The organism is Shewanella sp. 8A (genome assembly GCF_023475945.1).
In the GTDB taxonomy this organism is placed as follows: domain Bacteria; phylum Pseudomonadota; class Gammaproteobacteria; order Enterobacterales; family Shewanellaceae; genus Shewanella; species Shewanella xiamenensis.
The window spans coordinates 1-195993 of record NZ_JAMDJP010000007.1 but is presented as its reverse complement, the minus strand read 5'-3'; the positions used below and the strand labels follow the sequence as shown (position 1 = coordinate 195993).

Here is a 195993-nt window from a genome sequence, read left to right as displayed (position 1 = left end):
GCTGAACCAGAATATTGGAAGCAAGCGCTGATTGAGAACGAGAATTCAAGTGAGTGATTTTAGAATTTAAAGCTAACTTTACATTTTTGGCGCGTTGGGCAAATTTAGCCATAAACAGCCGGTCGACTTTCGTAAATCCATTAATGGCTTATCGTTGCTGGTCGAGCAAGAGATGCAGCTCTCGCCATTTAGCGGCGCACTGTTTGTGTTTTGTAATCAGCAGCGTACCCGGTTAAAAGTACTGTACTGGGATAGCACCGGGTTTTGCCTGTGGTACAAACGGCTTGAAAAAGACAAGTTCCGCTGGCCACGGCAGATGCCTGGCAAAATACTGTCTATTAGCGAGCAGCAATGGCATTGGCTGTTGCAAGGTGTCGATATCCAAAAAATCACCGCCCATCAGCCACTGCATTACCAGAGTGTGGGCTGATATGACGATCGGCTATAAATCCTTATGATCGCATCCAAAACAATCTAAATCTTACCAAGCACTTAGCTAAATTGGCCGTTATAATGGCGGCCATGAAAAAGATACCAGACACCTTACCTGATGACGTTGCACTGCTCAAGAAAATGCTGCTTGAGCAGACGCAAAAGCTTGAGCGCAAACTGGCGCAAAAAGATAAACGCATCGCCAAATTAGAGCGGGTTAACCAGCAACTGTCGGACAAGTTGCAGCAGTTGCTGGAGCGTTACAACCTGAAGAAGTACCAGAAATTTAGCCCCAGCAGTGAAACCTATGAAGGTGAAGGCGAGGTGTTAAATGAGGCCGAACAGCTTATTGAAGACGAGTCAGTAGCGACAGAGCCAGATACTCAGACGACCGAGAGCGCTAAGAAAGCTGCTAAGCCACGCCGCCCACGGATTGCCCCTGAGCTGCCGCGCGTTGATGTTATCCATGACATTGACGATAAAACCTGTGCTTGCTGTGGCCATGCGCTACATCAAATGGGTGAGGAAGTCAGTGAGCAAATCGAGTTCGTACCGGCACAAATCCGGGTGCTCAGAAACGTGCGGCTGAAATACAGCTGCCGGCAGTGTGAAACCACGGACACCAAGGTCGACATTAAAATTGCCGATGTGCCACCGGCGGTTATCCCTAAGAGCATGACCACACCGAGTCTGCTTGCCCAAATCATCAGCAGCAAAATGCACTATGGCTTACCGCTTTATCGTCAGGAGCAGTTGTTTAATCAGGCCGGTATTGAGCTTAGCCGTCAAACGATGAGCCGCTGGCTGATAAGCTGTGCAGAGAAACTGAAACCGTTACTGGCGTTAATGAAAGCTGAGCTTCTGAAACAGCCCGTGCTGTGGGCAGATGAAACCACGGTTAATGTGCTGGATGTTGAGAAAAGCACCTGTTATATGTGGGTATATGGCTGTGGCTTAGAAAAAAGTACCGGCCCCAAGCTCGTGCTGTTTGATTATCAGGATAGTCGCAGCAGTAAACATCCCACCGACTTCCTGGCGGGGTTTAACGGTTATCTGCAGGTCGACGGTTATGCCGGATATGAGAAAACCCACGCAACCTTAGTCGGCTGCTGGGCGCATGCCAGACGCAAGTTCGTCGAAGCCCAAAAAGCGCAGGGCAAAGGCAAAACGGGTAAGGCCGATGTGGCCCTTAACCATATCCAGAAACTCTATGCGCTGGAGAGTAAATTAAAAACTGCGCCGCCTGATAAGAAATATGAAGCCAGGCAAACGCTAGCCAAGCCGTTGCTCGCGCAATTCAAAAGCTGGTTGGATAAATCAAGCGAGAGTGTCACGAAAGAAAGTTTACTGGGAGCGGCTATTACGTATAGCCTGAATCAGTGGCCCAAGCTTGTCCGCTATCTGGATGATGGCTGTCTGAATATCGACAACAATCGTGCGGAGCGCGCCATCAAACCGTTCGTGATTGGTCGCAAGGCGTGGTTGTTCGCTAATACCAAGACGGGAGCACAAGCCAGTGCGGCACTGTACAGCCTGGTCGAGACCTCAAAAATCAACGGACTGGAGCCGTATGATTACCTATGCCGCTTATTAACCGAGCTACCCAAAGCCAACACCCAAGAGAAACTACAGCAACTCCTGCCTTACTGATCACCAGCCACACCGCAAGGTGTGGTTGGCGTTACGCTTACCTCTGGTTGGTGATGATCCGCAGTAGTGCACTTTTCATAAAAATCGCCTGCAAAATATACATTAAATCAATATATATCAGATCAGTGCATATTGGTAGTGTCAAGGTTAAATAATAGGCAATTTTGTACTAGGTAGCGTTTTAATTTGATTATGGACTTTATGCTATACCGATAAATACACAGGAAATTTTTTTCACAAAAGTGTATGAATGTTGATAGAAGCAACAAGCTACCATCGAAGGGCGTTTCCAAAGATATTGGTATAACAGAGCATCGAACAGACTCAGTTGGAAAGGATCTCGCGTAGAAGCTCTATCATCTTCACGGATAACTCGCGTTTCCAACGATAAATTAGTTTGGGATTATGTAGGGTAACGTTGTTGTATCGTTATGTGATTTTACTCACTTAGCGCGGTGTACAGAACTACTGGATCAGATCAGTTTCAACTGACGTTCTGCCGTTGCACATTTTGCCCTGATGAGTTCGTTCATTGTTGTAAGACAGCCACTCATCCTGATCATTTTGCCGCGTCTCCAGCGTTTGATTAACTTGTTGCGAAAAGCCACCTGATAAAACTCGTTCAGGATCGCCTTATCAAACTGCTCGCAGATCCCATTCGTTTGCGGTGACATCGTTTTAGTTTTCGTGTGATCGATGCCACTACTAGAGTTGGTAATCATGACGCTCGAACTTGCAGAGTAGCACAGCCTATATCGATGTTAACTCTACACCTGACTCTGTCAATTTATGCGTATCAACATAGTGGCTGAAACGTGCTAATAAGAAGGTGAGTTTTGGATGAATGTACCTTTGACAAAATGGTCTGTTGGGTGCTGTATAAAAGTAGTCGATAAGCTCAGTTTTATTCGCTTTAAAATCCTTAAAAAAATAAACCTGAGTAATGACTGGCTGCTCAAAATCAGCTCTACAGGCATCTAATATGTTTACAGCCTGGTTATACTGAACCTCATCATAAGCGTATATCGCTGAACGATATTTACCACGCATTGAGTGGTTTGATGTGCTCGCGTGAGTATGTAAATGGATTTCGATCAAGGTTGATAAAGAAATAACAGTCGGATCAAAAACCACTTCAATGGCTTCGCTGAACTGAGCGTTGTCACCAATTGAGGCGATCCAACCTTGATTGACAGTAGCAATGCCAATAAGTGATGAAAATACGCCTTCGGTGCACCAGTGACAACCACCGCCTAAGCCGATTGTATTAAGGGTGGTTGTCGTATGCAAATTGCAAGTCTGTGTGGGCTGCTGCAAACTCATTGAGATGAGGGCAACTTCCAGTCTGGTCTGGGGAAGTGGCAGGTATAGCCATTTGGTCGGAGTTCCAAATAGTCCTGATGCATAGCCTCCGCTTCCCAAAAATCACTTGCAGGTTCGACTTCAGTCACTACTTTTCCAGGCCATAATCCCGAAGCATCCACGTCAGCAATGGTTTTTACTGCCTCAGCATGCTGTGCCTCAGAGGTATAATAAATGGCTGAGCGATAAGATGTGCCCTTGTCATTACCTTGTCTATTTACTGTACTAGGGTCATGAATCTGAAAGAAAAACTCTAAAATTTGTCGATAGCTGGTGATTTCATTATCGAACATTATTTCAATGCCTTCAGCATGGTTACCATGATTGCGGTAGGTAGCATTAGCCACTTCACCACCGGTATAACCTACTCGGGTTGAAGTGATACCGGGACGTTTGCGGATAAGATCCTGCATGCCCCAAAAGCAGCCACCGGCTAATACTGCGCGTTCAATTGCCATAATTAAATGTCCTCTACTTGGTCTAAATACTCTGCGTAACCTTTACTTGCCATTTCTTCCCTAGGAATAAAACGTAATGACGCTGAGTTAATACAATAACGTAGGCCACCCTGGTCTTTGGGACCGTCTGAAAATACATGGCCTAAGTGACTGTCGCCATGAGTTGAGCGCACTTCTGTGCGGGTCATGCCGTGCGACCTATCAGTGATTTCAATTACGTTGACAGAGTCTATCGCTTTGGTAAAGCTCGGCCAACCACACCCTGATTCATACTTGGCAGAAGACGCAAATAAAGGCTCACCTGACACGATATCCACGTAAATGCCGGGCTTGGTGTTCTTTAGCAATTCACCAGTCCCTGGACGCTCTGTACCATTTTCTTGCGTCACCCGATACTGCTCCTTAGTCAGAGCAGAAATCGCATTCATAGATTTTTGATAGGTATTCATAAATGTCCTCTTATAGAGTAGAGCCATGTGCCTTTCAGATTATAAGAGACCTTCTGTTTACAGAATTTATTTCACTTAGGCCGTTAACCCGAAAAAATGATCTGATCCAGTAGTTCTGTACACCGCGCTAAGTGAGTAAAATCACATAACGAGGTGCCTATGACAGCTAAAAAGAACTGCAAGACCTATACCGCAGAATTTAAGGCCCTCTAACTTATAGTTGTTTCGGATGCGGCTTATTTGTTTTTGTGCTCCAGTGCTGTAAGTGATGTGCCTACGATAAATATAGACACGACAAACAAGCCTAAATCTTTTAGCAAAAACTGGCCAGGAACCACAGAGATCGCAGGAAACCCAAGAGATGCCTCAAAAACACCGGGTGTAGTCAGCATGAACGACAATGTCGTAAAAAAGAGTCCGGTTGAAAGTACACCGCCCAAGATTGCGAGCTTAGGGGAGAAAACTCGTGCAGCGATTAACAGGCCAACTGAAATTTCAAGCACACCCAGAAAATTTGAGAATCCTTGAATGCTGAGGAAACTATACATCCATGAAAGCAGAGGGCTATTACTAACAAAACCATGTATACCGTTTGCTTCGTAGCTAGTGAATTTCATACCACCAAACCACAAATATATTATCGTCATGGCAACGTAGATGCCACCTATACCAAACTTAGTGACTTTTGCACCGAGATTATTACTAAGGATATTGGTAGTCTGGACACCATTTTCAATTTCGGGAATAGTCATCTTATATCTCCAATTATTTTTAGCCATGTGGACTCACTCTATGTAGCCCACTAAAATGATATGACTCTTGAGAAAAACTATATGTTTACTCGAGTCGAACCTAACTTAGGTAATTGCTGTAGTTGAGCACCAATGGATTAGACATCAATGCCTAGTGGTTGAACGGCCGGGAAGTCGACCTCGGTCTGTGTCACTTCGTTAACGTAGTTAGTGAAAGTGTTCAGGGCAACAGCCAACAGAATATCCACTACATGTGCATCACTGTAGCCAGCGTTCAGCACCGCTTGGACCTGGTCATTGCTGACTTGCCCGCGCTGGCGGACTACGGCGGCAGCAAAACGCACGGCTGCGTCGGCCTTAGGGTCATTTGATGCACCGCTGCGGTTGGCAGTGAGTTCAGCATCATCAAGCTTGGCCACCTTACGGCCTAGGAAGGAATGGCCAGCAAGGCAATAATCGCAGCCGTTGATCTCAGCGACGGCTAGGGCAATACGCTCAAGAGTCGCTGTACCCAAGCCGCCCTGTGCTGATGCTGCGCTCAATTGCAGGTAGCCAGTCAGCGCAGCAGGGCTGTTGGCAACGACGCGGAACATGTTAGGAACGCGGCCCAGTTGTTTTTCCACAGCCTTGAGTGAGGTATGGGTAGCAGTAGGCGCGGCGTCGATTGTGGTAGGGGTGTTCAAACGTGACATAAATTTCTCCTAGTGATTTGAAAGACAGCACGCTGTATTGGCGTGGAATAAATTGTATTTAAGAAGGTTCTGCTTGATAATCCGTTGCTATCAGACAGCTCATCTTCACGTCTTGCGCAGTCGCCATTTCAGTGCCACTACACACCTTCGTTGACGTCACGCCGTCCTGATTTCTAAGGAGGTCTTCGAGACTCCAAAAACACCCTCCGGCAACGATCACATTATTTATTTTTCATAAAGCCTCCTTGGTTTTTATCTATTTACTAATGGAACTGAATTTACAGCATGTAAAATAGATATAACATGCTCAATAGTTCGTATAATGTGACTTATTAGACAGTTTACGTAGGGGCTATGTATGGATGCAGACTTTGGATATCAGATTAAAAGAGTTGTGAAATTAAGGGTTCACGAAAAACTGCAAATATAGGGCAAATCAGATTGTCTATACCCATAATTTAGAGCGCCCGAGCATCAGGAACTCACTGAAAGCAGACGTTTCTGAAAATAAACAAGGCACAGCGCTTGAAAATTTCGAGACATCAACGTTTTGCCAAAAGGCTAAAAATGCGTGCACTACTCATTTCGCATTTAAAGAGAGCATCGGTTATTAGGCAATAACGATGTGGCCAAAATTTGTCGACCACTACACTATCTCGTAAACGAGTTTGATAGACGTCAACTAGTACGTATTTTTAGTGTAAGGTCATATTAATGCACGATGCTAAACTCTGCTGTGAGCTAGGTAGGATGTATAAATACCATAAATATTTCAATGCTTTACTTTTTAAAGCTCAAGTGAGTTACTCAGTTCCGACTGTTGGTGGCAGATTTGGAATCTCGCGATTTGTCTTAAATGTCAGCCAAGCAAGTCTCTCGCTAATAAAGTGTTGACTATCCCTGACAAAGTAACAATTTCTTGCCATAATCAGACTTAAGCACTTTACTTAGAGTGTATGTGCGCCGCTTAATGCATCAATGCTGCTAATTCCCTGATTGACATCAATCACTTTGTTTCCTGTTTGATACTCTGAGATAAACAAGATCGAATGATGCAAAAGGGGACTATTTAAATACTGAGGGAACAAATGGCAGTAGATTTGAGCATAGAAACCGCTCTGCTCCTAGAGCGCTGGCAAGGCATTGTAAACTCGATGGCTCAAGTCGCGGAAGTGCCTTGTGTGCTGATTAATCGATTAGATAAAAACGAAATTTGTCAGGCTGTTGGCAGTGTGTCAGTACCAACTTTTTATTGCGGTGAACCTGTTCCATTGGCACTTAACACTTATTGTTCCCAAGTCATTTCCAGTAACCAGCCATTACTAGTTGAAAATGCAATCGGTACCCGATATGAAAACAATAACCCAACATTTGCAGCAGGCTTTAGTTATTACTATGGCCTGCCATTGCTTTGGCCTAGCGGAAAAACTTTCGGTACTTTGTGTATGTTGGACTTTTCAAGCCCAGATCGGGCATCACAACACTGTTCCTTACTCACACTTTTTAAGCAGGCCATTGAATACGATTTACAGATGCTTCAACAACAGCAAGATCTGCTAAAGCGTGAGCAACAAGCAGACAAAAAATTTATACAACTATTCAATGAGATGTCAAATAGGATAAGACCGGTAACTAATAATAAGTTGCTTCAATCTGAGTTGTTTGTACTTTTGACAAGCCAATACCAATACTGGCATCAGGAACTGGATAAGCAGCTTAATCAAACCGTCCTGACTGATGAAAACTCCATTCATATAGCGGCACTGGTTCGAATTTGGTCAAATTTGTTGGCGATTGCCCATGAAACAGAATGGTTGAGAGCTACGGCAGTTCTAGAACCTTATAGTTGTGATGCTGTTGCGTCACTGGTCAATGCAACTCCATTATTAGAACAAGCAGTGTATAAAACAGCGCTGACCCTTGGTGCTGATCTCGTTTTGAGGAGTCATTTGCCTAATCCACTGTTACTAAGTGGGAAACCAGAGTTATGGTCTCTGATAGGACTAGCTATCACGAGCTTTTTAGTTGTTGGCGCCAGCGGTACAAGTATAACTATTTTTGTCAGTAACCGATTAAAAGGTAAGTACAGAGTTTTGGAATGGTCCCTTCTTGTAAAAGGCCAGACGATGCCGCTGCGTTTTACCCGCGATAATCAAGCGCTTTATGGTTTTGCAACAGTATGTGCCGAGTTAGCGGGTGCTGTTCTTGAATCTGGTGAGTGGCAATTAACTGAGAGTCTTCAGCAACAGAGTCGTTATCTCAACTCAAATCGTGATCACGTTGACGACATTGAAAGCAGGAATGCTTCAAGAACTGCTAATGGCATAACCAGGCTTATCTGCTTATCGATACCGGTGATGGGAGACGATTTATAAACACTCAGCGATGATCAGCGAAGTTGTGTTTTAGTTTTCTTGTTGGCACTACATCCGGTATGGCGGCCTTTAATCTGAGAGTGACACTTGGGATAACTGAAAAACTGGCTGTGATTCTGCTGAACGGAGCTTGGTGCTAAGCATGTTGGCGTCATTCAAAGCAAGGTCAACACTGCTATTAACGTTTACGATTATCTGACGGACGTGCTGCTGCGCGTCAACCAACATCCAGTAAGCAAGGTACATGAACTAATGCCGAAGTTACGGAAAGCTCAGTTCGAAAGCGCATTACAGCGTTCAGCTCTATTTAGCAATCCCGATGCTTCGGTAAAATAAGCCACGGAAAATGCTCCGGAGGCCGCATGCACACTAAATAGATGACGTTAGACGAAGAGTTGGATTTAAACGAGCAAATTATAGAGCCTGCGACCGGAAAAGCCAAAAGTTTATAAATACAGCTAAAACTCAAATCAAGCAGGCGAATATTGTACAAAACAATACCATTGCTACAGAGATAACTTCAAGTCTGACAGATCTATGCTAGAGTTAAATCAACGATTTAATTCATTTTTCTATGCAGGATCTTTGAAAAATGCAGTAGAAAAACGGAGAAGTACATGACCTTTAGTTTAGCTCAAACAGCTAGTGCAGAAACCACACTAAAAGCACCTGCTGAAGCAGATCAGAACCTGCGGGATATCACTGAACTGGCGTGTTATATCTGTGATGCACCAGTGGCTATGGTGACGCGAACCGATGACACAAAGCTGAATCTAATTGCAAAAGTTGGTATTTCGCGTACCTCTGTATTAATTAAAGAGTCCTTTTGCGTGTATGCAATGGAAACACCTGATGCGGTAATGGTGGTCCCTGACGCTACTTTAGATCACAGATTCAGTACCAATGCTATGGTGATTTCAGGACCTGGCTACCGATTTTATGCTGGCTCGCCGCTGATTGATCCCGAAGGTGCAGTGATTGGTACTATTTGTGTCTATGATCATGTTCCTAAGCAGCTGAACCAGCGGCAGATAAGCTCTTTGCAGGCTCTGTCCAGACAAGTGATCGCCATACTGGAGCTGAAAAAAGTCGGCGAACAATTACATAATACCAGCATGACGGATGCGCTGACAGGGGTGAACAACAGAAGAGCTTTTGACCTCAAGTTTGAAGCTGAATTTGCTCGCTGGCAAAGAACAGGACAATCTTTTGTACTGGCATTGATTGATATTGATCACTTTAAGAGTTTTAACGACAGCTATGGTCATGCCGCAGGAGATGAGGCACTGAGTCAAGTCGCGGCTCTGTTTCAGCGCCATAGCAGGAACTATGACTTTTTCGCCCGTTATGGTGGTGAAGAGTTTGTGCTGATCCTGCCAGGCACAGACACAGCGTCCGCAAATAAAACACTGGAAAAGTTAAGGCTGGTAGTGGCTAACCATGAGTGGTTATTACGACAATTAACGGTCAGCATAGGTTTGGCCAGCGCTGATTTATTTGACGACAAAAAGCAGTTGCTCGAAGTCGCCGATCAGATGTTATACAAAGCTAAAACCCAAGGCCGCAATCAAACCAGTGTGTTCGCCACACTGTAAGAGATCTGTTCATGCTGCGCTGATCTCAAGACCTCATAAAAACTGAGGTCTTGCTTCGGTCGATAAGCTGGTCTGATATTGGCATTATTTATTCCTTTCAAATACATGGGTAATGCGACTTACACAGATTTTTTATGCTCTCTTGGACTCCATGTGAAGGAGATCGTCACATTCTTTACATATAGAAAATAGAGTTCTTTAGCCAGCTGCAATTTCAGATTAACCGATTCGGTAAGCTTTCTGCATTTCCGGAGACAACTTTTTTAGCCAGCTTGAGAGACTGAAGCCTTTTCTATCGGTACTATTTAATTTAGTAAAATACAGATGTTCATCCCAGCGAGGACCGAAATCTACTTCTGCAAGACTTACAAGCTGTTTGTTTCTGCGAAGACGATGCTTTTGATGGTAATCTTCGGCGGGCCAAAAATAACCATTTTGTTCTCCGGCCTCAATCACCTCGGGAGATTTCTCCTTTCCAATCGCTTGAATCAGTTCTTCAGCTACTTGTTTTTGCTCCAGATCAAAAACAAAAAGTATCTGGCGATACTGGCCCTGCTTTCTACCATGAACAGACCATGATTCAAAACTTCCAAGAAGTTCCCTGTAGCTGATTTGGTCTTTATCGTAGATCACTCTGACGACTTCGGCGTGTCCGTTGATGTTGCGGTAACTCGGATCCAGAGTTGATGCTCCAGCGTAGCCAACACGTGTTTGCACTACTCCCTGCGTCCCTCCAAAATTAGAATCCGGTCCCCAAAAGCAACCCATGCCGAAAACCGTTTGACTAAGCTTCCCGATTTTCAATGCTTCTTCGATTGCTTCAGGGGTTGCAAATTCATAGCTTTCAACACCGTCTTCTTTATTCATTTTTAGATCCGACATATTTTTCTCCTAACTTTCAAGAATTGTAGCCACTCCCATTCCTCCCGCCGTGCAAACGACGATAAGGCCACGTTTTCCAGGACCAGCTGAGTGCAGTATCTTTGCTAAAACTCCGACGATCTTAGCGCCAGTAGCCGCAAACGGATGCCCAAGGGCAATGCTACTTCCACGGACATTTAGCTTCGAGCGGTCAATTTTTCCGAGAGGCTCTGATCGTCCCAAACGTGTTTTGCAGTATTCAGCAGACTCCCACGCCTTCATCGTGCAGAGCACTTGTCCAGCGAACGCCTCGTGAATTTCGTAAAAATCAAAATCCTGAAGCTTTAAGCCGTTTCGCTTCAATAATTCACTGACCGCCACAGTTGGAGCCATGAGCAAACCTTCGCCAGCGACGTAATCCACGGCAGAAGTATGAGAATCCACAATCTTGGCCAACAGCGGCCAATTATTCTTTTTAGCCTCTTCTTCGGAAGCCAAAAGAACGGTGGACGAGCCATCCGTGAGTGAACTCGAGTTGCCTGCCGTCAGAGTTCCTTTTTCGGATCGATCAAATGCTGGCTTTAGCTTTGCCAACTTCTCTAAAGTCGTATCGCCACGCATGATTCCATCCGTACTTTTTCCTAAAAATGGAAAAACGAGATCGGCATAAAAGCCGTCTTTGTACGCTTTCGCGGCGTTCAGATGGCTTGCCAGAGCCAGCTCGTCTTGCTCTTGCCGGGAAATTTTCCATTCTTTGACCATCAACTCACAATGTTCACCCATTGACTTCCCTGTTCGCGGTTCAACGACGGCGGGTGGCACGGGTTTTAAATCGCTCGGCCTAAAGCTCAAAAAGATTCTTAGTTTCTCGCCGAGTGTTCTGGCCGAATTCAATGCAACGAGCTTCTGCGAGAACGAACGAGTCACCATAATTGGCAAGTCGCTATTGCTATCCACGCCGCCCGCAATACCGCTCTCGATTTGGTAGCTGGATATTTTGTGTGCGATCTGAATCGTAGTTTCTAAACTGGTACCGCAAGCCCGCTGCACGTTATATGCTGGCGTATTCGGATGTAAGCCAGAAGCCTGAACAACTTCACGCGCAAAGTTCCAGTTGGCCGAACTTTGCATGAGTGCACCCAGAGCCACGTCACCCACGACTTTGCCCTTTAAGTTATATCTTTCGACTAAACTTTTCAGGCTAGCGGTCATAAGCTCTGGCGTGGTGACATCTCGATAGGCAGTCATTGATTTCATAAATGGAATACGGACGCCACCTACGACATAAGTAGTTCTCGTTTTCATAATTTCACCTCCGGCTTTGTGTGCCGTTCAAAAACTTCTCCGACCTTCACGTCGTACGATTCAAAAATGTAGTCTTTGCCAAGCATCTTGGCTTTTTTGTGTTCGGGATGCTTATCCCAAGCATCGAAAGCTTCTCTGGTAAGGAACTCGACAATTAGAACATCTTCACCGTTAGGAGAAGAAAACCGCTCATGGCTTCCGTAACCAGGAATGGCTTCGACAAGCGCGGACATCTCGGCGTATCTTCTTTCAAACTCCCCACCGTGCTCCTTGGCAACACGACTGCGGAAAACTGCTATAATCATTGATCTGACTCCTTACTAAGCTAATTACAATCCTCAAAAAAAAGATCTCGTTATTTCATCGAAGCTTCCAACCACTTGTCGAGATCCTTGAACTTGGGGTTTCTCAGCTTCTTTGTCCCAACCAGTATTGTCGGGAAATTTAACTTTCCAGTAGTATAAAGGGATCGCAGTTCATCAGCTGCCGCGTCGTCTTCGTGAACATCTAAAAAATCAAACTCGATTCCTTTTTCTTTCAAGTACGACTGGTAAATCTTGGTTTTGTGGCAGTCCTTATGACCGAACAGCTTAATCCCCACGACCCCCTCCATTTTCTAAAATTACTCTACAAACTTCAACGACTCCGAGTTGATGCAGAATCGAGCCCCAGAGGGCTCAGGACCGTCTGGAAAAACGTGCCCTAAGTGGGCTTCGCACACATTGCATAGCACTTCGATTCTTCGTCCGTAAGTCGTGTCCAGTTCATATTGAATTACGTTGTCGGCGACGGGCTCAGAAAAACTCGGCCAACCTGTTCCCGAATCAAACTTAACGTTCGAGTCAAAGAGTTCGGTGTCGCAGCCCGCGCAGGCATACCGTCCTGCCTCATAAAATGAACAGAGTTCCCCAGTGTGAGGGCGCTCGGTGCCTTTCTTCCGCATGACATTAAATTGAGCGGGCGTCAGAATTTTTTTCCACTCTTCCTCGCTCTTTTCTACTTTTCTAGGAGGAGCGGGAGTGCCGTTATCGAGATAGTTGTTAATGCTTTCCCAGTTGAACATAAATTTGCTCCTTTATTTTTGGGTTTGTTCTTTAGCTATCAATCCACGCGAAGAAGTCAGTCGCGCTACCAATGAATTTTCCATCCACAAAAACTTGCGGAACAGTTTGAAGGTTGGTTTTTTTCTTCAACTCATCATAAGTCTTGGGATCGTCATCCACGCGAATTTGTTTAAAATCAACTTTTTCAGAAGTTAAGTACTCCTTCACGCGTTTACTAAACGGACAATGGTCTTTTGTGTAGATGACAACGTTCTTAAGTTCTTTCATTTTTTCCTCTTTCGTTTGATTCATGGTTTAATCTCTCTCAAAATGGCACGTGTACCCGTGGGGATTCTTCTTCAAATAGTTTTGGTGATACTCCTCAGCGTCATAAAACTCTTTTTCCAAGGCTACCGTCGTGACCACGGGATTCTCGAAGCGACCGATCTCATTGACCTCATCAATCACGTTTTCGATAATCGCTTTCTGTGCATCGTCACGATAGAACGCTGCCGAGCGATACGAAGTGCCAACATCATTTCCTTGGCGATTCTTCGTAGTCGGATCATGGATTTTGAAAAAGTAATGTAGAATCTCTTCGAGAGATATTTCGTCTTGGTCGTATTCCACGCGAACCGCTTCGGCGTGCCCCGTTTTCCCTGTTATAATATCGGCGTAGGTAGGATCATCAAAATCTCCGCCAGAGTAGCCCACCTTCGTTGACGTCACACCGTCCAGACTCCTAAGGAGGTCTTCGAGACCCCAAAAACACCCTCCGGCAACGATCACATAATCTAGTTTCATAAAGCCTCCTTAGTTTTCATCCACTTACTGATTAGACTGACTTTACAGTATATAAAATAGATATAATATGTTCAATAGTTCGTATAACATGACCTATTGGACAGTTTACGTAGGAGCTATATATGGATGTTCTCAGTGAAATTTTAGATAAGGTAGAGCTTACTAGCAGCTACTGGTATAGAACCTCATTTGCGGGAGACTGGGGCATCAGCCTCCCGCAGGAAGAGAATCTAGCGAGATTTCACATCGTGACTCATGGCGAGTTTTGGTATGAGGTGCCAAAACTTAAACTTAAAGCATTGGCGGAGCAGGGCGATATTTTGATCTTTTTCAAAGGGATGGAGCACACCATGGCCAGTGCACCAAAAATCAAGGCCGAGCCTGCGGTCGAATTTAGAGCTAAAGCCAACCTCACCGAAGCTCAAGTTTTGGAATACGGTGATCAGAGCAAGCTCAAAGCCAACGTCGTTTGCGGACATTTTTGTTTTAATGGCGGACCCGATCATCCATTCTTAAATTCGCTGCCAAATGTCGTGCATATCAAGAGTGCTGATATCTCCCACTCGCCTTGGCTTGCCATGCTTTTAAGTATTATAGAGCAGGAAGTAAAATCAGGGCTTCCTGGAAGCAACACGTTAGTCAGAAAGCTGACCGAAATTATCTTCGTGCAAGCGTTAAGAATCCACATGTACAAATCCAATAAAAATGCTGGATTCTTCAAACTGATCGAAAATCCGCAACTCAGCAAAACCTTGGAAGCTATTCATCATAGTCTCGATAAAAAATGGGGTCTTGACGATCTCGCCGGGATTGCGGGGATGTCGCGTACGAACTACAGCGTCAAATTTAAGGAGCTGTCAGGCATGACACCTCTTGATTATTTAACCTATTGTCGGCTTGAAAAAGCAAAGCAGCTGCTTAAAGAATCCGGTAAGTCTGTTCCCGAAGTGAGTGAAGCCATTGGGTATCCGGCACATGAACACTTTCAAAAGTTGTTTAAGAAAAAAATTGGCAAAACTCCTAGCGCGTACAGAAAAGAAAATTCTAAAAAGGTGTAAAAATGAATATCTATAACTCTCCTGTTACCAAAATAGCTTTCTGGGTCATAGTCATTGGTGGTGCGGCTTGCCTGCTTATCCCTTTGTTTGCACCTCTTCTTCCGCTGCAATATTTGAAAGGTTATGGCGAAATAGGAGATGCTCTTGGAGGTATTTCAAGCCCATTTCTACAAATTCTGGGTTCAGTGCTTCTCTTTCTGGTGTTAAAAGCTCAGATTGACGCTAATGGCATCCTCCATCAGCAAATCGAAAAGGAATATACGAAGGAGCAACTGAGGCACGAGTTGAATCAGCTTCACGAACTTTATATGTTCGTCGAAAGAAACATTAAAAATTTTAGCTACGATCAGGAAAAGATGATTGATGGCAAGTCGCAAATGATCCTTTTGCATTCCCGGCGAGCGATTAAATGTTTCATTGAGGATCTAGCGAGCTTAGATGTTGATATTCACAAAGATGACGACATTTTAAGGTTCGACGGGGTTAAAGAAATTATGAGCATTTTGAACAGCGTTGACCTATATTTCGACAAAATCAAAGACAGCGAGATTGCACCTTATCATAAGAGTTTTTATAAAACGCTTATGCAGCACGAACTTCTCTTCAGCGTTTTTCCTTATCAAGATCTCGACAATCAAGCGTACCTAAAACAAGAGCATTGCCCAGAGTGTGGTGAATATCATGCAAATTATCCGCCACTGATTTATGACCGGTTACAGAAAATTAAAAAAAGTTTCTCCTGATGTATTATGGATATTTATTCGGTATCGGTCCTACCAAAAAGCTATTTGTAGTATCTCGAGTACGTGCTGTGGTGTAGTAATTCCAATCTTAGAAAACTCAAAGCTTATTCTGAAACTATCGGAATTGTCGGTTGGGTGAGACTTAGTCGCCCCGTAAAGCCTTATCGGGGCGGCAAAGATAACTTTTTATATCACTGCTATTGATGACGTCCTTTGTTTACTAAAGTTGTAAGCCCTTATTCTTTGTTTTAGACCTTCAACCACTCCGGGCTTGTCACTAGGAGAGTCCCCTTGGCTAACCTTAGCCGTCAGATCGTATTCAGCGATTTCTAGCCGGTCCCCCTGAATCATTTTACGCCAACCGTTCCACAACTTAGGGTCAAGCTCTTCGGTACGCCAACCATCGGTCGGTTCGCTCCGACTCGCTAAAGCCAGATCCCTGATTTGGTTCTGGAGCGTTAGATCGTCAATCATTGTTCAGCGCCGTACAAAAATGCTATTTTGTTCATACTCAATGCGTTTGTGGGTTTGGTTTGTTTGGCGACTGATCTGATCGCGCAAACTGCATTGAGTTCCCTTACCTGAGTGATCTACTATTTCGCACAGTTATTTAGCTTTATCGTAACGCTCAAGAAATTGGGCTTAATGCCGAATACAATAAAATAAAACAGCCAACCCTTGAGGCTCTTATGCGCCAGAATTTACCAGTGACGGGTCGAAACTTAGAACTCCCAAAAGATACCAATATTCTTTCGACTACCTCCCCTCAAAGCCATATCACGCACGGCGGCCGCAAAAACTGAGTGCAACACCTGACCTTTCCGGTACGGTGCTGCCACTATGTCCTATCACGAACTCAGTATCCCCGAACGTGCGACCCTTCAACTCGGCCTTGCCCAAGGTTTCAGCCAGCGGCGAATTGCCCGGATGCTCGGCCGCTCCCCCTCGACCATCAGCCGGGAGCTGCGCCGCAACCGGGCCCCTGGCACCCGCTACCAGGCCTGTGCTGCCCAGCAGCAGATGCAGGTCCGCCGCCAGGTCTGCAGGCCTCAGTGCAAGCTGCTGCCGGGCAGTGAGCGCTTCGAGCTGGTCGTCCATATGCTGCGTGAGGGTTTGTCTCCCGAGCAGATTGCCGGCAAGCTGCGCAGCATGAACATACCCAGCCTCAGAGAGGCCTACGTCTGCCGCGAGACGATCTATAACGCGATCTACGCCCTGCCGGTCGGTGGCCTGCGCAAGGAGCTGATCATCTGCCTGCGCCAGGGCAAGACGAGTCGCAGGCCGCGCTCTGGCGGCGTCGATCGGCGCGGCCAGATCCCTGAAATGCTCAGCATCCACGTGCGCCCGCCGGAGGTCGAAGACCGGCTGATGCCAGGCCATTGGGAGGGCGACCTGATCAAGGGCAAGGCCAATGCCTCGGCGGTGGGCACCTTGGTGGAGCGTACCAGCGGCTACCTGATGCTGATCAAGATGGCCGACGCGACGGCGACCTCGGCGCTGGAGGGCTTCAGTGCGGCGCTCAATGGCATGCCGCTGGCGGTGCGCAAGAGCATGACCTACGACCAGGGCCGGGAGATGGCGCGGCACGCCGAGATCACCCAGCGGACCGGGGTGGCGATCTACTTCTGCGACCCGCACAGCCCCTGGCAACGCGGCAGCAATGAGAACATCAATGGACTGATCCGCCAGTACCTGCCCAAGGGCACGGACTTGTCGGTGCATAGTCAGGAAGCCCTGGACGCCATCGCTTTGCAACTGAATATGCGACCGCGCAAACGCTTCGACTTCAAATGCCCGATCGAGGTGATGGGCGAAGTGATGCAAGAAGCCGTGGTGATGCGGCATGATGCTCCCGCTTCAATTCAATAACCGTGTTGCACTCAGATCCTGCAACCAGCTATTATGATGGACACACCAAATAACTCACTGCATGAGGCAACCCATGAAAAAGCAATTAAAAATAATTCTGCTCGCGTCCCACCTGGCTCTGTTTGGCGCGGGAGTTGGGCTAGGGATCTATATACTTCCGATTTTGACAGCACAAGAAAACGCCACCATCGCCGAAATTGAAGAAGTGCAAAAGGTGGCAAAGTATAGCGGAGAGTTCAAGAAAGATCAGAAAGGCAGCGACGCCCTTCACTGGGCGAATGGACAACTTTTTGTTACGGATAACGAAATTGTATTTAAAGGTGATGTAGCACCTGGTCCAGACTACAAAATTTACCTGACAAAGAAACAAGCCACCGACAAAGAATCGTTTTTGGACATAAAGAAAGAAGCAATTCTGATTGGCGAATTGAAAAACTTCGGGAATTTCAAGAAAACCATTCCTGCAAGCGTCAACGTCAACGAGTTTACAACGGTCCAAATATGGTGCGAGCATTTCTCTAAGTTCATCGGCTCCGCAAAATATCAGTAAACAAGCTTAAACTTGGATCTTGCCTGTTCACGAATAACATGCGCCTCATGCCAATGGAAATTAAAGTCTTGCCGGGCATGAGGCCTCCCCTCCACGTCTAGATTCTTGAAGTCAAAATTGACCTCAACCGACCCTCAGACACTGACTACGATGCCTGCATACCCTGAAGCGGTTCACCAGATGGGCTTGCGACAGAGATAAGTACGCGCCAACCTCAGATGCCGCTAAGGCTCTATACGCCGCCTTATCGGAATGGGTGGAATTTTGCGCGCGAGCGTCTAATGTTATCCAAGAGCGAGGGCTCTGATTAGTCCCGTCTCCCATGAAGATTCGCAGACTAAGACCCCTATTAAATCTGTAACATTTCGCTAGTTGGGGTCGTCTCAGAATTCGGAAAATAAAGCACGCTAAGGCGTAGTCACCCCGTGACTCCCCCGCGCCGATGCAGCGAGCTTCGTTCCGTCTTGCAGTGACGCAATCAGCGGGCAGGAAACGTTCCCTTTCCGCGCATGGCAGGCGCACACCAGTTCAGACAGCACGGCCTCCATGCGTGCCAAGTCGGCCATCTTCTCGCGCACATCCTTGAGCTTGTGCTCGGCCAGGCCGCTGGCTTCCTCGCAATGGGTGCCATCCTCCAGCCGCAGTAGCTCGGCGATTTCGTCCAGGCTAAAGCCCAGCCGCTGGGCCGATTTCACGAACCGCACTCGTGTTACATCCGCCTCGCCATAGCGGCGAATGCTGCCATAGGGCTTGTCTGGCTCCGGCAGCAGGCCCTTGCGCTGGTAGAACCGGATGGTCTCCACATTGACCCCGGCCGCCTTGGCAAAAACGCCAATGGTCAGATTCTCAAAATTAATTTGCATATCGCTTGACTCCGTACATAACTACGGAAGTAAGCTTAAGCTATCCAAACCAAATTTGAAAGGACAAGCGTATGTCTGAACCACAAAAGTCTGAACCACAAAAGTCTGAACCACAAAAGTCTGAACCACAAAACGGGCGCGGCGCGCTCTTCGCCGGTGGGCTGGCCGCCATTCTTGCGTCGGCCTGCTGCCTGGGGCCGCTGGTTTTGATCGCCTTGGGGTTCAGCGGGGCATGGATCGGCAACCTGACGGTGCTGGAACCCTATCGCCCGATCTTCATCGGCGCAGCGCTGGTCGCGCTGTTTTTCGCCTGGCGGCGCATCTACCGCCCGGCGCAAGCCTGCAAACCGGGTGAGGTCTGCGCGATTCCCCAAGTGCGAGCTACTTACAAGCTCATTTTCTGGATCGTGGCCGCGCTGGTCCTGGTCTCGCTCGGATTTCCCTACGTCATGCCATTTTTCTATTAATCACAGGAGTTCATCATGAAAAAACTGTTTGCCGCCCTCGCCCTCGCTGCCGTTGTTGCCCCCGTGTGGGCCGCCACCCAGACCGTCACGCTGTCCGTGCCTGGCATGACCTGCGCCTCTTGCCCGATCACTGTCAAGCACGCGCTTTCCAAGGTTGAGGGCGTGAGCAAGACCGACGTAAGTTTCGACAAGCGCCAGGCCGTCGTCACCTTCGACGATGCCAAGACCAACGTCCAGAAGTTGACCAAGGCGACCGAGGACGCGGGCTATCCGTCCAGCCTCAAACGCTGATCCGTTAACCGAACTCGGGAGCGACACATGGGACTCATCACGCGCATCGCTGGCAAAACCGGCGCGCTCGGCAGCGTCGTTTCCGCGATGGGCTGCGCCGCCTGTTTTCCTGCCATCGCCAGCTTTGGCGCGGCCATCGGACTGGGCTTCTTGAGCCAGTACGAGGGGCTATTCATTGGCATCCTGCTGCCGATGTTCGCCGGCATCGCGTTACTCGCCAATGCTATCGCTTGGCTCAATCATCGACAGTGGCGACGCACGGCGCTCGGCACGATAGGCCCGATCTTGGTGCTGGCAGCGGTGTTTTTAATGCGGGCTTACGGCTGGCAGAGCGGTGGACTGCTCTATGTCGGCCTGGCCTTGATGGTTGGGGTGTCGGTCTGGGATTTCATCTCGCCAGCACATCGCCGCTGCGGGCCGGACAGCTGTGAATTGCCAGAACAACGTGGCTGACGGCAACAGCCGTAGCCACCACAGAAAAGGAAAAATACATGACCACCCTGAAAATCACCGGGATGACCTGCGACTCGTGCGCGGCTCACGTCAAGGAAGCCTTGGAGAAAGTGCCCGGCGTGCAATCGGCGCTGGTGTCCTATCCGAAGGGCACAGCGCAACTCGCCATTGAGGCGGGCACGTCATCGGATGCGCTGACTACCGCCGTGGCCGGACTGGGCTACGAGGCAACGCTTGCCGATGCGCCACCGACGGACAACCGCGCCGGCCTGCTCGACAAGATGCGCGGCTGGATAGGGGCCGCTGATAAGCCCAGTGGCAACGAACGCCCGTTGCAGGTCGTCGTCATTGGTAGCGGTGGAGCCGCGATGGCGGCAGCACTGAAGGCCGTCGAGCAAGGCGCGCAGGTCACGCTGATTGAGCGCGGCACCATCGGCGGCACCTGCGTCAACGTCGGTTGTGTGCCGTCCAAGATCATGATCCGCGCCGCCCACATCGCCCATCTGCGCCGGGAAAGCCCATTCGACGGCGGCATGCCACCCACACCGCCGACGATCTTGCGCGAGCGGCTGCTGGCCCAGCAGCAGGCCCGTGTCGAAGAACTCCGTCATGCCAAGTACGAAGGCATCCTGGACGGCAATTCAGCCATCACCGTTCTGCACGGTGAAGCGCGTTTCAAGGACGACCAGAGCCTTATCGTTAGTTTGAACGAGGGTGGCGAGCGCGTCGTGATGTTCGACCGCTGCCTGGTCGCCACGGGTGCCAGCCCGGCGGTCCCGCCGATTCCGGGCTTGAAAGAGTCACCCTACTGGACTTCCACCGAGGCCCTGGCGAGCGACACCATTCCCGAACGCCTTGCCGTAATCGGCTCGTCGGTGGTGGCGCTGGAGCTGGCGCAAGCCTTTGCCCGGCTGGGCAGCAAGGTCACGGCCCTGGCGCGCAATACCTTGTTCTTCCGTGAAGACCCGGCCATCGGCGAGGCGGTGACAGCCGCTTTCCGTGCCGAGGGCATCGAGGTGCTGGAGCACACGCAAGCCAGCCAGGTCGCCCATATGGACGGTGAATTCGTGCTGACCACCACGCACGGTGAATTGCGCGCCGACAAGCTGCTGGTCGCCACCGGCCGGACACCGAACACGCGCAGCCTGGCATTGGAAGCGGCGGGGGTAGCCGTCAATGCGCAGGGGGCCATCGTCATCGACAAGGGCATGCGCACCAGTAGCCCGAACATCTACGCGGCCGGCGACTGCACCGACCAGCCGCAGTTCGTCTATGTGGCGGCAGCGGCCGGCACTCGTGCGGCGATCAACATGACTGGCGGCGATGCGGCCCTGGACCTGACCGCAATGCCGGCCGTGGTGTTCACCGACCCGCAGGTCGCCACCGTGGGCTACAGCGAGGCGGAAGCACATCACGACGGGATCGAGACCGACAGTCGCCTGCTAACACTGGATAACGTGCCGCGTGCGCTTGCCAACTTCGACACACGCGGCTTCATCAAGCTGGTCATCGAGGAAGGTAGCGGACGGCTCATCGGCGTGCAAGCGGTGGCCCCGGAAGCGGGTGAACTGATCCAGACGGCGGTGCTCGCCATTCGCAACCGTATGACCGTGCAGGAACTGGCCGACCAATTGTTCCCCTACCTGACCATGGTCGAAGGGCTGAAGCTCGCGGCGCAGACCTTCAGCAAGGACGTGAAGCAGCTTTCGTGCTGCGCCGGATGAGGAAAAGGAGGTGTTCAATGAGCGCCTACACAGTGTCCCGGCTGGCCCTTGATGCCGGGGTGAGCGTGCATATCGTGCGCGACTACCTGCTGCGCGGATTGCTACGGCCGGTCGCGTACACCACGGGCGGCTACGGCTTGTTCGATGACACCGCGTTGCAACGGCTGCGCTTTGTACGGGCTGCCTTCGAAGCGGGTATCGGCCTGGACGCACTGGCGCGGCTGTGCCGGGCGCTGGATGCTGCGGACGGTGACGGTGCGTCTGCGCAGCTTGCCGTGTTGCGGCAACTCGTCGAGCGTCGGCGCGAGGCCCTGGCCAGCCTCGAAATGCAACTGGCCGCCATGCCAACCGAACCGGCACAGCACGCGGAGAGTCTGCCATGAACAGCCCAGAGCACTTGCCGTCTGAGACGCACAAACCGATCACCGGCTACTTGTGGGGCGCGCTGGCCGTGCTCACCTGTCCCTGCCATTTGCCGATTCTCGCCATTGTGCTAGCCGGCACGACGGCCGGCGCGTTCATCGGGGAGCACTGGGGTATTGCAGCCCTCACGCTGACCGGCTTGTTTGTCCTGTCTGTGACGCGGCTGCTGCGGGCCTTCAAGGGAAGATCATGACCGCTTCCCAGCCAGCCGAGAGTGGGCAGCTTTGAGCTTCGCTACCAATCTGGAGGAGTACCACCATGAACGCAAACGCCCCGAACACTGCCAGTTGCACCACCTGCTGCGTATGCTGCAAAGAAATTCCGCTCGATGCCGCCTTCACCCCGGAAGGCGCGGAATACGTCGAACATTTCTGCGGGCTGGATTGCTATGAACGCTTCCAGGCACGCGCCAAGGCCGCGACAGAATCTGACATTGCGCCTGTCCCTGGCGGTTCGCAGCCGTCAGATTGAGGCATGCCCTAACTGGGCGTCAGGCCGGAACCTTGGGCAGTGTCAGAATAGGGCCGATTCCAGCATTTTCTGACGACTCGCCTGCAACCTCTAGGGCCTCAACCTGACAGGCCGCACGCTTAGCGTACGATTTTGTCCGTTTTCTCTATCGTCCCCTATTAGTAAAAAACTAGAGTTGATGAATATTAAAACGGCCTACGACCTAGCACAAATGCCTGCAGGGCATGCTCGTAAGGAATTTAGCATTGAAATCGAGCGTACGGTTCGTGAGCTAAATGGCATCGAGTGCAAACAATGGGATCAGGCAAGAGCCGATAAACAGCAGATATTTTCAACTCGTTCAGTTGGTGAGCGGATAACCGATTTTAACTCTTTACTGCAGGCATTGAGTAAGCATGTTGGAATTGCAGCAGCGAAGGCAAGGGCACAGGGATCTAGTTGCAAATCAATGCTACTGTTCGCCAGTAATTCGCCTTTTGATGATCAACCTAAAAGCTTTAAAACGCTGATCCATTTCCCATGTGCGACAAATAGCACGGTCGAAATGACGCAGGCTGTCTCAGCGGCTGCACCCAAATTATTCAGAGAAGGTGTACGTTACTACAAAATCGGAGTTGGGCTCATCAACCTCGTTTGTGACAAGCGTCAGCAATTCGACTTATTTAATGCGCCAAAAGCTAATCCTGCTTTGATGCAAGCGCTTGATGGCATTAACTTTAGGTATGGCCGTGATACGCTGTTCTTAGCTGCACAGGGAATCGAACAAAAGTGGGCTATGCGGCGAGAACTGCTTAGCCCTCAGTACACAACCAAGTGGGACTGTTTGCCTATGATAAAATGCTAATTTTGACCCTTTTCAATTTATCTGTGGCCGAAGTTGTAATGTTCGGTCCTGTTGGGTTGACCATATTTTGGTATTGCTCCACATTGTATTCAGGATCATTTGCGATTTGACTGGAGGAACTAAATGAAGAATTCGAAATTCAATACATTGCTCTCAAAATGTGATCCAACGGCCCCAATACCTAATGATTTAGCAGAATTGCTTGATGCCCCCTCTGTTGGAAAAGAGGTCATTCCTTATAGTGTAGAGAAATCAATAAGTTCTGAAGAAGAGTATTGAGCTGCTTTAAAGCGAATTGACGAACTGTTTGATGCATTGCCTAATACCGCCGAAGGTGACGAACTTGAAAAATGGATTTCGTTGATTGAATCATATGAAAATGACCACTTCCCAATGTAAATCAATATTGCCCCAAAGCGTGCCAGAGAAACTTTTTGCCGTCATTACAGAATTTCATCAGTTGACCAAATTTTTGTAATGTTACAACGCCTAGATTAGTTAGCAGCGTAAGTGTTGTAGTTTTTGCACTTAATGAGGGTTCGCCGGGATTCTGGAAATTTCCGCCAAATCTAACTTAATTAATTGTTATTATTAAACATTGACTAACTTTACATTTTTGGCGCGTTGGGCAAATTTAGCCAAGATATTTACTTCTTTCGTCAGAGTGCTAATGTAATTTTAGTGTTACAGTAGTATTGTATTACCAATATGTGATGCATTGATACACGATTAACCTCTAACTATCCAACACAACAATAAAAGGAACGACGCTCATGGTGCTTAAACGCTCATTCGTGTCAGCAAGCTTGATCATGGCACTTGCCGCCTGTGGTGGGGACGACAGCAGCTATAGTGCTAACGACACAAATACCTTTACACCTCCCGCTCCAGTGACTTCGGCGGATCCGACAATAGCAGGTGAGGTGAGCTATAAAAATGCAGTGGTCCATGATCCATCGATCATTAAAGATACTGATGGTACTTACTATGTTTTTGGCTCCCACCTAGCGGTGGCCAGCTCTACTGATTTAATGAACTGGACACAAATTGCTTCGGATGGTGCCGCCACGAGCAGCTTGTTTAATACCTATGCGTCAGAAATCGCTGAAGGCACGGCATGGACCGGCGGCTTTGTCGGTTCGTGGGCGCCGGATGTGATAAAGCTTGCTGACGGTAAGTACCATTTCTATTACGACTTTTGTGGCGGCCCCGATAAGATTGATTGTGTATCGCGCTCCTATTTGGGGATGGCGACTTCTGACAATATTCTCGGTCCCTATGTTAACCAAGGCTTGATCTTGAAGACTGGGCATATTGGGGCTGAAAACCCAGGCGCAAACGGTCAAATTTACGATGGCAATGTCGACCCTAATGCTATCGATCCAGCCGTGTTTTACGATAAAGATGGCGGCCTGTGGATGACCTATGGTTCCTATTCCGGCGGGATCTGGGTGATGCAGTTAGATCCTGCAACGGGTAAACCGCTCGCTGGACAAGGTTATGGTACTAAGATCATGGGGGGCAATTACAGCGCGATTGAAGGGTCTTATGTTATCTATAGCCCTGAATCCGAATACTATTATATGTTTACCTCCTTTGGTGGTTTTGCCCAAAAAGACGGTTACAACATTCGTATCTCTCGCTCTAAAAATCCTAACGGTCCCTATGTAGATGCAGCTGGGCTCGACATGATTGGCGCAACGGCCGCAGGCAATATCGCCGACTATGGCGTCAAACTGATGGGCGGTTTCCAATTTGTGGCCCACCCAGGCGATGTGGGTCATGATCACGGTTATCTGTCACCCGGCCACAACTCAGCTTTTTATGATGCACAAACGGGCAAATACTTCTTAGTATTCCATACGCGCTTCCCCGATACCGACGAAGGTCACAGCGTGCGCGTGCATGAGCTATTTCTCAACAGCGATGGTTGGTTAGTTGCCTCACCACAGCGTTATGCACCGATCAACGGCGATAACATTGTCGATGAAATCGATGTCACTGGTGATTATCAATTCATTAATCACGCAAAAGATATCAATAAGGCGGCACATAAATCAGTCCATGTGAAGTTATCCCGTACTTGGACCAATAAAGGCACTGTCTCTGGCGATGTGACTGGTACTTACCAACAGGGCGATGACAATAAAATCAGCTTGACGCTAGACAATTTAGGCACATTTGAAGGCGTACTCGCCTGGCAATGGGATCCTGAACAAAACAAACTTATGCCCACCTTTAGCGCCATTTCTAATGATGGGGCAAGTATTTGGGGCGTGAAGCTCACCAATAAAACCACTGAGGAAATTTTATCGGCATCGGCAAACGGCATTAGTCTGCCGACCGAAGTCACCGAAGGCACGCTCGCCTTACCGATACAAGGTACCCGTGGGGCAACTATCGAGTGGCAATCGAGCGACGAGTCAGTGATCCGTGCCGATGGCACCATTATCAGACCCAACGTCGGCGAGGGCGATAAGGTCGTGACCTTAACCGCGACAATTATGGTCAATGGTAAGAAGGTGACTAAAACCTTCAAAATCACCGTATTTGCCCATAAAACCTATAACCGTATTGCCCAGTACAGCTTTGAGAATAACCTCAAGGACTCCTTGGGCTTATTTGGTGATGGCCAACCCACTGGCGATAGGATCTTCAAATCGGGCGATGCCATTGGCTACGCCACAGGCTTTGAAGGACAAGCCCTGTCACTCGATGGTACCCACGGGGTGTTACTACCATCGGGCATTATCTCCAGCTACGAGTACACAGTGTCTTTTTGGGCAAGTCCTGCGGTTATTACAGGGTTTACCACGGCATTCTTCGGCGCAGTTAACGAGCAAACCGCTGAAGATGGTAGCAAGTTCTCCAATACTTGGGTCAGCATGCTGCCACAGGGTTGGGACGGTAATACCATGTTCTGGAGTCACAATATTGATACCAGCGGCAGTGCCGCGGTTGAAAGTTGGTTTGATGGTGTAACCGGCGAGCGCATCGCTGAAAACACGTGGTCGCATCTGGCGTTCTCCGTCAATAAAGGGCTAGTTAAAGTCTTTATCAACGGGATTGAGCGCTTTAGCCGCGGTAACCTTGCGAACTACTTTACGGGTGCTCAGGGTGTTTTCGGTCTTGGCGTTAACTACTGGGATCTGCCATACAACGGCCTCATTGATGAACTCAAAGTCTATGAAGCGGCATTAACGGCTGAAGAAGTCAAAGCCCTCGATATCGACAAGTTAGCCGACAGTGAACTCTTGTCCTCAGCAACGGCCATTCTGGAGCTAGGCGACTTATCGGCGGTGCGTAAAAATATCGAACTGCCAGTAACAGGTCCTTATGCTGCGGCGATTTCTTGGGTATCTTCAGATCCAACGACTATTGATAGCCATGGTAGCGTAACGCAACCTGCACGTGGTGAAGAAGACAAGGTGGTCACCTTAACGGCCACCTTAAAACTGGGTAATGCGACTCAAACCAAAGTCTTCACCGCAACCGTAAAAGCTAAGAATCCACCAACACCTGTAGCGGTTTACAGTTTCGAAGATAATCTTAACGACAGTACCGCTAACTTCGGTGCGGGCACTTTAGTGGGTAACCTGATTGGTGTCGAAGGCGGTAAAATCAGCTATATGGACGGCGCGGTAGGCAAGGCGGCGGTCTTTGATGGTGCCTCTGGTATTGTATTGCCGAATAACCTTATCAAAGACTACACCTACTCAGTGTCGATGTGGCTCAATCCTGAGCAGCTGAATAAGTACACTACAGCCTTGTTTGGTTATGCGACCGATTCTAGCTGGACCAGCGTCTTACCTGGCGGTCAAAATGATTATGAGCGCATGGTATTATGGTCAGGCACAGCGTGGTACGACGGTCGAACCGGTTTTGTGATGCCAAAATCCCAATGGACGCACCTGGCGTACACAGTGAATGGCGGCGATGTGAAGGTTTATATCAATGGTGAATTGAAGTTTACCGGCGCTAACTTCCCGGACGTCTTCTCAGTACCGACCACTAAGTTTGCGGTCGGGGTCAACTTCTGGGATACGCCTTTCAAAGGGGCAATCGATGAAATCAAGTTCTACGACGAAGCGATTACTGAACAAGATGTGGCTGATTTATTTAGCGAATCTAATCAATAACTGATCAGTTAAGCCAGATCGCTTGACGATCCCATTCAAAAGCTCAAAATCCGATGACCATTCGTCATCGGATTTTTTATGCAACTCACTACCGCGTTTGCACTGGCCGGAACCATTCCGAAAAGGATTGATAGTTTAATCGCAGAAACAGAGCAGCATATACTACCGATACAACGAGAATTAAGGGTTTATCCTCGATATGTCATAGCGAAACCAAGGAAATACCCAGTCAAAAGAAAAGGCCTGTCAGCTCTTAACTGATTGGCATTACTCTCAATGGTGCTTTAAATCAATGTCTTAAGATATTTAAACCTTGGCCATTATGAAGGTCATTTATCGACTATTATCGCGATAAGCCGGTAGCTAAAAGAACCACAAGCTATATTCACTTTTTTACCCTTGCTTCATCCCATAAGTTGTTTAAGATTAAGCCTTTCTTGATTACAGAGTTTATTTCTGAGTAACGCAATGCAAACGGTCACGGTTGGCGAGCTGTTGATGACGATCCCAGTAGGAAACCTCCTTGGAGAAGGCGTATTATGGGATGAATTACACCAATCCATTTGGTGGACCGACATTCTCTCCTCTGTGATTTATCGTTTTACTCTCGCCACCTGCACACTAGATACTTTCTCCATGCCGCACCGCGTCGGCTCCTTTGGCCTCACTGCAAAGCCTACAACACTGATCGTCGCATTCGATATCGGTATTGCGACTTATAATATTGAAGATCAAAGCCTGACATGGTTGGCGCAGCCAGAATCTCATTTTGCCGGCAATCGCTTTAATGATGGTCGCATCGATAGGCAAGGGCGTTTTTGGGCGGGCACTATGGTTGAGCGGCGCGATACTTTGCAACAAACGGCAGCCCTGTATTGTCTGGATGAGAATGGGCATTGCCACCAGCGCCTCTCAAATCTCGAAATCTCCAACGGCCTATGCTGGAGCGTGGATGGGCGAACGCTCTACCATGCTGATTCGCCAAAACACCAAATCTATCAATATGATTTTGATATTGAGCAGGGGCTATTGAGTCGTAAGCGCCTCTTTGCGAGCACGAGCCATCACATTTTCCCTGATGGCGCCGATGTCGATGCGGCGGGTTATCTTTGGAATGCCCAGTGGGGCGGTGGCCAAGTGGTACGCTATCGTCCAGACGGTAAAGTCGATCTTATCCTCAAATTGCCCGTTACAAACCCAACCAGCATCGCCTTTGGCGGCGCAAAATTAGATTTACTTATCGTGACCAGTGCTAAACACTCACTTGACACATCGCAATTAGCTCAAGAGCCGCAAGCGGGGGATGTGTTTATCTATCAATTACAGGGTATTTATGGCGTAACCGCCCCACGTTTTTGCGGTTAGATCTAAGTAAACATCAGCGTTTTTAGCGCAAATTTTGTTATCAAATCCACTCACCAATCCCTTAGTCAAAAACGATTTACCGCGCTTTCAGGCAAAATCGCCGCTTATCGCCCCAATCATTTACCTTAAATTGTGATCTTGCTCAAAAAGCGGCTAATCGGTATTTTCACTCATAATTTGAGCAACTAACGCCATTTTTGTGACGCGCATCAACAATAAGATTTACGGCTATCAGAAATTGGTACAAAGTGGACAAAATGACTAATCAAAATGTCCATATCAATAAAAGAGTTAAATCCTGAGAAATGACATTATTTAAAAATATTAATTCAACAATCATAATAAAACTTACATACATCAGGATGTTATTCCATTGAAAGCTTAATGTGATTTCGATCACCTGTCGGAAATTGTCATTATTAGTCACTTTTTTATACTCGCACCTTGAGTAGGGTTAAGTTCTCTACTCAAGCATGCAGCGTATTCGCTGCAACTTGTGAGCACATAAAAGAGAGTGTGTGAAATGACAATGAATAGACGACAGTTTTTTAAACTCTGTGCTGTGGGAGCCGCGACTTCTGCTATTTCTGCACTGGGGTTGATGTCCGAAAAGGCATTTGCATCCGTCAGAGGTTTTAAATTGCTACGCGCAAAAGAGACGCGTAACAATTGTTGCTACTGCTCTGTGGGTTGTGGTTTGTTGATGTACAGCCAGAGCAGTAATGGGAAAAATGCGGAGCAGAGCATTTTTCATATCGAGGGCGATGCCGATAATCCAATTAACCGTGGAGCTCTGTGTCCTAAGGGCGCTGGCTTGGTTGACTATGTGAATAGCCCGCACCGTTTAAAATATCCTGAAGTGCGTTTACCTGGTTCGGATAAATGGCAGCGCATTAGCTGGGATGAGGCCTTTAAGCGTATCGCAAGACTTATCAAAGACGAGCGTGATGCCAATCTGGTTGAAAAAAATGCCCAGGGTCAAACCGTTAACCGCTTAGTCAGTCTAGGCATGATGACTTCATCGGCCCAAGCAAACGAAGGCTGCTACATTACCCATAAATTTGGTCGTGCCATTGGCATGTTAGGCATAGATAACATCGCCCGCGTTTGTCACGCTCCGACACCTGCTGCGATGGCGCCCACCTTTGGCCGCGGCGCTATGACTAACCACTGGGCAGATATGAAAAATACCGATCTGGCCATTGTGATGGGCGGTAACGCTGCCGAAGCGCATCCCGTCGGTTTTGGTTGGGTGACAGAAGCGATGGAGCACAACAATGCCAAGTTGATTGTGGTCGATCCGCGCTTTAACCGCAGTGCTGCCGTCGCTGATTTATATGCGCCTATTCGTTCGGGCACCGATATTGCCTTCCTACTCGGTATGATCCGCTACCTGCTCGAAACCCAGCAAATCAACCTTAACTATGTCAAAGCCTATACCAATGCCTCGTTTATCGTGCGGGAAGACTTTGAATTTAATGAAGGTTTATTCAGTGGCTACGATGAAGCTAACCATAAATACGACCAATCTACTTGGTTCTATGAGTTAGATGAAGAGGGCTACGCTAAGGTCGACCCTAGCTTAAGTCATCCTCGTTGCGTGATTAACCTGCTGAAAAAACACGTTGATCGCTACGATCCCGACACAGTTTCCAGTATCACTGGGACGCCTAAAGAAACCTATCTTGAAGTGTGTCAGCAAATTGGGGCAACCCATGTTGACCATAAAGCCGCAACCTTCCTGTATGCACTAGGTTGGACACAGCACAGCGTCGGCGCGCAAAACATCCGCACCATGGCGATGATCCAATTGCTGCTTGGCAATATGGGGATCATGGGCGGCGGCGTGAATGCGCTGCGTGGTCACTCAAACGTTCAAGGCGCAACGGACTTAGGGTTATTGTGCCAAGCCTTACCGGGTTACCTTAAATTACCTCAAGATAAAGATGTTGATTTACAAAACTATTTAGCTCATTACACTCCAAAAGCCTTAAGACCAAACCAAACCAACTATTGGCACAATTACCCAGCCTTTACCGTGTCGTTGTTAAAAGCATTCTTCGGTGAACATGCGACGGCAGAGAATGATTATGGCTATGACTGGCTGCCAAAGTGGGACCAACAGTACGATATCAACAAGCAAATCGACATGATGGTTCACGGTGAGGTCAATGGCTACTTTATCCAAGGCATCAACGCGCTTAACTCTCAGCCCGATAAACAAAAAGTGTCTAAGGGCTTATCGAATCTGAAGTTCTTAGTTGTGCTGGATGCACTTGCAAACGAAACCTCCACTTTCTGGCGCAATGCAGGTCAGTTTAACGATGTGGATACCGCCAGTATTCAAACTGAAGTCTTCCGCTTACCCACGACCTGTTTTGCTGAGGAAAGTGGTTCAATTGCCAACTCAAGCCGCTGGTTACAATGGCACTTTAAGGGCGCAAATCCACCCGGCGAAGCCATGTCTGATCCTGAAATTCTTTCTGGCATCATGCTGGAATTAAAACGTTTATACCGTGAAGAGGGTGGTCGTTTACCTGCGCCAATTGAAGCCATTAAATGGGACTATGCGGTCGAACATGAACCTAGTTCAGAGGAAATCGCGCGGGAGATGAATGGTTATGATCTCACGACCGGTAAGTTACTCAATGGTTTCTCCGAGTTAAAAGCCGATGGATCAACCTCATGTGGTGTTTGGGTTTACTCAGGCATGTGGACCGAAGCGGGCAACTTGATGGCGCGTCGCGATAATAGCGATCCATCAGGCAAAGGCATTACCCCAAATTGGTCATTCGCTTGGCCAGCAAACCGGCGCATCTTGTACAACCGCGCCTCCTGCGACGTGCAAGGTAAGCCGCGCGATCCGAGCCGTGTGCTACTCGAATACAAGGACAACAAGTGGCAGGGCATTGATGTGCCAGATTTTAATGCCAAATTGAATGCCGAAGACTCGGCCCATCCTTTCATCATGCAAGCCGATGGCGTTGGCCACTTATTTGCGCTGCGTGACTTAAAAGATGGTCCATTCCCAGAGCATTACGAGCCGTTTGAATCACCACTGGCGAGTAACCCGCTGCACCCTAAGGTCACCAGTAACCCAGTGGCGCGGATGTTCAAAGGCTTACGTGAAAGCTTTGGTACCAATGAAGAATTCCCCTATGTTGGCACCACTTACTCAATGACGGAGCACTTCAACAACTGGACCACACATTGCCACCTTGCTGCGATTACCCAGCCACAACACTTTATCGAAATCGATGAAACCTTGGCGGCGGAAAAGGGTATCAACAACGGTGATTGGGTCAAAGTGAGCTCTAAGCGCTCGCATATTGTGACTAAGGCCTATGTCACTAAACGGCTCCAACCCATGATGGTTCAGGGCAAGAAAGTCCATACCATTGGTATTCCACGCCATGGCAGCTATGAGGCCTTGACGCAGAAGAGTTATATCGTTAACGAACTGACTTCATCTGTGGGCGATGCCAATACCCAAACCCCTGAATACAAAGCATTCCTTGTGAATATTGCCAAAGCGGAGGGCTTCTAATTATGGCTTCTCAAGATATTATCCGCATCTCAGGCACCACGGACATCACCCCAGCGTCTCAAGCACGCATTGGAGCGGTCCAGCAGGTGACTAAGCTGTTTGATGCGACGAAATGTACCGGCTGTAAGGCCTGTCAGGTTGCCTGCTCCGAATGGAATGACCTTCGTGAAGATGTCGGTACTTTCCAAGGCAGTTACCAGAACCCGATGACACTGTCACCGGAAAGCTGGAACATAATGCAGTATCACGAAGTGATGGATAACAATAAGTTGCGTTGGCAATTTACCCACACTGCCTGTATGCACTGCGCCGATCCAGCCTGTTTAAAAGCCTGCTCTACCAGCGGCGCGATTGTGCAACATGCCAATGGCACAGTGGATTTTGACTCGAACAAGTGTATTGGCTGCGGCTATTGCGCCAGTGCCTGTCCTTTCAATGTGCCTAAGATCAGCGCCAAAGATAACAAAGCCTATAAGTGCACCCTGTGCTCCGATAGGCTCGCCGTTGGCCTCGAGCCTTCCTGCGTTAAAACCTGCACCGTGGGAGCACTGCGCTTTGGTACCCGCGAAGACATGTTGTTCTATGCCGAAAAACGCGTCGAGCAGTTAAAGGAACGTGGCTTCAGCAAGGCGGGACTTTATAACCCAGAGGGCGTTGGCGGTACGCATATGATGATGATCCTCCACGACATCTCGCAACCCGAAAGCTATGGCATGCCCAAGGATCCGCAAATCCCTGCGGCAACCGAATGGCGTCAAGATTGGCTCAAACCGTTGGGCACCGCAGGCTTGCTCGCAACGGCGGCGTTCGCCCTGATGCACCGCATTGCTGTAGGGCGCAACATCGTCGAGGAAGATCAGCCTGGTTATATTGATGCCGGCGTCAAAGAGGAGGAAAAGCTATGAATCATAAAGAAATGATCGTGCGTCATAAGCTCGTAGATCGCCTGTGCCACTGGACCATAGTCTTTGTTGGCCTAGTGACCTTTCTAACGGGGTTTTCGTTTTTTTATCCTTCGTTCCAGTGGCTCAGTGGCATTGTTGGCACACCACAACTGGCAAAAGTGATGCATCCATTCTTTGGAATTGCCATGTGTCTGCTGCTGGCGGTGATGTTAATCCGCTACTACCAGCACAATAAGTGGAATAAATACGATTTGCCCTGGATGAAAGCCGTGGTGTGGGTGTTACTGCAAAAAGAAGAGAACATTCCGCCCGTGGGCCACTACAACCCAGGTCAGAAAATGTTATTCCGCGCCTTTGTGGTTTTTGTACTGGCGTTTCTGATCAGCGGCATCATGATGTGGCAACCTTATTTTGCCCCCATGTTCTCGGCAGAAGCCGTCAATTGGGCCACCTTAGTCCACTCGGCCTGCGGCATATTAATGCTGTTATCCCTAGTGGTACACGTATGGATGGCCTGCTGGATTGAAGGCTCTATCACTGGGATGCTCTACGGCAAAGTCTCTAAGGCTTGGGCTCGTAAGCACCACCCAGCCATGTTAGAAGAACACGAGGAATAATAGCGATGAAGATGGCCAGCGATATCCCGTTAAGTTTTGTTGATAAATCTCCCTTAGCTTTGAAACCGCTAAAAGCAGCAGATCCTGAAAAAATTTATCAACATAGAGCACGTCGTTTAGCCCAATTAGCGCAGGATTCTCCGCTGGCGGATTATCTTAAGCTCTGCCAAATCCTAGTGTCTGCGCAGCAAAAACTGGCGGCAACGGATATGGGCCCAGCACCAATGATTGACGTTGAGGCGCCATATCCGTTGTCCCTAAGCCAAACTCAAACGGCTCAGGATTGGTTACAACCATTGCAAGCATTGCTGACAGAATTGCAATCCCAAGTGCCCGCGCATTTAGTGCCTGTTCTCCAGGAGCTACTGGAGCAATCGCCAGTCCAATTGCTCCAGTGGGGCAATCAACTGAGGCAAGGGCTGTTTAGTGCCGTACCCGCACAGTTTAGCTTATTTATTTGGGCGGGTTTGTCACTCTATTGGTCCCATTGGGCGCCCATGGTGATTGCGCGTATGGATACCAATAGGGTTAAGCAGTCCAGTTTATGCCCTGTATGCGGCAGTCATCCTGTCGCCAGCATGATTGTCGATAAACCCCGCGAAGGGCTGCGTTATCTGCATTGCAGTCTGTGCGAAACTGAGTGGCATTATGTGCGCGCCCATTGTACCTGCTGCGAACAATCCCGTGAGATGTCTATTTGGTCGTTTGACGATCATAAGGCTGCCGTACGGATTGAGAGCTGCGAGGCGTGTAAAGGATATACTAAGATGTTTTTTATCAACCGTTTGCCATTGTTAGATGCGGCAGCGGATGATATCGCATCGATGGGATTGGATGCCGAGCTCAATACAAAGGGCTATGGTGCGACAACTGTCAATCCGCTATTGCTGGCCCATGAAGCTTAGAAAACGTAGTTAACAGGAGATGCGTTGATGGTTGCTGATAATTCTTTCCCTAATTCAGTTGTTACAGCCGATGTGACTCGATTTAGCACGGCAGGGAATGTTGAACAAACTGAATTACTCGCCAATGAGGTAAGAGTGGCGTTGGTGTATAACGGATTGGCGCACACAGTCATGATGGCAAGCCCACAGGACTTGGAAGTGTTTGCGATAGGTTTTACGCTTTCGGAAAGAATTGTCTCAACCATTAATGATATAAAAGATATTGAACTTGAATATGTTTCTAATGGCGTGATCATTAAGATAGAGATTAATCAACGCTGTTTCAATGAGTTAAAGGAGCATCGCCGTAGCATGGCAGGACGCACTGGCTGTGGTCTCTGTGGTGTTGCACAGCTTAAAGATGCTGTAAAACCAGTTCAAGTCGTCGGATCCGATATCAGATTCAACATTGCACATCTCGACCCGATTTTAGTCCGAGTCAAACAACTACAACAGACTTTTGCTTTAACTGGTGCAACCCATGCTGCAATTGGTGTAAATGAAAACGGGGAGGTGATTTATCTATTTGAAGATATTGGCCGACATATCGCTTTAGATAAATTGATCGGGGCTATGTCTATACGATATGCAGCAAAACCCGCTGCGGTATTGTTAACCAGCCGCGCCAGTTTTGAAATGGTACAAAAGGCGGCAAGTGTCGGTATTCAAATTCTGTTTGCTATGTCAGCCGTGACGGCGTTGGCTACTGAGATTGCGGAGCAAAGCAATGTGACTTTAGTCGGTTTCTGCCGTGATGGTCGAGCAAATATTTATAATCATGGCTATCGACTTCAAGGAAGCCAACTGTCACAACCAGCCGTGGTCGGGCTTTAAGATTTGACCGTAGGCAAATGAAGAGATTGATTGGCAAAATCAAAAGTCGATCCAAGTAATAATAGACACCAACATCATGATATAAAACGCGATGCTATGTGAATTCTTTAGCACTATGTGGAGTAATCTCTGCAAACATTCACGTAGCAACGCGATATAAGCAATAGCATTTCTTCTTTAAACCAATAAATCCTCAATCAAGCAGAACCAGCAGAAGTGAAAGTACTTTAACGTAAATCCATAGAGAACTGTTTCTTTCTTCTATACACTATTTAACATAATATACATTGTACGCAGTTTTGTGTGAGAGGGATTTAGGGTGCCGATAACATCCTAGTTAATACCTTGCAAATGGTCTAACGGCTTATTAAAGGCGCTTTCATGTCTTTCTATTTGTGTGGTGTGTAAATACTTCGATGTGGTGTCGATACTCTCATGGCCTGCATCGGCTTGGACATGTGACAACGGTCTACGGTTAATATTAATGTCATGGGTAATCCCTGTATGTCTGATATTGTGTGCTGTGAGTTTTCTCATTTGTGCCGCGTCTTGGTGAAAGCCATCAGCTTGAGCATTATCCGCAGCAAGATTAATAATCGCTTGGATTTCTTCCCGGATTTGACGGATCCCAAGATTGGCATTCACTACACCCGCATCTCGGCCGCGACCAGCTGCTCTATGTCGAACAAATAACGGATGTGGTTCACTTTGATTTGGATAGTCAGTAAGACCTAAAAACTGTCGATATTTAACTAAGCCGTCCAGTAATGCCTTTGACATCGCCACGCTACGCTTTTTACCACCTTTACTGAGTGGAATATGAAAACTCCAAATGCCTGTCTGTGAATTTTGCCTAAATTGGCCCATTACTGGTGAATAGCCAACCCGTGCAGATACATCAGAGATGCGTAAATAGCATGAATAAATCAATGAAATCAAAAATAAACTACGTTGATGCAATTCGGGTAATGTTTCAGCCAATCGAGTAACAGTGCTCATCACATAGGACCACTGTAGTTCTGTGAAAGCCAAGTTGTTTTCATCTTCCTCGCTTTGTCTTTGATACTGCTTGTTTTGGCCAAAGCGGCTGTGATTCAACCAAATTTGCGCGGGGTTGCGCTCACAAAACTCCTCACTCATTAAGTAGCTATAAAACGAGGATAAAATAGCAATCTTGGTTTTTAATGCATTGTCGCTAAGCACATAAGGTTGAACTTGCCCTAACAGTTTCTTGCCGACAAATGGCCGCCAAAGACTATTAGGAACCCGCTCATCACGCAGTTTATCGAGTTTAAACTGTGGCACGTTAAAGTAACCAATCAGCGCTAAGGGTGGCGCCAAACAGTAATCCACATACCGACTCATATCCTTACGTAGCACCTGTGTGGGTGACATTTTGGCGACATCAAAGCACCAATGCAGGAATGTCGTGAGTTCACTCCGATAGGCTTTATAGTTGTTTTCACTGTGTTTTTGTTCAAACAACCAATCTGTTGCATGTTCCATTACTAAACCTGCATCAGGCACATCCGTTAGACTGACTTGGGTAATGTATTGATTCACCACACTGTTCCCATCTTGTATGAATTCAATTGAATCAAATAAAGGTAATACTGGAGGAAGCTGCATAATAACTTTTAAATTTAAGTGTTTAATGCATGATAATACTTAAATGCAAATGCCGATAACGTTATTTATCGGCATTAATGAGTCTTTCAATTTGCGGACAACTTGTTTGTGAACATTGCTGGCAGCCTATGCGTTTTTGGCAACAGATAAGGCAAAGTTGCCAGACTTTCCGTTTTGATTGATTATCTAGACATGAAAAATCCGCTGCACATAGACTTCCTTCACGAATGAGTTGCGCAAGTTTCTCCTCTGATATAGATAAATTGATCCTTTCTGCCATATATGCCATATAAATTCCTGCTGAGTTATCTATTTTGATAATACACAAATGATAATAGTTATCAATAACGAGCTGTTAAATTTGCGACCTTCCCCGCTGCAGAATTATTTTTACTGATTTGACAAGCTTCTACTACACTCTAACTGTGCGACATAAATTAAGTGATGAGGTCTCGGATGGTGATTGATCTTACAAAGAAAAAGCCGCTCTTTTCAGGGAAAAAAACCATAGAAACTTCTGCATTTTCTGCGCCCTGGAAAATTCTTGTTGTTGATGATGAGCCTGATGTACACACGGTCACTAAACTTGCACTTTCTCGTTTTAAACTCGATGGTCGTGCCCTCTCCTTTATTAACGCTTATAGTGCTGAACAAGCTAAAGAATTTCTTTTAAATGAACAAGATCTGGCAATTGCCTTTATTGATGTTGTTATGGAAACCGATCATGCTGGCTTGGAGTTAGTAAAGTGGATCCGTGAGGAACATAAAAACAAAACAATCCGCCTAATTTTGCGCACAGGACAGCCAGGCCAAGCTCCTGAAGAAGATGTTATCGTCAACTACGATATCAATGACTATAAGGCAAAATCTGAACTCGATTCACGCAAGTTAATGACAAGTGTCTACTCGGCACTGCGTTCTTACCGAGACATTATGGAAATCGAACAAGCAAGGCGTGCACAGCTGAATCACCGAAAAGGATTAGAGCGAGTGCTCGAGGCAACCTCAGGATTATTTGAACTCAGAACGCTCTATCGATTCGCTGATGGCTTGCTGACCCAAGTTGCAACCCTATTGAATCTCGATTCCGAAACACTGCTGCTAACCTGCAATGCCATGGATGCGATAAGCGGCCATATGGAATCTGCTGAGATTAAGATTTTGGCGGGGACGGGACAATTTGCCGAGAGTCCTGCGAACAAAGTGTTACCAATGCATATTGATAAGTTATTACGCACCGCTCTCGCACAAAAGCGTTGTTTATATGAAGATAACTGTTTCGTTGGCTATTTCCCAACGAAGAGCGGGCTTATCAACCTGCTTTATATGGATGGGATTGATAAAATCGACGATTTAGATAAAAAACTTATTGATATTTTTGCAATAAATGTGGGTATCGCCTTTGAGAACCTACTTCTAAATCAAGAGGTCGAAGATACCCAGTCTGAACTTATTCTACGTTTAGGGGATGTCGTTGAAAGTCGCTCAAAAGAGGCGGCAAACCACGTAAAACGTATGGCCGAATATTGTGCCAAACTGGCACTACTTGCTGGATTATCAGAGACCGAAGCTGAACTTTTACGCAGAGCATCGCCTATGCATGATATTGGTAAGATAGCGATCCCCGATGCTGTGTTGCTTAAGCCTGGTAAGTTAGACGATAAAGAATGGTCGGTTATGCGTCAGCACCCTACTATTGGCTACCAGATCCTCGCTAATTCCGAGCGGCCTATCCTAAAAGCCGCAGCGATTATAGCCTTGCAACATCATGAAAAGTATGATGGTTCAGGCTATCCAGCCAATTTAAGACAAGAACAAATTCACATTTTTGCCCGTATTGTTGCAATTGCAGATGTGTTCGATGCTCTTTCCCATGCACGTTGCTATAAAGCAGCTTGGCCACTGGAAGAGGTTATCGATGAAATGCGTAAAGGTGCAGGTAAACATTTTGATCCTGATTTACTCGAACTGTTTATCAATAACATCGATATTTTTGTACAGGTAAAGGAAAACTGGAAGGATCATGATGAATAGCCAAAAAAGCATTCATAATCAATCATCCACCTATGATAATCGGTCATATGAATAAGGAGCGGGAGTTAATATTGTTAACAAGCTCTTTATCCGGCGAACTGCATAAACTTAATACGGATTATCGGCAAGAAAGTCAAAAATAACGGCTTGCTCGACACCATTTCGACTAAAACTGATAAAACCACGCCACACCATATATCCACTGCTACAGGAACCGTAAATCAACTGCCCCTCATAGGTTGTTTTATCGAGTTGACGAATATTGACAGGGATAATGCCCATAAACATATCTCTACCTTCTAAACGGACCTGTAAATTATCAAGTACATTAGAAGATAATAGCTTCAATGTTAATGGTTTTTCACTTGGCGCACGATCTGGCGAAAGGCTGATGCTCAGCACTATATCCCCGACCTTTTTAATGCAATCCCCCTGAGTAAACACACAAAGAGTGGGATCTGTAGGCGGTATTTTTACCTGTTGCTCGGCTTTTTTATCACAAGCGCTAAGATTCAACGCAATTAACATGATGTAAAGCGGGAGACGTTTGCGATTAAGCACAAAAATTAACCTTGTGATGCAAGATGTTAACATTCTATGGCGTAGGTTGATCTAGATCAACTTTCCGTCCCCCTTCTTTGGTATCTTTTTTGACATGGCTCAAGTATCATTGCGAAACCTCATATTTGAGCACAAATGTGTAGGGTAACGCATTGACATGGCTTCATAACCCTTATAGGGACATGAGCTTTGTGTCATATATAACAGGTAAAGCTAGTCTTTACTAAAAGTAAAAGTAATAAGCAGTGGAAGCATTATGATGAACCATTCCCAGCCAACAGGCGCTGATTACAATTACACCATTGTCCGCCAATTCGCCTTAACCACAGTTTTGTGGGGTATTGTTGGTATGTCAGTCGGTGTTTTAATTGCGGCTCAGTTAATCTGGCCACATCTGAACTTCGATACGCCTTGGTTTACGTATAGTCGCTTGCGACCATTACACACCAATGCGGTAATTTTCGCGTTCGGAACATCAGCCCTCTTTGCAACATCCTATTATGTCGTACAACGCACCTGTCAAACCCGACTATTTGCACCTAAATTAGCTGCATTTACGTTTTGGGGATGGCAAGCCATCATTCTGTCAGCAGCCATCACTCTGCCAATGGGTTATACCAGCGGTAAAGAATATGCTGAATTAGAATGGCCAATCGATATCGCTATTACGATCGTTTGGGTATCCTATGCAATAGTGTTCTTCGGCACTATTATCAAACGAACAACATCGCATATTTACGTAGCGAACTGGTTCTTTGGTGCATTTATCATTACGGTTGCCGTGCTTCACATCGTGAACTCAATGGCCGTTCCTGTTAGCTTGTTTAAGTCATACTCTATGTACAGTGGCGCGGTCGATGCCATGGTGCAATGGTGGTATGGTCACAACGCGGTAGGCTTCCTGTTAACCGCAGGCTTCTTAGGTATGATGTACTACTTCGTTCCTAAGCAAGCCGGTCGTCCTGTTTACTCATATCGTCTGTCGATTGTGCACTTTTGGGCACTGATCGCACTGTACATTTGGGCAGGTCCTCACCACTTACACTACACTGCCCTGCCTGACTGGACTCAGTCTTTAGGTATGGTGATGTCACTGATCCTGTTCGCACCATCTTGGGGCGGTATGATCAACGGTATCATGACCTTATCTGGCGCATGGCACAAACTGCGTACTGACCCAGTATTGCGTTTCTTAGTGGTTTCTCTGTCTTTCTATGGTATGTCGACCTTCGAAGGTCCGATGATGGCCATCAAGACAGTTAACGCTTTATCTCATTACACAGATTGGACAGTAGGTCACGTTCACTCCGGCGCGCTAGGCTGGGTTGCAATGGTATCTATCGGTTCTCTGTATCACTTGATTCCAGTACTGTTCGGCCATGGCCGTATGTACAGCATCAAGTTAGTTAACGTGCATTTCTGGTTAGCGACAATCGGTACTGTTCTTTACATCGTGTCTATGTGGATTTCGGGTGTAATGCAGGGTCTGATGTGGCGTGCAGTTAACGCTGACGGTACTTTGACTTATAGCTTTGTTGAAAGTCTGGAAGCTTCTTATCCTTTCTACTTCGTACGTTTCCTCGGCGGTTGTTTCTTCTTAACCGGTATGCTGATCATGGCATACAACGTGATCCGTACTGTGAAAGCCTCTAAAGATTCATTGCCAGCACTGGCTGAAGCAAAAGCGGCTTAAGGAGCAAACTCGATGAAATTTAATCATGAGATAGTTGAAAAAAACATCGGTTTGTTAGCGATATTCACTGTTATCGCTATCAGCTTCGGTAGCTTGGTTGAAATCACGCCGCTGATTTTCCAAAAAGATACCACTGAGCCTGTTGAAGGTTTGAAACCCTACACTGCCCTGCAACTTGAAGGCCGTGACATTTATGTGCGTGAAGGTTGCTACAACTGTCACAGCCAGATGATCCGTCCTTTACGTGCAGAGACTGAACGTTACGGTCACTACTCTGTTGCCGGTGAGTCTGTTTGGGATCACCCATTCCAATGGGGTTCTAAGCGTACTGGTCCAGACTTGGCCCGTGTTGGCGGTCGCTACAGCGATAAATGGCATGAAGTTCACTTAATCGATCCTCGTGCTGTGGTCCCTCAATCGAATATGCCAGCCTTCCCATGGCTTGCCGAAAACAAGTTAGACGGCAAGTTAACCGGCGACAAGATGACTATTCTGCGTAACATGCACAAAGGCGGTTACAAAGGTAAGGATCTTTACACCGATGAAGAAATTGCAGGCGCGCAGAAAGCTGTTGAAGGTAAGACAGAGCTGGAAGCCTTGATTGCATATCTTCAGTCTTTGGGTCACGCACTCAAATAAGGAGGCAGTATATGGATTACGGCACATTACAAGGTATTTTAACCATCATTGTGATGCTGACCTTCGTCGGTATATTTGCTTGGGCATATAGCTCGCGTCGTCAAAAATCCTTTGATGAAGCAGCGAATCTTGTGTTTTCCGATGAGGAAATCAGCAAGGAATCGAAGGACTCAGGAGAGAATAAGTGATGAGTAGCTTCTGGAGTATTTGGATTAGCGTACTCTCGTTAATTGTGATCGCAGGATGTTTTCTGTTGCTACGTGTGTGTTCAAAGAACACCACCGATGTCAAAGAAGGCGAATCCATGGGTCACAGTTTCGATGGTATCGAAGAACTCAATAACCCACTGCCAAAATGGTGGAGTTATATGTTCTATATCACTATCGTGTTTGGCCTAGTGTACTTAGCCCTGTTCCCAGGTTTAGGTAACTACAAAGGTCTACTGAACTGGACCAGCTCTAACCAAAGCATTGGTACAGAGAAAGGTATTAAAGCCGATTCTGTAGCCGCGATTGAGCTGGCGGCAAAAGAAGGCATGTACGTTCAGTACGACCAAGAAGTTAAACACGCTAACGAAAAATATGGCCCAATCTTCGCGGCTTACTTGGCAACACCACTCGAAGAGTTAGTGAAAAACCAAGAAGCGTTGAAAGTGGGCGGCCGTTTGTTCCTACAAAACTGCGCGCAGTGCCACGGCTCTGACGCACGTGGTAGCAAAGGCTTCCCTAACCTGACCGACAGTGATTGGTTATACGGTGGCGATTTAGCCACGATTAAAACCACCATCATGAGCGGTCGTCATGGCATGATGCCACCAAAAGGTGGTTTGCCAATCGACGATAGCGAAATTGCTGGTCTAGCCGAGTATGTGGTTAAGTTATCTGGTCGTGAACACGACGAGAAACTCGCAGCTCTTGGTCAAGGTTCATTCATGAAAGGTTGTTTTGCGTGTCACGGTATGGACGCAAAAGGCAATAAACTCATGGGCGCACCTAACTTAACTGACGATGTTTGGTTATATGGCGGTAGCCGTGGTGTGATCGAAGAAACGATCAAACACGGCCGTGCAGGCGTGATGCCAGCATGGAAAGACGTTCTCGGTGAAGAGAAAGTCCACGTGATCGCAGCTTATGTTTATAGCTTGTCAAACAAGTAATTAGATATGAGTAACACTAAGGCCTCGATAACGTCGAGGCCTTTTTTTTAAAGTGCTAAAGCCACCTTTTAACGGTAAAATGGCGCAAATTTTTATAATGGGTATTTAACATGAGCGAACAACAACCCTGGTATAAGCAGTTTTGGCCTTGGTTTTTAATTATTCTTCCTTTATGTGCCGTCGTCGCAAGTTTTACCACGCTAAAAATTGCCCTCTCAAACTCTGACTCTCTGGTTGCCGAGGATTATTACAAAGAAGGCAAAGCCATCAACATGGACTTGAGTAAAGTCAAATATGCCAAGCAGCTTGGCATGCAATGGCAACTTGAACAGAATAACCATGAACTCCTATTCACTCAGCACGGCGGCCCAGCCTATCAAGCTGCGTTGAAAGTCGAATTTTATCACCCAACGATTGCCGAAAGAGATATTAAGGCCACTGTCACCGCCGATGCCAATCATGTGTATCGCATTACTCTGCCCGATGTGTTAACGGGCGCTTGGGAAGTTCGCCTCGAAGGTTTTGACGGTAAATGGCGTATTCATCAACGTGTCGAATTAAAAGACAGCGTCCAATTGTGGTTGAACTGACGGTGGTTGAATAAGTATTGCTATGACACATCCAAGTTGTTTTCACTGTAATGAACCTGTACTCACCGGCACGCAGTTTGTCACTCGCATTAATGATCGCGATGAACTCATGTGTTGCCCAGGCTGCCAAGCGGTATCCCAAGCCATTGTTGATGCAGGCTTATTAAGCTATTACAAGTTTAGAACTGAGCCAGGTAATAAACAGACGGCCCTTGTGCCTGATGAATTAAATCAGTTTAGTGCCTATGACTTGCCCGAGGTACAGCAGGACTTTGTCCACTCAGTGGAGAATAGCGACTCAGTGTCGCTGTCCATTGATGGCATTACCTGCGCGGCCTGCGCTTGGTTAATTGAACATAAAGTGAAGCAACTGCCTGGCGTAAGCCAAGTGATGGTCAACTCCACCACCCAAAGGGCGCTGATTAGCTGGGATAAACAACAAGTTAAACTCAGTGATATTTTGGGGCAAATTAGCCGTATCGGTTATCAAGCTGCGCCCTATCAAGTGGATGAACAAGAACTGACCGCCAAGCAAAATAGCCGTAAATTCTTACTGCGTTTAGGTTTAGCGGGCTTTGCCACCATGCAAGTGATGATGTTCGCCCTCGCCCTCTATACCGGTTACTTTACCGATTTGGATGTGCAATATCGGGATTATTTCCGCTGGGTGAGCATGATTTTCGCCACGCCCGTGGTGCTCTATTCGGCGCAGCCCTTCTATTTTAGCGCGATTCGCACCCTGCTCAGTGGCAAACTCAATATGGACGTATCGGTCTCTATCGCCATTGGCGGCGCCTATATCGCCAGTTGCTTTGCGACCGTTAACGGCACGGGCGAAGTCTATTTTGAATCCGTTTCCATGTTTACCTTCTTCCTGCTGCTGGGACGTTATTTCGAGCAGAAGGCAAGACAAAAAGCTTCCGTTAGCTCCAGTAATCTTCACAAGTTAGTGCCGTTAACGGCACATCTGGTCACGGCGCAGGGGCAAGAAGAAATCCCCGCTAAAAAATTATGTCTTGGGGATATTATCCTTATTAAACCCGGTGAAATGGTCGCCGCCGATGGAATCGTGGTTGACGGCCACACTAGCATCAATGAAGCCATGCTCACCGGTGAGCAAATGCCGATTGAAAAGCCCGTCGATAGCCAAGTATTTGCTGGCACCATTAACCTAGACCAACCCATTAAGGTAAAAGTCACCGCTCTTGGGCAAGACCAATTGGTTGCTGAAATTATTCGCTTGCAGGAATTAGCCTCAAACACTAAACCTGCCGTCGCTATGCTAGCCGATAAACTGTCGCGTTATTTCTCAGGCACTATCTTAACCATAGCGACAATCACCTATCTGGTGTGGCTACAAATCTCCCCCGAAGACGCCTTTTGGGTGACCTTGTCAGTATTAGTGGCCACCTGTCCTTGCGCCCTTGCGCTAGCGACGCCTACCGCAGTGACCTGCGCGACCGCGATTTTTACCCGTCTTGGGATCATTACCCGTAAGGCGGGTGTATTTGAAAAACTACCTCAAATCAGGCATGTAGTATTTGATAAAACCGGCACCCTCACCTGCGGCACGCTATCGATAGCCAAGGTGCAATGTCATGGTGATTTTAGTAAAGAACAAGTACTAGCGATTGCCGCAGCGTTAGAAACGGGCTCTCGTCATCCCATTGCTGCTGCATTTGCTGCTTATTTGACACCCGATGTCGTCGCAAATCAGGTTCACCATGAAGTGGGTTTTGGGGTTAAAGGCATTATCAATGGCGCTGAATATCGCATTGGGAATGCTCACTTTACTGGCGCAATAGTCAATCCTGAGTTTATCAATCAACAGATTTGGCTTGCTCGTGCCAGTGATGACCAACTAAAGGTTATCGCCACTATTGAGATCAAAGACAATATTCGTATCGATAGCAAAGAAACTGTCGACATACTGAAGCAACAAGGTTGCAAGGTCAGTATCGCCAGCGGGGATAGCTCTGGGCATGTGCATCAATTGGCAAAAGAGCTCGGCATTACGGATGTACACAGTGGACTCACACCGGCCGATAAACTCTCGCTAGTGAATAAGTTACAGCAATCCAATTCTGTGGTGATGTTCGGTGATGGCATAAATGACGCTCCTGTACTCGCTGGCGCCGATTTATCCGTGGCCATGGGCAGCGGTAGTGCAATTGCCAAAAACAGTGCCGATCTTATTTTGCTTGGCGATCACCTCTCCCGCTTCACCCAAGCGGTGAGGGTTGCTAAACTGACCACACAAATTATTCGCCAAAATCTCGCTTGGGCATTAGGTTACAACGCGCTCATTTTACCTTTAGCGGTAACCGGCCATGTTGCACCTTATATTGCCGCTATCGGCATGTCGACAAGCTCACTGATTGTTGTGGGTAACAGTTTGAGATTATTACGAATTAAAATATAACAATAAAATAGGCTTAGCTAATGAGCATCATTTATGTACTTATCCCTATTGCGATGATCTTTGTGTTGATCGCTGTAGCCGTGTTCTTTTGGGCGGTAAAATCCGAACAATTCGATGATTTAGACCGCCAAAGTGTCTCAATTCTATTCGATGAAGATGCCGACAAACCTAATCCTGCGAGCATCAAGCAACAGGAATCTCAAGACAAAGGCATGCCTCAGTGACTGGCACTGTGATTGAATACAATGTAATGGGTGCGTTTCTCGTTGGTCTAATGGGAGCCGCTCACTGCTTTGGCATGTGCGGTGGCCTTGTTGGCGCCTTTTCCTCTCAGCTTGCTAATCCTAAGCAAGGAAACCACTTAGCCCATCAACTCACTTACTTATTAAGTTATAACCTTGGCCGGATTGTCAGTTATACCCTCGCGGGCGCTTTAGTCGGCGGTTCATCTGCCATGCTTGGGCACTTATTTGAGCTAGATAGCTACCTATTAATTCTCCGGATCATCGCCGGCGTCATGATGATTGCAACCGGGCTTTACATTGCAAAAATTTGGATCGGAATAGTACAAATTGAACGCCTTGGTCAGATTTTGTGGCGTTATTTGAAACCCATAGCACAACGTCTGGTGCCAATCACTACGCCAATGCAAGCCATCACCGCGGGATTGATATGGGGATGGCTGCCCTGCGGACTGGTATATAGCACCTTAACTTGGTCTGTAGCGGCAGGTTCTGCCAGTCAAGGCGCCTTGATTATGCTGGCATTTGGTTTGGGTACACTCCCTGCACTACTCAGTGCAGGATTGGCGGCCAAACGCTTAGCCAATTGGGTGCAGCAAAAAACCGTTAGATTATTGAGTGGCTTACTTTTAATTGCCTTTGGTGCACAAACTTTATATATCGCCCTGTCGCAGCTAAACTAGCCCAAGCGAATGAATTGGTTTAACATGGCTGCAGTGGATTAACTTGAGAACCGACATGACAATAGAGCAGAATAAAAACCGTCGTCCCGCCGCCAGTGGGTGCGCAATTCATTGTCACGATTGCAGTATGGGAACCCTTTGTATCCCATTCACCCTCAATGCAAATGAACTCGATCAACTCGATGACATTATTGAGCGTAAGAAACCTATTCAAAAAGGCGAACAGATTTTTAAATCAGGTGATCCTTTAAAATCACTCTTTGCGATCCGCTCAGGCACCATAAAAAGTTACACTATCACCGAACAAGGCGATGAACAGATCACTGGCTTTCATTTAGCGGGAGATGTCATTGGTTTTGATGGTATTCATGCACAATCTCATCAAAGTTTTGCACAAGCCTTAGAAACTTCCATGGTGTGTGAAATACCCTTCAATATTCTCGATGAACTTTCAGGCACAATGCCTAAATTACGCCAACAAATCATGCGCTTAATGAGTAATGAAATCATGAGCGATCAAGAAATGATTTTGCTGCTCAGTAAGAAAAATGCAGAAGAACGCCTCGCTGCATTTATCAGTAATCTCGCTAACCGCTTTGGTAATCGAGGTTTTTCTGCCAAAGAATTTCGCTTGACCATGACACGTGGGGATATTGGTAATTACTTAGGCCTTACCGTTGAAACCATCAGTCGCTTGTTAGGCCGCTTCCAAAAATCTGGGTTAATCGAAGTAAAAGGTAAGTACATCATTATCGTTGATTATAATGAACTTAATCTTCTAGCGGGTAATGCCAGAATTGCCAGATAAGCTTCATCATTAATCATGCGTTTTTGGCGCTAGGCACTGGTTTTCAAAAGAGTTTTGATCTAGAACAATACAGATAATTGCCAAAGGCTCATGATGAATATGAGCCTATGACTAAAGGAACAAGTTATGAAGGATTATCAAAAAATACTGGTCGTTGTCGATCCTACGACAGAACATCAAGTGGCACTCGCTCGAGCGGTTACCTTAGCCAGTAAAAGTAACGCCCATGTGACCGTGTTTCTTTCGATTTTTGACTTCTCCTATGAAATGACATCGATTCTATCGAGCCAAGAGCGCGAAGCCATGCGCCAAGGTGTGATTGATCAACGTTTAGCTTGGATACAAGATCTGCTGTCAGCCTATAACCACCTACAACTGAATATTGATACGCAAGTTATTTGGCACAACCGCCCCTTTGAAAGCATTATTAACCATGCCATTGCAGGGCAATATGATCTGATTGTTAAAGGCACCCATGCTCATGATAAATTAAAAGCGGTGATCTTTACTCCGACGGATTGGCATTTAATGCGTAAAGCCCCTGTTCCTGTATTAATGGTCAAAGATCATGATTGGCCTGAAACCGGTAAAATTCTCTGTGCGGTAAATGTGGCAACTGAGGATACCGATCATCAAATGCTTAATGGCAAAATTATTGAACATGCGAAGGATTTAGCCGCAAAATTTGCCGCCGAAGTTCACTTAGTCAATGGCTATCCTGGTACACCGGTAAATCTTGCCATTGAACTCCCCGATTTTGATGCACAAACCTACAACGACACCATTCGCCTACAACACGAACAAAGAGTGCAATACCTGGCTAATGCCTATGGTATCGATACACTCCATTGCCATGTGAGGGAAGGATTACCAGAGGATGTGATCCCAGAGCTTGCTGAGCAGCTCGATGCTGAATTAGTTATTTTAGGTACAGTCGGTCGTACGGGCTTTTCAGCAGCACTCATTGGCAACACAGCAGAACATGTTATCGATAGCATCAATTGTGATTTATTAGCTATCAAACCTGATGGTTATAAATCACCGCTTGAAGAGGCGTAACGCACGCCGCTCTTTACCCCGCCGTCGATAGCTGGAATAATACGCGCCCTGAAACTGAGTTACTGGGCGCTTTTTTTATGTTGGAAGCTATGTCTGAAGTTACGGCGAGTCAAATGCCTGAAGAATTATCAAAAAAACAAATTACCCGTCTGAATAAATTACAGAAGCGTCTGCGTCGTGAAGTGGGTAGTGCTATCGCCGACTACAACATGATTGAAGATGGTGACCGAGTCATGTGCTGCCTAAGTGGCGGTAAAGACAGCTATGCTATGCTGGATATTCTGCTCAATCTACAACAGCGCGCGCCTGTACAGTTCGAAATTATTGCCGTTAATTTAGATCAAAAGCAGCCAGGTTTCCCTGAAGATATACTGCCTGCCTATCTAGATAGCCTTAATATTCCCTATCACATTCTTGAAAAAGACACTTACTCGATTGTGAAGGAGAAAATTCCTGAAGGCAAAACCACTTGCTCACTGTGCTCTCGCCTGCGTCGTGGCACTCTCTATGGTTTTGCGCAACGAATTGGCGCAACCAAGATAGCTCTCGGTCATCACAGAGACGATATTATTGAAACGCTATTCCTCAATATGTTTTATGGCGGCAAGATGAAAGCCATGCCACCTAAGTTGCTCTCGGACGATGGCGCAAACGTGGTTATTCGCCCACTTGCGTACTGTCGTGAAAAGGATTTGGAAGAATACGCACAGCTTAAAAAATTCCCCATTATTCCTTGTAATCTCTGTGGCTCTCAAGAAAACCTCAAGCGTCAAGCGGTTAAAGACATGCTCAATCAGTGGGATAGACTATATCCTGGCCGTATTGAAACCATTTTCACTGCTATGCAAAATACTGCACCTTCACAGGGTGTTGACCGTGACCAATTTGACTTTATCTCGTTGAAACGCGATCCCAACGCGCCGATGAAGGGGGATGTGGCCGAAGCCGAACTGCCCGCCTTTGATTTTCTCGATATTGCTAACAACGGCCATATCGATTTAGATGCGGCAAAACGCATCAATATCGTCAACGTGTACGAAGGGTAAATACGACAAGCATAAAAAAGCCCACTTACGTGGGCTTTATTATAGCTTATCTATTGTTACTTAACCCAAGGACTCAATACGGTCGGCACTTGGCTAAATTGCAATGATGTCAGATTGTTGATCTGCTCGACGCTCAGCTTAAAGCTGGTATTCACCTGTTGTTCACGCCCATCAAGCGTCACAGTAACAGTTTGCTCTTGAGCAAATTCAAAATTTAATCCTGCAATAGGATCCTTAAAGTAACGCATCGGGAAGCCCTGCATAGCCCCTAGTAAGTCATCCATTTCACTAGCAATTTGCTGTAAGCGTTCTTGATCATATTGAACTTGTGTTTGCTTCGAGCGCACTTGCATCGCAATTCCACAGCCTTCAGCCTTACCCTCAAACTCTAGATTTACTAATGCCCGCTGGTCTTTCAGTGCATCATCAAAGGGAATAAACAAACGTTGCGCAGATGTATAAGTGAGTGGCGTTGAATTTAATTCACTCGAAATGGTACCACTCTGAATATGGCAGTTAGGCAGCATTGGTACACTAAAGGCCACTTCGACTAACTGATAACTGCCCTTATTGACCTGCTTTAATCTGTCATAAAACCCTTTATATTCAAGGGAAATTGTTTCTGCCTGCACATTTGATGCAAACAAGCAAACTCCCACTAACAACCATTTTTTATACATCCGCCTTCACCAAATATTTTTCATTATGACGTAACATATCGAGTAATTCATCGATATAAGCTTCTTGCCTTTCAGAATAATTCACTAATCCATAGATAAGTTGGTCGGCACTCAATTCAGCCTCCTGAGCACGTAAATCGGCTCGAATTGAGCGAAACAAGGCATATGCTGTGTTCGAGTTTAAATTACGCATATAGGAGGAAACTGAAGCGTCTACCGATGGAAATATTTCTACTTCGTGTATTTTACCTGAGCCTCGCGAAGAAGGCACAATGCCGCAGCCATTACTAAAACACCATTCACCAAAGAAATTAAAACCTTCACGAGCAAAACGAGAACTGCCCCACCCAGATTCATTAGCCGCTTGGATCAGCACCATAGATTCTGGAATAATATCAACCCGTTTGAGTAGGCTGTTAAGGGATTTAGTATCGACACTGCGGGCAGCATATTGATATTTATCAAATAATTGATTGAGCTGCGCTAACTGTGATTCGGACAACGTATTGCCATTATCTATTACTGCCAACATATCAATGATAAATTCACGTTCAGTGGCAATAATGGCGTTTTGTTGTTGAACAATCGGTCTCAAAAAGTTAAAAAAGGCACGTTTTTTTTCTGCTACATCACTGATAGCAGAAAAGTCAGGAACTTGCGTAACAGGCTCAACGGCGTTTTCCAATTGGTTAACAATAGATTCAGGCTCATTCGTTGTAGGAATGAGCCACAATCTCAACGAAAAAATCGCCGAGATCACTAGGGCTAACGCGAGTGTAAACGAACCAATTCTACCAGTTTTCAATAAGTCACCTTCGATGTTGAGTTACTAGTGGCAAAATAAGCGCCAGATTATATGTCATATCTTGAAATTCACGAAATTTGGATGCAAAAACAACAATTCTTCCCAATCCTGCATTCACACATATCTAAAATGCGATCCGGCGCTTAAGTATTAGAATGCGTGAGAATTTTTAGTGCATGCTTTTGACTGAGCTTTTATACTAAGGTTCCGTTAGCCTCGGCAGTAACAAACTGAGTTTATCCGAGTTGATAACAGGATAGGATTTTACGGGTATTCAGGAAGGAAGCCTCATGCAGCAAATCTTAAACCAATTCAATCATGTAGTGGCTATCGGTGGCGGCCACGGTCTTGGACGTGTACTTTCATCACTCGATTTTCTAGGCAATCGTCTCACAGGTATTGTTGCTACGACGGATAATGGTGGTTCTACAGGTCGATTAAGAGCCGAGCAGGACTGCATTGCTTGGGGTGATTTGCGCAATTGTTTGTCCCAACTTGCTCATCGTCCTTCTGTCGGCTCACAATTATTTGAGTATCGCTTTCAAGGCGAAACTGAACTCAGTGGTCATAATCTAGGTAATTTGATGTTGCTCGCCTTAGATAAGTTGTGCGTTAGGCCCCTCGAAGCCGTCAATCTTATTCGGCATATGCTTAAAATTGAGACCAATATCATTCCGATGTCGGAGCAACCAACCCATTTGGTGGCATTACGAGCGTCCGGCTCAAAAGTGTTTGGTGAAGTGAATGTCGACAAGATGAATGAAGCTCCCATTGCACTATGCCTTGAGCCACAAGTTGATGCGACAGCCGAAGCCTGTGAAGCCATTTGCCGCGCGGATCTGATTATCTTGGGACCTGGCAGTTTTCTTACGAGTGTGATGCCACCTCTCTTATTACCCTGCTTTGCTAAAGCATTAGCAATGACAACCGCGCCCGTAGTCTTTATCGATAATCTGAATGAAGAAACTTCGCCAGCAGGCCAGTTTAGTATTGAGCAGCGCATAGCCTGGTGCCATCAAGTAATTGGTAAACCCGTGATCACTAAAGTGCTACGACATTCGGAACAAGTGCGTTTAGGCACCCTAGTTAATTATTTTCCCTTAAAAAATCGTCATAATCCGCAATTGCATGATCAGGCTAGTCTGCGTGATGCGCTTAACGCCATACTGCGGATAAAGTCAGAATTACCTTTAGAAACATTGGCTTCATAATTGTTCTCTATGCTGACAAACCATAATACTTAAGTTTATCGACTGCAAAAGGACAGCCTAAGCTGTCCTTTTTCGTGAGCCTCTTTTAAGTTAGAGGATTTGAGCAATCGCCTTACAGATCACAGGCATATTAGTTTTGGTCATACCCGCCACACTAATGCGACCCGAGCCGACGATATAAATGCCGAACTCGTCTTTCAAACGGGCAACCTGCGCTTTGTTTAAGCCAGAGAAGCTAAACATACCGTTTTGACGGGAAATAAAGCTAAAGTCCTGGGTCACACCTTCATCTTTTAAGCTTTGTACAAATAGCGTACGCATCTCGGCAATACGTTCACGCATTTCGGTCAGCTCTTGTACCCAAAGGGCTTTCAATGATGCATCACTCAGAATCGTACTCACAATTAACGCGCCATGGGCTGGTGGATTTGAGTAATTTGCACGAATAGTACGTTTCACTTGGCTAAATGCACGCACCGCTTCATCGGCATTTTGTGCAACCACAGTCACCGCGCCGATACGTTCATTATACAAACCAAAGTTTTTAGAAAATGAGTTTGCCACTAATAGTTCTGGTACTTTTGACGCAACTAAGCGTAAACCAGCAGCATCTTCTTCAATACCAGCACCAAAACCTTGGTATGCAAAGTCGAATAATGGAACTAATTGCTTGTCCGCACAAAGATTAGCGACTAATTCCCATTGGGTTAACGTTAAATCGATACCCGTTGGGTTATGACAGCAACCGTGCAGTAGAATAATGTCGCCCGCCTGTGCATTGGCGAGATCTGTCATCATGCCATCAAAATCAATATCGTGGGCACTGGCGTTGTAGTAACCGTATTCTTTAACCGTCAAACCCGCAGTTTCAAAAATATTTTGATGGTTTGCCCAAGTTGGATTACTTACCCACACAGTGCGCGATGGGGTATTACGCAATAAGAACTCGGCAGCAATACGCAGTGCACCTGTACCACCAGGCGCTTGGGCCGTTGCTGCTCGGCCAGAAGTCACGAGATCACTACCTTCACCAAATAGCAGCTCTTGTACTACGCGATTGTAGGTTTGAACCCCTTCTATCCCTAAATAGTTTTTAGTTTTCTCTTGCTCAAGCAATAGTGCTTCAGCTTTCTTGACTGATTGTAATACCGGAGTCTGCCCTGCTTCATCCTTATAAATGCCAACACCAAGGTTGACTTTATCTTGGCGCGGATCGGCCTTAAATGTATCGGTTAAACCAAGGATGGGATCTGCGGGTGCGAGTACTACCTGAGAGAAAATCATGACTACTTATCCTAAATGTTCACGTGTAGGGGGAAAATTCGGCTTATTTATACCACTGTCTTAAGAGAGGGAATAGCGCCTATTACCGCTTCTTAAGGAAATAGTTTGGCTATTATGGATTGATTAAAATAAATAACAACTAAATGAGAGATCATTTATGTGAAAGCTGAATTTTTTGAAAAATATGATTTTTTAGAGGCAGATCACTATCGCTTCAAGAGTGGCTTTAAAGTTATAAACTTGAAATTATTGCCAATAAAAAAGGCCTAACAAATGTTAGGCCTTTTTTATGTTATGGTACCCGAGGCCAGACTTGAACTGGCACGCTGTTACCAGCGAGGGATTTTAAATCCCTTGTGTCTACCGATTCCACCACTCGGGCAAACTCTTTATATTAACGACAGTAATCGTATCATTAATACTTTAATCTATGGAGGCGCGACCCGGAGTCGAACCGAGATCGACGGATTTGCAATCCGCAGCATAGCCATTCTGCCATCGCGCCAAATTTCCAAACTCGTAAAGAGTTGGAGCGACATATCGGGTTCGAACCGATGACCTATACCTTGGCAAGGTATCGCTCTACCAACTGAGCTAATGTCGCATCGATGTCATAGAGTAACGTTACTACGCTTTCCCCTGACTGCGGATTGGCATTCTACCGATTTAACCTTCAGAGTCAATCAACAAATTTGAAATATTGCGCTTAACCACACTGTTTGCCCAATATTCAGCCATAGCGATATAAACTTGCCGATAGAATCAACAATTCACGGATTTGCTCAATAACAATGTCCAGATAAATTGTTATTCAACATAATTGAAGTATAAAAAAAGCGCCCTCTCAGGCGCTTTCTCTGTTGTACTTCTGTCTGTCGCAATTAAGCAGGCAGAGACAGCGTTGTTAAGCCTAACATCGTTTGCATCACACCGACTACTTGGCAGCTGTAACCAAATTCGTTGTCATACCATACGTACAGAATGGCGCGTTTACCTTCGGCGATGGTCGCTTGAGAATCAACCACACCCGCGTAGCGAGAACCTACTAAATCGCTTGATACGATTTCAGTTGAGTCTGTGTAGTCGATTTGGTTCTGCAAGGGTGATTGCAGCGCCGTGTCTTTTAGGTATTCGTTCAATTCGTCTTTGTTAGTCTCAGCATTTAAGTTCATGCTGATGATTGCCATAGACACGTTTGGCGTTGGCACGCGAATCGCGTTGCCTGTCAGTTTACCCGCTAATACTGGCAGAGCTTTAGCGACGGCTTTCGCTGCGCCCGTTTCAGTGATCACCATGTTTAATGGTGCACTGCGACCACGACGGTCAGCACTGTGGTAGTTGTCGATCAGGTTTTGATCGTTTGTATATGAGTGAATCGTCTCAACGTGACCATTCTCGATACCGTACTTATCATTTACCGCTTTCAGTACTGGTGTAATGGCGTTAGTGGTACAGCTCGCAGCTGATACAATAATGTCTTCTGGCGTAATGTCGCCTTCGTTCACACCGTAAACGATGTTCTTGATGGCGCCTTTTGCAGGTGCTGTCAGTAACACTTTGCTTGCACCAGGGCTCTTCAAGTGTAAGCCAAGGCCTGCTTCGTCTTTCCAAATACCCGTATTGTCTACCACTAAGGCATCTGTAATACCGTATTTGGTGTAATCCACTTCATCTGGTGAGTTTGCGTAAATAACTTGGATATAAGTACCGTTAGCGATGATGGCGTTGTTCTCTTCATCCACTTCAACAGAACCGTTAAATGGACCATGAACAGAGTCACGACGCAGTAAGCTTGCGCGTTTTTCTAAATCGCCCTTCTTACCACCACGTAATACGATTGCACGCAGTCTTAACTTGTTGCTGCGACCAGTACGTTCGATCAGTAAGCGCGCTAATAAGCGGCCAATACGACCAAAACCATACAACACCACATCACGCGGAGCGATATCATCAGCATGATCAATCGCAGCCGCTAATTCGCGTGCCATATAGCTTTCAATTTCGTTGGTATCGGTATGTTCAGCCCAGTATCTGACAGCAAGCTTACCAATATCCACTTTACATTGTTTAACAGCGAGTCTGCTTAAGGCTTGAACAAACGGGAAACTCTCGCGTAAACGTAATTTCTCGCCGACATGACGACGAACTAAACGGTGCGCTTTAATAATCTCAATAGTAGAAGCATTGAGTAATGGCTTACCATAAACCACAACTTCGACGCCTTGGTTACGGTATAACTTGCCCAGCAAAGGTTGCATTGCCTCTGCCATTTCAAAACGTTCTTGCCAACTTTGTAGGTGTTTATCAGCGCTCATTTACAGATCCTTTATCTCACTTTTCAATAAAATATATTGAAAGGTTTGAGTAACATGACGAAAAGACCAATAATCTTATGTAGGTTTTAGGGAAAACCCTCTGTTTTGGTCGGCGCCATTGTAATGAAAACTGACCCAGCTTGCTAGTAAGATATTTTCTGTAAATCTGTAATTTTATTAGAGAAAATTGCATTTTGGAGCGTATTTTGAGACAAAATCTAGTAATAATTACATCATTTACCCTCGCGATAAGCCTTTTCGGTTGTGATAATGGCCGAAATATCGAAACGATTTGTAAAAATAATCCTGAAATTTGTGCCGATTTGCATAAGGATGGCTGGTGTTTAGCCGAAAAAACAAAGTTGATCCAAAGTCGATACGACCTAAAGGACAATAAAAATCCAACAGGCAAGCAACTCTATCAACAGTTAACTTACCTCGAGGACTATAGTCGATGTATTGAATTGGCCTCGGGTGTTCAGCATATTATCCATACAAGCCGCACAGCTGATAGAGCCAGAGCCTTTCGACTAAGTACACAAAATTTGAGTCAGTTGCAGGATGAAACCCGCGAGCGCCAAGACCCGTTTATGTCTTATTATCAATGGACACGTTTTGGTGACACGGATGCGTTAAACCGACTCTTGGCGCAAGAAAATGCTGGCGAAGTCACTGAGCCATTTCTTTTAGCGCAAATAGCCACCTACTACAGCAACCGTAATGCCATCAAAGCGCAACAACTCTACCTTACTGTGTTTGCAGAGATCCAATACGCTGACTTTGATCCAAATTGGTTGCTTGGGCTTGCTGCAGCCTATCGCCAAACCCAAGCGCTAGAAAAAACTTACATGCTGACAAAAGCCAATTTACTACTTACGCAGCAGAAGTATTCTGAAGATAAGATGCTAGCCTTAATCGGTGGTGACAAGACGCTGGCGGCCAAATTAGATCAATACGCCCAGAACTTGATCAATGCGTTAGAAGATGGCCTCTATTCGACTAGTCCGGTTGCGCTCTGGCTTGCTCCACCTCAGACAGAGGTAACACCGCCAGCGGCAACTCCCGTCGAACCAGAGAAGCCAAACTCGCCTTAAGGCTTGGGCCTTGAGTAACGTCGGCAAAATGTTTGCCATCTTGTAATTTTTTATCCAAATGCAGTGCTAAAAAAGGTGTTTTCGCGAGCAATGTAAAAAAAACACCTAATTTGTTAACCAAATCCCGGCAAAATAGCCGAATTAACTTGACGATAGCTGTCAGTTTGGTAATTTTACTACCAGTTGAATTTTATAATCACCAGAGGGATATGAGATGACTATCCGTGTTGCAATAAATGGTTACGGCCGTATCGGTAGAAACGTATTACGCGCCCTGTACGAAAGCGAAAAAGCTTACCCAATCAAAATTGTTGCCATCAACGATTTAGGCGACGCTTCAATCAACGCTCACCTGACAAAATACGATTCTGTACATGGTCGTTTCAATGCCAAAGTTGAGCATGATGCTGAAGCAATTTATGTTAACGGTGACAAGATCCTCACTTTCCAAGAGCGCGATCCAGGCAAATTACCTTGGGGCGACTTACAAGTTGACGTTGTGTTCGAATGTACTGGTATCTTCACTTCTAAAGAATCTGTACAGCCACATTTAGCGGCAGGCGCAAAGAAAGTCATTATCTCTGCACCAGGCAAAAACGTTGATGCAACAGTCGTTTATGGCGTTAACAACAATGTGTTGACCGCGGATATGACCGTTATCTCTAACGCGTCATGTACCACTAACTGCTTAGCGCCTTTCGCTAAGCCGTTAAATGACGAAATTGGTATCGAATCAGGTCTGATGACCACCATCCACGCGTATACCAACGATCAACGTTTATCTGACGTATACCACACAGATTTACGCCGTGCTCGCGCAGCGGCACTGTCGATGATCCCTACTAAAACTGGCGCTGCCGCGGCAGTAGGTTTAGTTGTGCCTGAATTACAAGGTAAATTCGATGGTTTAGCGGTACGTGTACCGACTGTTAACGTGTCTTTAGTGGATTTATCTTTCATTGCATCACGTGACACAACCGTTGAAGAAGTTAACGCCATCATCGAGCGTGCAGCAAGCGTAGCACCACTGAGCGAAGTGTTGGCCGTCAACAAAGAGCCATTGGTATCTATCGACTTTAACCACAATGCGTTTTCATCTAACTTCGATGCGACGCAAACCCGTGTTAATGGCCGTTTAGTCAAAGTAATGGCTTGGTACGATAACGAATGGGGCTTCAGTAACCGTATGTTAGATAACGCGGTTGCGTTAATGAACGCTAAATAATCTCGATTAGCGATTTAGCTAAAGCCCTGCAAATGCAGGGCTTTTTGTTATTTACCGTATGGCAACTGCAATTAAAAAATATCCCCGCAATGCGGGGATATTAATGTTGAACTCGATGTGCGACTAAATAACGCTTAGGCATTCCCCTTCACTTTCATATTGAGCGTTTTAGCGAAATCGAGCATACGGGTCAGCGGGATTAACGCTTTCACTCGCAAGTCTTCATCGACAAAGATCTCATGGGTGGTTTTGTCGCTATCACTTAATGACGCTTCAATGGCTTTTAAGCCATTCATTGCCATCCAAGGACAGTGGGCGCAGCTCTTACAGGTGGCACCGTTACCACCAGTAGGCGCTTCTATCAATGTTTTACCCGGCGCCGCTTGTTGCATTTTGTAAAAAATACCGCGATCGGTCGCGACAATAAAACGCTCGTTAGGCATGGTTTGCGCAGCTTTGATCAACTGACTGGTGGAGCCGACAGCATCCGCCATCGCCACCACACTCGCGGGTGATTCTGGGTGTACCAAAATTGCTGCGTCGGGATAAACGCTTTTCAGATCACGCAGGGCATTCGCTTTAAACTCATCGTGAACGATACAGTCGCCCTGCCACATCAGCATCTCGGCGCCCGTTTGTTTAGCAATATAGCTGCCTAAGTGGCGGTCTGGGCCCCAAATGATTTTTTTGCCTTCGCTGTCTAAGTGCTCAACAATTTCAAGGGCAATACTCGAGGTCACCACCCAATCAGCACGGGCTTTTACCGCCGCAGACGTGTTGGCGTAAACAACCACGGTATGATCTGGGTGTGCATCACAGAAGGCGCTAAATTTATCGATGGGGCAACCTAAGTCCAATGAACAGGTCGCTTCAAGAGTCGGCATCAGAATGGTTTTTTCTGGGCTTAAGATTTTGGCTGTTTCACCCATAAACTTCACCCCAGCGACGATTAACGTCTTCGCTGTATGATCGCGGCCAAAGCGCGCCATTTCAAGTGAGTCAGAAACACACCCACCAGTTTCTTCAGCCAGAGCTTGAATTTCAGGGTCGGTATAATAATGGGCAACCAATACCGCATCCTTTTCAATCAGCAGCTGCTTGATACGTGCCTTGTAGTCCGCCTTTTCGGCATCGGACAGAGGAATTGGCTTAGGCGGAAACGGATAATCAATAGTTTCGATTGTTGGGGCAAATGGGCTGGGGCTCATAACAAATCCATCAGGATAACAACGTTCGCGAATTATACGTAATTGGGATCAAAAGATTAACCCATTTATGGCCTGCGAATAAAAAAGGACGCTAAATTGCGTCCTTTTTTGCCGGATTGGCTGTAAGTATTGGCTGACAGCCGACTAACGCATGGCTAATAGCATATCCTGCGGTTGCTCAAGGTATTGTTTCCAAAGGTTACAGAAACGAGCAATGGTGCCGCCATCGATAACGCGGTGATCGCCAGACCAACTCACTTGCATGATCTGGCGCGCTTCGACTTCACCTTTCGCATTAAAGCGCGGCAAGGTTTGCAACTTACCAAGCGCAACAATCGCCACCTCTGGCTTATTGATAATTGGTGTTGCGACTGTGCCACCTAAGGCGCCAATATTCGAAATCGAAATCGTGCCTTCTTTAAGATCCGCTGGTGCCACACGGCCGCTACGCGCAGCAGTGGTTAAGCGGGTGATCTCGGCAGCCACCTCAAGAATACTCTTATCTTGCACATCCTTCACATTGGGCACTAACAATCCCACTTTCGAATCTACTGCCATACCAATGTTATGACGCGCCTTGTAGGTGATTTCCGTACAATCAGCATTCACTTGGCTGTTAAGCACAGGGAACTGCGTTAAGGCTAATGACATGGCCTTCATAAAGAATGGCATCATGGTCAGCTTAACTTCGTCGGAGGAATACTTGGCCTTCATGCTTTCACGCAGTGCGACTAAGTCTGTCAAATCAAACTCTTCGCAATACGTGAAGTGTGGAATGGTTGATACCGATTCGACCATCATTTTCGCCATCACGGCTTTCACGCCACGGATAGGCTCCACAATGTCACCCCGTGCAGAACTTGCCACGACGTTAGAGACGGTTGATTGAGTCACACCTGATTGAGTCGGTGCTACAGCCACTGGCGCAACGGCAGACACAGCGTCGCCCTGCGCTTGGAAGCGAGTAATGTCTTCCTTATATACTCGGCCATGTTTGCCACTACCAGGTACGCGACTTAAATCGATATCTAAGGCACGTGCCATACGGCGAACGGCTGGGCTGGCTAAGGCTTTACCTTGGCGAGCAGGCTCTTGCACCACACTTGCACTCGAACAAGCTGCTGGAGCGGTATTCGCAGCGGCGACGCTTGCTTCCTGTGCATGGCTGACCGGCGCACTAACGCTACCTTCGACCTCAATCGCAAATAGTGGCGCATGTACTTTCGCTAACTGGCCCTTACGGTAGTGCAATTTGACAATTTTGCCCGCTTTGATGGCGGGGATTTGCACTAAGGCTTTATCAGTCATCACATCGGCGATGGGTTGGTCTTCAACCACTGTATCGCCTTCTTGGACTAGCCATTCGACCAGTTCACACTCAACAATGCCTTCGCCAATATCGGGCAGCAGGAACTCTTCAACGCTGGTACCCGCCACGCTGGCTTGGCTTACGGATGTTTGAGTCGCTGTGTGAACTTCAGGTTGAGACGCAGGCACAGCTTCGTCAGACTCAACCTGCACGGCATACAGCGGTGCATGCACCTTAGCAATATCGCCTTTGGCGTAATACAACTTAGTCACGACTCCTGCAAAAGGCGCCGGAATTTGCACTAAGGCTTTGTCGGTCATCACATCGGCGATGGGCTGATCTTCCACAATCGTGTCGCCCTCTTGCACCAACCACTCGACGAGTTCGCACTCGACAACGCCTTCACCAATGTCCGGCAAAATAAAATCTTTAATCATACCGGACTCCTAGAAGTTCACTGATGCCTTAATGGCTTCAAAAGTTTTGAGCGCATCGGGCATATATTCTTTTTCGTGGACCAGTGGATATGGGGTATCTAGACCACATACACGGCTGATGGGTGATTCTAAATACAAGAAACACTCCTGCTGAATGGTGGCCGCAATTTCACCCGCAAAACCACCCGTTAATGGTGCTTCATGGTTGATCAGTAAGCGGCCTGTCTTCTTCACAGAATCGGCAACGGTATCTACATCCCAAGGCGCGAGTGTACGCAGGTCGATAATTTCGCAGGAAATCCCCTCTTTTGCTGCCATGTCGGCCGCTTTTTCGATGATTTCCATCTGTGCGCCCCACGCCACTAACGTGATGTCTTTCCCTTCACGCACCACTTCGGCTTTACCGAGCTCAATTTCATAATCGCCCGCAGGGACTTCTCCCACAGAAGCACGGTATAAACGTTTGGGCTCGAAGAATATCACCGGGTTTTTATCACGAATCGAGGCAAGCAATAACCCTTTGGCCTGCGCAGGATTACGCGGCACAACCACTTTTAAGCCTGGGGTTTGGGTAAAATAGGCTTCTGGCGATTGTGAATGATAATGGCCGCCCGCAATACCGCCACCATAGGGTGTGCGGAACACTAGGCTTCCCACATTGAATTCATTACCGCTGCGGTAACGGAATTTAGCCGACTCGTTTACGATCTGGTCAAACGCCGGAAAGATGTAATCAGCAAACTGGATTTCCGCTACGGCAGTCATACCATTAGAGGCTAACCCGTTGGCAAAACCCGCAATACCTTGCTCAGTCAGTGGCGTGTTAAAGCAGCGGCCGCGACCAAACTTTTCCTGTAAACCTGAGGTTGCGCGAAACACGCCGCCAAAGTGGCCAACGTCTTCACCAAACACCACCATGCGCTCATCAGCTTGCATGGCGATTGACAAGGCCTCATTGACGGCCTGTAACATATTCATTTCTGCCACGGCTTATAGCCTCCCTGCACTTTTGGGATAGGATTGCGGATATTTTTTGATGTGTTCTTTAAGATCGCTCAGTTGCTTTTTAAGCGCTGGCGTTGGCTTGTCGTACACGTCTTCAATAAGCTCATCCAGCATAGGGATAGGTAATTTTTCCGCGACTTTAACGGCGGCTAACACTTCTTCACGGTACTTTTCGTAACGCTGGGTATCATCGGCCTCAGCTAACCAGCCTTTATTAATAAGCCACAACTTAAAGCGTTTGACCGGATCGTGTTGTTGCCATTTCGCCTCTTCTTCTTTTGAGCGATAACCCGAAGGATCGTCAGAAGATGAGTGGGCGCCCAGACGATAAGTCATGGCTTCAATCAACACGGGGGCATTGTGCTCAATCGCATAGGCACGCGCCTGTTGTGTCGCCGCTAACACCGCCAGCATATCGTTACCGTCGACGCGAATGGTGTGCATGCCGTAACCCACGCCACGACTGGCAATACCGTTACCGGCAAATTGCTCTTCCGTTGGGGTAGAAATGGCATAACCATTGTTACGGCAAAAGAAAATCACGGGGCATTTTAACACCGCCGCCATATTCAATCCGGCATGGAAATCGCCTTCAGATGCAGCGCCTTCACCGAAATAACAGACAGCAACATTACGTTTGCCCAGCATTTTCAGGCTATAACCGACACCTGTCGCTTGCGGAATTTGAGTGGCCAATGGCGATGAAATGGTTTGGTAGTTTAACGCCGCGCAGCCGTAGTGGATTGGCATTTGGCGACCTTTACCTAAGTCCTTCTCATTACTGAACATTTGGTTCATAAACTGTTCAGTGGTAAAGCCGCGATAACGTAGCGCCGCATGTTCACGGTATTGTGCGAGGATCACATCTTCTTGATCAAGTGCGGCCACGCTACCGACGATCGCCGCTTCTTCACCGGTGCAGGTCATATAGAAGCTGATCCGTCCCTGACGCTGTGCGCCAAGCATACGTTCATCGAGTACCCGCGTGAATACGCAAGTATCGTAAATTTTGGTGGCTAAGGCTTCATCTATTACAGGCAAAACCGCGGTTTCATAGGTAGTGCCGTCTGCTTGTAGAATTCGAAGGATAGGAATGTGAAGCGATGCCTTATCCAAGAAGCCGACACGGTGCACTGTATCAGTGTTGAGTGTTGCTTTGCTCATATTGTGCTCTTGTTATCTCGTTACGCAGCAGAAGAACCACTGCGCCTAATTTATACGAATATGCCGGATGAACATTACGTTAACGTAAACTACCTATCAACCGTTGGCACAGTTCAAACGACAACTAATCCCCTGTGGGCATGTATATAATGCTTTACAAAACTAGCGAACATCTGGCGCAACTGAAGGGATCAGGCAAATCACAGTGCGATTGCCGATGGGCACCTTGGCATTGGGGAAGACAATCGCTTCAAATTCCTGTTCGACTTTAATTTCCTGTCCACCCTCTCGGGCTAATACAAAGCCTTTAGGGAAAGCTCGGAAGTTTTCGACATCGGTCGCGAAGGTAAATTCAAAATCATCAAAATGTTTGTTAATCACCCGACACACTTGATACAGATTCACCTTATCCGCTGAGAATGGCTCAAGCGCTAAGGGTTTGTCTGTGATAAGGCGCATAAACATCTCTTGGGCGGCAATAAAACGCGTCATATCGTTTTGCCCCATGGGATACACCTTACCTAATTCAATGGTAAAGGCATCGGCGCCATATTGCTCGGAGGAAAAATAACTAAAAGTAGTCGTCGGCTCATGGTGAAATAACACAGTATCGACGCCACTGGCCGCTAAAAACATGATTTGCTCGGCGCTGTAAGCACGGCCGGGACGATAGGGATAAATCGCAAACTTTTCGTGTTTTGACGCCCGCATCGCCGTGTGTAAATCGTAGTGAATTCGCTGGCGCCCTGAGGCTGCGCCCTTAAAGAAGCGGTCAACATAGGCTTCTAATTTTTTCGCCCGCACCCGCTCAGGATTCACTAATCCCGGTGGATTTGAATGCTCGCCACTAAACAGACGATTCATGTTCTCGTCGATAATGCGAGTGCCGTTATTAATCGCTAAAGGGTTACCAATAAGAAAGAGCGTGCGTTGTTTGGCGATGATTTTTTGTTGGAGAAGCTGTTTGATTAAGGTATTGCAGAGTTCGATGGGGGCGGTTTCATTGCCGTGGACACCGCAGGAGAGAATGACATCCTTACCTTGGGCTTGTGCAGGCTCAAAGACGATGACGCCCGTGTCCCACACCTCTACTCGAGTATGTTCCCCTAAGGCGAAACTAAACTCATCTCCGAGGGTTTCAGGATTAGCGAGGGTCAGCGCGAGAAAATCCTTCGAATCTAACAGAGCTTGTAACACAGAATTCTCCTTATAATAGCGTGTTAAAGACGGGAGTGATGGCAATAACTGCCTGTTTCATGACACTTATCGCTACCCGCCTTAAAAAGCGCATCCATACTAACACAAGTTTTTGGGCCGTTACTCTGTCATTCTGGTCAAACAAGCGCATTTCGTGGCAAAACAACAGCATCTTAGCCGCATTTGGTCGACATAGGATTAATTTTGTCGACACACTTGCTTTTAGGGATGAGTTTTATCACAATTCTTAGCCATCTAGACTTCTATCAGGATTTATCATGGCGTTAGCAACTTTCGGTGCCGGCTGTTTTTGGGGCGTGGAGTATTTCTTTAGACAAGTCAACGGCGTAACCAACGCGACCTGCGGCTATATGGGTGGCAATAACGAAGCGACCACCTATGAGGAAGTCAAAAAAGGTAAGACAGGCCATGCCGAAGTCGTACAAGTAGAATTTGACCCTGCGATTGTCAGCTACGACGAGTTACTGGATGTGTTTTGGAAAAACCACAACCCGACCACGCTCAATATGCAGGGCGGCGATATTGGTACTCAATACCGCAGTACCATTTTCTTCCATGATCGTGAGCAAAAAGCGGCGGCAGAAGCCTCAAAACTGGCCTTTGCCCGTTCAGGTCGTTGGGGATTGCGTCATATCGTCACTGAGATTGTGCCGTTACAGCAATTCCATGTGGCAGAGGAATATCATCAAAACTATATCGATAAGAATAACTTACCGAGTTGCCATATCGAGTACTAGGCTTAGCGATTCAGCTCAAACCTGAATAATTTGACCTTACAATCGCTGCAAATAAAAACGCACTCATAGGATTTCGATGAGTGCGTTTTTTTATCGGTAAAAAGAATGCGTAAACGCTAAATCAGGCGCTGAGGGCCTTATCGATCAGGGCTTGTGCGTCCTTAATGATATCGGCAAGATGTTGCTCACTGATAAAGCTCTCACCGTAAATCTTGAATAACGCCTCAGTGCCCGATGGCCGCGCAGCAAACCAACCATTGGCCGTGGTCACTTTAATGCCACCAATTGAAGCATTATTGCCAGGTGCATGGGTCAATACGGCCTCAATGTTCTCACCCGCCAGCATAGTGGCATTTAAGGTCTCCGCATTGAGTTTTGCAAATTTTGCTTTGTTCTCAAGGCTAATTGGGCTGTCGATACGCTTATAAAAGCTTTGACCGAACTGTGCCACTAATTCTTGATGGCGTTGCCCCGGCGTCTTGCCAGTAACCGCAAGCATTTCGGCCGCAAGCAGCACTAAAATAAAACCGTCCTTGTCAGTACACCAAGTCGTGCCATCACGGCGCAGGAACGCGGCGCCCGCACTCTCCTCACCGCCAAAGGCAATGGTTGCCTCGGCTAATCCATCGACAAACCACTTAAAGCCAACGGGGACCTCAAGCAATTTTTTGCCATGGAAGGCACAGATTTTATCGATAAGCGCGCTCGATACCAATGTCTTACCAATGGCTAAGCTATCGCTCCACTCTGGTCTGTGGGTTAGCAGATAATCAATCGCTACTGCTAAATAGTGGTTGGGGTCCATCAGCCCGGTGCCCGGACACACGATGCCGTGTCTATCGTAGTCAGGATCGTTACCCACACATAAATCGAAGGATTCTTTATGGGCCAGTAAACCTGCCATCGCATAGGGAGAAGAGCAATCCATGCGGATCTTGCCGTCCTTATCCAATGACATAAAGCTGAAGCTTGGATCGACCTTATCGTTAACTAAAGTGATATCAATGCCATAGTGCTTGGCAATCGGTGCCCAATAATGAATACCGGAGCCGCCTAATGGATCGACACCCAGCTTAAGTTTAGCCTTAGCAATGGCATGCATATCGACGACATTGTCTAAATCCGTCACATAGGGCGTGATTAAATCAATGGCATGCACATAACCCGAAGCCAATGCATCTGCATAAGCGAGCTTATTAACGCCCTTGAGTGCAGCGCGCAGGTAATCATTAGCGCGGGACTCAATCCACGCAGTGATATTACCTTCAGCAGGGCCACCATGGGGTGGATTGTATTTAATCCCACCATCCTGCGGTGGATTGTGGGATGGCGTAATAATCAAACCATCGCTTAACGCGGCACCACTCAATGCCGCCTCGCGATTTGCACAAATAATCGCATGTGACACCACTGGCGTTGGCGTAAAACCATCATGTTGCTGGATATGCACAGTCACCTTATTGGCCGCTAACACTTCAATCGCCGACACGTAAGCCGCATAAGATAAAGCGTGGGTATCAATACCTAAAAAGAGTGGCCCTTCGATATTCACCGATTGGCGATAATCGACAACGGCTTGGGTAATCGCCCAAATATGGTCTTGGTTAAAACTTGCTTGAAACGCAGTTCCACGGTGCCCAGAAGTCCCAAACGTCACACGTTGCTCGGCAGCATCCACATTAGGTTTGATGCTGTAATAATGGCTCATCAGCTTTGGAATATTCACCAGATCCGTCTGACTCGCGGTTTGTCCTGCCCGTTGATGTATTGCCACCTGATCCTCTCCTACTGGAAAATCGGTTAATTAAATGGAAACGCCGCATCATTGCGGCGTCGATAAAGGCGTTATACGCGTTCGGCAATGCCGTTGGCGATTTCGGCATCGCAACCAAATTGCACTAAGGCTTCGACTAAAATCGCTCGTTTTTTGGCGGTGTTATTGTTGGTCGTCACCCAAAATCCGGTATTACCGATTTCCTTCGGGTTGGCGGTAGCACTCGCCTTGAGTAATTCTTCCCGAGAGCGCGCAAAATAGAGTCGATCGCGACCTTGGATCTGTAAAATTTGCGAGAATTGCGCTTGGCTCTGTTGATATAAACTCTCGAGCAAGAATAAGAAGCGCCCCACGGCGCCTTTTTGCTGCGCTAACTTATGCTCATCCACCAATTGATTGAAATCGGTCGCAGAGACTAAGGTTTCGACCTGAGGCGCAATCTGCGGCTCAGGCGTCGCCGCCTCTAAACTCGGTTGGCTAATGGCCTGTGGCTGCGTTTGTTCAACCGCATCGACGGACAGGCCGAGTAATCGACGGAGAATGTCAGAGGCGCTCTCACCAATACGTTCCGTTTTGCTGGCAATATGACGATAGAGCTCTTCATCCACTTCGATGTATTTCATAACCTTATTATCCTTTGTTATTCGATAGGCTTAACCGAAAAAGTGCACCACAGGCGATCCTCGCAAAGGATCTGTGCGATCGTTGCCCCAGTGTATCTATCTCTATCAATCTGATAAAGCATCATTAATCTAAAAATGCGTGAAATCGCACATCAAATTAGCACAAGCGCGTTAATCGCTGAAAAAGCCAGCAAGTTCGGGGGGATAATCCAAAAACAATGATGAAACTTGTCAAACTTAACGTATTAGGGGCACAATTCGCGCAACGTTAAGCACCACTGCGCAGGCATTTCATGAATTTTGTATCCTCAGGTCAAGGAGAGGCTGTCCTCCTTATCCATGGACTCTTTGGTAATTTAGATAATCTTAAAAGCTTAGGCCAAGTGCTCGAAGCCAATCATCAAGTCATCCGCGTTGATGTGCCAAATCACGGCTTAAGTGAACATTGGCAACAAATGGATTACCCTAGCTTAGCCAAGGCCATGGTGGATTTACTCGATGAACTCGAGCTTGAGCGTGTCCATATCGTAGGCCATTCCATGGGCGGAAAAATTGCCATGGCGACCGCACTCGCATACCCAAATAGTATCATCAGCTTAGTTGCGGCCGATATTGCGCCCGTCGCCTATCAACCTCGGCATGATGCCGTGTTTGCCGCGCTTGAAAGTTTACCCCTTGAAGGCCACACAGACCGCCGCTTCGCTTTAGCACATTTACAAGCTGGCGGAATAGATGAAGCAACAGCACAATTTTTACTGAAAAACCTCCAACGAACTGACACTGGGTTTCGTTGGAAATTGAATCTCAATGGCTTAAAAAGCTGTTATCCCAATATCATCGGCTGGCATAATCCACCTGGTAAATCCCAATTAGTGTTTGCTGGTCCGAGTCTTTTTCTCCGTGGTGGCGATTCAAACTATGTCACCGCGGAGCACCGAGACGAGATTGTGCACCAATTTCCACAAGTCCAAGCAAAAACATTAGCAGGCTGTGGCCATTGGTTACATGCGCAAAAACCTACTATTTTTAACCGGATTGTGTCTGAATTTATTGACAAACACACGGTGTAAATGACAACGATTCTCGACCTAAATCATATAGCCGACACCTTGTTGATGTGATATATTCGCGCCTCTTTTAGCCTTAGAACACTCTAGAGGACTAAGAAAGTATGTTATCTCAGTACATGGAACAAATTGAGACCCTCGGCTTGAACCTGTTTTTTGCCGCGATATTTTTCTTTATCGGCATGGCCATCCACGATGTGCTAAAACAAGGTAACGTACCGAAATTTGGTCGATTTATTGTTTGGTTAGTGTTATTTCTCGGCTGCGCCGGGTTTATTGCAAAAGGTATTATCCAGATGTCTTGGGAAGGTTCAGGCATCGGTTAAACAATAAGAACATGGCAAAAGAAGCAACAGATAGAACGACCATTGACCTTTTTGCCAATGAAAAGCGACGGGGACGCCCACGTAGCAATCCTTTGTCCCGTAGCCAGCAACTTAAGGTCAATAAGCGCAACCAGATCCAGCGGGATAAAGCCAAAGGATTAAAGCGAATAGAGTTAAAGGTGTCACAAGATTTATATGACGCCTTGAATGAGCGGGCATTGGCCAGTAACATCAGCCGAAGCCAGTTAATCGAATTAATTCTTCAGCAAAAAATAGAATGCTGAGCAATCGATAGCAGCAAGATTAACGTATAAGTGAACTAGACATAAAGGATAGACAATGGCAACTGTAGGTCTTTTTTTCGGTAGCGACACAGGCAACACCGAAGCTGTCGCCAAGATGATCCAGAAGAAATTGGGTAAGAAAATGGTTGAGGTGAAAGATATCGCCAAAAGTACCAAAGAACAGATCGCAGAATACGACCTGCTGCTGTTCGGTATCCCAACCTGGTATTATGGTGAAGCACAGTGTGACTGGGATGACTTTTTTCCTGAGTTAGAACAGATTGATTTTACAGACAAACTGGTTGCTATTTTCGGTTGTGGTGATCAAGAAGACTACGCGGAATATTTCCTCGATGCCATGGGCATGATTGGCGATATTGTTCAAGCCCGTGGTGGTATTATCATTGGACATTGGCCTACTGCAGGTTACAACTTCGAAGCTTCTAAAGGCTTAGTGGATGACGATCACTTCATCGGTTTAGGGATTGACGAAGACCGTCAACCAGAGCTGACCGAAGAGCGTGTTGACGCTTGGGTTAAGCAAATCTACGAAGAAATGTGTTTAGCAGAACTCGAAGACTAAGCCTAGTTTCATCGAGTGAGCTCTGTAAAAAAAGTGGCCCAATGCCGCTTTTTTTACATTTGTTATCCACGTAAATGAAAGCGATATTTCCAATGGTAGCTCCCCAACATCCCCACTGGGATATCTTCTGCACTGTCGTCGATAACTACGGTGATATTGGCGTTACTTGGCGTTTAGCCAAACAGTTAGTCAATGAATATCAGATCCCAATTAAGCTTTGGGTCGATGACTTAAACAGTTTTTCGCATATTTTACCGACCCTTGACCCTAACCTCACTTGCCAGATTTTTCATGGCGTGACTATCCTTCATTGGACTACGCCCTTACCTTTGGTATATGAGCCAGGCGAAGTGTTAATTGAAGCCTTCGCCTGCGAACTACCCGATGTAGTGAAGCAACAACTTGCTGAACTGCATATTAAAACACCAAAATCTGTGCCTTTATGGCTTAATTTAGAGTATTTAAGCGCAGAAGATTGGGTCGATGGCTGCCATGGTTTACCCTCGATGCAGGCAAGCGGCATTAGAAAGTATTTCTTTTTCCCGGGCTTTACACCTAAGACGGGTGGACTGATTTGTGAGCGAGAGCTATTTGCCGAGCGCGATGCATGGCAACAGGATAGTGCCAATAAGCTGCAATTATTTGACCGTCTTGGTCTTAAGGATATTAAAGCGCAAGATACTGTCTATAGCGTCTTTAGTTATGAAACCGAGTCGCTCCCAGCCTTATGTGAACTCTGGCAAGCCACGGCCAAACGCGATGCAAAAATTCACGCCCTTATCCCCAAAGGCCGCAGCTTAAACAGTTTGCAGCACATATTGCCCTGCCCTATAGAGGAATTAATACCTGGGCAGCAAATTAAACTGGGGGATTTAACCCTGCATATCTTGCCGATGACCGATCAACAGGGATTTGACCGCCTACTATGGAGCTGCGACGTTAATATTGTCCGCGGTGAAGATAGCTTCTTACGGGCCCAATGGGCGGCAAAACCTTTTATTTGGCATATTTATCCGCAAGAAGATGATTATCATCTAATAAAATTAGAAGCTTTTATTCGACTTTACTGCGATAATCTGCCCCCTGATATTGCTGACACTTGGTCTAAATTGAACGTTGCATTTAACCAAGGAGAGCAATCCGCCGTGAAAACTCACTGGCAAAACCTAAATCCAGTCTGTTTGCCACTCTTACAACATGCTAAAGAATGGCCAATTGATGCAATAAATGCTGCAGATCTTGCAACTCGGCTAGTCCAATTTGTGAAAAAAAGCTAAGATGCTGCGCTGATATAGAAAATCGACATATAGGAAATTGTGTAATGAAAACTGCTCATGAAATCCGTCCTGGTAACGTGATCATGTTTGAAGGCAGCCCATGGGTTGTACAGAAAACAGAAACAACTCGTTCTGGCCGTAACGCTGCCATCGTTAAGTTAAAGCTGAAAAACTTACTGCTTAACTCTGGTACTGAAACCACTTTTAAAGGTGAAGATAAGTTAGACGATATTATCCTAGATCGTCTGGATTGTACTTATTCTTACTTTGCTGATCCTATGTATGTATTCATGGATGCAGAATACAACCAATACGACGTAGAAGCTGAAAACTTAGGTGATGCAGCAGCTTACATCGTTGACGGTATGGAAGAAACTTGCCAAGTGACTTTCTACGAAGGCAAAGCAATTTCTGTTGAAATGCCAACCACTATCGTACGTGAAGTTATCTACACTGAGCCATCAGCTCGTGGCGATACTTCAGGTAAAGTAATGAAGCCAGCGACAATCACTGGTGGCGGCACTATCAGCGTGGCTGACTTTGTGAAAGTTGGCGACAAGATTGAAATCGATACCCGTACTGGCGAATTTAAAAAGCGCGTATAACCGCCTTTTTTCGTCAGAGAAAGCCAGTGTCCGCACTGGCTTTTTTATTCTTTGGTAAACGCAATAATTTCCTCAGCAATATTGCTTAAAGCAACCTGCCGACTGACTGCGCCGAGCTTAACAGCCTCTTTTGGCATACCATAAACCACACAACTGGCTTCATCCTGTGCCAATGTTGTGGCTCCAGCATGATGCATATCTAGCAAACCCCGAGCACCATCGTCCCCCATACCAGTCATAATTATGCCTAGGGCATTTTTACCCGCAGCATTAGCGACTGAACGAAACAACACATCAACCGAGGGGCGATGCCGACTGACCAACGGTCCGTCCTTAAGCTGAACACGATATTGAGCACCACTACGTTGTAGCAGCATGTGCTTGCCACCGTTAGCAATGAGCACAAGACCCGGCATCACTCTATCGTTATCTTCGGCTTCTTTTACTTCCATTTCACATAAACTATTTAACCTACTAGCAAAGGCCGCCGTAAAATGCTCTGGCATATGTTGGACAACAACAATACCGGCACTTGTACGTGGCAATGCCGTTAACACGCACTCAAGTGCATGGGTTCCACCCGTTGAAGTTCCGAGTGCAACAACCCGATCCGTGGTTTGGTGTAGCGCATGGTTTGTTGATGTTAACACTACATCGGCGTTATGTTTCGCGGCGACAGGCATTTTTGTAGGGGTATTAACACGCAATTTTGATACTGATGCTTTAGCTGCAGCACGCACGGACTGGAGTAAACGGGCTTGTGATTCCTCCAAAAATCCCTTCAATCCTAATTTAGGTTTAGTAATGATATCAACCGCTCCCGCGGCAAGTGCAGCAATAGTCACTGAAGCACCTTGCTCAGTGAGTGTTGAGCAAATCACGACAGGGGTTGGCCTTTCAGCCATCACTTTTTTTAAGAAAGTAATGCCATCCATTCTTGGCATTTCAATATCAAGAATAATGACATCGGGCCATTGCTGTTCAAATAATTTAAGCGCAAACAACGGATCCCGAGCACAGCCTAATAAAGTAATATCAGGCTGGTTAGCTAACATGCTGCTGAGCACTTGTCTGACAACTGCTGAGTCATCGACTATGGCGACATTAATCACAAGGCCCCCTTAAGTCTCGTTAATCCGACCAAATCACCACCGAGTTATTAGAGGTACGCATATCTTCACTCGCTTGATTAAAATATCGGTATTCTTCATCCTGAAGTGACGTAATTTCTTCATATTTATTCTCGATTAAACTGCGATACACCGAATAATCCGACGGATCGAAATAAATTATTCGACCAGAATGGCCGCCAAGATCTTCACTAATAACAGGGATTCGTTCACGTTGTAGAAACTGTCTAACAAAATCAATATTCATCCCGCCAATATCATAGTGGTTAAGGATATTGTCAGCACACAAAGATAAAACATTCGCGCCTCCAAATATTTTACTCTGCAAATATTGCCGCTGTGCTCCTAACTTTAGCATGGCATTGATTAAGATCTCCATGGCATGAACACCATAGTAACCTGCGCGAGAATCAAGAAAATGTGTAAGCTTGCGCCGATCAGCAGCCAATAAAAAGTGATTCATTCCAATGACCTGAGCCTTGGGATCAAATAAACATACTGCCACACATGAGCCCAATAATGTCTTTATGACTTCGTTTTTCGCCGTCACATAATGCTCACCAGGGCCAATCATGATTACTGTTCTTTGATTTAAGGCTATCTTTTCCACATCAAATCCTTTGATAGATAGAAGGTTTAATCTGCTTTAACCCATGTTTTACGTGCATCAAGGATTCGGTATGTGAAATAAACAAATAACCACCGACTTTCAACTGCTTTATTACATGGTTTATGACCCTTTGCTTAGACTCAGCATCAAAATAAATCATTACATTACGAATAAAGATTAAGTCGCACATCCCGACACTTTCACAGGATTGAGTCAGATTCATCGCAAAAAAGCTAACTTTACTCTTTAAGCTTTGGTCAATTAAAAATGTACCGTTTTGCTTACCCACCCCCTTTAAGCAATACTTCTGTAATCTCTCAAAGCCGATGGCGTCATTACGTTCAAGGGGATAATGTGCCATTTCAGCCTTCGCTAGCACCCGCTGGCTAATATCAGACCCCTGCACTTGCCAGTGACCATCAATCCCTAAATGATCCGCCAACAGCATGGCTAAGCTGTAAGCCTCCTCTCCAGATGAACAAGCTGCTGACCATACCTGCCAGCTTTTTTTTTGTGGATGTGTTTTTATTAGGTTTTTAACAAATTCAAAATGCTCTATTTCACGAAAAAAGAATGTTTCATTGGTCGTCAAAGCATCAATAAAATGATGATATTCAATATGTTCAGAGTGTTTTTTGACGAACTCAAAGTAATCTCCATAATTTTCATAACCAGTTTCTTTTAGGCGTCGACATAATCGACTAGCCACCAATGATTTTTTAATGTCGCTCAAGAATATACCGGCCTCCTCATACAAAAATTGCCGGATATGCTCAAATTCCCTTTGCGTTAAGGCGGTATGTTCAAGCGGCAACGGTGAAGACTTCATAGTGCTTCATCAGTGGCATCAGCTGCATGAAAATTGAGTTGGCTAATTGCACTAATGTCGGCCACCGACAGCACATAATTGATATCAAGTAATATCATAAAATGTTCGCCAACTCGCCCCATTGCGCGAATGAAGTCAACTCTGAGATCGGCACCAAAATCCGGTGGCGGCTGTGTATGTTCATCATCAATTTCAAGGATTTCATTCACTTCATCCACTAACATCCCAATGGTTTGCTGCTCATCTTCGTGACTGACTTCTACCAATACAATACAACTTTTTTTTGAGATGACCGTTGTCAGACGCCCTAGCCTTTTGGACAAATCAATAACAGGAACGACCTTACCTCGTAAATTAATAATACCGCACAAAAATTCTGGCATCATAGGCACCCGCGTAATGCCTTCAATTTCAATGATCTCTTTTACATCTAAAATACCAATTGCAAAGGTATCATTCCCTGACTGAAAGGTAAGATATTGGGTAATATCTCCCACTGAATTGGCCTTCATCTCATTCACTAATTGATTCATGATAGGCCCCTATCAGAATCGTTCGAAATCGGTACGTTCAACATGTTGCTTAGCTTTGGCTGTCTTACGCCCAGAAGCCGCCATTACTGTTGATTTACCTTGATGAGATCTTTCACTACTGATGGCAAGTTTAAAAAACTCTACTGCGTCAAGTAGTTGATTAGCCTGACCGTTTAACTCCTCTGATGTCGCGGCTAACTCTTCTGACGCAGATGCATTCTGCTGTGTGGCTTTATCAAGCTGTAACATAGAGTCATTAATCTGGCTGATCCCAATGGCTTGTTCCTCAGAGGAGGAACTAATTTCCTGAACCAAATCAGATGTTTTTTGAATATTAGGCACAATATTAGCGATCAAGCGGCCAGCATTTTCAGCAATACCAACACTTTCACTGGCTAGTTTATTAATTTCTTGTGCAGTTAAGCTGCTGTTTTCAGCTAATTTTCTAACCTCGGAGGCGACAACGGTAAAGCCTTTACCATGTTCACCAGCACGGGCCGCCTCAATGGCCGCATTGAGACTTAATAGATTAGTTTTATATGCAATGTCTTCTATTAGGCTAATTTTCGCCGCAATCTGTTTCATTGCGGCAACGGTTTGTTCTACCGCTATTCCACCTTGTCGTGCTTCTTCAGCGGCTACCGTTGCCATATTATTGGTAACCCTAGCATTTTCGGAGTTCTGCTGGACAGATGCATTTAACTCTTCAACGGCACTGGTCGTCTCTTCGACACTAGCAGCCTGCTCTGTTGCTCCTTGGCTTAGACTTTGTGCGGTACTACTGACCTGTGAAGAAGCACTAGACAAATTATCTGCACCACTTCGAACCTGAGCAATCACAGAAGTAAGGCTATCAATCATATCAATCATCGCCTTATAAACCCCCGTCGCATTTTCACGCTGTTTTAGCTCTACCGTTAAGTCTCCGTTAGCGATTGCGCGCGCAATCGTTTCCATATCACGAGGTTCTCCGCCCAACGGTTTTTTAATTAACTTCACTAAAAACCATGCCAAGAAAATGCCGATCAAAATAGCGGCGATAGATACACTAATAACAGTGGTAAGGGTCTGCTCATTCTGTGCTTTAACAATAGGACCAAGGGCATCTTGCCTTTTTTGGATGGTTAATTTGATATCTTCAGTTTGGCGCGCAACATCAGCACCGATACGGTCGAGTTGATTTTGCACAATATCGTTTCTTTCGCTAATAGTGCTATAAACTGACTTTAACGAAGACGCATAATTGTCAATGCTGCTGGTAAATTGTAATAATTTTGATTGTGCATCTAGATCTATTGCCACAGTTTTTAAGGCAGAAAGACGCTCTCCCTTAGCTAAATCAATAGCCATCAGCGCCTGCTGTAAATCGGCATCTAAATTTGTTTCAAGGAATTTAGATGCTGCTAAACGAGCAGTCAATATCGATTCGAGCACAGAACCTGCTCGATAAGCAACATCAATCTGACCTTTATTATAGGATTGATGCATAGTGTCAGAAATCAGTTTTACAACTTCAGTTCCTTTAGGAACCAACACGTTGGTAACTTCATCATTGCGAGATTTAATCAATTTTACTACAGATTCAAAGTAATTATTGTAATCAACAATATCTTTGCGAATATCTGAAAGTTGTTGACTCAATTCAGGCTCGCTAATCTCCGTCATGGCTTTTTGAATGATGTCATTAAGAATAACATTACGTTCATTGAATACTTTATAAGCTGACTCGTTCTTCTGAAAGATATAGTCATAAGCCTGCATTTGAATTGTAAGCATATTAGCTTGGATGCGACCAGCCATATTAGAGTCGCGCGCCAACGAGCGGTAATCATTAAAACCGTTAATGGCTTTCGTTAGTCCAAAATAGGCGGCTAATGAAATCACGATCAATAGTAATAACACCAATGCATAACCACCAGAAATCTGCATGCTGAGCGTCAGTTTTTTAAACATAGTCAATATTCCTTTTCAACATAGGCTATTCATCAATCAGTGCTACATGATGATATTTTTTGGCGCTAATACTTGCTTCAGTAATTAAACCCTGTACGTCAAGGATCAAGGCAATATCTCCCGTTCCTAAAATAGTGGCACCGCTTAATCCCTTGAGATGTTGAAACATTTTCCCTAAGGGCTTAATCACTGTTTGCTGTTCACCAAATAATTTATCGACAACTATCCCTGCTTTAGTTCGACCAAAACGAACAACAACAAGGCTTTCACGGGTATGGTTTTGATTTAAATTGGGTATATTAAAAAAACTTTTAAGTCGTATAAAAGGCATCAGTTCCCCACGCAAACTGATGTAATTCTTCTGTTGCTCATGCCATTCGCCCCGATTGAGCTCGACACATTCTTCTACCATATTCAGTGGTATCACATAGTTTTCGTTGGCAGCACCGACCATAAAACCATCAATAATGGCAAGAGTTAATGGTAATGTGATCGTCACTTTTGTACCTTTACCCAGCTCGCTATCGAGTTCAACTGAGCCGCGTAACGCTTCAATATTGCGTTTAACTACGTCCATACCAACACCTCTTCCTGACAGATTACTTGCTTTATCTTTAGTACTGAGGCCTGGTTCAAAGGCTAATTTCAAAATTTCAGAATGGCTAAGAATCTGGTTTACATCAATTAACCCCAATGCTTCAGCCTTTCTTCGAATGCGCTCAGGGTCAAGTCCAGCACCATCGTCAGTGACTTCAATAACGATATGTCCAGAATCATGGTAGGCATTTAACATCAGATGTCCCTCAGCGGATTTACCGGCCTTGAGACGAGCCTCTGGAAGTTCAATACCGTGATCTAGGGCATTGCGAACAAGGTGGGTTAAAGGGTCATTAATCTTTTCAACAACGATTTTATCGAGTTCAGACTCTCCCCCTTGGATGGTCAACTCAATTTGTTTACCTAGTTCATTGCTGACATCGCGTACCACTCGCCGGAAACGTGAAAAGGTTTCACCTATCTGCACCATACGTAGTTGTAAGGCATTTTCTCTAATTTCTTGGACCAGATGTTCTACCGATCCTACTAGGTCATTAGCATCGAGAAATTGGTAACGGTCGACCATCACCTTCATCGCAGCACTTGCCGTCACCAGCTCACCAACCAAATTAATTAACTGGCCAAGACGATTAGAATCGACGCGAATAGTTTGCGCCTGCTCTCGAGCTTGAATTTGTTTTTTAAGGGCTTGCTCAACCACAGGTTTATCGACAAGTAAGTTTGCAATTAGCACTTCGCCCAGTTTTTTAGTCGTGCAGTCTTCACTCTTACCAGACTGTAAATCGAGTGATTTAGAGAGTTCTCTTTCAGTGATGGCGCCGATCGATAGCAGAATTTCACCTAGTCGCTGATTTTCAGACGGATTCAGCTGTTCAATCAGAGCTTGAAATGATTCGGAGATTTTTTGTGAAGGTAGAATCTGTATATCGCAATCATCTTGGGCAAATTCAAATACCGACTCAATTTGTTCTTTTGTACAATCTCCAGCAAAAATAATACGATAGCGTAAAAAGCAACTTTCGAAGTCACATTCTTCGAATGGCGGCAACTTGTGGCTTAAACAAATAACTTCAAGCACTTGACCTAATTGATGCAAATAACGAATAAAGCTTAATGGATCTAATCCATTACGTAGTGCATCGGCTTTAAAATCCAGTGATATAAGCCAATGGCCCGTATCAAGATAATGTCCTTCTATCCGTTCAGGGGTAATCGCCTCTGCGGCGAGAGTCTGAGGGTAACAAGGTTCAAGGTTTTCATGTTGCGCTAATTCGGCCAAAATTGACTGACTTTGAATGCAGAGTGTATTCAACTCTGCCTCATCCTCCTCTACCGCAGCATTGACCAACGCCCATGTATGATCTTTACACTTAAGGAGTAGTGCTATAAGCGCACTATCTATTTTCAATTCATTTTTGCGCAGCCTATCAATTGACGTTTCAATGGGATGAGTAAAATCAACGATGGCACGATAATTAAAAATACCCGCTGCACCTTTTATCGTGTGCATTGCTCTAAAAAGTTGATTTATTAATTCTGTACTTTCTGCGTCGACCTCTAATGACAATAATGCATCTTCCATTTCTGTCAGTAGTTCTTCCGCTTCGGTCATAAATAACTTTTGAACGTCATTGGCGGTCATAGGCGAGTCTCCGAGGATATCACTATGGTATCGTCAAATGTGCCAGACAAACCCGAAAGTGCGAGGGCATCTATTACCGCTTTGCTGTGGTGACAAAATTCTACTCGATGTGCCTCATTCAATACTTTAAGCGCCAGAAGCCACTGAAGCCCTGCGGTATCGATCTCTGTCACTTGAGAAAGATCAACACTGATGTCTACACCCGGTTGCAAATGACCGACTAGTGCATCACGAAATTCCATAACACTATAGATAGTTAACTCTTCGGTTAAGTTAACCTTAATAGATTGATCTTTTAGCGCGATATTGATTGGCATACACAAATCCTTTTACGGTAAACAAAGTTTAGCTACCGCATCAAGCATTTGGGGTGGTTGAAAAGGCTTGACTACCCATGCCTTAGCTCCCGCCATGCGACCTTCTTCCATTTTATCCCGACCCGCCTCGGTGGTGAGCATAATGACTGGAGTAAATTTATAACGCGGATGTTTTTTAACTTCTTTTAAAAAGCTAATGCCATCCATATTTGGCATATTAACGTCACTGATAATAAGATTAATTTTATCGCCATTGAGTTTACTCAGTGCATCTTTACCATCACAGGCATCAATGACCTCATAACCTGCGCCCCTAAGCGCAATACTGACGACATGTCGGATAGAGGCAGAGTCATCAACTACGAGTATTCTTTTCATCTCAGTGGCCATCCTTGTTTTATAAACGTGAACTAAAAGAAGTTAATAGAGCTTTTCTCTGCATGTTGATAATGGTTATCTTTTTTTGAACTATGGTGAATATGCTGTTCGGTCGCCACATACCTTTGCTTCATCATGGCAAGCAAGGAATCCACATCACCTTCAGGAATAGGTAAACCGGCTTCCCTCGCTTGCTGTTGAACACGGATTAGCTCTGTAAGCTCATCAATACTGGCAACAAGCTGTCTTAACATTTGGTCGCAGCGATCTTGAAATTGAAAATCCACTAATATTTGCTCAATTTCTCTTTTAACTTGCCGACCAAGCTCTAATGCTTGAATACCCTCATCTTTCATTTGCAAAGTACGATTTTCGAGGTGGTCAATTACACGGATGAGAATGGACTCGCCACCTTCTAGCGCTTGGCTTTCCTGTAAAGTAGCTGCATCGGTCAGCTGGTATAGCTCGGCCATACGTTGATTTAATTCAGTAATTTGCTGAGTAATCCGTTCACCTGTCTGCCCTGATTGAGCTGACAAGGTTCTGACTTCATCAGCCACTACAGCAAAGCCGCGCCCCGATTCTCCGGCTCTAGCGGCTTCAATTGCCGCATTTAAGGCTAATAAATTGGTTTGTTGGGCAATTTTTCTAACTTCAGCTGCGAGTCCATCAAGTGCTTTGGTATCGTTAACTAATGCGGTTAACTGTTCTAAATGGTGCAGTTTGGCACTATTCATCAGGTTTAAGTCATTAAATAATGCTTTTAGCAGAGCTTTGTCGTCTTCTATACTTGGGGAGTGGAGTTGATCTGCGATCCCAGTTGAATTACTAGTGACTTTTTCGATTTCGCTGATAATTGAACTAAATCGCTCCGTCATATTGGCTACGCTTTGGTTCATTTGTTGGTCGACAGAGACGATATGTCCCTGCCAAACGGGTACTAAGCGGGAAATAATCGCCTCAAGTTTGGCGACTTGTTGGTCAACATGATGTCGTTTCTCTTTTTCATAGGCGAGTTGGCGAGATTGATAAAGATGAGTCGATTTGTGAATTTGTGCCCGAAGCACCCAAGCAAATCCAAAGTATGAGAGTAAAGATAAGCCTGCAAGCCACCAATGGGAGAGCCAAACGAGCCCGCAGAAGACTATAGCTCCAACAATAAAGGTCAAGGTGGTGGTAGAAAAAAGATTGCGCTCCATGCTTGTCATTTTTACTGTCTCTTTTATTTCTATTATGTTGTTACGGAAGAAACTTTTCCCTACAAATAAACGTAGTCGCTTTTTTCGTATTACGCCAAAACTCTGAGTACTTCTTGAACAAGATCACACAAAAGGCTGATTTAATTAAATAAGCCTCTAATTATCTCAATAAATTTAACATTGGGGATAAAATGACGTTCGGATTAAGAACATCGTAAGTAGTTGATGGCTATCGGTCTGCTAAGTGGTATTATTTTTTAAACAGTTTTTAAGCTCAAACAAACCACAGCATCGAGACTATAAAATTTTCTATGAATGCGCCATTTTTCAAAAACACAGTTCAACTCTCTAAAATTCATTGATTTTATAGCCGAATGCTAGATAAAGATCTTAAGGAAAATGAGTCATGGGCGTAAATTTTTCTGCATAAATAACCCTTTCTTGCAAGTAAGCCGTTTATAGGTACCGTAGAATGGTTGTTCCATTATCCTAGCAACCTATTTTTGAGTCTTAAGGAGAAATGTATGAAATTAACTCAATTGCGTCATCTTGCGGTAGTACCACTGGCCTTTACGTTACTTTCTTTTAATGCCAGTGCTGTCAGTCCGCCTCATCCAACAGGACTTAATGCCCCAATGATTAATGTTTCTCGTATGAACACCAATAATTATGCTCCAGGGGAAGCCGTTAAAATGTTCCCAGCCCCCAAGAAAGGCATGGTTCAACATATTTTGACATTACCTAAGCTTGAGAATGAAGCAGACTACATGGTCGAGATCCAAATAGGCCAAACTCAACTTGTTGATTGCAATAAACATGGACTCAATGGCCAGCTTAAAGAGCTCACCGTTGAAGGTTGGGGTTATAACTACTATCAGGTCGATGAAATATCAGAAGGCCCAAGCACTATGATGGCCTGTTTTGAATTAGCCAAAAAAGAAGCATTTCTAAGGATCCCAAGTGAATTAACACTGCGTTATGACAGTCGTCTACCAAAGGTGTTTTATCTACCCGAGGGTGCAGAACTGCGCTTTAGAACGTGGAAGGCTGATTCAGCGTATCAATATTCAAAGTAATCATGTGAAAAAATCAAAAAGAAGGGATATCTATTGCAGATATCCCTTTTCATTTTGAGTCTTAACATTGAGTCGTGCTAATTGACGTTTTCTAACACAACCCAGACCGCTTTACCTAAGGTTGCGAGCATCACAGCGCAAAATATGGCGATGACCGCAGTATAGGAAAGCCAACGAAGATAGCGTTGACCTTTATCCATGGTATTGTGTTATGTCAATTAACCGATCTGTGTGAGCCCGCCCATGTATGGACGCAGCGCCTCAGGGATAGTCACGCTACCATCAGCATTTTGATAGTTTTCCAAAATCGCAACTAAGGTACGACCTACCGCAAGACCAGAGCCATTTAAGGTATGTAATAATGCGGGTTTGTTATCAGCCTTAACACGGTAACGCGCTTGCATACGGCGCGCTTGGAAATCCTTCATATTTGAGCATGAAGAGATCTCACGGTAAGTGTTTTGTCCAGGTAACCACACTTCAATATCGTAGGTCTTGCTTGAGCCAAAGCCCATATCACCGGTACAAAGCACCACAGTACGATATGGTAAGCCTAAGCGTTGTAAAACCGTTTCCGCATGGCCAGTCAACACTTCGAGTGCAGCCATTGAATCTTCTGGCTTAACTAGCTGTACTAATTCCACTTTATCAAACTGATGTTGACGAATTAAGCCACGGGTATCTTTACCGTAAGACCCTGCTTCACTACGGAAACACGCGGTATGTGCGGTTAATTTAATGGGTAACTCATCTTCATCAACGATGGTATCACGCACTAAGTTGGTTAATGGCACTTCTGCGGTTGGAATAAGGCTTAAGCCTTGGCCTTCTTCGGTCGCAGGTTTTGTGTGAAATAAATCCTCACCAAACTTAGGTAATTGGCCTGTACCCAATAAGCTTGCTTCGTTAACCAGTAATGGCACGTAGGCTTCGGTATAACCATGCTCAGTGGTGTGTAGATCTAGCATGAACTGCCCTAATGCACGATTTAAACGGGCAATTTGGCCTTTCATCACGATAAAGCGTGAGCCAGTGATTTTCACTGCGCTCTTAAAATCTAAACCGTTTAGGCCTTCACCTAAATCGATATGATCTTTAACAGGGAAATCGAAGCTGCGTGGCGTGCCCCAACGACGGATTTCGACGTTTTCAGTCTCGTCAGCACCGATAGGCGCAGACTCGTCTGGCAGGTTTGGCATCGACATAGCAATCGCGTTCACTTCTTCAAGTACCGCGGCCAGCTCTACTTTCTTCGCATCTAATTGCGCACCTAAATCGCCTACCTGCGCCATGATGGCATCCACATCTTCGCCGCGGGATTTAGCTTGTCCGATGGACTTGGAAATAGCATTACGCGAGGCTTGCAGCTCTTCCGTTGCCACTTGCAGTGACTTACGTTTTTCTTCTAATTGGGTGAGATGAGCGACATCTAAAATAAAACCACGGGTAGCTAATCGCTCAGCGGTCACTGCTAATTCGTTGCGCAAAAATTTAGGATCTAACATGTGATATATTCTTAATAGTTAAATGCGAGAAAAAACCAGTTGTTGACCTAAGTAAACCATAAACAAACATAGACTTAGGTTCAACACCACATTCAAAGCTGCCTTCAACCAATCTCCTTCTTGCATCAGCAATAAAGTTTCGTTTGAGAAGGTTGAAAACGTTGTCAAAGCACCTAACAGGCCAACACCAATTAGTGCTTTGAGTTCTGGGCTGATATGACTCAATTGTCCCAGTGCGTAAATGACGCCCATTAAAAATGAACCAAGGACATTGACCAACAGTGTACCAAAAGGAAAACTGCTGCCAAATACTTGGATCATGAATATTGAAATAAGATAGCGAAAAACCGCACCAATGGAACCACCTAAGGCCACAAGTATGAGATTATTCATACCTTTTTCTCCCACTGGCTTGATCTAATTGCGCTAATTGCGCCAATTTGTCCTTAATCCGCTTCTCAAATCCGCGTTCAGTCGGGAAATAAAATTGCGATGCTTGTAAGGATTCGGGGAAATAATTCTCACCGCTGGCATAGGCATTGGGTTCATCGTGGGCATAACGATACTCGGCGCCAAAACCCATTTCCGCCATGAGTTTTGTGGGTGCATTACGTAAATGATAAGGCACGGCCTCTTGGCCCGTTTCGCGCGCCAGCGCCCTCGCCGCTTTAAAGGCTGTATACACGGCATTACTTTTAGGCGCACTGGCTAAATACACAATCGCTTGGGCAATCGCTCGCTCTCCTTCGGCAGGACCTACGCGGTGAAAACAATCCCAGGCATTGAGCGCAATGGTCATGGCCGCAGGATCTGCGTTGCCCACATCTTCTGAGGCTATGGCTAATAAACGTCTGGCAACATACAGCGGATCGCCGCCGCCTTCTAAAATGCGGCAAAACCAATAGAGCGCGGCATCCGGCGCCGAGCCGCGAATCGATTTATGTACCGCTGAAATCAAATCGTAAAACTGATCACCATTTTTATCGAACCCTGCCACTTGATGGCCTGCGACTTGTACTAGCATCTCGATGGTAAAACTGCCGCCATCAACCACCATATCGCTCATCAACTCAAGCAGGTTCAGTGCCTTACGCGCATCGCCATCACATAACTGCGCCAACTTATTGAGCACATCATTTGGCATAATTAACTGTCGTTGCCCCAAGCCGCGTTCGGTGTCCGTTAAGGCTTGGGTGATGATATGCACTAACTCGTCTTGGCTTAAGCGCTTGATAAGATAGACGCGTGCCCGCGACAGTAAGGCATTATTGATTTCAAATGAAGGATTTTCCGTGGTCGCCCCAATAAAAATCACAGTGCCATCTTCAATAAAGGGCAAAAAGGCGTCCTGTTGACTCTTATTAAAGCGATGCACTTCATCAACAAATAACAAGGTACGTTGGCCACGGGATTGAGCAATCGCTTGCGCTTGCTCAATGGCGGCGCGAATATCTTTTACACCCGACGTGACCGCCGAAATACGTTCGACATGGGCATTGGAGTAATGGGCGATAAGTTCGGCAAGGGTCGTTTTACCTGTGCCCGGCGGTCCCCATAACATCATCGAATGGGCACGGCCCGCTTCTAATGCTTGGCGTAGTGGTTGACCTTCACCCAACAAATGGGCTTGACCTATGTACTCAGCTATCGTCCTTGGGCGCATACGCGCGGCCAAAGGACGAAAATCGGGCGCAAAATTAAACGATAAACTACTCACTCGCTAACCTATTGGGGTTTAACACGTTGGTCATCAACATCAACGTTATCAGGCAACACAAACTTAAACAGCGCTTTATCCGCAGAACTAATAGTGTGTTGGTTGCTTAAGTCAAACTGGCTCAGATTGCCTTTATCATCGAGTACATTAAATTTATTCAGTGTGCCTTTGTTAAAACACACATTAACCGCAGAAATACCAGCGTCCATCGACTTAGGTTTGATTTCATAACAGTCTTGCTTCTTGGTCACGCTATATTGCGACCAAGTGGCATCATCGCGGTGAACTAATAAAGCGATAGGCGATGCATTAATAGCTTCAGCAAAATCCATAATCACAACTTCCTCGGCAAAGGGGTTGTAGATCCATAAGTCTTTACCGTCGGCGACAATTTTAGACTCATCGGGCGCCGTTAAATGCCAATAAAACTGATTAGGGTGAGCAAGTGCAAATACGCCAGCACCGCTTTGGATAACTTTTTTATTCACATCAGTAACGGTTTGCTTAAAATCCGCCTTAAGGGACTCCGTGCCGTTTAAGGTTTCGCGTAATTGCTTAGCATCATCGGCCAACACTGCATTGCTGTATAACAATGGTGATAACAACACAGCACACAACAGTTTTTTCATAGGTATCCTTTGGACTAAAAGTTCAACTCGCCGCATTATGGCAAGTTCAAACTGATATCTAGCTTAACATTAATAGTGTTTTGGGGCCGGAGGTGCTAACACTTCGCGGTTACCGTTATGGCCCTGCGCCGAAACCACACCCTGCATTTCCATTTGTTCGATAATACGTGCTGCACGGTTATAACCAATCTTAAATTTACGCTGCACGCTCGAAATCGAACCTCGGCGAGTTTCGGTCACGAAGGCAACGGCTTCATCATAAAGCGGATCGTATTCTTCATCGGATTCGGCGGTTTCACCCGGCAATAGCACTTGTTCACCCTCACTGACGCCATTGAGGATCTCATCAATGTATTGTGGCTTACCACGGGCGCACCAATCGGCTACCACACGGTGAACTTCATGGTCATCGATAAAGGCACCATGGACACGATTTGGCACTGCGGTTCCGGGCGGTAAGTACAACATGTCACCCATACCGAGTAAGGTTTCGGCACCTTGCTGATCTAAAATGGTACGGGAGTCGATACGGGAAGACACTTGGAACGCCATCCGCGTCGGAATGTTAGCCTTGATTAAGCCGGTGATCACATCCACCGACGGACGCTGGGTCGCGAGGATTAAATGGATACCCGCAGCACGGGCTTTTTGGGCGATACGGGCGATCAGTTCTTCCACTTTCTTACCGACAATCATCATCATGTCGGCAAATTCATCGACAACCACCACAATCGAAGGCAGTTTATCTAAGGCTGGTGCCTCTGGCTCCATGCTGTCAGACGATTTCCACATAGGATCATAAATCACTTCACCATTGGCTTTAGCTTCAGCGATTTTCGCGTTATATCCCTTGATGTTACGAACGCCCATCATAGACATTAGCTTGTAGCGGCGCTCCATCTCACCCACACACCAACGCAGCGCATTGGCCGCTTCTTTCATGTCGGTAACGACTTCACAGAGTAAATGCGGGATCCCCTCATAAACCGAGAGCTCAAGCATTTTCGGGTCAATCATGATAAAGCGAACATCTTCAGGACCAGACTTATACAGCAAGCTGGTGATCATCACGTTCACCCCGACTGATTTACCCGAGCCTGTCGTACCAGCAACCAATAAGTGCGGCATTTTACCTAAGTCAACCACCACAGGCTCACCGGAGATATCTTGGCCAAGCACCATAGTTAAATTCGATTTGCTCTGAGTAAAGGCTTCACAGTCGAGTACATCACGCATATACACTGTTTCGCGAAACTTGTTTGGCAGTTCGAGGCCAACGTAAGATTTCCCTGGGATCACTTCAACGACTCGGACACGCTCTGCCAGCAGTGAACGGGCTAAGTCATTTGCAAGGTTTGAAATCTTAGAGGCTTTAATACCTGGCGCAAGTTCAAGCTCAAAACGAGTGATCACCGGACCTGGATAGACCCCCACAACAGTGGCAACAATATTAAAGTCGGCAAGCTTAGCTTCAACCAAACGTGCCACATGTTCTAACTCTTCGGGACTAATCGGGTTCTTCTTGCGATCAGGCACATCGAGCAAACTGATGCTCGGCAGCGGATCCATTGGCTTAGTCGGCACAGGTTTATTTTCATGACCAGATAAAACGACAATGCCATCGACAATCTTAGCCTTAGGAGCCTGCTTTTGACGCTGCGCTTGAGTTACTGCACCCGTAGATGCTTTGGTATCAAAATCGATCACATCGTCATCATTGAACGTTAAGATGTCATCATCTTCATCAATGATAGCTTCGCGATGCAATACTGGTTCATCCTCATCGTCGTCGAAAACCTGAGCATTGAAACCGTTATCGGTTTCATCTTCGTCCAAATCAGCATCTTGCGCTTTAGCTACCCAAGGTGGCGCTTCAAAATGACCGTATTCAGCGACCGCGCTAACAGGATCAAGTTGCGGCTCAACGCGTTGCTGGCCTTTAGGTTCAGCTTTTGCTTTATTGTTGTTTAAACTTAAAATTTTAACCAAAGAAGATAACTTACCTTTACCACTACTGGCTTCAGTGATGAATTCTTCACGGGGCTCTTCTGGTAACGCCCGTGTATGGATCACGCGGCTTTGTGTTGTATCTGGTTGACGTATTTTTGCTTTATCAAGCACATGTTGCGAATCACGACGCTCGCGGAATTTATCCACAACAGACATAAAACCGCGAGTATCTTCCGTTTCTCGCTCACGCTTTAACGACTGAGGTAAACGTTTGAGTTGTTTGTAGCACCAGATTGAGACAAAGCCGACCTTTTCAACCACAGTCAGCCAACTGATCCCTGTTAATAGCGTAAAACCCGAGCCTAAACAGCACAATAGCAATAAGGTTGTGCCTAACTTATTAAAATATGGCAGCATCGCTTGACCAATGACATCACCAGCTACACCGCCTGCGGAAAACTCATAGATATTATTGGCGTTCATGCTGGCTAATGCCGAAAAACCAAGAATAAGTAGCAGAAAACCAATGATCCGCAATGCGACCGAAAAGTAGTCGATTTCCAACAAATCATGGGCGCGCTTAAAAAGCAGCCAACCAGTAGAGGCGACAATAATTGGCATGATATAGGCTGTCACGCCAAAAAAATACAGCAGGATATCGGCGATCCAAGCACCAACAGCCCCTGTCCAGTTATTGATATCACCTTGAAAATGAGACTGACTCCAACCCGGATCTGAGGGACTGAAACTGGCTAAAGCGAGCAAAATATAAGTGGCTACAACACAGCAAATGATGAGTCCGCCTTCGAGCAGACGCTGCAAGCCTGAGAGCGTGCGTACACTATTTCCTTGAGACAAACGACTTAATCCATAAAATTGAAACAGGTGGGCTAACGATACCAGAATCCCATTAAATGTGGAGCATCTTAGGCGGTTTTTCTCCTAAGAATTACTGCTATAAGATAAAAAAACGCTCTTGGCTCATAAAAGCTAGGACTTTGACCATTAACTGATTATTCCGCAATCAATTTAGGCTACATAGTTGAAGACAAATGCCAGATAAAAATATGCCCCTAAGCTGGCTAACTTAAGGGCAAAAGCAAGATTATAAGTGTGGTTTTAAAAGGCTTACACTGGAATAAATAAGGGGCCTAGGCCCCTTATTGTAACCGTTTCAGGGTATTAAATATCGCAGAGCAGCTGGTTTATCGCAACACGACTAGTATGTTTAACTTCTTCCATCACCACGTAGGTACGGGTATCAGAAACAGAAGGTAATTTCAGTAAAGTTTCGCCCAATAAGCGGCGATAAGCCGACATATCAGAAACACGTGTTTTTAATAAGTAGTCAAAGTCACCAGAAACGAGATGACATTCTTGAATATCATCCAACAGTTGCACAGCGCGATTAAACTTATCAAATACTTCGGGAGTATCACGGCTTAATGTGATTTCCACGAATACCAGTAGGGATGCACCCAAGAAATGAGGATTCACCAAAGCAGTATAGCCATTGATATATCCTTGCTTTTCGAGTCGTTTCACTCTTTCTAAACACGGAGTAGGACTTAATCCCACTCTTTTAGATAGTTCCACATTTGAAATGCGTCCATCAATTTGTAATTCATTAAGAATGTTGCGATCGATGCGATCCAAGTCTTTTACAGGACTCTTTTTATTATATGCCATTTATTTAACCTTGCTTTATCACTAAAACAACATTTTATTCTACGTATGTCTAAAGTTCAGCAGCATAAACTGCGTCGCCGATACTATACTAGATATCCCTGAATTAATCACGTTCAGGTCACGATAAAATAACAATTATGCCCATTAAAAGTGGGTTTTTCAGGCAATTGAGGCTCAAAAATGATTATTGGTGTACCAAAGGAAATTAAAAACCACGAGTATCGTGTCGGTATGGTTCCTTCAAGCGTTCGCGAATTGACAATCAAAGGTCATGAAGTGTTTGTAGAAACGAATGCCGGCACGGGAATTGGTTTTACTGATCAGGATTATATTGATGCAGGCGCAAAAATATTAGCAACTGCTGCTAAAGTCTTTACTAAAGCAGAGATGATTGTAAAGGTAAAAGAGCCTCAAGCAGTTGAACGCGCCATGCTGCGTCATGACCAGATTTTATTCACTTATCTGCATTTAGCACCGGATTTACCACAAACTGAAGATTTAATTAAAAGTGGTGCCGTATGTATCGCTTACGAAACTGTGACCGATGACCGTGGAGGCTTACCGCTGTTAGCCCCGATGTCAGAAGTGGCTGGCCGCATGTCTATCCAAGCGGGTGCGATGGCGCTGGAAAAATCTTCTGGTGGTCGTGGTATGTTATTAGGTGGTGTACCCGGTGTTGAGCCAGCTAAAGTTGTGATCATTGGCGGCGGCATGGTCGGTACTAATGCAGCGCAAATGGCTGTCGGTATGGGCGCGGATGTAGTTGTGCTTGATCGTAGCATCGATGCACTACGTCGCTTAAACATGCAATTTGGTTCTGCAGTTAAAGCGGTTTACTCGACTGCCGATGCGATTGAGCGCCATGTATTAGAAGCTGACTTAGTCATTGGTGGCGTATTAATTCCTGGTGCTGCGGCACCTAAACTGGTGACACGTAGCATGATTTCTCGTATGAAACCAGGCAGTGCTATCGTAGACGTTGCTATCGACCAAGGCGGTTGCGTGGAAACCTCCCATGCAACGACTCACCAAGATCCAACTTATATCGTTGATGATGTTGTGCACTACTGTGTAGCGAACATGCCAGGCGCAGTAGCCCGTACATCAACCTTCGCTCTCAATAACGCAACTCTGCCTTATATCCTTAAGTTAGCTAACTTAGGTTATAAAGCCGCCCTGTTACAAGACAAGCACTTACTAAACGGTTTGAACGTAATGCACGGCAAACTGGTTTGTAAAGAAGTGGCTCAAGCATTAAATCTTGAGTACACAGCGCCAGCAAGTTTATTAGCCTAATCATATGAGAGCCTAGGTTCACACGGACCTACTCTGCTTTGTTCGGCCTCACTCTGTTGAGGCCGATTTTTTATGCAGATCACAATTATCTTCACTCACGCCGGTTTTAAGCCAGAGCCTTAGTAAACTCAGGCTGACAATTTGCCTTAGGATTCGATTAGCATAATCTAAAAGAATCACCAAACATCGCTTTACCCCTACAGGTAAATTCCCTACAATCCATGCAATTTGCTAAAAGCACGGAGAGAAAAATGAGCCAAGTCAGACATAGTAACCTATTGATTTTAGGTTCAGGTCCCGCAGGATACACAGCCGCAGTTTATGCTGCGCGCGCAAACTTAAAGCCTGTGATGATCACAGGTATGCAGCAAGGTGGTCAGTTAACGACCACAACTGAAGTTGAAAACTGGCCAGGTGATGCAGAAGACTTAACGGGTCCAGCATTAATGGAACGTATGCAAAAGCATGCGGAAAAATTTGATACTGAAATTCTGTTCGATCATATTAATGAAGTGACGCTAACTGAACGTCCTTTCCGTTTAAAAGGCGATAACGGCGAATATACCTGTGATGCGCTAATCATCGCCACTGGCGCCTCTGCCCGTTACCTAGGACTTGAGTCTGAAGAAGCGTTCAAAGGACGCGGCGTATCGGCCTGTGCAACCTGTGATGGTTTCTTCTATCGTAATCAAAAAGTTGCAGTGATTGGTGGTGGTAACACAGCCGTAGAAGAAGCACTATACCTAAGCAATATCGCCGCCGAAGTGCACTTAATTCACCGTCGCGACACCTTCCGCTCAGAAAAAATTCTTATCGACCGTTTAATGGATAAAGTCGCCAACGGCAACATTATCCTGCATCTCGACCAAACCATGGAAGAAGTGGTTGGTGATGCAATGGGTGTAACAGGTCTAAAAATGAAGAGCACCAAAGACGGTTCTATCACTGATCTAGCCGTTGCCGGTGTGTTCGTGGCCATTGGTCACAGCCCAAACACAGGGATTTTCGAAGGCCAATTAGAGATGAACAACGGCTATTTGAAGGTGCAGAGTGGTCTCCATGGTAACGCCACGCAAACCAGTATAGAAGGCGTGTTTGCCGCAGGTGATGTGATGGACCAACATTACCGTCAAGCGATTACCTCTGCGGGTACAGGTTGTATGGCAGCATTAGATGCCGAGCGTTACTTAGACGCGAAGAAATAATCTACTGTAAGTCTTATCTAGACTCAAATAATAGCAGGCACAGGTTAACTACCTTAGCCTGCAATTTTTTATCTGCATGTTGTGGCTAAAAACAGCAACAAAAAAAGGGACCAAATGGTCCCCTCTTAAGTGCGACAAACTAATTGCTTAGTTTAACGCTTCTTTTGCTTTTTCAACTAAAGTTGCGAATACAACTTTGTCAAATACAGCGATGTCAGCCAAAATCTTACGATCGATTTCGATAGACGCCTTTTTCAGACCGTTGATGAAACGGCTGTAAGACAGACCATTTTGACGAGCTGCAGCATTAATACGTGCAATCCACAGTTGGCGGAATTGACGTTTTTTCTGACGACGGTCACGGTAAGCATATTGACCAGCTTTAGTTACTGCTTGAACAGCAACGCGGTAAGTACGGCTACGAGCGCCATAATAACCTTTAGCTAATTTTAAAACTTTCTTGTGACGAGCACGTGCGGTTACACCACGCTTAACTCTTGGCATTTTCTAATCTCCTAAATTAAGCGTATGGTAATTGACGCGCGATTGCTGGAACGTCAACTTTGGCAACTAAACACTTGTTACGTAAGTGACGCTTACGCTTAGTGCTCTTTTTGGTCAGAATGTGACGTAAATGGGCTTGCTTGCGCTTGAAACCATTAGCGGTTTTCTTAAAACGCTTCGCTACACCTCTGTCGGTTTTCATTTTAGGCATTACTAAAACTCCGCATTGGGATGTTAAATAAAAAGCAAGGCGAGCGAAGGCATATAGCCTTCACTACTTTATAGGTTGCCCTACTTATTTCTTTTTAGGCGCTAGCACCATGATGGCTTGTCGGCCTTCCATTTTCGGGAAGGATTCAACAACCGCATACTCATCCAAATCAGTCTTAATACGGTTCAAAAGATCCATACCAAGATTTTGGTGGGCCATTTCGCGACCTCGGAAACGCAGCGTAATTTTCGCTTTGTCCCCGTCTTCCAGAAAACGTATCAGGTTGCGTAGTTTTACCTGATAGTCGTTTTCGTCAGTTCCAGGACGGAATTTAATTTCCTTAACCTGAACCTGCTTTTGCTTCTTCTTTTGTTCCTTGGCTGACTTAGCCTTATCAAACAGGAACTTACCGTAGTCCATAATGCGACATACTGGAGGTTCAGCATTTGGACTAATTTCAACTAGGTCTACACCTGCTTCATCTGCCAAATTCTGAGCATCTCTGATGCTCACCACACCAATAGCTTCACCATCAATGCCGGTTAAGCGTACTTCTGGTACACCTGTGATTTCTTCATTGATTCTATTAGGGGCCAGCTGACGCCCTGCTGTTTTCTTGATCTTTATGACCTATTCCTCCAACAATTTGAGACTACGGAGCGAAATCTGTTGATGGATTTTAGCGGCGAAATCTTCAATTCGCATCTTACCTAAATCAACGCCATCACGAGTACGCACCGCGACTTCCTTATTTTCCATCTCTTGATCGCCAACGACCAATAAATAAGGGACACGCCTTAAGGTGTGTTCGCGTATTTTAAAGCCTATTTTCTCATTCCTCAAGTCAAATGAGGCACGAATACCTTGTTCTTTGAAGAATTTGACCACTTCTTCAACATAATCAGCCTGTTTGTCGGTGATATTCATCACGACAACTTGCATTGGCGCTAACCATGTTGGGAACCGACCAGCATATTCTTCAATTAGAATACCTAAGAAACGCTCCAACGAACCTAAAATTGCACGATGGATCATCACAGGCGTTTGACGGCTATTATCTTCCGCCACATAAGTTGCACCTAAACGGCTTGGTAATGCGTAGTCAAGTTGCACTGTTCCGCACTGCCATGCACGGTCTAAACAGTCGTGCAGTGTGAACTCAATCTTAGGACCGTAGAAGGCACCTTCACCCGGTAAAATAGTGAATTCAATATTATTAGCACGTAAGGCTTGTTTCAACGCTTCTTCAGCTCTATCCCACATCGCATCGTCACCGATACGTTTTTCTGGGCGAGTTGATAGTTTTACCACGATGTTTTCAAAACCGAAGGTAGAGTAAGTATCGTATACCATTTGGATACAAGAGCTGACTTCCGCTTGAACTTGCTCTTCAGTACAGAAAATATGGGCGTCGTCTTGAGTAAAACCACGTACGCGCATCAGGCCGTGCAGTGAACCAGAAGGCTCATTACGGTGACAGCAACCAAATTCCGCCATACGCAATGGCAAGTCACGGTAAGATTTCAAACCTTGGTTGAAAATCTGTACGTGGCCAGGGCAGTTCATTGGCTTAACCGCATATTCACGGTTTTCACTGCTGGTGGTGAACATGGCTTCTGAGTACTTATCCCAATGACCAGAACGCTCCCACAGTACGCGGTCCATCATGAGTGGACCTTTCACTTCTTGGTAAGTGTATTGATTTAACTTGCGACGAATGAATCTTTCTAACTCAAGGAAGATACTCCAACCGTCGTTATGCCAGAACACCATGCCGGGTGCTTCTTCTTGCATATGGTATAGATCGAGCTGCTTACCAATCTTGCGGTGGTCACGTTTAGCCGCTTCTTCGAGACGAGTTAAATAGGTACTCAGGGCTTTTTTGTCAGCCCACGCAGTACCGTAAATACGTTGCAGCATCTTGTTTTCAGAGTTACCGCGCCAGTAGGCGCCGGCAATGCTCATCAATTTAAAATGCTGGCAAAAACGCATGTTTGGCACGTGAGGACCACGGCACATGTCGGTGTATTCTTCGTGATGATACAGAGCAGGTGTCGCATCTTTGCTGATGTTTTCATCCAGAATCGCAATCTTATATTCTTCACCGCGGGCGGCGAAGGTATCACGGGCTTCTTGCCAGCTTACAACGCGTTTCACCACGTCATAGTTGGTTTTTGCCAGTTCAAGCATACGTTTTTCGAGGGCTTCGATATCTTCTTGAGTCAGCTTATGCTCAAGATCGATGTCGTAGTAGAAGCCGTTATCGATCACTGGACCGATCGCCATCTTGGTTTGTGGCCATAATTGCTTGATTGCATGGCCTAATAAATGCGCGCAAGAATGGCGAAGGATTTCAATACCTTCTTCGTCTTTAGCGGTAATAATAGAAAGTTCGGCATCGGTTTCGATAAGATCGCAGGCGTCTTTGAGTTCGCCATTCACGCGACCTGCGATACAGGCTTTCGCAAGACCAGGGCCAATATCAGCGGCAACATCGAGAGTCGATACGGGATGTGCAAACTCGCGTTTGCTACCATCAGGAAGTGTAATTACAGGCATGAAATATCCTTGTCCAGTGGTGACCCACACGTAGGGCCACATGGTGATTAAGTAAAAAGAGTAATGCTCGCGAGGTTAAGACAGTACAGGAGTCTTAGCCGCCTTGCGTAGCAGGCAGTTATTCTACGGGATCGTCTTTAATACACGCAAGTTAAATGGCCCGATTGCGGGGCTTAACGCCCAAATCGATGCATTTATTAAAACCAATCCGCGAAGTTTTCCGTTAATTCATCATATTGCAGTCAATCGTTCATGTGGCAGTCATTTAACGCCCCTACGCTATGCGCGTTAAATGACCGCGGGATTCTTTGTTATTTGCCATAACAAATGCCGTTGCCGTCACATCGCTGTAAATAATGAAGCAAAAGGAGTTGGTATGTTCACGAGTATCCTATTGACGGTTGCACTTAGCCAAGTCGCCCAGAATTCAATCTCTGTTAACCCCATACCAAAAACACAACCTGAGCCGATAGTGGTTCAAAGCCAAACAGTACAATTCGACACCAGTGGCTTACAGGCCGATATCCATGCCGAGCTTTTGCTACAGATCGAACGACTATCGCAGGCCATTAGTGACAATATAGAGGAAGGCATATTACCGACGGCGCCTGTCGAACTTATGACGGTAAAGGATTGAGTTAACTTATCTGGTGCACATGCTTGACGGTTCTTACGCTAGAAAATTTTAGTGAAAAAAGTACCAAGCGCTGAGCTGAATGGAAAAATCTAGTTAATGAGATTTTGATATCGACTTTATCTAAGCTGCCACGGCACATTCTTGTATACTCAAACAAAGCCAGTGTGAAGGCTTAGCGACAAATGTCATCCCTTCGTTAGCGAGGAGTTGCGCCATGAGGATCATGAATAAAGTGATTGCGTGCCCCCACTGCGGACACCATCAACATATTAGTATTGATGCCAGCAGCGGCGATCAGGATTATTACGATGACTGCCGAATTTGTTGTAATCCCATCCACCTGCGTTTACATGTGGATGATGCCCGCCGAACCATAGAGTTATATATTGACTCGGACGACGAGCAAATTTATTAGGCATGTTGATTAAGATTGGCCGCTAAAACGTTTAGCCAGCACACGCTCAACGGTGTCGACGATGGCTTGGGTTTGGCTGTCAATTTCGATATTTAACTCATCACCAACCTGACATTGGCCTAAATTGGTCAACTTAAGAGTTTCTGGGATCAAGTGCAGCATAAAAGTACTCTCGGTCACCTCGCCAACGGTAAGGCTGCAACCATTTACCCCAACAAAGCCTTTATAGAGAATATAATTCATCCATTTAGGCTCGACGCTTAAGGTCAGATCATAATGCTGCTCGGTGTGACTAATGTGACTGACTTTTGCCTTGGTATGAATGTGTCCAGATAGGATATGGCCGCCGATTTCGCTTCCAAAAGTCAGAGAGCGTTCAATGTTAACGCGCTGCCCAACGGATAAATTTGCCAAGTTAGTCAATCTTAAGGTCTCTTCCACTACATCGAAAAATACCCTATCATCAACGACCTGAGTCACCGTCAGACATACCCCGTTATTTGCCACACTTGCGCCAATTGCAAGTCCCTCATGCAAATCAGGTTTAAACGCTACCTCAAGGGTATTGAGGCCATCTTTCTTATGTATTGCAACCACCTCACAGGTGGCTTGAACTATACCAGTAAACATTTTTTGCTCGCTTATTCGTTAAAGGCTGTATTTATGAATCATTCAGGCTTTCAGGCCAAACGCTTAATTCAACTCGCACTTCCAGTGTTGATCGCCCAAGTGACACAAACCATGATGGGGTTTATCGACACGGTAATGGCGGGTCGCGTCAGTGCGGTCGATATGGCCGCAGTTGCCGTGGGAACCAGTCTTTGGTTGCCCGCAATTCTATTTGTACAAGGGCTACTGATGGCGTTTACGCCATTATTTGCCCATCACAATGGCGCAAACAATCAGAAAGCCATTCAACCGCTGGCGTTTCAAGGCGCCTACTTAGCCTTAATTGGTGGCCTTGGCGTAATGGCGTTTCTCGCATCCGCGCCACTCGTGCTCAGCCATATGAATTTAGAGCCCCAATTGTACAACTTAACCATAGGATATATCGACGGTATTTTATGGGGTGCCCCCGCATTTGTGCTCTACCAAGTATTACGCGGTTGCAGTGAGGGGATTTCATATACCTTACCGACTATGATCATCGGTTTTGTGGGACTCGCAGTAAATATTCCAGCAAACTATATCTTTATTTATGGTCACTTCGGCGTGCCTGCCATGGGCGGCGCTGGCTGCGGTGTCGCAACTGCATTGGTATTTTGGGCCATGTTGATCGCCATGACGATTTATATGCAGTTTCATAAGAAATTTGCCGCATTGGCGCCCTTTAGCCAATTCCATCGCCCCGATTTTACCACCATGAAAAAGATGACCAAGCTCGGCATGCCAATCGCGATGGCGTTATTTTTTGAAGTAAGTCTGTTTGCGATTATCGCCCTGCTGCTGGCGCCATTAGGCGCAACTGTGGTGGCAAGTCATCAGATAGCGTTGAACTTCTCCGCTATTGTATTTATGTTGCCACTGTCGATTGGTATTGCCGTCTCGATTCGTATTGGCTACTACCTTGGCCGCGATCGTGCAGATATTTCTGCCGTGGTGGCTAAAGTCGGATTGTGGTTGGCACTATCGTTGGCCTTATCGACGGCAATCTTAACGGTGATATTCCGCTTTCAAATCGCCGAGTTATATAACAGCGATCCTGAAGTGGTGGTACTTGCGGGCAGTTTGATGTTGATGGCCGCGCTATATCAACTATCTGACTCAGTCCAAGTGGTTGCCGCTGGTGCACTACGTGGATATAAGGATACCCGCAGTGCGTTTTATATTACGCTGTTTTCCTATTGGGGAATCGGCATGACCTTAGGTTATACCTTGGCGTATACCGACTTTATCGTACCCGCCATGGGCGCCCATGGCTTTTGGGCAGGATTGATTGCAGGTCTCACCTCGGCGGCGCTGCTGTTTTTCATCCGTCTACGTTATATTCAAAAGCATGGCGTACATTTAAGTCTGATTGAAGGCGACAGCGTGCACCATTGACATAGGACATAATTCACTGAATCAACGGCGAGCATTAGCTCGCCGTTTTGTTTAATTTCTTTTAATTTTGCAATCTTTGAAGCCTAACTTGCCGTTTTATCAGTAACTTTGCTGAAACACTGGGCAAGTTGCACAGCAATTCACCATTTGACAATAAAATTCGTTTTTTTGCTTGCCAGCCTTTCGCTATCCCCCTAATATAGCGCTCGTTCGAAAGCGAGATGCGTTTAGCGGTTTCGATATAAGTAATACGATGCACCCGTAGCTCAGTTGGTTAGAGCACTACCTTGACATGGTAGGGGTCGGTGGTTCGAGTCCACTCGGGTGTACCACTCTTTTCACAGAGTCTAAAAAGTGAAATTCAAACAGTGCACCCGTAGCTCAGTTGGTTAGAGCACTACCTTGACATGGTAGGGGTCGGTGGTTCGAGTCCACTCGGGTGTACCATTTCTTGCTTTAACTCCCTGTAAAATCTCAATTTAACCTGTCCATCCATCAAGATGCTTAATTTTTATTTGTGCCTAAGATAAAATATTCGTGCCTGTTCTAGGTTTTTCCAAAAATATTCAAACATACCCCACCCTTCGGCTCTGCCTGATTTTGCCTCTATTGCTTAATCCACATTTACCGCTGTTCCCCCTAAATTAGCCATTTTTCTAAATTTGTGCCCATTTCGTGCCAAACCTGTCGGCACAAGATGCTTTTGATGATTTTTTGTTGACCACCACCCTAGTTGGCACACAACTGCAACTTAAAAATTCAAATCTGCTTGAAACTATCAAAGTAATGACCAGCCAAGTGAGAAGATTTTATTTGACTAACGAGTTATCGAGGAAATCGCATTAATAATTGAATGATTAGCCATACAGCTTGTTAGCCCATGTATTATTTCTCAATAGTTGTAATCCACTTGCTCACCTTTGCTCAACATAAATGCCATTTTAATCAATGTTATTAGCACGTTTGTGGACATTTCCTTGCTAACGTTTTTGCTCTAATCTCAATTTTTTGGATTATTAAAAGTATGGCAACTAGCTTTTAGTTCTAAAGAAACGGGTGATAAAATCATCAGAGCTAACTGGCTGCTGCGACGACACTAATTTTCTGAGTACACTTCCGAGCTTCAGTTATAAATTCTGGTGTACGAATTGGGGAGGTTAGATCAGGGTTTCTTTGTTAACACACTTCACTTGAATAAGCAGGTTTACTCACTTAACGAGAAGTCTAAAAGTATCGAATCAACTAAGCGATAGCCATAACATTAGAACTGCTCTTTGCGGACGTACTTATGATTGAGGTTCTAGTATTGTATAAGACGTTGGACGTTTCTAGGCCAACATTGAACATCTTTAAAATATTGTATTTATGACCTCGCCACAATCTTGTCGGTATAACTTAAAGGAGCTGGGGACACAAAGCCCCTTTATTTGTGACCTTAATTTGGCATTCATTCAGCTACCATTGCCAACAGCTCTGATATTTGGATGAGGGGCGAACCCATGATTTTGTATCAAAGAACCAAGCGTCGCGATCTTAATATATTACTTACAAGCAACCATACGAGTTAAATCCTCTTCCCAAGGAGTTGGTGACCTAACCGTTGTCAATGAAGCTATATTGCTCACCTTATCGAGATGAGAGAGTTGCTCGCTCGATAAGTTTACTAACAGCGCGCTTAGGTTATCAGTCAGTTGGGCTAGCGAACGGGGTCCGATAATCGGCGTTGTGCCATGCGAACCAGCCCAAGCTATTGCGACTTGGCTAGGGCTTATATTGAGTTCATCAGCAATCGCTATAACAGTGTCCAGGATGTCTGAGCGCTGCTGGGAATTCTCAGCTTGGAAAACTCGTCCTCCAAACCCTTCTGCACGACCTTTGGCTCCTTGTCGGTACTTACCAGTGAGCATGCCGCCGCCAAGAGGTGACCAAGTCGTTACCCCAAGACCTAATGCCAATGAGGCCGGTAATAGATCGGTTTCGGGTTCGCGTCTAACTAGGCTGTGTTCGAATTGGGCCGCCGCGATAGGGACTGTATGGAGCAGCTCGGCCATAGTCACGGCGCGAGACAAACGCCAAGCGGAAAAATTTGATAGACCAGCATAAAGAATTTTGCCTGCGCGTACTAAGTCTTCAAATCCACGGATAATCTCTTCGGTCGGAGTGATTTCATCGGGGTGATGTGCCCAGTAAATATCAATCCTGTCAGTTTTTAGACGTTTAAGACTCGCTTCTACGGAGGCAATCATGGCTTTGCGGCTATTACCTGTGACCAGCCGATTGGCATTAGGGACTGAGCCGCTAGTGAACTTAGTTGCGAGTACGAAGTTTTCACGTCGTCCTTGCAGAAGTTTACCGAGTAACTCCTCGGATTGGCCAAATTGATACACATCTGCGGTATCAATGAAGTTTCCACCGGCTTCATCGTAGGCGTTAAAGATTGATTCTGCTGTATCTGGATCGGCCCCATAGCCCCAACCAGTGCCAAAATTTCCTGTGCCCAGCGCGACCTGAGAAACACGCAGGCCCGTTTTTCCAAAAGGGATATATTTCATATTGCTCTCCGTAAATGCAGCTTATGCGATGCTTATAAAGGAATACTGCTGCGTGTTAATCATGTATTTTGACAACGACTTTTCCTTTGGCATGCCCTTCTGCAAGGTAAGCCAGCGCTTGTTTTGCGTGTTCGAATGCAAAGACTTTGTCGATAACTGGTTTGATAGTTTCTGCTTCAAGGAGTTTGCTGATTTCGCTCAGTTGACTGCCATCGGGGCGAACAAAGAGAAAAGAGTAGTCAACGCCTTTCTTGTTCGAGAGGCGGTTAATTTTCAGGCTCATCAAACCAAATACAAAGGCTAATATCCCATTCAGTTTGCGTGCCCGAGCAAAAGCCGCGTCTAACGGGCCAACAAGAGAGATAATTTTGCTTCCTGGTTTAAGGATGTTGATGGATTTCTCTATGGTGTCGCCTCTTGTGGTTCCTAATACGGCATCATAGTTATTTAGCTCTGCTTCAAACGCTTGTTTTTTATAGTCCACTATCGTATCTGCACCAAGACTTCGAACTAACTCAACATTATGGGTACTTGTGGTGGTTGCCACCGTTGCGCCTAGGTGTTTTGCTAGCTGAATCGCAAACGTCCCTATTCCACCTGATCCCGCGGGGATAAACACTTTCTGACCGGCTTTGAGATTGGCGCGTTCTTTTAGCGCTTGCCAAGCGGTTAGGCCGACCATTGGGATTGAGGCCGCTTGCACGAAATCAAGATTAGCCGGTTTCAGCGCAGCCGCACTTTCTGGCACCACAGCAAATTCAGCAAGCGAGCCAATGCCTAGATCAAAGATGCTGGCAAAAATAGCATCGCCAGGCTTGAAGCGTGTGACTTGACTGCCAACTTCAGTGACAACACCCGCTAAGTCGCTACCGAGCGTTGCTGGCAACTTAAAATGCAGAATAGGTTTAAAGGTCCCTGTTGGGATCATATTGTCGATAGGATTTATGCCTGCTGCATAGACCTGAACGAGCATTTCATTGGGTTTGATTGTCGGCTTAGGGACATCACTAAACTCAATAACGGGTGATGATTTATGGTATTTCTTGAGGATAAGCGCTTTCATTGGTGTGATCTCAACTTATTGCTAACGTGATGTTTTTTTATCAATGTTCGCCAAACATACAAAAAAGCCAATCCTAAAATCGCTTCTATCAACGCCGCTATCAGGATTTTGTTATTAGCATGACCGACGAAAAACTCATAAACAGCGAGTAATATCAGTATGGTACAAGTTGTTATTATTCCTTTGATGAGCGCCATCCGAGTCGCTGAATGCTCAGTATTTCTAGCCACGAAAAACATGATGGCGAACCCTAGATAAAATGCCGCACCACGGCGACTAACAACACCTGTGCTATCGCTATATTGCACTCCCCATTGCGTTAACATTTGCTCAGGGCATAACATCCAGCCGAGGGCTAAAACGAGAAACAACAAGGAAGTGAGTATCGCCACATGTCGAAAGGTCACTGGTGTTATCCTTTCTCATCAATACGTAAGCTTTTACGTATGCCTTTATCCAATACTGATGCTGGGGCAAATCTGCGTAAAAATTTAAGCTGGCTGGCTGCCTTACCTGCGGTATAACGTAATTGAGGCTTAGTTGCCTGAGCCGCCTTTAGCACCACCTCCGCGACGACTTCAGGCGTGTCGCCACCTTCCATCGCCTCTTCTACAACTTTAGTCAGCTTAGCGCGGATCTTGTCGTATTCTGGAAGCATAGAATCGGGTTGGACATTGTTTGCTTCGAATTTGGTTTTGGTAAACGCTGGTTCGATTAATGACACCCTAATGCCGCGCGTACGCAATTCATGATCTAAGGCCTCCGAGTACCCCTCAACAGCATGCTTGCTGGCGGCATAAAGCGCCACATAAGGCATAGGTACAACACCTATAATTGAACTGATGTTAATGATCCGGCCAGCTCCTTGACGTCGCATATGGGGCACGACGGCACGCGTCATACGGACAATACCGAAGAAGTTTGTGTCAAGAATACTCTTGGCTTGTTCTATTGAACTTTCTTCTGCGCCTGCGGGTGCAACGCCAAAACCCGCATTATTAACTAAAAGGTCAATGCGTCCCTCAAGGCGAATAAGTTCGGTAACGGCAGCTTCGACAGATTCATCATTAGTCACATCAAGCGCCAGCATTGGAAAGCGAGCGCCAATTGAGGTTGCCCCACGTCGGCTGGTGCCGTAAACGCGGTAGCCAGCTGCTGCAAGTTTGATGGCCGTGGCTTCGCCAATGCCGGATGAGGCGCCCGTCACCAGTGCCACAAGTTTATTAGTCATTTTTTAAATCCTTAAACAAGGTTTTGATTGTCAATGCCTTAGCAAGGCACTGAATTAAGGTTAGAACGTTATTTAGGCTGTCTTATAACGCGCAGCGGCATGCGACATCTCGATGTCTGAAAGCAATCCTTGTCGCGCCTTTTCTAAATCATCCCAACGTGTCTCTTTATGCAGTGGTGGAATGGTGACCAGTTCTTTGCGATCGAAACCAACCAGTGCCGCATCGACGAGTTCATTGACTTCCATCATAGGTGAGGAGTTGCTGATATCGATTCCCGCGCGTTCCCAGATTTCGGTATAAGTGCCTGCTGGCAGAAGCGCTTGAACGTAAATACCTTTAGGTGACAATTCTTGGTGCATGCCTTGCGATAAGAACAAGACGAACGCCTTGCTAGCACCGTAGACAGACATTTGGTATTCAGGCGCTAAGGCAACAACCGAAGACACATTGACGATAGCGCCTTTGCCTTGTTGGACTAAACGTGGCGTTACCGCATTAGCAAGTCTGGTGAGTGCTGTGATGTTAAGTGCGATCAGTTTTTCGATTGAATCTGATGTTTGTTCAACAAAGCTACCTGATTGCGCGATACCCGCGTTGTTAATCAGAGTGTCGATACGCGCATCGTCTTGCAGACGTTTTTCAACGACAGCAAGGTCGCTAGATTTGGTTAGATCTGCTGGCAGCACATCTACATTTACGCGATACTCTTGGCGCAAGCGAGTTGCCAGAGTCTCAAGTTTTGCGCCATCACGGGCAACGATGACGAGATCGTGACCACGACGCGCAAAGCGATCAGCATAGATAGCACCAATACCAGTAGAAGCGCCTGTGATAAGGACGGTAGAAGTTGTCATTATGTTTTACTCTCTAAATAATTCTTTAAAAGGTCGCGAATTACCTTATGTATTTCGCGAGTTAATGTTTTAGGCGTTAGCATCGGCCAGTGTTGGATAATCGGTATAACCTTTAGCACCGCCGCCATAGAGTGTTGTGCCATCAAGCGCGTTTAACGCGGCGCCTGTTTTTAATCTTTCAACGAGATCAGGGGTTGAAATGAATGGGCGGCCAAGGGCAAACAAATCTGCTTTGCCTTCTGCTAAGTGAGCTGAAGCCAGTTCGGTGTTATAGCCATTGTTGGCCATATAGGTATTTTTGAAGCGTTGGCGCAGTGAGCCGTAATCAAAGGGGGCAATATCACGCGGACCGCCGGTTGCACCTTCGACAACATGTAGATACACAATGCCGAGATTATTCAACTCATCCGCTACATAGTCGTATTGTTCCTGTGGATTGCTGATGGAGATGGCATTAGCCGGTGAAACAGGAGAAATACGCACACCCGTACGCTCAGCACCAATTTCTTTACTTACTGCAGCCGTGACTTCCAACAGCAGGCGAGCACGGTTTTCGACAGACCCACCATAGGCATCGGTGCGCTGATTAGCCCCATCTTTTAGAAATTGCTCCAACAGATACCCATTCGCGCCGTGAACTTCCACGCCATCAAAGCCCGCTTTTATTGCATTGGCAGCCGCTTGACGGAAATCTTCGATAATGCCAGGGATCTCATCGAGTGCTAATGCGCGAGGTTCAGAAGTATCTGCAAAGCCATTATTCACAAATACTTTGGTTTCGGCTCGGATCGCTGACGGCGCAACTGGCGCGGCTCCATTGGGTTGCAAGTCAACGTGGGAGATACGTCCGACGTGCCAGAGTTGGACAAAGATTTTCCCCCCTTTGGCATGTACTGCATCGGTGACTTTACGCCAGCCATCGATCTGCGCCTGAATGTAGAGACCTGGAGTGTCTTGATAACCTTGCGCTTGCGGGGATATCTGAGTGGCTTCAGTAATGATCAGGCCCGCCGATGCGCGCTGTGCATAGTAAGTGGCAGCAAATTCACTCGGCACTAAGCCTGCACCCGCACGGTTACGCGTCAGTGGTGCCATAACAAAGCGATTAGCAAGGGTAAGCGAGCCAAGCTGGTAGGGTTGGAATAGAGCTTTATCTGTCATTTTTGCGTTTTCCGTTTTATCACTGGAGAATGCGCTTTATGATGACGATCATAATCTAAAAAGTCAACACTTTGATTATGATCATCATCAAAGTATACTAGGCCATGATTTTTACGAGGAGACGTAATCAATATGAAAGTGACAAAGGCACAAGCCCAAGAAAACCGTGAGCGAATCGTTAGAACAGCTTCGGTATTGTTTCGTGAGCGTGGTTATGATGGTGTTGGCATCGCTGAGTTAATGTCTACAGCGGGATTTACTCATGGAGGGTTTTATAAGCATTTTCAGTCTAAAGCTGACTTGATGGCAGAAGCTGCTGCCTACAGCTTTGCACAATCAAATTCACAAATGTCTGATTTTGACATTGTCTCTTTCGTGCAAAAATACCTCTCTAGGGAACATCGTGATGCACCAGGTAACGGCTGTACCATGGCAGCACTTTGTGCTGATGCTGGACGCCATTCTGAGCCACTCAAAGAAACATTTTTGACTGGAATTGAGAATCAACTAACCAGTTTGTCTAATGGGTCTGAGTCTACAACGGAAGAACGAAAGGCAAAAATTAATGCCATTGCTCATGCCGTTGGGGCTCTTGTTCTATCTCGGTCTTGTCCTGATGATTCACTTCTTGCTGACGAAATACTTGATGTGTGCCGTGAAGAAATAATTACAAATCTTGAAGCTAAGTAAAAAAGAAGCCTTTAACGATACTATCTAATTACTCAGATAGAGCGAAGCTGCTATCCGAGTAATGGAAAGCGTCTTCTTTTAATTACTCAAGTGCTGGGTAATCGGTATAGCCCTCTTTGTCACCACCATAAAATGTTGCTCGGTTGTATGAGTTAAGAGGTGCTCCTTTTTTCACTCTCAGAGGAAGGTCAGGGTTAGCAATAAAATATCGTCCAAAAGCAACAGCATCCACGTGCCCATTCTCAACAGCGGCAGAGGCTGTATCTGGCTTATAGTTTCCAGCTGCAATTAAAATATTAGGCCAGATGGGGCGAAATAATTCGGAGGATAAAGGTACATTTTGATGATTTACCTCTTCTTGACCTGCTCCGCTAGCGCGGGGTTCAATCAGATGAAGATAAGCCAGATTCAATGCTGCTAATTTTTTTATTAAAAAGCTATAAAGCGTCATCGGATCCTCTTCATTGCTACCGTTCGCTACTCCAAAAGGAGAGAGGCGTATTCCAACTTTATCAGCGCCGAAAACCTGGCTTACAGCAGTTGCAACTTCAATTACAATTCGACAGCGATTTTCAATTGAACCGCCGTAGTAATCTGTCCGTTGGTTGGTGCTAGAGTGTAAAAACTGTTCAAGTAAATAACCATTGGCGGCGTGAATTTCAACTCCATCAAACCCAGCCTGTTTAGCATTCCTCGCTGCTTGGGCATATTCTTCTATAACTAATGGTATCTCTTTTGTATCTAATGCTCGGGGCCGCTCGAATTCTGTTCGATCAAATGACGCTGTAAACGCTTTTCCGGGGGCGGCAATAGATGATGGGGCAACGGGTAGATTGCCGTTCAGTATCGATGAATGAGAGATCCGCCCCACATGCCAGAGTTGCAAAAATATAACCCCTTCTTTTTTGTGAACCGCATCAGTAACGTTCTTCCATCCATCTATCTGCGCTTGGCTATGTATTCCTGGGGTAGCAGGCATACCTTGAGCCATTGGTGATATCTGAGCTCCTTCTGAAATAATTAACCCCCCTTTAGATGCACGCTGTTGATAATATTCAACATTGATTAATTGCGGAATATTATCGGGTTGTGCCGCACGCATACGTGTTAACGGGGCCATTACAATTCTATGTGCTAATGTTTGGCTGCCAATTTTTAACGGTGAGAAGAGTGTTCTGATCATTTTTAAGTTTTCCAATAATTAGTTACCGTGGTAGTTCCTGTTGTCATCAAAACATTCAATAAAAATATCAAATATGGCATGTAATACCATAACGCGTTCCATACCAAGTTTTTCACTAAGTGCAGTATGTGGTTATTTATCTTCGATAATTATCTGTCATTTTATGTTTTCTATTTGATGACTGGAAAAATATGTAATGATGACGATTGAAATCTAAAAAAGCAACACTTTGATTATAGTCATCATCAAAAATGCTGAGCTATGATTTTTTGAGCTGGGGTAATTGATATGAAAGTGACAAAACTACAAGCCCAAGAAAATCGTGAGCGCATTATTAAAACCGCTTCTATGTTGTTTCATGAGCGTAGTTGCAACTGTGTGGCATCGCATAGTTAATGGCGCAGTAATCCTCTCCCCTTCAATTAAAAGCAAGGAACATTGAATATTATCAAGGATACGTCTTTGGTAAACCGTTACCGATAGATGAATTCTTAAGCACTTTAGTTGAGAAAAAATCACTACTGTTTCAGTAGTCACGTTGTCACATGACTAAAATTTGGGCTACTGGTTATTACCATTCATAGCTTCAACTGTCATGCTTAACAAGGAATGGGGGCACTAGCGTGTTACTCGTGCCCATCAGCCCACTCTTGGGACATAAACGATTTTGAGTTTTCCTTCGAACATAACAAGTGACACTACTTTTTGTAGCCCTTATCCAATTCCAAGCACGCCAATTCTCAAGTTTGAAGTATATAAATATGTAAAAGGAAAGGATTAACCTTTCCTCTCACTTTGTCATGACATCCGCTGGCAAGCACTCCAACATATTCGCAATCAGTTTAATGGCTGCTTCTGAATGTTCTGGTAGGTATTTCCGGTGTCAAAGTTAACGTCTTAACGCGACTCTTGGTCCCAACGCCGAAACACCACGCTGGCGTTGACGCCCCCAAAACCAAATCCATTTGATAATGCGTGCTGAATGTTTACATCCTTTTTAGTTTTAACTAGATTCAGACCCAGAGCGAGCTCATCTGGATGATTAAGATTCAACGTTGGAGGTACAACTTGGTCTCTGATTGCCAGCAGAGTGAAAATAGCTTCTATTCCGCCTGCGGCGCCAAGTAAGTGGCCTGTGCTGGATTTTGTTGACGTGATAGCCACATCCGAAGCTTCACCAAATACAGTTCGGATAGCTGCAAGTTCACTCTTATCTCCAACTTGAGTTGAGGTAGCATGCGCATTGATATGCTGCACCTCACTTGGGGCTATCCCCGCTTGCATCAAAGCTTGTTGCATAGCTCGCTGGGCACCATTACCGTCCTCTGGGCCAGCAGTTAGGTGGTAAGCATCTGCGCTAGTTCCATATCCAACAATTTCAGCGATAGGCTGAGCACCTCTCGCCTTCGCATGCTCCAACGATTCAATAACCAATACCCCCGCACCTTCGGCCATCACAAAACCATCACGGTCTCGGTCAAACGGACGAGAAGCCTCTTGAGGACTATCGTTAAACCCAGTTGATAAAGCGCGAGCAGCAGCAAAACATCCAAGCGTAACTCGATCGATAGCGGCCTCTGTTCCCCCGCATATCGCAATATCTGCCTCTCCGCTCCGAATAAGCCTAGCTGCATCACCGATAGCCTGAACGCCGGCCGCACACGCTGTTACCGGAGCGCCCAGAGGCCCTTTGAATCCATGCCTGATGGATATCTGACCCGCCGCCATATTGGCAAGAAAGGAGGGCGCGGTAAACGGCGATAGGCGACGAGGGCCTCGGGAATCTGTGGTACGAATTGCCTCAGCAATCGCGCCGAATCCTCCAACCCCCGACGCAATAATCGTAGCCGTTCGTTCTTGATCCTTTACCGCGACTGGATGCCAGTTTGCTTGTGTTAGCGCTTCATCTGCTGCAACCAGAGTAAACTCAATGAAGCGGTCCATCTTTTTACGTTCTTTAACCGGAATAACACGATCGGGGTCATAACCTGCTAGAGGGTCTTCTTCCAATGTAGGGACTAAGCCACCTACGGTAGTTCCTGTTCCATCAGCTACGTCTTTCGGTAGATGTCGAATTCCTGATTGTCCTGCTAGCAATCGTTGCCAGACCCTATCGGCACCAACACCTAAGGGGCTTACAACACCCACACCGGAGACAACAATTCGCACTTCGTTGGTTCTGTTCATTATTTCATCCCGAATGTTTTTCTGATCCCTTTTTCTACCGGAGTGGCTGGCATAAAACGGCGCAACTTCCTCAGCAATGAAGCTTCACCTTTTGGTGTATGGCGCATTTTCCAAGCACCGAGCGCAGCATTGATGACTGTTGCGGCAACATCATCCGGGCGTGGTGCTTTATGCACGTTCTGTTGTATCGCCTGAGAGACAATGTCACGGGTTGAGTTGTATGCCGAAATAGGGGATGCAACAACCGGGGCATTAATATCAAGGTTGGTTTTGGTAAATGAAGGCTCGACAACTGCTACACGAATACCAAATTCTCGAACTTCATGGTCTAGCGTTTCCGACAAGCCCTCAACCGCATGCTTGGACGCCGAATATAGCCCCATGTAAGGCGCAGGAAGGAATCCCAGTACAGAGCTAATATTCACTATGCGACCAGCATGCTGTAGCCGCATATGAGGTAACACCGCTTGTATCGTGCGGAGCATACCCCAGACATTGGTATCGAACAGTGCTTGACCTTCTGCAATGGAAGATTCCTCCGTTGCACCGAGTAGCGTGACACCCGCGCTGTTAACAAGCACATCAATGTGTTTAGCTTCGGCAATGATGGACGCAATCCCACGTTGAATAGAACCTTCATCACGAATATCCATTTCGATCAGCTCTACGCCTTGAATCGGCTCAGCTTTTTTGAGATTTCGAACGGTACCAAATACTTTGCACCCTCTTTTAAAGAACATTTCTGCTGTTACGCGTCCTATTCCCGACGAAACGCCCGTCACTACGACAACTTTAGCGTTACTTGACATAATAATTTCCTCTCAAAATGCATACGTTAATCACGTAAACCTCAGCTACTTTGGCTAGGTCTGATCTTGAACCAGATAGAATACATAGCTGGAAGAAACACCAGCGTCAGGATTGTCCCAGCCAACGTGCCGCCAATCAGCGTATAGGCCAGCGTTCCCCAGAACACCGAATGGGTAAGCGGGATGAACGCCAGAATTGCCGCCAGCGCCGTCAGCAGCACCGGTCGGGCTCGCTGTACGGTGGCTTCGACGACCGCACGAAATGGGTCCAGCCCCTCCTGTTCATTTTGGTGGATCTGCCCAATCAGTATCAGCGTGTTGCGCATCAGGATCCCTGATAACGCAATCAGGCCAACCAGCGCGTTGATGCCGAACGGTTGCTGGAACAGCAGCAAGGTCGGCACCACACCGATTAACCCCAGCGGACTGGTCAGGAATACCATCACCATCGCCGCAATCGAACGCACCTGCAAAATAATGATGAGCAGCGTAAGGGCAATCATGATCGGGAACAGCGGCAGCATGGCGACAGTCGCCTTAGCGGATTCCTCGATAGCGCCCGCCTGTTCAATCCGGTAGCCTGCCGGAAGATCCTCGATAATCGGCTGCAACTGGGTCATGATGACGGTGGAAACGTCCGGCGGCTGCAGTCCTTCGGCGATGTCACCGCGAACCGTGATAGTCGGCGTGCGGTCACGGCGTCGCAGGATCGGATCTTCCATGCGCACATCCACCGAACCCACCTGAGACAACGGAATACGTTGCCCTGCGGAACCGACCAGCGTAAAGTCGGCGATCTTAGCCGGATCAAGACGAATGTCACCGGCAGCTCGGCCGACAACCTGCACTGAACGAATATCTTCGCGCACCGCGGTAATCGGTACTCCACTCAGCAGGAACTGCAGTTGCAAGGACACCGAATTGGTAGTCAGCCCCACCGCCTGGAGTCGATCCTGATTGAGGGTAAAGTGCAACGTTGGAACGCGCGGCCTCCAATCCGTATTGACGGTGTGCATCATCGGACTTGCGCGCATGACGGTTTTGATTTCTTCGGCGATGGTGCGCAGCTTGTCTGGATCAGGCCCCATAACGCGGAAGGCGACAGGGAATGGCGACGGCGGGCCAAACACTATCTGAGTGACACGCACCTGCGCCTCCGGCGCTAAGCCACCGGCTATCACCTCGCGTAACCTGAACTTGAGGGCTTCGCGCTCTTTGTCGTTACCTGCCAGCACTACGATTTTGGCAAACGACGGATCGGGTAATTCAGGCGACATTGCCAAGAAGAAACGCGGCGCACCTTGGCCTATATAGGATGTCACAACGCGCGCTTCTTGCTGCTGCGCCAGCCAAGCCTCAACTTTCGCGGTGGCGGCGCTGGTTTGTTCAATCGAGGTGCCATACGGCATTTGCACTTCCACAAGCACTTCTGGCCGATCAGAAGTCGGGAAGAACTGCTTCTTGACTGCCCCCATACCAAGTACAGAGACCACAAACAGCATGATAACCGCACCAGCGACGATCCATTTGCGGGTAATAACAGCCCCCAGCACTTGCCGAAAACGGTTGTAGTTACGGGTGTTATAAATGGCGTCATGTCCGCCTTCAACCTTCTTGATATCCGGCAGCATTTTCACCCCCAGATAGGGGGTAAACACTACCGCCACCACCCAAGAGACGATCAGCGCAATACCGACAATCCAGAACATATTGCTGGTGTATTCACCAGCGGTTGAGCGGGCGAACCCGTTCGGCATAAAGCCGATGGCGGTAACCAGTGTGCCAGAGAGCATCGGCGCTGCCGTATGACTCCAGGCGTAGGCAGATGCTTTGATGCGGCTATAACCCTCTTCCATTTTCACCACCATCATTTCGATGGCGATGATGGCGTCATCCACTAGCAAGCCCAGCGCAAGAATCAGCGAACCCAGCGTGATGCGGTCGAAATTCTTGCCGCTGGCGGCCATGATGACAAACACCGCTGACAGCGTCAGCGGAACTGCCGCAGCAACCACAATACCGACGCGCCAGCCCATACTGACAAAACACACCACCATCACCACCAGCAAGGCGACAAAGAATTTGACCATAAATTCGTCGACAGCCGAACTGATATTGACGGCCTGATCAGTCACTTTGCTCAAGGTCATGCCTAGGGGCAGCGCTGCGTTGATTTTGGTGACTTCCGCTTCAAGCGCTTCGCCGAGCTTAAGCCCATTCCAGTCATCACGCATCACGATGCCCAGCAACAACGCTGGTTCACCGTTGCTGCGAACCATGAAGGTCGAGGGGTCTTCATAACCACGCTCGACGGTGGCGACATCGGATAATTTCAGTGTCCTTCCCTGCACCACGATAGGCGTCTGATGGATTTTCTCTAGGTTATCGAATGCGCCGTCGACACGTACGAACACTTGCGGCCCGTTGGTTTCTATGGAGCCTGCCGGAGTTAGTACGTTTTGGTTGTTGAGCGCGGCAAAGATATCTTGCGGTGTGACGCCAAGCGTTGCCAATCGGTCGTGGGAGAACGAGACGAAAATGCGTTCAGGTTGCTCGCCGATGATATTGACTTTCTTCACCCCGGGAACGTGCAACAGTTGCTGGCGTAAGGTTTCCGCATCCCGCACTAGCAGCCGCTGCGGTTCGCCTTTGGCTTTGAGCGCGAAGAGCGCAAACGTCACATCGGCATATTCGTCGTTGATAATGGGGCCGACGACGCCGGCAGGTAAATTTTTGGCTTCATCCCCCATCTTTTTACGTGCCTGATAAAACTCCTCCTGAATCTCCGAAGGCGGCGCACTGTCAAGAAAAGAAAGCATGGTGATAGCCAAACCGGGACGGGTGAAGGTTTCCGCACGATCATACCAACGCAACTCCTGTAGGCGTTTTTCCAGCGGTTCAGCGACCTGATCTTGCATTTCCTGCGCCGTGGCCCCTGGCCAAGCGGTGACGATTGTCATCTGCTTGATGGTAAATGGTGGATCTTCTGCACGCCCGAGCTGGAAAAACGCGAGGATACCGGCGGCAGCGATCAGGAAGATCAGAAACAATGTTACGCTACGTTCGCGCACCGCAAGTGCTGACAGGTTAAAACGATGCTCACTCATGGACGAACTCCCGCGACGGTAGTAGTCGAGGCTGGAACAGAGACGCGCACCAGTTCACCCTCATGTAACAAGTGAGAACCAAGTGCTACTATCAGATCACCTTGATTGATTTGGCCGGAGACACGCGCAAAATTATCGCTAATGTTTAGAACGGTGACTGGACGCCACGAAACTTTTGTAGGCGTGCCATTAATACTCCAAACGCCAGCCCCTTTACCTGCGTCGAATAAAGCCCCAAGTGGAACATTGAAACTACCTTCTGTTGTCAAAGCATCGTTAGCAATCTTGACGGTTACAGTGGAACCTAAAGGTGCACTGCCAAGCGTTCCTGTCAAAACATATCGCGCTTCAAAGGTACGAGTCATTGGGTCTGCAGCATCTGAAAGCTGTCTGAGCGTTGCAACCGACGTCATATCAGGCCGACCAAAAAGCTGTGCCTGCCCAGAAGAACCCAATGAAGGCCGCAGAGTTTCAGGTAGTTGGATCACTGCTTCACGAGCCCCGGCGTGTGCAACTCGGACAACTATCTGACCAGCACTGACAACTTGCCCAGGCTCAGTAAGCGTTGCAACCACAGTTCCATCAGCATCGGCGACAAGATCCGTATACCGAGTAGCATTGATTGCCACTTCAGCTTGTGCTTGTACTGCACGAAGTTGAGCCGCTGCCGTATCCGCAGCTGCTTTTACTTGATCGTAAGCTGAGGCAGATATAGCGCCAGTACCACGCAAATCCCGGTATCGAGCCTCATCTTCCGCCGCTTGTTTCGCCTTAGCTTCAGCCGCCACAACCGCCTCTTGTTGGGCATGAGCCGCAAGCTTTAGGTCTACCGGGTCAAGTTGCATCAGTACTTGCCCCCGCTTCACCATTTGCCCGGTATCCACAAGGCGTTTTAGCACCTTACCGGATACCCGAAAACCAAGGTCGCTTTCTATACGAGCCGCTACGACACCAGTGAATGAGCGAGATTCAGCACGAGGCGAATCAATCTTAACGGTCCGTACCAATGGCGCTTCGGTACGAGGATCAGTTTTGTTTTCTTCGCCGCAAGCCGTCAAGACCAGCGGTAACGAAGTAATAATTGCTATTGTAAGTATGTTGTGACGAGACATACATAAGCCTCCATGAAGAACTGTTCAGGAGTGCAATTATTATTCTAGTGACCAATTTAGTCAATAGTCACATCAATTTTATGGTGCAAGACTACGAAGAACCAAATTTGAGAGCTGGACAGGAGCCTCTTCAATGAAGTCAAAATTATGTTGCAACATGAGGGGATTCATATATGGCCTCATGACAAGATAAATGGCTGTTGTTATTTCATCTAACGGTGTTTTACGCTCAAAATCTCCCGATTGACGCCCTTCTTGAAGGATCCCTTGCAGTAGCGCCTTGATGTTTTGCTCATAGTAAATGGTTGCCTGCCAACGTTCTGCAGCGGCTGAAGCGGCAATTTCATAGAGCTTTTGGTCTTGGGAAAATAACCGAAAGCTTGCCTGAACAATTTCTTTAAACATTCGGCGTAGCTTCTCTGGCGGTTGGTCAACATCCTCTATCGCTTTTCGAACATCGGCCTCAATTTCACCTAAACAGTTTGTGCATATACTTTCCCCAATGGCCTGTTTAGAGGAAAAAAATTTGTATATATATGCTTTTGAAAAACCTATTGATTTAGCCAAATCTGAGACAGTAGTTTTACCGTAACCGTAGCGGCTGAAATGTTCTGTTGCAGCAATAACAATCTGATCCCGCACATCATGATCAACAGGACCTCGATTCAACGCTGGACTGTTGTAATCTTCACTCATAACCTTCTCTCTGACTTCCATACATATCAGAATTCTAACGCGTCACGGCCAGATTGACAACGAGTGACCAAATGGTAACATGGTCACTCACTATCAATCCTTGGTAATAATATGCGTCTAAAACACTCATTCATCATGCTTACGGTAACCAGTATGTTAGCTGGCTGTGCAGTAGGGCCTGACTATACCCCTCCGAAACTATCTTCCCCCAATCACTTTTATGGGCAGAACTCTGCTGGTAAACAAGAAACAACGGTCGATGCTCAGCTAGACGTGTGGTGGGAAAAATTTGGTGACGAGCAACTGATTCATTACATCACCATTGCCCTAGAGCAGAACCTTGATTTGACTCAGACAAAGGCACGAATGGCTCAAGCAAGAGCTGGGCTAGGAGCAGCCAATGCAGCTCTACTCCCATCGGGCAGTATCTCTGGACAAGCCGCTCGCGCTTACCAATCAGTAGAAAACCCTTTGGGACAAGTATTGAACTCATCCCCAAGTTTTGATCGTTATGGCAGCAGTTACGAAACCAACCTGAACGCAAGTTGGGAACTAGATTTGTTTGGCGGTCTCCGCCGAGACCGGGAGGCAGCTCTAGCTGAATACCAAGCAACGTCGGCAGGAATTGCGGCCACACGACTGGCCGTAGCCGCGCAAACCGCCAGCATCTATGTCAACATTCGCGCCATACAAGCTCGACTAGACATCGCTCGCAAACAAGTAGAAACGCAGCAGCAAATGCTAGAGATGATCAATCTCCTTTACAGCAAGGGGTTAGTGCCTGAACGCCAAGTCCATCAAACACAAGCTATGCTCGCCCAATATCAGGCGACTGTTCCTCTGATGGAAGCAAGCCTAGAGACAACAATGAACGCACTAGACGTGATACTGGGTACGCTTCCTGGATCACATCGCGCAGAACTTACTGCAATCGTTCCGCTTCCCTCTATCCCGAACACTATCAACATGGGTACGCCCGGTGAATTGCTCACACGTCGCCCTGACCTCATTATTGCAGAGCGGCATCTGGCAGCGTCAAATGCAAAGATTGGTGTTGCGATTGCCGAGTATTATCCAAAATTTTCATTGAGTGGACTGCTAGGAAGTGCTACCTCAATTACAGAAGGAAATTTATTTAGCAACGCCGCTAACCAAGCGGCTGGCGTCATTGGTTTACGTTGGCGCTTATTTGATTTTGGTCGAATAGATGCCCAGATTGCGCAAGCCAAAGGCCGTGAAGCAGAAATGCTTGCTGCCTATAGACTGGCGGTTCTGAAAGCCACTGAAGATGTCGAAAACACGTTCTCAACATTAGCAAAACGGGAACAACAGACTGAGATTGTATCGCAGGGAGTTGACGCTATTCAGCATGCACGTAACGCCTCATTTTCCGCATACCAGAAGGGAATAGCCAGCAAGTTGGAGGTACTACAGGCTGATGAAAGTTTACTGCGAGCATCGGATGAAGAAACGCTTGCAAGAGCCGAGACCATAACGTCAGCAATAGCTGCCTATAAAGCACTGGGCGGAGGCTGGGAAGCTGATGAGAATACTCCATAATGTCAGCATATTCGCCGGGAACCAAACATCATAGATAACCAGAAGAACCGATGAAGTCTCGGAAGAGACGATTATTCCGGTAATACACAAATTTGTATTACCGCCCCTGCTGTTTAGAAGTTCAGTCGTTCGTTGACATGATGGAAACATATTTTATGAGATCTTTCGCCCCAAACTTCTTGATGCTTTTAGTATTGATGCTCAGCAAATGCTAATCAATTGAATGAGCGTAAAAAGATATATCGTCTTACATAACCCCTTGTAGAAGACCTAATAGCGCGCTTCGAGCATGAGCAACTCTTGGCTGACGTAATGCGCTAGGTAACCAAATGAGGTAGTAATTAATTTCTGTTTGAGTTCTTGGTGGCGGGATAAGCATTAACTCACCCGAGTCAAGTTGCTTTTCACATAAAAATTGCGGAAGAACAGACCAACCAATTCCCTGCACCAACAGGTTTCTATGGGCTCGTAGATCTTGACCTACCATAGCGGGGATCAAATTGTGCGCATCAATGCGGTTGGCGCTCAGCCAAGCATCTACTAAGGATAATTCTAAGTTGTAGGCTAATAGCGGCTCTTGCAGTAAAGCACGATCAAACTCTGCCGCTTGTAATATGCGTTCAACTACCTTCGGAGAAGCGACCGCAATCACCTTATCTGTCAGCAGTATTTCACTTTTTAGACGATTATCGGTCACTGGATGAGCTGAAATACCTAAATCACAATGTCCCTCCAATAACATCTGCGTGACCATGGGGCCATCCCCTGCATGCATACGAACGCGTATTCCCGCATCAAGCAGTGGGGCTAATTGAGGCGCGAGATTTTCCGCCATAAAATCAGCATGGCCAATCAGTTGCAAAGCACCAGAGACATCACGAGAACGCGCTCTCGCAGACGCAAGGGCGGCTTCTGCCGCATCGAGTTTATCGCCAATATCAGCAGCTAACTCATCCGCAACAGAAGTCGGTAATACCCCGTTGACTTGACGCTCAAATAAAGGCCGACCAACGGCCACTTCAAGTCCTGCAATATGCTGCGATACCGCAGGTTGCGTCAGATTGAGCATACGCGCAGCACCACTAATTGAGCGTTGTCGATAAACTTCAATAAACGTTCTTAGCCGGACTAATGACATACAACCCCATAAATTTATTTATACCCCCACTAAAATAGCATTGTTATCTTAGTCCTTCAAAATTCTTTTATGATTCATTCAACGCAAATTTACACCTTCCGATTAAGGAGATAGTGATGTTGAAGAATGAACTTTATCGCACGGCGGCTACGGCAACGGGTGGACGAGATGGCTATGCAAGAACAGAAGATGGCTCACTCCATATTTGGTTGGGGGCTCCAAAAGAATTAGGCGGGCGAGGTTTTGGTAATAATCCAGAACAGCTATTTGCTATGGGCTATGCCGCTTGTTTTCTCAGCGCGATGAAAGCAGTTGTTGCGACCCATAAAGTCGCCTATCCAAAGGTTCCAGATGACGCAAAAGTCACTGCACAAGTTGGCATAGGCATATTACAGACCCAGGGATATGGCCTCGCCATCACACTCAACATCGAATTACCTGGCATTGAAAAGCAGCAGGCTCAAGCACTGGTTAACGCAGCTCATCAAGTATGCCCCTACTCGAATGCCACCCGCGGCAACATTGACGTTCAATTAAACATTATTTGAATCAAACTAAGTTCATGTGAATGGAGTAAAAACACCAATGAAGCAAACAAAACAAGAATTACAGAGCATACTCAGCGGCTTAAAAAGTTCACACCTCAAATTAGGCGTAACTGATGCGGCGGTTCGCCATGACAGATTATTACGAGCAGTAAAATTACTTAACGAAAATCACGTGCAACTCTCGGCCGCCATCAGTGCCGACTTTGGTCACCGCAGTGGCTATCAGTCACTGCTGGCCGATATCGCAAGTACTATCAGTGCATTAAAGTTTGCTGCCGAGCATGTAGAACAATGGATGCAACCCGAAATAGTGGCGGCACCCGCTGACGGCATGCAAACCTGGATTGAGCAGCAACCGCTTGGCGTGGTGGGCATTATCAGCCCTTGGAATTTTCCACTGAATCTCGCATTCGGCCCTCTAGCGGGCGTCTTTGCCGCTGGTAATACAGCCATGCTTAAACCTTCAGAGTTAACGCCCACGACCTCATTGCTACTTGCAGAATTGGTCACCCAATACTTTGAACCACACGAGTTGGTCGTAGTATTAGGTGATGCTGAAGTTGGACAGGCATTTAGTGCTTTACCATTTGATCATTTGGTCTTCACGGGGAGCACCGCAATTGGAAAACAGGTCATGCGTGCCGCAGCTGAAAACTTAGTGCCAGTTACATTAGAGCTGGGCGGTAAATCCCCCGTTGTGATTGCAGCAGATGCCAATATTCAAGTCGCCGCCGAACGCACTATGACGGTCAAAACATTTAATGCAGGCCAGATTTGTGTATCACCTGATTACATACTATTGCCTCAGGCAGCAGCTAGCGACTTTGTCACTGCGACACGCCGCTTTATGGCTGAAAACTTTCCAGCCATACAGCAAAATGATGATTACACTTCAATCATCAGTCAAAGACACTTTGAGCGCTTGGTAGCCCTTATCTATGACGCCAAAGAAAAGGGAGCAGAAATCATCAGCCTAGCTCCCGCTGGAGAGCCAGATTTTGATGCCATTACACGCAAGATTGCCCCTCACATTATCTTGAATGTCACAGAGGATATGTTAGTGATGCAAGAGGAAATCTTTGGCCCACTGCTACCAATCAAAATCTATAAACAGATAGATGAAGCGGTTACATATATTAATGCGCACCCAAGGCCTCTCGCCGCTTATTATTTTGGAAATGACAGCAAGCAGCAGCATTCGTTTTCCATGAGTACAACATCAGGAGCGTTGGTGATTAACGATCTCATGACGCATGCTTCTATCGATACCTTACCCTTTGGCGGCGTCGGCGCTTCTGGGATCGGGGCTTATCATGGTATTCACGGTTTTAGACGTTTCAGCCATGCCAAGCCCGTAGTTGTTCAAAGTGAAGATGGCGCTTCAAATTTACGTTTACGAGCCCCATATCAACAGAAACATGCCATGTTGAAATCACTATTTATCGCTTAATAACACACACTATTTATTGAAACCCGCTGAGCGGGTTGAGGAAAAATACATGAAAATTCTAATGGTACTAACTTCACATAGCGAACTGGGTAATACAGGCCACAAAACTGGCTTTTGGTTAGAAGAGTTTGCGGCGCCCTATTACACCTTCAAAGATGCGGGGGCTGATATAGTGTTAGCGTCTCCTCTTGGTGGTCAACCGCCACTCGATCCCAAGAGCGAGCTTGAGGATTTTCAAACCGATTTAACCCATAGATTCAACCAAGATCTTACAGCTCAACACGCTTTAGCTAATACAGTGAAATTAGAGACGGTTAAGGCAGAAGACTATGATGCCGTGTTTTATCCTGGTGGTCATGGCCCATTATGGGATTTAACCAACTCAGAAGATTCAATTAAATTAATTCAAGCCTTTACGGCGGCCAACAAACCAACAGGATTTGTCTGCCACGCTCCCGCTGTCTTACGCCACGTGACTACACCCAATGGCGAACCATTGATTAAGGGCCGCAATGTGACAGGTTTTACGAATGGCGAGGAAGCGGATGTGCAACTCACCGACGTGGTACCGTTTTTGATTGAGGATGAGTTTATTCGTCTGGGAGCGAATTACCAAAAAATCCAAAACTGGGCGCCTTTTGTTGTAGAAGATGGCACATTGATCACGGGTCAAAATCCCGCCAGCTCTGAACCTGTAGCCATCGCTCTATTAAAGCAGTTATCTGATGTATAGAGATGAGCACAGAACATTTTGCTAAGTGTTTTTAATACTCTGGGCAGGTATTAAAGCCCTCACCACCGATAGTGAGGGCTTTCATCTTCGCTAATAATTAAACTTGAGGAGTTAAGACGACAGTTGCACCACGCCCAGTGTAACTAACTGATACGGCATAAAATGTGCAAAAATCAAGCTCAACCTAGCTTAATTTTGTACCCATTTCGTGCCAAACCTGCTAGCACAACATGCTTTTGATGATTTTTTGTTATTACCATCGTAGTTAGCCCATAGATGCTGATAACAGACTCGTTTTGCGTGTATCTAGATAAACATTCAACAACGTAACAATTTTATCACCATGAGTACGACGGGTAATGCCGCCTAGAAACAGCAAAGCCGCAATCTAATGTGCGGCTTTGCAGAGCAAGACATTGGGGAAATTAGGCGTATTTACGTACCTTTTTTAAGGCGATTTGTTGCTTCAATGCCGATAAATGCTCGATAAACACTTTACCGTGTAAATGATCAATTTCGTGTTGCAAAACAATGGCTAAAAAGTCGTCGGTTTCGATTTCAACCGCTTTGCCTTGTCTGTCTAAGGCGGTGACTTTGACCTTTTCGAAACGGCTCACTTTGGCGCGGTAACCTGGGATTGAAAGACAGCCTTCTTCACCCACATACTCGCCAGACTTTTCAACAATCTCTGGATTAATCAGCACTAAGGGTTGGTCACGGGTTTCGGATAAATCGATCACAATCACCGCATCTGTACTGCCCACTTGGGTAGAGGCCAGACCGATACCATCGTCAGTGTGGTACATGGTTTCGATTAAGTCATCGATAAATCCCTGAATTGCTTCTATATCTTTTACGGGTTGCGCTTTGCGTTTTAGACGTTCATCGGGAATTGTCAGAATATCGAGTACAGCCATGCCTGTTTCATCTCTTATGGAGTCAAAAAAATTGGCGCCATTATGAACTATTCCTGTGTTTTCTCAATATTCAAAACTTAATAGTTTAATAAAAATCATTACAATCGATTTTTTAGATTTAAATTACGGCTTTTCAAACTAGCCTCTATTTCACTTGGCCTTTGTTTAACGCTACACTGGCTCACCTTTTTCATGGTTTTATTTGGCATCATCATGCGGTTTGCAAAAGATAAGTCTCCACTTTATCGCTACTTAGAGCAAGATAAGGCTAATACGCCAGACGAGTTAGACAATACACAAGATATACGAAGTCATGCCCTATCACCCATGGCGAAGATTTGGCAGATTGTAGCGATGATCCCGCCCGGCAAAGTGAGCAGTTATGGTAAGATCGCCGATTTCGCAGGGTTACCAGGACGCGCTCGCTATGTATCCAGGGCTCTCAAATTGGCCCCCGAACATTTGTCACTTCCTTGGCATAGAGTACTCAATAGTCAAGGAAAAATTTCCTTCGAAAAACATTCAGCCTCCTTTCAGGAACAGATGGAATTATTGCGCCTTGAAGGTGTAATGGTGAACTGTGGCAAAGTGAACTTGTCTGAATGTGAGTGGCAACCGGATATGGCAACCTTAGTGATGTCAATCCCGTTCTAATTTAATATATTGATCTAAAAACTATTTATTCCAATATAAACTCGGTTATAAACACTTAAATTTGATAGCTGAGCCATAGGATAAGCAGTGTTAGACGCTTTCTGTTTGCGATATAAAGGAGCATTAATTGCGCACAATTCCAACGTTATTCGTGAGTCTCGCACTCACCCACAGCGTATTTGCGATGGCGGCGCCAACGCCTTTAACGCCTCAAACTGCTGAATATCAAGTTAATTATGGTGATGTTGAACTGGGTAAGGCCAAGTATCAACTGCCAGCCATAGAGGATGGCGTCTATAAATATCGCTTCGACAGCGATCTTAGCCTGTTATTACTGACCGATGTGCGCCATGTACTGAGTGAGTTTGCCCAAGAGGGGAATCAATTATTGCCCCTGCGCTATTTACATGAGCGCCAAGGCGTCGGCCCAAATTTTATCGAACAAACCGCCTTTGCTAAGGCACAGGGCATGATCCACACCCGTTATAAGGATGAAAAAGGTAAATTCCCGTTTGAAGGCGATATTTTCGATCCCTTAATGGTGCAGCTGCAGTTTCGACTCGATATCAGCGCTGGCAAAGAAGTGCTTGATTATAAAATGATTAAATCTAACGAGCTCGATGAGTATAAGTTCCATGTGATTGGTAAGGAACGGATGACAATTGAAAGCGGCAGTTATGATACAGTCAAAATTGAGGTAGTGCGTGACAATCATAAACGCCAAACCTTCTTTTGGATGGCGCCGGATTTAGCCTACCTCCCCGTTCGTCTAACGCACTTTGAAAAAGGCAGTAAACAGCTGGATATCAAACTGCTTAAGTATCATTTTGACGATGTGCCAGTTGAAGTCGTACCCGCTGCCGTCGAAGCCGCTGCCATTGAAACCGAAGTTCCGACGGAGCAGAAAGTACCTAAACTCCTCGGCACAGGCGCGAATTAAGCCAGTTACACATTTATCGCAATTTAAGATGGATTTAGCGCTGTTTCTAAGATGCCGTAACAGCACAAAAGGCCAAACGTGAGTGACTCCGTTTGGCCTTTTGTGTCTTATTTAATTCCGTCAAAGTGCAATGACTGACTGTGACAGCGCCCCAATTACAAATCGATAAGCAGCTCACCTAAGCGGAACAACTTCCAATTACCGGGTTGCATCACCTGCCAGTCTTCGTTTTCGGTTAGCGGCCGAGTGGCAATTACAGTCACGACATCGTGTGGCGTGGTTTCTTTATCAAAATCAATCACTACATCGGTATCAATTAATTTTGCCTTGCCAAACGGCGCCCTGCGGGTGATGTAACACAGATTATTACTGCAATAACTCATCAAGTATTCGCCATCGCTGAGGATCATATTAAACACCCCAAGCGCACGGATTTGTTCGGCCAGCGTTGCCACAAATCGAAACACCGCTTGCATATCTTCAGGCCGACGATCACCAAACTTGGCCGCGATTTGCTCCAATATCCAGCAAAAAGCCAGCTCGCTGTCGGTATCACCAACACTCTGATAACGAGACACCTGAAACTTCGCCTGATAATCGCTTAACTGACCATTATGAGCATAGGTCCAATAACGGCCCCACAACTCACGGGTGAATGGGTGAGTATTTTCAAGGGAAACACAGCCGCGATTGGCCTGACGAATATGGCTTATCACCACCTCGCTTTTAATCGGATAGGATTTGATCAATTTTGCAATATGCGACTCACTACTCGGGCAAGCATCTTTAAAAGTTCTGCTGCCACGGCCCTCATAGAAAGTGATCCCCCAACCGTCTACATGGGGCCCAGTGACGCCACCACGCTGTGCTAAACCCGTAAAACTAAAAACAATATCGGTCGGCACATTGGCGCTCATCGCCAGTAACTCACACATGTTTATCGCCTTTCTCTATTCAAATATCCACAGTTTTGCATTGTAACTAGTTGATGACATTTGTGGAATGATCAAAGGTGACAAAAAATTTAAACAATTGTTTGAAAAATACTTGTATTAAAACTGCCTTAGGTTTAACTTTTATGCGACACAGGTCAGACCATAAACTATAATTGTGATCGCAATCAACAAAACTCGTTATGACCTGTGATTGGCACTCGGTCATACTTAAGGAGAAATTACAGTGACTACCCTACTTTGGATCATCGCCATGATCTTAGTGCTAGGAGCCCTAGCTTACCTTCGGGTATCTTTGCTCACTGCCACTATTGCAGCCGCTGTTGTGATGACAGCCGGATGGACACTCGATGTTGTCGGCCCTATCTCTTGGATTATCTTCCTGGTGATCGCGCTGCCCCTCAATATCAGAGCATTTAGACAAAATGTTATCAGTCGCCCACTGATGAAGATGTACCGTGGCATCATGCCCGAAATGTCTTCAACCGAAAAAGAAGCGATTGAAGCTGGTACCACTTGGTGGGAAGCCGATCTGTTTGCGGGTAACCCAAACTGGAAAAAACTCCACAACTACCCTGTTGCTCGTTTAAGTGCCGATGAGCAAGCCTTCTTAGACGGTCCAGTTGAAGAAGTGTGCCGCATGGTGAATCAACACCAAGTATCGCACCAACTGGCTGATTTGCCTGCTGAAGTATGGCAATACCTGAAAGATCACGGCTTCTTCGCCATGATCATCAAGAAAAAATACGGCGGTTTAGAATACTCAGCCTACGCCCAATCCCGTGTGTTACAAAAGCTGGCAGGTTTGAGCAGCGAATTAGCATCCACTGTAGGTGTGCCTAACTCCTTAGGCCCTGGCGAACTGTTACAACACTATGGTACGCCAGAGCAGCAAAACTATTACCTGCCACGTTTAGCCAAAGGGCTAGAAGTGCCATGTTTCGCACTGACAAGCCCAGAGGCTGGTAGCGATGCGGGTTCTATCCCTGACTTTGGTATCGTGTGTAAAGGCCAATGGGAAGGCGAAGAAGTCTTAGGTATGCGCTTAACCTGGAACAAGCGTTATATCACCCTCGCACCTGTTGCGACTGTATTAGGCTTAGCCTTTAAACTGCGTGACCCTGATCACCTGTTAGGCGATAAAGAAGAGCTGGGCATTACCTGCGCGCTTATTCCTACAGACGTTGAAGGCGTTGAAACGGGTCGTCGTCACTTCCCGCTGAACTGTATGTTCCAAAACGGTCCTACTCGCGGTAAAGACGTATTCGTACCATTAAGCTTTATCATCGGTGGCCCGAAAATGGCTGGCCAAGGCTGGCGTATGCTGGTTGAGTGTTTGTCTGTAGGCCGTGGTATCACGCTGCCATCAAACTCAGCAGGTGGCGTGAAAACCGCGGCTTTAGCCACAGGTGCCTATGCGCGTATTCGTCGTCAATTCAAACTGCCTATTGGTAAGTTAGAAGGGATTGAAGAGCCAATGGCACGTATCGGTGGTAACGCTTATCTGATGGATGCGGTGACTTCATTAACTACCACGGGTATCGACTTAGGTGAAAAACCCTCGGTTATCTCGGCTATCGTGAAATATCACCTGACCGATCGGATGCAGAAATGCGTTATCGACGCCATGGACATCCACGGTGGTAAAGGTGTGTGCTTAGGCCCTAACAACTACTTAGGTCGTGGCTATCAAGCGGCTCCAATTGCGATTACCGTTGAAGGCGCAAACATCCTGACACGTTCGATGATCATCTACGGTCAAGGCGCTATTCGTTGTCATCCTTATGTATTGGCCGAAATGGAGTCAGCGTTTGATACTGAGTCTGGCCAAGGCTTAGCCAACTTCGATGCGGCCATCTTCGGTCACATTGGTTTTGCGACCAGTAACTTTGTCCGTAGCTTCTGGTTAGGTCTGACATCAAGCCGTTTCTCTAACGCGCCTTACTCAGATAAAACCAAGCGTTATTATCAACATATGAACCGTTTCAGTGCTAACCTTGCCCTGCTATCAGACTTAGCGATGGCAACCTTAGGCGGTAACTTAAAACGTAAAGAGCGTATTTCTGCCCGCTTAGGCGATCTGTTAAGCCAGTTATACCTCGCTTCTGCGACCTTAAAACGTTATCAAGATGAAGGCCGTCAAACCGACGATCTACCACTGGTACAATGGGCGGTTGAAGATGCTCTGTACAAGTTACAGGCTTCATTAGACGATTTACTGGATAACTTCCCTATGGGTCTGGGCGGCGTATTACGCGCCATCATGTTCCCATTTGGTCGTCCACTGAAACGTCCAAGCGATGTGTTAGACCATAAAGTGGCTAAGATCATGCAAACCCCTTGTGAAAGCCGTGATCGTTTAGGTAAAGGTCAATTCTGGACTAACTCTGAGCACAATGCTGTGGGCATCCAAGAGCAAACGCTGAAGGATATTCTGGCCGCCGAACCTTTATTCGACAAAGTCTGTAAGGCCAGTGGCAAACGTTTACCTTTCATGTGGTTAGATAAAGTCGCTGCTGAAGGTAAAGCCTTAGGCGTACTAAGCGACAGCGAAGTACAACTGTTGGAACGTGCCGAAATCGGCCGTATGAAGTCTATAAATGTGGATGACTTCGACCCAGCAGAACTGCGCCCTGAAGTGGTTTCTACCACTTCACAGGAACGAGCCGCTTAATCGCTAAGCGGCACTAACTAAGCCCATCAAAATAAACAAAAGGCACTACAATCTAGTGCCTTTTTTATTTTCGTCTCACTTAACTGGCTTATCTCTTCGTAAATACCAAGCTCATCCTTAGCTAACCTTGGCCTTGCCTATTATCCCTTCGCTAGAGTTTCATCAGATGTATTAATGTTATCTTGTGCTTCAACCTCAGGTTGCGTTTGTTCCGCCGCCTTGATTTGCGCTTGCAGCTCAAGTCGTTGACGTTCAGCTTCTGCTTTCTGATCAGCCTTGGCTTTTTCCTCAACTTTTGCTTTGTCTTGGGCAGCTTCTTCCACCGCTTTGGCCTGGGCCTCTTTGGCTTCTTGCTCAGCAATCGCCTGCTGAGTTTTCGCTTCTTCAAGGGCTTCAACGGGCAATAAACTAATCAACTCAATGCCGTTGGGGAATTGGTTGTTATTGCCTGACACAATCACAACTTTACCTTCTTTGGTTAGATACACTAACGGCAATGCCGTTTCACCATAACGTTTGCGGAAATGCTCAAAGGTGAAGTTTTCAGTTAAGTTAGTGACTTTAAGTTGCGCCCCTTTCGACATTTGACTAGCGATTTTGGCATAGGAAACCGTATCACCAAACAAACATAGCCGCTGTTTGTAAGTCTCAGATAATTGATGGCGCGCGCTGCCCTGCTCGGCATTATTAAGGCCAAAAACCTTTTTAGCGCCTAATACATCTTGAAAATAGAACGTCACTAGCGGGTTTAACTGCTTGTAGGGCGACATGATCAGCACGCGACCAATTCCTGTTAGATCCATATAGGTTTCAGCATGTTCCGAGGCAGGGTTACCAAAATAGACCGGAATATTATCCATCCGCGCAAGACGAATATTATCCCAGTTGCTGTCGGCCAGCAGCACTTTGACATCTTTGCTTTTTAAGATTTTTGCCAGCTCGCGGGAAAACTTGGAGGCACCAAAAATTAATAATCCTTGCGCCGAACCCGACGTGACCCCAAGGTATTTCGCCCAGCGGCCCGCGGTTAGGCTTTGGATCACCACGGTGCCGATAATGATTAAAAACACTAAAGGTACAATGGCTTCGGCGCCCTGCACATTGTTTGCCTCTAACTTAATGGCGAATAATGAAGACACAGCCGCCGCCACAATCCCCCGCGGAGCAATCCAACATAGGAACCACTTATCGGCCTTTGATAATGACGTGCCTATGCCAGATACCCAAATACTAACTGGCCGTGCGATCAGCATGGTCACAGCGAGTACACCAATGCCGCCCCAGCCTAAATCCAACATGGCATTCGAGTCGAGTCTCGCTGCTAACAGAATAAATAATGCGGAGATCAGCAGAACTGTCAGTGTTTCTTTAAATTCAAGGATTTCAGCAATATCCACGCCGCGCATATTCGCCAGCCAAATGCCCATCACAGTCACGGTGAGCAATCCCGATTCTTCCTGCAACAAATTTGAGCCGACGAAAATCCCCAGCATTAGGGTTAATACTGCGGTATTACGTAAATAGTGTGGCAACAAATTGTGGCGGATCACTTGGCCAATTAAGTAACCTGATGCAGCGCCTAAGCCTAAGCCAAGTGTGAGCATAGAACCTAGTGCATAGAGTACATGGCTAGTTTGATTGCCAGATACCGTTATATATTCAAACACTAATACCGCTAGCAGCGCGCCAATTGGGTCAATCACAATCCCTTCCCAGCGTAAAATACTCGCGAGCTGCGACTTTGGCCTAACGCTGCGCAGCATTGGTACTATCACAGTTGGCCCCGTGACCACCACCAACGCACCAAATAGCAGTGCAACTTCCCAGCTAAAATCCAGCAGATAAAAAGTGACGGTACTGATACAGCCCCAGGTGATCACCATGCCGATACTCACTAAGTGAGTCACCATGCGGCCATGATCTTTAATCTCTTTAAAATTGAGGGTTAATGCGCCCTCAAACAGGATCACGGCAACGCCTAGGGAAATAATCGGAAACAGTAAATCCCCAAATATTGCATCGGGATTTAATACTCCAAATGCTGGACCTAGTAGTAAACCACAGAGTAGTAGCGGTAAAATTGCTGGTAATCTCAACTTCCAACCAAGCCATTGACAAAAAAGCGAAAGCACGCCGATGAGTGCTAGCATCCCAGTGATTTTTTCAACCATAAAACATCCTTTCGTTAGGTGAGGCATGCGATTGTGGATTTAACCTAACACGCTTTTTCATTCAGGAAAATAAACGGTTAATGATAACAATAGCAGTAAAAAGCACGCTCTAGTGATGCAAATAAGTTAGATGATATTCAACTTTATTCGCATACCAAGGGAGTTCGAAGGGTTACATTGCTATATAGGAAACACGAAAGCGACAGAGAATAAAGTTGCAGTCTATTCAGCAAGTTGGGATAAGTTAGTGATCGAATAAATATGTAAGATCTAAATGCCCACAAATGTATCTTGAGTTAGAGATTAGCTAATTTTAGTTTTATTTGCTCATCGGGTAGCTTATTCAATATTTCATCGGGGATTCTGCCGTGATATTTAGTGGCGTAGTGTGCCAAGCATAATAATAAGGCTAGATTATGTTCAACATTACTCACCTCAGGCTCTGCGCTGGATAAAATGTTGTCACATAAGGATTCGCTATACCCCCAAAGCGTTAAAAGATAGGCTGATATAGAGACGATGAGTTTTCTCACTGGCCACTCCGTAAATTGAGTCGCAAACGAATCTTGCCAAATACGAGATGCCAAAATCAACTCACCTATTGACGACATTAAAGCGGCAATAAATAGCTCTTCTTGTAGACTCTTTTGTAAATTAAGTGCTTTAGCGATTTTTTGAGCGTTAAGCGCTAACTGATACGCATGTTCGTTAATTCTACTCTGTGCAGACTTATCAATAATCGACGTCGCCGATTGCTCAATGGCGATAGAACTAATAATCGCGCTAGTTAAATCCACCCCTAAGCGTTTGATAGCCTCTTCAATTGACAGTGTTGTGCGGCTAAAACCCAAAAACGCGGAGTTTGCGAGTTGTAATAATTTGGCGGTAATAATTGGTTCGTGGGCAATAAGATCAACAATATCGGCGGCTTCGGATTGCTGATTTAGAAGCACTTTGCGGACCTGTTGCACTATGTCTGGCAGAGGTAGTAATAAAGCACTTGCGCCCAACATTGCTCTAACGTCTTGGGAGAATGGCAATTTATGAACCCGTTCCACTGAGGTCAGAAGTTGTACAATATCCTGTTCATTAAAGGGTTTACTCAATACAAAATGAGCCGTTTTGCCCGCTTTGCATACTACTTCCTCTGTCGTGTCACCTGTAAGTAACGCCCTAATTGCCTGGGGATAATGTTTTGAAACCTCAACGAGTACCCTATCGCCATTAACATCAGGCATTAAATAATCGCAGATAATAAGATCGACATTAACATCATTAGCTATAGATTTTGCCCAGTTTAGGCCATCCTCTTCAGTCCAAAACTGCCAGTCAGGTCTCAGTCTTTTCGCTAGTCGCAAGAGAGCTCTAAGCATAAAACTGTCATCATCAACAAAGAGTACATTAAACATAACTCTCTCCTAAGCCATTGTGGCTGAAAGACTTTCAAAAGAAGCCAATAGCGCTAAATACTCCTCTTCAGATTGCGGTTTAGAAATGCAGTATCCTTGCACTACATCACAACCTAAGGATTTGACAATATTGAGTTGGTCCAATGTTTCAATACCCTCGACAACCACTTTCATGTTCAGATCATGTGCTAACCTGACCACATTAGCCACTAAACTTTCAGTATTCAAATTACTTTCAATATCGAGCACAAGTGAACGGTCAATTTTTAGTACATTAATAGGCAGTTTACTCAAGTAACTCAAAGATGAATAACCGGTACCAAAATCATCTATCGCAATACTGATACCGAGTTCAGCAATCGCCTTAAGGGTGATCGCGCAATCTTCAAGGTTATTAAGCAAAAAAGTTTCGGTTAATTCAAATTCTAAATCTGTCGGTGAAACGCCTGTCAGCTGAATATGATGCTTTATCCAGTGAATAAAATCAGGCTCAGTTAACTGTCGACCAGATATATTAATTGCCATTTTTCCAAATTGAATGCCTTCACTCCGCCATCTGGCCGCAGTAATAAAGGCCGTTTTGAGTACCCAATAGCCAATATCCACCATTTGGCCATGTTGCTCAGCTAAAGGAATAAATAACGCAGGTGAAACCATCCCAAATTCGGGGTGCTGCCACCGAATGAGGGCTTCACAGCCGGACAAATTATATTTGGCAAAATCAAGTTTTGGCTGAAAATGCAGAAAAAGTTGACGCTGTTGCACCGCATGAAATAACGCCTGATTTAATGAGATCTGGTGTTTTTTTCGTTCAATAGCTTGCTGATCATAACGCATGAACATCCGGACTGAGTCTTCTGCCATCATCAGATTACCCAGTAATAAATTATTCAGAACGGCTCGAGGCTCATCACCATCGTCGGGTATAAGACAGTAACTAACAGCATAATCCAACTTAGATGAGGTCAAATTAGCTTTACCAGTCACGGGGTCAATAATTAAAGCGGCCTTCTGTAAAGCGTCCATCTCGGAGGTAATATCAGGTAAACAAAGCACAAATTGTTCATTCGCTAGTAGTGCAAGCTCCCCTGCCGTACCAGTGGAATTAAGTAGCTGTAATGCAATATGCTCGATAGTCCGCTGCGCTTCTGAATAACCAATCATGCGGCTCCAGAGTTCAAAACTTTTGATCTTGATAACAACGAGAACCATAGCTCTGCGAGAATTGAGATATTGTGTCATCATCGAGATAAGCTGCTGATAATTAAGCAGCGAAGGAAGTTCAAATGCCGTGTTTAGCAACTCTCCATCAGTCACGGGATTTAAACACAAAACGACTCCAGAAGGGCCAGCTAAACGACAACTCACTTCTAATTCTGTGTGATTCAATAACCTAATAGATACACTCTGACCGATTGCAAATGTCTGTTCCTGCAAGGTTAACCTATCTGTTTCAACCAAAAACTCATCAAGCAAACGTCCCTCGACCAAGGTTGAACCCAAGAGCTTTGTCGCCGCAATATTAGCATGCACAATTTGATTAGATGGGGATATCTCGAGTAAGGCATCGGAACTAGCCAACAACATTTTTTGGGATTGGCGTTGAAAAATCTGTTTGTTGTGATGCGTAAATGCATTCGCTATTTCTTCAAGTAACTCGTTATCTTCCCAAGGTTTTTGCAGAAAACGATACGCACTACCCGCATTAAGTAATGATTTCACCGACTCAAAATCTGAATAACCACTAATGACAAGCCCGACGACTTCAGGATATAAGCGTTTGATTTTAGAAAGTAACAGCCCTCCATCCATATAGGGCATTCTAAAATCGGTCAAAACAACTTTACAATCATAAGTGAGTAATAGGTTTAACGCTTCTTCTCCACTTTGAGCAGTCTTTACCGAATAGCCAGAACGAGTTAATAAGCGTTTTAGGGCCTTTAAAATGCCAACATCGTCATCGACTAGTAGTAAAGAGTTATCCATTGTGGCCTCTAGCTTAAGAGCATATTTACTCTGTCCAATAGATCATGATTATCAAAAGGTTTTGCTATCGCATCATCCGCACCTAATCTAATCGACTCTGCTAACTCTTTAGGTGAAAGCCCTGATAATACTAAAATTTTAATATTTGCTAACTCCGGTCGCTCTCGAATAAATTGGATAACTTCAAAACCATTCAACCCAGGTAAGGACAGGTCAAGAAGAATTAAATCTGGCTTTTCAGCAATAATTTTCACCCCAGCCTGAAAACCATCCTGTGCTGATAAAATTGCAAAGGGTGTTGAATGGAGTGCCCGCCTGAGTGCATTTCGCATCGATAATTCATCATCAATGATAAGAATAGACTTTTTATCAGCCATTAACTCATTATTATTTGAGGCTAAAAAGGCTTCTGGCATTGGCATGTTTTGTTGATGTAGAAAACTAATGAAGTCATCAACCAAGACTCGATAATTACCCCGTCCAGGTAATTTGTGACCTTTTAATTGACCTTTAGCGATCCAGCGACTCACTGTGCGTTGATGAACATCGCAATATTGAGCAATATCGCTTGGCTTGAGCGTTTTCATGCTCTCGTACCCATGATTATTCTTGCTTAGTTAACACTTATAGCATAATTTTAATCTATAAGACAAATAGGACAAATGCGATAGGTGACTTAATGCCAACCCCATCTGAAAGCACTCTGCCATTGATTTTGTGTGTAGACGATGAAGCCAGTATTCTAAAATCGCTACAGCGGCTTTTTATCGGTAAGGAGCTGCAGCTTTTATTGGCTGATAGCGGGAGCCAAGCTTTAGAGTTAATGAAGCAGCATAGAATCAATGTCATTATCACCGATATGCGTATGCCGAATATGACGGGGGCAGAATTTTTAGCTAAAGCGGCGGTATTACAACCAGACGCTTACCGCATTTTAATGACCGGTTATGCTGATCTTGCCTCGACGGTCTCTGCAATCAATCTTGGAAAAATCCACAGATATGTTCAAAAACCTTGGGATAATCAAGAACTATTAACTGTGGTTGACGAAGGATTAGCAATGTACCACTTAATTCGTCAAAACAAACAACTTACTGCCAAGGTAGCCGCACAAAACAAACAGTTAAAAGAACTCAATAACACCCTTGAGGAAACCGTTCAAAAACGTACAGAACAACTTAAGCAAACACTATTAAAATTCAAAAACTTAGCAAGTGAACGACAAAAAGATGAAGCTGCTACCTTAGAGGTACTCTACAATATCATCGTGAGTTATCCACCACTCAGTGGCGAACTGGCCCGTAAAATCAGCGCCACCTGCGAATATCTTGCAAATGCATTGCAATTGCCCGCAGAACAGGTAGTTACGATAACAAAAGCGGGCTTATTTTCAGAAATCGGTAAAATCGCGCTCCCCACCAAAATAGCTGAAACGGCATATACCGACCTCTATGATCGTGAACGTCGTTTATTTAATGAACATCCATTACATGCTGAAGAGATCTTACTGCCGGCGATACATTTAAGCGAAATGTCACTCATCATCGTCAATCAATTAGAACGCTTTAATGGCGGAGGTGAACCCGCTCAAAAAGCAGGCGTAGACATCCCTCTTGGGTCACGAATATTGGCTGTAGCGAGAGATTTTTGGCTGCATGTTGAAGGCCGATACGATGGTAATAAAAAAAGCATGGCTGACGGCTTTGACGCAATAAAACTACGCCAGGGCAGTTATTATGACCCAGTGATAGTCAACGCTTTGTCAATTTTAGTCACTTCCGAAGAAGTAGACATAGCAAACAAAGCTAGAAGAGGACTACAAGTGAGTGCACTCAAAGCCGGTATGAAATTAAAGCAAAACTTATACAATCTTAAGCACATACTGCTGTTGCCTGAAGGACATATACTAACCTCTGCTTCACTTGATAAATTATCAAAGTATCAGCTAAAACATAAGGAACAATTGTTAGTTGAAATAGAAACAAACTAAAGCTTAAAACATTATAGATCAATGGGATGACTTAAATATATGACTCCCTGAATACATGTAAAATGCCCACGCTGTGATGTTAAAAGTCCGACAGGAGCGAAAATATTCAACAGTTATCATCCCTATGACCATTGAGGTGATTATTGGCAAGCTAAACGAAGCTATACTCAGTGTTGATACAAAGCTAACTTTCATCCCTTCCATTAGCATTTGTAACGTTGACATACGTGCTCTCTTTCAACTGTGTCAAAACGACTAATACTCTTATAAAGTTAGCTGTGCAATTTGGACTATTGAATGAATAAAAATGACCAACAGCAATTGCTGATACAATTAAGAGCAGAAAATCAGGAATTATTAGAGTTTAAAATACTCAATAATTTAATTTCAAAATCGATGCAAGCTTTGACGGAAAACATAGACCAAGCTATGCCCTTTAGCGTCTTATTTTCACTAGTCAAACAGGAGTTAAAACCTGATCTTCAATTAATCGTAACTTGCAACCCAGAAAGTACTGAACTGAGTATTTTAGCATGCACACATGAGGAAATAATTGGAAAACACATTACATTCGAAAATACTAAAACTGTAAAATTTGAATTTAGAGAAACAACAGTGATCAATTTAGACTCTACCTCTAATTGGTCAAGCACACTAAAACGCCTATTGCCCCAAGCGACATCAGCATTAATTCAGCCTGTAAAATTTAACAACAGTGATTATGCAATCATCTTACTAAAAAAAGAGCCCTATAGCTTTAACTCTGGAGCGAAAACTATCATATCAAACTACTGTAGTTTTATCGCAAACACACTCACATTGAGAGACTATCGCCATATTGCAGCTGAACGCGAAAGTTTATTTGCACAACAAAAAAGAATTGAAAACAGTTTAGCGAAACAAGGAAAATTAGCGGCAATTGGTCAACTTGCAGCCGGCGTTGCCCACGAATTGAATAACCCACTAGGATTTATTTATAGCAACTTTAACATGCTTGATGTGTACTTAAAAGATATCAACTCATTCATAAGCGAAGTAAACAATACATATCCAGAAATTAATAAGTCCGTTAAAAAGTACAAGCTTGATTTTATATTAAAAGACAGTATTGAATTAATTAATAAAAGTCAAGAAGGTGCTAGACGTGCGAGAGATATTATTAAAAACCTACGTAACTTCTCACATCCAGATGAACAAACCATATCAACTATAAACATAGTAAAGCTTGTTGAAGATACGGTAAAGATAGCTAAAGTCAATCTAAAAAAACACATAAAAATAAATTTAACTCATCATTTAGAAAGTGCATTAGTCAAAGGAAACACAACACGACTAAGTCAAGTAATATTAAATATTATAAACAAATCCTATTATTCAATAAAACATCAAAAAGGATTAATTGAAATAGATATCACGAAGATAAATCATTGGGTAAACATTGAAATAAAGGATAATGGGAACGGTATACATGAGACTGATATACCACATATCTTTGAACCTTTTTTTACAACAAAAGAAATTGGTGAAGGTACTGGGTTAGGGCTATCAATATCAAGAGCTATAGTAGAGCAACACAATGGATTTATTACTCTTGACTACACAGGGCCTTCGGGCACAAAATTTGTTATAGGTCTACCGGAGTCTAGCCATGCTAGCAATAATTAGAAGACATAATAAATCCATTAAGAAACATCGAATATTATTCTTATTATATTGTATTATCATTGGATTGGTTGCTAATTTATCAGTTGTAACCGTTCCAATTGTAGTACCTCTCAATGTAGGCAATGTGGCAGCTTTATTGATTCTTGCACGTTTAGGTCCCTTGTGGGCGTTAGTATGTTTTGTTTTTGTTGCATCTCCACTCCCCTCTTTTATTGCTATAATACTAAGCCTTATACAAGTCGTATTATTTAATATTTATATTAAAAAAAATAGCTCAAACACAACGCAAATTTCTGTGATTTATTTTTTAGCAGCTATTCTCGTTATAAAAATGTTTTCACTGGAAGCTATAAAGGATAATTTATCCTTTTTGATTATATATTGCTCTTTATCAACGGCATTATTTATTTGGAGTATAAAAGCTGCACGTTTACTCCTTGCATTATATGTTAATAATGAGCAATTAAGAAAACAGTCATTGCAACATCAACTATCTTTTAGAGTCGGATTATACACAGCAATCCCTGCAACATTACTGATTACACTTGGTCTCAATGGACTAACGAGTTTAGAACTTGTGAAACAAATGGTTCATTATCAAAATGAAGTTAACTCTCTTAAGGACAATATTGAGTTAAAACTAAAAGATTACATCGTAAAGATTGAAACTATTGTTAATACAACAGAAAAACAAGTTACCAAAAACACTTTAAAACTTCTTGTGGAACAATCTCCAGAATTTATATCTTCACTTGTAACAGATAATAATGGTATTGTTAGAGATTTCTACAAAGTTGATGCTAACAAAAACAATCTCGGCAACTTAAACGTTGCAGATCGTCCCTATTTTTATTTGGTAAAACAAACAAAAACATCTTTTATAAGTGATACCTTCAAAGGAAGAACACTCGGAGATGATCAATTATTTGCTGTAAGCACACCTATAATAAGAGAAAATAAATTTGATGGTGTTCTACAATTAGCAATAAAACTTAATTCATTACTGACATTATTTGATAAACATAATGATAGTATTTCACATCGTATACTCATAGATAAATCGGGAAGAAAAGTATGGGGAAACAATGTAAGTGGTGATATCGGCAGTGTCTGGACTCGACCTAAAGATAGCGAGCCGATGAAAGAAAAATTTTTAAGAAAAAGTATATTCAACCCACTTAATCCTATTACATTTAGCAAAGATGCGCATCACTTTATCATCAATGAAAAAATAGGTTTAACTGGTTGGAAGTTATATTTTTTCATTGACACGAACGATCTCTTCATAAAACTTTCAATTTATTTTTTTCTTGCTCTAGCCTTAATCACTATAATATTAGAAACATCTGTTAGACTATCAAAAAGATTTGTAAAAAACTACACACAGGCATTGGAGCAATTGGTAGATTACACTCAGCAATGGGATGGCAAAACCTTAAATAGCAAAGTATTGAATCTTACTCAATCGGCGCTTGAAATTGACACTTTAGCGCATAGCTTTATAAATATGCAACGACGAGTAACTGGTGCTCACAACGCAACAATATCATCAATGAATGAGGTAAGACTTCTTAATGAAGAGTTAGAAGAAAGAGTTGAAAAACGAACAAGAGAATTAGAAGAAGAGCGCGATAAAGCAAATCATCTAGCGGCAATTAAAACTAGATTCCTTGCTAATATGAGCCATGAAATTCGTACTCCAATAACGATAATTAAAGGTTTCACTGAACAAATTTTACCCATTACCCATGGTGAAGTACATACTGCTCTTTGCAAAATTGAACAAAATATATCTCACCTTCAAAGTATCATTAATGACATTTTAGACGCGGCTAAAATTGATGAAGGAAAAATGACTATAGCTGAGCAATCGTTTGCTATTGAACCGCTTTTAAACAGCTTAAGTGATGCATTAACTGTTTTAGCACATTCGAAAAATTTAACCACTCAGTTAGACATTAATCTATCAAATATTAAATATATAAAAACAGACCCTTATAGACTTAAGCAGATATTACTCAATTTTATTAGTAACGCAGTAAAGTTCACGCAAAAAGGTACTATAAAATTAGTTGCGAACATAACAGATAAAAATGAGTTATATATTGCAATTATCGACAACGGCATTGGTATTTCATCTGAACAAGCATCAAGTTTATTTCATGCATTTACTCAAGCAGACTCCAGTACCAGTAGAGATTATGGCGGAACAGGTCTAGGATTATTTATCAGCAAACAATTAGCTAATGCTATGTCTTTACAACTTAATATGCATAGTACAGTTGGGATTGGGTCTTGTTTCTCTATCACATTACCCGCAGAAAAATTAATTAATAATGTTGCCATAACGCATGATGAAATCAACATTATTCAAAATGAAATCATAGACTGGAAAAAGAAAAGCATCTTATTTGTTGATGATGTAGAGGATATTAGAGACTTAGTAGCCATTTACCTAAAAGATACAGGAATAAGTATAGATTTTGGTGTCAATGGTGAAGAAGCAATACAATTAGCATCTCTAAAACATTACGATCTGATCATATTAGACCAACAAATGCCAGTTATCGATGGACTTACCGCTGCAAATACAATACGTGCGATGAATAAAAATATTCCTTTATTATTATTAAGTGCTGATATTTTTTATGATGACAGTGAAAAAAATAGCCCTTTCAACAAAAAAATCACAAAACCTTTTAGCAAACAACAGATCATTGATACCTTGCAATATTTTCTGGGAGAAAACCAATCAACATATAATAAGCAAAAAAAAGAAGATGACATATTAGATAATGATTTAACAATTGAATATCTAAAAACCTTACCTAATACATTGTCTTTATTAAAGCAACTTATCAATGATGGAGAAGTAAAAAAGTTAGGACATGAATTACATAAGCTAAAAGGAACAAGTGCGTGTTTAGGGCTTAGCAATATATCGTCATGTGCGGCTCATCTCAATGTGCAACTAAAAAATCGAATGATAACCCTAGATGAAATCAACGAATTGTCAACCGCTATAACGGATGCACTTTTAGCTGAAAATGAAAAATAATAGGATATAATATCAATGATAACACATGAGTCAGACCTAACACTCAAAAACATCAGCAGGAGTTAAGATTGGTAATATCACAGTGAAAGAAGTGCCCACACCTAAAGTAGAAGTGACTTTAATCTCACCTTTATGCTTTTGAACTATACTGTAGGATAATGATAAACCAAGCCCTGTGCCTGTTCCGACAGGTTTGGTGGTGTAAAAAGGTTCAAATATTTTACGTATATCTTGTGCTGCAATACCAGAACCAGTATCACGAATAACAATCACAAATTCTGATTCTGTCGCACTTACATCGATAGATATTTCACCTCTTTCCTCTATAGCTTGCGCAGCATTAACTAACAAATTAAGGAATACTTGATTAAGCTGCATTGGCTGACAATATAGCTCTGGCAAATTATCCTGGAAATTACGAAGAACAACAGCTTTATATTTAATTTGGTTAGCAGCAATTTTTAATGTATTTTCAACACCCTCTATTACATTAGCATATTGCCATTCACTACTATCTACATGAGAAAAAGACTTGAGGCTTTTCACTATTACGGCAACGCGATCTAATCCCTCAATCGATTCATTGATTAAATCAGGTAAATCTGAGCATATAAATTCAAACTGATGTCGCTTCAACATATCTTGTTCAAGTGCAAAATAAGGAGGAGACCCAATCTTATGTACTAGTTTTTGATAAAAGCTAAGTAATTTCAATAACTTATCATTATAATCTTGTAAGCTTTGTAAATTTGAATTCACAAAACCAATTGGATTATTAATTTCATGAGCAACACCTGCAGCTAACTGCCCAATTGCGGCCATTTTTTCAGATTGTAATAATTGATTCTGAGCAGCCTCTAGTTTTTTATTGAGAAGACTCAGTGCTGTATGCTCTTGTTCCAATTGTTCAGAAAGGCATTTTTGTGCTTGGTAATAACTTGCAAGCTCAGTTACATCTTGCACAATTAAACAAACTGTTTTCACTTGATTATTTTCTATATCGAGCGGGAAAAACTCAATATTTTGGTACATAGCAGTTTCTTCACCTGTAATAGGCCGACTGCTACTAAAGTCAAATACATGTGGACGATGTTCCCAATATGAGAAACTGGCATTATTAAGCACAAAAACGCTATTAATTTTTTTTTGAAGAAATTTTGCGGCATCAGGGAATAACGTGAGTAAGTTATTTTCGTGTGTAACTGACTTATTATCGGTTGACAATCTATCGGTAAAAAATTCATTCCAGTAAATAATTTGATAAAACTCATCAACCACACAAATTCCAAGTGGTAAGCGTGAAGTAAGCTTCTGCAATAGCTGTGACTGACTCATAATTACTCCAACAGCTGCTGTAGTTTCGCTAATAAAGTTTGAACTGATGCCTCTTCCAAACAGATCACAACTTTTGAGTCAAACTGACTCACTTCCACTTTAAACTCAACCTCCATCATTAAAGTACTTGCCCATCTATAGTGGTAATGCTGACTAGCCGCATTGTACATTGTCGGCATACTTAACTTTGCGTTTAATGAAAGTTGCTCAGCAAATCCGGTTAAACATGCACCAGCTAAAATATTAGCAAGTTCTAATAACAATTCATTTAACCGGTCTTGAGTAAGTGGCAGTTCATACTCCATTAATGTACCAATCGCATCGCAGCCCTGCTTAGATAGCGTTGAAATAACTTCACCTTTAATACTGCCTAAAAATGATTGGCGTGTGTACCACATTGCCTCGTCCGATAGCATAGAGACAAATTGTTCAGGAGTAACATCACTGATTTTAGGAATTGATAGTGTAATTTTCGCTTCGATTAAACGAGCAAGTGAATTAGCTGCTTGCCCCATAGAAATATTCATCAATTCCTGGAGCGCGTCTCGCTGTTCTTCAGATAGCAACATGTTCATATTAGCCCCACATCGAAAAGTGCTTCTCTTAACTGTGCGGGTTGTAACGGTTTTTGTAAGAAACGAAAAGCACCTAGGGAATCAACTAACAATTTAGCTTCTGGCTGTATATCTGCACTTATCACAATCACAACCGTCTTTGATTGTTGTTCATGAAGACATTTAAGTACTCCAAATCCATCAAGTTCAGGCATGGTCAGGTCAAGAAATAGTACCTCAGCCTTACCTGAATTAGCTGCTTCTAGGGCCTCTTTTCCATTGCACGCTTCAGTGATCTCAACATCCCAGTCCTCCGGTAAAGCTCGTCTTACCGCTTTTCTGGACATTAAAGAATCATCAGCAATTGTGACAGGTATTGGCATAGCATCACCTCATGAGTGTCTCATCTGTCTTATATTAGTCGTTATTCACTATGCGTCAACATTGAGCCAGAAAAATAAAAAGCGACATCTACAACTTCACATAAAAACCTTCTCAAAAACAATAATTACAATAACATACTTAATTTATAAATAATAAATTCTTGCATTGAACAATGCCCAACTCACTACATTATTAGTTCACTATCTAATAATGTTCTTACTGCTACCTGAATCTCTACTATTGTAAAAACTAGAAAAATAGACTTTGTATTAACCATGATTTGCAATTGTTTATTTTACAAAATTAAAATGGACTTAGTAATTTTGCTTTTAGCTTTTCAACTATTGATGGCTGTACTCTTTTTATATCTTTACACCCACACTCTGGGCATTCTTTTCGTAAATCGTTAGGTAACAAAACATCACTTTTAGGTGCCCTAACTGAACTCCACTGACATTTAGGACAAACAAGTTTGTATGGTTTAGGAGGAAATGGCATATAAGATTTACTCACTGTTTAATTTTTCATTTTTATAAGTAATTAAAAAATAAAACATTGTTAGGTTGTTTGTGTAAGTGGCGATTTAGCATATAGGCCACTTACACATATTGTTATTCAAACAAGTCTTAACATTAACCTAGACTAATGCTTTTTTGCGCAGCAAGTTTAAGTTTTTGTCGAAGATCTTCACATTCAGTCAGCAATTGTTCGAGTTCTGAAGAATCAAGCATCTGTCCAGATATAGGGAATGCCTCATCAACACGATCGTATAGCGTTGTTCCACCTATCTCCAGCGCATCAAGCTTGAAGTCATTGAACTTACGTGCATGCTCTTCCTGTTGCTTAAGGTCAGCCTGAAGTGCTCGCTCATATTTATCAAATACATCATCGATCTTGTTGCCGATTTGGCCGACGATATCAACTTTGTGGTTAATAGAACGCAGAAACTCTGTTAGCTTTTGTCCACTAACTGCATACTCTTTTTTGCGTGTAGATGAATAAGCACATATTCCAGCGAAGCCGATACCTGCAAAATACAAATCATCAGCAACCTGTTGCATGATTAATTCAATATCATCTTCAGATTTTACATCAGCCTTGTTCAGTACAATGTACAACAAACTGTCACTAAACGGTGTGGCTTGAATAAATTCAATATCGGACTGTGTGATAGTTCCCGCAGGGTCTAGGCCTATCACCCAAATCAATGCAGATGCCTGCTTGATCAGTGATGCGGCAGTGGCACGATCCGCTGCAGCCGAGCCACCGAATGTTCCGGGGTTATAACCAGGGGTGTCGATTATGCATAAGTTGTCAAAAAGCTCGACTTCCATAGGTACATTAACGCTGATAAATGGCAGTATACGCCTGAGATCGAAACCAAAAGCTTTAACGTATTCGTGAGACATAGCGCTATAGATACTTGGTTTTAAATGAATAGAACCACCATTGTATGAATAGCCTTTAATTCTGGTTTCATCAGCGCAAACGACATAACTGGGAACTACAGTCACCGGGTTTATCCCCGTAGCCAATTGAACGTCTTGCCCTTTAATGAAACTGTTTACAAACGCCGACTTACCGCTACTAAAGCCACCAGCAATACTCACAATCGTCTTCCCAGCGATGCTGGGAAAGTTATTCACCATGCGTATTTCTGCCAGAATTGCTTGCATTGCTAGTATAGCTTGCGCTTCATCGGCAAGTGACGACTCGCGATTGGCAAAGTCCATAAAATCGTTGTCAATCAAAGTTGTCAATGCCGCCAGTGCATCATTACGCGGTGGCTGCTGCGCCAATACTGCACTGATCAGCTCAAATTTTTCTGTCAGCGATAAATGCTGTTGATTAATGTCTTGGTAGTTGTTCTGCAGATGCTGATGAGAAAGCTTTAGTTCAATACACTGCTCAGTCAGTTGCTGGTTGGTGTCGTACAGACCATCAAACTTGCTTTGGGCATCATTTAGATGTGCCCTCAGTTCTGCCGCCAGTTTTTTGCGCTGAAATAACCAAAACCGTGAAAGCGCTTCAAGCGCTGGCAACGCCTGTTCAAAGATTCTAGGAGCTTGGGTCACAGTACTACCTCCTCACACTTGCGCAACAAACGTTTCAGTCGGTCGATTGTTTGTGCAGCATGGTTAATCTGGTCCTTGAGCGCGTTAATTTTGCGCTGGACTTCATTAACAAATGAGTCAGAAATCCTAGTGGGAGCATTGAGTTTGACATTGTCGATAAAGGTGCTGATTTTGTTTTCCACCTTGCCGCCCAGCGAGCCCACGAAGTCGTCGGCAACATCTTTGAACTTCACGGCCTCGGAGTCCTTGAGTATCCCACGATTTTTCAGTTCCTCGGGCAGTTCGATGCCTAGGTTGAAGTTATCGTCCGGAATGGCTTGAATGACCGAAAGAATTGCCTGCTTAATCATTTGCCCATTGGTGTCTTTTTCCAAGATTTCGCGGATCTTGGGCGTCAGGTTTTCGCTGAGCTTCTTGTTCAGCATGTAGCGGGAGCCTTCAACCTTGGCGCCCAGCTCATACTGAATGTCATTGATGAAGTCGATAAGCGTTGACTCGACATGGCTGGTAATGAGCTTGCAGACTTTCACCTCTGTGGTGCCACCGCCCCACAGTATCCTAGCAAACCAGCTGCCAAGACCGTCGTTATCGATAGTGCGGGTTTCGGAGTAAGCGCTTTCGGCATTTTCCATCATATCTTTGGACTCTCGACGCAGATTGCTGGCAACTTTACGCATTTCGTCACGCAGCTTCTTGTGGCATTCGAACATAGTTTCGTTGAAGCAGGGATCCAACTCTAATGCCAGTTCAGATTGCTTGTATTTAAGCTCGTTGAGCTGCGCATTAAGCTGTTCAACATCGGCGTTTTTGATAAGCGCTATTTGGTTGCTAGCCAAGCTGATAAGCTGATGTTGAAATGCTTGTAAACTCTTGCGCGTACTGATGCTCAAGTTAGCGAGTTTGTCTTGGATAATTGCGGCTTTCTTTTCACGTACCTGAGCGAGCACGTCTTTTATTGCAGCAATGTTAGCTAGACTGTCTAGGCTGTTAAGTGACAGCGTCGAATTTTCGCGGTTAAAGTAGTCAGCATAATTGCCAGTTAGGTTTTCCCAGGTTGTTTTCTCATTGGAATCCCAACTTTCAGGGGTATCAAAGCGACGGTTCAAGCTGTGACACAAACCAGAACTATGCAATAAATTACTGCGCGCAGAGTTGATCAGATTGTCAAATACGCTGCCGACTTCGGGGTTACTCTGTTTGAGGGCTGCCAGCGTACTTTGAGCTCGCACCGAAAGTTGGTCGCGGATGTTATTTAAGGCATCACTCAGGCGTGCGCGTTTTTCGCTGCCATACAGTTGTGTATCCACTTGGCTTGCTATCAGTACTAGCTCCTGAATCCCTTGTTTTTGCGTAATCCGTCCCATCACTTCCAGGTCTTGTTCATTGAGGAACTGCCCAGCAGGACTAACAATAAACACCACATCGCAGGTTTTTAGTAATTCAACGGTTCGCTCTTCGCGGGACTGCACTGGGTCATTCATCCCCGGCGTGTCAATGATACAAATGTCGCGCAGTGCTTCGAGCGGCATAAAGACATGCACGCTTTTGGTAAATGGCATGAACTCGCCCTTAGCACCAACGTATTCATGCAAGCGCTCAGCTAGTTCTTTGGGGTTATTGGCCTGAATATCGCTTTGGAAGTTCTGGGGAGAACGTGCGGAACCCGAGCTTTGCATGCGTTGATACTGATCGTAAGCTGCAAACAGTGCTTCTTCGCGCTGCAGTTCGCTCTGTGCTCTTCGACTAGCCATATTGATAAGCTCTTTATTATCGCTGATTGGTGAGCCGTGGGGTTGTTGCTTTGAGCGACGTTTTATAAGCTCTTCCAAACATTCCTGAGTGCGTTTGTCTAAACGAGTTTTATATTGTTCAGCCTTATTTTTGATAATGCTGATATCCTTTTCACTGAAGAACTCGACCTTCGCCTGGAATGCTTCACCCCAGGTAATTGTTGTAAGCGCAGCGGTCATAGGCGTTGCAGCCTTTGGCAAAATAGGCTCGCCGTCAAAGATCAACGCATTTAGCAAAGACGATTTTCCTGCTTTCACGCGTCCGACGATGCCGATATTCATCAGCCTATTTTGCTCTTGCACTGCTTGAAAGGTCTGTTCAAGTTGTTGCGGGCTGTCGATGGCATTCATCCGCTTAAACTGCGCCAGTTCGGTGCCAAACAGGTCTTGATGACTGTCAGCTAACTTGTGAAGCGTTTCGCTGAAGGCGACTAATTTTCTACGTTCCATGAGTAACAAACCTTATTTATACAGATATTCGTTGGCAATGCTTTTTGCGGCGTTAGCAAGATGTTCAAGTTCGGTGGTTTTTTCGCTGAGCTGTGCTTCTTGTAGCTGATTACGCTGATTGAAAGTATCAATGATGTGTTTTTGTTTGTTGATCTGCTCTTCAAAACCTTCGCTGATTTTTTTCAGCAGGGCATTGAGTTGCTCATCGATAACTGCTGGCATTTTTCCTCGCAGTTCAGCTTTGATACCAGGGAATACATCCCCTGCCAGCTTCTGCCGGAATTTCTCGCGCTCATTACCGCGATTGAACATCTTGAGGATTTCAGGCAAAAAGATGATGACAAGTTCCAGTATTGGGTTAACCACTGTGGTAGTGACTGCCAGTACAGTCGAGAGGGTGCGGTACAACACTTTACCATCGCCATTTTTTGATTCGGAACTGTCGTTTAGTCGTTTCGACCAGTCACTCAACATTTCTGTGGTGCGTTCAAGCGAGAACTTCACTTTAGCAGTGAGTTCCTCGCTCCAGTTATTATTAATATCAAGTTCAGACATGTGATTACTGGTCGTAATCAAATCACTGGCTATACGGTCTACCATGCTATCAGAAACCTCCTGGAGTTCTGACTTGATAGTGCAGGCTAAGCTGTTGCGAATAATGTCGGAGAGAGTGCCAGACAGTGCATGTTGGTTTTTACTAAGAGATGCCAACTCCTCTAGAGAGTCATTGAGCGCTTTATCTACGTTTCGCAGGCACTTGTCGAGTATTTTGCCCGAGTATCGCTCCTTGAGGTCGGACTCAACATCCTTGCGTTGCTCTACTATTTTAGTCAGTGCATGCTCGAGTGAACGAGCCGTTTCTTCGCTTGCGGCTTTGTCCTTCTTGAGCATGCTCAGCGCTAAATTGATCTGAGCTTGTAGATCGAAGTTTTGATCTTTGAGGGCATCAATAAACAAATTTGAAAACATTACTTCAGGTTGCAAGGACATCAGCGCCTGAGCCAACTCATCTCCACCACGATTACCAACTGCAACTGCGGTATGGTGCTGACCAAAGTAAACTGAGAGTTGGTCATTGATGTAAGCTAGCACTTCATCAACCTGATCAGCCGCGCGAAGGTTACATTTGCTCAGCAAGAAAGTGAAGTCGGTATTGTAGGTTTTCAATTCATCAAGTTTACGCAGCATCGACAGAGTGATGTTGCCATCCTCAATACTTGTTAAAACAACAAAATGCACGGCACGCGGCAGATAGTAAGAAATCGCCTTATTGTGATTCTCTAGTGAAGATCCAAACCCAGGCATGTCAACCAGCACAAGCGGGGCGATGGCTCTTAACGCTTCACTGTTTAGATAAAGGCGTAGATGGGTAAATTCATTTGATCGACGGTTAATCGAGCTTAATGCTTCGACCTCAAAGCGCTCCTGCGAGCCATCAGCTCTGATAGCCAGAAGGTATGGCTCAGATGAATAACGCAATTCAGTAGCCAGTTCAGTTTCAGGAGCAATCCCCACAGGTAATACTTCATTATCTATCAGTGCATTTAGAAGTGAGCTCTTACCTGCACTGAAAGCGCCGATCACGGGGACAACAAGCTCCGTTTCCATCACTTTAGGAAGTAAAGTTTGATCGAAAGTAAATTCCTGGTCGTTTAACAACTCCTGCATTTTTTTCAAATAAGTCGCGAATTTTTTTTGACTGACGAGCATGATGATAACCTTCAAGTATTAATAGTTTGTGTGTAATTTGTGTGTTTCGATCAAGTAATCAAAGGTCGGCTTAAACTGGCTACCTGTGCGTCAAAGACACCAGCACTTCAACGTAGCAAATCTGGATTGCCGCATTTTGCTTATTTATTGGACAATTTATTGTAGGGATTGGTGCTGTTGTTTTATTCCAGCCACATTGGTTAGATTTAAAGGTCAGGGGCAAAGTAAGCAAAGGCATGTAAATATCCATATAAACTGCAAGATACAATTATAAATAAATTGTACACACATTTGCTACAGCTTTGTTTCGCAAAGTGCTTTTTTGCAGAAAATTTAATCTTTGCCTCACCTGAACTTTGGTTATAAAAATTTGAACTGATGCACTCTTCCTCGTTGAATCTTTCAACCAAGAAAAACCCAATCACTCCAGAGAGCCTGTATAAATTAGAGGGAGTATTTTGCATCTACTGCTTGAGTAAAATCGCATAGTAAACAGAATTCTCGCCCAAAAAAAAGGATTACGTGTTCCCAAAAAGTTTGACCGGAATTTTATAATCCGTATTTGATATTTACCGTAAATAACCTACTTACACATACTCGCCTCACGTTTTTTGTCATCAATGCATGAGGTAAAAGATAGCCAAACAGGTTATGTCTGTGGTGATGATAAGCTTATAAAAATGCATAAGAGCCTTATTAACAAAGGCTCTCTATGAAAATGCCATAATATACCAACAACATTTAAGATAATGTTTTGCGCCTTTGGCTCGCAATGGTTTTCAGCTCATCTGTGTTCCTCTTTAGGCTAGTTAATGATTATTCACCCAATGATCAAACTCATTGTGAGTCATGCAATAGTAAGGGCCTGTATGGCCGCATTTCCGCCGTACCAATAACCGATATTGTCGGTTTATTCGATAACTCAGCCAATTTTTGTTTCTCTGGATCACTTTAGGGCGCATGCCAGTTAAAATGTCATTGAACAGTATTTTTGTGATCAGTTGCTCTGCTCTATTGATGATTCGATAAGGCACTTTTGGCATGATGATTTCGATTTCAACACCCTCTTTCACTCTCACTTTTTGATGAATCATAGCGCCACCTATACATAACGCTGGGCGAATTTTGTGGCATCAAATCCCGTTTCCGCTAACGCCACATCAATTGGAGTGGTCAGCAACGGCCGACTTTTAAAATACCCCTGCGCGTTATTTCCATTTTGGAAAAATGCACCATCAGGACTGAGCATCAGATAAGAATTGGTCATGGAGTCGTTATTCTCGACCGACATAAAATGAGATACAGACTGGTGACGTTCAACAAAGGCATCAAACTGCGCATCACCAATAGTTTGAATTGAATCAAATACAGGTAACACGCGGAGCACTTTCCACTTATTCGGTCGAATATCCATCATTAACGCGGTGAAATCTTCTTCGGAATTAAATTGATTCACTACCGTGTTTATCTTTAACTCTGTGGTTAGAGAATGGTGTTTAACGTGTTGGAAAATAGTTTGCAAACGCTCTGGCGACAGCACGTTACCAGCCGCAGTAATTCGGCCAACTTTTTGCTGATTGTCAAAATGGCAGGAATCATAACTAATGCCCAATAACTGCAATTTATGGCTGTGCTCAGCAATAAATTGGTCACTAATCAAATGTCCATTAGTAATGATCGAGGTTTTAAAACCCAGTTCGATAGCGTAATCAAGCGCATCAATAAACCGCTGCTTAAGGAGCAAAGGTTCGCCCCCTGCAAAATTGAGCCGCACACTCTGATATTGAAGCTGCTGTTGGATAGGATTGGGCGAAAGAAAGTACTGCGCGAGCTTGCTGAGTACCCTCTTCATTTCATCTATATTTCGATGAAGTTCATTTGGCTTTGCCCATTTGGCATAACAGTAATGGCAATCGTAATTGCACTTTTCAGTGATGTGATAATTGATAACTAACTGGTTTACTTGGTTCATAACACAACTCCTTATTGATTGACAGGAGTAGTGTTGATTTGTGCACTGCACAAAAAAGCGTTTTTTTAATCAGGTAACCAATTTAAAAACGCGTTAAATTTTTGAGCCTCGAAATACTCTTTTCGAATCGTCTGCGCCAGCTCAGCAAGAGCCGTATCGCCTTGTAAAATTGCAACGTCGAGCTGCTCAACCAACTGAATAGCCGCCTGCAAATCTTGCTCGAACCAGTAGAGCAGTATGTTATCTTTATGGGAGAGCGACAGTCGTTGTGACCTAAGCAGTTGATAAAGCAGTCCGGTATTTTTCATTGCCATATCCATTTGCGGTAAGCGCTGAGCTGCAAATGGGCATGTTAAGCGAAACTTCCGAAGATTGAACGAATCATCACGCATTTGGCTGAGAAATTGCTGCGCCACCTCAGATAAATGGATAACCGCCATTACGCCCTGCGCTTTAAGTAATATTTCTTCGCATAAAATTGCGCCCTCAAAACGCTTCGAAAATGATTCAAAAATAGCTTTGACGTACTGGGTATCATCAAAAAAGCCATCGATTACTAACGCATTAAATAAGCAGTCAACTGCTTGGGGTTTTAACCATTTTTTAGCGCGCTTATCTGAACTCTTATCGTGAAATCCTTCTTCGACGATAGCGGATGAGGGAATGACCCCGTTACGCAGATAACTATTGGCCTTAGAACGCAGTGATTCACTCCCCTCAATGCCAAACAAATCTTGTACCGCTTGATTGGTATTTACTAGCGACATAAGGCACGCTCCAGCAAGCTCGTCTCAGTATAAACGTGGTCTAGATTGGAAGCGGCAATCACTTCAGCGGCACGATAAACTAGTTGAGAATGGGAGTAAGTGCATGTGTTGTTGGCATGCATAATCGCACCGAGGCAATACCCAGCGCGAAAACTCTCTTCTTTTGAGGTAGTAAAATATGCACCAAAGCGAGGTTCGTCGCGCTTTTTGTATAGTTCGATATATTCCTGACACGCGGCAATTAAAAACTCAGCACTGCCAGGTTTGGCATCGGAATGCACCAGCGCGAGAGTTGGTTTAGTAAATAACAGCAGAAAAATTGCAAAGTAATAAATAGGTTTCATTTTGCCGCCCCCATATTGACCACGGGTTCTTTAGTGGTCTGGGGTTGTCGCACCATCATACCTACGCAGTAATCACTATAGCTAAGGGTAAGCATCGCCAAAATATAATAGGTCACGTCTAACATCGGTATTTTATCTAACTCCTCCAAGCCGATATCTAATTTCGTTGCGACTAACAAACTCCCGCCCAAAAAAACCAAGCCTAAATGCGCTTGGTGCACAAATGGAGTAATGATTTTTCGCACAAATGGCGCGTCAATGTGTAGGCAGTGTTTGATGTATTGATAGACAAATGAGAATAAAAATACCAAAAACAGGGTTTCGATGAGATCTAACTCCGATAGCGAAAAGGAGTATTCAAATATAAAAAATGCCAGCAACCAAAAAAGAGCTATGCCCAGCAAAAACATGGTCAATAACCACAACCACTTCACCAAGAATGTCACTCCGCGTCCAATCTGCACAAGGAGACTAACTTGTTGCTGCGGGATCTGGCTTTGCTTTCCTGTGTGATTTTTCCAAGCACTGTCATTTTGATCTGCGCCACTACGTTGTGAAGCTGAGTCGGTTTGCTGCATAGGTTTTTCAACGTCCTTATTTTTATTGTTCTAACTTAAGTAATATCCAACATTTATGGTTTTTGGCGCATTTGATTGGAGCTATGCGTTGCATAGCTCCCACTTTTAAATCAACAGTTTTGGTAAGCCCCATCTCAGCCGAAAGAAAAACTGCCATCCTCGGGAAGAATTATATAGCTCTTACTCTTATCGATTTTAAAAGGTAGTACCCATAACCTTAATGATTCAGAAAACGCAAAATGCCCTTCCAATGGTTTTTGAAAACTCCCTGTCTGTGGGTAAATCAATATCAGCGTTCCCTTAGCCTCCAAGTACTTTTGTCCATAAGCAAACATCTGGTAAAAATCCGCTTGGGATAAATCAAACTTGTCGGTACTTTCTGGATTGATGCGTTTCCACTTGGTATCAAGCACACAAACTTGCTCGCCGTCCTTTTCAATCATCAAGTCAGGCTTTAGGGTAAACAACTCTCGCTGTTTATCTGCTCCTAAGTGATGAGTGACAAGCTTTTCTGTTTTAGCCTGAGTACGGAGCGAATACGCGGTGGGAAGTTGGCTTCTCAGCGTTTTCGCGACAAAGGACTCAAACACCGACTCCATCGGAAATAGCAATGAAGGCGCCCCTGCATCCCCTTGCATGCTAATCGGTGAAGCTTCCCCCAGAATCAGTTTCGCCCAACTCAATGCGGGTTGGTAATGCTGCATCCCACGGTCGAGCTGTACACTCCCAAAATCCTGTTTAGTATTCAAGCTTTTGGGCACGGTATCAAATGCAAATAACAGTTCTCGCAACAACTTCTGATTGCTGTGGTTCCTGCAATATCCTTGCACCTTGAGCATGGCAGTTTTCAACAGTCGGTTAACCGGCCTGTTTTCAACATACTCATCAAACTCGCAGTAAAATCGGTGCTTCGCCACCGTGTTGTAGCGAAGCTGCCCCACCATGCTCAGCTTGCCTTTTTTAACCAAAAGATTGTCTATCTGACGCACATAATCACGCTTCAGCCCCCGTTTAACGATGTGGTTCACACAATCCAAAAACTGCGAGATAAACACTTCAAGAAGCGGCATTTTCAGGGTGTTGAGTGCAGCGTTATCCAACTGAATGTGGCGAAACTCACCTAAGGCTTGCAACATGATGAGCAGTGTCGCACGCGCTTGCTCATAAGTTGTTTCACCCGAGTCAGAATCCAAGCCCGTTTTCGGTAACACCTCAATATGATGACCTGAAGGCACAAAAATGACTCCGACATAATTTTGTACCTGAAGCAGCCTGCAACCCCGCTTGAAGCAGGGCTTCATAAGCTGGTTGAAACCGGAGTTATCCTCAGTCAAACACCGCTTCTCTAAATAGCAGAAATCGGCATTGGGGATCACTGTGTACCCCTCAACATCTGTGCCATCGCTGTCAGAGCAGAGGTAGCCGAACTCAAACACAGTAGGTGGTATCACGGACATGGATTACACACCCTCAGTGCTTGTTTCACCTTGAGCTATCACAGCATCATTGTCCTTCGTCGAATGTGCATACATGCGACGATACACCTCAGCATTTTGCCATACGGGTTTATCAAACATCTTCAGTTTGTAACGTGTTAGCGCCTCACCGTAGGGACTCAGGTCATGCTTTTTGCCAAACAGAGCATCAAGGTCATTGTTTTTAAGCTCTTTTGCTTCAATCAACTGTAGATGAGCTTCACGCTGATTATCCCCCAGTACCAAACGGATCTTTTGCCAGTCTTCAAAAAAATACTCTTGCAGCAGCGGGACGACCTTGTTTTGGAACACACTCACCAGCTTGGCAAAAGCTTCCTCTTCCTTTCCTTCGGCTTTTAAGTTTCTCACTGGAATAAAAAACGCATGCCCAAGGGTATGCTCACGGTCGTACAAAATCTCAATGCGCTCGTTCAGTGTTGTCAGCAAGCGCTCAAGGTCGATGCCTTTTACCACAGCCCCATGGAGCAGACTTGGGTTTGGCATCATCTCGATAAAGTCAAAGCGACGGCGCAATGCGGTATCCATCATCGCCAGTGAACGGTCGGCAGTATTCATGGTGCCGATGATGTATAGGTTATCAGGTACTGAAAAAGGTTTGTTGGAATACGGCAAGGTCAGCGAAATCGCTTCCTCGGCGCCGCCACGCTTGGAATCTTCAATTAGTGTAATAAGCTCGCCAAAAATTTTGGAGATGTTACCTCGGTTGATTTCATCAATAACCAAAACGAAGTTTTGCTTCTGCGCCGTCACTGATGCCGCCGGCGTTTCCCCAACCTGAACATGGTGAGACTGCAAGTGACTCAATACATCCCCTACGGAGAGACGGGAAAGCGGATAACAGGTTGGCAAACTGAATTGTTTGTTATCGTTAAGAGATTTGAAATCAACTGAAAAGCCTTTGGCTAACCATTTGATAGGAAGTTGATGACAATAGTCGTCTCGCGTTGGCAGCCCTTCTTCAGCGTATCGATACTCCCCTGTTACAACGCCAACGGCCTCCACTGACGTTTTGCTGTCAATGCACAAAACCAAGTCACCAATAGCCATTTCGTGGCAGAAATACATCAGTGAATTCTGGTTATTGGTGCACTGACTTTTGAAGTATTCATTACGCGCATCTTTTGAGAGATCGCCTGTGTCACCCCAACCGATCGCCCCCAGGTTATTCTCAAGGCAATAGGTCTTGGTCGCATTCTGATGAGCACCCTCGATAGAAAGCTTCCAAACTCTGCCATTCGTTTCTATGGCAGGATCAGCATGCATTTCAGACACAGCCGCATCATCACATATTTTCTTAAAAACGCCGTCTTTAATGCGATAGGCTACCTGCTTGTCTTCCGTCGTTTCAGCAATTAAACCTTCAACGAAGTCTTCGTAGCCAAAGCTCTGATGGAACGTCACAAATCGAATGCGCTTGGCATCCACCAACGCATCGTACTTGGCTTTTAGCTCCTGTCTATTTTCCCAACCAAATGTTGGCTCAGCCGCTTTTACCGCGGCTTCGACAGTGTGATAGGTTTTACCCGTTCCCGGAGGTCCGTATAAAATTTGGTTTACGGCATACGGCATCAGACTCTCCTTATCCATATTTTCATTGTCAGCGCCCTTTACTGGGGTCGCTGAAGGCTCACAGCGCTGGGTTAACACCTTTTGCCGCTCATTAATTCGCCAAATGATGATATTAACTTTAAGCGGATCTGCATCGGCTGGCAGGTACGGTGCAATTGCCGACTTTAGTGATGAGCTTAATTCAAACCAATCTTTGTTCTTGGTGACAATTTCCATACCAAACACTTGATTAAAAAATGTCACCAAATTAAGCATGGCCTTCTTATCAACCGGGAAGGTTAACTCTTCAGAATTGTATGAAACCGCAATTCGGTTTAAGACAGCGTTGTAATTTTTTGAGAGCAACTGATCATCTTTCGCCTGTTGCATCAATTTAAGGGATTGATTGTAATTCGTTAAATCACTGTGCTGCTTCATCAGGCGAGTCATTTTTTTCAATACCGGCTTTGCCGACTGAAAATCACTCTTGGACGTAATCCCATTTTTAATGGAGGCGACCCCGTTTCCCGTACTGAGCCAATGCGCCTCTAACTGGTCTTCGGATAGCTCATCGACACTGCAAATTTGCTCAGTAAATGCGTGATATCTTTTGTACCAATTTTGATTGGCTGAATATGGGGTAAAGGTCCGTAAATACGCTTTGATTATACCGCCTAGTGTCATTTCTGCTTCAGCCAGGTAGTACAGCGTCAAATCCAGGCGGCACAGATACTCAATCAATTTGCTGCGCTGGCTGAACTGGCAGATACGATAAGCCGCACGTTTTGAGCCGGCCTCAACCTCGTCGACCCGTGAAAAAACCTGCTCATCATCATCCAAAGTGAACTCGATAAAATCAGGCTCTACATCCTCTTTGACCCTGAATCTTTGCGAGAGATACTTATTCACCTCTTGGCGACGAACATTGGCACTCACCGGATAGCGCTCGCCAACCCGCTCCTGAAGCATCTCGCGGCTAATAAACGCAAGCTGATTGCCAGTTTGCCCAATTTCAGCCTCATAGGTTAACTCAGCCAATGCTTTGAATACCGCAATACAGTTGAGCTTGGTTTGATCTACCGGGTACTGGCTTAATGTCTTTTTTACGTATTCTTTATATGACTCAAACTGCTGACTTAAATCCATTTTCAAATCACCTGAAAAAGCACGCCTCGTGGCGTGCTTATATGCTGTTACCTTAATAGCTAGGATGTCGCTTTGACCTTGCGCCCAGCCTTTTTCACGGTTTTGGCTAACACTTCAGCCTCCGTGCGCGCTTGAGCAATGCGCTCAAGCAGCTTATCGGCGGGCTCGTCGTTTGGGTCTTGCGCCACCAGCTCACCGCGGAAGGCTTTGGCCAAAATGCTTTGGGTGAGGTTATCCACCCGCGCTTGGGCTTTTTTCACTTGCGCTTCGATGGTGTCGGCGAAAACGAAATAGTGATCGACAAGGCGGACGATTTCTTTTTGTTCTTCAAAAGTAGCTTTTGGAAAAGGTAATGTTTTAATTCTCATAAGAGCAAGTTTGCCCTGAGCGCCAGATTTAATTTCTAATTTAATAAGACGTTGTATGAACTGACTTCTCAAAAGTAGACCTACAAACGGTCCAAAAACATCATTATGAAGTTCGCAAATCTTCGCTGCATTCTCAGTTAAATTAGCACCATTATGAGTAGCCGGAATTATCCCAGCATCACCAATTGAAGCACCAACGATCGTAATATAAGCATCACCTTCCAAAACAGTGTATCTCGAAATTTGCGCCTGAACATGTGGCTCCAAATACATCTGAATATTGCGGGCTTCTGAGCCTTGAATAACTGTTCCTTCTTTCAACTGACCGGCTCTTATATATGGATGCCCAGTATCGTTTGTTACTAACTCTTCTCCTTTTGGAAGACGTTTCCCTCCTTTCACTCTACCGATATCATCGATAGTTTTAATGTTCCAAGATGATGGAAATTCAGCTTGAATTTCCTCATGAAAGATATAGTCACTTTCCCCACGCCACTCCTCCGTCAACTTGCCTGACACCGCGGCGGCGAGGACGGATTGACGAAAGCGTTTAAGGATCGCGGGAATGCGATCAAGCTGCGCTTTAATGATATCGACTTGCGCCAATACTTCATCCAGCTTAGCCACAATGCGTTTTTGTTCTGCGTCAGGAGGTAGCAGTATATTTTGGGCATATGCATCCTCTCTGTTCAAACCTGGAATAGCCGTTGAACGATTCAACTTAGTTAGTGGAAGATTTTTGAGCTGGTAGTACCAATACTTCATTGTTCCAGTTGGAAATGAATCTATGTAATAAGTAGTATCTATCGGGGAGAAGTCTTGAACAGATAAATGAACTTCTCCAAAAGAACCTTTTCGTCCAACTATTAATCCACCACCAAGCACAAGTGGCTCATGATGCAAGCCAACTACGCCGTTAGAACCATAAACTGGGAACCCACTATCACTACGTTGTTTTGCAGGTAATGACTTTCCATATTTTAATTCAATAACATCACCTAATTTTATACCTACCCACCCCTTCGGCAATTCACTCATTAGTTTGCCTCCGCAGGCGCCGCGCCTAGGACCTCGTCCCTAGAACCTAGGACCTTTTCTTGCAGCCCAAACGCTTCGGCCACCAACAACTTCTGCCCTTCTGCCACATCCTCTGCGCCGAGGGCTTGCATCAGTTGGTAAATTTCTGCCATGGCTTCGGTGAGTTCGGCCATCGCTTCTCCGGCCAGCACTTCTGGCTCGGGCAGGTTTTCGGCGTTGGTGGCTTCAAGATCTTTCAGCCAGCTAATATCTAGGCTGTCGCCTTTTTGCTCGCGAATATACTCACGGCTAAATTTGCGCCAGCGGGCGTTGTCGATGGTGTGTTCTAGCGAATCGGTACCTTCGGCATACATCGCGCCGAGCGTATCGTACACGCCTTCTTCTCGCACAGATTGGCCGTTTTTATCTGGGCCATAGGCGGCAATAAACGTGGCAAAATGGGCCTCGGTGAGTGGGCGGCGCTTACCAAAGGTGTTCATATTGGTGCGCAGATCAAATACCCAGGTTTCTTTGGTGCAGCCTTTATCTTGGTATTTATTTTCTGGCGTGCCTTTTTGAAAGAAGAGCACGTTGGTCTTCACCCCTGCGGCGTAGAAAATCCCCGTCGGCAAGCGCAAAATGGTGTGCAGGTTGCATTTATCCATTAAATCGCGGCGAATGTCGCTGCCTTTGCCACCTTCAAACAACACGTTATCGGGGATCACCACGGCGGCGCGGCCGCCCGGCTCCAGCGCATCGTAAATATGCTGCATAAAACACAGCTGCTTGTTGCCGGTTGGGTGCACAAAGGTGCGGGTAATGTTGGTGCTGGCCGCGCTGCCAAAGGGCGGATTGGTTAAAATCACATCGGCTTTGGGCAGGTTTTCACCGGCGCTGCCAAGGGTGTTGCCAAGGCGAATAGCCCCTTCGTTGACATCGCCTTCAATATCGTGCAGCAAACAGTTCATCAGCGCTAAACGGCGGGTTTCGGGCACCAACTCTAGGCCAACAAAGGCTTTTTTCATTTGAAAATCTTGGTCATCATCGTCCAAGTCATCCAAATCGTTGGTGTGAGCTTTGATGTATTTATCCGCCTCAATCAAAAAGCCAGCCGTACCGGCGGCGGGGTCTTGAATGATTTCCCGTGGCTTGGGCTGTATCACTTTGACTATGGTGCTGATCAGTGGCCTTGGGGTGAAGTACTGCCCTGCGCCGGATTTGGTTTCGTTGGCGTTTTTTTGCAATAAGCCTTCGTACATGTCGCCAAAATCATCGCGGCTTTTGCCTTGGCCGCCATCAAACCACTCTAGGCTATCCATGTTGCTGACCAGTTCAGTGAGCTGTGCGGGTTGAGTAATGGTGGTGTTGACGTTTTGGAAGATGGCCCGCACGATGGCGTGATCGTCTGCGCCGAGCTGCACCAACATATTACGGTAAAACTGGTGCTGATCTTGACCGATGCGCGATTTCAGATCCGCCCAGCGAAATCCTACTGGCAGTAAATCTTGCTCTTGGCCGGTTTCTTGGCACATTTTTAAAAACAGTAAAGACGCCAGCTCGTTGACATAGTTTTGGTAAGACACGCCACCATCACGCAGGTTGTCACACAGTTTCCACAGTTTGGCGACTAAATCGTTGTTATTCATATAAATCTCTTTTCAGCTCCCCATGCGGGGATAAGTTAGGCGGGATTGTCACCCCGCCGCTCACGGGCTTTACAGGCTCATTTACAGGCAAAGGGCCGTGATGTTGCACAGGATTGTAGGCAACTAGGCCCGTTCGTCCCACATATATTCATTAAATTCGGCGAGTATGGTGTCTAATTGGTCATCAAAGACCGTCATCAGCTTGGGTTTGCCACCTTTGCGCTTGTAGTTACCGGTTTTGAAGGTGTCCTCATCTAGAACGACTTTTTCTTTAATAGACCCGGCGAGGCGATCTAACCAGCTTAACTGCTCTGCATTCCAATCCTTACTGCGCTTGATGCGTGTCAGTGCTAAATCGACCCGTTGTTCAAACGGCATGAGTGCATCGCCAATGGAAGCGCGGCGAATATGACCAATTAACTTAGCGGCAATATCCTGATTTTTAGCGACTTTCCAAGCGCTTCGTAGGGTTGAGTCGTTGTAGTTTTGCGCATCAAACCATTCTTGCAGCGCGATCAATCCTTTACGGGTCAAGTCCCGTGGGCGGTTGACAATAATATCGAGTGCTTCCTGTTGGTTTGCAGAACGATCAACTAAGCGATCGAAGGCATCTAGAAACTCTTCGGCGCTGTCGTGATCGCCCCATACTTGGCTGACATCGGTGATCTCATCATGGATATCGGTGAAAATCGGCATGTCTCGCAGGGCATTAATTTCAGTTTTAAGGTGCTCTAAACGCCCGACCAACGTGGTGACGTTATTGAAGATCTCCGCTGACCATCGCGGCCCTTTTTGTTTAAGCGTTTTACCAAGGCTTGAAAAATCGCAACCAGCAGCATCGAGACACAGTTCATCTAAGCGCTTGATATGCGACTCGACTTCTTTGGATTTATTACGATTAAATTGGGCGTGGCTGATGATGCGTTGCAGTTTAGCCACCAGCTGCTCATGACTATGATCGGCAAAGCTTCGGCCATCGGCCTCAATCACTTTGTAGGTTTGTGAGTCGGTGATTTCGTTAACCAAGGTTTGTAGGTCAACCTGAGGACGCACCACCACAGGACGCATAGTATCCACACTTTCGAGCGTTGCGTAGAGATCGACCGCATCAAAAATCCGGAACGAGGTTTTACCCACCTGTGGGCATAACCGGGTCGCGCGGCCTTTCATTTGCTCATATAAGATGCGGCTACGCACTTTACGCATAAACACCAGATTACAAATACTCGGAATATCAATGCCCGTAGTGAGCAAATCGACGGTGACGACCATGTTGGGCAAACGCTCTTTGTTAAAGCGGGTGATCATGGATTGCACTTTTGTGCTGTCTTTATCCGCATCACCGGTGATTTTTATAATCGCGTCATGCTCCAACTGCGGGTATTTGGCTTTAAACGCGGCGCGCAGTTCATCAACGACCATATCGGCGTGGGCATTGTCTACACAAAATACTAAGGTTTTTTGCGCACTGCTGGGGTCGAGGTGATTAACCAACTCCTGACACACGACTTTATTGAAATTAGAGGCAATTAAGTTACGGTTGAAATCCGCGACTTCAAAACCCTGTTCGTCTTCTAAGGTGTCGTTTATCAATTCACCTTGGTTAGATAAGCGTTGCACTTGTGTGCCTTGAGACAGGTACACTCCTTCGCTACTGAGCTTGGTTTTAATTTTGATCGGCGGTTCTTGGTCGCATAAATAACCATCGATTACAGCTTTACGGTAGCTATAACGATAGACAGGCTGCTTTTGTGGCCCACCGAAAATATCCACTGTATGCAGTGCTGGGGTGGCGGTTAATGCGACTTTTACCGCATCGAAGTGGTCGATAATACGCCGATAGGCAGAGATATAATCTAAGGCATTGCGGAATTTCTCTTCACCTTCGGTTTGCTCTTTATCGAGAATGTAACCACGGTGCGCCTCATCCACTATGATGCAGTCATAGCGGCCTACAGGCATGACTTCATCACTTTGTAGGGTTCGCTTTACCAAAGATTGTACGGTTGCAACATGGATTTTGGTGCTATCTTCGGGAAATTTATCGGTTAAGCCTTTGATATTAAATATGGCATTAAAGGTGTCACCTTTAATATTGGTATCTTCAAACGCACCGAGCACCTGCGCGCCGAGTGATGTTCTATCAACTAGAAACAAAATGCGCCCAAAGCGCTGCGACTGGATAAGACGATACATAAGGGCGATAGCGGTACGGGTTTTACCTGTACCCGTTGCCATCGCGAGCAAAATATCCTGCTGTCCGTTGATAATGGCTTGCTCTACGGCGTTAACGGCTTCTTCTTGGTAATAGCGAAGGCCAAGGTCACTCATATCGGTGTTTTGAGCAAACCACTGGTTGAGATGTTGATTATCGCGCGCCAGCAGATCCAACAATTCTTCTGGCCTGTGCCACTCTGGTAATGCCTTGGGCATATTAGTGGGGCGACGTACATCGCGATACCAGATCCCACTTTTGGTTTTGATGGCCGAGCGATATTCACGGCCATTAGCAGAAAAACAAAAAGGCACATTAAAGGTGCGGCCATCGGTGTCTAACCAGCGAACCGCATAGCTTGATTTGGACTCTGCCACCTGTGCTAGCTGCTGAGTATCACCATTGGCGGCATCTTTAAGTAGCTCAAATAACAAGTGATTATCGAAACATTTACTGTATCGATAAGCTTCGCTGAGTTTGCCGCAAACGTCTACGTTGGCCTTTTTAGCCTCAATCACCCCGACGGGCATCAACCCAATAAATAGTATGTAATCGGCAAAACCGAGTTTTCCCGTTTCATCCTTCGCTGTCGGCCATTCTGCAATTGCTTGATTTCGTCCTACCTGAGGACGAGCCCCGTTAGAAAAGGTAAGATTTTTACTGTCGGCATCCCAACCCGCTTTGCGTAATTGGGCATCGATCAGGTAACGCGTTTCAGCTTCATTCAACTCAAGGCTGCGACTGGTTGCTTGCTCTGTAATTTGCTTATGGTAAGTACGGCGTTGTTGTTCCGTCTTTTTGGCAAGTTCGGCATCCTTTGCAGCAAGTTGCGCTTTGAGTGCTGTAATTCGCGCATCGGTTTGCGCTTGCGTTTCTTGCTGCTTACTTTCAAGAATCGCGATATAGCCGTTGAGTGCGACTAGGCGGGCCTTTTGGGCTTCGAGTTCAGCTTTAGATTGATGCTGTGCCTGATTGGCGGACTCCAACTGGCGTTTCATCTCTTCGACTTCAGTCAAATAACGGTTTTCGCATTTTGACGGAAGTACAAAGGGTTCGGGTTGGAAATCAATCTCTTTCGTCGAAATACGATAAAACCATACGCCAAGACGATACCCAAGACGTAAACACATTTCGGCATCATTTAGGTCGTTATGGTAGTGATGTACCGCTTTATTACCAATCTGTCTGAGTTTATGAAATACACTGAGAATACCACTATCCATAAAGGGTAAGCGCCCAATCTCACGCAGAAGATCGTTCTGATTATCAGGGATTTCCTGCATCCCTAATAATTTGGCGAGCATTTTTGCCGTCATCTCACCAAACTGACGCATTTTTACCAATGAGGTATTAGGATCATCCGGAAAATTATTTTCCGCAGCGCAAGCTACCGCATACAGAAAGTCGTTTAGCCCTTTTAGAAATTCAAAATTTGATTGTTTCATTATTGTTTTCCAATCAATAAAGCTGTGCCTTCAAGCTTGCTTTGGGTGCAAAGTGCTAGATGATATCTTTGGCCTTGGGCTTCTGATATTGACAGAACGGCAAGCTTATCGGCTGTTGCTGCGGGTAGGATTTTTTTAAGCTTGCGATTGATTTGGCTACAAACAGGTTGGAGAAAAGCTTTTTCCATACCTTTAAGATGAAATAGGTTTTGCTCTTTAAAATCTTCAGGTGTAATGCCAAAGCTCTCAAATACCCTTGGATCCTGTGACAACGTCGAGAACTGGGTTAAAAAAGACTGGCTATATTCAGGCTTATCTTCAAAGTAACGATCCACCAATAAACCAGACTCACCTTTTTGGTGTAACCAGAGATAGAAAGCAAGCTCCTTAGCGGTGAGCTTAACCTCTACCCCTAAGGTCTCAATCGTCTTTGCGATAAGATTCACTTTTACGTTTAAGGTTTGACTTTGCCCAGCGTTAAGCAGCGCCACTGTTTGACTAAATGACAGATTATCCATGGAGGAAAGCAAGCTAGGATCAATAGCACTACGCATACGCACAAAGGGAATTTCGGCTAATGTCACCTGCGCTTTACTGATGTCAACCTCACCAAGCCCATTCTTACCTGTTACCCACTTTTCTGATTTTGTCGGATACCAAAAATCGCGCACAAATTCATAATTATCATCCACAAACACGTGGCTTAAGGTGTCTTGCTCTCGCCCCAGCAGTGACATTGCATAGCCAGTATAAAAAGCCATCGTCTTACGACCGCCTGCAAGAGAGGTATGTATGGCAAGGTTGGGATCACTGGTTAACTTAAACAACGTCCTAGTGATAAAGTCAGCCATATCACTTTGATCTTCTACTGATTTAGCATCCTCTAGCGGATTTCCTGCATCATCTTCAATCAACCAAATATGGGATTCATCAAAAGCAAAATCCGGCATTAGGTATTCATTTTTTAATGCCTGTAGATGACCGTCACGGAACAAACCATTTATTAGCATGGTTTTGGCTGAAAGGGTTGTAATGACAAAGACTTCGTCAGGAAATGCCTTACCGCTTTGATGAAGCGCATATAGGGTTTCAGTGAGAACCTGCGGACTGGCACCAATTGTCGCTAATAGAATGTTTTTCATCACTTTCCATGTTAGAAATTCTTGGCTCAGTAGTTTACTTAGGTCTGATTAAAGAGGCTATCCCTAACCTCACAAATTTTGATGCAGGCGAATGAATATTTAATACCCATCGTTTTAAACATCAATGCATTCAGCGTGAGTAGAACGCGCTTTAGACAAGGCGAAGGTTCGAAGGCAGAGTAGTGCTCTGCCTAAGCCTTATATAAAGCGCGTTGCAAAGCAGTGAACATCAGCCGCTCTTCGGCATCCCACTTCTGCGTTACATTGACTTAAAAGGGAATAATCATTTCTGTATCAGTGCGCGTAGGATTGAGATACCTATGAAGCTCTGAACTAATTAGAGGTTTAATGTGTTTGGCATTAAAAGTGAGTCGAGGTCATTAAAGGGTCACATTTGGGTCACGGTCACGAATATAGAAATGGAAAAGTGAGCGTCGAAGAAATCAAAAACCCCATGCTATTTAATAGCATGGGGTTCATGAATGTTGGCGGAGCGGACGGGACTCGAACCCGCGACCCCCGGCGTGACAGGCCGGTATTCTAACCAACTGAACTACCGCTCCAAACTTTTTATTATACCGCTATAACAGCACTATAATTTTAACTTTCAATAACTTGACTGGCGGAGCGGACGGGACTCGAACCCGCGACCCCCGGCGTGACAGGCCGGTATTCTAACCAACTGAACTACCGCTCCACTCAAGTTGCGGTGAATAATACGGTTGAGCGTTCGAAGCGTCAACCGTTTTTTTCACTCATTTGCATCGTTTAGTTAAAATTTCGCCAAACTTAACAAAACCCCATGATAAATGAACAAAATATCTTCAAACTGGCGTCTAAAATGCCTGACTGTTGGCCATTGATTTAGCGACGATGATCCGGCTCGTCTGGCATGGTCAAATCAATCTCATCGAGCGATGGCGCCTCTGCCTTACTCTGCCCTGCTTCGTCTAACATCCGTTGCTCTGCGGCGGCCAGTGCCTGCGCGAGACTTTGACGCTTACGCCAGACTATTAGCCCCACAACCCCAAGCAGTAGTAACACAGCATTGATGGTAATGATCCAAAACAGCGCATCCTGTATTGCCACAGCTTCTTCTTCTGCGGCCTTTTGCGCTGCAACGGCGGCTAACTCCTCGGCACTCGGCGGCGGTTCGGGTGGCTGCACTAAGTTAAAGAAGAGTTCTGGCAAATCGAGCAGAATTTCACGGCCTGTGACTGTGGTGGTCGCCACAGTGCCTTTTATTCGGTAACTGCCAAACTCGGTCACAGGCGGTATCGGCAGTTCAGTGTCGATCTCCTTAAGCCCATGAACTACGAGGGGAAGTTGCAAACCAGCAGGTCCAACAAGCTCAAATGAAAAATGGGTCTCAGCTAGCTGTAATACGCTACTATCGGCATGTAGCATGATTTTCCATTGACCCGTTAAAGGATCTTCAGGAGTTATCACCTCTGCATTTACGGGTCGTGGAGATAAGCTAAAAGGAAATGAGACTTGCCTTTCAAATACGTTGTTACGCGCTTGAACGACAAAGTCGTACTCACCCCATGGCTGCTTAAGATTGATATCGCCTGTAAATATGCCGTCATCAGGTCTTTCATCGAACTTTTCACCATTATCTTTGTAGGAACCAACGATAATGTCACCTGCGGCAAAGTTTTCATCGCCCGTACGATGCTTACTGACAAAGTGAGCGGTCCACTCGACTAAATAGTCCATCCCAGGCATGCGAACGCGCTCTGCATCTCCCATTAATTGGGCAATCACTTTGGTTTGTTCGCCTTGAAATAATGGCTGAGGTAATCGTTGAACTTCAATCTCAAGCTTTGAAATCCGTTTAATTTTCGAGCCCGGCACCACCTTACCCACTAATTGCCAAGGACCAGGCTGGGGTGATTCGATATAAATAATATCTCCGGTCATACCATCAACCCATTTAACGGTTTCTGGATGACGATTGGCGTACCACTTACTGCCATCGGGCAAGACAATCACCACGGGGGCCGAACCATATTCTCGCTGGATCATGAGTGTCATACTGCTGACCATATGATCCACCCGAAAACGATTTTTAAGCTCAGAAGCCGTATCTACGGGCACGACTTTCATATTCGAGGGCTTGGACGACGTGTTTACCATACTCTCAGCACTGTTTACCTTAACCTCAGCACTGTTTACCTTAACCTCAGCACTTGGCTCAGCAGTATTTTGAACCTTAGCTGCCATATCGGTAGTCGGCTTTGTTGGCTTAGCGGTCACTGGTTCCGTATCAGCCGCAAACAATGACGTGCTCAAGCTAAGGTAGCCGAGTATTAACGTGGTATTGACTAGAGATTTTCGCAGCGACATCGTCATAGGCTAAAAATTATCCTCTCCAGAGGCACTTTCCTGATTTTGCGACTAAATCAAGGCGTTGTTCATGTATAACGAGTTCATCGGCCGATGCGCTGATCACTTTAAGATTAAGTGATGCAGGATCAAAGCGTTGAATGCCTCCCGCCTCTTGACCAACTTCTTCGTTAGAGAGATTAAACTTAGTCTGACCTCCCGTCATCGACAAATACACATCGGCAAGAATTTCGGCGTCGAGTAATGCGCCGTGGTAATGGCGGCGGGAATTGTCGATGCCATAACGTTTGCAGAGAGCGTCTAAGTTGTTTTTTTGCCCAGGATGCAAAAACTTAGCGATATCGAGGGAGTCTAAAATATCACAAATGTCGCGAGTCTTTGGTCCTAACGGTTGTAGTAAGGAAAACTCATGGTCCATAAAGCTCACGTCGAAGTTTGCGTTATGGGCTACAATTTCTGCGCCACTGATAAAATCGATAAACTCTTGCGCTATTTGATGAAACCTTGGCTCATTTGCAACACGCTCATCGGTGATCCCGTGAACAGCAATCGCTTCTGGATCAATCGCTTGGCCAGGATTGATATATTGATGGTAATAACGCCCCGTTAAACGGCGGTTGATGACCTCAACACAACCTATCTCAATAATTCGGTGTCCTAAATACACCGCACCACTCCCCTGGTTCATACCAGTGGTTTCAGTATCCAAAATAACCTGACGGCTTGCGTTTGAGATAATATTCATACTTTTATGCGCTTCTTATGACTTTTTTTGGTTATACTCGGCCGATATTTACGCCGCTGGTAACCACTTGATGACTGAACTAAAACTAATCCACATCTTCACCGATGGTTCTTGCTTAGGCAATCCGGGCCCCGGTGGCTATGGCATTGTAATGAATTATAAGGGCCATACAAAGGAGATATCCGATGGTTTTGCCCTGACAACCAATAATCGCATGGAATTATTAGCCCCAATCGTTGCGCTTGAGGCCCTAAAAGAACCCTGTAAAATCATTCTCACCAGCGATAGCCAATATATGCGCCAAGGGATCACCACTTGGATCCACGGTTGGAAGAAAAAAGGCTGGATGACATCTAATCGAACGCCGGTGAAAAATGTCGACCTTTGGAAACGTTTAGATAACGCCGCTCAACTCCACCAAATTGATTGGCGCTGGGTAAAAGGCCATGCCGGACACGCGGAAAATGAACGCTGTGATCAACTTGCTCGCGCCGCCGCAGAGGCAAATCCTACGCAAATTGATGCAGGTTATCAGGCGGAGTCCTAACACTTATCGTTGCTAGAACACCATTATTCTCGTGATAAATGGAAAAAATTACTGCAAAACTGCACAAAGGCCAGCCCTAACGACGTTGCTTGGCGACTCTTATGAGTGATGCGGTAAAACTGCCGCTCTAGCACTAATCCTTCAATGGTGACTAGAGCCAATTCTTTTCGACTAATGTCTTTATCCAACGCAAGTTCTGACAAAACCCCCAAACCAGCACCTTGTTTTACCGCCAACTTGATGGCATCTGGCGTGGTAAAGCAGAACTTAGCCTCCGGTTGCATACCCAGTTCATTGGCCGCATTAACAAAATATTCCCGAGTTCCCGATCCTTCTTCACGCAGCACCCAAGATTGGCCTTTTACGGCCAAAGGCTTAACCGTTTGCCCTGCCAATGGATGAGCGGGATGGCAAAACACCAATAATCGATCCTTGTGCCACGGCTCGATATGAAGACGGTTATCAGTACAATGCCCTTCAATAAACCCCATTTCGGCACGAAATTGTGCAACGGATTGAATCACTTCTTGGGTATTGGTGATCGCCACGTCTACATGGGTTTGGATATGTTGCTGGCAAAATGCGACTGCCGCTTTCGCCAGTAAATAATTACCAATCGTTGAGCTTGCACTCACACTTAAGTGTCCAACCAAATCACCATCTTGACGAGTAAATGCCTGCTCAATTTGTTCAACACGATGTAAAAGATCGGTGGCCAACGGCAACAAGAGGTTACCCTGCGAATTCAGTTGCAGACGATTGCCAATTCTTTCAAATAAGCGGGCATTGAGCTGTTTTTCCAATTCGGCTAAGGCCATAGAGGTCGCAGGCGGCGATAGATTAACTTGTTCAGCCGCTTTTGCCACCTGACCACTGCGTGCGACGGCTTCAAAAACTGCAAGTTGCCTTAGGGTAATTCGCATATCGGACTCATTAATCGATGATGTTATTTTATATGTTCGGATAAATGCCCAGTGCGTCCGGCACTTGGCGCAGTGGCCCAATTGGGTTGTCGAACTTTACGTTTGTCACGGATTGGGGTTAATGGTGATTCTAATTTTCGAGCCACAATCAAATACAAACTCCCCGCACTGGGAAGCCATGAAGCTAAGGTTTGCTGTAAAAAACGACCACGATTCAATTCGCCGATCAGGGGATGGTAAACCAAACGCTCATCACTCACCACTTGATAACCAAGTAGCCCTAACCAATCTCGCACCCTAGATGGCATAAAAAAGCGTCCGCACCAAGGTAGATCATCTTGATATTTCGGCCACAGCTTGCCAAGAAACACTGAGCTTAAGGGGTTAAAGCCCACAATAAATAAATAACCACCGGCGATCAGCACTCTGTCGGTTTCCCGTAAAATACGGTAAGGATCAGCCTCAAACTCTAGTAGCAGGCTCATCACCACAGCATCAATCACCCCATTTTGTATCGGCAAATGACAAAAATCCCCCATTAACGAGGCTGTTGGTGCTGAGCATAGTGAAAAATGATGAGCAACAGGGGATGCCATACTGGAAAGCTGTGCACTTAAGGGGCCCAACTTCAACAAATGATAGCCAAACACCCTTGGCCACCAATCAGTGAGTTTATCGGTAACAGCTTGCTGGAGTGCGTCGCCATTGGGTAAATCTTCCCATTGCTCAGGTTTACGCACAGAACTGTTATACGACACAACTCACCTCCCTTTCCGTTATCTTATTACTTTTACCGAGTTAAGACCTTCATTGAACATCCATCATTAGGTGATTTAAAAATCACAATAGTCGCCAACTGATATCCACCTGTGGATAATAACCTCATCTTGAAATCAAAATACAGCTATCGGCGGTGCTATGCTCACTATAACAGCGATTAATGCCTTTAATGACAATTATATCTGGGTGTTGCGACAAGACTCCCTGCAAACGGTGTATGTGGTTGATCCTGGCGATCCACATGTTGTGCTCGACTACTTACGTAAACATCAACTTACGTTAGCGGGTATTTTGATCACTCATCATCATCATGATCATACAGGTGGAATAACCGCCCTCGCCGCCCATGTTAAGCAGACAACAGACCAGATCCTGGCTGTCTACGGTCCGGAACGTGAAGCTATTCAAGGCATCAATCAGCCAATCGACCCTACACAGATCAATACACTTACTTTGCCCTTTATCGATGCGCCCATACACATTTTGTCTGTACCTGGGCATACTGCTGGTCATATAGCGTATCTACTTGATGGTGCACTATTTTGTGGTGATACACTCTTTAGTGCAGGCTGCGGTCGTTTATTTGAGGGCACCCCTGCACAAATGTGGCAATCCTTAAGTTTGCTCGCGGCGTTACCCGATGAGACTCGAGTGTACTGCGCCCATGAATATACTCTTGCGAATCTTAAATTCGCCCAAGAGGTAGATGCAGATAACGCTGCACTCAACAAGTATGTAGAGCAAGCCACCACAATGCGTGCCCAAAACAAAGCCACCATCCCCTCCACCATAGGGTTAGAGCGGGCAATCAATCCCTTCCTTCGTCCGTTAGCGCCTACCATAGTCAACAGCATAAAAAGTAAGTTTTGTGACCAAGATCTGACTAAAGCTGATGAACTAAGCTGTTTTACCCTACTTCGGCAGTGGAAAGATATTTTTTAGTAAAAAATGATCCATTTATGGCTGAAATTTATACAGATTTTTCCACTTTTGATGACGTAAATCAAAAGTGACCCTACAAGATGTACGATAATTTAGGGACAAGCTCGAAAAGATCCCATAGAATGGCTCGTTTTTGCGTGAATACTTTGCGCTCTGTGTTGCCACTTTTTTTCACATAATCAATTCGTTAGATAATTTACGTTGTACGAAGAGTGCAGTGGCAATGCACTAACAGAGGACTATCGTTTTCCATGAGAGTATCACTTTATGTTGTAGTAGGGGGATTTGCCCTACTCACAGGTTGTCAGACGTTAGACAACCCTCAGGTGCCCAAACCTGAAGCTGAAACCGTCACGAGCGAAAATACCGTCCCACAGTATTATCTCGCAACCGAACCTGAATCGGCGCAAATTACTGATGTATGGGAACGAATTCGTCAAGGAATGCAGTTACCTATTCCAGACAAGAAACTCGTTAACTATTATCGCGATTGGTACATTAACAACCCTAAACACCTTGAATTGATTTCTGAGCGTGCAGCGCCTTACATGTATTTGATCGTCGAAGAGCTTGAAAAACGCCATCTACCAATAGAGATAGCCCTGCTTCCGATTATTGAAAGCGCTTTCGATCCCAGTGCTTCTTCGGCCAGTGCTGCCTCAGGGCTTTGGCAATTTACCACCCCGATGGCGAGCCACTTTGGGTTAGAAATGAACTGGTGGTATGACGGCCGTCGCGATGTGCCTGCATCCACGACAGCAGCCCTAGATATGCTCGAATATTTGTACGATAAAACCAATAATAATTGGCTTTATGCAATTGCGGCCTACAACTCAGGAGAGTCACGCGTACTCAATGCGATTAAACGCAACGAAGATAAAGGTCTTAAAACCGATTTTTGGTCGCTCGATCTCCCAAAAGAAACCAAACGTTATGTGCCACAGTTATTGGCGCTCGCCGAAGTGATTAAACATGCCGATGAATATGGCATTACTCTGGCACCCATTGATAACAGCCCTTCAATCGAAGTGGTTGATATAGACAGCCAAATTGACTTAGCCATGGCAGCAGGTCTCGCCAATATGACCACCAATGAGCTGTTAAAGCTCAATCCAGGTTACAATCGCTGGGCAACCTCACCAATGGGCCCACACACTTTAGTATTACCCATTGATAAATCTGAAGAGTTCAAAAAAGCACTTGCAGAAACAGAAAGTGAGGCCCGTGTAAGCTGGCTTAGATATACGATTAAGCCTGGAGATAGTTTAGGGTCTATTGCAGAAAAACATCATACAAGCATCAATGCGATCCGTGCTGCTAATGGAATGAAAAACAACAATATCATTGCTGGAAGACCGCTAATTATCCCAGTCTCTGCTGATGATAAACAACTGTATGCCCTATCAACCAGTCAGAAATTACCTAAAAAAGCCGCTGTTGCCGCCTCGGGTAACAAGTTGACCTATAAAGTAAAATCCGGTGATAGTTTGTGGCAAATTGCCCAAGCACATAATGTTAGCGTCAAACAGTTAATGACTTGGAACCATTTAAGCAAAGACAGCAAATTACAAAGTGGTCAACAATTGACGATTGTTGCACCACAAGAAAAACACGATAACGAGCAGATCCGAACCGTCAGCTACAAAGTTAAGGCTGGTGATTCACTCGCCCGAATTGCAAACAAGTTTAAAGTGACTGTTCCTGAACTTCGCGAATGGAATGGCTTAACCGCATCACAATATATTCAACCCGGTCAAGTGTTGAAACTGGTTGTAGATGAAAGCAATTTAAATACATAAAGCATTTAAGTGTGAATCACTCTAAATACCTTATGTTTAATTTGTTAATAAAATCGTCTTGCATCTAAAATAAAGATCAACATAAAAAAGCAGTAACCTCTGGGTTACTGCTTTTTTATTGGCTCAATACGCCGTTATCTTTCGAGCAGAACGTTGCCGGTTACGCTCACACATCGCCTGTTGACGTAGGAGATGACCGAGCACGCAAATCTTGCATACCTACAAGCCGCCCAACTTTTTAAGTAGCGAATCCTTTAATTTTTCTTTCGCTTTATCAGTCTCTTCCTTCAACTGATTATTTAATAACGCTTGAGTATCTAAGGCATATTCCGGTTTTTGGAAAGTACCGGTAATAGCGAGAGGGATATCAATTCCTGCCAGCGCATCTTTCTCACTGCCACCTTGACCTTTAAGGGAATTGACTAAACTGGTCGTTAACCGATAATCCAGAGTTTGCGTCAAGAGATCCGCGCTGCCCTTACCCGCAAGCCTAAGCAAAGGTGAAGACATAGCGAGATCAGGGTTTGTCGCTATACCATGTTCAAGGGAGAAGTTACCGGTTAGGCTCGAGAAGTCGGTTTTACGCTCCTCTTTCGTGTCCGCAGACAAATCCCCCTTTAATTTAGCCTGAGCACTACGGATCATCTGCGGGATATTGACACCGTAAAGGGCACCATCGGTGATATCAAAACGACCATTCGCGAGGAGGTTTTTCTTTAATTGTTCAGGAATCAAACTCTTACCTTTGCCTTTTACATTAAAATTTGCCGTTCCCGCCAGAATATCAAGCTTGGCCGCATCCTTAAGTAATGGTTGAATTTGAACACCTGATATTTGCTTATCAAATTGGTAACTTGCCACTTTTGATCGCGCATCAACCTGAGCATTGAGCATTAACTTACCTTGGTAGAGATCTGCACTTAGCTGCTTAAGATCAACCTCACCATTTTTAATGCCTAAATCCATTAACCAATTTTGCGTAGACAAATTCGCGACTTTGATCGATTTAACCGCCAATATTAGCTTCGCATCCAAACCATTAAGCGCCGTTAAATCGGGTTCAACAGCCTGAGTCTGTGAAGACGCAGCTGCGGTTTGTTCTTCTGAAGTGTCAGATTTTGGTAGCAAAGCATCGAGGTCAATATCCCCAAATTGGAAATCCGCGCTAATTTTCGGCACTTTGCTCCCGTAATTGACGGTCAACTTACCCGCTGCATTGATATCCATTGCCGTTAATTTACTGATGTCCAACGATAACTGCTTTTTATCTAATGCGATTTGGCTGTTTAGACTAACCTCAGCGGTCAATTTTTTATTAGGGATCCCCTCGCCTTCAACTTGAGTCTCAATATTGAGTTTCTCAACTAGGAGTTGATTAAAATCATGACTTAACTTGATTTGCCCTTCGCCTTTACTGCTCACTGTCATATCCGGCAAGGTCGCGGCAAATTCATAGGCCATCGGCGCAAATTTATCGAGTGAAAATGCCCCCAAAGTGAACTGTTTTAAGGTTAAGGTTTGGGTTTGCCCTTTAGCTTCATCAATTAAATTTATTTGCGTATTCGTAATAGAAATGCCACCTACATCGATACTGGCTAATTGTGCTTTAGCACTTGGTTCAGATGGGGTAGCAGATAGCTCAGTGCTCTTGCCCGTTAAGCCATCTAGGCTTGAGCTACCATTTTTACGGGTGACCAAATTGATTTTTGCGCCATCAAGAGTGAGCTGAGCGATTTCAATTTGCTTGCTGAACAGTGGTATAAGCTCAACCTCAGCTACGGCTTTATTAACTTCAAGCATCGATTTTGGGGTAAATCCCTCAGGGTTAGATAGGGAAACACCGCCTAAATTAATCCCTATGGTCGGAAAAAATGTCCATGACAAGTCATCGGTTATTACTAACTCGCGCCCAGTTTGTTTTTTAACAGCGTTGACAACTTCTGGTTTAAAATCATTAGGGTCAAAAAAAACAGTAAGATATAAGGCGACAGCGACAATTAAGGTCACCAGAATGGCTAAAAACCACTTAATGAATTTCATGAAAACATCCTTATCAATAACATCTTGAATTTAAAAACTTAACTTAAAAATGCGAAATTTAAACACTCCTCACTGATGGCAATGCCATTCTCATCAACATAAACCATCATACCGGGTTTGACTGTAACACTACCAAACTCGATAGGCACATTGACTTGTCCTTGATCTTTCTTATCAGTCTTGATGGGCATCGCGCCTAAGGCATAAACCCCTAAATTAAAAGTATTCAGTCTAGCAACATCCCGAACATAACCATTGATAATCACACCTTGCCAACCATTATCCATGGCGCTTTGGGCGATTAAATCCCCCAGCAGTGCACGACGGGATGAGCCTCCACCATCAACAACAAGCACTTTCCCTTGACCTGGCTGTGCTAAAACTTCTTTCACTTTGGAGTTATCTTCAAAACATTTGACCGTCACAACTTCACCCCAAAACAACTTCTTACCACCATAAGCACGAAACGCTAGCGGCAACAAAGTGAGTTTGGATGGATAGTGATCAAACAAATCGGGTAATAGATCAAGCATTTCAATCTCCACTTGGCGAAAAGTTTAGACTACTCATTATTGTAGACGCCGACAAGTACTATGAGAAAACCAGCTTTTTATTGGTTTTAGCACTTTAATACTTGGTCAGCATTGGCATAAACATTATAATCTGCGATAGTAAAACGCTTGTGATACCCTCTAGGGTTAAGGCATTCATTCTTTCGCTTCTCAACGTCTCGTAATAAAGTGAACACCAAATGACAACTGATCTAGATTTGCAAAGCGCTATCGCTGCACTCGATGAATATGGATATGAGAAAAAAGTCTCAACGGATCTTGAGCAAGCCCGTAATAAACAACAAATGGGGAAATACATCAAATCCCTTGATTACAGTTTGCGTCGCTTATTAATATTGCAAGAAACTGTTAACGAACTAGTTGAAGAAAAGAAACACCAACTTGCACAGCAAGAAAATATTCAAACCTATAAGACTAAAATTATTAACCTTTCTCGAGAGTTTAACATTTCATACGAAGATGTATTAGCTATTATGGCTGAGTTACCCAACAAAAAATAATACCGAAAACAGCCTTTCAGAAAGAAACAATTATAACAAGGCCATACAGAATCTGCTGTACGGCCTAAATTAATCGTTGTATCAATTCAGACGTATTCATCCACGCAATTTATATCAAAACAGCCAGTGAAAAGGCGCCATTGATGGCACCCTTTCAATTATTGGCTTATTTTTCTAGCATTAACTGACGAATATATTTCACTGGCGCACTGCCATAGCTTAAAAACTTCTCATGGAATGCTTTGAGATCAAAATCCTTATCTTTGAGCTGCTTATATTCTTCGCGGAAATCGTAAATTTCACGGTAACCCGAGTAGTAACTGGTCAACTGTACTTGGCTTAGGGTGGCACGGCGCCACTTACCTTCCGCCTCAGCTCGCTGCTGGAAGGCTTCATCCATCATCAGGCTGATGGCTTGATCTTCAGTCATGCCTTTAACATGAATGCTGTAATCCAAGATAGTGTTACAGATAACACGTAGATTCCACTTGTAATACATCAACCACATTTCAGGCTCGAAATTGCCATAACCTTCTTCAAGCATCATGCGTTCGGTATAAACAGCCCAACCTTCGACCATTGCGCCATTACCAAATAAGCTTTTCACTAAGCTTGGCGATTCATTGGAATACACTAATTGAGTGTAATGCCCTGGAATCGCCTCATGAATATTTAAAATCTGTAATATCCAATGGTTATATTCGCGTAAATAGCTTTCAGCGGATTCATCATTCATACCATCGAGTGGCGTGACGTTATAATAGGTATTGCCTAATTTATCATAGGGGCCAGGGGCACTAATCGACGCTCCAGCATAACCACGCATATACTCCGGAGTTTCACGAACCACTAATGGTTTTTTAGGGTCTAAAGTCACTAATTTTTTTTGATTTACAAACTCAATCAACTCAGGAATTTGTTTACGGACTTCGCTAACAAAGTCGTCACGTTTGACGTGCTCAGTCGACAATTTATCAATTAATTGGCGGATGGCGATTTTATTATCACTTGGTTTTGGCGTTGTAAAATATTTAGGCCAAAGTTTATCGGTGATCTTGGCCATTTCACCTTGGACCCTATCTTTATCTGCCATGGCTTTTTGATAGAGCTGTTTAGCCGTCATGCCCGCTTGGATATCAAAGGCAAATTTTTGCTCGTATAATTCTTCACCGATCCTAAAGCTACGGGCACCTTCTTTTTTCAGTAAGTCAACCTGTGCATTTAACCACCGAATATGTTCATTAATTGCTTTCGTTGCCGTATCGAAGCGGGATTTAAACAGCGATTTTTCCGCATCCGACAGACCGGAATCCGCCACTTGTTTTAATAAATCATCGGAGAATACCGAAAACGCACCTTGGTTTTGCATTACAGCAAGTTCCGTATGCTCTAGGGTTGGTTTCGATATATTACTTCTTGCTGCGGCGTAATAAGCTGGGATATTTTCCATCCTAGCCAATACCGAGCGTAATCTGTCATCCAGCGGCGCAAAGTTTTCATTGATGATTTGTGCAAAACCGCCCGCCACGTTATAGCTAGAGGGATCCCATTGCCAAGATTTAAAGTCAGTGATATCCCACGCCATGCTATTTAACAGGTTATCAATCAAATGATAATCGATGGTTTCGTTAGAGCTCAGAGACTTAAGTTCAAACTGTTTCAGCTTTGCCTGCTGGTTTTTTACAAAGGCAAGTGTCTTAACACGGCTAGCTTCATTGGGGATTTCTAAATAGCCATCATTAACATGCTTGCCGCTATATAGCGCCCATGTTGGTGATAATTGCCACAAATCATCGATAAAAGCATTACTAAACTGCGCAAAAGAAACCGTGCTAACTTCACCACTAACCACTTTACTTGGCGAGGTTTGGTCTGATTGGGATTGGCAGCCTACAAGGCCGGTGAACGATAACAATATCGCAAGGGATAGGGTGGTTTTTCTCATTCTTTATTGTCCTTTTTATATTTATACCAACGCGTTGTTGTAATGCTTACCCTAAGCAAGCTGGTAAAACGAATGCTAGGCGTATTGAATTTGGCGATAAACGCCTGAAAGCGCGCTCGTCAGGCGTATTTAACATGACTTTAGTTAATCATATCAGCCGCCTAATTGCAGCAATGTTAATATCTAATACATGCCCAGTTACAATTTTGTAAGCCCATTTATTAACCCCTCGAACTAACCGCAAAGTTGAGATAATCCCCTATTTCAATAATGCTACTGCTATAATAGCGACCTGCTTCGCTGTTTGCGCCACGCTAACAGTTTGCCAATAAATCATTTAGTTGAGATCCTCAATGCCATTCACCCAACTTGGATTACACAGCGCGCTTATCAAAGCCGTGACTGAACTGGGTTACCAAAGCCCAACGCCAATACAAGCTCAGGCCATTCCCAGCATTCTTGCGGGGAAAAATGTGCTAGCCGCAGCCCAAACCGGTACAGGTAAAACGGCTAGTTTTGTATTACCGTTGCTGCATCGATTTGCTGACGCTCCCAAAATTCGGCCTAAACGGGTACGTACCATCATTCTTACCCCCACACGGGAACTGGCACTGCAGGTTGAACAAAACATCAATCAATATGCCAAATACCTGCCATTAACGGCCATGGCCATGTACGGCGGTGTTGATGCTGCGCCGCAAAAAAAACGTCTGATTGAAGGGGTTGATCTGCTCGTTGCAACGCCTGGGCGTTTGCTGGATATGTATACTCAAAGAGCCATTCGCTTTGATGAAGTCTCAGTATTAGTGCTGGATGAAGCCGATCGTATGCTCGATATGGGCTTTATCGAAGATATTAATAGCATTATTGAAAAGCTGCCTGAACAGCGGCAAAACCTGCTATTTTCGGCAACCTTATCAAAACAGGTCAAAGCACTGGCTAAAACCGCTATTCCGGATGCCATTGAGATTGAAATCAGTCGTAAAAATGCCGCTTCAACGCAAATTGAGCAGTGGTTAACGACCGTTGATAAAGATCGAAAATCCGCACTATTGAGCCATTTAATTAAAGAGAATAACTGGGCACAGGCATTAATTTTTATCCAAACCAAACACGGCGCTGCCAAATTGGTTAGCCAGTTAGAAAAGCGTGGCATTACCGCGGAGGCTTTTCACAGTGGTCGCAGCCAAGCGGTGCGCGAGCAACTACTTATCGATTTTAAAGCGGGTAAAGTCTCCTTTTTAGTCGCGACCGGTGTTGCGTCACGCGGTATCGATATCGATGCGCTCGAGCGAGTGATTAACTACGATTTACCCGATGAAGCCGATGATTATATCCATCGCATTGGCCGCACCGGCCGCGCGGGCAATCAAGGTGAAGCCATATCCTTTGTCTCTAAAGATGATTTTAGAAACCTGTGCGCTATAGAGCGCCGTTTAGGCCATATTATCGAGCGCAAGCACATCGAGGGGTTTGAGCCTAAAAAAGCGGTGCCTATTTCAATTCTCGATTTTGTGCCTAAATCGGCTTCTACATCAGCGCATAAACCCAATAAAAAAGCTCAAGCCTTGCCCTATTCCAGTGGAAAACCCGGCACCTTTGAAGCAACTCAGGCGAAAAAGCACCGTAGTGCTAAATCCAAGCCGCAACCTAAGCAAGCGACAAGGTTAACACAGCCCGATGTGAGCGAAAGCACCGAGAAACAACAAACACAAGGTGAAACATCTCCATCATTTAATCCTTGGCTTAGTGGATCTCACACCAAATAACTCACTAACAGAAGCGCAGCATATGATTATTTTCACAACAAATTTTGGCGATATAACCCTCGAACTTGATGTAGAGCGCGCCCCCGTTACCGCCAAAAACTTTATTCGTTACTGTAAAGAAGGTTTTTATGATCACACGATTTTCCATCGTGTGATCAAAGGCTTTATGATCCAAGGCGGTGGTTTTACCGCCAAAATGAAAGAAAAGCCCACCCACGAACCAATTGTCAACGAAGCCAACAAAGGCCTATCGAATGTATTTGGTACTATCGCCATGGCCCGTACCGATGCGCCACACTCGGCAACCGCGCAGTTTTTTATCAATACTGCCAATAATGAGTTTCTAGACCATACGGCACCCACCAATAACGGCTGGGGTTATGCGGTATTTGGTAAAGTCACAGCGGGACTCGAGGTTGTACTGCAAATTGAAGGCGTTAAAACCACACGAGTAGCGGGCCATGAAGACGTGCCCCGTGAAGCCATCATTATCGAAAAAGTGACGATTATTGAATGACTTTATCTAATCGATAAAATTGTTTTGCGTGACTGAGCGGAGGTCCAGCAATAACGCCACCATATCCTTGATAAATAACGCTTTGGTTTTAAACTCGAGATAGAAAAAAGGAGCAATCAACCGAAATGGTTAGTTGCTCCTTTTTGTTCATTACTATCTGACATTACAGACAAAAACTGCTTGAATGGTATTAATCCAGATCTTTCAGCGGCCATAGCACGATATGGTCTTCAATATCCTTAATCCTGCGCTCATCTACCACTTTACCTTGAATCGACATACCCGCAAGGTGCATGGCCTCTTTAGAACCCGTAAGTAATGGATGCCAGCTTGGTAAGTCTCTGCCTGATGCCAAACGGCGATAGGCGCAGCTATCGGGTAGCCAGGTGAGTTCATGCACATTTTGCGCAGTAATCACAGTACATTGGGGAACATGGCTAAAACGGTCACTATAATGTTTGCAGCTGGCACTTTGGTGATCGAGTAATAGACAAGCCGCATTGGTGTAATACAGCTCTTCAGTTTCATCATCAATCAATTTGTTTAAACAACACTTACCACAACCATCGCAGAGGGACTCCCACTCCTGCGACGTCAGCTCGGTTAACGCTTTATTCTGCCAAAATGCCATGTTTACGCTTATCTTCATATAAAAAATCCGCTCAATGCGGGCCATTTTACACCAATTTATAGGGGATGCTTAATTCTCTCCGATACATGCACCACAAAGATGCCTAAATAATCGCACTCATCTAAATAATTCACCGCTTGTCTGTAGGTAATTGTTATAGACGAAAGACCTTGCGCCATAAGGCATGTGAGACGAAGGCATAAATATTTTTGTGATTGGGCAAATCACTATTATCGAGATGCCTTACCCCAATGGTTGCCACTTACTAGGGCGTGTTGACGTTTCAGGGTTATTTTTGCAGCAATTTGGCTGGCGTTTATGCAAGGCAAAGTCCTTGCAGTGTAGTTGTTCTACATAAACGGACGATAACGCAGCAGAAACGTCAGCCAAATGCTGCCCGAAGGGGTCGTCTGGCAAGCCCTTGCTCTTACTTTCTGTCATAAGAGCCGCTCGTCATTTGAGTAGAATAACTACACATCATTCCTCGTTTCGCGAGCACGAGCTTGCCAGAACGAACAAAATCTAATCTCGAAACGTCAACACGCCCTAATGTTTGCGGTTGCTTAAATTTAAGAGGCGAGCATTAAAGAAGGAGATTTGCCCTTACGAATTAAGGGCAAGAGGAGCTTTGTATATGCTGCAACAGATTTAAAGACTGTCTTTGGCATTTACCCTGTGCACAGTTACAGACTAGTCTTGAATCCCAAGGCTTTCTCTGTGCTCGGCCAATAAATTAACCTGCGGTGGCGGAATTTGTAAATAAAATCCCTTTTCCTTGAGTGCTGCTCTGACCTTATGAATATCGGCGATACCGAGTGATTCACGCTTAGCAATCGGGAATACCATCACTAACTGAGGCACACCAAACATATCTAACAACGCCTGAGGAACGTCGTCGAAACAGTCCCTTTTGTTTACAAATAAGTAAGTGTCAGCCTTTCGACTACTTTTATAAACCGCACATAGCATAAGAGTATAAATATCCAATAGTTCAAACTTGCCAGTCAATGGGGCACACTATAACATGGTCGCCTAGTAATTTAATTGCAAATCAGCGAACCGACTGATGATTTCTGGAGAATAGTGCCGGGATGTCAAAACCTAGCTTAGAGTTAAAAGGCGCTTCTTTTACTCTTTCAGTGCTTCATATTAATAACAGCGATTTAAATGCTGTCATGGCTGAATTAGATAGCAAATTGGCACAAGCTCCCCAATTTTTTCTGGGTGCCCCTTTAGTCGTCAATCTCAGCGCCATTCAAGATAACGATTTTAATTTACAGGGCTTAAAAGAGTTATTACTTTCCCGCCAGTTAGTTATTGTAGGAATTACTGGTGCAACTAATGTCCTGAGCAACCAAGCTAAAACACTCGGACTTGCCATAGTCAAAGCGGGTAAACAAAGCGTCGCCCCCCCACCAGCACCGCGTCAAACTAAGATTTTGAAGCAAAATATTCGCTCAGGTCAGCAGGTCTATGCAAAAAATGGCGATTTAATCATATTTGGTGCGGTAGGTAATGGCGCTGAAGTCATCGCCGATGGTAGCATTCATATTTATGGTGCGTTACGAGGAAAGGCCATGGCGGGCGCAGCTGGCGACAGCAGCGCGGTAATCATTGCTCATTCCCTCGAGGCAGAATTAGTTTCAATAGCAGGGCAATATTGGCTCGCTGAAAATCTACAACAACATAGCTCAGATAAAGGCGGCTGCATTCGCTTAAATGGCGAGTCGCTTATCGTTGAATCATTGCCCCTCTAAATGGCACAAAAAAGGATAGAGAGAAACATGGCACAAATTATTGTTGTCACTTCAGGTAAAGGTGGTGTTGGTAAAACCACATCCAGTGCGGCGATTGCAACTGGACTTGCACTACAAGGGCATAAAACTGTTGTTATCGATTTCGATATAGGCTTGCGTAACTTGGATCTAATCATGGGCTGCGAGCGCCGCGTCGTCTATGACTTTGTCAATGTTATCAACGGTGAAGCGAATTTAAATCAGGCACTTATCAAAGATAAACGCTGTGAAAAACTGTTTGTACTGCCAGCCTCGCAAACTCGTGATAAAGACGCCCTAACAAAAGAAGGCGTAGGCCGTGTGCTTGACGATTTAGCCAAAGAATTTGAATTTATTATCTGTGATTCCCCTGCAGGTATTGAGCAAGGCGCGATGATGGCATTGTATTTTGCCGATATCGCCATTGTGACGACCAACCCGGAAGTAAGCTCGGTTCGCGACTCTGACCGTATTCTAGGAATGCTGCAAAGCAAGTCACGCCGCGCAGAACTCAGTTTAGAGCCGATAAAAGAGTACTTACTGTTGACTCGTTATTCTCCAAGTCGGGTAAAATCGGGTGAAATGTTAAGTGTTGACGATGTAAAAGAAATCCTTGCCATTGATTTGCTTGGCGTTATCCCTGAATCACAATCCGTACTCAAGGCATCAAACTCCGGAGTACCTGTGATTATCGATCAAGAAAGTGATGCAGGCGCCGCTTATAGTGACACTGTCGCGCGTTTATTGGGTGAAGATGTCCCAGTACGCTTTATTACGGAAGAGAAAAAAGGTTTCTTACAACGGATATTTGGTAGCTAATTATGTCTTTACTCGACTATTTCAAAAGCAAGAAAAAGCCTAGCACCGCGGTAATGGCAAAAGAGCGACTACAAATTATTGTGGCCCATCAGCGTGGACAACGCGATACACCTGACTATTTCCCGCAGATGAAGCAAGAAATCATCGCCGTGATCCGCAAGTATGTGCAGATTTCGGATGATCAAGTTTCAGTGCAATTAGATCAGAATGACGATAACTTGTCGGTACTCGAACTTAACGTGACGTTGCCAGACAGATAAGTCGAGCGTTGGCGTCATCCTCAAATGGGGATGACGCTTTCTGCTGCGCCTTTCTCCTACCCCCATGCTTTAGCTGGGGTAAAATCAAGGCCTAACACCTTAGATGCAAATTTAGGCATCAAATCTTAGGTCAAAACCGAAATGTTAAAAGCAAAATATTGGCGCCTAATCAGTAAAACTTAAACTTCAAGTTTTGCCAACGATTCAGCCGCAATGTCTGCGCGCCAGCCATTTAACACCGTCGGCAATTCGCCCTGCTGTTTATCCCAACGCCATTGTAAATACTCATGAATATGACGTTTAGAGCCCAGCATTTCCACCGGAATGGCATGTTGTTCACAGAGTTCGGTTAAACAGGTTTTAATGGTCTTAAAGGCGGATTTATAACCCGGTTTAAGTGCTAAAACATCAACTAGCTCCGGTGGATTGTTTAAGTCAGCAGTCTGCATTACCCGTAAAATATCTTTACCGTGGATGCGTTTTTCCTGCTCAGTTAAATCGTTCAATTTAAACAAATCACTTATGCTTTTAGGCTGTTTTTTCGCTAGCGCAATCAAGCCATGATCTTTAATCACAAAGCCTAAGGCTAAATCCCGTGCCAAAGCTTTTTCTAAACGCCATTTAGCCAGCACTTTAAGGTAAGCCAATTGAGGCTCTGTTAATTGAAATGCGTTTTTTACTTTAAGGTATGCAGTCTCGAGATCGGGAGGAGCTAAACGCCCTTCAGTCATCCGCTCGCCTTCTTCATAAAGCCAATCTAAACGGCCTTGCGCTTTAAGCTTGTCGGCGAGTTGCGGATAAAGTTGATAAAGATACAACACATCATTGGCGGCGTAGCTAAGTTGCGCCTCGGTTAAGGGACGACGTATCCAGTCGGTGCGTGACTCGCCCTTATCAATCACTTCACCTAAGCAGGTTTCGACTAACTTGGCATAACCTAAGCCATGGCCCATACCGCATAGTGAAGCCGCAATTTGGCTATCAAATAAGGGCGTAGGTTGGCGCTGGCCATAATGGGCGAAGACTTCTAAATCCTCACTGCAGGAATGTACTAGCTTGATAATGTTAGGATTATCTAACAAAGCCCAAAATGCACCGAGATTGGGTAAAGCCACAGGGTCAATCAAAGCTAAGGTGTTACCATCATAGGCTTGGATCAGGCCAAGCTTAGCGTAATACGTACGTGTACGCACAAACTCGGTATCTAATACCAGTACTGCGCTCTGTTGATATTGAGCGACGAGGGCATTGAGGCTCGCTTCGTCGCTCACATAGTGAAACACTGACAAATTCTTCTCCAGTTCCTGTGGGATAATCACATCCATAAAAACAAAAGCCGGCTTATTGCCGGCTTCAATCTTACGCGCGCTTGACTTCGTCTCTCAGTTCTCGTCGCAAGATCTTACCCACATTGGTTTTAGGTAACTCGTCCCTAAATTCTACCAGCTTCGGCACTTTATATCCCGTTAAATGCACTCGGCAATGCTTAATGATGTCTTCAGCGGTTAAAGATTTATCTTTCGCCACCACAAACACCTTCACTAACTCGCCACTCGCATCATTAGGAACCCCTACTGCCGCAACTTCTATCACCTTAGGATGTAAAGCAACAACCTCTTCCACTTCATTGGGGAAGACGTTAAAGCCAGAAACTAAAATCATGTCTTTCTTACGATCAACAATATAGAAGAAACCCTGTTCATCCATATAACCGATATCGCCCGTGGCGAGCCAGCCGTCTTTATCAATCACTTTGGCCGTCTCTTCTGGACGCTGCCAATAGCCTTTCATGATCTGTGGGCCTTTGCCAAATAGCTCACCTGTCTCGCCTTGAGGCAACACATTACCCGCATCATCACGCACTTGAATGAGTGTAGATGGCGCAGGGAAACCGATAGAACCGTTATAACCGTCTAAGTTATAGGGACAGCACGTTAACAGGGGCGAGGCTTCAGTTAACCCATAACCTTCAAGTAAACGGGTTTTAGTGATGCTCTGCCATTTATCGGCTACGGCTTTTTGCACGGCCATACCGCCACCAATGGATAATTTGAGGCGAGAAAAATCCAGCTCAGCAAAATCACTACTATTCACTAAGGCATTAAACAGGGTGTTAACACCTGTCAGGGCGGTAAAAGGATATTTCTTGAGTTCCGCCACAAACCCTGGAATATCCCGAGGGTTAGTGATTAACAGATTCTGACTGCCCTTATGTAAAAACAGTAAGCAATTCACTGTTAATGCAAAAATATGGTAAAGCGGTAATGCAGTTACAACAAATTCAGTACCATCCCGCAGTGCCGGAGAATAAGCACCGTTAGCCTGCAACACGTTTGCCACCACATTACTGTGGGTTAACATGGCGCCCTTTGAAACCCCAGTCGTACCACCAGTATATTGCAAAAAGGCAAGGTCACCCCCAGTGATTACGGGTTTGACATACTGCATTCTACGACCTCTTGACAAGGTTTCGCGCATCGAAAGGGCATGGGGTAGATCGTATTTCGGCACCAGTTTTTTAATATATTTAACAACAAAGTTAACTAAGGTGCGTTTTGGCGCACTTAGTTGATCACCTAAACTAGTGATAATGACACTTTTCACGGGCGTTTGATCGACCACTTCTTCTAAGGTGCGGGCGAAGTTAGACACCACAACAATGGCTTTGGCGCCCGAGTCAATCAACTGATGTTTGAGCTCTCGCGGGGTATAAAGTGGGTTAACGTTAACCACCACCATACCAGCACGTAATACCCCAAATAACGCAATAGGATATTGCAACAGATTGGGCATCATCAGTGCGACACGATCGCCCTTTTGTAGCTTCAATTCATTTTGTAAATAAGCAGCAAAAGCACGGCTACTTTCTTCAAGTTTACGGTAAGTTAGCGTGGCCCCCATGTTGATAAATGCAGGTTGATCCGAATACTTAGCCACCGCAGTTTCGAACATATCGATAAGCGATGAATACTGATCCACATTAATCTCAGCAGGCACATCTTTTGGTAAATGTTTAATCCAAGGCTGATCCACTACTTTCTCCTAAATCCCCACAACTGCGGATACGGTACCCTTACTACCGCCAATACTCGACAAATACCGAGTTAAAATACCGACTTACATTTTATTGTTATTGATTTACCCGGATAAATCATACGGGCGTTTTAATTTTGATCATCATCACATAAAAGAAACAAAAAACCTAGTGTCTTTTTTATGTTAGTAAAAGCCATTATTCGACAAAACGTTGGATTAACTGACTAACCGCTTGCGCATTATCCATATGCACATGATGGTCCCCCTCAAGCATATGTTCAGACAAATTGCTGAACCATTTCCTTGCTTTAGGTAGCGCCGTATGTAATTGGCTAAAACCTTGTTTGCCGCATATGAGTAAGGTAACCACCGAAATATTTTGCATTAAAGCATCGACTTGCTCAAAGGTCAGTCGCATTGGCGAGTCGAGCCTTAGTCTTGGATCACTTCGCCAAACAACTCCATCAGAAATCGCTTGCATATTGCGGTCAAGTAATAGTCGACACCACGGTTCGGCCAATCCGGTTAAATGCACTCTAGCCTTAACTGCCGTTTCCAGACTATCGTAGACTCTCATCCGTTTGTGTTTTTGCGCTAAAAATTTCTCATGTTGGTAAAAGCTTTTCCTCAGCCGCGATTTGGCTTGGGTTGCTGACTCATATAAGGGACTTAAGGCCTCAATTAAAATCAGCTTATTAACCTTTTCTGGAAATGCTGCCGTATACGCAGAGGCGATAATCCCCCCTAATGAATGCCCAATAATAGCCAGTGGCTTTTGTGGCAAAATCGCCAGTAACGCATCGAGATCGTATAAATAGTCAATCCAGTGTAATGGGTAATGTCCCGGCCGATGCGCCGAAAAACCATGACCGGGCCAATCTATGGCAAGAATTTGGTAATCTGACAAATACTCAGCGAGAGGCTCAAAACTGTTGGCATTGTCTAACCAGCCATGCAACGCGAGCAATAATGGCTTATCTTTCGCTCCCCATAATCGACCACTCAGCTTGATATGGGGTAACACAAACTCGACTTGATTTTTGGGGGCGAAAGATTGCCACATATTGCCTCTAATGTCAGGTGATTAGCGGGATTTTTTGACAAATTTGAGCGTCATGCGATCACTCTCACCAATTGCTTGGTATTTTTCTTTATCTGTATCACCTAATGCAAACGAAGGTGGCAACGTCCATACTCCCTTGGCATAGTCCTTAGTGTCTTTTGGATTGGCGTTGATTTCGGAGCTTTCGGCTAAGGTAAAACCGACCTTTTTGGCCAGCGCGATCATCTCGTCTTGATCCATATAGCCCGTGCTCATATTCATGCCTTTATTGGCTCTATGTTCGACGACGCCAAATACACCGCCATCTTTAAGCACTTTGTAAGAAGCGGCAAACACGTTTTCGAGCTGGTCGCTTGAAGCCCAATTATGTAAGTTACGGAAAGTTAATACCAAGTCAGCACTGCCATCGGCACCTAAATTCATTTTGGCTGGAGGGTCAAGAACCACCATTTTCGCATTACCAAATAAGGCTTTATTGGCCGCCATCCAAGTATCGAATTTCACGCCCGCATTGGCGCGATAGCGATTACCAGGGGTGTCCGTGCTAGGGGTAGTTTCGAAACTGGCGGCAATATATTGTCCCTTAGGCGCAAGATAAGGGGCAAGGATTTCAGTGTACCAGCCATTACCTGGCCAAAGTTCAATCACGGTTTGTGTTGGGGTTATACCAAAAAATGTAAGGGTTTCTGCGGGGTGACGATAAATATCGCGGCTAGCGTTTTTGGCTTGGCGAAAATCACTTTTAATGGCTTTATTTAATGCTTCATCTGCATTGGCCATACCTGAACAGAGACCAGCAATCAGCATACTGGCGATGAGTGTGACTTTTTTCATAATAATTCTCCTTGGATACCGAAGACTTAAGCTAGCAGTCTATATAAAAAAATCCAAGAATTAGCCGCATAAGTTGACCATTTAGGCTGTAAATATTTGTGATGCCATAGGAGCGTTAATGTGCGATGTATTAACGAGAGATGGCGGAATCCACCCGCCGCCAAGCCATATACAAGGCGCAGATACTGCAAAACAGCCAAATGGCGACCCAAATCCACGCTGGTATCCATGAACGATCAGCCAGCAGCACCGCATCGCCCTGCCCTTCAAGTCCGAGCAATACCGTTGGGCTTGCCAGCGCATTGAGCATGATCATCAAACCAATAATGCGTAAAAATTGCGTGAGGATTTTATTTTTGCTGAGTTTTAACGGCAGTAACAACACTATCGTCAGTACCGCTAAAATGGCTAAGGTGAGCAAATCTCGCCCCCACAGCAGGCCACTTAGCACCACTAAACCGCCTAAAAACGCAAAGCTTAGGCGAATACCCTTAGGCCAAGTCGCCAACAGATAAATAAGGTATCCCCAACAGGCTGCGCCAAAGTAGCCCGCAAATCCAATCACCAGTGGCGAGCCACCTTGGCTAAAGCAAAAACCCGCACCATTGGGAAAGAGTTGAATATGACTCACTATGCCGCCACTGAGCACTGTCGCTATCCCATGGGACAACTCGTGGAAATAGCTCTCTAACCACTTAAAAGGCACACTCAGGTAAGGAATGCGCGTCAAAATGAGGGCCAGCATCAGCTCGATGATAAACAAACCACGGCTCGGAAGGCCGCCAGTTAAACGAGGTGTAAAACGAGATTGAGAAGACACGGACGCACTATCAGGCATAAATATCCACACCCACCATCTGCTGAATCTCTTCACGTTTGGCGGCATGTTGCGTTTGTAGGTATTGGGCGATAGCCCCTTGATGTCCTCGGGTACTTTGCTCGTATTCGAGTTGGGCACCGAGTCTGGATTGTAGGTTTTGTGATGATCCTTCATCGGTATCATCAAGGGCTAAAGCAGAAACCGCATCGAGCTCAATCACAGGGCGCGGCGCTTCCGTGGGCGACATTCCCTGTATGATCGCGGGGCGATTACTCGCAACCGCTTGTGTCAAACTCGTTTGAAGCGAATTTACCTGCATCGAAATGCCCAGTTTATATCCTATTTGCCCTAGTTAGTATTGTTAGGCTGTTGTGACAAACGCCTAACTAAGATTTGATGTCTACATCGTTAGCCAATGCAGACACTTTAGATTCTAACGTATCACGGGGAATAATGAACAGTTTATTCACGTCCCGGTAACTTTTTCCATGTCACAGTATCACGAAGATATACAGGTTCGAGTTCATCGACACTGGTGGTTAATCCCGCTTTGATACCCACTTCAGCCAGCGCTAACATGGCTCGGGCATCGGGATACTTCACCGCCGCTAAGGAGGTAATGCCGCTGCCTAGAGCTAATAACTCGGGATAGGCATCAAATCCAGTGCCACAGCCGACAATGGCTTTATTAAGATCGAATGCCAGCTCAACCTGTTCAGGCGCGCTCACCACCTCTTTACCGACTAATGTAGCAATGCCATCGACGGCAACAAATTGACCCCAGTACACTTCTCCCATGCGCGCATCGATACAACAGAGCACTTGCTCGGCAGCGTGCTCAGCAATCGCCATTTGTGCCATGGCCGCTAAGGTGGAAATGCCGATAACGGGTAAGTCTAACCCTAGGGCTAAACCTTGGGTCATGCTGGTACAAATACGGATCCCCGTAAAACTGCCTGGCCCACGGCCGTAGGCAATCGCATCCAGTTTATCTAAGCCGACATTGGCTTGTTTTAATACTGCTTCCACCATAGGCAATAAACGCTGACTATGCTCCCGAGGCGCATCGGCTAACTCAGCAAAAACCTGTCCTTGATAACATAGGGCAGCCGAACAAGCTTCGGTACAAGTGTCGAGGGCGAGAATACAAACAGAGTCTTGGGGTGTTGTCATATAAAAACCGCGCTGTGGGTATAGTTGGGCAGAAGAATAGCGACTTATTAAAGCCCTGCACTATACCAAGTGTAAATTGGCGCAAATGATAACATCAAATAATCGAAAGCAAAGGCTTTAAAAAGGCGGCTAATGGATCGATTGGCTTAGCGCTGGGTTTGTGATCGCCATCACTAACTCAACAACCTCTTCGGCCTTGGTCCAAATACAGGGAAACTTTTGCCCTATTTTAGGTCTGAGCAAACAGTGCTGAAGCTTTTGTCTCACTAAATCAAGTTCACCAAAGCAACAAGCGCGTCCTGAGCATCGTTTTAACCCTCTCCCTTTGACGCGAAACTTCGCGTGATGCTTTTACACTGTTAATAAGGAAATTCAATGAGCAGTACCAGAGAAAATCCCCTTAAACCTCTTCGCCGTTTAAGACGCCTACGCCGCACTGAAGCCATGCGTGACCTAGTGTGTGAAACCCAGATTTCCCTAAGCGACTTAGTCCACCCACTCTTTATTGAAGAGCACATCAGCCAAGCCGTGCCCATTTCAACCTTGCCGGGGATCAGCCGTCTGCCCGAGAGTGCGCTTGCCGATGAAATTCAAAGGCTTTACGCATTAGGGATCCGCTATGTGATGCCCTTTGGCATTTCCCACACCAAAGATGCACAGGGCAGCGACACTTGGGATGACAATGGTTTACTGGCACGAATGATCCGCACCATCAAAACCGTCGCGCCAGAGATGATGGTGATCCCCGATATTTGTTTTTGTGAATATACCGACCATGGACACTGCGGCGTATTGCACCATGACGAAGTCTGTAACGATCAAACCGTGGCTAACTTAGTTAAACAATCTGTTACTGCCGCCAAAGCCGGAGCCGATATGCTGGCGCCATCGGCCATGATGGACGGCCAAATTAAAGCTATCCGCCAAGGGCTGGATGAGGCAGGCTTTGAGCACATTGCCATTTTGGCCCACGCTGCCAAGTTCGCCTCTTCCTTCTATGGGCCTTTTAGGGCCGCGGTGGATTGTGAACTTAGCGGAAACCGTAAAGGCTACCAGCTCGACTACGCCAATGGTCGCCAAGCCTTGCTCGAAGCACTGCTCGATGAAGAGGAAGGCGCGGATATTTTGATGGTAAAGCCCGGCACACCGTATTTGGATGTGTTAAGTCGCCTAAGGCAGCAAACCCACCTTCCCTTAGCGGCTTATCAGGTTGGCGGCGAATATGCCGGTATTAAATTTGCTGCACTGGCGGGCGCCCTCGATGAGCGCGCCGTCGTCACCGAAACCTTTATCGGGTTAAAGCGGGCTGGCGCCGATTTAATCGTCAGCTATTACGCGAAACAATATGCCGAGTGGTTAGCGCAATCCCGCTAATGCGCTGAGTCTTCAGTCCATCAGCCAAGCCATCAACGAAAACGCCACCCTATCGGTGGCGTTTTTTATCCGTCAATTTGCTCGCACATTAAGCCTATGCTTGTAGCTCGGCAAAGAGGGCTCTAATCTTTTCAACCTTTGGCCGCACCACAATTTGGCAATAGGGCTGCTCGCCATGCAGGGCGAAGTAATCATTGTGATAATCCTCTGCGGGATAAAAAGACTCAAAAGCCACCACTTGAGTGACGATTGGCGCATCAAATACCCTTGCCTCGGTTAATTTTGCAATCATGGCATTGGTCTCTTCAATCTGCGCCGCATCATGGGCAAAGACGACGGAGCGATACTGCGGCCCTTTATCATTACCTTGGCGGTTGAGCGTGGTAGGATCGTGACTCTCAAATAACACCTGTAGCAGCGTTGTAAAGCTGATTTGTGCGGGGTCAAACTCGATGTGCACCACTTCGGCATGCCCAGTTAATCCCGAACACACCGACTTATAATCGGCATCGCTAGCATCCCCACCTGAGTAACCAGAGCTGACATTCAGCACGCCCTTCAGGCTCTTAAAAATCGCTTCAACACACCAAAAACAGCCCGCACCAAAGGTGGCAAAGGCCGTTTTATGAGTCGATGTTGTCACCTCATCGGCCGCTTGAAACACCATGGAGACAGAATTAACGCAATGACGAATATTCTTCGGCGTTAAATATTCCCCTTCAAACACATGGCCTAAATGACCGCCACACTGACTACAGACAATTTCGGTACGGCGACCATCGGCGTCGACATGGCGACTCACTGCGCCTGGAATTTCATCATCGAAGGCTGGCCACCCACAGTGGGCATTAAACTTATCTTCTGAGCGATACAAAGGCGCATGGCATTTTTTGCACAAATACACGCCTTTAGCGTCATGCTGATAATACTCCCCGCTAAAGGGACGTTCTGTGCCCTTTTCTTCTATGACATAGCGTTCAAAATCAGTCAGTTTGTTCATAAAAGTCTCCTTTAGCTCTTAAGGTATTCGCCTGCATAAGACCGTTTGTTCCTCAGGTTTATTGCGCCTCGGCCTGAATTGGCTTTTTGGCATAGTAGCCGCTTTAGTCGATAAAATCCTGTTGATTGAGTCAATGCTTAAATAACTGGAGGAAAATTCAGCAGTAATCTCAGTCCATTGTCTTGAGTGTTTGCACCGCGCACAGTGCAAAGCTACACTTGCTGCGGGTCAATTCTCTACCCAAATCCTTTCTATTTGGACCGCTTTTGCACTAGGGCTGAGCGCACCATACCGATAATGAGATAAGTGGCAATGACTCCTTACCGTCATCCTTAGAAAGTGTTTGGTTAACAACCATATATAACAAGTAGAAACAATATGAAATTAGAAACCATTGATTATCGCGCAGCCGATAGCGCCAAACACTTTGTGGAATCCCTACGTGAAACGGGCTTTGGTGTACTCTCTAACCACCCTATCGATAAGGAACTGGTCGAAAACATTTACACTGAGTGGCAAGCCTTTTTCAATTCTGACGCTAAGAACGAGTTTATGTTCAATCGTGAAACCCACGATGGCTTCTTCCCCGCGTCGATTTCAGAAACGGCAAAAGGCCACACGGTTAAAGACATCAAAGAGTATTACCACGTGTACCCTTGGGGTCGTATTCCAGATTCACTGCGTGCCAATATTCTAGCTTACTATGAAAAAGCCAATGCGCTGGCCGCTGAACTGTTAGAGTGGATTGAAACCTACTCGCCAGACGAGGTTAAAGCCAAATTCTCGATTCCGCTGCCAGAAATGATTGCCGACAGCCACAAAACCCTGCTGCGCATTCTGCATTACCCACCGATGACGGGCGATGAAGAAATGGGCGCTATTCGCGCAGCGGCCCACGAAGATATTAACCTTATCACTGTGCTGCCCGCGGCCAACGAGCCTGGGTTGCAAGTCAAAGCCAAAGACGGCTCTTGGTTAGATGTGCCAAGTGATTTTGGCAATATTATCATCAACATTGGTGATATGTTGCAGGAAGCCTCGGGTGGTTACTTCCCATCGACCTCACACCGCGTGATTAACCCAGAAGGCACGGATAAGACTAAGTCGCGTATTTCACTGCCCTTATTCTTACACCCTAAACCTTCGGTCGTGCTATCTGAGCGTTATACCGCCGACAGCTACCTAATGGAAAGATTACGCGAGCTAGGCGTACTTTAAGCAATACATGCTCAAATTCGCATCAAGATTAAGCAATTAAGCGCCTTCGGGCGCTTTTTTTATGACATTCGTCGCCTTCAAGGTAGAATAGCCGTCTTTAAGTCATTTAGAACAAGGCGCTATCATGGCAATTCAATGGTATCCGGGGCACATGCACAAGGCACGCAAAGAGATCGAAGAGGCTATGCCTCAGGTCGATCTAGTAATTGAGGTGCTGGACGCCCGTATTCCCTACAGTAGTGAAAACCCCATGGTGTCAAAGCTTCGCGGCGACAAACCTTGTATTAAGCTACTGAATAAATCCGACTTAGCCGATCCCGACATTACCGCCCAGTGGATTGAATATCTTGAGCGTGAACAAGGGGTAAAAGCCACAGCGATTACCACATTGCAACCGGGTATGTTGAAAATGCTACCGGATCTTTGTCGTAAGTTAGTACCGAGTCGCGATAAAACTGAAAAAGATATTCGCACTATGATCATGGGGATCCCAAACGTGGGTAAGTCCACCATTATCAACACCTTAGCCGGGCGCGTTATCGCCAAAACCGGTAACGAACCCGCCGTCACCAAAACCCAGCAGCGCATTAACCTGCACAACGGTATTGTGCTCTCGGACACGCCAGGGATTTTATGGCCTAAGGTTGATAACGAAGCTAGTAGCTATCGCCTTGCCGTCACGGGTGCCATTAAAGATACCGCCATGGAATACGAAGATGTGGCGCTGTTTGCCGCAGGTTATTTCTTAAAGGCCTACCCGAAGGAAATTTGCGAGCGTTATAACATCAGCGAGTTACCTAAGGATGATATGGCGTTACTCGAAGAAATCGGCCGTAAACGTGGTGCACTGCGTCCCGGTGGTCGCATCGATTTGCATAAAGCCTCGGAAGTTGTATTACACGATTACCGCTCAGGTCGAATTGGCCTGTTATCCCTTGAAACGCCTGCGATGGCTGAAATCGAGAAAGCCGAAGTGGAACGCATTCTGGCTGAAAAAGCCGCCGAGAAAGCCGCTAAGCTAGAAGCAGAAAAACTGAAACGCTCAGGCAAACGTCACAACGTTTAATATTAGGTTGAACACTCTTAAATATTGGCAAAGTCCATTGGTAAATGCTTTACCGCCCCGTTAATGGGGCGGATGTTCATTAAAGATAACCAGTGGTCATTTTTATCATTAGCATGACCAATCGATTTTGCCATATAGGACATTCTTTAAGACATTCAGAATTAAATTTTGATCGTTCTAGCAAGCTTGTGCTTACGAAACGAGGAGTGACATGTCGCCATTTGACTCAGGTGACAATCAGCTATCATGACAGAAAGTTAGGGCCAGAGCTTGCCTGCCCTTCCTTTTGACAGCCTTTAGCTTGCCATTTCTGCTGCATAATCGTTCGGTAAAAAAAGTGAGGCTGTCCATAATTGAACAGCATCACCTTAGCTGTGCATGCGTTAAGTGTTAGCTTGCTTGGTTTTGTTTTTCTCTGCAGCTTGTTTGCGCAGTGCTTCTTTCTTTTGTCGACGGGCTTCAATCACATGATTCACATCACTACCGATATGAGCCTCATTACGGGATTTAGCTAAATTCACTTGGCGTTCACGTTCAACAAAACGCTTTCGCTGCTCCTCAGAAATCTTATCAATACAATGTGGGCAACTCACACCTTGCACATAAGCTGGGGATAATTTTTCCGCTTCAGTAATTGGCATACGACAAGCATTGCATTGATCGTATTGCCCTTTCTTTAAATCATGGTCGACCGCCACACGATTATCGAAGACAAAACATTCGCCTTCCCACAGGCTTTCTTCCTGTTTGACTTCTTCCAAGTATTTAAGGATGCCACCTTCGAGGTGATACACTTCTTCAAAGCCTTGCTCTTTTAAATAAGCGGTTGATTTTTCGCAGCGAATACCGCCAGTACAGAACATCGCCACTTTTTTATGCTTGGCTGGATCGAGATTCTGCTTAACATACTCAGGGAATTCTCTGAAGGTTTCGGTCACTGGGTTAATGGCATTTTTAAAGGTGCCGATTTGCACTTCATAGTCGTTGCGGGTATCCACTAGGATGACTTCAGGATCGGAAATCAGCGCGTTCCAGTCCTGTGGCTTAACGTAAGTGCCCACCACTTTAAGCGGATCGATACCCTCGACGCCCATGGTGACGATTTCTTTTTTGAGCTTCACCTTAGTGCGGTAGAAAGGCATTTCGTCGTCAAAGGATAACTTGTGAACGATGTTTTCAAGGCCATTTTGGTTATTCAGCCAAGCCAGCAGTGCGTCGATAGCCGCTTGAGTGCCGGCCACAGTGCCGTTAATCCCCTCACTTGCCAGCAACAATGTGCCTTTAATCTCGGACTGTTCCATCATGGACAGGAGTGGCTCACGCAGCGACTCAAAATGCGGTAATGAAACAAACTTATATAAAGCACAAACAACAACGTTAGACATAACACCCTCAACTGCTGGCTGGAACTTAATTTCCAGTGCATTAACCAATAATCACCCAAGCCTAAGCTAGGTCGCAAAAATAGGGCGAAATTCTACCTGAGTCACAGTCGGATAAACACAGACAAAAACCAAGGTCATTGCTTATTTACAGGCAAACGGTGGAAAAATCAGTAATAAACGCAGTATTTCTGTTTTAAAGTCACTACTATTGCCTAATGCCGTTCACTTAAGAGTGAACGGCATTTTTCTTTGGTCTAACCGGAAACTTGTTTTTGCTCATTTTAAGGACTCGTGGATATGCCCTTTCCCGTTTACCATCCAGCTTAAATTGCCGTGCATTTCGTTCTATATCCAATACGTCTCTCGGGACATTC

At 45.3% G+C, this 195993-nt stretch carries 178 protein-coding genes, 7 tRNA genes and 3 pseudogenes; 77 read left to right on the top strand and 111 right to left on the bottom strand.

Features of this window, described 5'->3' with window-relative positions; genetic code table 11:
* The first annotated feature begins 94 nt into the window (after window positions 1-94).
* Window positions 95-430 (top strand): IS66 family insertion sequence element accessory protein TnpB, encoded by a 336-nt coding sequence (tnpB, locus tag M0413_RS07850; RefSeq protein ID WP_192937895.1) that lies wholly within the window; start codon window positions 95-97, stop codon window positions 428-430.
* A 92-nt stretch (window positions 431-522) separates the two neighbouring features.
* Window positions 523-2082: an IS66 family transposase gene (gene tnpC, locus M0413_RS07845; protein WP_099458459.1), complete on the top strand. Its 1560-nt coding sequence runs from the start codon at window positions 523-525 to the stop codon at window positions 2080-2082.
* Window positions 2083-2547: 465 nt separating this feature from the next.
* Here the strand turns inward: tnpC and M0413_RS07840 are convergent.
* From M0413_RS07840 to M0413_RS07810, 7 genes and pseudogenes are all read right to left on the bottom strand, one after another.
* Window positions 2548-2817: pseudogene (locus tag M0413_RS07840) on the bottom strand (IS481 family transposase); the annotation flags it as partial.
* Between the two features lie 15 nt (window positions 2818-2832).
* On the bottom strand, window positions 2833-3372 hold the full coding sequence (locus tag M0413_RS07835; protein WP_041413416.1) for a peptide-methionine (S)-S-oxide reductase: 540 nt from the start codon (window positions 3370-3372) through the stop codon (window positions 2833-2835).
* A gap of 29 nt (window positions 3373-3401) precedes the next feature.
* Window positions 3402-3902 (bottom strand): peptide-methionine (S)-S-oxide reductase MsrA, encoded by a 501-nt coding sequence (gene msrA, locus M0413_RS07830; protein ID WP_011711652.1) that lies wholly within the window; start codon window positions 3900-3902, stop codon window positions 3402-3404.
* 2 nt (window positions 3903-3904) lie between these two features.
* Window positions 3905-4351 carry a peptide-methionine (R)-S-oxide reductase MsrB gene (msrB, locus tag M0413_RS07825; protein ID WP_011711653.1) on the bottom strand — a complete coding sequence of 149 codons (447 nt, stop codon included), beginning with the start codon at window positions 4349-4351 and terminating at the stop codon, window positions 3905-3907.
* Between the two features lie 236 nt (window positions 4352-4587).
* Window positions 4588-5103: a YkgB family protein gene (locus M0413_RS07820; RefSeq protein ID WP_011711654.1), complete on the bottom strand. Its 516-nt coding sequence runs from the start codon at window positions 5101-5103 to the stop codon at window positions 4588-4590.
* Between the two features lie 137 nt (window positions 5104-5240).
* Window positions 5241-5795 (bottom strand): carboxymuconolactone decarboxylase family protein, encoded by a 555-nt coding sequence (locus tag M0413_RS07815; RefSeq protein WP_011711655.1) that lies wholly within the window; start codon window positions 5793-5795, stop codon window positions 5241-5243.
* 58 nt (window positions 5796-5853) lie between these two features.
* On the bottom strand, window positions 5854-6015 hold the full coding sequence (locus tag M0413_RS07810) for a peptide-methionine (S)-S-oxide reductase (RefSeq protein ID WP_223290059.1): 162 nt from the start codon (window positions 6013-6015) through the stop codon (window positions 5854-5856).
* 868 nt (window positions 6016-6883) lie between these two features.
* On the opposite strand from M0413_RS07810, the gene M0413_RS07805 reads away from it, so the two are divergent.
* Both M0413_RS07805 and M0413_RS07795 read left to right on the top strand, forming a co-directional pair.
* Entirely contained in the window at window positions 6884-8170 is a 1287-nt protein-coding gene (locus M0413_RS07805; protein ID WP_000257537.1) for a GAF domain-containing protein, read from the top strand.
* A 617-nt stretch (window positions 8171-8787) separates the two neighbouring features.
* Window positions 8788-9765, top strand: coding sequence for a sensor domain-containing diguanylate cyclase (locus M0413_RS07795; protein WP_002119794.1), 978 nt, complete (start codon window positions 8788-8790; stop codon window positions 9763-9765).
* A 219-nt stretch (window positions 9766-9984) separates the two neighbouring features.
* On the opposite strand, the gene M0413_RS07790 is transcribed toward M0413_RS07795, so the two are convergent.
* From M0413_RS07790 to msrA (M0413_RS07760), 7 genes are read right to left on the bottom strand one after another with little or no spacing between them, the layout of a single operon-like run.
* Window positions 9985-10647 carry a peptide-methionine (S)-S-oxide reductase MsrA gene (locus M0413_RS07790; RefSeq protein ID WP_001281573.1) on the bottom strand — a complete coding sequence of 221 codons (663 nt, stop codon included), beginning with the start codon at window positions 10645-10647 and terminating at the stop codon, window positions 9985-9987.
* 9 nt (window positions 10648-10656) lie between these two features.
* Window positions 10657-11931 (bottom strand): acetyl-CoA C-acetyltransferase, encoded by a 1275-nt coding sequence (locus tag M0413_RS07785; protein ID WP_069453486.1) that lies wholly within the window; start codon window positions 11929-11931, stop codon window positions 10657-10659.
* Complete coding sequence (locus M0413_RS07780) at window positions 11928-12236, bottom strand: antibiotic biosynthesis monooxygenase family protein (protein ID WP_002122973.1); 309 nt, start codon at window positions 12234-12236, stop codon at window positions 11928-11930. Before M0413_RS07780 ends, M0413_RS07785 begins: the two co-directional genes overlap by 4 nt.
* Window positions 12237-12286: 50 nt before the next feature.
* Complete coding sequence (locus M0413_RS07775) at window positions 12287-12532, bottom strand: glutaredoxin family protein (protein ID WP_025467194.1); 246 nt, start codon at window positions 12530-12532, stop codon at window positions 12287-12289.
* A gap of 21 nt (window positions 12533-12553) precedes the next feature.
* Window positions 12554-12994 (bottom strand): peptide-methionine (R)-S-oxide reductase MsrB, encoded by a 441-nt coding sequence (gene msrB / locus M0413_RS07770; protein WP_000483554.1) that lies wholly within the window; start codon window positions 12992-12994, stop codon window positions 12554-12556.
* Window positions 12995-13025: 31 nt separating this feature from the next.
* The gene (locus M0413_RS07765; protein WP_001076938.1) at window positions 13026-13286 is read right to left on the bottom strand and encodes a glutaredoxin; all 261 of its coding nucleotides are present in this window, start codon (window positions 13284-13286) and stop codon (window positions 13026-13028) included.
* A 3-nt stretch (window positions 13287-13289) separates the two neighbouring features.
* Window positions 13290-13778: a peptide-methionine (S)-S-oxide reductase MsrA gene (gene msrA / locus M0413_RS07760; RefSeq protein WP_000762837.1), complete on the bottom strand. Its 489-nt coding sequence runs from the start codon at window positions 13776-13778 to the stop codon at window positions 13290-13292.
* A gap of 122 nt (window positions 13779-13900) precedes the next feature.
* Here msrA (M0413_RS07760) and M0413_RS07755 point away from each other — a divergent pair, with 122 nt between their 5' ends.
* The 4 genes from M0413_RS07755 (at window position 13901) to M0413_RS07740 (ending at window position 17998) form a co-directional block, all read left to right on the top strand.
* Window positions 13901-14836 carry an AraC family transcriptional regulator gene (locus M0413_RS07755; RefSeq protein ID WP_069453485.1) on the top strand — a complete coding sequence of 312 codons (936 nt, stop codon included), beginning with the start codon at window positions 13901-13903 and terminating at the stop codon, window positions 14834-14836.
* A 2-nt stretch (window positions 14837-14838) separates the two neighbouring features.
* Window positions 14839-15579 (top strand): hypothetical protein, encoded by a 741-nt coding sequence (locus M0413_RS07750; protein ID WP_069453484.1) that lies wholly within the window; start codon window positions 14839-14841, stop codon window positions 15577-15579.
* 840 nt (window positions 15580-16419) lie between these two features.
* A complete protein-coding gene (locus M0413_RS07745) occupies window positions 16420-17448 on the top strand; it encodes an IS30-like element ISShes10 family transposase (protein ID WP_011711660.1) in 1029 nt (342 codons plus the stop codon).
* Between the two features lie 73 nt (window positions 17449-17521).
* Window positions 17522-17998, top strand: a complete 477-nt coding sequence (locus tag M0413_RS07740; protein ID WP_011711661.1) for a DM13 domain-containing protein — start codon at window positions 17522-17524, stop codon at window positions 17996-17998.
* A gap of 407 nt (window positions 17999-18405) precedes the next feature.
* Here M0413_RS07740 and merR read toward each other — a convergent pair whose 3' ends face one another.
* The gene (merR, locus tag M0413_RS07735) at window positions 18406-18861 is read right to left on the bottom strand and encodes a mercury resistance transcriptional regulator MerR (protein WP_001166628.1); all 456 of its coding nucleotides are present in this window, start codon (window positions 18859-18861) and stop codon (window positions 18406-18408) included.
* 71 nt (window positions 18862-18932) lie between these two features.
* On the opposite strand from merR, the gene merT reads away from it, so the two are divergent.
* The 16 genes and pseudogenes from merT (at window position 18933) to fdhD (ending at window position 35885) form a co-directional block, all read left to right on the top strand.
* Window positions 18933-19328 (top strand): mercuric ion transporter MerT, encoded by a 396-nt coding sequence (merT, locus tag M0413_RS07730; protein WP_001294653.1) that lies wholly within the window; start codon window positions 18933-18935, stop codon window positions 19326-19328.
* A 15-nt stretch (window positions 19329-19343) separates the two neighbouring features.
* Window positions 19344-19619 carry a mercury resistance system periplasmic binding protein MerP gene (gene merP / locus M0413_RS07725; RefSeq protein ID WP_000732275.1) on the top strand — a complete coding sequence of 92 codons (276 nt, stop codon included), beginning with the start codon at window positions 19344-19346 and terminating at the stop codon, window positions 19617-19619.
* A gap of 27 nt (window positions 19620-19646) precedes the next feature.
* The gene (merC, locus tag M0413_RS07720) at window positions 19647-20072 is read left to right on the top strand and encodes an organomercurial transporter MerC (RefSeq protein WP_000522996.1); all 426 of its coding nucleotides are present in this window, start codon (window positions 19647-19649) and stop codon (window positions 20070-20072) included.
* A gap of 38 nt (window positions 20073-20110) precedes the next feature.
* Window positions 20111-21796: a mercury(II) reductase gene (gene merA / locus M0413_RS07715; RefSeq protein WP_000209296.1), complete on the top strand. Its 1686-nt coding sequence runs from the start codon at window positions 20111-20113 to the stop codon at window positions 21794-21796.
* Between the two features lie 17 nt (window positions 21797-21813).
* Window positions 21814-22179: a mercury resistance co-regulator MerD gene (gene merD / locus M0413_RS07710; protein ID WP_001277466.1), complete on the top strand. Its 366-nt coding sequence runs from the start codon at window positions 21814-21816 to the stop codon at window positions 22177-22179.
* Window positions 22176-22412 carry a broad-spectrum mercury transporter MerE gene (gene merE, locus M0413_RS07705; protein ID WP_001087807.1) on the top strand — a complete coding sequence of 79 codons (237 nt, stop codon included), beginning with the start codon at window positions 22176-22178 and terminating at the stop codon, window positions 22410-22412. Before merD ends, merE begins: the two co-directional genes overlap by 4 nt.
* 65 nt (window positions 22413-22477) lie before the next feature.
* Window positions 22478-22690 carry a DUF3330 domain-containing protein gene (locus tag M0413_RS07700; protein ID WP_000993245.1) on the top strand — a complete coding sequence of 71 codons (213 nt, stop codon included), beginning with the start codon at window positions 22478-22480 and terminating at the stop codon, window positions 22688-22690.
* Window positions 22691-22847: 157 nt separating this feature from the next.
* Window positions 22848-23534 (top strand): annotated as a pseudogene (locus M0413_RS07695) (DUF4113 domain-containing protein); the annotation flags it as partial.
* 123 nt (window positions 23535-23657) lie between these two features.
* Window positions 23658-23813: a hypothetical protein gene (locus M0413_RS07690; protein WP_226770039.1), complete on the top strand. Its 156-nt coding sequence runs from the start codon at window positions 23658-23660 to the stop codon at window positions 23811-23813.
* Between the two features lie 494 nt (window positions 23814-24307).
* The gene (locus tag M0413_RS07685) at window positions 24308-27673 is read left to right on the top strand and encodes a LamG-like jellyroll fold domain-containing protein (RefSeq protein WP_249553688.1); all 3366 of its coding nucleotides are present in this window, start codon (window positions 24308-24310) and stop codon (window positions 27671-27673) included.
* 468 nt (window positions 27674-28141) lie between these two features.
* Window positions 28142-29038: an SMP-30/gluconolactonase/LRE family protein gene (locus M0413_RS07680; protein WP_249553687.1), complete on the top strand. Its 897-nt coding sequence runs from the start codon at window positions 28142-28144 to the stop codon at window positions 29036-29038.
* Between the two features lie 529 nt (window positions 29039-29567).
* The gene (fdnG, locus tag M0413_RS07675; protein WP_249553690.1) at window positions 29568-32585 is read left to right on the top strand and encodes a formate dehydrogenase-N subunit alpha; all 3018 of its coding nucleotides are present in this window, start codon (window positions 29568-29570) and stop codon (window positions 32583-32585) included.
* A 2-nt stretch (window positions 32586-32587) separates the two neighbouring features.
* The gene (gene fdxH / locus M0413_RS07670) at window positions 32588-33490 is read left to right on the top strand and encodes a formate dehydrogenase subunit beta (protein ID WP_249553686.1); all 903 of its coding nucleotides are present in this window, start codon (window positions 32588-32590) and stop codon (window positions 33488-33490) included.
* Window positions 33487-34107 carry a formate dehydrogenase subunit gamma gene (locus M0413_RS07665; RefSeq protein WP_037418572.1) on the top strand — a complete coding sequence of 207 codons (621 nt, stop codon included), beginning with the start codon at window positions 33487-33489 and terminating at the stop codon, window positions 34105-34107. The genes fdxH and M0413_RS07665 overlap by 4 nt, the downstream gene beginning before the upstream one ends.
* A 5-nt stretch (window positions 34108-34112) precedes the next feature.
* The gene (gene fdhE, locus M0413_RS07660) at window positions 34113-35012 is read left to right on the top strand and encodes a formate dehydrogenase accessory protein FdhE (RefSeq protein WP_249553685.1); all 900 of its coding nucleotides are present in this window, start codon (window positions 34113-34115) and stop codon (window positions 35010-35012) included.
* Between the two features lie 27 nt (window positions 35013-35039).
* A complete protein-coding gene (gene fdhD, locus M0413_RS07655) occupies window positions 35040-35885 on the top strand; it encodes a formate dehydrogenase accessory sulfurtransferase FdhD (protein ID WP_330131205.1) in 846 nt (281 codons plus the stop codon).
* A 333-nt stretch (window positions 35886-36218) separates the two neighbouring features.
* Here fdhD and M0413_RS07650 read toward each other — a convergent pair whose 3' ends face one another.
* Window positions 36219-37514 (bottom strand): tyrosine-type recombinase/integrase, encoded by a 1296-nt coding sequence (locus M0413_RS07650; RefSeq protein ID WP_249553684.1) that lies wholly within the window; start codon window positions 37512-37514, stop codon window positions 36219-36221.
* A gap of 61 nt (window positions 37515-37575) precedes the next feature.
* Window positions 37576-37794, bottom strand: coding sequence for a hypothetical protein (locus M0413_RS07645; protein WP_037430492.1), 219 nt, complete (start codon window positions 37792-37794; stop codon window positions 37576-37578).
* A gap of 176 nt (window positions 37795-37970) precedes the next feature.
* Between M0413_RS07645 and M0413_RS07640 the strand changes: the two genes are divergently transcribed.
* The gene (locus M0413_RS07640; RefSeq protein WP_055647957.1) at window positions 37971-39548 is read left to right on the top strand and encodes a DUF3369 domain-containing protein; all 1578 of its coding nucleotides are present in this window, start codon (window positions 37971-37973) and stop codon (window positions 39546-39548) included.
* Window positions 39549-39656: 108 nt separating this feature from the next.
* Here M0413_RS07640 and M0413_RS07635 read toward each other — a convergent pair whose 3' ends face one another.
* Window positions 39657-40142, bottom strand: coding sequence for a hypothetical protein (locus M0413_RS07635; protein WP_249553682.1), 486 nt, complete (start codon window positions 40140-40142; stop codon window positions 39657-39659).
* Between the two features lie 223 nt (window positions 40143-40365).
* On the opposite strand from M0413_RS07635, the gene ccoN reads away from it, so the two are divergent.
* The 11 genes from ccoN (at window position 40366) to ttcA (ending at window position 50447) form a co-directional block, all read left to right on the top strand.
* Window positions 40366-41802, top strand: a complete 1437-nt coding sequence (gene ccoN, locus M0413_RS07630; RefSeq protein WP_011072351.1) for a cytochrome-c oxidase, cbb3-type subunit I — start codon at window positions 40366-40368, stop codon at window positions 41800-41802.
* Window positions 41803-41814: 12 nt separating this feature from the next.
* Complete coding sequence (ccoO, locus tag M0413_RS07625) at window positions 41815-42441, top strand: cytochrome-c oxidase, cbb3-type subunit II (protein WP_023265294.1); 627 nt, start codon at window positions 41815-41817, stop codon at window positions 42439-42441.
* An 11-nt stretch (window positions 42442-42452) separates the two neighbouring features.
* Window positions 42453-42629, top strand: coding sequence for a CcoQ/FixQ family Cbb3-type cytochrome c oxidase assembly chaperone (locus tag M0413_RS07620; RefSeq protein WP_011072349.1), 177 nt, complete (start codon window positions 42453-42455; stop codon window positions 42627-42629).
* A complete protein-coding gene (gene ccoP / locus M0413_RS07615; protein ID WP_037430481.1) occupies window positions 42629-43597 on the top strand; it encodes a cytochrome-c oxidase, cbb3-type subunit III in 969 nt (322 codons plus the stop codon). The genes M0413_RS07620 and ccoP overlap by 1 nt, the downstream gene beginning before the upstream one ends.
* Before the next feature lie 110 nt (window positions 43598-43707).
* The gene (locus M0413_RS07610; RefSeq protein WP_055647955.1) at window positions 43708-44187 is read left to right on the top strand and encodes a FixH family protein; all 480 of its coding nucleotides are present in this window, start codon (window positions 43708-43710) and stop codon (window positions 44185-44187) included.
* A gap of 22 nt (window positions 44188-44209) precedes the next feature.
* On the top strand, window positions 44210-46609 hold the full coding sequence (locus M0413_RS07605; protein ID WP_249553680.1) for a heavy metal translocating P-type ATPase: 2400 nt from the start codon (window positions 44210-44212) through the stop codon (window positions 46607-46609).
* Between the two features lie 20 nt (window positions 46610-46629).
* Window positions 46630-46833, top strand: coding sequence for a cbb3-type cytochrome oxidase assembly protein CcoS (gene ccoS / locus M0413_RS07600; RefSeq protein ID WP_037418545.1), 204 nt, complete (start codon window positions 46630-46632; stop codon window positions 46831-46833).
* Window positions 46834-46841: 8 nt separating this feature from the next.
* Window positions 46842-47534, top strand: a complete 693-nt coding sequence (locus tag M0413_RS07595) for a sulfite exporter TauE/SafE family protein (RefSeq protein ID WP_069455442.1) — start codon at window positions 46842-46844, stop codon at window positions 47532-47534.
* A gap of 55 nt (window positions 47535-47589) precedes the next feature.
* Window positions 47590-48342 carry an electron transport transcriptional regulator EtrA gene (gene etrA / locus M0413_RS07590; protein WP_037418542.1) on the top strand — a complete coding sequence of 251 codons (753 nt, stop codon included), beginning with the start codon at window positions 47590-47592 and terminating at the stop codon, window positions 48340-48342.
* A gap of 126 nt (window positions 48343-48468) precedes the next feature.
* Window positions 48469-49401: a universal stress protein UspE gene (gene uspE, locus M0413_RS07585; protein WP_037418539.1), complete on the top strand. Its 933-nt coding sequence runs from the start codon at window positions 48469-48471 to the stop codon at window positions 49399-49401.
* Between the two features lie 77 nt (window positions 49402-49478).
* Entirely contained in the window at window positions 49479-50447 is a 969-nt protein-coding gene (gene ttcA / locus M0413_RS07580) for a tRNA 2-thiocytidine(32) synthetase TtcA (protein ID WP_249553678.1), read from the top strand.
* 56 nt (window positions 50448-50503) lie between these two features.
* Here ttcA and M0413_RS07575 read toward each other — a convergent pair whose 3' ends face one another.
* Both M0413_RS07575 and M0413_RS07570 read right to left on the bottom strand, forming a co-directional pair.
* The gene (locus M0413_RS07575) at window positions 50504-51127 is read right to left on the bottom strand and encodes a DUF2987 domain-containing protein (protein WP_249553676.1); all 624 of its coding nucleotides are present in this window, start codon (window positions 51125-51127) and stop codon (window positions 50504-50506) included.
* Window positions 51120-51932, bottom strand: a complete 813-nt coding sequence (locus tag M0413_RS07570; protein ID WP_037418530.1) for a glucosaminidase domain-containing protein — start codon at window positions 51930-51932, stop codon at window positions 51120-51122. Before M0413_RS07570 ends, M0413_RS07575 begins: the two co-directional genes overlap by 8 nt.
* Window positions 51933-52222: 290 nt before the next feature.
* Between M0413_RS07570 and M0413_RS07565 the strand changes: the two genes are divergently transcribed.
* On the top strand, window positions 52223-53143 hold the full coding sequence (locus M0413_RS07565; RefSeq protein ID WP_037418527.1) for a YvcK family protein: 921 nt from the start codon (window positions 52223-52225) through the stop codon (window positions 53141-53143).
* 90 nt (window positions 53144-53233) lie between these two features.
* On the opposite strand, the gene M0413_RS07560 is transcribed toward M0413_RS07565, so the two are convergent.
* From M0413_RS07560 to M0413_RS07540, 5 genes are all read right to left on the bottom strand, one after another.
* Entirely contained in the window at window positions 53234-54427 is a 1194-nt protein-coding gene (locus M0413_RS07560; RefSeq protein WP_037418524.1) for an amino acid aminotransferase, read from the bottom strand.
* A 295-nt stretch (window positions 54428-54722) separates the two neighbouring features.
* Window positions 54723-54809: transfer RNA gene (locus M0413_RS07555), tRNA-Leu, on the bottom strand.
* Between the two features lie 49 nt (window positions 54810-54858).
* Window positions 54859-54932, bottom strand: a tRNA-Cys gene (locus tag M0413_RS07550).
* A 23-nt stretch (window positions 54933-54955) separates the two neighbouring features.
* Window positions 54956-55031 (bottom strand) — tRNA-Gly (locus M0413_RS07545).
* A gap of 277 nt (window positions 55032-55308) precedes the next feature.
* Window positions 55309-56742 carry a glyceraldehyde-3-phosphate dehydrogenase gene (locus M0413_RS07540; protein ID WP_249553674.1) on the bottom strand — a complete coding sequence of 478 codons (1434 nt, stop codon included), beginning with the start codon at window positions 56740-56742 and terminating at the stop codon, window positions 55309-55311.
* Window positions 56743-56948: 206 nt separating this feature from the next.
* On the opposite strand from M0413_RS07540, the gene M0413_RS07535 reads away from it, so the two are divergent.
* Window positions 56949-57836, top strand: coding sequence for a DUF2989 domain-containing protein (locus M0413_RS07535; RefSeq protein ID WP_249553672.1), 888 nt, complete (start codon window positions 56949-56951; stop codon window positions 57834-57836).
* Window positions 57837-58050: 214 nt separating this feature from the next.
* Entirely contained in the window at window positions 58051-59061 is a 1011-nt protein-coding gene (gap, locus tag M0413_RS07530) for a type I glyceraldehyde-3-phosphate dehydrogenase (protein ID WP_249553670.1), read from the top strand.
* Window positions 59062-59195: 134 nt separating this feature from the next.
* Here the strand turns inward: gap and nadA are convergent, their stop codons facing one another.
* From nadA to astE, 5 genes are all read right to left on the bottom strand, one after another.
* Window positions 59196-60269, bottom strand: a complete 1074-nt coding sequence (nadA, locus tag M0413_RS07525; RefSeq protein ID WP_240291980.1) for a quinolinate synthase NadA — start codon at window positions 60267-60269, stop codon at window positions 59196-59198.
* A 144-nt stretch (window positions 60270-60413) separates the two neighbouring features.
* The gene (locus M0413_RS07520; protein ID WP_240291981.1) at window positions 60414-62015 is read right to left on the bottom strand and encodes a dihydrolipoyllysine-residue acetyltransferase; all 1602 of its coding nucleotides are present in this window, start codon (window positions 62013-62015) and stop codon (window positions 60414-60416) included.
* 9 nt (window positions 62016-62024) lie between these two features.
* A complete protein-coding gene (locus M0413_RS07515) occupies window positions 62025-63002 on the bottom strand; it encodes an alpha-ketoacid dehydrogenase subunit beta (protein WP_240291982.1) in 978 nt (325 codons plus the stop codon).
* A gap of 3 nt (window positions 63003-63005) precedes the next feature.
* Complete coding sequence (locus M0413_RS07510) at window positions 63006-64184, bottom strand: thiamine pyrophosphate-dependent dehydrogenase E1 component subunit alpha (RefSeq protein WP_249553668.1); 1179 nt, start codon at window positions 64182-64184, stop codon at window positions 63006-63008.
* Window positions 64185-64346: 162 nt separating this feature from the next.
* Window positions 64347-65381 (bottom strand): succinylglutamate desuccinylase, encoded by a 1035-nt coding sequence (gene astE / locus M0413_RS07505; protein WP_172587893.1) that lies wholly within the window; start codon window positions 65379-65381, stop codon window positions 64347-64349.
* A 278-nt stretch (window positions 65382-65659) separates the two neighbouring features.
* On the opposite strand from astE, the gene msrA (M0413_RS07500) reads away from it, so the two are divergent.
* Complete coding sequence (msrA, locus tag M0413_RS07500) at window positions 65660-66139, top strand: peptide-methionine (S)-S-oxide reductase MsrA (RefSeq protein WP_037418505.1); 480 nt, start codon at window positions 65660-65662, stop codon at window positions 66137-66139.
* Between the two features lie 121 nt (window positions 66140-66260).
* Here msrA (M0413_RS07500) and pgm read toward each other — a convergent pair whose 3' ends face one another.
* Both pgm and seqA read right to left on the bottom strand, forming a co-directional pair.
* Window positions 66261-67913 (bottom strand): phosphoglucomutase (alpha-D-glucose-1,6-bisphosphate-dependent), encoded by a 1653-nt coding sequence (gene pgm / locus M0413_RS07495; protein ID WP_249553666.1) that lies wholly within the window; start codon window positions 67911-67913, stop codon window positions 66261-66263.
* Window positions 67914-67984: 71 nt separating this feature from the next.
* Window positions 67985-68536, bottom strand: a complete 552-nt coding sequence (gene seqA, locus M0413_RS07490) for a replication initiation negative regulator SeqA (RefSeq protein WP_249553664.1) — start codon at window positions 68534-68536, stop codon at window positions 67985-67987.
* Between the two features lie 293 nt (window positions 68537-68829).
* Here seqA and M0413_RS07485 point away from each other — a divergent pair, with 293 nt between their 5' ends.
* The 6 genes from M0413_RS07485 to efp all read left to right on the top strand — a co-directional run bounded on the left by M0413_RS07485 (window position 68830) and on the right by efp (window position 72678).
* Window positions 68830-69606, top strand: a complete 777-nt coding sequence (locus tag M0413_RS07485) for an alpha/beta fold hydrolase (RefSeq protein WP_203433619.1) — start codon at window positions 68830-68832, stop codon at window positions 69604-69606.
* A gap of 101 nt (window positions 69607-69707) precedes the next feature.
* Window positions 69708-69929, top strand: a complete 222-nt coding sequence (locus tag M0413_RS07480) for a DUF2788 domain-containing protein (protein WP_011072324.1) — start codon at window positions 69708-69710, stop codon at window positions 69927-69929.
* Between the two features lie 11 nt (window positions 69930-69940).
* Window positions 69941-70213, top strand: coding sequence for a LexA regulated protein (gene ybfE, locus M0413_RS07475; RefSeq protein WP_011072323.1), 273 nt, complete (start codon window positions 69941-69943; stop codon window positions 70211-70213).
* A gap of 55 nt (window positions 70214-70268) precedes the next feature.
* Window positions 70269-70796 (top strand): flavodoxin FldA, encoded by a 528-nt coding sequence (gene fldA, locus M0413_RS07470; protein ID WP_023265275.1) that lies wholly within the window; start codon window positions 70269-70271, stop codon window positions 70794-70796.
* Between the two features lie 92 nt (window positions 70797-70888).
* Window positions 70889-72073: an elongation factor P maturation arginine rhamnosyltransferase EarP gene (earP, locus tag M0413_RS07465; RefSeq protein ID WP_099458024.1), complete on the top strand. Its 1185-nt coding sequence runs from the start codon at window positions 70889-70891 to the stop codon at window positions 72071-72073.
* Between the two features lie 44 nt (window positions 72074-72117).
* The gene (gene efp, locus M0413_RS07460) at window positions 72118-72678 is read left to right on the top strand and encodes an elongation factor P (protein WP_037418480.1); all 561 of its coding nucleotides are present in this window, start codon (window positions 72118-72120) and stop codon (window positions 72676-72678) included.
* Between the two features lie 44 nt (window positions 72679-72722).
* Here efp and M0413_RS07455 read toward each other — a convergent pair whose 3' ends face one another.
* The 9 genes from M0413_RS07455 to M0413_RS22930 are packed head-to-tail and all read right to left on the bottom strand — an operon-like array spanning window position 72723 to window position 81836.
* The gene (locus tag M0413_RS07455; RefSeq protein WP_088585556.1) at window positions 72723-73790 is read right to left on the bottom strand and encodes a protein-glutamate methylesterase/protein-glutamine glutaminase; all 1068 of its coding nucleotides are present in this window, start codon (window positions 73788-73790) and stop codon (window positions 72723-72725) included.
* A gap of 19 nt (window positions 73791-73809) precedes the next feature.
* Entirely contained in the window at window positions 73810-74418 is a 609-nt protein-coding gene (locus tag M0413_RS07450) for a chemotaxis protein CheD (RefSeq protein WP_249553663.1), read from the bottom strand.
* A 1-nt stretch (window position 74419) separates the two neighbouring features.
* A complete protein-coding gene (locus tag M0413_RS07445; RefSeq protein WP_081990907.1) occupies window positions 74420-75247 on the bottom strand; it encodes a CheR family methyltransferase in 828 nt (275 codons plus the stop codon).
* On the bottom strand, window positions 75244-75780 hold the full coding sequence (locus M0413_RS07440; RefSeq protein ID WP_037429777.1) for a chemotaxis protein CheW: 537 nt from the start codon (window positions 75778-75780) through the stop codon (window positions 75244-75246). Before M0413_RS07440 ends, M0413_RS07445 begins: the two co-directional genes overlap by 4 nt.
* A gap of 12 nt (window positions 75781-75792) precedes the next feature.
* Window positions 75793-77733 carry a methyl-accepting chemotaxis protein gene (locus tag M0413_RS07435; RefSeq protein WP_249553661.1) on the bottom strand — a complete coding sequence of 647 codons (1941 nt, stop codon included), beginning with the start codon at window positions 77731-77733 and terminating at the stop codon, window positions 75793-75795.
* Window positions 77734-77758: 25 nt separating this feature from the next.
* Window positions 77759-79933, bottom strand: a complete 2175-nt coding sequence (locus M0413_RS07430) for a chemotaxis protein CheA (RefSeq protein ID WP_249553659.1) — start codon at window positions 79931-79933, stop codon at window positions 77759-77761.
* Window positions 79930-80250, bottom strand: coding sequence for an STAS domain-containing protein (locus M0413_RS07425; protein WP_052183980.1), 321 nt, complete (start codon window positions 80248-80250; stop codon window positions 79930-79932). Before M0413_RS07425 ends, M0413_RS07430 begins: the two co-directional genes overlap by 4 nt.
* A gap of 12 nt (window positions 80251-80262) precedes the next feature.
* Window positions 80263-80628 carry a response regulator gene (locus tag M0413_RS07420; protein WP_037429781.1) on the bottom strand — a complete coding sequence of 122 codons (366 nt, stop codon included), beginning with the start codon at window positions 80626-80628 and terminating at the stop codon, window positions 80263-80265.
* Window positions 80629-80660: 32 nt separating this feature from the next.
* Window positions 80661-81836, bottom strand: a complete 1176-nt coding sequence (locus tag M0413_RS22930) for a methyl-accepting chemotaxis protein (protein ID WP_283771923.1) — start codon at window positions 81834-81836, stop codon at window positions 80661-80663.
* Between the two features lie 515 nt (window positions 81837-82351).
* Here M0413_RS22930 and eco point away from each other — a divergent pair.
* Entirely contained in the window at window positions 82352-82903 is a 552-nt protein-coding gene (gene eco / locus M0413_RS07410) for a serine protease inhibitor ecotin (protein WP_047535695.1), read from the top strand.
* Window positions 82904-82980: 77 nt separating this feature from the next.
* Here eco and M0413_RS22925 read toward each other — a convergent pair whose 3' ends face one another.
* The 7 genes from M0413_RS22925 to lrp form a co-directional block, all read right to left on the bottom strand.
* Window positions 82981-83103, bottom strand: a complete 123-nt coding sequence (locus tag M0413_RS22925; protein ID WP_037418447.1) for a hypothetical protein — start codon at window positions 83101-83103, stop codon at window positions 82981-82983.
* An 18-nt stretch (window positions 83104-83121) separates the two neighbouring features.
* A complete protein-coding gene (serS, locus tag M0413_RS07405; RefSeq protein ID WP_037418445.1) occupies window positions 83122-84408 on the bottom strand; it encodes a serine--tRNA ligase in 1287 nt (428 codons plus the stop codon).
* Window positions 84409-84426: 18 nt separating this feature from the next.
* Complete coding sequence (gene crcB / locus M0413_RS07400; protein ID WP_037418443.1) at window positions 84427-84801, bottom strand: fluoride efflux transporter CrcB; 375 nt, start codon at window positions 84799-84801, stop codon at window positions 84427-84429.
* A complete protein-coding gene (locus M0413_RS07395) occupies window positions 84794-86125 on the bottom strand; it encodes a replication-associated recombination protein A (protein WP_249553658.1) in 1332 nt (443 codons plus the stop codon). The genes crcB and M0413_RS07395 overlap by 8 nt, the downstream gene beginning before the upstream one ends.
* Window positions 86126-86133: 8 nt before the next feature.
* Entirely contained in the window at window positions 86134-86754 is a 621-nt protein-coding gene (gene lolA / locus M0413_RS07390; protein WP_088585551.1) for an outer membrane lipoprotein periplasmic chaperone LolA, read from the bottom strand.
* Between the two features lie 69 nt (window positions 86755-86823).
* Window positions 86824-89562 (bottom strand): DNA translocase FtsK, encoded by a 2739-nt coding sequence (locus tag M0413_RS07385; protein ID WP_249553657.1) that lies wholly within the window; start codon window positions 89560-89562, stop codon window positions 86824-86826.
* 324 nt (window positions 89563-89886) lie between these two features.
* Window positions 89887-90393: a leucine-responsive transcriptional regulator Lrp gene (gene lrp / locus M0413_RS07380; protein WP_037418431.1), complete on the bottom strand. Its 507-nt coding sequence runs from the start codon at window positions 90391-90393 to the stop codon at window positions 89887-89889.
* 180 nt (window positions 90394-90573) lie between these two features.
* Here lrp and ald point away from each other — a divergent pair, with 180 nt between their 5' ends.
* Both ald and trxB read left to right on the top strand, forming a co-directional pair.
* A complete protein-coding gene (gene ald / locus M0413_RS07375; protein WP_249553656.1) occupies window positions 90574-91689 on the top strand; it encodes an alanine dehydrogenase in 1116 nt (371 codons plus the stop codon).
* A 251-nt stretch (window positions 91690-91940) separates the two neighbouring features.
* On the top strand, window positions 91941-92894 hold the full coding sequence (gene trxB, locus M0413_RS07370; protein ID WP_169548012.1) for a thioredoxin-disulfide reductase: 954 nt from the start codon (window positions 91941-91943) through the stop codon (window positions 92892-92894).
* Between the two features lie 147 nt (window positions 92895-93041).
* On the opposite strand, the gene rplT is transcribed toward trxB, so the two are convergent.
* The 4 genes from rplT to thrS form a co-directional block, all read right to left on the bottom strand.
* Entirely contained in the window at window positions 93042-93398 is a 357-nt protein-coding gene (gene rplT / locus M0413_RS07365; RefSeq protein ID WP_006081652.1) for a 50S ribosomal protein L20, read from the bottom strand.
* 16 nt (window positions 93399-93414) lie between these two features.
* Window positions 93415-93609 carry a 50S ribosomal protein L35 gene (gene rpmI / locus M0413_RS07360; protein ID WP_011072303.1) on the bottom strand — a complete coding sequence of 65 codons (195 nt, stop codon included), beginning with the start codon at window positions 93607-93609 and terminating at the stop codon, window positions 93415-93417.
* An 84-nt stretch (window positions 93610-93693) separates the two neighbouring features.
* A complete protein-coding gene (gene infC / locus M0413_RS07355) occupies window positions 93694-94236 on the bottom strand; it encodes a translation initiation factor IF-3 (RefSeq protein WP_011072302.1) in 543 nt (180 codons plus the stop codon).
* Window positions 94237-94239: 3 nt separating this feature from the next.
* Complete coding sequence (gene thrS, locus M0413_RS07350) at window positions 94240-96168, bottom strand: threonine--tRNA ligase (RefSeq protein ID WP_069454916.1); 1929 nt, start codon at window positions 96166-96168, stop codon at window positions 94240-94242.
* Between the two features lie 376 nt (window positions 96169-96544).
* Between thrS and M0413_RS07345 the strand changes: the two genes are divergently transcribed.
* Both M0413_RS07345 and M0413_RS07340 read left to right on the top strand, forming a co-directional pair.
* Entirely contained in the window at window positions 96545-96805 is a 261-nt protein-coding gene (locus M0413_RS07345; RefSeq protein ID WP_239000499.1) for a hypothetical protein, read from the top strand.
* Between the two features lie 214 nt (window positions 96806-97019).
* Window positions 97020-97220: a CPXCG motif-containing cysteine-rich protein gene (locus tag M0413_RS07340; RefSeq protein WP_011622722.1), complete on the top strand. Its 201-nt coding sequence runs from the start codon at window positions 97020-97022 to the stop codon at window positions 97218-97220.
* 9 nt (window positions 97221-97229) lie between these two features.
* Here M0413_RS07340 and M0413_RS07335 read toward each other — a convergent pair whose 3' ends face one another.
* A complete protein-coding gene (locus M0413_RS07335) occupies window positions 97230-97850 on the bottom strand; it encodes a riboflavin synthase subunit alpha (protein ID WP_249553655.1) in 621 nt (206 codons plus the stop codon).
* Window positions 97851-97883: 33 nt separating this feature from the next.
* Between M0413_RS07335 and M0413_RS07330 the strand changes: the two genes are divergently transcribed.
* From M0413_RS07330 to M0413_RS07320, 3 genes are all read left to right on the top strand, one after another.
* Window positions 97884-99263: an MATE family efflux transporter gene (locus M0413_RS07330; RefSeq protein ID WP_037427637.1), complete on the top strand. Its 1380-nt coding sequence runs from the start codon at window positions 97884-97886 to the stop codon at window positions 99261-99263.
* A 255-nt stretch (window positions 99264-99518) separates the two neighbouring features.
* Window positions 99519-99595 (top strand) — tRNA-Val (locus tag M0413_RS07325).
* A 38-nt stretch (window positions 99596-99633) separates the two neighbouring features.
* Window positions 99634-99710, top strand: a tRNA-Val gene (locus tag M0413_RS07320).
* Between the two features lie 1094 nt (window positions 99711-100804).
* Here the strand turns inward: M0413_RS07320 and M0413_RS07315 are convergent.
* The 6 genes from M0413_RS07315 to M0413_RS07290 all read right to left on the bottom strand — a co-directional run bounded on the left by M0413_RS07315 (window position 100805) and on the right by M0413_RS07290 (window position 106125).
* Window positions 100805-101815 carry an aldo/keto reductase gene (locus M0413_RS07315; RefSeq protein ID WP_249553653.1) on the bottom strand — a complete coding sequence of 337 codons (1011 nt, stop codon included), beginning with the start codon at window positions 101813-101815 and terminating at the stop codon, window positions 100805-100807.
* Between the two features lie 55 nt (window positions 101816-101870).
* Window positions 101871-102878, bottom strand: a complete 1008-nt coding sequence (locus tag M0413_RS07310) for an NADP-dependent oxidoreductase (protein WP_249553651.1) — start codon at window positions 102876-102878, stop codon at window positions 101871-101873.
* Entirely contained in the window at window positions 102875-103285 is a 411-nt protein-coding gene (locus M0413_RS07305) for a hypothetical protein (RefSeq protein WP_249553649.1), read from the bottom strand. The genes M0413_RS07310 and M0413_RS07305 overlap by 4 nt, the downstream gene beginning before the upstream one ends.
* A gap of 5 nt (window positions 103286-103290) precedes the next feature.
* Window positions 103291-104109: an oxidoreductase gene (locus M0413_RS07300; protein WP_249553648.1), complete on the bottom strand. Its 819-nt coding sequence runs from the start codon at window positions 104107-104109 to the stop codon at window positions 103291-103293.
* 72 nt (window positions 104110-104181) lie between these two features.
* Window positions 104182-104964 (bottom strand): SDR family NAD(P)-dependent oxidoreductase, encoded by a 783-nt coding sequence (locus M0413_RS07295; protein WP_047536552.1) that lies wholly within the window; start codon window positions 104962-104964, stop codon window positions 104182-104184.
* Window positions 104965-105033: 69 nt separating this feature from the next.
* Window positions 105034-106125 (bottom strand): alkene reductase, encoded by a 1092-nt coding sequence (locus M0413_RS07290; protein ID WP_249553646.1) that lies wholly within the window; start codon window positions 106123-106125, stop codon window positions 105034-105036.
* 132 nt (window positions 106126-106257) lie between these two features.
* On the opposite strand from M0413_RS07290, the gene M0413_RS07285 reads away from it, so the two are divergent.
* Complete coding sequence (locus M0413_RS07285) at window positions 106258-106815, top strand: TetR/AcrR family transcriptional regulator (RefSeq protein WP_047536548.1); 558 nt, start codon at window positions 106258-106260, stop codon at window positions 106813-106815.
* 82 nt (window positions 106816-106897) lie between these two features.
* Here M0413_RS07285 and M0413_RS07280 read toward each other — a convergent pair whose 3' ends face one another.
* From M0413_RS07280 to M0413_RS07255, 6 genes are all read right to left on the bottom strand, one after another.
* Complete coding sequence (locus M0413_RS07280; RefSeq protein ID WP_047536546.1) at window positions 106898-107998, bottom strand: alkene reductase; 1101 nt, start codon at window positions 107996-107998, stop codon at window positions 106898-106900.
* Between the two features lie 897 nt (window positions 107999-108895).
* Window positions 108896-110185, bottom strand: coding sequence for a beta-ketoacyl-ACP synthase II (fabF, locus tag M0413_RS07275; protein ID WP_249553644.1), 1290 nt, complete (start codon window positions 110183-110185; stop codon window positions 108896-108898).
* Window positions 110185-110994 carry an oxidoreductase gene (locus M0413_RS07270; protein WP_249553642.1) on the bottom strand — a complete coding sequence of 270 codons (810 nt, stop codon included), beginning with the start codon at window positions 110992-110994 and terminating at the stop codon, window positions 110185-110187. Before M0413_RS07270 ends, fabF begins: the two co-directional genes overlap by 1 nt.
* Before the next feature lie 41 nt (window positions 110995-111035).
* Window positions 111036-114101 (bottom strand): efflux RND transporter permease subunit, encoded by a 3066-nt coding sequence (locus tag M0413_RS07265; protein WP_249553640.1) that lies wholly within the window; start codon window positions 114099-114101, stop codon window positions 111036-111038.
* The gene (locus M0413_RS07260) at window positions 114098-115159 is read right to left on the bottom strand and encodes an efflux RND transporter periplasmic adaptor subunit (protein WP_249553638.1); all 1062 of its coding nucleotides are present in this window, start codon (window positions 115157-115159) and stop codon (window positions 114098-114100) included. Before M0413_RS07260 ends, M0413_RS07265 begins: the two co-directional genes overlap by 4 nt.
* A 132-nt stretch (window positions 115160-115291) precedes the next feature.
* Window positions 115292-115909, bottom strand: coding sequence for a TetR/AcrR family transcriptional regulator (locus M0413_RS07255; RefSeq protein WP_047540370.1), 618 nt, complete (start codon window positions 115907-115909; stop codon window positions 115292-115294).
* A 135-nt stretch (window positions 115910-116044) separates the two neighbouring features.
* Between M0413_RS07255 and M0413_RS07250 the strand changes: the two genes are divergently transcribed.
* Window positions 116045-117469, top strand: coding sequence for an efflux transporter outer membrane subunit (locus M0413_RS07250; RefSeq protein WP_249553636.1), 1425 nt, complete (start codon window positions 116045-116047; stop codon window positions 117467-117469).
* A 247-nt stretch (window positions 117470-117716) separates the two neighbouring features.
* Here the strand turns inward: M0413_RS07250 and M0413_RS07245 are convergent, their stop codons facing one another.
* The gene (locus tag M0413_RS07245; protein ID WP_047536537.1) at window positions 117717-118607 is read right to left on the bottom strand and encodes a LysR family transcriptional regulator; all 891 of its coding nucleotides are present in this window, start codon (window positions 118605-118607) and stop codon (window positions 117717-117719) included.
* Window positions 118608-118723: 116 nt separating this feature from the next.
* Here M0413_RS07245 and M0413_RS07240 point away from each other — a divergent pair, with 116 nt between their 5' ends.
* From M0413_RS07240 to M0413_RS07230, 3 genes are read left to right on the top strand one after another with little or no spacing between them, the layout of a single operon-like run.
* Entirely contained in the window at window positions 118724-119155 is a 432-nt protein-coding gene (locus tag M0413_RS07240; RefSeq protein WP_047536535.1) for an organic hydroperoxide resistance protein, read from the top strand.
* Window positions 119156-119192: 37 nt separating this feature from the next.
* Complete coding sequence (locus tag M0413_RS07235) at window positions 119193-120605, top strand: coniferyl aldehyde dehydrogenase (RefSeq protein WP_249553634.1); 1413 nt, start codon at window positions 119193-119195, stop codon at window positions 120603-120605.
* A gap of 49 nt (window positions 120606-120654) precedes the next feature.
* Entirely contained in the window at window positions 120655-121338 is a 684-nt protein-coding gene (locus M0413_RS07230; RefSeq protein ID WP_047536531.1) for a type 1 glutamine amidotransferase domain-containing protein, read from the top strand.
* A gap of 425 nt (window positions 121339-121763) precedes the next feature.
* Here M0413_RS07230 and def read toward each other — a convergent pair whose 3' ends face one another.
* Entirely contained in the window at window positions 121764-122255 is a 492-nt protein-coding gene (def, locus tag M0413_RS07225) for a peptide deformylase (RefSeq protein WP_037427638.1), read from the bottom strand.
* 210 nt (window positions 122256-122465) lie between these two features.
* On the opposite strand from def, the gene M0413_RS07220 reads away from it, so the two are divergent.
* Both M0413_RS07220 and M0413_RS07215 read left to right on the top strand, forming a co-directional pair.
* The gene (locus tag M0413_RS07220) at window positions 122466-122909 is read left to right on the top strand and encodes an MGMT family protein (RefSeq protein WP_139122654.1); all 444 of its coding nucleotides are present in this window, start codon (window positions 122466-122468) and stop codon (window positions 122907-122909) included.
* Between the two features lie 127 nt (window positions 122910-123036).
* Complete coding sequence (locus tag M0413_RS07215; protein WP_249553632.1) at window positions 123037-123849, top strand: DUF3108 domain-containing protein; 813 nt, start codon at window positions 123037-123039, stop codon at window positions 123847-123849.
* Between the two features lie 155 nt (window positions 123850-124004).
* Here the strand turns inward: M0413_RS07215 and M0413_RS07210 are convergent, their stop codons facing one another.
* Window positions 124005-124784, bottom strand: a complete 780-nt coding sequence (locus M0413_RS07210) for a class II glutamine amidotransferase (RefSeq protein WP_037427643.1) — start codon at window positions 124782-124784, stop codon at window positions 124005-124007.
* A 244-nt stretch (window positions 124785-125028) separates the two neighbouring features.
* Here M0413_RS07210 and fadE point away from each other — a divergent pair, with 244 nt between their 5' ends.
* On the top strand, window positions 125029-127476 hold the full coding sequence (gene fadE, locus M0413_RS07205) for an acyl-CoA dehydrogenase FadE (RefSeq protein ID WP_249553630.1): 2448 nt from the start codon (window positions 125029-125031) through the stop codon (window positions 127474-127476).
* A gap of 140 nt (window positions 127477-127616) precedes the next feature.
* Here fadE and M0413_RS07200 read toward each other — a convergent pair whose 3' ends face one another.
* From M0413_RS07200 to M0413_RS07185, 4 genes are all read right to left on the bottom strand, one after another.
* Window positions 127617-129647: a cation:proton antiporter gene (locus M0413_RS07200; protein ID WP_249553628.1), complete on the bottom strand. Its 2031-nt coding sequence runs from the start codon at window positions 129645-129647 to the stop codon at window positions 127617-127619.
* A gap of 296 nt (window positions 129648-129943) precedes the next feature.
* Window positions 129944-131056 carry an HDOD domain-containing protein gene (locus M0413_RS07195; RefSeq protein WP_037419113.1) on the bottom strand — a complete coding sequence of 371 codons (1113 nt, stop codon included), beginning with the start codon at window positions 131054-131056 and terminating at the stop codon, window positions 129944-129946.
* Window positions 131057-131065: 9 nt separating this feature from the next.
* Entirely contained in the window at window positions 131066-133042 is a 1977-nt protein-coding gene (locus M0413_RS07190; protein ID WP_249553626.1) for an EAL domain-containing protein, read from the bottom strand.
* Window positions 133043-133050: 8 nt separating this feature from the next.
* Window positions 133051-133629, bottom strand: a complete 579-nt coding sequence (locus M0413_RS07185) for a response regulator (RefSeq protein WP_037419118.1) — start codon at window positions 133627-133629, stop codon at window positions 133051-133053.
* Between the two features lie 92 nt (window positions 133630-133721).
* Here M0413_RS07185 and nosR point away from each other — a divergent pair, with 92 nt between their 5' ends.
* The 3 genes from nosR (at window position 133722) to M0413_RS07170 (ending at window position 139755) form a co-directional block, all read left to right on the top strand.
* Window positions 133722-135032 (top strand): response regulator c-di-GMP phosphodiesterase, NosR family, encoded by a 1311-nt coding sequence (gene nosR, locus M0413_RS07180; RefSeq protein ID WP_051714146.1) that lies wholly within the window; start codon window positions 133722-133724, stop codon window positions 135030-135032.
* 297 nt (window positions 135033-135329) lie between these two features.
* A complete protein-coding gene (locus M0413_RS07175; protein WP_249553625.1) occupies window positions 135330-136697 on the top strand; it encodes a sensor histidine kinase in 1368 nt (455 codons plus the stop codon).
* Window positions 136681-139755, top strand: coding sequence for a hybrid sensor histidine kinase/response regulator (locus M0413_RS07170; RefSeq protein ID WP_249553624.1), 3075 nt, complete (start codon window positions 136681-136683; stop codon window positions 139753-139755). The genes M0413_RS07175 and M0413_RS07170 overlap by 17 nt, the downstream gene beginning before the upstream one ends.
* Window positions 139756-139791: 36 nt before the next feature.
* Here M0413_RS07170 and M0413_RS07165 read toward each other — a convergent pair whose 3' ends face one another.
* The 21 genes from M0413_RS07165 to dnaQ form a co-directional block, all read right to left on the bottom strand.
* Window positions 139792-141090 (bottom strand): sensor histidine kinase, encoded by a 1299-nt coding sequence (locus M0413_RS07165; RefSeq protein WP_249553623.1) that lies wholly within the window; start codon window positions 141088-141090, stop codon window positions 139792-139794.
* A 2-nt stretch (window positions 141091-141092) separates the two neighbouring features.
* Window positions 141093-141665 carry a chemotaxis protein CheC gene (locus M0413_RS07160; RefSeq protein WP_037419126.1) on the bottom strand — a complete coding sequence of 191 codons (573 nt, stop codon included), beginning with the start codon at window positions 141663-141665 and terminating at the stop codon, window positions 141093-141095.
* Window positions 141662-142027, bottom strand: a complete 366-nt coding sequence (locus M0413_RS07155) for a response regulator (protein ID WP_037419128.1) — start codon at window positions 142025-142027, stop codon at window positions 141662-141664. Before M0413_RS07155 ends, M0413_RS07160 begins: the two co-directional genes overlap by 4 nt.
* 633 nt (window positions 142028-142660) lie before the next feature.
* Window positions 142661-144103, bottom strand: coding sequence for a dynamin family protein (locus M0413_RS07150; RefSeq protein WP_249553622.1), 1443 nt, complete (start codon window positions 144101-144103; stop codon window positions 142661-142663).
* Window positions 144100-146343: a dynamin family protein gene (locus M0413_RS07145; protein WP_249553621.1), complete on the bottom strand. Its 2244-nt coding sequence runs from the start codon at window positions 146341-146343 to the stop codon at window positions 144100-144102. Before M0413_RS07145 ends, M0413_RS07150 begins: the two co-directional genes overlap by 4 nt.
* Before the next feature lie 12 nt (window positions 146344-146355).
* A complete protein-coding gene (locus M0413_RS07140; protein WP_249553619.1) occupies window positions 146356-148053 on the bottom strand; it encodes a dynamin family protein in 1698 nt (565 codons plus the stop codon).
* Between the two features lie 809 nt (window positions 148054-148862).
* Window positions 148863-149147, bottom strand: a complete 285-nt coding sequence (locus M0413_RS07135; RefSeq protein ID WP_249553617.1) for a ParE family toxin-like protein — start codon at window positions 149145-149147, stop codon at window positions 148863-148865.
* A gap of 8 nt (window positions 149148-149155) precedes the next feature.
* Window positions 149156-150025, bottom strand: a complete 870-nt coding sequence (locus M0413_RS07130) for a viperin family antiviral radical SAM protein (protein WP_249553615.1) — start codon at window positions 150023-150025, stop codon at window positions 149156-149158.
* Between the two features lie 65 nt (window positions 150026-150090).
* Complete coding sequence (locus tag M0413_RS07125) at window positions 150091-150792, bottom strand: hypothetical protein (RefSeq protein WP_249553613.1); 702 nt, start codon at window positions 150790-150792, stop codon at window positions 150091-150093.
* Window positions 150783-151136: a hypothetical protein gene (locus M0413_RS07120; RefSeq protein ID WP_249553611.1), complete on the bottom strand. Its 354-nt coding sequence runs from the start codon at window positions 151134-151136 to the stop codon at window positions 150783-150785. Before M0413_RS07120 ends, M0413_RS07125 begins: the two co-directional genes overlap by 10 nt.
* Entirely contained in the window at window positions 151133-151714 is a 582-nt protein-coding gene (locus tag M0413_RS07115; protein ID WP_249553609.1) for a hypothetical protein, read from the bottom strand. Before M0413_RS07115 ends, M0413_RS07120 begins: the two co-directional genes overlap by 4 nt.
* Before the next feature lie 134 nt (window positions 151715-151848).
* On the bottom strand, window positions 151849-153171 hold the full coding sequence (locus M0413_RS07110; protein ID WP_249553607.1) for an McrC family protein: 1323 nt from the start codon (window positions 153169-153171) through the stop codon (window positions 151849-151851).
* Between the two features lie 3 nt (window positions 153172-153174).
* On the bottom strand, window positions 153175-155904 hold the full coding sequence (locus tag M0413_RS07105; protein WP_249553605.1) for a DUF8426 domain-containing protein: 2730 nt from the start codon (window positions 155902-155904) through the stop codon (window positions 153175-153177).
* Window positions 155905-155963: 59 nt separating this feature from the next.
* Window positions 155964-157310 carry a restriction endonuclease subunit S gene (locus tag M0413_RS07100; protein ID WP_249553604.1) on the bottom strand — a complete coding sequence of 449 codons (1347 nt, stop codon included), beginning with the start codon at window positions 157308-157310 and terminating at the stop codon, window positions 155964-155966.
* Entirely contained in the window at window positions 157310-158935 is a 1626-nt protein-coding gene (locus M0413_RS07095; protein WP_249553603.1) for an N-6 DNA methylase, read from the bottom strand. Before M0413_RS07095 ends, M0413_RS07100 begins: the two co-directional genes overlap by 1 nt.
* 123 nt (window positions 158936-159058) lie before the next feature.
* A complete protein-coding gene (hsdR, locus tag M0413_RS07090) occupies window positions 159059-162595 on the bottom strand; it encodes a type I restriction-modification system endonuclease (protein WP_249553602.1) in 3537 nt (1178 codons plus the stop codon).
* Entirely contained in the window at window positions 162595-163737 is a 1143-nt protein-coding gene (csm6, locus tag M0413_RS07085) for a CRISPR-associated ring nuclease Csm6 (protein WP_249553601.1), read from the bottom strand. Before csm6 ends, hsdR begins: the two co-directional genes overlap by 1 nt.
* Before the next feature lie 486 nt (window positions 163738-164223).
* Window positions 164224-164300, bottom strand: a tRNA-Asp gene (locus M0413_RS07080).
* Between the two features lie 57 nt (window positions 164301-164357).
* Window positions 164358-164434: transfer RNA gene (locus tag M0413_RS07075), tRNA-Asp, on the bottom strand.
* 167 nt (window positions 164435-164601) lie between these two features.
* Window positions 164602-165876, bottom strand: coding sequence for a TIGR03503 family protein (locus M0413_RS07070; protein WP_249553689.1), 1275 nt, complete (start codon window positions 165874-165876; stop codon window positions 164602-164604).
* 226 nt (window positions 165877-166102) lie between these two features.
* Window positions 166103-166831, bottom strand: coding sequence for a DNA polymerase III subunit epsilon (gene dnaQ / locus M0413_RS07065; protein ID WP_037419134.1), 729 nt, complete (start codon window positions 166829-166831; stop codon window positions 166103-166105).
* A gap of 70 nt (window positions 166832-166901) precedes the next feature.
* On the opposite strand from dnaQ, the gene rnhA reads away from it, so the two are divergent.
* Complete coding sequence (gene rnhA, locus M0413_RS07060; RefSeq protein ID WP_037419137.1) at window positions 166902-167378, top strand: ribonuclease HI; 477 nt, start codon at window positions 166902-166904, stop codon at window positions 167376-167378.
* A gap of 23 nt (window positions 167379-167401) precedes the next feature.
* On the opposite strand, the gene M0413_RS07055 is transcribed toward rnhA, so the two are convergent.
* Together M0413_RS07055 and M0413_RS07050 are read right to left on the bottom strand one after the other, a co-directional pair.
* Window positions 167402-168301 (bottom strand): LysR substrate-binding domain-containing protein, encoded by a 900-nt coding sequence (locus tag M0413_RS07055; RefSeq protein ID WP_069454870.1) that lies wholly within the window; start codon window positions 168299-168301, stop codon window positions 167402-167404.
* A gap of 23 nt (window positions 168302-168324) precedes the next feature.
* The gene (locus M0413_RS07050) at window positions 168325-169059 is read right to left on the bottom strand and encodes a methyltransferase domain-containing protein (protein ID WP_037419144.1); all 735 of its coding nucleotides are present in this window, start codon (window positions 169057-169059) and stop codon (window positions 168325-168327) included.
* Window positions 169060-169219: 160 nt separating this feature from the next.
* On the opposite strand from M0413_RS07050, the gene gloB reads away from it, so the two are divergent.
* Window positions 169220-170023 carry a hydroxyacylglutathione hydrolase gene (gene gloB / locus M0413_RS07045; protein WP_088585539.1) on the top strand — a complete coding sequence of 268 codons (804 nt, stop codon included), beginning with the start codon at window positions 169220-169222 and terminating at the stop codon, window positions 170021-170023.
* A 251-nt stretch (window positions 170024-170274) separates the two neighbouring features.
* A complete protein-coding gene (locus M0413_RS07040; protein ID WP_249553600.1) occupies window positions 170275-171822 on the top strand; it encodes a LysM peptidoglycan-binding domain-containing protein in 1548 nt (515 codons plus the stop codon).
* Window positions 171823-172041: 219 nt separating this feature from the next.
* Here M0413_RS07040 and M0413_RS07035 read toward each other — a convergent pair whose 3' ends face one another.
* Entirely contained in the window at window positions 172042-173862 is a 1821-nt protein-coding gene (locus tag M0413_RS07035) for an AsmA family protein (protein WP_249553599.1), read from the bottom strand.
* A 38-nt stretch (window positions 173863-173900) separates the two neighbouring features.
* Window positions 173901-174395 carry a putative 4-hydroxy-4-methyl-2-oxoglutarate aldolase gene (locus M0413_RS07030; RefSeq protein WP_037419152.1) on the bottom strand — a complete coding sequence of 165 codons (495 nt, stop codon included), beginning with the start codon at window positions 174393-174395 and terminating at the stop codon, window positions 173901-173903.
* Between the two features lie 218 nt (window positions 174396-174613).
* On the opposite strand from M0413_RS07030, the gene M0413_RS07025 reads away from it, so the two are divergent.
* Entirely contained in the window at window positions 174614-174934 is a 321-nt protein-coding gene (locus M0413_RS07025) for a hypothetical protein (protein ID WP_037419155.1), read from the top strand.
* 166 nt (window positions 174935-175100) lie between these two features.
* Here the strand turns inward: M0413_RS07025 and M0413_RS07020 are convergent, their stop codons facing one another.
* Entirely contained in the window at window positions 175101-176879 is a 1779-nt protein-coding gene (locus M0413_RS07020) for a DUF885 domain-containing protein (protein WP_140907012.1), read from the bottom strand.
* Between the two features lie 353 nt (window positions 176880-177232).
* Between M0413_RS07020 and M0413_RS07015 the strand changes: the two genes are divergently transcribed.
* Together M0413_RS07015 and M0413_RS07010 are read left to right on the top strand one after the other, a co-directional pair.
* Window positions 177233-178648 (top strand): DEAD/DEAH box helicase, encoded by a 1416-nt coding sequence (locus M0413_RS07015; protein ID WP_088585536.1) that lies wholly within the window; start codon window positions 177233-177235, stop codon window positions 178646-178648.
* Between the two features lie 22 nt (window positions 178649-178670).
* Window positions 178671-179165, top strand: coding sequence for a peptidylprolyl isomerase (locus tag M0413_RS07010; protein ID WP_088586941.1), 495 nt, complete (start codon window positions 178671-178673; stop codon window positions 179163-179165).
* Between the two features lie 190 nt (window positions 179166-179355).
* On the opposite strand, the gene M0413_RS07005 is transcribed toward M0413_RS07010, so the two are convergent.
* The 3 genes from M0413_RS07005 to M0413_RS06995 form a co-directional block, all read right to left on the bottom strand.
* Window positions 179356-179796, bottom strand: a complete 441-nt coding sequence (locus M0413_RS07005) for a YcgN family cysteine cluster protein (RefSeq protein WP_037419163.1) — start codon at window positions 179794-179796, stop codon at window positions 179356-179358.
* A 243-nt stretch (window positions 179797-180039) separates the two neighbouring features.
* The gene (locus M0413_RS07000; protein ID WP_088585535.1) at window positions 180040-180237 is read right to left on the bottom strand and encodes a hypothetical protein; all 198 of its coding nucleotides are present in this window, start codon (window positions 180235-180237) and stop codon (window positions 180040-180042) included.
* A gap of 249 nt (window positions 180238-180486) precedes the next feature.
* Entirely contained in the window at window positions 180487-180765 is a 279-nt protein-coding gene (locus M0413_RS06995) for a YcgL domain-containing protein (protein WP_037430455.1), read from the bottom strand.
* A 122-nt stretch (window positions 180766-180887) separates the two neighbouring features.
* Between M0413_RS06995 and minC the strand changes: the two genes are divergently transcribed.
* The 3 genes from minC to minE are packed head-to-tail and all read left to right on the top strand — an operon-like array spanning window position 180888 to window position 182650.
* Window positions 180888-181553: a septum site-determining protein MinC gene (minC, locus tag M0413_RS06990; RefSeq protein ID WP_037419169.1), complete on the top strand. Its 666-nt coding sequence runs from the start codon at window positions 180888-180890 to the stop codon at window positions 181551-181553.
* Between the two features lie 27 nt (window positions 181554-181580).
* A complete protein-coding gene (gene minD, locus M0413_RS06985; RefSeq protein ID WP_037419172.1) occupies window positions 181581-182390 on the top strand; it encodes a septum site-determining protein MinD in 810 nt (269 codons plus the stop codon).
* A 2-nt stretch (window positions 182391-182392) separates the two neighbouring features.
* On the top strand, window positions 182393-182650 hold the full coding sequence (minE, locus tag M0413_RS06980; RefSeq protein WP_007648439.1) for a cell division topological specificity factor MinE: 258 nt from the start codon (window positions 182393-182395) through the stop codon (window positions 182648-182650).
* A gap of 179 nt (window positions 182651-182829) precedes the next feature.
* On the opposite strand, the gene rnd is transcribed toward minE, so the two are convergent.
* From rnd to tsaB, 7 genes are all read right to left on the bottom strand, one after another.
* Window positions 182830-183939 carry a ribonuclease D gene (gene rnd, locus M0413_RS06975; protein ID WP_172589936.1) on the bottom strand — a complete coding sequence of 370 codons (1110 nt, stop codon included), beginning with the start codon at window positions 183937-183939 and terminating at the stop codon, window positions 182830-182832.
* Between the two features lie 70 nt (window positions 183940-184009).
* Complete coding sequence (gene fadD / locus M0413_RS06970; RefSeq protein WP_249553597.1) at window positions 184010-185683, bottom strand: long-chain-fatty-acid--CoA ligase FadD; 1674 nt, start codon at window positions 185681-185683, stop codon at window positions 184010-184012.
* 199 nt (window positions 185684-185882) lie between these two features.
* Window positions 185883-186749 (bottom strand): alpha/beta hydrolase, encoded by an 867-nt coding sequence (locus tag M0413_RS06965; protein WP_172587346.1) that lies wholly within the window; start codon window positions 186747-186749, stop codon window positions 185883-185885.
* A 21-nt stretch (window positions 186750-186770) separates the two neighbouring features.
* Entirely contained in the window at window positions 186771-187583 is an 813-nt protein-coding gene (locus M0413_RS06960; protein WP_249553595.1) for a class I SAM-dependent methyltransferase, read from the bottom strand.
* A 130-nt stretch (window positions 187584-187713) separates the two neighbouring features.
* Window positions 187714-188421: a M50 family metallopeptidase gene (locus M0413_RS06955; protein WP_037419184.1), complete on the bottom strand. Its 708-nt coding sequence runs from the start codon at window positions 188419-188421 to the stop codon at window positions 187714-187716.
* Window positions 188414-188722 (bottom strand): hypothetical protein, encoded by a 309-nt coding sequence (locus M0413_RS06950; protein WP_037419187.1) that lies wholly within the window; start codon window positions 188720-188722, stop codon window positions 188414-188416. Before M0413_RS06950 ends, M0413_RS06955 begins: the two co-directional genes overlap by 8 nt.
* 143 nt (window positions 188723-188865) lie before the next feature.
* The gene (gene tsaB, locus M0413_RS06945) at window positions 188866-189576 is read right to left on the bottom strand and encodes a tRNA (adenosine(37)-N6)-threonylcarbamoyltransferase complex dimerization subunit type 1 TsaB (RefSeq protein ID WP_218738672.1); all 711 of its coding nucleotides are present in this window, start codon (window positions 189574-189576) and stop codon (window positions 188866-188868) included.
* A gap of 375 nt (window positions 189577-189951) precedes the next feature.
* On the opposite strand from tsaB, the gene hemB reads away from it, so the two are divergent.
* Window positions 189952-190950: a porphobilinogen synthase gene (gene hemB, locus M0413_RS06940; protein ID WP_249553593.1), complete on the top strand. Its 999-nt coding sequence runs from the start codon at window positions 189952-189954 to the stop codon at window positions 190948-190950.
* Between the two features lie 94 nt (window positions 190951-191044).
* Here the strand turns inward: hemB and M0413_RS06935 are convergent, their stop codons facing one another.
* Entirely contained in the window at window positions 191045-191950 is a 906-nt protein-coding gene (locus M0413_RS06935) for a bifunctional methionine sulfoxide reductase B/A protein (RefSeq protein WP_069454861.1), read from the bottom strand.
* Between the two features lie 378 nt (window positions 191951-192328).
* On the opposite strand from M0413_RS06935, the gene M0413_RS06930 reads away from it, so the two are divergent.
* A complete protein-coding gene (locus M0413_RS06930) occupies window positions 192329-193168 on the top strand; it encodes an isopenicillin N synthase family dioxygenase (RefSeq protein ID WP_037419200.1) in 840 nt (279 codons plus the stop codon).
* A 124-nt stretch (window positions 193169-193292) separates the two neighbouring features.
* Window positions 193293-194234, top strand: a complete 942-nt coding sequence (gene ylqF / locus M0413_RS06925) for a ribosome biogenesis GTPase YlqF (RefSeq protein ID WP_249553591.1) — start codon at window positions 193293-193295, stop codon at window positions 194232-194234.
* A 383-nt stretch (window positions 194235-194617) separates the two neighbouring features.
* On the opposite strand, the gene trhO is transcribed toward ylqF, so the two are convergent.
* A complete protein-coding gene (gene trhO / locus M0413_RS06920; protein WP_249553589.1) occupies window positions 194618-195619 on the bottom strand; it encodes an oxygen-dependent tRNA uridine(34) hydroxylase TrhO in 1002 nt (333 codons plus the stop codon).
* Window positions 195620-195845: 226 nt separating this feature from the next.
* Window positions 195846-195993: pseudogene (locus M0413_RS06915) on the bottom strand (IS4 family transposase); the annotation flags it as partial.

Bases quoted from the DNA above. Each gene is read 5' to 3' on its own strand.
- tnpC (WP_099458459.1), top strand. From the start codon at position 523: ATGAAAAAGATACCAGACACCTTACCTGATGACGTTGCACTGCTCAAG.
- msrA (WP_011711652.1), bottom strand. From the start codon at position 3,902: ATGGCAATTGAACGCGCAGTATTAGCCGGTGGCTGCTTTTGGGGCATG.
- msrB (WP_011711653.1), bottom strand. From the start codon at position 4,351: ATGAATACCTATCAAAAATCTATGAATGCGATTTCTGCTCTGACTAAG.
- M0413_RS07820 (WP_011711654.1), bottom strand. From the start codon at position 5,103: ATGACTATTCCCGAAATTGAAAATGGTGTCCAGACTACCAATATCCTT.
- M0413_RS07815 (WP_011711655.1), bottom strand. From the start codon at position 5,795: ATGTCACGTTTGAACACCCCTACCACAATCGACGCCGCGCCTACTGCT.
- M0413_RS07805 (WP_000257537.1), top strand. From the start codon at position 6,884: ATGGCAGTAGATTTGAGCATAGAAACCGCTCTGCTCCTAGAGCGCTGG.
- M0413_RS07795 (WP_002119794.1), top strand. From the start codon at position 8,788: ATGACCTTTAGTTTAGCTCAAACAGCTAGTGCAGAAACCACACTAAAA.
- M0413_RS07790 (WP_001281573.1), bottom strand. From the start codon at position 10,647: ATGTCGGATCTAAAAATGAATAAAGAAGACGGTGTTGAAAGCTATGAA.
- M0413_RS07785 (WP_069453486.1), bottom strand. From the start codon at position 11,931: ATGAAAACGAGAACTACTTATGTCGTAGGTGGCGTCCGTATTCCATTT.
- M0413_RS07780 (WP_002122973.1), bottom strand. From the start codon at position 12,236: ATGATTATAGCAGTTTTCCGCAGTCGTGTTGCCAAGGAGCACGGTGGG.
- msrB (WP_000483554.1), bottom strand. From the start codon at position 12,994: ATGTTCAACTGGGAAAGCATTAACAACTATCTCGATAACGGCACTCCC.
- M0413_RS07765 (WP_001076938.1), bottom strand. From the start codon at position 13,286: ATGAATCAAACGAAAGAGGAAAAAATGAAAGAACTTAAGAACGTTGTC.
- msrA (WP_000762837.1), bottom strand. From the start codon at position 13,778: ATGAAACTAGATTATGTGATCGTTGCCGGAGGGTGTTTTTGGGGTCTC.
- M0413_RS07755 (WP_069453485.1), top strand. From the start codon at position 13,901: ATGGATGTTCTCAGTGAAATTTTAGATAAGGTAGAGCTTACTAGCAGC.
- M0413_RS07750 (WP_069453484.1), top strand. From the start codon at position 14,839: ATGAATATCTATAACTCTCCTGTTACCAAAATAGCTTTCTGGGTCATA.
- M0413_RS07745 (WP_011711660.1), top strand. From the start codon at position 16,420: ATGTCCTATCACGAACTCAGTATCCCCGAACGTGCGACCCTTCAACTC.
- M0413_RS07740 (WP_011711661.1), top strand. From the start codon at position 17,522: ATGAAAAAGCAATTAAAAATAATTCTGCTCGCGTCCCACCTGGCTCTG.
- merR (WP_001166628.1), bottom strand. From the start codon at position 18,861: ATGCAAATTAATTTTGAGAATCTGACCATTGGCGTTTTTGCCAAGGCG.
- merT (WP_001294653.1), top strand. From the start codon at position 18,933: ATGTCTGAACCACAAAAGTCTGAACCACAAAAGTCTGAACCACAAAAG.
- merP (WP_000732275.1), top strand. From the start codon at position 19,344: ATGAAAAAACTGTTTGCCGCCCTCGCCCTCGCTGCCGTTGTTGCCCCC.
- merC (WP_000522996.1), top strand. From the start codon at position 19,647: ATGGGACTCATCACGCGCATCGCTGGCAAAACCGGCGCGCTCGGCAGC.
- merA (WP_000209296.1), top strand. From the start codon at position 20,111: ATGACCACCCTGAAAATCACCGGGATGACCTGCGACTCGTGCGCGGCT.
- merD (WP_001277466.1), top strand. From the start codon at position 21,814: ATGAGCGCCTACACAGTGTCCCGGCTGGCCCTTGATGCCGGGGTGAGC.
- merE (WP_001087807.1), top strand. From the start codon at position 22,176: ATGAACAGCCCAGAGCACTTGCCGTCTGAGACGCACAAACCGATCACC.
- M0413_RS07700 (WP_000993245.1), top strand. From the start codon at position 22,478: ATGAACGCAAACGCCCCGAACACTGCCAGTTGCACCACCTGCTGCGTA.
- M0413_RS07690 (WP_226770039.1), top strand. From the start codon at position 23,658: ATGAAGAATTCGAAATTCAATACATTGCTCTCAAAATGTGATCCAACG.
- M0413_RS07685 (WP_249553688.1), top strand. From the start codon at position 24,308: ATGGTGCTTAAACGCTCATTCGTGTCAGCAAGCTTGATCATGGCACTT.
- M0413_RS07680 (WP_249553687.1), top strand. From the start codon at position 28,142: ATGCAAACGGTCACGGTTGGCGAGCTGTTGATGACGATCCCAGTAGGA.
- fdnG (WP_249553690.1), top strand. From the start codon at position 29,568: ATGAATAGACGACAGTTTTTTAAACTCTGTGCTGTGGGAGCCGCGACT.
- fdxH (WP_249553686.1), top strand. From the start codon at position 32,588: ATGGCTTCTCAAGATATTATCCGCATCTCAGGCACCACGGACATCACC.
- M0413_RS07665 (WP_037418572.1), top strand. From the start codon at position 33,487: ATGAATCATAAAGAAATGATCGTGCGTCATAAGCTCGTAGATCGCCTG.
- fdhE (WP_249553685.1), top strand. From the start codon at position 34,113: ATGAAGATGGCCAGCGATATCCCGTTAAGTTTTGTTGATAAATCTCCC.
- fdhD (WP_330131205.1), top strand. From the start codon at position 35,040: ATGGTTGCTGATAATTCTTTCCCTAATTCAGTTGTTACAGCCGATGTG.
- M0413_RS07650 (WP_249553684.1), bottom strand. From the start codon at position 37,514: ATGCAGCTTCCTCCAGTATTACCTTTATTTGATTCAATTGAATTCATA.
- M0413_RS07645 (WP_037430492.1), bottom strand. From the start codon at position 37,794: ATGGCAGAAAGGATCAATTTATCTATATCAGAGGAGAAACTTGCGCAA.
- M0413_RS07640 (WP_055647957.1), top strand. From the start codon at position 37,971: ATGGTGATTGATCTTACAAAGAAAAAGCCGCTCTTTTCAGGGAAAAAA.
- M0413_RS07635 (WP_249553682.1), bottom strand. From the start codon at position 40,142: ATGTTAACATCTTGCATCACAAGGTTAATTTTTGTGCTTAATCGCAAA.
- ccoN (WP_011072351.1), top strand. From the start codon at position 40,366: ATGATGAACCATTCCCAGCCAACAGGCGCTGATTACAATTACACCATT.
- ccoO (WP_023265294.1), top strand. From the start codon at position 41,815: ATGAAATTTAATCATGAGATAGTTGAAAAAAACATCGGTTTGTTAGCG.
- M0413_RS07620 (WP_011072349.1), top strand. From the start codon at position 42,453: ATGGATTACGGCACATTACAAGGTATTTTAACCATCATTGTGATGCTG.
- ccoP (WP_037430481.1), top strand. From the start codon at position 42,629: ATGAGTAGCTTCTGGAGTATTTGGATTAGCGTACTCTCGTTAATTGTG.
- M0413_RS07610 (WP_055647955.1), top strand. From the start codon at position 43,708: ATGAGCGAACAACAACCCTGGTATAAGCAGTTTTGGCCTTGGTTTTTA.
- M0413_RS07605 (WP_249553680.1), top strand. From the start codon at position 44,210: ATGACACATCCAAGTTGTTTTCACTGTAATGAACCTGTACTCACCGGC.
- ccoS (WP_037418545.1), top strand. From the start codon at position 46,630: ATGAGCATCATTTATGTACTTATCCCTATTGCGATGATCTTTGTGTTG.
- etrA (WP_037418542.1), top strand. From the start codon at position 47,590: ATGACAATAGAGCAGAATAAAAACCGTCGTCCCGCCGCCAGTGGGTGC.
- uspE (WP_037418539.1), top strand. From the start codon at position 48,469: ATGAAGGATTATCAAAAAATACTGGTCGTTGTCGATCCTACGACAGAA.
- ttcA (WP_249553678.1), top strand. From the start codon at position 49,479: ATGTTGGAAGCTATGTCTGAAGTTACGGCGAGTCAAATGCCTGAAGAA.
- M0413_RS07575 (WP_249553676.1), bottom strand. From the start codon at position 51,127: ATGTATAAAAAATGGTTGTTAGTGGGAGTTTGCTTGTTTGCATCAAAT.
- M0413_RS07565 (WP_037418527.1), top strand. From the start codon at position 52,223: ATGCAGCAAATCTTAAACCAATTCAATCATGTAGTGGCTATCGGTGGC.
- M0413_RS07560 (WP_037418524.1), bottom strand. From the start codon at position 54,427: ATGATTTTCTCTCAGGTAGTACTCGCACCCGCAGATCCCATCCTTGGT.
- M0413_RS07540 (WP_249553674.1), bottom strand. From the start codon at position 56,742: ATGAGCGCTGATAAACACCTACAAAGTTGGCAAGAACGTTTTGAAATG.
- gap (WP_249553670.1), top strand. From the start codon at position 58,051: ATGACTATCCGTGTTGCAATAAATGGTTACGGCCGTATCGGTAGAAAC.
- nadA (WP_240291980.1), bottom strand. From the start codon at position 60,269: ATGAGCCCCAGCCCATTTGCCCCAACAATCGAAACTATTGATTATCCG.
- M0413_RS07520 (WP_240291981.1), bottom strand. From the start codon at position 62,015: ATGATTAAAGATTTTATTTTGCCGGACATTGGTGAAGGCGTTGTCGAG.
- M0413_RS07510 (WP_249553668.1), bottom strand. From the start codon at position 64,184: ATGAGCAAAGCAACACTCAACACTGATACAGTGCACCGTGTCGGCTTC.
- msrA (WP_037418505.1), top strand. From the start codon at position 65,660: ATGGCGTTAGCAACTTTCGGTGCCGGCTGTTTTTGGGGCGTGGAGTAT.
- seqA (WP_249553664.1), bottom strand. From the start codon at position 68,536: ATGAAATACATCGAAGTGGATGAAGAGCTCTATCGTCATATTGCCAGC.
- M0413_RS07485 (WP_203433619.1), top strand. From the start codon at position 68,830: ATGAATTTTGTATCCTCAGGTCAAGGAGAGGCTGTCCTCCTTATCCAT.
- M0413_RS07480 (WP_011072324.1), top strand. From the start codon at position 69,708: ATGTTATCTCAGTACATGGAACAAATTGAGACCCTCGGCTTGAACCTG.
- ybfE (WP_011072323.1), top strand. From the start codon at position 69,941: ATGGCAAAAGAAGCAACAGATAGAACGACCATTGACCTTTTTGCCAAT.
- fldA (WP_023265275.1), top strand. From the start codon at position 70,269: ATGGCAACTGTAGGTCTTTTTTTCGGTAGCGACACAGGCAACACCGAA.
- earP (WP_099458024.1), top strand. From the start codon at position 70,889: ATGGTAGCTCCCCAACATCCCCACTGGGATATCTTCTGCACTGTCGTC.
- efp (WP_037418480.1), top strand. From the start codon at position 72,118: ATGAAAACTGCTCATGAAATCCGTCCTGGTAACGTGATCATGTTTGAA.
- M0413_RS07445 (WP_081990907.1), bottom strand. From the start codon at position 75,247: ATGAAGTCTTCACCGTTGCCGCTTGAACATACCGCCTTAACGCAAAGG.
- M0413_RS07440 (WP_037429777.1), bottom strand. From the start codon at position 75,780: ATGAATCAATTAGTGAATGAGATGAAGGCCAATTCAGTGGGAGATATT.
- M0413_RS07435 (WP_249553661.1), bottom strand. From the start codon at position 77,733: ATGTTTAAAAAACTGACGCTCAGCATGCAGATTTCTGGTGGTTATGCA.
- M0413_RS07430 (WP_249553659.1), bottom strand. From the start codon at position 79,933: ATGACCGCCAATGACGTTCAAAAGTTATTTATGACCGAAGCGGAAGAA.
- M0413_RS07425 (WP_052183980.1), bottom strand. From the start codon at position 80,250: ATGCCAATCAATATCGCGCTAAAAGATCAATCTATTAAGGTTAACTTA.
- M0413_RS07420 (WP_037429781.1), bottom strand. From the start codon at position 80,628: ATGAAAAGAATACTCGTAGTTGATGACTCTGCCTCTATCCGACATGTC.
- M0413_RS22930 (WP_283771923.1), bottom strand. From the start codon at position 81,836: ATGACAAGCATGGAGCGCAATCTTTTTTCTACCACCACCTTGACCTTT.
- eco (WP_047535695.1), top strand. From the start codon at position 82,352: ATGAAATTAACTCAATTGCGTCATCTTGCGGTAGTACCACTGGCCTTT.
- M0413_RS22925 (WP_037418447.1), bottom strand. From the start codon at position 83,103: ATGGATAAAGGTCAACGCTATCTTCGTTGGCTTTCCTATACTGCGGTC.
- serS (WP_037418445.1), bottom strand. From the start codon at position 84,408: ATGTTAGATCCTAAATTTTTGCGCAACGAATTAGCAGTGACCGCTGAG.
- crcB (WP_037418443.1), bottom strand. From the start codon at position 84,801: ATGAATAATCTCATACTTGTGGCCTTAGGTGGTTCCATTGGTGCGGTT.
- lolA (WP_088585551.1), bottom strand. From the start codon at position 86,754: ATGAAAAAACTGTTGTGTGCTGTGTTGTTATCACCATTGTTATACAGC.
- lrp (WP_037418431.1), bottom strand. From the start codon at position 90,393: ATGGCATATAATAAAAAGAGTCCTGTAAAAGACTTGGATCGCATCGAT.
- ald (WP_249553656.1), top strand. From the start codon at position 90,574: ATGATTATTGGTGTACCAAAGGAAATTAAAAACCACGAGTATCGTGTC.
- trxB (WP_169548012.1), top strand. From the start codon at position 91,941: ATGAGCCAAGTCAGACATAGTAACCTATTGATTTTAGGTTCAGGTCCC.
- rplT (WP_006081652.1), bottom strand. From the start codon at position 93,398: ATGCCAAGAGTTAAGCGTGGTGTAACCGCACGTGCTCGTCACAAGAAA.
- rpmI (WP_011072303.1), bottom strand. From the start codon at position 93,609: ATGCCTAAAATGAAAACCGACAGAGGTGTAGCGAAGCGTTTTAAGAAA.
- thrS (WP_069454916.1), bottom strand. From the start codon at position 96,168: ATGCCTGTAATTACACTTCCTGATGGTAGCAAACGCGAGTTTGCACAT.
- M0413_RS07345 (WP_239000499.1), top strand. From the start codon at position 96,545: ATGTTCACGAGTATCCTATTGACGGTTGCACTTAGCCAAGTCGCCCAG.
- M0413_RS07340 (WP_011622722.1), top strand. From the start codon at position 97,020: ATGAGGATCATGAATAAAGTGATTGCGTGCCCCCACTGCGGACACCAT.
- M0413_RS07335 (WP_249553655.1), bottom strand. From the start codon at position 97,850: ATGTTTACTGGTATAGTTCAAGCCACCTGTGAGGTGGTTGCAATACAT.
- M0413_RS07330 (WP_037427637.1), top strand. From the start codon at position 97,884: ATGAATCATTCAGGCTTTCAGGCCAAACGCTTAATTCAACTCGCACTT.
- M0413_RS07315 (WP_249553653.1), bottom strand. From the start codon at position 101,815: ATGAAATATATCCCTTTTGGAAAAACGGGCCTGCGTGTTTCTCAGGTC.
- M0413_RS07310 (WP_249553651.1), bottom strand. From the start codon at position 102,878: ATGAAAGCGCTTATCCTCAAGAAATACCATAAATCATCACCCGTTATT.
- M0413_RS07300 (WP_249553648.1), bottom strand. From the start codon at position 104,109: ATGACTAATAAACTTGTGGCACTGGTGACGGGCGCCTCATCCGGCATT.
- M0413_RS07295 (WP_047536552.1), bottom strand. From the start codon at position 104,964: ATGACAACTTCTACCGTCCTTATCACAGGCGCTTCTACTGGTATTGGT.
- M0413_RS07290 (WP_249553646.1), bottom strand. From the start codon at position 106,125: ATGACAGATAAAGCTCTATTCCAACCCTACCAGCTTGGCTCGCTTACC.
- M0413_RS07285 (WP_047536548.1), top strand. From the start codon at position 106,258: ATGAAAGTGACAAAGGCACAAGCCCAAGAAAACCGTGAGCGAATCGTT.
- M0413_RS07280 (WP_047536546.1), bottom strand. From the start codon at position 107,998: ATGATCAGAACACTCTTCTCACCGTTAAAAATTGGCAGCCAAACATTA.
- fabF (WP_249553644.1), bottom strand. From the start codon at position 110,185: ATGAACAGAACCAACGAAGTGCGAATTGTTGTCTCCGGTGTGGGTGTT.
- M0413_RS07270 (WP_249553642.1), bottom strand. From the start codon at position 110,994: ATGTCAAGTAACGCTAAAGTTGTCGTAGTGACGGGCGTTTCGTCGGGA.
- M0413_RS07265 (WP_249553640.1), bottom strand. From the start codon at position 114,101: ATGAGTGAGCATCGTTTTAACCTGTCAGCACTTGCGGTGCGCGAACGT.
- M0413_RS07255 (WP_047540370.1), bottom strand. From the start codon at position 115,909: ATGAGTGAAGATTACAACAGTCCAGCGTTGAATCGAGGTCCTGTTGAT.
- M0413_RS07250 (WP_249553636.1), top strand. From the start codon at position 116,045: ATGCTTACGGTAACCAGTATGTTAGCTGGCTGTGCAGTAGGGCCTGAC.
- M0413_RS07245 (WP_047536537.1), bottom strand. From the start codon at position 118,607: ATGTCATTAGTCCGGCTAAGAACGTTTATTGAAGTTTATCGACAACGC.
- M0413_RS07240 (WP_047536535.1), top strand. From the start codon at position 118,724: ATGTTGAAGAATGAACTTTATCGCACGGCGGCTACGGCAACGGGTGGA.
- M0413_RS07235 (WP_249553634.1), top strand. From the start codon at position 119,193: ATGAAGCAAACAAAACAAGAATTACAGAGCATACTCAGCGGCTTAAAA.
- M0413_RS07230 (WP_047536531.1), top strand. From the start codon at position 120,655: ATGAAAATTCTAATGGTACTAACTTCACATAGCGAACTGGGTAATACA.
- def (WP_037427638.1), bottom strand. From the start codon at position 122,255: ATGGCTGTACTCGATATTCTGACAATTCCCGATGAACGTCTAAAACGC.
- M0413_RS07210 (WP_037427643.1), bottom strand. From the start codon at position 124,784: ATGTGTGAGTTACTGGCGATGAGCGCCAATGTGCCGACCGATATTGTT.
- M0413_RS07200 (WP_249553628.1), bottom strand. From the start codon at position 129,647: ATGGTTGAAAAAATCACTGGGATGCTAGCACTCATCGGCGTGCTTTCG.
- M0413_RS07195 (WP_037419113.1), bottom strand. From the start codon at position 131,056: ATGTTTAATGTACTCTTTGTTGATGATGACAGTTTTATGCTTAGAGCT.
- M0413_RS07190 (WP_249553626.1), bottom strand. From the start codon at position 133,042: ATGGATAACTCTTTACTACTAGTCGATGACGATGTTGGCATTTTAAAG.
- M0413_RS07185 (WP_037419118.1), bottom strand. From the start codon at position 133,629: ATGAAAACGCTCAAGCCAAGCGATATTGCTCAATATTGCGATGTTCAT.
- nosR (WP_051714146.1), top strand. From the start codon at position 133,722: ATGCCAACCCCATCTGAAAGCACTCTGCCATTGATTTTGTGTGTAGAC.
- M0413_RS07175 (WP_249553625.1), top strand. From the start codon at position 135,330: ATGAATAAAAATGACCAACAGCAATTGCTGATACAATTAAGAGCAGAA.
- M0413_RS07170 (WP_249553624.1), top strand. From the start codon at position 136,681: ATGCTAGCAATAATTAGAAGACATAATAAATCCATTAAGAAACATCGA.
- M0413_RS07165 (WP_249553623.1), bottom strand. From the start codon at position 141,090: ATGAGTCAGTCACAGCTATTGCAGAAGCTTACTTCACGCTTACCACTT.
- M0413_RS07160 (WP_037419126.1), bottom strand. From the start codon at position 141,665: ATGAACATGTTGCTATCTGAAGAACAGCGAGACGCGCTCCAGGAATTG.
- M0413_RS07155 (WP_037419128.1), bottom strand. From the start codon at position 142,027: ATGCCAATACCTGTCACAATTGCTGATGATTCTTTAATGTCCAGAAAA.
- M0413_RS07145 (WP_249553621.1), bottom strand. From the start codon at position 146,343: ATGGAACGTAGAAAATTAGTCGCCTTCAGCGAAACGCTTCACAAGTTA.
- M0413_RS07140 (WP_249553619.1), bottom strand. From the start codon at position 148,053: ATGCTCGTCAGTCAAAAAAAATTCGCGACTTATTTGAAAAAAATGCAG.
- M0413_RS07135 (WP_249553617.1), bottom strand. From the start codon at position 149,147: ATGATTCATCAAAAAGTGAGAGTGAAAGAGGGTGTTGAAATCGAAATC.
- M0413_RS07130 (WP_249553615.1), bottom strand. From the start codon at position 150,025: ATGAACCAAGTAAACCAGTTAGTTATCAATTATCACATCACTGAAAAG.
- M0413_RS07125 (WP_249553613.1), bottom strand. From the start codon at position 150,792: ATGTCGCTAGTAAATACCAATCAAGCGGTACAAGATTTGTTTGGCATT.
- M0413_RS07120 (WP_249553611.1), bottom strand. From the start codon at position 151,136: ATGAAACCTATTTATTACTTTGCAATTTTTCTGCTGTTATTTACTAAA.
- M0413_RS07115 (WP_249553609.1), bottom strand. From the start codon at position 151,714: ATGCAGCAAACCGACTCAGCTTCACAACGTAGTGGCGCAGATCAAAAT.
- M0413_RS07110 (WP_249553607.1), bottom strand. From the start codon at position 153,171: ATGTCCGTGATACCACCTACTGTGTTTGAGTTCGGCTACCTCTGCTCT.
- M0413_RS07105 (WP_249553605.1), bottom strand. From the start codon at position 155,904: ATGGATTTAAGTCAGCAGTTTGAGTCATATAAAGAATACGTAAAAAAG.
- M0413_RS07100 (WP_249553604.1), bottom strand. From the start codon at position 157,310: ATGAGTGAATTGCCGAAGGGGTGGGTAGGTATAAAATTAGGTGATGTT.
- M0413_RS07095 (WP_249553603.1), bottom strand. From the start codon at position 158,935: ATGAATAACAACGATTTAGTCGCCAAACTGTGGAAACTGTGTGACAAC.
- hsdR (WP_249553602.1), bottom strand. From the start codon at position 162,595: ATGAAACAATCAAATTTTGAATTTCTAAAAGGGCTAAACGACTTTCTG.
- csm6 (WP_249553601.1), bottom strand. From the start codon at position 163,737: ATGAAAAACATTCTATTAGCGACAATTGGTGCCAGTCCGCAGGTTCTC.
- M0413_RS07070 (WP_249553689.1), bottom strand. From the start codon at position 165,876: ATGGTAAACACGTCGTCCAAGCCCTCGAATATGAAAGTCGTGCCCGTA.
- dnaQ (WP_037419134.1), bottom strand. From the start codon at position 166,831: ATGAATATTATCTCAAACGCAAGCCGTCAGGTTATTTTGGATACTGAA.
- rnhA (WP_037419137.1), top strand. From the start codon at position 166,902: ATGACTGAACTAAAACTAATCCACATCTTCACCGATGGTTCTTGCTTA.
- M0413_RS07055 (WP_069454870.1), bottom strand. From the start codon at position 168,301: ATGCGAATTACCCTAAGGCAACTTGCAGTTTTTGAAGCCGTCGCACGC.
- gloB (WP_088585539.1), top strand. From the start codon at position 169,220: ATGCTCACTATAACAGCGATTAATGCCTTTAATGACAATTATATCTGG.
- M0413_RS07040 (WP_249553600.1), top strand. From the start codon at position 170,275: ATGAGAGTATCACTTTATGTTGTAGTAGGGGGATTTGCCCTACTCACA.
- M0413_RS07035 (WP_249553599.1), bottom strand. From the start codon at position 173,862: ATGAAATTCATTAAGTGGTTTTTAGCCATTCTGGTGACCTTAATTGTC.
- M0413_RS07030 (WP_037419152.1), bottom strand. From the start codon at position 174,395: ATGCTTGATCTATTACCCGATTTGTTTGATCACTATCCATCCAAACTC.
- M0413_RS07025 (WP_037419155.1), top strand. From the start codon at position 174,614: ATGACAACTGATCTAGATTTGCAAAGCGCTATCGCTGCACTCGATGAA.
- M0413_RS07020 (WP_140907012.1), bottom strand. From the start codon at position 176,879: ATGAGAAAAACCACCCTATCCCTTGCGATATTGTTATCGTTCACCGGC.
- M0413_RS07015 (WP_088585536.1), top strand. From the start codon at position 177,233: ATGCCATTCACCCAACTTGGATTACACAGCGCGCTTATCAAAGCCGTG.
- M0413_RS07010 (WP_088586941.1), top strand. From the start codon at position 178,671: ATGATTATTTTCACAACAAATTTTGGCGATATAACCCTCGAACTTGAT.
- M0413_RS07005 (WP_037419163.1), bottom strand. From the start codon at position 179,796: ATGGCATTTTGGCAGAATAAAGCGTTAACCGAGCTGACGTCGCAGGAG.
- M0413_RS07000 (WP_088585535.1), bottom strand. From the start codon at position 180,237: ATGACAGAAAGTAAGAGCAAGGGCTTGCCAGACGACCCCTTCGGGCAG.
- M0413_RS06995 (WP_037430455.1), bottom strand. From the start codon at position 180,765: ATGCTATGTGCGGTTTATAAAAGTAGTCGAAAGGCTGACACTTACTTA.
- minC (WP_037419169.1), top strand. From the start codon at position 180,888: ATGTCAAAACCTAGCTTAGAGTTAAAAGGCGCTTCTTTTACTCTTTCA.
- minD (WP_037419172.1), top strand. From the start codon at position 181,581: ATGGCACAAATTATTGTTGTCACTTCAGGTAAAGGTGGTGTTGGTAAA.
- minE (WP_007648439.1), top strand. From the start codon at position 182,393: ATGTCTTTACTCGACTATTTCAAAAGCAAGAAAAAGCCTAGCACCGCG.
- M0413_RS06965 (WP_172587346.1), bottom strand. From the start codon at position 186,749: ATGTGGCAATCTTTCGCCCCCAAAAATCAAGTCGAGTTTGTGTTACCC.
- M0413_RS06960 (WP_249553595.1), bottom strand. From the start codon at position 187,583: ATGAAAAAAGTCACACTCATCGCCAGTATGCTGATTGCTGGTCTCTGT.
- M0413_RS06955 (WP_037419184.1), bottom strand. From the start codon at position 188,421: ATGCCTGATAGTGCGTCCGTGTCTTCTCAATCTCGTTTTACACCTCGT.
- M0413_RS06950 (WP_037419187.1), bottom strand. From the start codon at position 188,722: ATGCAGGTAAATTCGCTTCAAACGAGTTTGACACAAGCGGTTGCGAGT.
- tsaB (WP_218738672.1), bottom strand. From the start codon at position 189,576: ATGACAACACCCCAAGACTCTGTTTGTATTCTCGCCCTCGACACTTGT.
- hemB (WP_249553593.1), top strand. From the start codon at position 189,952: ATGAGCAGTACCAGAGAAAATCCCCTTAAACCTCTTCGCCGTTTAAGA.
- M0413_RS06935 (WP_069454861.1), bottom strand. From the start codon at position 191,950: ATGAACAAACTGACTGATTTTGAACGCTATGTCATAGAAGAAAAGGGC.
- M0413_RS06930 (WP_037419200.1), top strand. From the start codon at position 192,329: ATGAAATTAGAAACCATTGATTATCGCGCAGCCGATAGCGCCAAACAC.
- ylqF (WP_249553591.1), top strand. From the start codon at position 193,293: ATGGCAATTCAATGGTATCCGGGGCACATGCACAAGGCACGCAAAGAG.
- trhO (WP_249553589.1), bottom strand. From the start codon at position 195,619: ATGTCTAACGTTGTTGTTTGTGCTTTATATAAGTTTGTTTCATTACCG.